Below are 230,686 nucleotides of genomic sequence, written 5' to 3' on the forward strand. Positions count from 1 at the left end.
ATCTGCCCGCCAGCGGCCCAAGTCTCCCGTTCGATACATCCGCGCTTCGGCATCTTCGCTGAAGGGGTCGCGCACGAAGCGCTCGGCCGTCAGCTCCGGACGGTTCAGATATCCACGACCCACCGCGATGCCACCGATGCAGATCTCGCCCGTCACGCCGATGGGCACCGGCTCGCGGTCAGCATTCAATATGTAGATCCGAATGTTGGAGATCGGACGGCCAATCGGAATCCGGACATTCTCATCCTGCGCCGCGCATTCCCACGAGGTCACCTCGATCGCTGTTTCCGTCGGTCCATACAAGTTGCTCAGGCGCACGTGCGGCAAGCGTTCCAGGCACTTTCTCGCCAAGCCCGCCGATAGTTCTTCGCCACTGCAGACGATCTGCCGCAAGCTCGCACACTCTTCCGAGTGGCAGTGCTCCAGGAATGTTTGCAGCATCGAGGGAACAAAGTGCACTCGGGTGACGCCGGATCGATGAATCAATTCACTCAGGTACGTAGGGTCTTTGTGCCCCTCCGGGCGCGGCACGATGAGCTGCGCGCCTCCCAACAGCGTCCAGAAGAACTCCCATACCGATACATCGAAACTAAAGGGCGTCTTCTGCAGCACTCGATCCTGCGCACTCAGCGCGTAGCATTCCTGCATCCAGTGCAGCCGATTGACGACGGCTCGATGCTCGTTCATCGCCCCTTTAGGCTGCCCGGTGGAGCCCGAGGTATAAATCACATACGCCAGGTTGCGTGATGACTGATCCGCGGAGCGGCGTGGATTCTCCGCCGAACAACGCAGCAGTCTCGACTGCAGCTCGGCGCTATCGAGGCTCAGGACTCGAACACGCTCACCGACCCACTGCCATGCCTTCTCATGCAGCGCCTCCTGCGTCAGCAACCATTGCACGCCGCTGTCTTCGATCATGTAGGCCAGGCGCTCGCGCGGATAGCCAGGATCGAGCGGCACATAAGCGCCGCCGGCCTTCAAGATACCCAACAGCCCGACCACCATCTCCAGGCTGCGTTCGACGCAGAGTCCTACCAGCGTGTCTGCGGTGACGCCCGCCTCGCGCAAGTAATGCGCGAGTCGATTGGCCCGGTCATTCAACTCGGCATACGTCAACCGCTCGTCTTCGTACACCACCGCCGTGTTGTTCGGCGTCTTCGCGACCTGCGCTTCAAACAGCTCGTGAATGCACTTCTCTTCCGGGAAGATCGCCTGCGTGGCATTCAGTGTATGCAACAAATAGTGCCGCTCTCGCTGTCCCAGCAAAGGCAGCGCGAACGGACTCGAAGTCGGCGAACCGAGGACTCCTTCCAGCAGCACCGAGAAACTGGCGGCGAGCCGGGCAATGGTCGCCGCATCGAAAAGGCTGGCGTCGTATTTCCAAGTCAGCTGCAATCCCTGTTTGGACTCCCTGACGCTCAAGGTGAGATCGAACTTGGCGAACGTCTCCAACTCTTCGGCGGAACGCACGGTCACACCCGGTAAATCCAATACCGGATACTCGTTGTTCTGTAATAACAACATGACCTGGAAGAGCGGCGTCACCGCGACACTGCGCTCCGGATGCAGCATCCCGACCACCTTCTCGAACGGGAATGCCTGGTGCTCGTAGGCTTCCAACGCGGTTTGCCTGGATAGGCGCAATACGTCACCGAACGACGCGTCGCCGGAGAAGTCACTGCGCAGCGCCACGATATTCGCGAACAACCCGATCAAATCCTGTAACTCGGCTCTGCCGCGGTTCTCCACGGCCGTGCCGACTACAATCGTGGTTTCATTGCTATAGCGGGAAAGCAGCACCGAAAAAACCGCATGCAATCCCATAAAGAGCGTCGCCGCGTTCTGAGCACACAGCCTGTGGAACCGATCGGTCGTTTGCGCATCGATCGAGGTTTTGACAACCGCCCCGCGAAAGCCGGGGCTCGATTCTCGTGGACGATCCACAGGTAAGCCATGAACAGCTGGAATCCCCGTCAGCCGAGCGCGCCAATATCGAGCGTCCGCTGCGGATGTATCGTTCTGCAGTTGTGTCGTCTGCCATTCGGCGTAATCGCGATATCGGACTCGTAACGGCGGAAGGGAACATTCTCTGCCGCCGGCATAAGCACTGTAGAGAGTCGACATCTCCTTTATGAGTATCGCGAGCGACACTCCATCCGCTGCAATGTGATGCACGCTCAGCAGCAACACATACTCATCCGCAGCCACACGAACCAGACAAGCCCGCAATAACAGATCGCGAGTCAAGTCGAATCGAGCGTCGACTTCCTGCCGTATGCAGGATTGCAGCGCCTGCTCGACATCGACCGGCCCGCGCGCGTGCAGATCGATCGACATCAATTTGAGATCCTGGGCAGGCGTTACCGACTGCACCGGATTGCGGGAGGCATCCCAGCCAAAACGAGTACGCAATGTCTCATGGCGTTCGACGATGGTGGACAACGCCCGCTGCAACGCCGCCGTATCGACTGTTCCCACCAACCGTATCGCCACAGAGATGTTTTCGTTCGCGCCGACGTCTTCCCCCATCTGCGCCAGAAACCATAACCGCTGTTGCTGAAACGACAGCGCGGCAAAGCCGGTCTCCGGCCCGGGACGGATCGCCTGCGAAGCATCCACAGAGCCGGCCGCCTGATCGACGAGCGCCGCCAGCGTCGACAAAATCGGGTGCTCGAACACCCGCTGCAACGGCAGATCGACGTTCCATTGCGAACGAATGCTGGCGATCAGCCGGGCAACAGTCAGCGAGTTACCGCCGAGTTGCAGAAAATTCGAACCGGCATGCACATTTGCCGCGCCGAGCAGGTTTTCCCAGAGCGTCGCCATGCGCAATTCTGTGTCCGTCGCCAACGGCGCATACTGCTCGGACGACAAGTCGAGCAAACTGACATGCAGAGCGTCGATGGCGTTCTCTGCATATCGATCTCGCATGGCTCGCCGCATGACCTTGCCGCTGGTCGTCTTCATGACGGCGCCGACGCGCGCGAAAACTATTGCATCGATCAGGACGCCGAAGGCCGCAAACACCGTCGCTCTGAGATCGGCAGCGATGCTTTCGTAAGATCCCTCCATGGATCGCGGACGAATCTCCAGTACCAGGACCAGACTTTCGGTGCCCGCGCCGTCGATTCCGAAGACGACCGCGTCGCCCAGGATGCCGGCCGATAGCGATGCGCGCACGCAAGCTTCGATATCGTGCGGGTGGATATTCCGGCCCTGCACGATCACGACGTCCTTGAGCCTCCCCAGGACGTACAGCTCACCGCCCGCGAAGAAGCCGAGATCGCCGGTACGCAGATAAGGCCCACGGCCATTGCTTGTGAATGCCCCGAAGAGTGCCTGCGAGTAGTCGGGCTTGCCCCAAAAGCCGGAGCAGATGCTTCGGCCCCGCACCCAGATTTCGCCGACCTGGCCTTCCGCCACCTCTGCCGAATCGTTGACCACGATGATGTCGTGACCGGCGGGCGGCGCGCCGCAACTGACGACAGCAAGCGACTTGGAAGTCACGCCATCGGCAGGAGCAAACACACCGCTTTGCAATCGATCCCGATCCGCTGTCAGGATTCTGGGAGGGGTCAGCAGCGCGCCACCACAGAGGAAAACGGTCGCTTCGGCCATGCCGTACGCGGGCATGAAGGCAGTTTCTTCGAACCCGAGCGGTGCATAGGCGCGGCAGAAACTGGCCAGCGTCTCGGCTCTGACCGGCTCTGCGCCGTTCAAAGCCAGTCGCCAGCGACTCAGGTCGACGCCGCCGAGTGTTGTCGCTGAGAATTTCTTCGCGCAGGCGTCGTACGCGAAATTTGGCGCACCGGAGATGGTCCCCCGATAGCGGGACATGATCTGAATCCAGAACAGCGGATTCTTGGCGAACTTCAACGGCGAGAACAAGATAGAGCGCGCGCCGACATACATCGGCATGAGAATGCTCAGCACCATTCCCATGTCGTGAAACAGCGGCAGCCAGCTGACGAACACATCCTGCCTGCTGCTCCGGGTTTCCACCTCCAGCACGCCCAGGTTCGCCAGGATGTTCCGGTGAGAAATCATCGCGCCTTTGGGATCGCCGGTGGAGCCCGAGCTATATTGCAGAAACGCGATGCCATTCGCGTCCACTGCAGGCAACTCCCGCTCGACCGGCGCGCTGCTGTCGAGACTCGCGAGCGTCGTGAACCGAACGTCGCCGGCCGCCAGCTCTCGAACCAGCTCTGGCGCCGGCTCCTCGCGCACTATCGCGACTGTCGGCCTGCAGTCCTGGACGATATGTTTGATCTTTCCGCTCTTGTCATTGGCCTTCGGCGGATACAGCGGCACCGCGATCAGCCCTGCGTACAAACAGGCCCAGAACGCTCGCACGAACTCCAGACCCGAGGGAAGTAACAATAGGACGCGATCGCCGGGGCGCGCATGCCTCAACAATTCGCCGCCCATTCGGGTTGCGGCGAGATCGAGCTGCCGAGCGTCTAAATTCGACTCCTCGTCCAGAGCCTCCAGATAGGCGTAACACACGTCATCCGGATGATTGCTCGCTCGCAGTTGCAATGTGCCGCACATCGTTTCCATTCGATGGCGTCCTGCTGCTGCCCCTACAGAGTCGATCCAGACGAAACTCCGGTTGCCCGAAGCTGCGAGTCGCGGGCGCGCCGTCGACGATATTGTTTGTGTGGAGGTGGAGTGAGTACTTCCCGCAGCAGTCGCTGCCGGGCGCTCGCGAGCAACAGGTGCTTCATCGCGAACTCAACAATCGATCCGTCGACCATCGCCACTCCGTAGCTTGCTAGTTTCACCGTACCTGGTTGAACCGCGCCTGGTCGAACCGCAGCGCTTGAACTGTGCGGTTGACCTGTACCCGTTCAACTGTACCTACCCGCCACATGAAATACAAACCTTCGAGCTCGACACGATCGTGGCCAGCAACGGGACCTCGGCCTTAGACTCGGCAGCGAAGCGCGCCTGGAGCTCGCTGTTGTTGATCCGACATCTGCGGAGCCGGCTCGAAGTCCACATCGCGAGCACCTGTGATATAGATCTGATTCGCCACCGATCGAGATGACCATGGACGATCTCAATTTCTTCGATCTGGATATGTTCTCGCGGGGATTTCCTCACCAGGCGTTTCGCGGTCTGCGCCGCGACCGACCGATCTCCTGGCATGCCTTGGCGCCGCCCCATTCGGATCAGGGGTTCTGGCTCGCCACCAAACACAAGGACATTTGCGAGATCGCGCGGCAATCCAGGATATTTATCTCTCACGCCGGATCGGTCTTGGCCGACGCCGTACAGATCCCGCATCCCGCGTGGCGGATGATCCGTGACGGCCTGTGCCATCTGGACGCGCCGAAGCACGCCGAGCTGCGACGCCTGGTCGTTCCCCAGTTCGGCGCCGAGGCCGTCGCGACACTCGAGACGACGATTCGGCGACGAGCGGTCGAAGTCCTCGACCGCGCGCAGGCACGCGGTCGCTTCGATCTGGTCGCCGAGATAGCGACCGAGTTCCCTGTTCGAGTGGTGTATCAGGATGTATTGGGGTTTGCCGAGAGCGACCTGAAGACCGCAGCGTACTGGGGCGACCTGTTCAATCGAGTCCATGCCGTTCCGAATGGCGACCGGGAGTTCTCCCACATGATGCAAGCGTCCGGCGTCGCCCTCGAGCGGCTTTATCGTTATGCTGTGGACGCTTTTCGATCGCGACGGGATGCGCCACGCGACGACGTCTTGTCGATCCTGGCCGGCATTAGACATGGCAACGGTGAGCCGATATCCGAGCAGGATTTCCTCAGTTACTTCTGGTCATTGGCCATCGGTGCGTATGACACGACCGCGGGCACCATCGCCGGTGGAATCGCGGCGCTGGCGGCGCACCCCGAGCAGCAGGCGAAACTCTATGCCAATCCGTCGTTGATCGAATCGGCCGTCGAGGAAATGCTGCGCTGGGAGTCTCCGGTGATCTATTTTCGAAGAACGGCGGCGGCGGACTATGAGCTCGGCGGCCAGGCTATCAAGCAGGGCGATCGGGTCGTCATGTGCTTCGCCTCCGGGAACCGGGACGAGGAGGTTTTCCAAGCTCCGGACATCTTCGACATCGAGCGGCATCCCAACCCGCACTTGGCCTTCGGCCATGGCGCGCATTTTTGCCTGGGCGCACGCCTCGCTCGCCTGGAGTTGCGGGTGCTGTTCGAAGAAATCGTCGCGCGCGGCCTGCGGTTCGAGCTGGCCGGTCCGATCGCACGCGCCCGCTCCAACTTCATCAATCGTATAACTCGCATGCCGGTTGCAGTTGAATCCCGCGACGAGGTTTGTACGATTGCATTCGAGTAACTGGACGTAGCCGCACAGTCGTCTATGATTCCATCCCGCCTCCAGGATCGAGGAACAGAGCAATGGATTGCATTGTCATCGGGTACTACGACCAACCGCTCGACCTCATGCTCGCGTCCATGAAGCCCATGGCGAGCGTTTCCGGCGGATGGCGCTATCTGCATATGTCGTCCGTGTCACTGGACGGCAAGCAGCTGGACTATAGTACGCTGCTCAACAGCGCGGTCTCCGCTGCCACGGGACAGCCGAGCAGCCTGCACACGTATCGCCTGCCCAATCTCGCTGCCTACTATCTCGCTAGTTTTTTGCGCAAGCACGGTCTGCAGAGCGAGGTGGTGAACCTGCTGCCGCATGATATGGATCGCTTCCTCAGCTTGATGGAAGCTCGGCCGCGCGCGGTCGCGATCACGACCACCTTTTACTTCGACCCGGCGCCCATCGCCTATCTGACCCAGCTCATCAACAAATATTCGCCGCAGACCAAGGTCGTGGTCGGCGGACCCTATATCTTCAAGCTGTGCTCGATGCTGCCGCCCGAGTCCCAGGACGATGTGTTTGCCGAAATCGGGGCGGACATCTACGTGAACGACGGCCAGGGCGAGACTACCCTGCTGCGCGTGTGCCAGGAACTGCGCAAGCCGCATCCCGACTTGACGACGGTCGGCAACCTCGCGGTCCGCACCGGCAAGACGTTTACGCGGACCCCGCGAGTGCTCGAGCACAACGATCTCGACGCGAGCGCCATGGACTACACCCTGTTCCCGACGCACGAGACGGCGCCGGCCTCGCAGGTTCGAACGGCACGCAGTTGCGCGTTCAAGTGTTCGTTCTGCTCGTTTCCGGTCATCGCGGGCGCGCACGAGATCATGTCCCTTCCGGCGCTCGAGCGCAGTCTCGACCACCTGCGACAAACCGGCACGACGCATCTGTTCTTCATCGACGATACGTTCAACGTCCCTTTGAAACCGTTCCGCGACCTGTGCCGTCTGATGATCGAGAAGCAGTATGGCTTCGAGTGGGTCTGCCAATTCCGTTGCGGTAACGCGCAGGACGAGGATTTCGATCTGCTGGCCGAAGCCGGCTGCATCGGCGTGTTGCTCGGCATCGAATCGGCGGCGCCAGATATCCTGCGTCTCATGAACAAGGGGGTCAAAGTCGACCGCTATCGCGAAGGAATCGCCAAGCTCAAGGCGCGCGGCATCATCACCTACGCGTCCTTCATTGCAGGTTTCCCGGGCGAAACGGCGGCCACGTTCGACATCACTCGCGACTTCATCCGCTCCGAGCGGCCTGACTACTACGTGATAGAGCCCTACTTTCACGACCCGCGCGTACCGATTGCGGAGCGCTCCGCCGAGTTCGGGTTGCGAGGGGCGTCCTATTCCTGGCAGCACAAGACGATGAATTGGAAGCAGGCGTTCGACCATGCCGAGACCGCGTACAAAACCATCACGGAATCGACCATCCTGCCATTGCAGTCCGCGGACCTCTGGACGCTGGCTTATTTGCGCAGTGCCGGTTTCAGTATGGAACTGATCCGTGGCTTCACCCAACTCGCCGCTCGCATGCTCGTGCAGAGCTTACGCGGCGAGGGGCATGACAATACCGGCATTTTTCAGAAGGAAATGGTTCCTCTGTTCCGCCAGCATCTCGGCGCACGCGCAAGCTAGCGCCCGCCGGAGTTGCCGCTATTGAGGTGCTGGCGGCGCCACACGCCGCAAGGTCACGCGATATCTGAGATCGTCCATAGTGAACTGCAGAACGATCTTCGGCGGCAGCGTGGGAAGAATCTGCTCGGTGCAAATTTCTTTCGCGCCGTAACGCTGTTGCGCGACTGCCGGATCGAACGGCGGGGTCAACGACAGGTAACTGCCCATCACGCCGATGATGCTTGCATAGTGATCGGAACGACGCTCGCGCACCCGCTGAAGCGCACTGGGATCCACCTGCGGCTCTCCCAGATCGATGAGATCCTTGGCCTGCGACTCCCCACAGCTGAGCATATCGCCGTGCGACGGCTGTGCCGCCATCGATCCGAACAAAGCTGTAACGACTGCCGATATTCCTGCGTGCTTCACGATAGTTATGTCCCCGAATGTGTGGCAAGAGGAGCGCGCGGCGCGCCCCTCTTGCTCACCGCTCAACCGAACGGAACAGGCACGAAACAGTTCACATACTGATAGTCATCCACCCAGGTGCCGGTGGAGTACTGCGACTGGACATGCCCGGTATTCGTGTACGTCATGGGGGCGAGCACCCACCACCTGACATAGATCGTGCTATCTCCCGGCCCCCAGTCGCGGACATAGTACTGATAGTACTCTCCCACCAGCCCGCCCGTGTTGTTGTACAGCTGAGCAAGATGATGGGCTATGTACCACAGCTGCACCGGATGTGTATCGATCTCGTCGAACGCCACCCGCGTACCGCGAGTTTGCCAGCCCGCGTAGTCGCCTTCGGCCGGCGGCGCCGCCAGATCGACGCAGCCGAATGTTCGGGCCTGCGCGGGAATAGCAGCCGAGAGCGCCAGAATCGACGCAGCCAATACGCAAGTCGTGATATTTGCTTTCATGTGAGCTCTCCTTAGCGCACCACTGTTCCGAAGGCGTCGTCTCGTTTCGGAGTCACTGACTGAGGTCTCGATGCAGCGGCTGCAGGCGCGCATGCGGCCTCGATGGCTTGCAGCGCCAGCTCCGGCTTCTCACGAGCAAATGCGGCTGTATCGAAGCGTGAGTGCGTGACCCGGCCGGACGCTGCGATCGCATCGACGTGGTTCGTTACGATCGTTCGGCCAGCGGCGCTCAGGGACTTCAGAATGGACCGGTAATATTCTTCACTTTCGGCACTGACGGCGCGAATCGATTCGGCGAACGCGGCCTCCAGCGCAACCGCATCCTTGCCCTGGCGTGTTCGACAAACCTGATCTTGCCCGGCTCGCAAACGCGCGCGGACCTGCTCCAGATGAGTGGCCTCCTGCACGTTGAAATTACGCAGAATGGCTACATCGCCCGCGGCCAGCTTGGGCTCGAGCGCATCGGCGATCTCCCCCAGCCGCCCACGCAGTTTTTGCCTCAGTGACAAGGTCTGAACCAGCGAACGGCCGCGCTCCAAGTGCTCATACTTGGACAACTCCGGCGCCGGCGAAACATTGAAAGGACTCGGTCTCGGCGATGGTGACGATTGCGCCTGCACGCTGCCCGACGCGCAGGCAAGTATCGAGACGACAGCACTGAATACAGCGCCCCTGCCAGCATTGCGCATTTCTGAACTCCTGTAAATGAAAGCGCCCCACCCCGGGGAACGGAATTCATAGCAAACCGGTTTGGTTGTTTCAAGAAATGCATCCAGGCGCATCGACCGTTGCTTGCACCCTCGGCTTGCGCCCTGGATTCTGCGGCTTACGAAGCCGATTCCGCCCGCCCAGTGAGATGCAGTGCGCATTCGGCTCGCATGACCTCGGTTAGGCTAGCGTCCGCCTAGGCATGCGGCCCTCGACCGCGACCTGTGGTCGTCATCTCAAAGCACTCCGCCGATAAACTGGCGATGATGCAGATGCAGATGCAGATGCAGGTCGCTCAGCTCGAACAGCAGGGATATCTCCAGCGCGACGGAGATCGCCTGGAATCGCATATCGAATTCAGGAACGGGGCGCTTTCAGCAAACGGCAAACCGATCGGCCCGAAGACGCAAGGAATGTAGGTAGCCGGCCTCGAGTGGCTGACAGTCGATGCGCTGTCGACGGTGCACATCAATGGTCACGCGACGAGCGTCTCTGCAGGAGTTGCTCGGTTGCCGCTTCACGCACGGCAGCGCTTTCGTCGCTTAGCGCGGATTCGAGCAGGCGTCGCGCGTCGCTACCGCCGATCTCGCCGATGGCGTCGACGGCGGTCGTTCGTACCGACGCGTCGCGATCCATCAGGGCAATGGCGAGGGTCTGCAATGAACTTTCATCCCGAGCATCTTCAAGCGCGCCGATTGCGGCCTTACGGACGGAGACATCCCGATCGTTCAGCGCTCGAGTGAACACGGGACTGTGTATATCGGCTCGACCGCGCCCGATCGCATGTAGTGCCTCTGCTCGCACGGACGGGTGCTCGTCGCGTGCGGCTGCCCTCGCCAGCAATATGGCTGATTCATCGTCCTTGGAGCGGTCGCCCAGTTCCGAAACCGCATCCAGCCGAACATTCGAATCATGATCCGCGAGAGCAGCACTTAGCTCGTCGACGCTCCGCCTGTCTTCGCGCAAAGCGGGCTCGGGCGAGTCCCCAAGAGTACCCATCGAGACATATTCGTCGTTTCCCTTCAGTTCTTTAGATAGGATCCAAAGGGTTCCTCCGCCCTCCCCTGGTGCCACGAGAATGAAACTACAGCCACGCAGCAACTCGTGCAGGACCGCTGTCAGCGCCAGCGAATTCAGTTCCACAGTTACGCGTTGGTTCAACGGATCCCGCGTCACAACCCGCAGCCCACTCTGGTGCGCAAGCCTTTCGATGACGGCCTGCAACGGAGCGTCATGCGCAGTCACGGAGAACATGCCGTCATCTATCTCCACGTAGAAGTCGGATGCCCGAGCATGGCAGCTCGCGAGCAGCGTGACGGCAACGATGCCTGCCGTGCACGTTGCCCGCCATCCTGGATTGCGCGCGCTTTCGATACTGGTATCCATGGCTCACACCAGGGTCAATCTGCCGCGATCTCGAAGCAGCTCTCGACCGCTGTCTGATTGCCGTTCGTCGCTCTCACGATGATTTCGAACTTGAACGCATCGCCAAGCGCGATGAAGTCGTTGGGAATCGTGAACTCCGTGAGCTCCGGCGGCAGCTCCACGCTGAACACGAGCAACGTCGGCTCCTCGCGCTCGAGCACGAGCTGATAGTGCTCCACTTCGACGGCGCCTCGTTTGCCAATCGCAGGATGTGACCGAGTGACCGCGTCCCAACTGATCGTCACGGGCGCGCTCACGGAGGGAAGTGGATCGACATCGCAGTTCTCCGCGGAAGGCGTCTCCGAGATGCGGATGTTCTCGGGCGGCGCAGCCAGAATGTGCGACAACGTGACTTCGCTATCGAGCTCCTGGCCGTCAAGCGTCAGCCCCGAGAAGTCGTACACGCCTTCCGGAAAGCGCTTGAAGAACCTCTGAGGACTCAGCTCGTCGAATGGCGGTTCGGCGCTCTCGAAAAAGACTTCCGTGAGCCCCTGCCTGCGCAGGCGCCCGCGCACGAACACATCCAGCATTGTGACGTCGTTCGGGTCTTCGATCTCGAGCCTCTTCCACTCATCGCCGTCGACGAGCGAGTGGATGCCGAGATCGCCGTCGGTATGATTGAGTTCGAAGAACAGGCGCGCTTCGTCGAACGGGGTTTCTTCCTCTTCGTCGTTGCCGTTGCCGTTCCCGGCGCCTCCGGCAAAGCTACTGCTGCAAGCAAGGATTGCCGCTGCGGCAAACGGTACGCAGGGCCAATGATATTGAAGGTCGCTCATATCCTTTCTCCGAAGTTGCGGAAACTCACCATCTCCAGCCAACGGCGATGTAGACGCCCCACGTGAGATAGTCGTCGATAGAGCCGCGCGCACCGCTCACACGATCGGTGAAGACCCAATCGGCGAAATGCTGCTCGGCATGCACGGCGGCTTCTCCGTACCAGCGATCTCCGAACTGACGCCGTACACCCCCGAGCAACGACACCAGGATCTCTGTGCTCGCATCGGTGCGAATGTCGAAAAGGCCACCATCGGCGCGAGGGCCGGCGGCGTCCGGCACATCGATGAAGGCGGCGCCGAGTCCCACTCCTGCGAACAGCGTAGTCGCGCGTGTCGGATTCGTGAGCATTCGCTCCGCCCACGCGCTGAACGTCGTGGATTCTGCAAGAGCATCGATCGGATCCGACATGGGCTGCTGCATGACACCGGCAAGCTTCGCGGGCTCTTCGACATCGTACTCAGCGCGATCGAGCGCAGCTCCGACGCGCCAGCGCTCGCCGAGCGCGAAGTGCGCAATAAGGCCCGCGCCGGGAATGTCGTTCGCCGGTTCGCCGTCTGCGGCCGAGATGCCGGCCCGGATACCGAAATCCCACGGTCGCTCCTGAGCGTGGGCCGGGATCGTGACCGCTGCTGAAGCCATCAGCATCAAACTGAACCGGATTGAGCGCATGAAGGTCACTCGATGTGGTCGCGTGAACCTTTGACGTGTCACGCGCGCGATTCCTTCGCACTCGCTTCGCCTATTACGCGGGACGGTCAGAAGCGCCAGATCACCCCCAGCGAAGGAAGCAGCGGTAACGAACGAATGCTTTCGAGCTCGAGCTCAGGCTCCTCGCTCTCGTCGTCCAGTTCGAACTCGGTGCAGCACTCGTTGCGACGATTGAATACGTTGCTGATCTCGAGGAACGCCGTGAGCGAGCTGTCGCCGCCAAGGTGAAAACGTCGAGCGATGCGAGCATCGACATCGATGTAAGTCCTGAGTCGGTGCCCGCTCGCAGGATTCGCATGCACGATGGGCGTGCCGCTCTCGGCCGCAAGATCGAACACAGGCGAGCCGCTGCGCCACACGCCGACGAGGCTCGCTTCCCAGTGCCCGCGTTCCCAACCGATTCCCGCCTGTAATGCATGTCGCTGATCCCACGCGCGCGGAACCGTGCGCCGATTGTAAATGTCTTCGGCGCGTGACCATGTGTAACTTCCCCACCAGAACAGCGGTCGCGAGCGTACGCGCCGGACCGAAAGCTCGACGCCGTACGCGCGTGCCCGTGAGGGCGCCAGGCGCACGCGATCGGGCTTCAGCTCAGGCAGGATAACGACCTCGTTCAAAATATTTTCGTAGCGCGGGCGCAGGCGGGAGTAGCGTTTTGAGTACGCTTCCAGTCGCAGATCGAGCTCGTCGCCGAAGCGCTTCTCGATTCCGACCAGCCAGTGATCCGCGCGTTGAGCGGGAGCAAAAGCAGCGACCCCGTCGGACGCTGACAACTCGTCGATACCCTGAGTCTGAATGAATCGCCCCCAACTCGCGCGTAGATCCGAAGAATCGTTCAGTCGCAACAGTGCGCTCGCCCTCGGGCTCCAATGTTCGTCGCTGTCGACCAGCGTCGATCGATCCCAGCGCAGGCCGGCTTCCACGGTGAGCGGTGGAGCTACATGTGCGTTGATCGCGGCATATGCGCCGTATTGATCGCCTCGCGGCCGATACTCGATATCGAATGCGCGTGTTGGCTCTGTCACCTCGCCCTGAACGTCGAGCAGCAGATCGAACTCCGCCGCATCTCGGTAACGGTAAAATCCTTCGTTGTTACGCCACTCCGCGCCGAATTCCAATGTGGCCGCGTCCGAAGTGCGCAGACTCCAGTCGGTTTGCAGCGAATAAACCGTGAAATCGCGTCGGTCGTCGAGCACGCCGCGAGAAATCCCAGGTTGCTCGGCGGCGCCACGACGGACGCTTTCGAGATCGCTGCGCGCAAGCAGCGTCGATCCGGTGAGCGCCGCTTGCGGATGAGCATCCAGGCGCACCCACAGATATCGGTCGCGATAGCGTGCGCGTGCCTGCTCCTCATCATCGCTATCGCGGAACTCGATATCGTCGTCGAACTGCAGGAGGTTCGCTGCAAGCGACATCGAGTCGCCAACCGAGTGCGCGAGGTGAGCGTAGACATCCGAGTAAACGGGATCGCCGAGTTGCATGCCGCTCCAGTCCAGCACGCGATCCAAATTGCCACGTCGCGCGGAGACCGCCCAATCGCCACGCCCGCGATCGAACCGACCTGCCGCGACGGCGGACGCGTTGTACAGGCTAACCGCGATTTCTCGATACGCCTGTGCATCGGCGCGAACGGGATGAATGTCGAGCACGCCGCTCATGCGATCGCCGTAGCTCACGGGGAAGCCGCCAGCGTACAAGTCGATCGCGCCGACCAGCGCGGGGCTGACGGCACTGAAGATGCTTTGGAAATCTTTGAGATGGAACGGGTTCATCAAGCGCATGCCGTCGAAGCGCACGAGGAGCTCATCGTCGACGCCGCCTCGCAGGTTCAACTTCGCGGACCAGTCCGAAGTCGCTACGCCCGGTAACCGCCCGAGCGTACGCAGCGGATCGTCGCCGACGTTCGGCGCAAGATGCAGTTCCGCATCGCTCAATCGCGTCATCGAGACGTGAGGCACACGAACCCAGGCGTACCGGCTCGCGGTGACGACGACCTCGGTCAATTTGTTTTCGGCGCGATGCGTCGCAACGCTCTGGGTTCGCGGCGCGCGTGTCAGGATGAGACTGCCGGCGGGACCTTCAGCGACTTTTATGCCGTGTGGCCCGACGATTTCTTCCAATAGCGCGCGGGGTGACCTGGATTTCGGCGCTTGCAGCACGCGCATCTCGGCTTTGACGAGATCGCTGCTATAAAGAACCGACAAACCTCGCGCTTCGAGCTGCTCGATGGCCGCTTCCAGCGTCGCATCCTTGAATTCGAACGCGAGCGCCCCCGCGCTCGCAGACATGAGCATTGCAAGCAGACCGATGTGAAATCCCCGCTTCACTTGATCATGATCGTACCGTCGGCAAGCAGTTCGTGTCGCAGGTCGGTCGTTGCGAGCATGACCGTCAGCGCCTCGAAAGGGGTCAGGTGACGAATCGAGCCATGCAGAATCGTCGTGGTCGCCTTGCGCTCCACCGCAGGCGTTGCATAGCGAATCGATGCGCCGGTCTCCCGTGACACCCACGCCAACAGCACCGTCAGTGGCTGCTGGTCGATGTCTGGCGCCGTCGCGAGGGCCTGCACCCAGCCCCAAGCCGGATCGTCGGGCCGAATCGACGCAGTACTCACCTCACCTGACGCATCGATGCTGATCTCCTGGCCTGCAACGCCCTGACGCACGCCGTCATCGCGTTGTAAGAGAACTTCGCCCTCGCGCACACGTACGCGATAGATGCTCTCCAGATAATGCACCTCGAACTGCGTGCCCACATCAGTCACGGTTCCAGCGCGGGTCACGACCGCCATCTGCCCCGCCGCTCCGGTCACGCCCGTGTCGAGGTACACGGTTCCACGCACGAGTCGCAGTCGCGACGGTGAATCGAGGACGACTTCAGTACCGCTCGCAACCCGCAACGAAACGCGACCCATACGCAAGGCAGCCGAGCTCGCGCTTGCAGATTGCACGACCGTGCCTGTCGAGAGCGGGCCCGAATGTTCTCCAACAAAGGTCCAATCCCGAGCATCGGCAGTGCGCACCTGTACTGAACCGATCACACGCACGACGCTCGCGACGGGCTCGGAGGCAGTGGTTGGCGATTCGAGTGAACGCATCGCGACGCCAATGCCGACGGCGAGTGCGGTGACGCACGCAGCGAGACTCAGAAACGTCCGTCGTCGGCGATGGCGAACTTTCTGCTGCCACACGTCGGTTGCCGCGTACAACGCTCGTTCGTAGGCCTGCGCCGGCGGCAACTCACGCCGACCCGCTGCGCGAATGAGTCGTTCTACTGGATCCTGAGCGGTGCTGGGCTGGTCGCTCATGAGCTACAAGCTCCAATCCTGGCGTCTCGAACGTAGTGCATCGGGTATCTCGACCATGGCCATGATCGCATCGCGAAACGCGGTGCGCGCCCGCGTGAGCAAAGATTCAGCGGCCTTCGGCCCCAAGTCGAGACGCGCAGCGATCTCGTTTACGGGCAATCCGTCCACGTACTTCCACTCGAGTACGTCGCCATAACGCTCCGGGAGGATGTCCATCGTTGCCTGCACGAGTCGCTGAATGTCGCTGTGCCACGCCTGGGCCTCGGGTTGGGTTTCGACAGGCGCCGCGAACGCGTCCAGAACGGCGCGAACGTCGGGTTCTTCTTCGAGTGGGCGGACGAATCGTTCGCTGCGCTGCGCCTTACGACGCTGATCGATCAACGCATGACGGCAGATCTGACAAAACCAGGTGTAAAGAGCGGCTTCGCCCCGATACGTCTCGAGCCGGTCCAACCCTTTGCAGAGGGTTTCTTGCACGACTTCACTCGCCAGGTCGTGATCTCCAGCCAGGCGAACCAGCGCAAACCGATAAAGTCGCGGGAAGAATCTGTCGAACAGATCCCGAAAGGCGCGTTCATCGCCTTGCAGGATGCGCCGTGCGGTCTGGAGATCCGAGCTGTGAGGAGGATTTGGCACTGCCGTTGCTCCCGATCGTTAGACGTCGGAAGCAGTGCAAATCCTTCGCGCGGAGTCGACAAAGAGGGGGTGGGTGGAATGCCTAAGCATTCCACCCATCCTTCAGTCGCCGTAGTAGGGATTCAGCTCGATGATCTGTTTGCAGGTCTGCTCGTTGACGAAGTCGTGGCCGATCACGTTCGGCAGCGTCCAGTCGTCCTTGTCGACCTTGCTCTTGATCTCTTTGATGAAGTCGCCGAGCTTGGCATGAGCGCCGCTCTTCGACTTGGTGTTGCTGGAAACGTTGCCGCCGGTCTGTTGCCAGTACACCCAGTGCAGATGATCCTTGCGATGACTCTTGTGGTCGTCGGCCGCCTGCTGCGCGACCTTCAGCACGTCTTTCATATCCTTCTTCGACTTGTACGTGCCGCAGAAGCACAGGCCGCTCGCGGTGGGTGAGCCGGTCTCGTACTTGTACATGGGCAGGTAGCCGTGCTTCGGGCTGAAGCCGTTGTGGAATTCGGAAGCGAACACCATCACGACCTTGCCGCGCAGATCGTCGAGCGTGCACGTCGCGATGTTACTGCTCTGGTTGTAGACGTATTTCGCGTTGTCGCCCACCGACATGAATTCACTCAATGCCGCGCGCACCTCTTCCGGGCAGTAGGTGTGCGAGATGCGCAGGATCAGGAACTCGCTCTGATACGTCTTGACGTAAGCCACGGCGTCCTTGACCGCGGTCATGAACGAACCGCCGTAACCGCCAAAAGCGCCGGTGGACTTGCCGATCTTGGGCCACTTGAACTTCTCGGCCGCGAAGTGCCCCATCGTCGGCTCGATGACGCTCTTGCCGTTCTCATCCTTGATGCGCTTCAGGAAGACGCGCACGTCGAACACGCGCGATCCCGACATGGCCTGGTTGTAAATATTGGAGCCCTGGGTACGGGCATAGCGCTTCGGGCACGCGACGCGCGTGAGACTGTCGCCGTAGACACCTGCGTCATGGCTCGCCGGCAGCACCATGTGGATCAGCTGGGGGTCGTGCTGGATCTTGCTCATCCACATTGCATTACTCATCGGCGGGCTCCTCCGTCAGGCCTGTCGCGCTTCGGCGCGATTGGTTCTTAGTTGTGGGCAGACATGCACGGCGCCGGCGCGACCGCGTGCAACCGGGCGAGTTTCAATCCATTCGTCGAGCGCAGACCATGAACTGGCGCGCAGAAATCGAAATCAATGCGCGCGCGGCCGGTCGAGCAGATCCCGTCGGCTTAACTTATATCGCGCACTTACTCGAACAGGCTCACGATGCTCTGGTACTTCTCGATGTACCAGCGGTTCTCGTTGTTGTATTTCGGGATCGTCACCGGACGGACCTCCCCGCCTTCGGCTTTCCAGACACAAGGACAGCTCACCGAACGATTTGCGAGTTGCACTCCCGGGCGGCTCAGTTCCTCGAGCTTGACCTTCATTCGAGTCAGGACCCGGTAGAGCTTGGTGACGTTGCGGGGTCCGCCGTTGTACGCAGCGACCGGAAAGATGCCCAGCACGGCCGGATCGGCGCGATACGCGCGTCGAATATCCGCTCGCATTTGCGCCAACTCCAGATCCAACAGGCAGACCGCCGCTTTCATGGCGTTCAGAAGATTGGTCGCGCCGCTCTCGAAGTTCGGGTCCAGCTTGGCGCGGGGACAGCGCCTGACCACCAGAGAATAGGTCCCGTTTCCCCTGCGGTTGGTGAATTGCATCGGTCCGATCGCGTTTGCGCTCGAGACGCTGTACCGGTACGCCTCCTCCTGCTTGAGCCCGTATTGGCTCAGCACCTCGTCGAAGGCGATCGCCTGCTTGGTCACGTAGTCGCTGTCGTCGGTCTGCTCGATCACGGCGAGCGTCGTGACGACCTGCAGAGGAATCGAATCGGCGAGCAGCTCGCCTGGAAAAGCGGCACTCGGCACCTGCGCCAGCCGCAGCTCCTCGATTGCCTTGCGCGCCGTGGCAACCAGAAATTCTTTGCCGCTGCTGACGAATCCCGGGTCGAACGTGTCTTCGGTGAAGGGCAGGTAGACGATCGGTTTCGCGGTCCGGGCGACGGCGCGCCACTGCTTGCGCTTGAGCAGATTGTTGTCGAACACGGGGAATTTGCGTCCGTAGACCTTCAACGGAGTCCCGTCCTGTGAGAAGGAGAACATCAGGCGCTCGGCGCCGGTACCCTTCACGTGCCGCGCCTCGATCCCGGGCGTGAGATTGCGAAAAGGCAATGGCTTCCGACCGGGTCTCCACTTGATGGGCGGACGCGGCAGCTCGATGTGGGCGACGGACCACTGCTGCTTCGCTTCGTTCCACAGAGCAAAGGCAACCGGGCGACCGCGGAGAACCTCCCTCTTCCCCTTGCCGGTGAAGAAGTATTGGAGCTCGACCTCACGCAGCAGCGCCTGCCCTTCGGCGACGAGATCGTGGATCACGTCGTGGCGGCGAAGGATGCGGCCTTCGACGACGACCTCCTCGGGACGACCTTCCTCAGGTTGCTCCGACTCGGCAACGGCCAGTGGAACCTCGCCTTCCGGTTGGGTCGCTCCACCCTCCGGGCTCGGAGCCGTTGCCGCGATCGGCGCCGCCGGCTCGGCCGGAAGGGTGCTTGCCGGCTCGATCACCGTCGGCTCGCTTTCGTCACTGCCGCCGCCGTTCGTGGCACATCCGGCGCAGAACAGAGATGCCAGCACGAGGGTCAGCGCAGCCTTTTTCATCACCGCCATAGTCGCACTGAGGCAAAGTCGGGATCCCCAGTTTAGCCGGTTCTGCGAAACGGCGGCAGCGCGAAGACTCTTACTCCAGCAACTCCGACACCGTGCGGTTTGTCTCCATCGACGTCACGCCCCAGCGCTTACGGTCCGCGCCTCCCCAGCGCTGAAGCCCCCGCTGCCGTTACAAACTTTTACATCACGACCGCCCCTTGCGGCAGCATCCGAGCGGGGACGGGCCGCGAATTGCGAAACGGAGTCATCGTTGAGCAATTGCCACGGACGAGCCCGTCATGTACCCCAGCCGCATCCTGTTCGGTTTGTCACTCGCGGTCCTCATCAGCCAGAACGTCACTGCCGCCGAATACAATCCCGCTCGCACGCAGCCTGCGGCAGCCAGCGCCAGTGTCGAACGCGTGATCGTCAAGCTCAGGGATACCGGCTCGTCGGCTAGCGCCCAAGCAAAGACGGCGAGCAACGCAATGGCGGCGCTGGCCGGACGTAACAAACTTACGTTGAAGCAAGCGCGTCAGATCACCTCGACTCTGCACGTCATGCAGTTCGAGCCGCAGACGTCGGGTGAATCGGTTACCCAGAGCCTTGCCCGCCTCCGCGCGGATTCAGCCGTCGAATATGTCGAGCCTGATGAACGGCGTTATCCGCAGGCCGTGCCCAACGATCCGTTGTATGCGGGACAGTGGTACTTGCAGAACGCAGACTCGACGCCGAGCGCCATCGATGCCGTGGGCGCGTGGGATGTGACGACAGGCAATATCGGTGTCGTGATCGCAGATATCGATACGGGTGTGTTGTACAGCCACCCGGATCTGCTGCGTCTGGCGGCAGGCGGACGATTGCTGCCGGGCTACGATTTCGTCTCCGATACGGCCGTCGCGAATGACGGGAATGGACGTGACTCGGATCCGACGGACCCGGGTGACTGGGTCACCACGGCGGAGGCAAATTCGGCGACGTTCAGCGGTTGCTCGCCGTCCGACAGCTCGTGGCATGGCACGCGCGTCGCGGGAATTCTCGGCGCCCTGACCAACAATTCGACGGGAGTCGCCGGCGTCACCTGGAGCAGCTCGATTCTGCCCGTGCGCGTGCTGGGCAAGTGCGGCGGATTCGACTCGGACATTCTCGCCGCGATGCTGTGGGCTGGTGGAATACGCGTCGACGGCGCGCCAGACAATCCCTATCCGGCGAAGATCGAGAATTTGAGTCTCGGATCGGTGGGCACCACCTGTCCCGCGAGCTATCGAGACGTGGTCAGTCAACTCGCCGCAGCCGGTGTCCTCGTCGTGGCGTCCGCCGGTAATGAAGGCGGCCCCGTAGGCATTCCCGCGAGATGCCCTGGCGTTGCAGCCATCGCGGGCTTGCGCCATACCGGCACGAAGGTCGGATTCAGCAGCCTCGGCACAGAGATCGCACTCGGCGCTCCAGGCGGCAACTGTGTCAACACGGGCGCAGGTCAGCCCTGCCTGTTCTCGATCGATACGACGTATAACGTCGGCGCGACCACCGCCTCGACCAACGCCTACACCGATCAATTCAACATCAACGTCGGGACGAGCTTCTCGGCGCCGATCGTCTCCGGTATCGCGGGACTCATGGTCGCGGTGAACGGCAATCTGAACTCCTCTCAGTTGATCGCGCGGCTCAAGGAGGGAGCGAATCCGTTCCCGCTGTCGAGCGATCCGAATGTCCCGCAATGTCGCGTGCCTACGGGCGCGAACGATTTGCAGACCACAGAATGCAGTTGCACGACTCAGGCATGCGGCGCCGGCATGGCTGATGCGAATCGCGCCGTGCAGGCAGCGCTGCGCCCGATCGCCGCTGTCACGACGCCAACAACGGTCAGTGCTGGACAAAGCATTACGCTGAGCGGCGGAGGAAGCGCGGCGTCGTGCAATAACATGATCGCCTCTTATGCATGGACGGTGGTCAGCGGCTCGACTTCCATCTCGGGCAGCAATACGGATACGGCGACTATCGTTGCGCCATCGTCCGGGTCGTACACCGTGCGACTCACTGTGACGGACAATATGGGTCGGCAGGACACCGCCGACGTGGTAGTGAGCTCGATCGCCGCCACGACGACAGCGCCGGCGACGGCCGGCACGAACGCATGCCCGAGCAGCAATATCTCAGCCGTCACGGTGTCGGTGACTCCCGCGAGCGCAAGCATTCAGGCGGGCGCTTCGCAAACATTCATGGCGACTGTCACGAATGCTTCGGACACGACGGTGACCTGGCAGGTCAACGATGTATCAGGCGGCAATTCGACAGTGGGTACCATCTCCACGGCGGGCGTGTATACGGCGCCTGCAAGCGTGCCTTCGCCGGCCACCGTCACAATCACGGCAGTGTCGTCGGCGGATGCCACCCGCTCGGCATCCGCACAGGTCACAATCACCGCTGCCTCCAGCAACTCCGGCGGCGGTGGTGGCGGCGGCGGTGGCGCGCTCAGCCTTTCAGCGCTGATGGCACTCGCGGCGCTCCTGTCGATCAGCCGGTTGTCGAGAATGCTCAGCTGGGTCCGACACTGAGCACGATCTTTCCTTTCGGCTGAGGTCGCACACCTCGAGCATGAGATGCGCCTCGCGCGCATCCACTCGTCGATGCTGCTGTTGTCGTCGTGGGTCTTCATTTCGGATCGGGGAACACCAGCTGTTTCTCTCCGGGATCGGCCACGAAAATCACGAGCAGCCTGGCTGGCTCGGTCTTGCTCGCATTGCGCGTTACAGGGTGCCGTGCGCCGGGAGGTTCGTGCCAGCTCTCGCCCACCCGATAGACACGCGGTTTCTCATCGTCGACAGCGCTGACGATCTCGCCCGATAGAACGTAGGCGTATATGAACGCCGACTTTGGATGCGTATGCGAAGGAGACGCAGCGCCTGGCGGGAACGACACCTCCACGGCGAGCAATGCCTTGCCAGGCACGTTCGGCATGTCACTCTTGAACAGCGGCGTGATCGTCTCCGGGAGGTGGACCCCGCCCTGTGTCGTTCCCCGAGCGGGCTCGTGTGCATCGACCGAAGCGGCGGCAATCGCAAAGATGGCGGCTCCGATCGACAAGGCAGCATGTTTCATAGCAAATCCTCGTGTCGTTCTTGCGAGGTAGCTAGCCTGCTCCACCGTCGGCACACGGAACAGTACCGAGAACGGCGTTTCCGGCTGTACCATCGACCGCCGTCACGGCAATTACTCGGGCAGCACGGCTGTGAAGCTGATCTCGACCAGTTGCTGCGGAAACGCCAGCCTGGTCGTTCCCAGGATCGTGCTCGCGCATACGGGACGATCCGTTCCATACGCCGCCTTGCGCACTTTGCCGGCGACGGCGAATGCAGCTTCGAAATCCGTGACGTAGATGACTTCTTCGACCACGTTGTCCAGGCTCGCGCCGAACTTCGCGAGCAAACGCCGTGCGTTCTCATAGGTGGTCTGCATCTGCAGCGCCATGGTCGAGCTGTCGACGACCTTTCCTGATGCGTCGACGGTCGCCGGACCTACGAGCTTGCCGCTGTCGTCATGACTCAGTTGCCCAGAGATGTAGATGGTATTGCCCACCTTCACCGCCTGCGCGTAGCCATAGGCATCTTCCCATGGCATGCCGTGGTAGACGGGTTCCTTCATGACGCGACGCTCAGCGCTCATGGACGTGCTCCTGATTCGAGTAACGAGTGAATGACGAGATCGCCACCCCACTACTGCGGCGGCGAGGCCCTGCTCGCTACGCTAGCAGCGAATCGACCGCCCCGCTCATTGCAAAAATGCAAGATGACTCTTGCGCCAATCGCTCGCTCATCGACGCGTGAGGCTGGCTATTCTCCACTGGCTCGATGCTCGATATCGCCGATGCCTGCGATGAACGCTCGCTGACGATCGACTGCGGCGGCAAAGAAATCGATGAACACCCGGACTCTTCGTGACCTCTTGAGCTCGGGATGCGTCAACAGCCAAAGCTCGTCCGCAAGACTCGCATCGATCGGTTCGATTCTCATCAACGACGGAATCAGGTCGCCCAGCATGCAAGGCAGATATCCGATGCCAAGTCCCGCGCCGATGGCTGCGGCAACGCCCTGCACGGAATTGGCTCGGTAAGAGATATGACTCGCCTCGACACGCGCGCTCAGGAATCGCGCGGCCTTCAGATCGGCCAGCTCGTCCGAATACGACACCCATCTGCGATCCTTCAACTCCCCCACCGCCCCGGAACGATTCACGAATTCGATTCTGCGCCCGTAGGCCGCCCACGCGATCACCGCGACCTTTCTGCCCACCATGTTCTCGGGTGGTTTTTGCGTGGCGCGGATCGCTACATCCGTTTCGCCTCTGGCGAGATTCGCCGCAGTGTTACCGATACACATGTGGAATCTCACGTTCGGATACACCGACAGGAACTCGCCCACGATGGGCGTAACCAGATGAAATGCGAGCGAATCGCTGGCGGTAATCCGCAGCTCGCCGCTCACATCCTGCTTGAGCCCGGAGATGCGATTGGTCAGGCCGACGATGTCGGTCTCCATACGCTGTGCCAGCGCGATCACTTCCGCACCGATAGCAGTCGCACCGTAGCCGTCGCGCCGGCGCTCGAACAATCTGAGCCCGAGCAGCTGCTCGACTTGCGCGAGCCTCCGAAAAACGGTCGAGGGGTTGGCTCCCATCGCCGCGGCGGCTCGGGCGAGCGTTCCTGCTTCGCCGATCGCCTTGACGATGCGAAGGTCATCCCAGCTCAATTTTTTGGCGAGGTCGGCCATGATTGAATGCACTCCGGACACGAAGGCGCCACGATACACCAGCAGCGCATTGAGTCGCCGGGCGCTTCGACTCGTGCAATGGTACATCGAACGGAACCTTGCCGAGCCCATCACGCTGGCCGACCTCGCTCGAGTCGCCGGGCTCAGCCGCTTCCACTTCTGCCGGCGGTTCCGAAGCAGCACCGCGCAAAGCCCCATGCGCTATCTGCAGCGCTATCGCCTGGAATATGCAAAGCAACTGCTCACGCATCATGAGCTGACGATCGCCGAGATCGCGGCCATGGCCGGCTTTTGCGATGAGAGCCATTTTTCACGACGGTTCCGCGAGCTCACCGGCATGCCACCTCGCGACTTCGCGCGTGGAATCGGCAGGCGCGAGGGCGCAAAACCGAAGCGGACAGTGGCGCCGCACGCCAGCGTCCCAAACGTCGGCGTCCGTTATCGAAGCTCGACACAACAGTCACTGGAAACGCGTCGCGAGTAACGTTCCGAACGTATCCAACGCAACCGCCCACATGTATACCGACAGCTGCTTCACGGTGTGGCCTGGCTCGTGCGCCACACACAGTTGCGCGAGTGAAGAAAGCAATATTCTCCAGTGTTTGTATGGTTGCACATGCAACACGTTGAGCAATGAGCAGCAGCCAGGGAGCGCTCGCCGCGAGTGGCACGAAGTGACTTGACTCGGATCGGCGCCACCCATTAGATGCGGCCACCGGCAAGACCGTGCCGGCTTTCCGTAGCGTGGCGCCGAGCACATGAACGGCGCTGAATGCAGAAGTTCGACAGTAAGCAAAAGGAGTTGCTATGTACTTCTATACTTCCCTTAAACGTTATCTAAGTGTCTGCGCACTGATCGTCGCGCTTACGTTCAGTCTACCTGCAGCGGCAGCAGAGGCGGCGCTGCAAACCAAGTTGTCCCCTGTCGATGCTTTCTCCGTCGATCGGCGCGTCACAGTACGTTTGACTTTCACGAACAACTCTAGCGAGGATCTTTACCTTCTAGCCTACGAAACCCCGCTTCGCGGCATCGAGCGGGATATATTCGTGGTGGAGCTGGACGGAGAGCGGATGCCTTATACCGGCATCGTCGCGTTCCGGGCAGGCCCCACCAAAGAGGACTGGATACAACTTGCGCCGGGCGCTGAGATATCTGAAGTGATAGACATCTCTGGCGCGTACGACACACGCCGCAGCGGCACTTATACGATTCGGTATAACGCCGTTCAGCAGATCCACCAAGGAGCGCTGCCCGCGTCCGGCACGCAGAGTTTGGAGCTGACTTCGCAGTACGCGGGTAAAGGCGTGTCATCGCAGTCCATTGCGGTCACGATCTCGGGAACGCCCGAAGCCCCCAAAGCGGTGGATGCGTTTGCGAAACCCGATGTCGCGCCCGATTCAGTCTCGAGCGACCAGTTCGAATGGCCCACTGCGACGTATGGCTGCCAAAGCCCGTCTGTCATCACCTCGGCGCAGTCCACTGCGCGCAGTCGAGCCCTGCGCGCGTATAACGCCGCCACCAGCTTCAATTCCTGGTATCAGACCTGGTTCGGCAACACGTCCTCCTCTGTCTCGACCGTTCGCTCCCGGTTCTCGAACGCCTATAACCGGCTCGGCCAGAACGTGGACTACTACTGTGGCTCGTATGCTCCCTATTGTTCCGCCGGGGTCGTCGCCTACACGTACAAAACGACGAGCAACCGCGTGTATCTGTGTTCAGCCTTCTGGAGCTATTCCAATAAAGGGCACGTGATCGGTCACGAGTCGTATCATTGGAATACCGTCGCGGGCGCGGACGACGTCACCTACGGCTCCAGCCAGTGCCAGAGCCTTGCGCGCACACGGCCGAACGATGCGCTTCGCAATGCAGATAACTATGCGTACGCGGCCGATACCGCTCCCTGAGTGCACGGGTTGAAGGTGGGCTTATAGTGTCGTAGAAGATATGGGCGGGGTGATGTCCGATGGACTCACCCCGCCACCGCACGCTTTGCTCAGAAGCGAGCGCGCACGCCGGCGGTAATGCGCCGCCCGCTATCCTCCAATTGCAACAAGCGCTCTTTGAATGCGGAGTAGCTGCGCGTACGTTCGTCCGTCAGGTTCACGCACTCGGCGAACACTGACCACGCGTCGTTCACCTGGACACTGGCGCTCACGTCGTACTGCCCATACGCCTCGATATTCTCTGGCTGTCCCTCGAAGCCGAAGGTCTGCCGCAGAAAGTCATCACGCCAGTTGTACGCGGCGCGCACCTGCACCGGGCCCTTCTCGTAGAACAACACCAGATTGGCCGAGTTCGACAGGCCTTCCACGTTGAACACCTGCGTGCTCAAGGTCGGATCGAATGTCACCGAGCTGTCCACGTCCGTGTAGTTCGCCGAGACGCCGAACCCATCGTACGGCGCCGGCAACCGGTCGAACGTGTACTGCGCGGACAGCTCCACCCCGTACACCTTCGCATCGTTGGCGTTTACCGGACGGGTGTCCAGGAACTCATACCCGAGGATAGTGGTGGGTCTGGTTACGAGCGAGACGAAGTTGTCGATCCATTTGTAGAAGCCCGCCACGCTGAAGTAGCTCGCATCGTTGAGGAAATAATCGATGCCGAGGTCGAGATTCTTGGCGAGGTAAGGCTGCAATGCCGGATTGCCGCCGGAGCTGAAGAAAGAATCCGGCGGACGCAGGTTGTAACTCTCGGTAGGCTGCAGATTGGTGAGCGTCGGCCGTGTGAGCGTGCGCGAACCGGCGATCCGCACGGCCCATTGGTCGCTCACATTCAGGCGCAACGCCAGCGATGGCAGCCAGTAGTCGTAGTCGTTCTTCTCGGTAATCGGCATGGGATCGCTCAACGTGTACGTCAGCCCGGTGGCGTCGCCCGGGATCGGCGTGATCGATGCGATTTCCTGCCCCGTACCCTTGGCGGTCAGATCTGTCTTGACCCAGCGCAGGCCCACCTGTCCGCTCCAGGTCATGTCGGCAACGTCTCCGCCGAGATCCAGCTGCACGTACGCGGCCTGCGATTCTTCCTCAACGGAACCTGAGCCCTGCGGATTCAAGACGGCCCTGAAATCGCCGCCGTTGGCCGCGAGATTCGCCGCGAATGCGGCCCTTGCCGCGGCATTGCCGTTCTGCCCGTATCCGGCTGGCGATGTGTAATACGCAATCAATGAGTCGATATCGAAATCGAGCCATTGCGAGGGCAAACCCGAGCCGCCGAGGAAAGACTCGGCGTCATAGGTGCTCGTGGCGCTTGCCGGCACCGAAGCGTAGTAGCCGCAGTAATAGCAGTTCAGGTTGGTTGGCGTTCTGTAGTCAGTGATCGATTTCTCGCGGTTGGTGGCGAGCGCGCCGAACTTGAGTGTTCTGATCGTGCCATCGAGCTCATGGACGACGTCGACCTGGAACTGTCCGATCTCGTCTTCGACGTCGTTGCCGGATTGGTTGAGATAGTGCGCTCGCAGATCCGAGGGATCGGTGGGCGAAAGCACGTTGGTGTAGAGCGGCGTATCGCTGCCGGGGCGCAGGTCGAACGTCGGGTTCACGCCAGTGTTGCGTGTTCCGAGCACATAGAAGCGCTCCTTGCCGCCGTTGTCGTCCTCAGCCTTGGAATAGGAAAGATCGACCTTGACGGTCGTACGCTCAGTCAGCGTGTACTCGGTATTCAACGCTAGCTGAAAGGTGGACGCATCGCGCGGCAGCTCGCTGACGACCCAGTCGGTGGCAAGACTGCCGGTGGCGCCTCGCACGTAACGAGTGACCGTGCCGTTGCCGTTGGCTTCGGCCGAAATGATGTCCGCGGGGTCGCTGAAGTACGCGAGCACATGGTTGCGATTCTCGATCTCGTACGTGGTGTAGAGGGCGTCGAGCTCGAACTTGAGGTCGTCGGTTGCGAGCCAGTCGAACGACAGTGTGCCGCCCATGCGCTCACGCGTACTTTCATCGACGATCTGGTTGTACGAGCGCGTGATGGCGACGTCCGCCAGATCAGTGGTGCCGTCACGATCGAAGTCGAGGTCTTGACCCGTCAGCCAGCCGTCGGTGTGGAAGCGCTCGAGCCGCGCCTTGCGCTCGTCGTAGACCACGCTCGCCAGCACACCGAAAGTGTTGCTCTCGTTGCTCATGCTGATGAGGCCCGACATCGTGGGCGTCGTCTCTTCCGAGCCACCGTCGTACTTGGCAGCCGCGCTGCCGGCGGCGTGAAACCCCTGAAAATCCAGCGGCCGTGCGGTGCGCAGCTGAATGGTCGAGCCGATACCGCCCTCCTGAAATTCGGCCGAGGAGGATTTGTACACTTCCGCGCTGCTGATCAGCTCCGGGGCCAGGATGTCGAAGCTGAACTCTCGTCCATCGTTCTCGGTGGCCAGCAGCCGGCCGTTGAACAGGACATTGTTGAACTCGGGACCGAAGCCGCGCACGGTGACGAAGCGCCCTTCGCCTGCCGTGCGATCGATGGACACACCGGCGATGCGCTGGAGCGATTCGGCGACGTTCTGATCGGGGAATTTGCCGATGTCCTCCGCGGCGATGGAATCGACCACGCCGAGTGTGTCTTTCTTCAGATCCAGAGCGCGGGACAAACTCGCGCGCGTGCCAGTGACGACCACTTCTTCCACGGGCGGTTGCGCCGACGATTGCGCCACGGCTACACCGACCAAGCCGAGCGGCAACGCGCTCGTACCGAAGAGCGCTCGCCTGATCCATTCGTGACGCATCGTTGAACCCCTGACTTGGTTTGGCAACGCCCGGGCGCCAGCCGGCGCCACGGGAAAGTTTTTGATGGAGCGCATCGAGCGGCGCTCGTTGCCGATTTAATAATACAATTTGTTTTACTTAGTCAACAGCGATGTCACGCAGGTAATTTTTTCAGTGCGGCCCTCGCCTGCACATTCGTCAGCACGATGTTTGTTATTCAGTCGCGAGCACGGCCGGTCGGCAGCTTAGTCCGCAGAGACTTTCATCAGAGCCGAACGCGAGGGCAACAGTCGTTCCTGGAACGGAAGAATGGCTGCCCCGATGGCGGGGGCGTCCGTGGCCATGGCCGCTCGCATGACGGGCGCGATCTTGGGAACATCGCCTGCCCTGCTGCGCAGTCGTTGGTTGAGTCGCTCGGCGAGCTCGTCCACCAGCTCGCCGGGCAACCGTCCGCCGATGAACACCGCCTTGGGATTGACGAGACAGCTCACCGCGAGCAGCGGATCCGTTAGAAAGTCGGCCGAGTCGCCGATCCACTGTGCGACGATCTGTTTGCCCTTCGCGTCGAGGGACAGCAGATCCTCCGGCCGCGATACCGTGCGCTTCTTCTCCGCCAACAGCTCATACAGGGCGGACAACGAGACCGCGGCCTGCAACGAATGAGCCTTGGTACGACGCGAGCGCAGCGGCAGGAAGCCGATCTCTCCGCTACGGCCGTCCGCGCCGCGGAAGTAGCTGCCGTCGATGACCAGACCGCCGCCCAAAGAAGCGCTGATCAGCAGATAGAAAAACGTCGGGCTGCGCAGACCGTGCCCGAACTGGAGCTCGCCGATGGCCGCGGCGGCGGCATCGTTCTCGACCAATATCGGCTCGGGCAAAACGTTGGCCAGCATCTTGTTCACATCGACGGTGTTCCAGACGCCGTAGCTCGATGGCCGATGCGGCAGGTCGATCTGCCCAAGGTCGTCGGGCAACGCCACGCCCGTCCCGATGATTTTGCTTCTCGCAAACTGGCGCGTACGTAACATCTCCCCCATCGCCGATCGCGCAAAGTTGACGACGGCGTTGGGCAGGGCGAAATCGATCTCATCGGTGATGCGCGCGCGGACGTTGCCGGTAACGTCCAGCGCCACGGCCGTCACGTGGTCGCGATCGATATTCAAGCCGATGGAGAAAGCGCCGTCCGGATTGATGGCCAGGCGCTTTGCCGGTTGACCCCGCTTGCCACGCAACCGGCCCAGCTCCACGATCAGATCCTCTTGCAGCAGGCGATTGGTGATATTGGCGACCGACGGTGGGGTCAACCCGGTAATACGGGCCAGGTCCTGCCGGGTGATCTCACCGTTCACCCGGATCGCCTGCAGCATCACTCGTTGGTTGTAATCCGCCGCGCGTTCGAGGTTGGTGCCTGCGAGACTGCTGTGCTTCGGAGATCGCTGGGCGGACCGGCGCACACGGTGATTGGTTTGCATGGTGCTCGGCTTTGGAAAGTCAGGCGCCTATTCTCGCTAATGTTTCTGTCGCTGATCACTCTCGCGGGCGCGCGGCGCAGATCCCTGCGCCGCTCCGCGATCACGAGTCACAAGGCAGCGTCTATTGCCGCGTAAGACTCGATGCATGCACGCTCACCCGCTTTGTTCGGTTTCCACGGTCCATGTTCCATGCCGAAGATGAAATCGCGCCCGCTCTCCCGCATCTTGGTGGAGATTTGCTTGAAGATGTTGCCGTAGTTCATTTCCCCGGTGCCCGGCCATAACCGGCCCGGCACGTCGCCCATTTGGAAATAGCCGATCTCGCTCCAGGTCTGGTCGATGCTTGCGATGATCGAGCCTTGGTTCTGCTGCAGGTGATACATGTCGAAAAGGATCTTGCAGGCTGGGCTATCGACGGCGCGACAGATCTCATACGCCTGATCGGCCGTGCGCAGAAACAGATCGGGCGAATCGGCGAGCGGCTCGAGGACCATCACCAGATTCTCCCGCTCGAACACCTCGACGCCCGCGCGCAGCACGTCGATGGCGTTTGCCGTCTGTATGCCGATGGGCAGCTTGCGTTCGAACACGCCGGGGACCACCGTCATCCATTTCGCGTTGACGCGCTTCGCGACTGCGACCGCCTCCTGACAGGCCTTGGCAAACTGCCTGGGATTGTCCGGGTGACCCGTCGTGAACATCCTGTTGTCGTTGCCCCCCACGGCGACGACAAACACGCCCAGCGACATGCCCAGTTGTTGCATGGTTCGCGCAATCGTGTCCTGTGTGGCCGCCGGTCGCTGCATCATCTGGTTGTCTTCGAGGACGGTGAAGCCCTCGTCCGCCATGAATTTCAGCTGGTCCACGATGTCCTCGCCTGCATGGCCCACGAACTGGCCGAGGTGCGGAGCGAGCTTCAGCTTGAATTTGCGCTTCGGTGGCGCGGCGAACAGCGGCGGCGCCGCCCCCAATGCGAGGGCGCTCAGCGTGGAATGCAGCAGCGTACGGCGTGTAATCATGAGCTCAACAAACTCCTTGTGATAAGTGTCGAGCTCAGCGCTCGTCGGCCGACCTCGTATATCGCGAACATTATACGAGTAGCGGTCGACGACGCGACCTCTTCTGCTACGGCGGCCAGCGCCCGGCCCAGGAGTTGGCCGCTTCGATCTCGTAAGCCAGATCGAGCAGAGTCGCCTCACCGCCGCGCGCAGCAGTGAACATCGAGCCGATTGGCAAGCCGCCGATCGAGAAGAACAGCGGCACCGACATCGACGGAGAGCCGGTCAGATTCTGCAGCGGCGTGTACGAGACGTACTCGAACATGTCGTGAAACAGCGCATCGAAAGGCCGCGTGGGCGCAAGCTGTCCGATCTCGACCGGCAGCGTCTTCAACACCGGCGAGAGGAACACGTCGTAGCTCGTGAACAGATTGCCCAGTCCGGCCGAAGCCCGCACGGCTTGCTCGAGCGCCTGCTCGAGATCCATGGGCTCGAGACACTCGCTCCACTGAGCCATGCTCAGCGTCCACGGCTCGAGTAACTCGTGCATCGGCCGACCCTGCGACTCGGCCGCGGCGCGCTCGACGATACCCGCAGCGAGATAGCCCCAAAGCGTGCGAAAGCTGTTCGCAACGGCAGGACCGTCGAGCGGCAAAGTCGTCTCCTCGACCGCATGACCGAGCTTTGCACACAGCTCCGCGGTTCTGCTTATCGCCGTCATCACTTCCGAATGCGGTGCATCGCCTAATAGATTGTTCATGACGAGTGCAATTCGCAGGCGACGCGAAGTTTTCCGGTGCGCGCCGCCGAGATCTGCTGCATGCGGCGCCGTGACGCCCAACGCCCAGTGCGCATCGCGCACCGTCCGCGACAGAAGCGTATCTCCCACCAGCAGATCCTCGATTACGTGATGCGCACGTGCTCTGACATTGCGGCCACGACCGGGCTTCAAACCGAAAATACCGCAACAGGAGGCAGGAATGCGAATGGACCCACCGCCATCCGCAGCGTGCGCGACCGGCACCATTCCCGATGCCACAGCGACCGCCGCGCCTCCGCTCGAACCTCCCGGCGAGTGTTGCAGCGACCACGGATTGCGGGCAGGACCGTACAGCACCGACTCGGTCGTCGGCAGGAGGCCGAATTCCGGAACGTTCGTCTTGCCGAGCGGGATCAATCCCGCTGCATCGAGCCTGCGCGTGTACTCGTAATCCACACCGATATTCCCGCTGTGCGCCCTGGAACGCGAGCCGCATCGACTAGGCATGCCGCGATAGTCGAGGCCGTCCTTGAGCAGATAAGGCACGCCGGCGAGCGGGCCGGCAGCGTTCATTCGGGACGTACGCTCGCGCGCCGAGTCGAACGACCGATGGGTAATCGCGTTGAGAACCGGATCGAGCTGCTCGATGCGCAGGATCGCGGCCTCGACCAGCTCGATTGCAGTCAGCTGGCCGCTGCGAACCAGCGCCGCCTGATCGTGAGCATCCAGGCGGCCGATTTGCCAGATATCGCCCGAGGTCAACCGCGTCTCGTTTGCGTTCATCCGTTCAATGTCACATGGCCCGAGCGGAATGGTCTTCGCGCGAAGGTCGTGGCAGTTAGCCGTTGAGCATCCGTGGTGACAATTGTGCGGTGGGTCGGTCCAGCGCATACTTTCCCCGTTCAAGGGCAGTCACCAAAACGCATGGGAACTGGGACCGGCGACATGACCCCGCCAAGTAATCGGAGCATGGAAGACATGCTGCGATTACTAGACAGACAGCGCGCGGCGGGCAAAGCGGCGACACGCATGAGTGACGGCTGGTGCCGCCTCATTCCTCCTGGATTCGGATTTCATTACGACTACGACCCTCAGGTGGCCAGCGGCGGCTGGGAGTTCTACCAGCTGGGCCACGGCATCTGCGTCACCATCGTCGATATGAAAGTCACGCACGCGCTGCCCCGCCGGCACAGCGCCTCGGACTACCTGGCGCTCTCGGCGGTTCTCGAAGGCAAGGTTCCTTTGACCTATCAACTGGAGAACGAGGGCGAGCTGGCCCACGGCTATTGCACCGTCTATGGCGCCACCAGCGGTCACGAGTTGGAGACCTTCCCACATTCGGGGCAGCAGCTGCGCTGGGTGACGGTATTCCTCGAACGTGACAGCCTGCTCGAGACGACCGGCATCCAGGCCGCGGACCTTCCGCACGATGTAATGGGTTTCCTCGGTCACGGCGGACATCTGTCGTGCCGGAACGTGCCGCTGACGCAGCTGGCGCTGCTCACCGCGCATCAGATGATCAAGCCGCCTTTCGACGGCAGCTTCCGCCATGCGTTTCTCACCGCCAAGGCCATCGAGCTCGCCTGCCACATCCTTTTCAATCTGTCGAAGGCCGTGGAGAGCGAGGACCAGGGATGTTTCTCCGCCGAAGATCACAAGAAGCTGCAGCAAGCCATGCGCCTGATCCGCACCAACCTCGATGAGCCTTCCGACGTGAAGGAGATCGCCGAAACGGTCGGCCTGACGCGGCAGCGACTCCAGCGGGGTTTCAGGATGATCTATGGCGGCACAGTCGGCGAGATCCGCGACAAGCTCAGGATGGAGCTCGCGCGCGATCTGATCTCCGATACGACGCTTTCGATGGTGGAGATCGCGTTGGAATGCGGCTACTTGCATCCGGCGAGCTTCACCCGCGCGTTCAGGGCGGCGTTCGGCATGTCGCCCATGCAAATGCGGCTTGCCGCAAGCGATGCATTACGAGTGAAGAATCTGCGCCCCGCAGGCACGACGCAGACGAACACGCCCACTGACATCAAGAACGGCTAGTGGCTGGGACCGCCCCAGACTTCATCTGGACAGTGCACGAGGCCGTCGCGGTACACGACACCCGGAGTTCGATCGCCCGCAAGCAGCAGTGGACCGTCGAGATCCACCACTTCACAACACTGACCGATCAGAAAGGCCGGCGCCTGTGCCCAGGATGTCCCGCCCATATTGCCGACCATCGTTCGCAGACCGAGACGTTGCGCCTCGCGGGCCATGGCGAGGCCGTGAGTGAGACCGCCGCTCTTGTCGAGCTTGATGTTCACGATATCGAACAGGCCGACGAGCGGCTCCAGATCGTCGACGGTCTGTGCGCTCTCGTCTGCAGCTAACGCGATGGGCGATTGCAAACCCTGCATGTCCCGCTCGCGGCCGATCGGGAAAGGCTGCTCGATGAGAGACACGCGCGCAGCGACCAGTACCGACATCAGCACGTCTAGCGAATCGGGTGTGAAGCCCTGATTGGCATCGACCGCGAGCCAAACATCGCTTCTCGCCGCGCGGACGGCTCGAACGCGATCCGCGTCTTCAGCTTCTCCGGTGAGCTTGAGCTTGATGGCGCGTGCATCGGCGAAACGCAATGCCTGTGCAGCCATCTCGGCGGGCGTGTCGGCGCCAATCGTATAGGTCGTGAGCAGCGGCCGCGGCGATGGCAAACCTGCAAGCTTCCACACTGGCTGACCGCTGCGGCGAGCCTCCAGCTCCCACAACGCGCAGTCGAGCGCATTTCGAGCGCCGCCAGCAGGCAAGATCGTTTGCAGCGATATTCGGTCGAGACCGCTATTGATCGCTCCTGCGTCCACAAGATCCTTCACTTGATCAACGATGCGCGCCGGCGTCTCATGTTTGTAGTACACGCCACTGGCTTCGCCGCGCCCGCAGACACTTCCCTCGTGCAGCTCGACCACTGCAACGGTTGCTTCGACGACCGGGGGATAACTGGCAATCCGGAACGGGCGCCGCGTCGCCCAACGCTCGGTATGGATGGAGACTCGCATGCTCATCGGGCAAGAGTGCATCAGCCCATGCCGAGCTGCTTGATGCACAGGACGCAGGACTTCGCACCTTGGACGGCGCCGATCTGCAAAGCTTCCTTCCGCAACAGTGAAGCACCGTTCGACCTGCGATGGCTCAATGGAAAGGGAATACTGTCCACTCTCGGAGCCCTCCATGCTCAGTCCTTATTTATTGTTTCTTGGCGATGTCACCGAATTGGCGGCGGCCAAGACCGCCGCCGGCATTTTGCAATGGCGACCCGAGCTGTGCATCGGTCAGATCCGCGCTCCGGGAGGCACGGTCGATCTCGGACTACCGGAGATGAGGCCGGCCGAGGCTGCAAAGCACGGCGCACGCACGATGATCATCGGCATCGCCAATGCGGGTGGTTTCATCCCCGACTCATGGCTGCCCACGATACTCGTCGCACTCGAAGCGGGTCTCGACATTGCTGCGGGCATGCATACTCGGCTCGTCGATGTGCCGCAGATACGCGAAACGGCGAGCCGGCTCGGCCGTACGTTGCATGACGTACGGCAACCCACGCAGTCCTTTGTTCCAGGCAGCGGTCGCAAGCGCAGCGGTCTTAGGCTGCTGACGGTCGGAACGGATTGTGCCGTCGGCAAGAAATATGCGGCGCTCGCCATCGAGAAGTCCATGCGTGCTCGTGGCATGAAAGCCGATTTCCGTGCGACGGGTCAGACTGGGATCTTCATTTCCGGCAGAGGCGTCGCAGTGGATGCCGTGGTGGCGGACTTCATCTCAGGCGCGGCCGAATGGCTCTCACCCGCGAACGATCCCGATCACTGGGACGTGATCGAAGGACAAGGCTCGTTGTTTCATCCAGCTTACGCCGGCGTGACGCTCGGACTCATCCACGGCAGCCAGCCCGACGCGCTGGTCATCTGCCATGAGCCTGTTCGCAAGGCGCTGGTGGGCTTCGATCACTATCCAGTGCCGGCGCTGCAAGACTGCATCGACGCGACAGTCAGTGCGGCACGATTGACTAATCCGGTCGCCCGCGCCGTCGGCATCAGCATCAACACGTCTCGTATGAGCGAGCAAGCTGCATCGGAGGCGATCGCACGGCTGGAACAGCAGACGGGACTGCCGTGTCGAGATCCGATCCGTCACGGCATGGACGATGTCGTGAGCTACATACGAAAGATCTGGCGCTAGAACCAAACGCCCATGCGCGGCACTTCGCGCATGGGCGTTTCTTGCTAAAGCGACCAGCCGAGCATGAGCCGCACGGTTCTCGGCCGGCCGTAGTTCACGAACATGTCCGTATAGGCGCCGGCCGCATAGAATTCGTCGAGCACATTGTCGACGTTGAGCTGCGCACTGAAGCCGCTGTCGCGCACATAGCTGATATTCGCGTTGAGCAGCGTGTACGACGGCACGTAGAAGGTATTGGCAGGATCGCCCGCCATCTTCGAGTAGTGACTTCCGCCCACACTGAAACCGAGGCCGCGCAAGCTCCCGTCCTGGATCACGTACTTCGTCCACAGGCTCGCGCCATGGCGAGGAACGTTGACAGGCCAGCTCCCCTTGGGAACGACGTAGTCCTCGATGACCTCCACCTCCGTGTAGGCATAGGAGGCGATCATCTCCCAGCCCCGTCGCAGCTGAATCTGACTATCGATTTCGAACCCGCGACTGCGTTGCCGGCCCGAGGTGTCATAGCGCCCCGCTGGCGCGGGCAGCGGGCTCGCGACGTTCGAGCGCGTGATCTCGTAGATCGCCGTTGTGACGTTATATCTGCCGTCGGACGACAGGAGTTTCAGCCCGAGCTCGTACGACTCGCCGGACTCCGGATCCAAAGGCCGGTCCGAGGCATCCAGCAGACCGACCTGCGGATTGAACGACTCGCTGTAGCTTGCATAGCCCGCGAGGCCGGGTTGGATCTCGTACGTGACACCCAGGCGCGGCACGAAAGCATCATGCTCGGTGCTCGATGTCTGCGTGTCGACCGTCACCCAATCGAAGCGGCCGCCGCCCGTGATCGTGAAGCGCCCAATCTTGATCTCGTCCTGCAGATATATGCCGTGCAGCTCGTCTTCCCGCAGCGAGGGAGACTGCACGAAATCGCCGCGCTGAAAGACACTGTAGTCGGGATCGAACAGGTCGAACGCCACCAAGGGAGAGAACGCATACGAGGGCTTGCTGTCGTTGCGCTGCCTGCCGTACTCATAACCGAACGCCAGGCGGTGACGGACCGAGCCGGTGTCGAACCCGCCGACCAGCAGCGTATCGACGCCGAGCGACCGGCGCGACTCGTCGAGATCGTTGCCATATAAATAAAGCGTGCGCTGATCGGGATCCATGGCCAGGGGCTGGTAGATGTTGAAATAGTCGACCTCGGTCCAGCTCTGGCGCAGGTTCTGCACCACTTTCAGATCGTCGTTGAAGCGATGCTCGAACGAATAGCCGATGCTGGAAAAGGTCTGGTCGATCTGCGGCGGGTTCGCCGGATCCTCGATCGTACGGCTGCGCGGCAGCCGGCCGTGCGGGTTGGGCAGAATGAAACCGCTCGCGGGACGATCGGGAATCAGCTCGTTGCGCTCCCGCGAGTAGTGGCCGATGAAGGTGATCGCGGTGTCTGCACCGATTTCCCAGGTCAACGAAGGGCCGAGGAACAGTCGCGCCACGCCGTCCGTGCCATCGATGTAAGTCCCCTCCTGGCGGTAGAGCGCGTTGAGTCGGCCGTAAACGCTCTGATCGGCATCGAGCGAGCCGCCGATGTCGAGCGCCGGAATCGCCATATCATAGCTGCCCAGAGTGATGGAGCCCTCGGCAAAGAAATCTTTGACGGGGCGTTTGCTGACCAGATTGATCACGCCGCCCGGTGCGCCCTGCCCATAGAGCGCCGAGGTGGGACCCTTGATGACTTCGACACGCTCGAGCGCCTGAGGCTCGATGTTGAGCGCCACCGTGCGTGGCAGGCCGTCGAGCAGAGTAAATCCACCAGCGGAGAAGCCGCGTATCGAAGGCAGATCGTAGGCGTACACGAAAGACGAAGCCGAGACTCCAGCGACGTTGCGGAGCGCATCGTCGAGCAGCGAGACGCCCATGTCCTCGAGAAACGCATCCGAGAGCACCTGGATGTTCTGCGGCGTCTCGAGCGACGGCGATCCGATTTTGGTCACCTGCTCCTGCAGCCGTGAGTCCGTGACGATGATGGTATCGATCGGCTCGGTGGCTCCGCTCTGCGCCTGTGCCGCGGTCCCCGACAGCGCTGCGCAAATTGCCAGAGCGCTCGTGGCATCAAGAGATCTCTTCATGGCCCCTCCCCTGTTTGAATAGCTTGCGGACGCATTGGCGCCATTGCCGGAGCCATCTTCGCGCCAGTCCTCCCGTCGGCGCTTTGCTCAAAGCCCCCTCGTTTTCGCGTTTCGGTCAGGCGGCTCCCACCGCCTGCGGCAACCTCGATCCTCGCCGCTAATTGAGTCGCCTCAACGGCAAATCGGCTACGATCCTCACCGTTACGATCGCGGGCACCCTTTCTGGCAGCTCGAGCATGAACTCAACACCCGCCGACGACCTCGCCGCCGGAGCGCAACGCCAGAGCCGCTATCGTCAGTATGTACTGCTGGTTCTGTGCGCCATCTATGCGGTGAACTACATCGATCGGCAGGTCGTCGCGATCTTGCTGGAGCTCATCAAGGCCGAGTTCGGCGTCTCCGACTCGCTGCTCGGATTACTGTCCGGGCCAGCCTTCGCGCTGTTCTACGCCACCATGGGAATTCCCATCGCCATCGCTGCCGACCGACACAGCCGTGTCCGGATCGTCTCGATCTGTCTCGCGCTGTTCAGTCTGATGACGTTGTTCTGCGGGCTTGCAGTGCATTTCTGGCAGCTGCTCGCGGCGCGCGTGCTGACCGGCGTCGGCGAGGCCGGCACGGGTCCTGCCTCGCAATCGATGATTTCCGACCTCTATGCGCCCCACGAGCGAGCGACAGCGCAGGCAACGTACGCCGTCGGAGTCAACCTCGGCGTCATCGTCGCGTTCTTTGGCGGCGGCTGGATCGCGGATAATTATGGCTGGCGCTATGCTTTTCTTGCCGCGGCGATTCCGGGATTTGTCCTCGCCCTGCTCGCTTCGCAAACCATTCGCGAGCCGCAACGCGTCGGGTCGGCGTCCAGCGCGCCGATACCGACCTTCCGGGAATGCGTCAATGTCCTGTGGGAGCTGCGCTCCTATCGATACATCGTGTTCGGCACGGCGATGAGCGCCTTCGCCGGTTACGGCATGGCCGCCTTCATCCCGGCGTTCCTGATGCGCTCGCATGGGCTCGATGCAGCCGAGGTCGGTGCGCTGTTCGCTCTCGTCGTGGGGCTCGGGGGCGGCTTGGGTACATATTTCTCCGGCGCACTCGCCGACCGGATGAGCCGACGCGACGTGCGCTGGAATATGTACGTGCCGATGATCGCCGCGCTTGCATCGCTACCGTGCTGGCCACTGCTGCTGTTGTCCAGCGACCTCGCCGTCACGATTGCGGCAGTGATGATTCCACTGGCGCTCAGCGTCGTTTTCATCGGCCCCTGTGTCGCCACGATCCAGACCCTGGCGCCGACCAGGATCCGCGCGCGTGCGGCCGCAATTCAGCTCTTCATCGGCAATTTGATCGGCCTTGGCCTCGGGCCGCAGGTCGTCGGCATCGCGAGCGACCTGCTGGCGCCCGTGGTCGGTCGTGATTCATTACGCTATGCACTCGCTGTGGGCGCCGTTGCGAGTTGCATCTCGATCTGGAGCTACTGGATGGCCTCGCGCCGTCTGAAGGCGGATCTCGCTGGCACCTGAAAGCGTAAGACCCACCCCCTAACCCCCTCCCGTGCACGGGAGGGGGAACATAAATTTTTAGTTTTTTTCAAAGTAAAGACGTCCGCCGGGAGCCAGGGATCGAGAGATGACGACCTTGCTATGCGTGACGTCCCAGCAAACGCCCCGGCCGCGCACCCGTCACGCCAGTCGCAATGTCATAAACCGTTTGCCCGTTGACCCAGCACTGGTGGATTCCTGCGGCGGCTTCAGTGGGCTTCTCGAACGTCGCCCGGTCAGCGATGCGCAAAGGATCGAACAACACCAGATCGGCATAGGCTCCCTCACGAAGGACACCGCGATTCTCGATGCCGAACACGGCGGCCGGACGGCCCGTCATCTTGTGAATGGCGGTTGCCGTGTCGAACAGCCCGAGATCGCGCGCATAGTGACCCAGCACGCGGGGAAACGTGCCCCACAGCCGCGGGTGCGGCCCTTCGCCGTGCGGCAAGCCGTCGCTGCCGATCATCGTTCGTGGATGAGCGAGAATGCGGCGGACGTCATCCTCGTCCATCGAGAAATAGATAGCGCCGGCCGGAGACAGACGGCGCGCAGCGGAGCGCTGATCGATGCCCCACTCGGCAGCGATCTCCGCCAACATACGCCCGGCCGCCTCGGGATGCGGCACTGACCAGTTGACCCGGATCGGTATGTCCTCGCGCACCAGTTCGGCGAGCAGCGAAGTGGACGATGCAGCATACGGATAGGCATCGAGATCGACGTCCTGGTCCAGGCTGGCGCGATCGATGAGCGCGAGTGTCTGCTTCGATCGGCCGAAGTTGTCCGGCCCGGCGCATTTGTGATGACTGATGACGACTCGCGCGCGTGCGCTCTTGCCTATCCGCAAAGCTTCTTCGATGCTCTCGATCACGTATTTGCCCTCGTCGCGCAAATGCGTGGTGTAGAGCCCGCCATACGCGCCGATCACTTCGGCGACAGCCATGAGCTCCTCCGTCGGCGCATGACGGCTCGGCGGATACGCAAGCCCGCTGGAGAGTCCGCAAGCGCCCTCCTGCATGGCCGCGGCAAGGCGTTCGCACATGGTTGCGATCTCACGGTCGTTTGCCGCACGATCCGTGTCACCCTTCATGGCCTGGACCCTGAGCGTCATGTGGCCAATCAGCGCCACTGCATTGACCGGCGGCGGCGACAGCACGAGCCGCTCGGAGTACGCAGCGAAGCTGTCGAACACCCACCAGCGCTCATCGCCCAAGAGATCCAGCGGCGGCGGCGGACGACGGGAGAACGTGGCGGGCGTGAGACTGACCCCGCAATTGCCGACCACGACTGTAGTCACACCCTGCGACAGCTTGCACGTCATCGCCGAAGGCTCGGACAGGAGCATCCGGTCATCATGCGTGTGCGCATCGATAAAGCCTGGCGCAAGCGCCAGCCCGCTCGCAACGATCTCGCGCGTTCCCACCCAGGAGCCCAGATCGCCGACACTGGCGATTCGCTCGCCCCGGACGGCCAGATCGCCGAGGCGCGCCGGCGCTCCTGTTCCATCGAAGATGGCTACATCGCGGATGATCAGATCGCATCGAGACATAGGGAGAATCCGTGTTCGACTATCCGGGTAGGAATTCAGCGCCTTTCCCTGGTGAGCGTCTTTGCACGAGGGCCCGGGCGTTGACCAAACGGACGTTGCCGGACCGAACTGACAACTCGCCGTGGATAATCGCAAAGCACGGCAGATTGGACGGCGGCACTCTGGATAGAGGTGCACCTTTTATTGGGGAGAGAAGAATGCTCGAACGCTGTGCCAGAGTCGGCGCGTTTCTGCTGCTGAGTCTATTCTCCGCCGCCGGCGCTTCCGGCGCCGAATCCGCCAAAGTCGCGGCCTCATACGAGGACGCGATGATCGATGTACGCGGCTACAAACTGCACTTTCGCATCTACCGCGGCGGGCAGGATACGGTGCTGCTCGAATCAGGCTTTGGCTACGGCGCCGCCGAATGGGACGAGCTCGCGCCGCGCCTGAGGAGTACGACTGGCGCAACGATCATCAGCTACGATCGCGCCGGCTTAGGGATGAGCGAATTGCCGGAAAGGCCTTATGACGTGCACGAAGAAGTCATCGGGCTGCACTCCGGGCTGTTGGCGCTGGGCCGCACACGCGATGTCGTGCTGGTTGGCCACTCTTATGGCGGCTACCTCATCCAACTCTACGCGAACTTCCATCCGGAAAACGTGCGTGGCCTGGTGTATGTCGATTCGAACACGATCACGGGAATCGATGCGCTGAACGCAACCAAGATCGCCGATTCCTTGATCCGGCACAACGACGTTCCCAATCCAACCCAGCAGCAGCGCGCCAACCTGCGAGCAGCAAGAGGCTATCCGAACGCGCACGAGACGATGCGGCGCTATCCCGTGATTTGCGGCGTGCCGGTCGTGGTGATCACTGCCGGTAAGAAACCACAAGGATTGGGGACTGACGCCATCGACGCGTGGCGCCGCGGGCACACGGAATTGGTTTCACAAAGTGGCGGCACTCGAATGTTCGCCGAACACAGCGGCCACATGGTGCCCTTCGACCAACCCGACATCATCATCGAGGCGGTGCGCGCCACACTCAGTTCACCGCTACGCAATCGGCCTTCGTTGGGGTCGCCAAATCGGACCTGTGCCGCATCCTAGGAGCTTGGCGTCGCCATTGGGTCAACATGCGGTCGGACGAAGTAGAAACTGGCTGCTGCCAATGGAAACCGGCGGCTCGTAGCCAAGCGACGACGCGTAGTCTTCGATACTGAATGCGAGCACCTCGTCCGGGATCGGCATCGCCTCACGCATCGATTCCGTAATGGACTTCTCGTTACGCTCGAACAGGATAAGCGGGCGGCAGCAACGAATGAGCTCGCGTGCTCCCCACAGGACCAGCGTGTCGGCCCCCTCCGCGTCTGTCTTGAGGAGGCCGACGTTATCGAAATTGAAAGAATCCAACGTCCGCATCTGCACGCGCACACCCCCGCGTCCGAGCTGAAGCCCGCCATAGTTGAAGTCCATGCCATCCTGGTACGCGAACACCACGCCCGCATTCGGTCCGTCGCGAATCACGTTCTCCATCGAAACGTCCACGCTGTCGCGGTGACCCGCTGCTGCCTGAAAGATCTCTACGTCGGCGACGCATCCATTCGTTTCCAGGTTGCGCCGGAGCAGAGCGAACATCATCGGCTGAGGCTCGAACGCGTACACGCGCCCTCTGCCCCGCATCCATCTTGCGTACGGGACAGTATGCGTGCCGACGTGCGCCCCCACGTCGACCACGTTGCATGGGCCGCGCGCCTGAAGCAGAGGACGCACGACCTCCAGAAGTGAGTACTCCCAAGCGACGCCATGATCGAGCACGCCCGCGATGAAGAAATCCTCGGCGACGTAGTAAAATGTGCCCAGCGCCGTGGTCGCTCGCCGAATCGTCATCACTCGCCCACCGGTGGCGGATGGCGCCACCAACTGCCAGCCCAGTGATGAATGCCGAAGGCCCGCTCACGCGCGGCAGCTTCACTCGACGGTCGCTGACCGAAGACACACTCGGGAATGGGGGTCGGATACAACAGCTCCCAAGGTACGATCGTCACGCGTTCCTGCTCTGCATAAGAGGCGACCGCTCGGGTCAGCAGGAATGGGCCCGTCGCATCCAGCGGATCCGGACTTCGCTGAAACGCAATCAGCAGCTCGAACACGTGCTCCCAGAATGGATGTTCCGCTGTCGAAGCCATGAGCGCGTTGCAGACGATGCGTTCGAGGCCGCGGGCGCGTGGCGCATCGAGGGCCACGTGCGCCGGCGGCTCGCAACCAAACATCACCTCGCAACCGCTCAGGAGCGGATCGATGGGACGGAGGCTCTCGAAGTCGAGATCGACATAGAGTCCGCCGTGACGATGCAGTAGGAAATAACGCGCGGCGTCGACCCGCATGATGTGCTTGGGGTAAGCGTCGTACATCGGCAGGAACCATGAATAGCAATCCTGGACGAGCCGCCGCAAGTCGTCATCCGTCCAGAGTCGATGTTCCCAATCCGGATGATTCGTTCGCCAGGAATGGCGGAACGGCGCCCAGCACGACGGAATCGCCTCGCGCTTCCAGGTCTGATGGAGAATGCGCGGTGGCGGGCCCACCGCTGCCATGCTCACAGCAATGCTCCCGAACGCAGGCTCCAGCCGTCAGCTTCGCCGCCGTGAAGACAGAACGCGGGACCATCGCAACCCAGAACGCGAAGCGGCTTCGGCACGCGATAATGAGCCACGGCGCGCTGGATGACGTTCGCACGCTTGCGCAGCTCGCCGGAGGAGAGACTGAAGAGTCGCAAGCGATGGTGATGCTGTTTCGAAAATGTGTTCTGCCCGTGATAGGTGTAGAGATAGAGGTGTCCCCTGCCAATCAGCGGCGCCACGGGGACTGTGTCACAGAGCCGATCGAGGAAGAATGTGTCCTCGCCCTGTCGACAATAATCACCGCTCTCCGGGTAACGGCAACCGCTATCTTTGAACAGCATTACCGTCCCGGGCAGCAGTTGGTCACGAGCGGTGCGTCCACCCAACGTCCAATCGATCCATGTAAGCGCACGCTCCTCGTCGAGGTATTGCAGATGATCCGTGAGGAGGCAGGCACGTGCATGCTCACGCAACATGTGCTCGGACTGTAGCGTGAGTCGATCGGGGTGGTAGCAATCATCGTCATCCCACTGGCAGACGATCTCGCCGCGCGCCTGGTCGAGCGATACGTTGCGCAGCTGTCCGAGGCAGTGCGCCTCGCCCGCGACCTGGTGAAAACGGACGGAATCGCCAAGGCCCCGATCGCGCACATGGCGCTGCAGGGCATTTCGATACGCAGGGCTGTCGTCGGTCACGATGACCAGTTCCTTCGCGGGATAACTTTGGCGGGCGAAACAATCGATCGCTCGCTTGGCAAGCGCCAGGCGGTCACGAGTGACCATCAGACAGCTGATGAGTGGGCGCTCGTCGCCCGGCGCCGCGGAAGGCAACTCGAGTTTGGTCGGTGCTGGCGATGCCGATTCATCGAGGAAGGTAGTGACCTCGTCCACGAATCGCGCTCGTGCAAACCCGGCTGCCTCGAACAAGCGGCGCATCACGCCCGCTTCAAACGATCCATCGCGCAACAGACGCGCACGGAACGCTACCGGAGAATGAGCCGCCAGCGCCGCGCCACGCAGATCGAAATCGGCCTGATCGCACGCGGGCTCAGCGTCGCCGAGCCGACCGGACGGCCACAAAAACTGTCCGTAAGCGAGATCGCAGTTCGGATCGTCGAACGCGGCACACCACCTGGACAGCGTTTCGGGATGGGGTAAGCGATCGTAGGCTCGCAACGCAATCACGATCTCCTCGGCGAGGCAATGTTCCTCGACGACGCGGGCCAGGCAAGTCTCGAAATCGAACGATCGATCGTTGCTCACGAGACGGATCCGTTCGTGCTTCGAGATGAAGGCGTCGGTTTCCGGATCGGCGAACCCGCCGTTACGAACCAACGCGATCTCAAACGGCTCGATGCGCTGGCGCATCAGGCTGTCGAGACACGTATCCACCTCGCTGCCAGCACGACTCTGGATGACAACGACGCGGACCGGCTGGTCGCGACGCGCCGCGGGCGGACACGGGAAGCGCGCAGCGAGGCTGAAGCGCCGGTTTGTCAGCACGCGTTGGACGATGTCGGCAGGCAGCTCGTTCCTGCGCAACAGCCGGTTGCTAACATCGATCGCGCGGTCGAAGTCACCGACGCGGTGATACGCAACGGCAAGGTCGACTGCCGCTTTGTAGTCGTACACAGGTGTATCGATGAATAGACGATCGCCAGGCGGCCGACCGATTCGGGCAGCTCGCGCGAAGAATGAGAGCGCACGAGCATATTCGGCCGTCGCCTGATACATGGCTCCGAGCGCGTACAGCGGCTCCGCTCGCTGAGGATCGAATTCAACCGCGGCAAGATAGGCTCGCTCCACCTCCGCCGCCGATCCCCCCAATCGCTGCCGAATCCGCGCGATCTGATAGAGCGAGAACCACACCTCGTCGCGCCATCCACCCATTGCGATTCGCCGGTTGTACCAGTCGAGCGCCTGGCGAAAGTTGCCGGCGTCACGGTAACTCTGCGCCAGATAGAAGACAGTCCGCGGATTGTCAGGATCGACACGCAGAGCCTGCTCCAAAGCCGCCGCATCTCGGTCGTAAGTGCGCGGATCGCGGGCGCGCGCGCCATCCTTGTGATGAATCGTTCGCACGCCTGTTAGATGCCCTTCGGAGCGCGCGGCTTCGCAAACAGCGGCCTCGTGCACGACTCCTTCATAGCGCCACGGCAATGCGGATCGCAGAAGCATACGGCGCAGATAGATGTAGCTACCGTGGTGAAGATCAGCCGTGTATGAATCGGCATCGAGTGAAGGTAATGGACCGTCGAGCTCGAGCGTCTCGTCGGCATCGATGACCAGGACGTAATCCCCGCGCCCCAGCGCAAGCCCCAGTGCTTCCGTGCGATTGTGGGCGAAGCTGATCCAAGGTCGTTCGGCGAGCTCACCGGGAACTTCGCGCAGGTGCTCGCGGATGATGTCCTGCGTTCCGTCGGCCGAGCCCGTATCGACGATGACCCAGCGATCGATGACGCAACGAACCGAGTCGAGACAGCGCCGGATGACCGGCGCTTCGTCGCGAACGATCATGCACAGACAGATGTTTCTTCCCTGACTGTCCATGCCGTGTCAGCGCATGCGCACCGCCTTGGCGCGCGCTTCCTTCTCGATGCGCAGGATGGCTGCGCGATCGAGTCGCACGCCCAGGCGCTTGACCACCGGCGGATCGCAATCGAAGTTCGCCAGGCCATCTTCATCGACCGCCGCCCGGGCGAGAACCTTGCGGTCGCCGACGAGCTCGAGCGGCAGCCCGGCGCCCACCGGAATGCCTTCATCGCGCAGCAGAAGTACTCTGAACATATCCAGCTCCTATTCGATAACCGAATGCGTGATGCAGGCGCCGCTCAGCCGAGTTGTCCGGTCGGGCCGCCCACACCATCCGTCGGCCACTGCGAGTACGGCGGCAGATAGCTGAGGTCGGGGCCGGTCGCGCCGCTCGGGCCACGCGGTGGAGAGCCCACCTCGCCGGTGGCGCCGGGGTTCGGATCGATGTAACCGAACGTGATCATGCCGGCCTCCCACATCAGGATGGCGGTCGACCACACCCACCAGTCGTCAGTCCACGAGTAGTCGGCCTTGTTGGTCACGTCGTTGCGTCGCTCCACCACGTTGGTCTGCTCATTCAGACGGAACAACGGCGACCAGTTGCGCCGATCGTTCGGATCCACCGTGAGGTTCGGCACGTAGCCGGTGACGCCGAACGACACGGGCACTTTGTTCTGCTGGAACGCCTGCCATACGTCATCCATCGAAGCCTGACAGGCGCGACGCGCCATGAGCACGTTGGGATAGTTGGCTTTGTCACGAAACCGCTTGTCACCGTAGGTGACCCATTGATCGACGCGCGCGTTCGTCGCCCAAACGCCGAAGCGATTCTCCTCATCATGCATGCCTCGCGCGACCAGGCTGGCGAGATCCTGATACGAGAACCAGCCCTCCCCGGGAATGTAGACCGAGCCGCCCGGCTCTTCCTCATACAGCCTGCGTCGCGGCGTGCGCCGGTGACCGCCCGCGAAGAGATCGGTGAGGAAGTGGTCCGCAAAGGCGTTCGCCGCATAGGCCTGCGCCAGCAGCGTCGTCTGTTTTGCGGGATCCGTCTGCTGACGCGCCACCACAGCCATGCGTGCCGCGGTGATGTGTCCGGCCATATAGGCAGTCCACGCGTCGACACCGAAATGATCGAAGTTGGTCTTGGCAAGGGCGAGATAACGCCCACCGGTCACAGCATCCCATTTCTTCGACAGACTATCTCCCAACGCTCCGTAGGCTGCCGACGGCTGCTTGCCCTCGCTGAGCGCCTGGCGCACCGCGTTGAACTCCGTCGTAAGAATGTCGAGGATCGACGTCACTTGCGCGGGCGCCGCGGCGCTCTGCGCGAGCGATTGATAGTTTGCGAGGAACTGCGCCTGCTGCGCCTCCGGCCCGGGAGCCTTGCAGATCGGACGATCGGGGTCGCCGAAGAAGTCGCCGCCGAGGGCGACAATCTGGCCATAGCTCAACACCAAACCATTCGGCAGGTGGATCAGATAACTTTCCGCGGGCTGCGGACCGGCCGGAAACTGCAGCTGACAGCCTTGCACGATGATGACGTGCTCGCTGCTTTCGAATCGCACCCGTACCGGTGGACCGTCCGAGAAGGCCACCGGCCCATCTTCCGCACTGCTCACGACACTCGGCGGTGTGAAGCTACGCAAGCTTTCATGCAGCACAAAATCCAGCGGACGGAATTGCACCACGGGGAGCGTCGCACCGGGCGGCTGCGCAACTTCGACTCCATCCTCGTGCAGCAATTCGGCGATCGTACCTTCCGTGAGCGCCCCGACACTCGCCGCGGTGTGCGCCTGCGCAAGTGTTTCGAGCGATGGAGTGCGTACGGATAATTTTTCCGCAGTTGACATGGATGCTCACTCCCTTTGGCGTGAAATTCACTATGTGAGCTCGCCCCGAACTGACTTGTGACATCGGCCGTCGGCCTCCATGCCAGAAACATTTGATTTGTCGTTTGTCTCGATTCGAGCTCGTTGACTGTTGTCGCGCGCGATACTCAAGGCCGTGCGAGCGTAGGTGGCGACTATTGCACCGTCAATTTCGGCTATCCCCGCCGGACTGCGTCCGTTGCGGATCCGCCCGACGTTGGTCGAACAGTATCGGCGTGCGATGTCCGGGTTGCGGGTTAGCGAGCCGCACGAGCTAACAAGTCGACATACGCGATTTCAACCAGCGAGGACGATTGGATACCCAGCCGGTTCATCAGGGCATGCGCTTCACGCTCTCCGCTTTCGGCAGGCTCGAGGTCTTGCAGCACGACCTCGATCTCCAGGAAATCCCCCAGGCCCTCGACACGATCCAGGTGCAGGCGGGTTCTACCCACTAGATACAAAGTGCGCCGCTTGACGACACGGCCGGCCTGTCCATACGCCAGCGTCAATGCCTCACGCAAGCTGTCGGGACTCGCGGTCGGGGAGCGAATGTAAAAGGATTCTTTTGGACCTTGCTCGTTGGCGCGCCGATAGTAGATCAGCTCGCCTTCGGTAGCTGAAAAGGCGCGCAGTTTCAGCCGTCCGCCATCGCAGCGGAAGAACGTGTCGTCTTGTGAGATTTGGACTGGACCCTGCGTGGCCAACGCAGCTACGGCAGGTTCGAGCGCTTCGATGCTCTCGATGTGGGCCTTGATCTCGATATTGCGGGGCATGCCTGGATAGCGGATAACAACCAGGCGTCATGATACCTGAAGCGCGCGCCCTCCTTGCGCGCAACAAGTTTCCGCGTATCGTTCGCTTCGATCCGTTCAGGAGCACTGCGCATGAGTATTCGAACTTCACTGACTTGCTTCATCGCTCTCGCCGCCTTCGCCGGTGCGGCCGTAGCCGATCGCACAACGCTCGCAAAAGAGGTGAGCGACGCAGAGCAAGCCTTTGCCGCCACAATGGCGGCGCGCGATCACGTCGCGTTCACACGCCATCTCGCAGAGGACGCTGTGTTCTTCGACGGTGAGAAAGCGGTCCGGGGAAAAGCGGCGGTCGCCACGGCGTGGAAGGCGTTCTTCGATGGTCCGAATCCGCCGTTCTCCTGGAGTCCCGAAAGCGTGGAGGTGCTCGACTCCGGCACGCTAGCGTATAGCAGCGGTCCCGTGTTCGACGCCAATGGTAAGCGTGTAGCCACGTTCAATTCAGTCTGGCGCCGCGAGGCGGACGGCGCATGGCGCGTCGTTTTCGACAAGGGATGCAACGTATGCGACTGCAAGCAAGCGCAGCCGAGCAAGGCCGACACCCACAATTGATGCTGCTCTAGGGCGCGACGTCCGGTTCGCGCAGTGCCGGCAAGACGACCACCGTGGGATGCGAGCCCGCACGCACATCTCTGCGATCGAGCATTGCGGTGTTACCGAACAGGTCGATCTTCTGCGCGTCGCCGGCTAACGTGGCACGCGCGACCCATGCGGCTTCGCGCACCCCGCGCTCGAAAAGATAACTTGGCGGACCATTGGAAGTGACGAACGACGAATAGGTGCTGACGATCAGACGACGACCGCGAAATCCCAGCGCCGTGCCGAACACATTGCCCATCGGGTACTCGACGGCGTTCGGTTCGCCGATTTGCTGGCTCATGAGCCAGTCATCGTCGAGCCCCGTATACATGTACACCATGCCTCGCCCCACGCCCGACGGCGGCACTGCTCCCGGAGCGCTGACTGCGACGTTATATTCGTAGACCCCGACAGAATGGCCAAATCGCGTATTCGCACCGCCCGCCTCGGGCAGCAGCGTTTCAGCCAACGCCCATTGACCGTTACGGCGCTGGAAAATATACGCCGCGCCGGTCTCGCTGTTTTCCGCCGGCTTGCCGACCGCCACCGTCCATGCATGTAACGCCAATGACCGCTCGCCAGCGAAGAAACCGTCGCTCGGCGGCAGGATCCGACTTTCTTCAGTAAACAACCCGTCGCTGCCGCGGACATATATCGTGAATTGCGAAACCGTGTCGATCAGCACTCGATTGCCGTCTTTGGCCAGACTGTCGGCACATCGATCGATGACCTGTTTCACGCTCCAGCGCGTATCGTTGCGACCGAGCACGTGGGTCTGACAAATTTCGGGAACGTTCGGACCGTATTGAAAAGCGGTGACCACGATGTCGTCGCCGACCACCGCGATGGGAGCCCGATAACCGGCCGACGTATAGCCCGGCGGCAGCACACTGCGATTACGCAGAATGGCCTGCGCGTACCACGGACCGGCAGGAATGCGGCGATAGACGTGCACGACCGGCTCGAGCGCACCGATGGCGCCCAAGGTACTGCCGTCATACGACGGCGGGCCGAAGCACGAAAATTGATAACAATCGTTGGGCGCCGGCAAGCGCGGCACGAAGGTCGTGCGAATGTTCGGCAGAGTCTGGGCGATGGCGCTGCCCAGGCCTGTTGCCAGCAACAACACGACCATGGATGTGAAAAGTTTTGCCGGGGAACGGCTGGAACGAATCAAGCGCGGCGGGTCGACGTTGACCATGGGTCACTCCGTGATGTGGGCGCAAGTGAAGCGCCCCGCGGAGCCGTTCGCCATCGTGGTTTATCGCCGATCGCTCGATCACAGGGTGCGCAGAAAGAAATCCTGGGCGGTGGGCACGGCCTTCAGCCCGTCGTGGGCGCAGTTCGCGACCACCTCGCGGCGGACATCGAAACCCAGCGACTGGTAGTTCTTCAGCAATGTCATGCTTCGCTCGAATCGGTTCTTCCCCAGCCTGGCGTGGATGGCGGCGACCTCGCTTCCGCCGGGATAGGTGAACTCCTCGACGTCGTTGGCGCCGACGACGATCTGAATCGGTACGCGCCGGATCGCGGCGACATCGATCGATTGACCGAAGATGTCGCTGAAGTTCTTGGTTCCCGCCCAATAGTCGGTGGTTGAATCGATCAGGGTGATGCCCCCCGGCGCTCCTATGGACACAGCACGCAACTTGTCTGGCTGCAGGTACAGGAATCGGTGCGCGAAGTGGCCGCCGCCCGAATAGCCGAACAACGCAAACTTGCCGAAGTCGTGGCCGAGCGTGGCGGACACCTCGGCCACTATATTCAACAGCACGCGGTCATAGCGGATATCCCCTTCCCGCATGTACTTGTAACCGTCGGCGTTGCCATCGCCCAGCACGTTGGCCGGAAACAGAGGCGCGAGCAGGACGTACTTGTTGAACCGCGCGAAGTCCTGGAACGCGGCGCGATATTCCCACTGATTTCGGCCGCTGCCATGAACGAGAACTGCCAGCGGGTGGGCCTTCGGATCTTTTGCAAAGGATGGCGGAACATAGATGCACCAGGAAAACCGCGGATCCGCTTTCGATGCGTAAATCGAGGTGGGCCATCGCGCGGCGCCGTCGTCCGAAGACGCCGCCGGAGCACGTGATATTTGAGCGGACGCGGTCCTCGCCAGAGTCATACCTACTCCCGCCAGCCCGACTGCGGTGAGCAGCTGTCGTCGGTCCATGTTTCGATTCTCCAGACTGTCAGGTCAACTCGATATCCAGCAACCGCACGAACTGCTGGCCGCTGTGCATGTCGCGCTCCACCTCGCCGCCCTGGGGCGTGATGCGAGGATAGGAAACTTTGAGAATGTTCAGCTTCGGCACCCGAAACTGCTTCACCATGCCTGCGTCGATGCCGTAGAGCTTTGCAAAGACTGCAGGGCCGATCGCGCTGCTGCCCGCGAAGCGTTCGAAACTGTCCGGTCCATCGAAAAAGAAATCCACCGTCACCCAATAGGGCCCGGCGTTCTTGGAGCGCACATGGCAAACCTCTCGCACGCTAGGCATCAGCTCGCCCTCTCGGAATTCATATCGATCCACTCGGTCCGCACCAGCTCCATGGGGTCATCGACATCGACGACATGGTTGAGCTTGAACTCGTAGACAGCACCGCGCTCGATGTCCGCGGGCGTGAATGCAAAGCCGTAGCTAGGCATTTCGTGGTGACCTGGCATCGGCATGTGGAAGAAGAAGGGATTGCAAGCCTTGGCGATCTGCGTCGCGGTGTCCTGCGTTGCCGCGGTGGCAACGAACAGCACACCGACTTCGCGCGGCGCCGGCGTCCCGGCCGGGACGCGCTCGCCGGAAACTGCGTTCCAGCCATAAAGCCGTAGCGAGATGTGAAAATCGTCGGGCGCGAGACCCATCGTCTTCTTTACGCGATCGTAAAGCCCCTCGAGCATCCGTCGCTCGAACCCTTCCAGATCTCTGAGCACGATCGGGTCCTGGATCCCGACCAGCATGATGGTTTGGAAGCGACCGCTCGCTGCGCCTTCGAGCTTCATCGTGTATGGCTTTTCGCGCCACACGGAAGAAGTCACGCGGACCGTGCGGAATTCGGTCTGCACGTAGTCGGCCTCGGTTACATCCAGCACGCCACCAGGCTCGATCAGATGGAATGGGTTGCTGTTCTCGTACAGCATGTGCGCCGAGACGCTATGCGGCGTGCACCTGTTCACGGCATTGAGCGGTTCGACCTCGAAGCCCGACTCGTCGATGCGCAGTAGAACCCCCGAACCCGGAATCTCCTTCTCGGTGCATTGCGCGCCGCATTCCCCTATCTTGCCGGCATGCCAGCTCGCCCCCGGAGGAGCGCCCTTCATGAGAGCAAACGCCGCGATGACGGCTGTATCGGTGGTGCGTCCGCCGAGGATGATGTCAGCTCCCGCTTGAAGAGCCGCGATATACGGTTCCGGTCCCATCACCGCGACGATGTGCTCGCACGAATCGATCGTCTCGTCGGCGAGATCGCCGCAAGGAGGCAACGGCCGGATGCGGCCCGCCTTGTTCTTCGCCTTGACGGCTTCCCTGCTCTGCTCGGAGTAGAGCAACGCGATGCGCGGCCGGATGCCGAGCTCCCGCGCGACCTCGACTGCGATGTCGCGTGTCCAGTCGACGTTGAGATTGCCGCCGGCCTGCCCGCTCGTGCCGATGAGAATCGGAATCTTTGCCTCCGCTGCCGCCTTCATGAGGATGGTGAGATCGCGCTTCACGGCGCCGCGATTGTTCTTGGACATGCCTTTTGCAAGGTAGGCGGCGCCGCTGTCGGTCGAGCCGGCGTCGGAGGCAATGACCTGGGCGCCGCGTGAGATCCCATAGAGGATCTCCTCCTCGCGAACGCCGGCGCCAAGCGATCCGGTCGGGACCAGCACAATCCAACGACGCGAATGTTGTTCGGAATCCATGATGAGGTTTCTCTCCAGAATGGGCGTCAACGAATGGCCCCGGTGAGCGTCGCGGTGCCGATCAGAATGAGCGTGGCCAATGCGGCCCATTTGAAACTGAAGCGCTGTAACGCTGCGACGTCGCGGCCGATCAAACCCGCCATCAGATACAGGGCGGCGACGAGCGGACTGAGACCGTGGATCGGCATCGCCAGCAGCGAGGCGCGAGCGATGATCACCGGAGCGACGTTGTAGTGAGATGCTGTCTCCGCGATCACCGGCACGACGCCGAAGTAATATGCGTCGTTCGACAATGCGAAAGTCAGCGGTGCGCTCAGAAATCCGGTGATGACGCCGAGATAGGGACCGAGCTGCGCAGGCACGATCGTCATCACGCCCTGAGCCATCGCATCGGTCATGCCTGTGCCCGAGAGGATGCCGGTGAAGATGCCGGCCGCCAGAATGAGAATGGTGATCGGCAATGCATTCACGGCGTAGGCTTGCAGTCGCCCGCGCTGAAGCTCGAGATTCGGGTAGTTGATCATCAGTGCAATCGCAAAGCCGGTCATGAAGATCAGCGACAGCGGTGCAAACTGACCGATGACGGCGGCGAAGACGAGGATCGTCAGCGCGAGATTCACCCAGAAGAGTTGCGGGCGCGCGAGCGACTGGTCGCGCTCGATGGCAATGCCCGAGGGCGATTGCTCGATCTGCGTCGGCTGCAGGACGAGGCGCTTGCGTTCCTGCCGGCCCAGATGCCACGCGATCAGAACCGTGGACACGAGACCGACCACCATCGTCGGGATCAGTGGAATGAACACGTCCGAGAGATCGAGACGAAGCGCGGACGCAACCCTCGCAGTGGGACCGCCCCAAGGCGTCAGATTGGCGATCGTGCCCGCGAGTCCCATCAGCGTCGCGAGAATCAGCGGATTGATGCCGAGCCGGCGATAGACGGGCAGAAAGGCGGTAACCGTGATCAGCGCCGAGGTGGCGCCATCGCCATCGAGCGATACCAGGGCCGCCACGATCGCGGAGCCGACCGTCACTTTGACCGGGTCATCGCCAGCCAGGCGCAACACGGTGTTCACCAGCGGATCGAACAGCCCCGCATCGATCATCACCGCGAAATACAGCACCGCGAACAGCAGAGTCGTCGCCGTCGGCGCAAGCTTCGTTACGCCGCCAATGACCATCTCGCCGAGCTCCGCACCGTGTCCAGCGATCGAGCCGAACACGAGCGGGACCAGAATCAGCGCAACCAGGGCCGAGACCCGCTTGGTCATGATCAGGATCATGAAGGTCGCGATCATGAGATAACCGAGCAGCATCGCTGTAACGCTCAGAACGAGGCATTGAACGTGACGCCGAGCTGGCGCGGCGGGCCGTACTGCACGAAATGATAGTGCGCCGGCGCGCTGAACGTCTGCCAAGTGCGATACACCTCGTCCGTCAGGTTGTGTCCCCACAGCTGCACGGAAAGTTCGTCATTGATGTGATACGTGAGGCTGGCATTCCAAAGCGTACGAGGCACACGGTATTCGTTGAAGTCATTGAGGGAGTTTTCGAAGACTTCGCTCTGGTAATCCATCGTCACATCCAGACGCAGCCATCCCCATGCTTCGGACTGCGATGTTTGCAGGCCGACGTTGGTCACGACGGCATGTTCCGGTGTGCGGCTGAGGCGCTTGCCGACCCCGTCCGTGAACACCGGCGACCCGTCGGCAAGGAAGGCAGATGTTTGAATGAAGCGCGTGAAATGCGCATCCAGATACGCGTAGCGCACGGTCGCATCGAACCAATCCACCGGATTCACGGAGAGCTCGGTTTCGATACCCTCGATCTTCGCATCCGCAGTGTCGGTGACCACACGCGTTCCTGCAGGTCCCTGCGTGGCATCCGGAACGACCTTGATGGTCTGGAAGTCTCGATAATCCATGCGGAACACCGAGACATTCGCGCGCAGCGTGCCGTTCAACCAGTCCGACTTCACGCCGATCTCATAGTTGGTTGTTTTTTCCGGATCCGTCGCTCTTCGTGCGAGAACGTCGTTCGGCGGCTGCTCCGGGAACGCGCCGGACTTGAATCCCGTCGAGAGCGTTCCGAACACGAACACGTTGTCGTTGAAGCGATGATCAGCTCCGACGCGGTAAGTGAACACGCCCTCGTCGAAGATCCCTGGATCGGAGGCAGTGTCGTAGCTCACGGTCGGTGCGGCGATGGACCCCGTCAGTCGTCGAGCCGCATATTCCTTTCTTTCCTGTGTGTACCGGCCGCCAGCGAGCAGGCGCAGCCCCGAGGAGAACTGATACTGCGCCTCGCCGAACGCCGCATAGCTCTCGTTGGAAGAGTCTCCGAAGAAACGATTGACGGTCGTCGGCGTCGCGCTCTGCTGAGTTTCGCGCTCGCGATGCACTTCGTCGTTGTTGTAATAGACTCCGAGCACCCATGAAAGCGGGCCCTGCGAAATGGATGTGAGCCTGGATTCCAGCGAGTACGAGTCGGCCTCCTCGGGCGCGAGAATTTGCAGGCCTGTGACGACCACACCGTTCGCGACATTGCCCGCAGGATCGGTGTTGTCCAGATCGTTGGAAAAATCATAGTCGAGGGTTCGCCAGGCGGCAGTCGTGGTCCAGTCGGCGACACCCAGCGCCGGCGTATTGAATTCCGCGCGCAGACCGCCTGTTGTCGATTTGGTGTAACCGAGATGATCCGGGTTGGTGACGCGCGGATTGCTGAAGTCGGCATAGCCCCGTCCCGGGGTGAACGGATTGTTGATCAGGTTGAAGCGGGAACTATCCGACAGGTCCTGATCGGCAATGTCGCCGGAGATCAGCAAGCTCGCGCCGCCCGTGAATTCCGCACGCAACTGCACGCGGGCGGATTGCATGTCCTCGTCGTCTAACGCCCGGCCATCGGCGGTCTTGCGGAATCCATCGTTCTGCACCGAGCCGACCACGGCGCGCGCCGCCACGGAATCGGTGAGCGGCAAGTTGTACATCAGGTGGAGGTTCTTCTGCCCGAACTCGCCGAAGCCCAGGCTGGCCGAACCCTGCCTTTCATTGGTCGGCTTGGCGGTAATGAAGTTGATCGCGCCGGCCGCGACGTTCTTACCCCACAACGTGCCTTGCGGCCCCTTCAGGATCTCGACTCGCTCCATGTCGTAGAAGTCGATGCCGAGCATCGCGGCTCGGCCGAGATACACTCCGTCCAGAAAGGCGACCGACGACGGATCGCCGCCGGCGCCCTGGTTGCTGCTACCGATGCCTCTGAAGACGGGGCGCGGCGCGGATTTCGGAAACGTGTCGAAGTTGATGCCGGGAGTGGCTTGAGCGAGTCGCGTGAAATCGGAGATGCCCTTCTCCTGCAAGTCCTCTCCGGAAAACGCCGTCAGCGTGACGGGCGTGCTCTGGACGTCTTCCTCGCGCCGGCGCGCTGTGACCACGATGACCTCCAGCCTGCCATGATCCTGGGTCGCGTCTGGCGCCTCGCTCGATGCTTCAGCCCCCGATTGTGCGAATGCTGTAGGCGCCAGGACAAACGCGAGCGTGGACGTCGCGCAAAGCGCGCGCTTTGAGTTAGTCATTTTATGATTCCCCCTTGACGAGCCCAGCTTGCTCGCGCCCGTGCCCCGATACCTGCAACCAGGGTTGCATTCCCCTGAAAAATGACCTTTGATCGTACGGCGCCCGGCGCGCCCCCCTGACGAGGGAACCATGACCGGATTTCTCAGCTCGGAAAATTGGATCAGCGAATTACCTGCCCGCGTACGCAGCGCCGTCGAAACCAGGATGATCACGATCGAAGTGCCGGCGGGCGCCACCTTCAGGCGCACGGGTGAGACTGCCGATGGTTTGTTTCAAGTGCAGAAGGGCTATCTGCGCCTGCTGGGTCTTCACAGCGATGGCCGGCAGATCCTCATATTGATCTACCGCGACGGCAACACGTTCGGCGAAACGGCCGTGGTGGCGAAAAGACCTTTGAATCACACCACCGTCGCTTTGACGGATACTCGCGTCAACCAGGTTCCCCTTGCGGACTTTTGGGATCTCTATCGCACGCACCCCGAAATCCCGGAGTCGCTGTGCCGCAAGTTCGCTCACAACATATCCAAGAGTTTCGTCCGGCGAGAGTTGCGAGCCACACTCAGGCTGCGCGGACAGATCGCGAAGATGTTCACTAACATCGCCGAGTTTTGCGGAGAACCCGCCGGCGCGGGCTGGCTGCGTTGCTCACTTCCCATCACCCATACAGACATCGCCGAACACCTCGAGGTAACGAGGCAGGCCGTGCAGCGTGAGATGAGCGCGATGAGCGATGCCGGCGTTCTGCAGAAACGCGGCGGACACTGGTATCTCAGAGCTGGCGAGTTGGAGCGAGAGAGTCTGCTCGAGCCGATCGCTTGCAGCGCTCTTTAGCGGGACGCCGGCGAAGCCTAGGCAGGCCGCAGAGCGATAGCGGCAAAGAACGGCTCCAACGTTTGCTGCCGCTCCAGGGTCCAGGCAATGTCGAGAACTTTACGTAGCTGTTGGTCCGCAAATCGCGATCCGGCGAAGTCTCGAAACTTCCGCTCGATCTGCGCGTCGGCGACGCGAGGCAGCGCATTGTCCTTGGTCCCCAGTTCCTTGGAGAGAATCCGGCCGCTGTGAGTCTTGATCGTTACTCGATTGGCGAGCGACGGCATCTGCGCAGCCAGCTCGGGATCCTCTCGCACCGTGATCTTGTCGATGACCTCCAGAACGCGCGGATCCGCGAGATCCGCCCCGTCGTAACTCGCCCGCGTGATCGTGCCGTCGATCAGGGCCTTGGCCACTGTGTAGGGCAGGCTGTGATCGGCTGTTTCGCGCGTCGTGGGTCGCCACTTGGCCCGGTCCTTCGCCAGAAAATTGTAGCCGACATCGGTCGTGCCGATTTCAATGGCAGCGATATCCTCGAGGCTCGTTAGCTCCTCACGCAAGCCAATGGCCGCCATCACCGCGGTCTGCATCTCGCCATTCGTCGGATACGGCTTGGTCAGCGCGCGCATGATCTGAAAATCGCCGTTCTCGCGATTCCCGAAACCCTCCACGTCGAGCTCGAACGGGCCAGTGACCTGCTTGAAGAATCCCATCTCCCCTTCGAAGATATTGCTCGGGCCCGTCATGCCGTGCCTGGCCAAGTAGGCGCAGAACACCGCGTTACGCGACGCGTTTGCAGCCGACGCTCCCTTCCATCCGGAGAGTTCGCCCGAGCGCACCTGCCGTAGCGCGATGTGGCCGTTGAGCGCCATGCCGAGTGCGTGGACAAGTTGCATCTTCGACAAATCGAGCAGTTTGCCGACCGCCATCGTAGTGGCCACGGTGACGAAATTCACATGATCCCAGCCACGACGAAACAGCGATGCGGCGTCCTGCAAGCGCATTTGAATTTCGTAGGCGATGACCATCGCGACGATCAGGTCTTTACCATTCACGCCTTCGGCCTGCGCCACGGCGAGACAGGCGGGGATGTTGTCGCTGGGATGCCCCGGCTCGAGATTGAAATAGCCGTCGTTGTAATCGAGAAACCGCACCATCGTCGCATTCAGAAATGCGGCTGCGTCGGGCGTCACCCTCATGCGATCGAAGAGCACGGTGGATGCGCCCGCCGGCAACGTCGCCAGATAAGCGCGGATGCTGCGGACCGGCTCGCTGTCGATCGCGCCCAACGCGCAACCGATGGTGTCTACCACGCGCTGTCGCGAAGCATGGATCACGCGATCCGGAAGATCGTCGTAGGTAAGTGAAATCGTATAGTCGGCAAGACGTTCGGCAAGCAGCAAGACAACTCTCCCCTAACGAACACGCGCTCGGACCATTGCGGCGACAGATTGCAGCCAAGGCTGTCGCTCCCAATGCCTGCGCTCGAATTCCGTAATGGCGTTGGCATGCGCGAGCGAGGCGCCGATGAGATCCAGCCCGTCCAGAAACATCTGGCGGTGACGTGCGGACAGATTGAACCGAGCCGTGTGCGTAGCGCTGGAAACTTGTAAGCGCTGGATATCGATGGACATCGAATTGGTCTCGGGCGCCTCGACATCGCGCGTGAAGCGGTCCACGTCAGTCTGAGAGACGACGACCGGCAATAGCCCGTTGTTCATGGCGTTCGAATAGAAAATCTCGCCAAAGCTCGGCGCGATCACGGCGCGGATACCAAACTGCAGCAGGCCCCACACTGCATGCTCGCGGCTGGAGCCGCAGCCGAAGTTTTCCGCGGCGACCAGGATCCGACACGCGGCGTACTGCGCACGATTGAGAACGAAATCCCTGCGTGGCTCGCCCTCGCCATCGAATCGCAAGTCATAGAGCACGCCACGATCGAGGCCCGATTTGTCGATGCCCCGCAGGAACTGCTTCGGCATGATCTGATCGGTGTCGAGATTGGCGATCGGCAATGCGGCGGCTACACCCGCGATCGTTGTCTCTTTAATCACGCGCCTGCTCCAGCTTGCGAACGTCCGTAATACAGCCGGTGATGGCCGCGGCGGCGGCCATCGCCGGACTCATCAGATGCGTGCGCCCTGCGCGCCCCTGACGCCCCTCGAAATTGCGATTGGTCGTCGAGGCACAACGTTCACCCGGTCGCAGTACGTCGTCGTTCATCGCCAGGCACATGGAACATCCCGGCTGCCGCCATTCGAACCCGGCAGCGATCAGAGCGGCGGCGATACCTTCCGCCTCTGCCTGATCGCGCACGGCACCCGAGCCGGGAACCACCATGGCGCGCACGCGCGGATCTACCTTCCGCCCACGCACTACCTTGGCGACCTCTCGCAAATCTTCGATTCGAGCATTGGTGCAAGAGCCAATGAACACGCGGTCGATCGCCAACCCTTCCAGCGAAGCGCCCGACTCGAGCCCGATGTATCGCAGCGCTCTGTCCGCAGCATCGCGTTGCTGAGGCGTCTTTGCCTTGTCGGGGTCCGGGACGCGCTCATCGATGGAAATCGATTGATCGGGACTGGTGCCCCAGGTCACACGAGGGCCGATGTTCCCGGCATCGAACTGAAATTCCGCGTCAAAGCGCGCATCGTCGTCCGAGCGAAGCGTGCGCCACTGTTCTATTGCTCGCGGCAGGTGCCTCTTCATGTCGTGGGCCCGCGCCGAAACATAGTCGATGGTCACCTCGTCCGGCGCGATCACGGCGCTGCGCGCCCCCGCCTCCACTGCCATGTTACAAAGAGTCATCCGCGCTTCGACCGACAACGAGGATATTCCCTCCCCCACGAACTCCACTACAAAACCTCGTGCACCTTGTGCACCGATGCTCGCGATGATCTGAAGTACCAGATCCTTAGCGGTGCAGCCGACGGCAAGGCGCCCGTCGACGCGAATGCGCATGTTCTTTGCCACTCGATGCACCAGCGTCTGAGTCGCGAGCACGTGTTCGACTTCCGACGTGCCGATGCCGAAGCCGAGCGCGCCGAAGGCGCCATAGGTGGTCGTGTGACTGTCACCGCACAACACCACCATGCCGGGGCGAATCATTCCCAACTCGGGCGCGATGACATGCTCGATGCCTTGCAATGGGTCGTTGGTGTCGAACAGCGCGATGCCATGCAGCTCGCAGTTGCGCGCCAGGTTGCTTGCCTGTAATGCGGACGCTTCATCCAGGATCACCCGATGTTTGAGCGGATGCGTCGGAATGATGTGATCGACCACCGCGACGTTCTGCCACGGCCTGCGCACCGGCGCTCTCCGTTCTCGCAGCCCGGCGAAGGCTTGTGGACTGGTGTACTCGTTCATGATGTGAAGGTCGGCGTAGAGCAGGACGTGCTCTTCGTCCAGGCGCAGCACGGTGTGGCTGTCGACCAGCTTGTCGTAGAGAGTTCGCGGCATGAAGTACGAAGTGTCAGGTCGCGTAGGAAGAATCGAGCCGATCGAGCATGCGCAACAGCCCCGGCCACACCAGCGTTCCGCCGAGCGAACGTGTCACCATCGCGGCTTGCGCCTGCGCGCCGGCGATCAGCGCCGCCGGGATGGGCGTCAGCTCCGAGCCGCCCGCTTGAGCACGAATCTGGATGTTGCAAGCGGCCTCAAATATATACATCGCGAGGAACGCATCTGCGATGCTGGGGCCGACAGTCAGCAGACCATGATTGCGTAGCATGAAAAACGTCTTGTCACCGAGATCGGCCACCAGCCGGGGCTTTTCCTCGTCGTTCAGAGCCACGCCTTCATAATCGTGATACGCGAGGCTGGCCAGGACGAACATCGATTGCTGTGAAATCGGCAGCACGCCGTGGCGCTGAGCGGAGACCGCGATGCCGTTCAGACTGTGGACATGCAACACACACTGCGCATCGTGACGGGCCGAATGCACGGCGGAGTGAATAACGAAGCCCGCGGGATTCACTGGAAAGGGCGAATCGTCCAGCTTCTCCCCCGCCACCCCGACCTTCACCAGCGAGGACGCCGTTATCTCCTCGAACATCATGCCGTACGGATTGATGAGGAACTGGTCTTTTACGCCAGGCACCCGGGCGCTGATGTGCGTGAACACCAGGTCGCTCCAGCCGAAGCGCGCGACGAGGCGATAGCAGGCGGCGAGATCGACGCGAGTCTGCCATTCCTCGGCGGAGACGCGATCTTGAAGGCTCGGCATCGAAAGCTTGCTGGCGGCGCTCATGAGCTGGCTTCCAAAAGTTTGGGCTTCTGTGTGCGGCCATCCGCGACGATGCATTCCGACGGCGGATCCGATCCATTCAGCACGGCGACCACGCAGCGCGCGGCGATCATGTTGGTGCGGTCGAGCCCTTCCCGTGTCGATGCGCCGGAGTGTGGCTGGGCAATGACGTTCGGCATGGACGCCAGTTCCTGCGTCACGTGCTGGTAGCTGGGATCGGATTCGCTCATGAAAACATCGAGGCCCGCCCCCGCCAGCGCTTTGCGCTCCAGCGCCAGCAACAGATCGCGATCTTCAACCAGGCCGCCGCGCGCGGTGTTTATTAGAAACGCCGTCGGCTTCATCAAACGAATCGTTTCCTCCCGGATCAGGAAGCGTGTCTCGGGCGTCAGCGGCGCATGCAAGGTCACGTAGTCACTTTGTGACAGCACGGCCTCGAGATCCGCGTACTCGAAACCGAGGCGCGCCGCGAGCTCTGCGTCCTGTCGCGGAGCGTGGACTAACACCTTGCACTCGAAGGCCGCCAGGCGCTTCACCACGCTGCGCCCAATTCGGCCGAGCCCGATGACGCCGACAGTCTTTCGATAGAGATCCGTGCCGAGCGGAATCGCCCAGGAACCTCGACCGATGCCGGCCTGCCCCTCGCGGAACCGGCGCCCTAGCGCCAGCATCATGCCGATCGTCTGATCGGCGACCGTGGCGTCGTTGCCACCGGCCGCGATGGTTGCAACACGCCCGAGCTCACGAATCGCAGCGACATCCACGCGCTCGTAACCGACGCCCCGCCGGGACACGATTTTCAGCTCCGGCAAGGCCAGCAGCAGATCGCGCGTCACGCGCGCATGACCGACGATCCAACCCGCTGCGCCTTGCAACCACTCTCGAAGCACTGCCTCGGGGACATCACCATCGGCTTTGCCTGGAGGCAACTCGGCAACCGTCACTGCGCAGTGGTTCTGGCGCAAGTAATCCATGGTCGCTTCATCGAAGAAGCGCTGCGTAACGACGACTTTGTACATGCTTGCTGCAGTTTGCCCGGTCAAACGTCCAACTCGATGTCCAGCAGCCGCACGTATTGCTGGCCGCAGTGCATGTCGCGCTCGATCTCGCCGCCTTGCACGTTGGTGCGGGCATACGAGATCTTCACCATGTTCAGCTTGGGCACGGAATATTTCCTGACCAGGCGCGGGTCGGCGCCGTAGAGCCGCTGAATCAATGGCGGCCCGAGGACGGGCGAATCGCTGTAGCGCCGATAGTTCTCCGCGCCGTCGAAGAACAGGTCGAAGGTCACCCAGTAGGGACCGGCGTTCTTGGAGCGAATGTGACGGCAAACCTGCTTGACGGTAGCCATCACTTACGTCCCTTCACATCGATCCACTGCATCCGCACCAGTTCCATGGGATCCTCGACCTCGACTACGTGATTCAACTTGAACTCGTATACAGGCCCCCGCTCGATGTCGGCCGGCGAGAACGCGAACCCGTGGCTCGGCAACTCCTTGTCGAAATCGATGGGGAAGTGGAAGAAATAGGGATTGCACGCCTTGGCGATCTGCGTTGCCATCTCCTGCGTGTCGGCAGTCGCCACGAACAAGACGCCGATCTCCCGCGGGGCGGGGGTGCCCGGCGGCGGCTTGTCGCCCGACACCGCATTCCATCCATACATGCGCAACGAGATATGAAAGTCGCCGGCGGCCGGACCGATCGTCTTGCGTGTGCGCTCGTATAGAGCCGCCAACATGTTGTCGTGGAACTCGTCGACTCGCGCGAGGATGTCAGGATCCTGGATGCCGATCAGCATCAATGTTTGATATCTGCCCCGCCCCGCGCCTTCGAGCTTCATCGTGTAAGGCTGCGGCTTCCACACCGACCCGGTGACCCGCACGCGGCGTTCGTCGACCGCCATGTAATCGGCGTCGGTCACGTCGAGCACGCCGCCCGGCTCCGTCAGCAGGAATGGATTGCTGTTCTCGTACAGCATGTGCGCCGAAACGCTGTCCGGGTTGCAGCGATTGTCTGGCGCCAGCGTCTGCACTTCGAAGCCGTCCCGGTCGATGCTGATGAGCACCCCCGCGGCCGTCGTGGGGTTCACCGTGCATTGAGAGCCGCATTCGGCAACTTTGGCAGCGTGCCACGACGCGCCCGCCGGAGCCCCTTTCATCAAGGCGTAGCACGCGAGCACGGCAGTGTCGGTGGTGCGCCCGCCCAGAACGATGTCCGCGCCCGCCTGCAACGCTTGTATGTAAGGCTCGGGTCCCATCGCGGCGACGATGTGATCGCATGCGTCGATCGTGGCGTCATCCAATGGCCCGAGCGGCGGCAACTCACGAATTTTCCCTGCCGCGTTCTTCGCCTTCAGCAACTGCTTGCTCTGCTCGGAATAAAGAACCGCGATGCGCGGCTCGATCTTCAGCTCGGCGGCGACCTCCAGCGCGATGTCCCTGGTCCAATCGACGTTCGCATCTCCGCCCGCCTGGCCGCAACTGCCGACGATCAACGGAATGCGCGCGTCCGCGGCCGCTTTCATCAAAAGAGTCAGATCGCGCTTGACCGAGCCTCGATTGTTCTTCGAAATCCCTAGCGCGAGGTACGCCGCGCCGCTGTCGGTGGAACCGGCATCAGTCGCAATCGCGTGCGCACCGCGAGCGATGGCCTCCCGGATTTCTTGCTCGCGCGCTCCGGCCCCCAACGATCCTGTGGGCACGAATATCCGGATCGGTCCATCGAACGTTGCAGTGTCAGTGGGCATCAATAGTTCCAAGAAAAAGTGGCGCCGTAGGTTCGCGGCGGGTTGTAAGCACCGAAATTCGCTCCCAGAAAGGTGGCCTGAAAGGTGCGTGTGAGCTCATCGGTGAGATTCTTGCCCCACAGCGATACCGCCCACTTCTCATCCGTGCTCGTGTAGATGACTCGCGCGTCGACGAAGTGGGTGGGGTCGCGCACTTCAGGGCCTTCGTTGGAGTTGTCATCGAAGATCCTGCTCTCGTAGCTGTAGTCGGCCGCGAAGCTCAACGTCGCGCCCCGCGGCAGCTGCCATTCGTACGCGGGCGACACCACCACCTTGTGTTCCGGCGTGCGAGATATGCGATTGCCGGCATAATCCACGCCCGGCGCAGGCACGAACTCATCGAAAGTCGCGTCCGTGTACGCGTAGCTCACGGTCAGACGCGCGCCAGCGAAAGCTCGCCAGGTCAGGTAGGTTTCGAATCCCTGGATGGTCGCCTCGCCGGCGTTGTCGGTGACGATGGAAAGATTGTCGAGCACGCGGCGGGTCTGCAGATCCGTGTAGTCGAGCAGGAACAGCGTGTTGTTCCAGATCAGCGCGCCATCGGCGAACGTGCTCTTTTGCCCGAGCTCGTATTGTGTGGCGTACTCCGGTTCGAAGTCATCGGCCGCATCCGCCGCCGACGCCGGCGTGTCCTGAAAGCCGCCGCTCTTGAATCCGCGCGAGACCATCACATAGAGCAGATGGTCTTCCGCGGGGGTGAACGAGGCGCCGACCCGATAAGTCGTGGCGTCATAGTTCCGGGCCACGGTCACATCGAATCGTTCCTGGGCGCGAACGATCGCATCCCCTGCCGTGTTCGAGACGCGGTACTCCTTTTCATCTCGTGAGTAGCGCACGCCACCGGTGACGGAGAATCTGTCGGTAAGCGCCCAGGTCACGTCGCCGAACACGGCGTAGCTGTCGAGCGTAGCGCGCTGCGTATAGATTTCATCGAGCAGATCGCCCGCGACGTTCAGTGCAAGGTTGTCCAGTCGATCCGTGTCGCTGCCGAAGTTATAAAGACCCGCGACCCATGACACGTCGCCTCCGGGAAGCGAACTGATCCTGACCTCGTTGCTGTAGAAGTCGCTTTGCTCCTGCTCGCCGCCGCCAATGTCGATGAGATTCGTGGTGGCGTTGCCACCGTCGAAGTCATAGGAGTTTTCGTAGTCGAGCGTGCGGTACGAACCCAGATAGGTCAGCGTTGCAAACGAAACATCCCAGTCCGCCTGCACGCGCGCACCCCAGGTATCGCGATTTTGATAACCCTCGGTGGCGCCGGCGGTGCGATCGCGGTCGCGATCCACCGTCCAGAACGCGGCCTCGTCGGCTCCCTCGTCCAGATCGAACACATGCTGTGCGGGGCCTGTCGCTCGATCCCGCGTGCCGTCGAGCGTAAATGACAAGCGAACGCTGTCGCTCGGTTCAGCGGCGAGTTGCAGCCGGGCGCTCGAAGTATCCTGATCGTCGACGCGGTTGCCGGTGAAGGTATTGCGGACGTAACCATCGTGAGTGCGCCAGCTGCCGCTCGCCCGCAGCGCCGCTTTGCCATCGGCGAACGGCGTGTTCACAAAGGCGGCGCCATCGATTTTTTGATAGTTGCCGACGGTGATTTCCGCGCCGGCGTCGAACGCCGCGAGGTTCGGACGGCGGCTCAGCACGTTGATCGCGCCGCCGACTACGTTGCGCCCGTAAAGCGTTCCCTGCGGTCCTTTCAGCACTTCAATGCGCTCCACATCGAATGCATCGAACGCCACGGCGGCGGGCCGGCCGAGATAGATCTCATCAAGAAACACGGCGGCGCTCGGATCGCCGGCGGCGCCTCGATCCGGGGAGCCGATGCCACGAATGAACACGCGCGGTTGCGAGGCCGGATACGCGTCGAAGCTCAGACCGGGCGTGCGGTTCGCGACGTCGCCGATCTGCTGCACACGGGCCTGTTGAATCTGATCGGCATCCAACACTGTTACGGTGATCGGAACGTCTTGCAGGCGTTCGCCGCGCCGCTGCGCGGTCACCAACACTTCTTCCAACTCTGACGATTCCGACGTCGATTGCGCGAGAGTCGGACTCGCCACGGACATCACTGCTCCAGCCACTCCCCACACCAACAGCCCTCGGCTGCTCGCACTCATATGGCCCCCTGGAAGTCGTAGTTATGGGCCTGCCGTCCCAGCAGGTGGGAAGCACGATACGGCGACTGGATTCAGTCTGTCAATATTTTGGATGCAAAACTACATTCGATTGGATTTTATTCTTGACAATTCTGGATCCGGCTCAGAGCATAGTCAGCGCAACGTGGCAATAGCGTGCAGCCGAGCCTTGGTGGCGAGGACGTGCGCGGACATCAATCGGGCCGCTTCAATTCCATCGCCGGCCCGAATGGCTTCCAGCACTCGCTCGTGATCGAGCTGCGACTCGCGAATGTGATCGGGGACCGTCGCGGACAACTGCCTGTACCGCTGCGGCACATGAGCCGCGACGCTGGGACAAATACGAGCCACGTCGCCGAGCACGGGATAAATAAGAGTCATGCGAATGGTGTTTCTCAGCACGGCATTCTGCGCGGCGCGGTCGATCAAGCGATGAAACAGTCGATTGATCTCATACCACTCGCGCTCGATGGTTTCGGACCACTCGCCTTTGTCGACGATGGCTCGCAACTGCCGCGACAGATTCGCGAGCTGATCGAGGTCCTGCTCGCTCCAGCCCCGTTCCACGGATTGCTGGCAGGCCAACGCTTCGAGCGTCGCACGCACATCGATGGAATCGAAGATGTCACGAATGGTGACGGGCCGGACGGTGTAGCCGCGATTCACGCTGTAGCTCACCAGCCCCTCCGCGGAAAGCAGCGCCAACGCGCTACGCACCGGTGTTCTCGAGACGTCCAATTGCTCCGCAAGCGCTTCGGCCCGCAGACGAGTATCCGGCGCGATCTTTCCGGTCACGATGAGCTCGCGCAGCTTGGACAAGACCGTATGCGTCGTCATCTCCGCGTGCTGCGGATCGGCCAACACTTCCGGCCCCTCGTTTGCTTGCCCGACCATCGTTTCGCATCCTCCAGGAACCCTAACCGTTGAACGCCGACACCCTGCTGAATCCGGCCGTGCTCGGAGCGGTCATGATCGTCACCTTCATGACGCTCATCATGGCGAAGAAAATGTCCGCCATCGCGGCGCTGATCGCCGTGCCCATCGTCTTCGGCCTCATCGCGGGCGCCGGCCCCGACCTCGGCAAGATGATGTTGGAGGGAGTGCTGCAGGTCACGCCCACCGCGCTGATGCTCTGCTTCGCCGTGCTGTACTTTGCCATTGTAATGGATGCCGGACTGTTCGATCCGCTGGTGCGCAAAGTCCTGGCGACCGTCGGTGAAGATCCTGTGCGCATCAGCATGGGCACGGCGGTGCTGGCGATGACTGTCTCGCTCGACGGCGACGGCACCACGACGGCGCTCATCGTGATCACGGCGCTGCTGCCCGTGTATCGGCGCGTCGGCATGAATCCATTGATTCTGGCTACGCTGCTGGCCTTGAGCAATTCGCTGATGAATTTGCTGCCGTGGGGCGGCCCAGCGGCACGCGCCGCGACGGCCACGCACACCGATCTCAATGAGGTGTTCCTGCCCCTGCTGCCGGCGATGGTAATTGGGTTATCGGCGGTGCTCCTCATGGCCTGGCGTTTCGGTCTGCATGAGAGACGGAGGCTCGCTGCCACCGCGCCAATCGATTCGATTACTGGGACACAGGCGCCGCTAGCCCACGAGCCACTGCATGACGAGAGCGCGCGGCGACCGCACCTGTTCTGGTTCAACTTGATTCTCACCATCGCGCTGATGCTTGGCATGCTGCTCGGCCTGGCGCCATTGCCGGTGCTGATGATGGGCGCCTTCGCCATCGCGCTCACCGTGAACTATCCAAATCTCAAGGAACAAAAGGCGCGCCTCGCCTCTCACTCGGATAATGTCGTCAACATCGTCGTGCTGCTGTTCGCCGCCGGCGCCTTCACCGGCATTTTGAACGGCGCCGGCATGACGGACGCGATGGCCAAGGCCGCGCTGTCCATTATTCCGCCCGACATCGGTCCGCTGCTGGCGCCGATCACCGCGATCGTCAGCATGCCGCTGACGTTCGTGATGTCGAACGACGCCTACTACTTCGGCGTGGTGCCCGTCATTGCGCAAACGGCTGCAAGCTACGGCATCTCGCCCGAGGAGATTGCGCGTGCTTCGTTGCTCGGACAGCCGGTGCACACACTGAGCCCGTTGCTCGCGCCGATCTATCTGGTCTGCGGGTTGCTCCGTGTCGATGTGGCCGACGCCCAGCGGTTCTCATTGAAATGGGCCGTGCTCACCAGCCTGATCGTGACCGCGTCCGCGCTCCTGACTGGCGCGATACCGCTGTCCGGCGATGGCGCTGGCGTCTCGATGAAATGATTCGTTCCGCGGCTCAATGGCTGTCGTTGATCTTACTGACCGCAGCACTGGTTTTCGTGCTGCGCGCGGCTCACGTTCCGGCAGCGCTACTGCTCGGCCCCATGCTTGCCGCCATCATCTTCGCGGTGAGCGGCTCGAGCATACGTTTGCCACGCAGCTTCACCATCGGTGCGCAGGCCATCCTCGGTTGTCTCATCGCCCAGGCCATCAATGCCGACCTCATCGCGATCGTCAGCGCACACTGGGCACTGTTCGTCGGCTTCAATGTCGCGACCATGCTGGTCGCTGCGAGTCTGGGCTGGTTGATTACACGCGCGGGCTGGTTGCCCGGTACGGCTGCGATCTGGGGCCTGTCTCCGGGTGCGGCCTCTTCAATGGTGCTGCTCGCCGATGATTTCGGCGCGGACCGGCGCCTGGTCGCGTTGATGCAATATTCCCGGATCGCACTGGTGGCGCTCGCCGCGATCCTCGTGGCGAAGTTCATAGGTCATCCCAGTGTCCATCCGCTGCACTCATCTACCAACCTGGGCTCCCAGTGGCTGACGCTTCCTCCCGCGTCATCGCTCATCGCGACACTGGCGCTCGCCGCAACGGCCGTGGCCATCGCGATCTATTTTCGCAAGGCCGCGCTGGCGTTGTTTGTTCCAGCGTTCGCCGGCGCGGCGCTGCAGGCCGCGGGACTGATGGATATCAACCCGCCACCGCTGCTTGCAACGCTAGCGTTCGGCACCGTTGGTATCTACGTCGGCTTGAGTTTCAACCGCGAGATGCTGATTCACTCGCTGGCGGCGCTGCCGAAAATGCTGCTCGCCATCGTTGCGATGATCGCGCTGTGCGGACTGCTCTCGATCGCATTCTGCAAGCTGCTGCCAGGAACAGACCCGTTAACGGCGTATCTGGCTTTGAGCCCCGGCGGCATCGACGCCGCCGTGATCATCGCAGCCAACACTGACGTGTCTCTGCCAGTGATCCTGGCAGCCCAATTCGTGCGCCTGCTCATCGTGATCGCCGGCGCGCCCGCGCTGGCGAAATGGCTGGCGCGAGCAGGTCGATGAGATCGTCGATCAGGTCACATGGATTCGATCGGCCCTTGCCGTCCGCGGCAAGATGCCCATCCAGGGCCAGATCGATGGCGCCGTGAGTCAGCGACATGAGCAGCGCGGCCGTACGTTCGTTATCTCCCGGCTCGATGAGACCGTTGCTGCGGGCCACGGCAATCGACTCGACGAACAGGCGCCGTGTCGCCTCGGCGGCCTCGCCAAGATCGTCGTCATATCGATCCCAGCGTCCGAAGATCAGACGAAAGCGATGCGGATAACGCATCGCCCACCGAACGTGGTCGTGCATGAGCCGCCGCAAGGCGGACAGCGGATCGGCCGCTTTGGCCAGAACTGCCGCCATGGCGGCGCCCCGCGTACGCAACTCCTTCGCCGCAACGGCCGCGAGCAGCGCCTCCTTGTCCTGGAAGTGCTTGTAGGGTGCGTTATGAGACAGGCCGGCGATGTGAGCAACCGCGCGCAGTGTCACGCCGTCGGGGCCGGCTTGATCCAAGAGCTCCCCCGCAGCCGATAGGATGGAATCCCGTGTCGTCGCCATGACCATCTCAATCCCGCCGTCGCTGCCTATGTCTATCCCGAAGCTGCGTATCATCGGCATAGACCGTGCATTTGGCCAGCGAAACGGCGGGTGGAGAAGGCCCGGGGTCATTCGCTCATGTCGGTAATCGCTCGCCGTTGGCAACGGATGCATTTGTATCCGGCCTCGGCTGCATTCCCATGCCTTCGCTGAGGCCGAGCCGATCGCTGAGCCAAGCGAGCGGCCGCGGGGCCCACCAGTTGGCGGCCCCGAGCAATTGCATGGCAGCCGGAACGATCACCGATCGCACGATCGTGGCGTCGATAATGACCGAGAGCGTCATCCCGATGCCGAAGGTGATGATGAACAACGACCCGGCGGTGAGGCCCATCGTCGCCAGCACAACGATCATCAGGATGGCCGCCCGGGTGATGATCGAACCGGTCTGCTGCAACCCGATTGCCACGGCCCGAGTGTTGTCGCCGGTCGCCACATAGACCTCGCGCATCCGGCTCACCAGAAACATCTCGTAGTCGGTGACCAATCCGAAGGCGATCGTGGTGATCAGCCCAAGAGTCCACAAGTCCGTGGTGCCGACAATCTGGAAACCGAGCAAACCGGCCAGGCCGCCTTCCTGGAAGGCCCAGACCACGATGCCCAGCGACGCGGCGAGCGACAGGAACGCACAAATCACCGCCTTGATCGGGATGAGCACCGAACGGAAGGCGAGCGCGATCAGAAGAAAAGTCACAACGGCTACGAGGCCCAGCGCTCCAGGCAACGACGCGAGCGTGGCGGCATTGTTGTCGAGGCTCATCGCCGCCCCGCCCTGCCCGCCGACGAGCACTTCGGCGCCGCTGGGCGGTGGCGTCGCGCGGACATCGCGCACGAGTTGCAGCGGGCCTGGATCGTCTGCTTCTCCGTCGTAATTGACCTTGACCCAGGTGACCGCCGGATCGGACAAATGCACACGAACTTCCGACGTGCCGGGCAGCTGAGCCAACCGGTCGACATACGCATCCAGGCTCGTCGGGTCCACTGGCCCGCGCACTGCCACGTCGAGAGCCGTGGCCCCGGGCCCGTTCGGCGGGAACTCCTCGTTCATGTACCGCGCGACGATCTGCGCGTGATTGTCGACCGGCAGATAGCGATGATTGGTCAGCCCTGGACGCGTGCCCAGCAGCGGCGCGGCCGCGATCAACAGCACCAGCACCCCCAGTGTGAGTGACACGGCCGGTCGCTTTGTGACGGCCGCAGCGAGCCGCGCCCAGCGACCATCCTCGGCATTGCGGGTGGTCCGACGAAGGCGTGGCAATGGCAGGCGCCCGGCGTTGATTCGCGCTCCGAGGATAGCGAGCGTGGCGGGCAGCACGAGTAGCGCCGCGATGACGTTGAAGAACACGACACTGATGCCGCCGAGCCCGAAGGAATGTGAAATCGGCTGCGGGAACAATAGCAGGCCGCTCAATCCGCTGATGACCGTGAGACCGGAGATCGCAACCGTGCGCCCGGCGGTGGACGTGGTAGCGATCACCGCTGCGGCAACGTTCCCGCCGCCACGCTCGAGCTCCTCGCGGAACCTGCTGACGATGAAGAGCCCGTAGTCCACGGCCAGCCCGAGCCCCACCAAGACGACGATCTCCAACGCAAAGATCGAGATGTCGGTCACCATCGTCAGTAAGCGCAATATCACCAGCGATCCGAGGATCGCGAATACACCCAGCGCCAAGGGGATGAGTGCCGCTACCAAGCCCCGGTAGAACACCACCAGGAGGACCAGCAGGATCGGCAGCGAGATTGCTTGCGACGTTGCCAGGTTGGCCGTCGCTTCCCGCTGCAGTTCGTAGGCGCAGCCGCAGGCCAGATATGTAGCGATACCGTTGCCAGCCTGTGCGGCCTGCTGGATCTGGCCATAAGACTTCAGGCGAGCAGCGTCGTCCTCGCCTTGCAGCGTAATCACAGCGTAAGTAGCGTGCCGATCCGGACTGACGAACTCGGCTCGTTGTTCGGGTGTGAGCCCCGGCGTCCAATAGCTGACCACGGACATCACTTCGGATGCCGGGAGCGCGGCCAACGCATCCCGCACGGGGCGGGCGAACTCGGCGTCGTCCACGCGGCGCGTACCCGATTCGTCATCGAAGACCACCACCGCGTCCATATCTCCCGGCCGGCGCCCGAAGTGTTCTTCCAACAGTTCGTTCGCCCGGCTCACCTCGGCCTCCTCCGGCGCCAGGCCGCCCGTGGTAAGAAGCCCGAATACTCCACTGCCCCAAACGATTGCCACGACCATGAAGATGCCAGCAGCGAGCAGCACGAGCCACCGGTATCGAAACGCGAATCGCCCCAAGCTGGAGAACATGAATGCCGTCCTAGGTCCGAAAAAGTGGTGACGTCAGCTGACCGCGCGGCCAGGTTGACAGCGTCAACCTAACCGGCGCGGTGTACATTGTCAACCACTCGTGAGGCAGCGCTGTTATTGCCTCAGGCAGAGACCTGGAACCGAGCGATCGTAGATCAGAATCTCACTCTCGCACCGAGACTGTACCGCGGCCCGTTCTCATAGAAGCCCACCGGAATGCCGTCGTCGGTGCGCTGGTAGATGACTTCGTTGGTGATGTTCACCGCCGTGGCGTATAGCACCACTGCATCGCTCCAGTTCCAGCTCGCCGTGGCGTCGAGCTGCTCGTAGGCGTCGGTGACGATCTGTGAGCCCATCGTCAGCGCGCCGAACGCATCCGAGCGGTAGTTATAAGACAGGCGGACGCTGAAGCGGTCGTTCTCGAAATAGGCCGACGCGTTCAGTTGATCTTCGGAATTGCCCTGCAGTTGCAGCTTCGGCTGGCCCGGCACGGGGTCCACTTCGGCGTCGGTGAATGTGTAGTTCAACACCGCGCCGAAGCCGCCGCCGAATGACTGCTGCCACTGCAACTCGACGCCTTGAATGTCGGCGCCATCGTCACTGTTGAACGGCCGGGTCACGTTCAGCGTCTGCCCGTCGATCGCCTCGCTCGCCGTGCGTCGGTAGATGAATGTATCCAGGCTCTTCCAGAAGTAAGTTGCCGAGACCAGCGAGGCATCGCTGAAATACCATTCCGCGCCCAGCTCGAACTGATCGGCGTAGATCGGATCGAGCTGCGGATTGCCGGCACTCGCGCTGCCGGTGGTCGCGTCGATCGTGATGTTGGCGCTCAGATCCTGGAAAGTGTTGCGCGCCATTGCTCGCGACACGGCCCCACGCAATAGCAAATCGTTGGTGATACCAAATACGGCGTTCACACTCGGCAAGTAGTCCGTATAGGAGCGCGAGACCGTGCCGCGAGCCCCGTTGATGAAGGCGGTGGAGTCCTGATCGGTTCTCACCGCACGCACGCCGGCGTTGCCGCGCAGCCGGCCGAGCTCGAAATCCCCTTTGACGTACGCGGCGACGATCTGCTCGTTGATCTTGTAATAGGCGCGCTCGTCGAAGTCGTACTGCAGATCCAGCAGCGGATCGATCACCTGCCGCGCGAGGTCGCCATTGATCCATGCATATCGGGTCAATGAGCCGGACGTTGCAGCCTCACCGTGCAGTGCCGGCGTAAGGCCGGTGGACACCTGGTCCATGGTGATGGCCGAGAGCGCCGCATAGTTGGGATTGTCCGGATCCACGGTGCCGACCTGCCGATTGTTCTCGACGGTATCGTCGCGGAATTTCACGCCGGTCTTGAACGACTTGAAGAAGCCGCTGTCGATGTCGACTTGCAAATCCCCCTGCGCGTAGAACTCCTCTTCCTCCATCTTGCGCACCCAATCGCGCAGATTGGCCGGCACCAGCGTCAGCGCAGCGGCGTCGGTCGCATCGAGATCGGGATAGGCGACTTCGATGGTGTTGGGACCGAGGTTGATCACCTCGCGCGTGTTGCCCTGGAACCAGTAGTTCTGGTCACGATCGCTGCCGCCTTCGGCATTGGTGTAACCGCTCTGTCCGTGCAGCCGCCAGCCATCGCCCTTGAAACTCACATCGAGATCGATCACCTGCGACTCGATGAACGCTTCGCGGTAGATCGGCTCGATCGACGCGCCCGGCGTGTTCGGATCGTCGAGCCGGCCGCCGACCAGCGCCTGGCGACCGTCGCTGGTCGGGATGAACACTGGATTCGTGACGGTCGCACCCGCCGGCAGCTTGTAGCCACCTGGCATGAACAGATAATTCTGATTGTGATTATCCATGTCCATGTCCGAGTTGACGTAGTTGAGCGCGATATCCCATCGGTCGTCCGGCCGGAACTGCAATGTCGCATTCGCCGTGATGCGCTCGCGATCCTGCTGAAAGATCGCGGAGCCGCCGCCCCATACGGAATAGACGTCGCGCGTCACGTTGCCGTTCTGATCGGTGATATCGAACAAAGTGTTGTCAGGAAAAGCTTCGAGGCCGTCGCGCCGCATGTTGCGCGTTTGATAACTCACCGAGCCGAGCGCGCCGAACGTGCCAGCATCGTTCTGCCAGCTGAGCAGACCGGAAACCTGCGGATCGACCTCGTCCGGCAGATCGCTGTACTGCGCCTCGGCCGAGACGCGCGCCGTGAACGGAGCGAGATCCATCGGCCGGCGCGTGCGCACGTTCACGAGGCCGCCGATGCTGCCTTCGTCGATATCCGCCTCGGGGCTTTTGTAGACCTCGAGCGCGGCGACCAACTCGGAAGCGAGGATGTCGTAGTTGAAACCGCGGCTCGGATTGTCGTTGGCCCACCAGTACGCTGAGGCGACGCTCTGACCGTTCATCAGCGTGCGATTCATGGTGCTGTCGGTGCCTCGCACGAAGATGTCGCGGCCTTCGCCCCAAATGCGGTCCACGGAAATGCCGGGGATGCGTTGCAGAGAATCGGCCACGTTCTTGTCGGGGAACTTGCCGATGTCCTCCGAGTTGATCACGTCGACGATCGCAGTGGCCTCGCGTTTGCTGTCGAGCGATTCACGCAAGCTGCCGCGTATGCCGCTGACGACGACCTCCTCCAACGGTCGCGCCTCGCCGGACCTCTCAGCTGGCAAGGAAGCCTTCGCCGAGCTCTCGCTGCGAGCGCTCGATGCAGGTTCCGCCTGCACGAGACGGATATAACGACTGTCATCCTCGCGCAGCGACGTCGTGCGTGTCGCCGGCACAGTCGAGTCTCGTTTTTTCTCCACGACGATCGTGACCGTTCTCTGGTCGAGAAACTCGAATGTCAGGCCAGTCGTGTCGAGGAGCCTGCGCAGCGCCTCCTGCGCGGACAAGCCGCCGGGTATCGCCGCAGACTGCACCTGATCCGCAACGCGCGAGACATACACGATCTGCAGCCCAGTCTGCCGCGAAAATGCAGTGAGAGCCGAGGCGATGGGCTGTGCGGGAATCGGATCGTTTACCTGCGGCAACGCTTGCCCACTCGCCTGCGCGAAGACCAATGCGCAAAGGAGCCCGGAAGCGCCGTATCGTGTGTGCATCGAATTCACTCCCTGATTTCTTGGATTGAGCTCACGTTGTCCGTTGTCGCGACCACGATTTCGTCGCCGGCGCGCCGCAACTGCATTTCGGGCTGGCGCTCCAGAAAACGAATGAAAGACTCCGCGTCGTAGGCGCTGAAAATGCCGCTGATCTCGACCGCGCGCAGCGACGGATCGTCGATGCGGATTTGCAGTTCGGCGTAGCGATTGAACTCCTCGACCGCGGCGCCGAGCGGATCGTGATCGAAAATTACCTGCCGCTGCAGCCAGGCGACGGTCTTGCGCACATCGGCCGCCCGCTCGGAAACGACGGTCGATCCGCGAGTGATGTGCGCTTGCTGGCCTGAGTTCAGCTGCGCGACCGGCCCGCCGACGCCGCTCAGTTCACCGGCCGGGCTGTCCGGCGAACGCCAGACCGCGACGCGCCCTTCAACCACCGAAATCAGCGTGCGCCGAGGTTGGCGATAGACGTCGAACTCCGTTCCCACTGCCTGAACGACAGCTTCTCCCGCATGCACCCAGAACGGACGTTGCGGATCTTTGGCGACCTGGAACAACGCCTGACCTCGAATCAGATCGACCTCGCGGCGCTGACCATCGAACCTCACTTTGATCTCCGAGCTCGAATTGAGATGGACAGTCGAGCCGTCTGGCATGCGCCACGAGCGCTGCTCCGCGTGAGCGGTCGAGTAGACAGTGCGGTCGTGCAACCACCATGTGGCGAAGGCGATCATGACTGCGGCAACGGCAACGAGGGCCGCCCGCAGCCGCATTCCATTCCAGTTGGTGCGGCGAGGTTTCGTCTCCGTATCTTCCGCTACAAACGTTGGCAGGAACTGCACCGTGTCCGGCTCGGCGCGCGCGCTTGCCACGAGTTCCTCGGCCGGCCTCGCATTCGCTCTGGCGGCCTCGCCGACATCTTTGACGAATCCCGTAAGCTCCAGATATTCACGCGCATGCGCCGGCGAGGCTCGCAGCCATTCAATGAACTCTTGCCGCTGTGCCTCTGACAGTGCGCCCGAGCGGTGCGCGATGAACCATTCGAGCGCCTGCGCGGCCACCCATTGCCGCATGGGTTCCTTGGAATGTTTCATCCTGAGTGCCCCTCGAGTCCGGCCAGGCGCTTGCGGCAAAGAGCCAGGCCTTGCATGACGTACTTCTTCACGGCGTGAGTCGTAACCCCCAGCCGGTCGGCGATTTCCTCGTAGGTAAGGCCGTCTCGGTATTGCAGAACCAGGGCCGCCCGAGGTTTCGCCGGCAGCGCGTCGATCATTTCGGTGATTCGCGCCACCCGTCCCTCGAGATCGACCTCCTCCTCCGGCGTTCGGAAGTTGACCAACGCGGGATCCATCGCCAGCTCGGATGAATCCACCGCCCGGCCCAGGCGCCGCTCCAGCACCGACTGCTCCCGCAGCAGGTTGACGGCGACGGTGTAGAGATACGCTTCCGGATTGCGGATCAGCTCGGCGCGATCGGCACGCAGGAAGCGCAGATACAGCTCCTGTGTGAGATCGGACGCATCGGCGGACCTGCGGACCCGCCGGCGTATGAATGCCGCGAGGCCCGGCCCGTGCTGGCCGAACAGGTGGTCCCAGTAGTTCCTTTTGTCTGCCATGACCTCGCCCGCCTGAATGGCGTCATCCCTGTCTACTTACGAGTGGATTGCGGCGGAGTCGGGTACGGCGGGTAGATGAGGCCCCGGGAATCTAAACTCCGGCCGACACGAGGCCGGCTGTCAGCGCGGCGAACGTGCCGAACTATGCAAACTCGCCGCGATGGACTGCAGGCCGCCCACCGCGAATGCGACCATGTGATCGACCAACTCGTCGGTATCGGCGAGCAGCGTTGGGAATATTTTCTTCTGCCAATCTGGATTCGTGATCAGCAGAAAAATGCACGGGCCGACGATGCTCACGGTCGAGCGGCTTACCGCGGGATGGGTCGGCGGCACGCCCAAGATCTCCCCGATCATGCCCGTCACCAGTTTCGCCTTGGGCGCGACCTGATTCTTCATCATGCCGTCCATCAGCGGCGTGGGGGCCATGATCTCGCGGCTGAGCACGCGTAGTTCCCACGCGCCTTGGTCACGCTTCGCGATTTCACCGACGATCCTTCGTAGCAACAATCGCAGCTTATCCGCCCCACTCGCCTTGCTCTGGGTGATCTCGGCGACAATGTCGATGCTGACCAATCTGGCGTGCGCTTCCTCGAGCACGGCGGCGTAGAGCCCGTCCTTGCCGCCAAAGTGATAATTGACGGCCGCGATGTTCGCGTGCGCGAGCTCGCAAATTTCCTTGCTCGTGGCGCGCACATAGCCGCGCTCGGCAAACACTCGGCCCGCGACTTCGAGCAATAGTTGCTTTGTTTGCGCACCGTTCTCGCGCATGGCGGCCGGCGCACGCCTGGCGGCCTGCCGCGGTTTTGCAGGGGGTCTGTCGGTCTTCCGGGGACGCGCCACTCGCCTGTTCATCTGCGCTCGGCTCGAATTCGATTGAAATTCAAATTTGATTTTGAATAGACTGGAGGCCGATTGCAACTTCTGGCCCCCTGGACGGACACCGTGCCGAAAAGAATCATCCCGCTCGCCGTGGTCGCTCTGCTGGCAGTCGCCTTGCTGGGCTACTGGATCTTCGGTCGTGACCAGGACACGACGCAGATCGTCCTGCAAGGCAATGTCGATCTGCGGCAGATCGAGCTGCCTTTCAACGACAGTGAGCGCATCGCCGAGGTGCTGGTCGAGGAAGGCTCGACTGTGAAAGCCGGTGCAGTGCTGGCGCGCCTCGATACCGGCCGTTTGCTGCCACGTGTGGCGCAGGCCGAGGCGCGAGTCGCCGCTCAGCGCGAGGCGTTGCGCAAACTTCGCAATGGCGCCCGCCCAGAAGAAATTGCGCAAGCTCGCGCGGCACTGGCGGCCGCTCAAGCCGAAGCGGCGAATGCCACCAGCCAATTGCAGCGCATGCGGAGCATCAGCGACGAATCGAAGGGCCGCGCCATCAGCCCGCAAGACCTCGAAGCAGCTACGGCGACGGCGCGCATGAGCGAAGCGCAGGCCGAAAGCACCCGTAAAGCCCTCGAACTGACGCTCGCCGGCCCTCGTCAGGAAGACATCGATCAAGCCAAAGCCCAGCTCGACGCGGCCGAAGCCGATCTCGCGCTCCTGAAGCGGCAACTCGCCGATGCGGATCTGGTCGCGCCGACCGACGGCGTGATTCGCAATCGGCTCATGGAGCCGGGCGAGTTGGCCACGCCACAGCGCCCTGTCTTCGCGCTGGCGATCACGACGCCGAAGTGGGTCCGAGCGTATCTGTCCGAAGCTGAATTGAGCCGCATCGCGCTCGGTGCGCCGGCGCGTGTCAGCATGGACAGTGCGCCCGATGCTCCTCTCCAAGGCAAGGTCGGCTTCATCTCCTCGACGGCGGAGTTCACTCCGAAAACAGTGCAGACCGAGGAGTTGCGCACCAGCCTGGTCTATGAAATCCGCGTGTTCGTCGACGATCCGGAAGACCGGTTGCGGCTCGGTATGCCGGCGACGGTCACGATCGCGCCGGCTACCGGTAATGGCGCAGCGAGCGAGTCGGGAAAATGAACGCGGGTGCTGGCGACCTCATCGTCCGCGGCGACGGCCTCACCAAACGCTTCGAACGCCAGAAGAACGAAACGATCACGGCGCTCGACGGCGTGTCCTTCGGTGCACGGCACGGCGCGTTGACTGCCCTCGTCGGTCCCGACGGCGCGGGCAAGACGACGCTGCTGCGCCTTGCAGCGGGCCTCATGCGGGCCGATGCAGGGACGCTCACCGTGCTCGGTTTGGACGCAGCGAAGCAGCCGCAGGCAATTCAAGATCGCATCAGCTATATGCCTCAGCGCTTCGGGCTCTACGAGGACCTGAGCGTGCAGGAGAACCTCGATCTCTATGCGGATCTGCACGGCGTCACTCCGGAGCAACGCGCCGAACGTTATCCGCGACTCATGGAAATGACCGCGCTCGCGCCCTTTCTCGACCGGCTTGCCGGCAAGCTCTCCGGCGGCATGAAACAAAAGCTGGGACTCGCGTGCACGCTGGTGCGCTCGCCCGAGCTGTTGCTGCTCGATGAGCCGACGGTCGGCGTCGATCCGCTATCGCGACGCGAGCTCTGGGAGATCGTGAGCGGACTGGTCGACGACGAAGGCTTATCCGTGCTCGTGAGCACGTCGTATATGGACGAAGCCGAACGCTGCGCGCACGTGGTGGTGCTTCACGAAGGCAATGTGCTGGCGAGCGGCGCGCCGGACGAGTTACGGTCGCGCGCGCAGGGACATTCGTTCATCGCGATCTCGAAACGACAGGCGCCCGCGCGCAAGTTGCAGGCGGACCTCATCGACCGCACCGACGTGATCGACGCCGTGCCTCAAGGCGGCCAGGTGCGAACAGTACTTCGCGAACGCGAACCGTTGTCGCTGAGTGACGCGACGTTCGAGCCGACAGCGCCGAATCTCGAAGACAGCTTGATGATGTTGCTGCGGCAGAAAACGCAGGTGCAGCCGGCCGCGAACGCAGCGCTCGATCTCGGTGCGAAGGGGCCGCGGGATCACTCCGAAGTCGTGATCGAAGTGCACGATCTGGTGCGCAAGTTTGGCGACTTCACCGCAGTGAACCGCACGAGTTTCGAAGTGAAACGGGGCGAGGTCTTCGGACTGCTCGGCCCGAACGGTGCGGGCAAGACGACGACCTTTCGCATGTTGTGCGGCTTGCTTCCGGCGACGTCCGGAACATTGAAGGTCGCGGGCGCAGACCTGCGGCGCGCGCGTGCCGAGGCGCGACAGAACATCGGCTACGTGGCGCAAAAGTTCTCGCTATACGGCGATATCAGCGTGCTCGAGAACCTGCAATTTTTCGCCGGCGCCTACGGCTTGCGCAATTCGCAAGCGGCCGAGCGCATCGAGTGGGCATTGGAGAATTTCGAGCTCAAGCAGCGCGCCACCTCGACGGCAGGTTCGCTGCCCGGCGGATTTCAACGGCGCCTGGCGATGGCCGCGGCGCTGCTGCACGAACCCGACATCGTGTTTCTCGACGAGCCGACGAGTGGCGCGGATCCGCTGGCGAGGCGCGAATTCTGGCGACGTATCGGCTCGCTGGCCGATCACGGCACGACTATCGTGGTCACGACGCACTTCATGGAAGAAGCCGAGTACTGCGATCGAATCATGATTCAGGACGCAGGCACGATGCTGGCGATCGGAACGCCGGCCGAAGTGCGCGAGCACGCCGGCTCTGCCGGTCGACCCGCGCAATCCATGGAAGAAGCATTCATCGGCATCGTCGAACACGCACGCGAGCGAGCACAGCGTGAGGAGCACGCCGCATGAGCGACCAGCACGTTCAGACGCAGCGGCTTTCATGGCGGCGGTTGCGCGCGCTCACGTTGAAAGAGACCCGCCAACTGCTCAGGGACCAGAGCAATCTGATGGTCGGCCTGTTCCTGCCGGTCGTGCTGATTCTGGTGTTTGGCTACGGCTTGTCGTTCGATATCAAGAACGCGCCCGTGGCCATCGTCTCTCAGGACACATCGCCCACCGCCCAGGACGTCGTCTCGGGCTTTTATTTGTCGCCCTACTTTTCCGTGACGCCGCTGCGCTCCATGGAGGAGGCGCAACGCTCGATGCGCGCCGGCGAGATTGAAGCAATCGTGTATCTGCAGTCCGACTTTTCGCGGCGGCTGGCAGCGGGTAATGCAACGATTCAGGTCCTCGTGAACGGCGTGGATGCCAATCGCGCACGCGTTCTGGAAGGCTTCGCGCAAGGCGCGATCGGGCTGTGGAGCACGAAACGCGCGGCGGCCGGCGATGGCGGTGCGATGCCGGCGCCCGCGGTGAGACTGGAAACGCGCTTGTGGTTCAACGAGGCGAACACCAGTACGCACTTTCTGGTGCCCGGACTCATCGTCCTGATCATGACTCTGAACGGCGCGCTGCTCACATCGCTGGTGATGGCCCGCGAATGGGAGCGAGGCACGCTGGAGTCGCTGTTCGTCACGCCGATCAATACGGGCGAGCTCATCGCCTCCAAGCTCATTCCCTACTTCGGCGTCGGCCTGGCGGGCCTCGCGATGTGTCTGCTCGCCGGCAAATTCCTTTTCTACGTTCCCATCCGAGGCTCGCTGCTGCTGATCGTAGCGATCTCGATGCTGTACCTGCTGGTCTCGCTGAGCCTGGGCCTGCTGATCTCCTCGGCCACCAAGAACCAGTTTCTCGCCTCTCAGGTCGCGTTGATCACGAGCTTCCTGCCCGCGCTGATGCTCTCCGGCTTCATCTTCGATCTGCGCAGCGTGCCGGCAGTGGTGCGGGCCGTCGGGGCGGTATTGCCGCCCACGTATTACGTCGAGGCGCTGCAAACGTTGTTTCTCGCCGGCAACGTGCCCGGCCTGCTCATCAAGGACACCGTGGTGCTGCTGACGGCAGCGGTCGTGCTTTTCGTTCTGATCCGGATCAACACGCGGAAACAGCTGGTATGAAAGGCACGCTTCATCGCATCGCCATTCTGATCCGCAAGGAGCTGATCGCCATCCTGAAAGATCCGCGCAGCCGGCTGGTGCTGGTGATGCCCGTGATTTTGCAGTCGCTGCTGTTCGGTTACGCGGCGACGTTCGACCTCGATGAGGTGCCCTACGCGCTGCTCGACACCGACCGCAGCAATGCTTCGATCCAATTCGTGAAACTCCTCGACGGCTCGGGCGTGTTCGATCGGGTATCGAGCTTGAGTAACGCCAGCCAGATCGGCGAGACGATCGGCAAGAAACGCGCGTTGATGGTCATTCATATCCCCGCCGATTTCGAGCGCGACATCGAGTCTGGACGCGGCGGCGTGGTGCAAGTCATCGCGGACGGCCGCAATTCGAACACCGGCAACGTCGCCGCCTCGTACGTCACAGCGGCGGTGGATCGTTTCAACACACAGTGGAACGAACTGCGCGGCGGGGCGTCTCCGGCACTGCGAATCGAAACCCGTGCCTGGTACAACCCGAATCTGGAAACTCGTTGGGCCATGATTCCGGCCTTGATCGGCGCGCTGAGCATGCTTCAGGTGCTGATGCTCGCCGCGCTCTCGGTCGCGCGGGAACGCGAACAAGGAACGTTCGACCAACTGCTGGTCACACCGCTGCGTCCCACGGAAATCATGGTGGGCAAAGCGGTGCCGCCGATTCTGATCGGGCTGGTGCAGTCCACCATCATTCTGTTGCTGGCGCGCTTCTGGTTCGGGATTCCGTTCCAGGGGTCGCTGTTCACGCTTTACTCCGGACTGCTGCTGTTCACGACCGCGGCGGTCGGCATCGGGCTTGCGCTTTCGGCGTTTTCGAAGACGATGCAGCAGGCCATGCTGTACACGTTCGTCCTGCTGATGCCGATGATGCTGCTGTCTGGGCTGACCTCGGCGATCAGCAACATGCCGCGAGCCATGCAATACCTCACCTATGCCAATCCGCTGCGCTATGCAATCGACCTGGTGCGGCGTGTGTATCTCGAAGGCGCGAGCTTTGGATATCTCTACCACGACATGTGGCCGTTGGTGATCATCGCGCTGATCACGCTGCCGACGGCCGTGTGGTTGTTTCGACACCGGCTGGTGTAGGTACGTCATGCGAAACAAGATCTGGATCGTCGTCAGTTCCGCGCTGCTGAGCGCGTGCGCCGTGGGCCCTGACTTCAAAGCCCCGGAACCTGCCCTGCCACAACAGTGGCGGGACGCAGCAGTCACCGCCGACGCAGTCGAGCAGCAGTGGTGGAAACAATTCCACGACGCGACGCTCGATGGTCTCGTCGAACGCGCGCTATCAAACAATGCCGATGTGCAGATCGCGACGCTGCGGGTCGCGCAGAGCCGGGTGCTGCGTAACGCCGAGTCCAGCGCGCGCTGGCCAAACGTGAGCGCCAGCGCCGCCTATCAACGCGAACGGCAAAGCGAAAACGGCACCGCCACACGAATGATCGACCTGATCGCGCCCGCAGGGAATCGCGATCAGATCGTTTCGCTGCTCAGCGAACCCTTTAGCGTGTATCAAGGCGGGTTCGACGTCGGCTGGGAGCTGGACCTGTGGGGCCGCGTGCGACGCTCGATAGAAGCTGCGGACGCCAATCTGCGCATGAGCGACGAAGATTTGCGCGACGCTCGCCTTTCGCTGATTGCCGAAGTCGTGCGGGGCTATCTGGAGTTGCGTGGCGTCCAGGAGCAGCTACGCATCGCGACTGCGGATGCAGCTGCCAGCGCGGATCTGGTGGAGCTGACGGAATATCGCGTCAGAGGCGGCATCGTGGATGAGCTCGATCTGGCGACCCAACGTGCGCGCCTCGCCGAAGCGCGCTCGAGCATCCCGCAGTGGAAACAACAGGAGGCGCAACTGCTGAGCGCGCTGGCGGTGTTGCTCAATGAACAACCCGGATCGCTCGATGCGCAACTCGCCGCAGCGCCGACGTACACCTTGCCATCGACGATCGCGGGCGGCGTGCCGTCGGAAATCGCGCGGCGGCGTCCGGACATTCAACGTGCCGAAGCGCAATTGCATGCGGCGACGGCAGAGATCGGCGTCGCCGTCGCCGACTTGTATCCGCGCATCACGCTGACCGGCAGCTTCGTTCAGCAATCGCTGCAGGCGTCCGACTTCACCGAATGGGGATCGCGGCAGTGGTCCATCGGTCCGAGCCTGAGCCTGCCGATCTTCGATGGCGGCCGCCGGCGAGCGATCGTCGAAGTTCGTAAGCTCGATCAACAACAGGCGGCCGTCGCCTATCAACAGACTGTGCTGCGCGCCTGGCACGAGATCGAAACTGCGTTGAGCGGCTACAGCTCGGAGCGAGACCGCAATCGCGAGCTATCCACCGCCCTCGCCGCGAGCCGCGAGGCCTACGACATCGCTCGCGTCCGCTACAACCACGGGTTGATCAACTATCTCGCCGAGCTCGATGCGCGACGCACCTTGCTGCAAACCGAGCGAGCGTACAGCCAGAGCAACATTCAGCTGGGCACCCAGTTGGTCGCCGTCTACAAGGCGCTCGGAGGCGGCTTGCCGGAGTGAGCTACCGGCCGCAACAGCAGATCGTGGAAGTCGAAGCTGAAATCGGCGAGCGGCGAGATGGCTTTCATGGTCACCGTGGCAATCGAGCCGTCGGGCTGCAGCGAGAATGTAACGTACGCATCTTCGGTGAGCGTGCGATCGTTCCAGCGCGTGCGGAACGTATCGTAACGCACGTGCTCTAGCTTGCCGACGAACGCCGGAGTGTGCTCGAAGCGAATCGATAGTCCGTTCGCACTGTTCTCGATGACAACGTCGCCGTACCAATCGTCGCGGTAGCGGCCCGCATAGTTGGCCAAGGCAAGCGACGGCCCTTTGCCATCCTGCGTCGGCGTTGCAGCCGCCGCGCTCGCCAGCACCTCTTCGCCCTTCTCGATTCTCGCCTTGCGCACGCCGTGGAGCGCGCCGATCCAGTCGGGACTCGGCAGGCCGAGATAGTGATCCAGCAATCGATACTGAATCGCCGCGAGCGCGGAAGTCTCTTCCGAGTTCGTCATGATCGCAAACGCTACGTCCTTGCCCGGAACGATCACCACCAATGCAACGCTGCCCAGCACGGCGCCGCCGTGCGAAACGATCGGCTGGCCTCGATAGTCGCTGTAGGACCATCCCAGCGCATAGGCGCGGAAGTTGGCTTGGGCGAGTTCGAGGGGCTTGGGGTTCTGACTCACCGGAATCAGCGTCTGACTCGTCCACATCTCGCGAGCCTGCGCTTCGCTGTACAGACGCACATTCGTACGCGGATCGAGACCGCGGCCAAGCTGCAACTCCAGCCAGCGCGCAACGTCGGCGATGCTGGCGTTCAGCGCTCCGGCCGGCGCCGAATTGTCGAAGCGCATCTGATTCGGCAACGGCGTCATCGGCCCAGCGCCGCGGATGGCGGTCGAGACGCGTCCGTGAGGCCAACCTTTGTTTGCTCCGGGCGGTGTCGCGGAGGCAGTGATCGTGTTCTCCATTTGCAGCGGGACCAGAATCCGCTGACGAACCACGTTCTCCCACGTGTCCTTGCAGATCGCTTCGATCAGCTGACCTGCAACCACGTACAGCAAATTGTCATAGGCATAACCGCTGCGGAAGCTCGTAGCTGGCTTGATATAACGCAGCTTTTCGACGATCTGCGCGCGAGTCAGCGTGGTCTCCGGCACGAACAGCAGATCGCCCGCGCCGAGGCCCAGACCGCTGCGATGGACGAGCAGATCCCGCACGGTCATCTCGCTGCTCGTGTACGGATCGTACATTCTGAATCCGGGCAGCAAGTCCACGACCTTGCTGTCCCACGTGAGCTTGCCTTCGTCGACCAGCATCGCCAGCACGGCGCTCGTGAAAGCCTTCGTGGTCGAGCCCAGCGAGAACATCGTCTGTTCGTCGATCCTGGCGGCCTCCCCCATGCGGCGAACACCGAATGTGCGCAGATCCGTGGGCTTGCCGCGTTCGGCAATCGCGATGGCCATACCGGGCGTTTCGAACGTGTCGGACACACGCTTTACGTAGCGGTCCAGATCGTTCGGCGGAGCTGCGTGAGCCGATGCGACAAACAAGATTGCCGCCGTGAAGACCACTCGAACGTGCTTCAGCATAGTCACTCCCTGGAAGGATCGGCCGCACGCAGCAACGCGCGCACCGGTCGATCGACGAGCATCAGCAGCGTCGCTGCGCAGGCGGCCACGGCCGCCATCAGAAGGAAGAATGTCATGTGATCCATGCGGCTCCACCACGAGCCGAGCGCACCGGCGAGCAGGTTGCCGGCAAAGCTCGCGGAGAACCACAGAGCAATGCTCGTAGCAGCCACGGCGCCCGGAGCCAGGTTGCCAAACAACGCAAGCCCCGTGGGGAGAATGAACAGCTCACCGGTCGTGTAAACGACGAGAAACAATACGAGCCACATCCAGTGCGCAGGTACGCCTTCGGACTGCGATGCCTGTGCAATCGCTGCAAGCATCACATAAGCGGCCGCAACGATGAACGCGCCGAAGGCCATGCGGCGGGCCGGCGCGAGTTGATCTCCAGGCTGTGTTTGTTTACGCCAGATGAGCAGCAGAACGGGCGTCAGGACGAAGACCAACAACGGATTCAGCGCCTGAAACCACGTGCTCGGAATCATGCCCGAGCCCACGCTGCGGTCGACGGCGCTGTCGGTCCACAAAGCAACGGTATTGCCAATCTGCTCGTACGCGCCGCGAAACACGACGACCATCGCGATCACACCGAGTAGCAATCCGAGGCGCCGCCCGAACGAATTGCTGTGTGCCTGTGCGTCGAGCTCGCGACCCTGCACCTGCCGCACGCTATCAGGCAGGTAACGACTGCCCCAGATATAAATCACGAGACCGATGCACATGCCGATACCGGCAGCGCCAAATCCCCAATGCCATCCATACAACTCGCCCAGCGTTCCGCAAATCAGCGGCGCGAGGATAGCGCCGAGATTGATCCCGACGTAGTAAACATTGAACGCGGTGATACGACGCGGATCGTCCGCCGCATAAAGCGTCTGCACCTGGCTCGGCAAACTAGGCAGGAACAGTCCGTTGCCGAGCGCGATGGTTGCCAGCGCCGGATAGAACAGCTCCTCGAAGGCCATCATGAAATGGCCCAGCGCCATGATCGAGCCGCCGAGAATCACAGCGCTGCGCCGGCCGAGAAAACGATCGGCGATGAGTCCGCCGACGATCGGCGTGAAATACGCGAACGCAGTGTATGTGCCGTAGGTCCAGGATGCTTGCGCCTGCGGCATGGCCAGCGCTTTCGTCATGTAATAGACGAGCAGCGCGCGCATGCCGAAGTAGGAGAACTTCTCCCACATCTCGGTGAGGAACAGGATCGTCAGACCGGGCGGGTGCCCGAACCAGTTTCCGGGCGAGGTCGCAGGCACCCTGGTCATTCGTCACATTCCGAAGCCGAACGACAACCCGACGGTGCGCGGCCGGATCACGCCCGCGCCGATGGCTCCATTCGGATAAGTGCCCAACGTACCCGTCGAGGTCAGTCCGTCGCTGTCGGTCACGTTCTTGGCATACAGCTCGATCGAGTAGCGGCCGAGCAGCACGCCGGTGCGCAGATCCAGGACTTCGTACGACGGAATCTCACGCTGACGGCCGTTGAGCTCGCGGAAGTCGGCGTCGAAGGAAGCGGTCTGATCCGACAGATAGCGCAGCGAGGCGCCGACGTACGCGGTGCTGTCCGCACCGATCGCCCATTCGTAATCGACGTTCGCGCCAACGCTGAACTCCGGTGTGAACGGCAGCTGATCGCCCTTCATGCCGCCGACGAGATCGCCGGTATCGTCATCGAGCTCCGCGTCCGTGTAGGCAGCGTTCAGCGACAACCGTAGAGAATCGGTCGGGCGCGCGGTCACTGTTGCCTCGAGGCCGTCGCTGGTCGCACCGCCGCCGTTGACGTTGACGCCGAAGATGTCCACCTGCGTGAACAGCTGGATGTCTTCCCAGTCGATGTGGAAGACAGACACGTCGACACTGTAAGCACGCGAAGCGGACTCACTCTTGAAGCCGACTTCATAGCTGGTCAGCGAATCGGACTCGTAACTCAGCGGCACGACGTCCGGCACGCCTGGCGGCAACACGTTCGGACCGCCCGGGCGGAATCCACTCGCAACGCGCGCATACAAGGAAACGTTGTCGCTGATCTTGAATTTCGGCGACACGGAGTACGTGAACACCTCCTCTGTCGACCTCGCTTCCGGGTAGCTCACGCCGCTCGGACCTCCGGCGAGCAGGCCGATGGAATCCTGCTTGGCTGTCTGATCGTTCTCGCTGTAACGCGCTCCCAGCGTCAGGTCGAAGCGATCGCCGAAATGAATCGTGCCGCTGGCAAAGACTGCGATTTCCTCGTACTCCGAGTGCAGGCTCAAGTCGCCGAGCTGTGGCTGGCCTGCGATCGGAGTCATCGTTCCCGGAACCAGTGCTTCCAGGTGCTGCAGGATGTCGCCCTCCTCGCTCGTGTAGTAAGCGCCGGCCAGCCAGTCGAACGTGTCGCCGGTGGGCGAGGCGAGGCGCAGCTCCTGCGTGAACTTGTCGTACTTGGTCGTTTGCAACTGCTGGAATTCGTTCGGCCCCACGAACCCCTCGATCAGCGAGCTGTACAGCGTGGTCAGATCCTCGCGGAACGGCGAGTCCAGTTTGTTGAAGCTGCTGGAGGACGTCAGCGTGGCGAATCCGAGGTCGACGTCCAGCAGGGCGTTATAAATCCGGTAGTCGACATCCCGGTACTCCGGAACGAACTGCGACTGAGTGAACCTGGAGTACAGCGTCTCGAGCGTATCTGGATCGCTCTCGACCGTGCTGGAGGCATCCGTGCGGATGTTCTGCATGATCGCCGTCAGCCGCAGCGAGAACGCATCGCTCGGGCGATACAGCGCCGACACACGGCCGCCGGAGCTTTCCGCATCGTTGATGTCTTTCGCGATGTCGGATCCGGCGGTGCCGATCGAATCGATGAAACCGGGCAGCTCGCGGTAATAGCCCGTCGCCCGGATGGCGAAGCTGCCGGACAACGGCACGTTGATCATGCCGGCGCCGGAATAGCCCATGTCGCCATCTTCCACGCTCTCGGCGCCGAAACGCACGCGAGTCTCGAATCCATCGGTCTGCGGGGCGTTGGTCGCGAACTTCAATACGCCGGCGAGCGAGTTGGCGCCGTACAGGGTGCCCTGTGGGCCGCGCAGCACCTCGATGCGCTGCATGTCGAAAGCATCGAAGTCTCCGGCGAGCACGCCGCCGTTGACCAGGCCGGTGCTGGAGCCGAACGGCGTCTCGTCGACATAGACGGCCACGGTGGCGGCGACGCTGCCCGTGTTGACGCCACGCATGACCAGACGCCCGTTGCCCGGCGTGCTCTGGTTGAGCTGCACGCCCGGCACGAGCTTGAGGTAATCCTGGAAGTTCGTTGCCTGCTGGCGCTCGAGCAAATCGCCACCGACCACGCTGATCGACAGCGGCACATCGATCAAAGCTTCAGAGCGCTTTTGCGCCGTGACGATGATCTCCGCGATCGTATCGGACTCCGCCGCATGAACATTCGTTACTCCTGACAGCAGCGCCAACGCGCTGGCGGAGCCGCCGACGATGAGACCGCGTGACAGTCGCCGTGAGTCACTCATGATCAGAACCCCTGTGTGTCTGTTGTAAATCGCCCGTTGCTCAAACGCGTCCGCCGCCCCATACATCCGGCGCGCAGTGAATGCTTCCACCGTCATAACTGGCGGAGGGAACATGGTCGCGCTCGAGAAACGTCGGCCCATCCAGATCCACGAAGTCGCACAGCTGCGCTATGACGAACGCAGGCGCCATGGCGAGGCTGGTGCCGACCATGTTGCCCACCATCACTTGCAATCCCGCGCTGCGCGCTTCGACGACCATCCGCAGCGCTTCAGTCAGTCCGCCGCATTTGTCGAGCTTGATATTGACGACGTCGAAGCGTCCGACCAGCCCCGCCACATCGTCAGCGCTCTGCACACTTTCATCGGCCGCGATTGGGATCGGGCTGCGGAACCCCTGCAATTCGGCTTCACTGCCACGTGGCAACGGCTGTTCAACCAGCTTCACTCCCGCTGCCACGAACGCCGGCAACGCCCGCTCGAGATTGCGTAGCGAGTAACCTTGATTTGCATCGACGGCCATCCACACATCGCCGCGCGCCTCACGCGCCGCCCGCACTCGGGCGATGTCGGTTTCTACATCTCCGTCGAGCTTGAGTTTCAGCGCGCGTGCATGCGAAAGCGCACGTGCGCCACGCCCCACCACTTCGGGCGCATCCGCGCTCAATGTGAAAGTGGTGACGCGAGGCAACGCCTGATCCAGACCGGCAGCCCGCCAGACAGGGACGCCGGCCTGCTGCGACTCGAGCTCCCACAATGCGCAATCGAGCGCGTTGCGCGCCCCGCCGGCAGGAAATGTTTGAGCGAGCTGCTCTCGGGTAATGCCGGCCTCGATCATCGGGCGCTGTGCCTCGATCGTGCGCATGATCTTCTCGGGCGTGTCATCGAGGTAGTAGACGCCAGCCGCCTCGCCACGGCCGCGGGCGCCTGCCTCGCCATGCAGGGTCACGCGCACGACCGGCACATCATAAAAGGTGTAACCGGTGATCCGAAACGGCGCCTTCAGCCGCAGCGCCTGCAACTCGACATCCATCCGCGTGACTCGATGTGTATTCACGATGGCTTCCAGTTCACGTCGATCAGTAGTTCACGTCGAAAGCGATGAGATGAAACGCCAGCGCGACCCAGAGCACGACCAGCAACGCAAGGGCGAGCAGCACGGCCCAGGTCTTTGCGTACCACTTGCGTGCGCCACGCACGACCACGGACGCGTTCCACACGCCGATCGCGGCGGCTCCGAAGAACACGACCGCGGACAGCATCTGGAGAATCCACAAGCAGATGTCGGCAGTGGATGAAAGCAGGTGATCGCCCATGATGAGCGAGACCATCACGGCCCAGAGGATGAACACCGCGATCACAGCGACCGACGCGATGCGTATCCGACGATGCGCCAGCGCGTCAGGTCCCGTCAGACCATAGGGCACGCCATAGTATTTGCGCGCGAGCGCGGCGATGGGCCATGCGAGCGTCGTCAGCGCCAGTGCGATCAATCCAGCGAGCAGCGCCGGTGTAACCCAGGCAGGTGAGATCGCCGCAGGCACAGGTTCGAACACCATGAATGGCGTCACCCACTCGAAACCGAAGCGAACGACGCGCCCGTCCTCCACTTGCGCGGACAGGAAACTTTCGCCATCGACGTCGCGCCAGACGAACGGCTCGACTTCACGCCACTTGATCGGCGAGCCGGCGACGTTCCTGGCCATCGAAACGCTGATGGTGCCGTCGTCGTTCGCGAATACCTCGACGGGGCTGGCCAATCCCAGCAGTTTCAGGAAGCTGGTCTCGATACGGCGCGAGACCTGATACAGGCCGGTCATCATGCGCGCGTGCTCGGCGGCTGTTTGCGGATCGACCTTGCCGTCGAAGGTCGGTCCCGGCAGATAACGATCGGCGAACTGCTCGAAGACCGCCTTGCGGATGTTCCCCGCCGCGCCCTCCTTGCCCGCGCTGTTCAACGAGATGAACAGACCGACACCGTCGTCGATGAACAGATACAGATCGGAATGAAACCACGCGGTATCGCCGGCATGAGAAATGATGCGGCGGCCATTGCGATTTTGCTCGTAGAAACCGAGCACCATGCGATGCACCCGCGGCAGGATCGTAAGCGCGGTGGTGTGCATCTGTTCGGCGGTCTCCGCTTTCAGAATGCGCCCTTCGCCGAACGCTCCTTTTTGCAGGTGGGCGATCATGAATCGCGCCATGTCCGCGCCCGACGAGGATTGACTGCCGGCCGGCGCCGACACGACGATCTCGAACGGTTTCGCCTTGCCGTCGGAAGCTCGCGCATAGCCGTTCGCCATGAATTCGCGCAACCGTTCGGGCAGCGGCTGACGGAACGTCGAATGTTCCATGCCCAACGGCGTGAGGATGTGCTGTTCGACGTACTCATCGAACGAAAGACCGGAAGCGCGCGCGACGATGTAACCGGCGAGCGAAGTTGCGTAGTTCGAATAGGCCGGCGTCGTGCCAGGCGCGAAAATCCGGCTCGGCACCCACTCCTTGAGATACACATCCAGCGGATCGAACGGCGCGCCCTCCGGCACGATCAGATCTTTGACCCGCTCCTCGAACCCCGGAGTGTGCGTGAGAATGTTCCGCAATGTGATCGGCTGGCCGTCACGGGCCGGAATCTCGAAATCGAGATAGCCGTTCACATCGGCGTCGAGATCGAGCTTGCCCTGCTCGACCAACTGCATCACCGCGGTCCAGGTCGTCAGCTTCGAAATCGAGCCGGGACGAAACAGCGTGGTTGCCGGATCGACCGGCTTACGGGCCGCCACGTCGGCGTAGCCGTAGCCCTTCTGCAGTAGAGTCGCGCCATCCTTCACGACGACCACCACCGCACCCGCCACGTCGCCGGTCGCCAGCGCGTATGGCAGGAAGCCATCGAGCCAGGCTTCGAGATCCTCTCGCGTCAGAGGTCTGACCTCCGAGGTCCGCACATCGGCGGATGTGACGCTCGACTCCGGCGCCGGCGGCGCTTCAGATGAGACGTCGCCTGCGGCCGCCGCGGACAGCACCCGCGAAAACAGCAGCATCGCCAACAACGTCGCCGCACGTGCACGCATGCCCAACCCCTGACAAATGTTGTTCTTCAGGACAAAAACCATCCCTATCAGGCAATTTTAGTCCTAATTAGAGAATCGTCAACCACGAAGGCGCCCGCCGGCCCCAAAGGGGCGTGGCGGGCGAGAGAATTCAGGGACGTGGGGAGTCGATGCGCCGGCGACTACGCCGGCGTCATTTCTTGTGACACCCGACGGTGCCCACTGGGATCAACAGGACATAAGCGCGCTCGCACTGGTAGACCACCTTCTGCCCGCATCCCGAGGCCTCGTACGCATCGTCGCCGAGGTAACGTCGCTCAGTGCGACTGACCGTTACTTGCGCGCCATCGCAGGCAAGCGCGCTGCTTGCCTGCTCGCGCACAGTGTCGGGAGCGGACACGCAAGCCGAGCACAGCAGCGCTGCCGCTGCGACAACGACTCTCGCGTTGCTCTGAAAAGTTCGGGACATCATGTCTTCCTTCCTCCTCGATCATTAGTAGTAGAGGTCGAGCCTCACCAGATTCAGCGTGAATGCGATCCAGGGGATGGCGACACAGGAAGCCGCCAGCACGACGCTCCACGTCTTGCTCCACCAGCGGCGTGCGCCTGTGAGCGAAAGCCAGGCATTCCAAACCGCAATGCCTGCGCCGATCATCCCGATGAACCCGAGCAGATAAAGACTGACGAACCAGACATCTGCCCGACCATCGAACAGCGTGAGATCCGACAGGCCCGACTGCAGCAGCACCGCCCAACCGATCACAAAGACGAGATCGACGATGGCCGCCGCGCAGACCAGCCGACGCGCAAGCGTCTGCTGTTTCGTCGATTCGAACGCCAATCCATGACGGCGCCGAAGCAACGCGGCGACCGGCCACGCGATCACGGTCAGCAACAGGCAGCCGGCCGACACGAGCACGACCGGAATGATCCATCCGGCGGATTGACCGGTGGGCACGGGGATGAATACTTGGATTCCACTCGATGAATCGTGGCCGAGAAATCGCACTCGCCCGTTCTCGATCTTTGCAGCGAGGCGCTCCTTGCCGCCGACCTCGCGCCACACGAACGGCGCCACTTCGCGCCATACTTTCGGTTGCCCGTTCAATCCCGTGAGCGCGGGAATAATCAGCGTGCCGTCCGCCTCGGCACCGACGGTGACTTGACTCAGCATTCCCACAGCGGCGTAGAGCGTCGTTTCCGCGCGGCGCGAGCTCTGGTATCGCCCCGCCACCAGCCGGCTATGCTCGACCGCCGTCGGAGCAGTTGGCTCATCCGGCACGGGCGCGGGGAAATATCGATCGGTAAACTGCTCTAACAAGCCGCTGCGGACACCGTGCACGGCGCCTGCCCTGCCCGTGCTGTTGAACGATACAAACACGCCGACATCCTGGTCCATGAACAGCGACAGCTGACTATGGAACACCTGGGTATCGCCGCCGTGTTCGAGAATACGCTGGCCATTGCGATTGGCTTCGAAGAACCCGAGCGACATGCCGTTCACCGGCGGCGTCGCCTGGAACGTCGAGTTGTGCATGAGGCGCGCGGTTTCCGGCTTCAAAAGAGCCGGCGCCGTTCCTTCCTTCGCGCTCAGATGAGCGATCATGAAGCGCGCCATATCGGCGCCGGTCGCGCTGATGCTGCCCGCCGGCCCGGGGCCCACGAGCTCAAAATAGGGCCACGCCGGACCCGATCCGAGCCGATATCCCTTCGACAGGTCGGCCGCGAACTTCTCAGGCAGCGGTTGCCTGACCGTCGAATGCCGCATGCCCAGCGGCTCGAAAATGTGACGATCGAGATAATCCTCGTAGCTCTCGCCGGAGACGCGCTGGACGATGTAGCCCGCGAGCGCCAGACAGTAATTACAATAGGACGGGACTTCACCCGGTGGGAACATGCGCGCCGGGTTCGAATTTTTTACGAACGCCTCCAGGCCGCTGAATTCTTTCGGATCGGAATGCATCAGCCCACGCAACAACTCCTCGAATCCGGCGGTGTGAGTGATGAGATTGCGCATCGTCACCGGTTTGTCGAAGCCTGCCGAAATCTTGAAGTCCAGATACTGATCGACGGGCGCATCGAGATCGAGCTTGCCCTGCTCGACCAGTTGCATCACTGCCGTGTCCGTGAACACCTTGCTGACCGAGGCGGCCCTGAATAGCGTGCGCTCGGGATCCACGGGCCGCCGATTCTCGACGTCGGCGTAGCCGTATCCCTTCTGCAGCAGGACTTCCCCGTCCTTCACGATGACGACGACGCCTCCCGCGATGTCACCTCGCTGCAACTCATAATTCAGAAAACCGTCGAGCCACGCCTCGACATCGGCGCGTGTGAGCGGAGCGGCCGATGCCGTCGGCGCGTCTGCGACCTGCGGTTGCGAATCATCGGCGAGCGCCGGGCTCAACGAGCCCAAGCTGCAAAGTAGAACGGCGAGAGTCCTGACAAGACGCATACATTCTCCGGCGCGGTGCATCCGGCTGGGAATCTACGATGCGGCTGAAACAGTTGGCCGATTTCGTGTCGAACGGTCGGATCGGCCGGGCGAATGGCGATTACACGCTCATCTGCGTGCGGAACAGTCGCGCCTGACGGCGCGAGATATCGACTTCGGATCCGCCCCGCAACCGAACGTGCAGCTGCCCACCGATGCCGAGCTCGACGCTTTCGATGAAGTCGACGTTGACGATCTGCTTGCGGTTGGCGCGGAAGAAGCGCTTCGGGTCGAGTCGCTGCTCGAGGCTGTGCAACGGCCGACCCAGCAAGGGACGCTCCTGACCCCAGAACAGACGGACGTAATTCCCTTCCGCCATCAGCATGCAGACTTCGCGCAGCGGCACGAACCAGCAGCGATCGCCATCGCGCACGAACAGGCGCTCGAGGATATCGTTCGGTCGGACTTCGCTACTCCCGTGCTCGGGCATCGAGCGGGCCTTGGCGAGCGCCGCCGCCAACCTCTGGGTCTCGATCGGCTTGAGCAAATAATCGAGCGCGTTGACTTCGAAAGCGCGCACCGCATGGTGATCGTACGCCGTCGTGAAGATGACGCGCGGCACATGATCGAGTCGCGCGAGCAGATCGAAGCCCGAACCTCCCGGCATCTGGATGTCCAGAAAGATCAGCTCCGGTGCAAGCGACTCGACACGCGCCGCGGCTTCACTGACATCGCCCGCTTCCCCCACGATTTCGATCCAGGGGAACTCCGCGAGCAAGCGCCGCAGCTCACGACGCGCCAGCGGTTCGTCATCGACGATGAGCGATTTCATGCAGCGACTTGTTTCGGCACACGGATTCGTACGATGGCCAGATCCGATTGCGACAGGTCCAGCTCGAGCGTGGCGAGGGATCCGAACAGCAATCGCAACCTCTCGGCCGCATTGTATAACCCGGATCCCTGCTGCTCGCGCGGCGGTGGGTTCGCCGGACGCGGATTCTGCACTTCAACGTGCACGGCGTTATCGTGCACAGTCGCCGCGACTCGCAGGACTCCTCCGCCGGGAAGCTCCGCAATTCCATGTTTGATCGCATTCTCGACCACTGTCTGCAGCAGCATGACCGGAATGCGTACCTCATACGCGCCGGCGGCGATGTCGAGCTCGACGCGCATTCGATCACCGAGACGCAACGATTCGAGCGCCAGATAATCCCCGACGGTTTTCATTTCGCGCTCCAGCGTCACGAGCTCCTCGTGATCCGATCTCAACGTATATCGCAGCAACCCGGCGAGCTGAGTGACCGCATCTCGGGCGCGCGCCGGATCCTCGGCGATGAGCGCCCGCACGCTGTTGAGTGAATTGAACAGGAAATGCGGATTGAGCTGCGACTTGAGCAGCTTCAGCTCGGCGGATTGCAACGCCCGGCTCAGCTCCGACTGGCGCAGCTCGGCCGCATGCCGGTCGCGCACCGACGTGATGCTGATGTACAGAGCGACCCAGATGAAGAACGCCAGGCTCCAATTGACGGCGCGGAGCGTGAACGGATCCATGGACAAAATCGGCGCCGGTATGGCTTCGAGGCGCGCCTGATCCTGGATCGGCTCCAACCCCCATAGCGGCGCGACTGCCATGAAATGCATGGCCGAAGCCAGCACCACGCCGAGCAGCACGCTCGTCACCAGACTGCGCGGCAGTAGCTGACGCAGGCTTAGTTTCGTCCATCCTCTGCGCAGCATGAACACACGAAGCAGCTGCGTGAGTCCGACGGCGGCCAGGTTCAGCAGTGTGATTTCCAGAACGATCCGCTCCCAGGAGACCGGCAGCGTGGCGATCGCGTTGTACACCTGGCTCGCGCCATTCAGCCCCCATCCCAGGAGTTGGCAGGTCCAATACGCGCGCGATGTGTCGATTGGCGTGATGAGCGGTCTCATTCGCTCACCAAGTTAAACCAACGGCGGGCAGCTGGCGAGATTGCCGGGCGAACGGTCGCAGAACCGTTCGAACGGCGGAAAGTCATGACCAGACATCGATGTACTCCCTGTTCGTCAGGCTGGGTCGGGATTTGCGGGTTACTTTCCGATTCGTCCAGAAGTGCGCCTACCTCTGTGCGACCATCCCGTTTATCCTTGCGCACGCCTATCCACACGTGAAGAACGGAGCGCGCACCGCCATGACGGTCAACGATTATTCGGAGCGATTTTTCGGGCTGCCGGTGGTTGACTTCCGCAGCGGCGATCGGGTCACGCGCAGGGACGCCGTGTATCGGCTGATGCAGGAATACGAAGCCCCTCAGTCGCAGCGCGAGCTGCTCGATGAGCTCCTGGAGCAAGTGCCTCGCGATTCGCTCGAGGCGCTGATCATCGGTTCCTGGAGCGAAGCGGCCACCGGCACGCCGCCGGACGGGTTCCTGGAGGCGCTGGTCGAATACCGCCTGCCGAGCCTCAAGGCGCTGTTCGTCGGCGACATGACCTTCGAGGACGCTGAAATCTCCTGGATCAATCAGACCGACTACACCGCCCTGCTCCAGACCTATCCCGACCTCGAGGTACTACGGATCCGCGGCGGCACGGCGCTCAAGCTGCCCGTCATCGAGCATCGCGCGCTACGCGAGCTCACCATCGAGACCGGCGGGCTGCCGAGCAGCGTGGTCGACGCCATCGCGGATTCGAAGCTGCCGGCGCTGCAGCGCCTGGAGCTGTGGCTCGGCAGCGATAACTACGGCTTCGACGGCAACCTGTCGACTTACCAGAATTTGCTCGCCAAGATCGAGCCGGAGCGGCTGGAGTATCTGGGGCTGCGCAACGCCGAGATCGCCGATGAGCTCGCGACGTATCTGGCCTCGCAGCCATGGCTCGGTTCTCTGGAAACCCTCGACCTCTCGATGGGCACGCTCGGCGACGCAGGCGCCAAAGCTCTACTCGCGAGCCCATGGATCGAGGGCCTGGAATCGCTAGACCTGCGACACCACTACATCTCCGATGCGGTGATCAAGCAGCTGCAGGCGCTACCCCTGACTGTGGAGATCGATAATGCCGAGGACGACAGCGACGACCGTTACGTGCAAGTGAGCGAGTAGACGTGCTGTTGATCGGCAACTCGGCGAGCCGTCGAACGGCACTGCTGCGCGCTGCGTTGAGTTGTCACGGCGGTCGGCTGGATGTGATCGAGTGGCGCGATCTCCTCAGCGAGGAGGATGCGATCGACCGCCTGCTGACTGCACCGCTAGTTGCACGACACGTCTGGTGCAAGATCGATTCACCCGGAGAGGACGAGGCAACCACACAAGCGCTCATCCGGCGTGGCTGGTTGCTGTCCGGGACGAATTGCGTCGCGCCTTCAGCGTTACGCCACGGCGAGCTGGCTCACCAGCAATGGCGCTTCGGCGGCTTCGCCGATCTGCTGGCTCGCATACAGCCGCACCTCGGACGGCTGAGACTGCTGAACTCTGTGAGCGACATTCTTCTGATGTGCGACAAGCTGTCTTGCCAGCAGCACCTGCGCCGGCGCGGAGTACCGGTGCCCGAATTGTTAGGTGAGATTCAAAGCTTTGCCGACCTCGAAGAGCGCTTCCCTGCAAAACAATATGCAGCGGTCTTTATCAAGTCGCGTTACGGCTCGTCGGCAGCCGGAGTGCTCGCGCTACGACGTCATCATGATGGACGCATGCTCGCTTACAGCTCGGCACGCATGGATTCGGATGGCGCGATCTACAACCACTTGCGGGTGTCGCGCTACGAGCGTCCTGCCGAGATCGAGGCGCTCGTGGATGCACTGGCTGTGCAGGGCGCGTATGCCGAACGATGGCTGTCGAAGCCGCGTGCTCCCATAGCGAAGGATGCAAGTTACGATCTGCGGGTCGTTGCTCACTGCGGCCGTGCGCGGCAGCGGGTGGCGCGCATCAGCTGCTCACCCATGTCCAACCTGCACCTGGGCAATCGGCGATCTGCACCGCATTGGCTCAGCGTGGGCGAAATCGATGCTCTGGAAACAGCCACGGCCAAAGCCGCCCGCCTGTTCGAACACAGTCACTGCATCGGCTTCGACATCAGTCTGCGCGGATCCCATGCGGCCGTTCTCGAGGCGAATGCGTTCGGCGATTTGCTGCCCGGCCTCCAGTTCGAGGGCGCCACGACTTATGAGGACCAGGCTGCCCTGGTAAGTGCCGATGAGCGCTGAAAGGCAGCACGTTGCAAGTCGCAATCCGGACATGCACCGCATTGTCGGCACGCATGACATCGTCATGATTACTCTCGACACGTTACGTTACGACGTGGCGCAGGAGCAGTTTCACGCGGGCCGCCTACCCCATCTCGCAGCTCACTTGCCGCATTCGGGTTGGGAGCTGCGCCACACGCCCGGCACGTTCACATATGCCGCCCATTGTGCGTTTTTCGCTGGCTTCCTGCCGACGCCGGCGAGTCCCGGCCCTCATAGTCGCCTGTTCGCGCTGCGCTTCGATGGCAGCGAAACCACTGACGAGCACACATTTGTTTTCGATACGACCGACAACATCGTCGCGGGACTGGCGCAGCAGGGTTACCACACCATCTGCATCGGCGGCGTCGGCTTCTTCAACATGCGCAACCCGCTCGGCCTAGCGCTGCCGCAGCTGTTCTCCGAGCGCTGGTGGCGGCCCGAGTTCTCGGTCACGGCTGCCGAATCGACACGGCGCCAGGTGGAGTTCGCTTGTGAGCGGCTGGCCGATGCGGATCTCATGTCACAGCGTGTGTTCCTGTTCATCAACATCTCGGCGATCCATCAACCCAATCGCCACTATGCGAATCTGCCGGAGGATTGCCTGGAATCGCACGCAGCCGCTCTCCGCTATGTGGATGCCGCGCTCGCTCCTCTTTGGCGCACGCTGGCGGCACGCGGGCCGAGCTTCGCGATCGTTTGTTCCGACCACGGCACCGCCTACGGTGAAGACGGCTATCGAGGCCACCGACATGGACACCCTGTCGTCCTGAATGTGCCGTACGCACACTTTGAGATTGCTGCCGCTGGGAAAGATCCATGAGCAGTCTGAGCGAGCAGTTGCAGTTGAGCCCGTATCAGGCGTACGCATACGCCTATCCGCACAAGACTGCGTATCGCGATTTGCCCAAACCAGTCGATCTACGCGAACAATGGTCGGATGAAGATCGCTCCGCCTTGTTTGCTTACGTGCACATCCCTTTCTGTACTTACCGCTGCGGCTTCTGCAATTTGTTTGCGCTCGGCCGTCCGGAGGACGATCTGGTTGCGAGCTACGTTGCACAGCTCATCCGACAGATCCGGGTAACGCGCGAGGTACTGGGCGAGCACCGCTTTGTCCGCTTTGCGCTCGGCGGCGGCACGCCGAGCTATTTGCAGCCGGCGCAGCTTGCGTCGGTGCTGGAAGCAGTCACACGCGAGTTCACGATCGATTTGCAAACAAACCCCGCGGGCATCGAGGTGAGTCCCGAAACCGCGACGGCAGATCGCCTGCAGCTCTGTCGCGACGCCGGCATCGACCGCGTGAGCATGGGCGTACAGAGCTTCGTCGACACGGAGTTGCAAGCACTGGTGCGTCCAACACCGCGGCAGGAGATCCTCGCCGCCATCGACACGATCCGCAGGCTCGGGTTTCCGACGCTGAATCTCGACCTCATCTATGGCATCCACGGTCAGTCGCTGGACAGCCTGCGGCATTCCGTGCGCGCCGCGCTCTCGTTTCAGCCCGAGGAGATGTATCTCTATCCGCTGTACATTCGGCCACGGACAGGTCTTGGACGCATCGAGAGTCGCAAGAGCCGCGACAGCGGCGATGCGAGGATGCAGATGTATTTCGCGGCACGCGACCTGTTGCTCGATGGGGGCTATACACAGGTATCGATGCGCATGTTCCGCTCACCCACGGCGCCGGACGTGGCTGCCCCAGCCTATTGCTGCCAGAACGACGGCATGGTCGGCATCGGCTGCGGCGCCCGCTCCTACACGCGGTCACTGCACTATTCGGATCGGTATGGAGTTGCCCGTTCCAGCGTGAGCGAAATCCTGCGTCAGTACGTGAGCGCGCACGAGAGCTCATTTGCACAAGCTCGTTACGGCTTCGTCCTCGATGAGCGCGAGCAACGGCGCCGCTACGTCATCCAGTCGCTACTCGTGCGGCCAGGTCTCGACGAGAGCGCTTACGTAGCCCGATTCGGCACGCAAGCTCTCGACGATCTGCCGCAGCTGATGGAGCTCATCGATAGGGGACTTGCGCAGCGAGACGACGGCCTGTTGGCATTGACCGATGACGGCATGGCTCGAGCCGACACGATTGGCCCCTGGCTCTACTCCGAGCAAGTCACAGCCGGCATGGATGCGTATGCGGTGGCTTGACGACAAGGCTCTGCGCATCCTGTATCGCGGCCGGCTCACGAGCTGCAACTACGACTGCAGCTATTGTCCGTTCGCAAAACGTCGTGATACGCGCGCGACACTGCAGAAGGATGCCGCAGACCTGGCCCGGTTCGTTGCTTGGGCGCGCTCCTCTAGCGAACAACTCGCTATTCTGTTCACGCCCTGGGGAGAAGGGTTGGTGCGTAAGCACTACATCGAGGCGCTGATCGAGGTGAGCCATTTTGCGAACGTGCAGCGCGTGGCGATCCAGACCAATCTCAGCAGCAATCTTCGTTGGGTCTCACGCGCCAATCGCGATGTGCTTGCCCTGTGGTGCACCTATCACCCGAGCCAGGTCTCGCGCGCTGCATTCCTGGATCGGGTGCGGCTGTTGCGTGAAGCGGGAGTTCGCTTCAGCGTCGGGATCGTCGGCGCTCGTGAGCACTTCGACGATATAGCGACGCTGCGCGCTGCCCTGCAGCCCGAGGAGTATCTGTGGATCAACGCTCTGTCGCCACGGCCGGCTGACTATTACAGCTCCGCCGAGATCGAGTGGCTGGCCTCGATCGATCCACACTTTACTTTCAACCTGGCGCCGCCCCCGAGCCTGGGCGCCGCATGCCGCGCGGGCGATCTCAGCATCTCTGTCGATGGAGACGGCAACGTGCGACCCTGCCACTTCGTGCAGACGCCTCTCGGCAATCTCTATGACGGCAGCTTCGAGCAGCAGCGCAAGGCGACGAGCTGCCCGAATGCACGTTGCAGTTGTTTCATCGGCTACATTCACCGCACCGATCTCAATGTGGCTGCGCAATTCGCTCAAGGGTCTGTAGAGCGGATCTGGGCGCGGTAAGCAACTCGTCAAGATAGTGTTCCAGCGCTGCCAACTCGTGAGACGCCACGATTGCGCCAATGTAGCCATCGGGCCTCACGAGGACCCAGTCGCCGGGAGACACTCCGTAAGCATTCCTGAAATGTGTTTGATCGTCGATCAGATCGCCGTGCGTGCCGAATGTATGAATGCGCACTCCCGCTCGAGGTCGCACCCATTCTCGATTGACCTCGTAGCCCAGCAGCGTCCAGTGCGGCCCCGCCAGCAATTCGAACAAACGTTTCGGCTGACCGGCGGCGCCGCGAAGTGGCGCATCGGGCGCGCGTTCTCCAGCATGCATGCCCCCATTGCGCGAAGGCTTCTCCAGCGAGAGCGACGAATTGCGATACCCAAGATCGAGTTGGTGAACTTCACGCTCCCGACGCATCTCGCCCCGCTTGGCTGCGTCCAGAAGCTTCGTGGAAAGGCCCAGCACGCTTGCGGCAATCGGCCGTCGTTCTTCCTCGTAGGTATCGAGCAGTGCGTCTGAACTGCGGCCGAGCACGGCGGCTAATTTCCAACCTAGGTTGTAAGCGTCCTGCACGCTGGTATTCAGTCCCTGGCCGCCCGTGGGAGGATGGATGTGGGCGGCATCGCCGACGAGCAGCACACGGCCGGCGCGATAACGGTCCGCGAGCCGTGCATTCATGTTGTATGCCGAGGCCCACGAGACAGACTCGATGCGAATGTTTTGTCGTCCGGTGCGCTCGGCAACCATCGCAGTGAGACCGCGGGCAGACAGATCGACATCGCCTTCGAGCGGAACGGGCGCCTGCAACTGAAACAGATCCGTACCCGCGAGCGGGCACAATCCGATCTGTGTTTCCATCGACCCGCTATTGAACGTATGCCAGGCGTTGCGATCGAGACCCGTCAATACAAGATCCGCAACCACTGCCCGCACGCCGAGAGTTTTCCCCGGAAAACCTACATCAAGCGCATTACGAATGAAGCTGCGCCCACCGTCCGCGCCGATGAGGTAGCGCGCGCGTATCCGTTCCTCTCCGCGCTTGCTGATGACGCGCGCAGATACGCCATCGTCATCTTGCTCGAAGCCAACCAGCTCGCACCCGAACTCAACAGCGTGACCGAGCTCAGCCAACCGTTCGCGCATCACACGCTCAGTAAGGAACTGCGGGAGCATGAGCGGCATCTGATATGGCTCAGCAGGCGTCGGCCCCGGCAGCTCGGTGAGATTCGAGTCGTCGTAGCTGCCATCGCCGCGATACTCCCGCCGCGGCGGATACACGCCGCCGCGCGCGACGATGCGATCGAGGATGCCGAGATCTTCAAAAACTTCCTGTGTGCGCGGCTGGATACCCTTACCTCGGGAGCCGCCAAACGGTTCGTCGGCCTTATCGATCAATCGAAACTCCACACCACGTCGCGCCAGATCGATGGCGAGAGTGAGTCCGGCGGCGCCGGCGCCGCATATCAATACATCCGTTGCTTGGCGTTCGATCATGCTTTGTTCCATAGTTGCGATCTGCACATCACTGACCGGAACCCTATGGCGCTCAACAAACGAGTGCAAGCTGCACATATCTCCCCACAGCAGTTCAAGGACTTGCATCGGTCCCTCATCGACATCATGGGCCAGATGAACCGCCCGCAACGGGACGAGTACATGGTGCGGGCGGCGGGAATCTCGCTCGACCGCGCATTGTTTCCGCTGCTGGTGAGCGTGGAGAGAGTGGGACCGCTCGGCTTGGTCGATCTCGCCGAACGGATCGGACGCGACTACACCACCGTGAGCCGGCAAATCTCAAAGTTGGAAGCGCTCGGCCTCGTGAAACGCGAGGAAAACTCCGTCGATCGCCGTGTGCGCAAAGTTGCGATCACGCCTCAGGGAAAAGCGATGACGAACCGGGTGGATGCCGCGCGCGAGCGCCTGGGCCGGAAGATATTCGACTCGTGGGAGCCGCAAGATGTCGAAGCGCTCATCCGACTCATGCGGAAATTCGCGGACGCCTTGCAAAGCTGAAATATAACCTCGTGACTCGCAGGTTCCAGTGCGGCACAATTGTCTGAGTTGTTCGCCAGACCTGAGAATCCGATGACTCATCTGTCGCGCCGCCTGTTCCTGGGCGGAGCCACGGCTTTAGCCGCATACCCGATGCTTGCGCGATCAGCCGCTTCCGCAGCCGTCGAAAATCCGCTGGTGCCTCAACGGGCCGACGCGCAGATCTTCCGTCACGACGGCAACTACTACATGAGCGCGTCCGTCCCCGAGTACGACCGCCTCATCATTCGGCGCGCGTCGACGCTGGCGGGGCTTGGCACAGCGGAGGAAACCGTGGTGTGGCGACGGCCCTCGACTCGACGATATTCGAGCATCGCGGCGTGCGGTACGTCAGTTGGGCTCAACACGAGCCAGGCTTCGACAACAACACGAATGTTTATCTCGCGCCACTCGCCACACCTACTACGCTGGCGCGCGCGCCGGCGCGACTTACCGTGCCGACCCTCGAATGGGAGATTCAAGGATTCAAGGTCAATGAAGGTCCTGCGTTCCTGGCGCGCAATGGACGACTGTTCATGACCTACTCCGCCAGCGCCACCGATGCCCGTTACTGTCTGGGCCTGCTCACCGCGGCTGACGACGCCGACATCATGAACCCCGCCGTGTGGACGAAATCGCAGCAACCCGTGTTCGTCAGTTCCGAAGCAACCGGCGTGTATGGCCCCGGGCACAACAGTTTCACCGTCGATGAGCAGGGTCACGACGTCCTCGTTTATCACGGGCGCGATTACGAGGAGATCGTGGGCGATCCGCTCTTCGATCCGAATCGTCACACGCGTATTCAGCGGCTCTACTTCCAAGCTGACGGTACACCCGATTTCGGTATCCCGGTGGGCAACGGAGCGTTGCCCGACCGGTGGTCCCCGCTCGATCGCTCCGACCAGTTCCTCCGCGTCAGCGGCGAACGCATCATCGTCGGCACGGGCCCGGTTGCGACGACGCAGTTCCGGCAAGTCCCCAGTCGCCTGGATGCAAATCAGATATCGCTCGTGCCCATCGAGTCGCCAGGGAGCAAACTCGTCGTCGGCAGCGATTCAACAGCGACTTTGGCGCGCGACGATGGGAGCAAGACGTTCGCTCAGCGCAGCAGCTTCACCAAGCAGCGAGGACTCGCGGATAGCAAAGGCGTCAGCTTCGCCTCCGCTGCTTCGCCGGCGAGCTACTTGCGAAACGTCAACGGTGAGTTGCGTCTTGGCAGCGTGAGCTCGGCGGCGGATCGAGCGTCAGCGACTTTCGTTGCGAGCTGAAGCGGCGATATCGATCGGCATTCTCGAGATCCGCGATCGGCGCCAGGAGTTTCGGATCGAACGCCTCGATCGGCTCGCCCGCTGCGACCCGTCGAGGCCAGTCAGCGTGCGTGAGCGCTCCACGGCCGAGCGAGACAATGTCTGCCTCGCCACGCGCTAACAGATCACTGGCCCGCGCCGGGTCGTGCAACGAACCGTTGGCGATCACTGGAACCGCGACATGCTGTCTGGCCAGGGCCGCGAGCGTTGGCCCCTCGCCGAACGCCGGGCGCCACGCCTCGAACTCGGTCGTATGCAAGTAGTCGATGGGCAGCTTGCTCAACGTGCCGAAGATAATCGCGGCCTCCTGTTCGCCACCGCGCCACTTATGCGCGAAATCATTGACCTTACCCTGTGAGATACGCACGCCGACGACGAAATCGGCTCCGACAGCGCCGCGCACCGCTGCCACCGTCTCGACGATCAAACGCATTCGACCTTCGACCGTGCTTCCGTAGCCGTCGTCGCGCAGATTGACGCCTTCGGTTAGAAACTGATCGAGCAGATATCCGTTCGCGCCGTGCAGCTCGACGCCGTCGAATCCCGCCTCTCGCGCCAGCACGGCCGCTCGGGCGAAGCCGTTCACTGCCTCCGCGATCTCCGCTTCGGACATCGCGATCGGCAGCCGATACTGGCCGGTGCCTCGGTAGAAGGACATTTGCTGTCCTTTCGGGCGCACCGCCGAAGGACCTCTGGTCTCGCTTCGATATGGATTGCCCTGCGAAATCGCGCCCGCATGCATGAGCTGAGCAAACATCGGAGCGCCGCGATCATGCACAGCCGCGATCACGGGTCGCCATGCGTCCCGCTGGACGGCGTCAGACAGGCCCGGCTGAAACAAGTAGCCTTGTGAGTAGGCTTGATCGGTATAGATGCCTTCGGTGATCACGAGGCCGAAGCCCCCTTCGGCGAAGCTTGCGTAGTACTGCGCCATTCGTTGAGTGGCGCGACCGTCCGCTGTCGCGCTCACTCGCGTCATTGGAGCCACAGCAAGTCGATTCTGCAGCGAGACCGAGCCGATGCGGAGCGGTGCAAAGAGCGGGTGTGTCATGGCAGCATTCACCCTTGTGTCGCCGAGACCGCCGCGATGGCCTCGATTTCGATCAACGCAGCAGGGTCGTAGAGAGCTTTGATTTCCGCGATGGTGTCCGCGGGATAGGGCTCCGAAAAGAACTTGCGCCGCAGTTCGACGACTTGTTCGAAGTTGCTCATGTCCGTGACGAAGATCGTCACCTTGATGACGTCCCGCAAGCTCGATCCGCCCGCCTCCAGCGCGCGGCGTAGATTGGCAAACGCCTGCTCGCCTTGCGCGCGGAAACCGCCAGCCACGATCTTTCCGTCATCGCCAGCGCCAGCCTGGCCAGAGATGAACAGCAAGTTGCCGAACTTGATTCCCTGGGAGAGCAGAAACGGCGCGTAGTTGTCCGGTTGAGTGACGACTCGTTCCAACATGTCTCGATTCCTCTACAGCGCTGGCCCGTCGCCAGCGAGCACTACGATGCGGGGAAGCGGCGAAATCGACAAACTCCAAATTCTCAGGCATAAGGTGAATTCAACTCAGCCATGCGACATGCGACGACTCCCTCCTCTTTCCGCGCTCCGCGCATTTGAAGCTGCCGCCAGACACAACAGTTTCAAACGAGCCGCGACCGAGCTCGCGGTCACCCCGACGGCCATCAGTCATCAGATTCGCTCGCTGGAGGAATTCACCGGTCTCACGCTATTCAAGCGCGATACCAGGAAGGTCGTGCTCACCGACGCCGGAGCCCGGCTCTATCCGGTGTTGCGCGACGGCTTCGACGCCTTCGAGAAGACGCTCGATGGGCTGGTGCAAGCGCCGTCCAGAACACAGGTGACCATCTCCGCAACCAACGCCTTCACTGCGCACTGGCTGGTCCCACGCATGCAGCGCTTTTACGGACTGCATCCCGAGATCGATCTGCATCTGCACGCGTCGGACGAAGTCGTGGATCTGGTGGACGATCGCGTCGATATCGCCATTCGCTACGGCAGCGGGCCATATGCAAATGTTTCGGCCGAGGTGCTGTTCGCCGACCGCTTCGCGCCCGTGGTCCATCCGAGGCTGAACGTCACCACGCCGGCGGATCTGAACACGGTCACGCTGATCCATTTCCAATGGAAGAAGGCCCACCCTCTCAACCCGACCTGGGAACGATGGTTTGCCGAAGCGAAGCAGCGCTGGAGCGCTTCGGCGGCGCAAGTGCGCTTCTCCGATGAAGGCCACGCCATACAGGCAGCGGTCGCAGGACAAGGAATCGCTTTGCTGAGCCTGCCGCTGGTGGAACGGGAGATCGCAGCGGGCCACCTGATCCAGCCCTTCGGCCCGATCGTCGGCGGCCACACCTATCATCTGGTGATGAGAGCAGACCGTGCTCCCAGCCCGCGAGTGAGCGCAGTCGCTGACTGGCTTCGCGCCGAGGCGCGCTCATCGCGCTAAGCAACCCCGCCGCGCGCCGCGAGCGCGGGCGAGCTCAGAATGAGCCTATCGTTCTCGTCACGATTCGATGTGACGAATATGCGATACGAAGCGCCGTCGGCGGCGACACGAACGATCACGTGTCCATCGTCGCTCGCCAGCTGACGCGTCAGACGAGACGCAGTCAGGCGAACAGCGTCATGCAATCCAGTCGCATAGACGTCGCGCGGGCCGGCGAACAGACGGGGGTTGAACAAACGTTCCAGCGTGCTGATGCTCGGGTGCGATGCATGCCATGCAGAGATAATCCAGGCGCGTGCTGACAGTGCCCGAACCATCTCCGAGTTCGATGCATCGAAAAGACCATGATGAGGAGCGACGGCGACATCCACGGGGCCGGCTGCGAGCGCCGCCGGGGTCAGCGCATCCAGGTTAGGACGGACGCCCGCGTCAGCCCAACTGGTGAGGTCGCCCGCGCAAAAATAGCTGAAGCGTCCGAACTGCAACCGCAGGGCGATGGAACATGCATTCACATTCGGCCGATCCGTCGCATCGAAGCGTGTCCCCGCACGCCATACCGTGCCCATGCCAGCGAGGTTGCGCACATGGAAAGGCACGGAGGATGCGCCACGCTCGAGACGGATCTGTTCGTTGCTTCCGACTTGCCAGCGTTCCACCTTCTTCTGCTCGCGCACCCACTTCACGTATCGTTCCGACGCGTTCGCATCCTCGAACGGCGGATAGCTGTACTCGGGATATCCCGAATCGATGACACGACGGATCGGAACCATGCGCGCGACGTCAGGGATGCCGTTGATGTGATCCGGATGCAGGTGTGTCACCAACAAGGTATCGATTGCGTCGCCGCCAGTGTCGTTGAGGCGTCGTTGCACATAACGACCGATCCACTCGCCGGCGGAGCGCGACGCGTCCGGGCGCGCTTCGAGAACTGCCGGGCCGGATTCCGCCGTCGCTCCGGCATCGATGAGAATCGTCGTGCCATCGGGGGCGACGATCAGCGTGGCGTCGCCCTGATGCGTGGAGATGTGATGAATGTCGAGCAGCCCTGCCGTCCACGGCGGCAGGCGATCGCTTGAAGCCCTGACGAATGGAGCCGCCGACGCGAGCGCGGCTCCGACCAAAAACTGGCGGCGCGAGAGCACTTAGAAATTCCAGGTGAGCGATACACCCATCGTCCGCGGCTCTCCCAGATATTCCGCGCGCACCGTCTGCGTCGACGGCGTGAGCAGATATTCCTCGTCTGTGAGGTTGCGGACGAACGCCGCGATCGACCAGCGATTGCCGGTGGGCGCCAGGCCAATCGTCAGATTGACGAGGTCGTACGCCGGCACGCGCAATCCCGGATCCGCCGATGCTCCCGTGAAATAAGACGACGTGCTCGAATACATCGCCATGCCACTGATCTCGCCCCACTCGCCCAGCGGCACGGCCACGATGGCGCTGAAGGACACTTTATCTTCGGGCGACGAGCCGAGCGGATTGCCCGTGTACACGGCGCCGCCAGGAATGATGAATTCGTCATACTCTGTATCCAGCAAGCCATAGCTGGCATTGAGCGTCAGCCACTTCGCTGCCTGCAGGCGCGTCTCGATCTCGAATCCGTCCGAGGTCGCCGAGGCCGCGTTGTAGATGTTGAGAATGCGCGTGACATTGTCGAAGAACAGCTCCTGCTTGTCCTCATACTTCATGTGAAACGCGCTCGCGTTGATGCGCAGACGATCGTTCCACCAATCTGTTTTCACGCCGAACTCGTAGTTGGAAACGGTTTCTGGATCGAACGGTCGCCTCAGCGCGACGGCGCTCGTTGCATCGGTGTTGAAGCCGCCGGCGGTATACCCTTTCGAATGACTCACATACGCATGCAGCGCTTCGGCGGGTGACCAGCTCAGCACCGCGCGCGGCGTCCACTCGTTCCAGGATTCCTCCAGGCCACGCAGCGTGAACGAGCCGGCCGCGTTGATACGATCGGTACGCGTCAGCGCCGCTTGCTTGCGATCGTCGGTGTAACGCACGCCCATTGTGAGCTGCAAATCGGCCGGCAACTTGATCGTGCCGTCGATAAAGCCAGCCACGCTGCGACTGTCGACCGACTGGTCCGCCGCCTGGTTCGTCACCAGCGCGCCTGTGCCCGCGGCGAACGCCTGGGTTTGTAACAACCGGCTTGCGTCCTCGTCGAGATAGTAGAGGCCCGCGATAAAACTACCGAAGTCGGTGATCGGGCTCGCGTAGCGGACTTCCTGCGTGAGCGCGCGCACGTCGTCGGCATCGTTGCTGACGAGTTGGCTTTGCGTCCCGCTGAGGAATCTATAACTCGCGCCGACATTCGAGTAGATCTCCGCGGTTTCGGATTCGCGCAGAGCCGTGATGCTCGTGAGTTGGCCACCGCCAACTTGCCAGTTGAGTCGTGCCGAGCCGCCCTGCTGGGTCCGCTCGAAATTCTGCGCGATGCCCAGCTCCGAAGTGCGGCGGTCGCCATCGTCACCGGCACCGATGGATGAGAGCGTACGCCCGCCGTTTTGATCGTCACCGTAATCGGCGCCGAGCAACATCTCCAGCGAATCGGCTAGTTGCACGCGCACCTGTGCACGCAGGTTGAGACTGTCCTGATCGTCCTGTTCGCGACCGGTGAGTCGATCGCGCCCGTAGCCATCGTGCTCCCGAAACGCGCCCGCCAGACGCAGCGCGATTCGATCGCCGAGAGCCACGTCTCCCAAACCTTCGACGGCATGCGTCGAGTAGTCTCCCGATGTCAGACGTACTTTCGCGTCGTTGGTGAGATAGTCGGGCCGGCCGGTGTCGAGCACGATGGCGCCACCGGTGACGTTCCGCCCGAACAGTGTGCCTTGCGGTCCGCGCAGCACCTGGATGGAATTGAGACCGAACAATTCGAAATCGGCGGCGCTGTTGCGAGGGATGAACACATCGTCGACCACCACCGCCACCGGCTTGTTGACGCCGATCTGGGTGAACGTATTCGAAGCGCCGCGGATCGCGATCGTCGGGCTGCTCTGATTGAACGAAGAGACCAGCAGTCCGGGCGTGAGCCGCGAGATATCGCGCAGGCGCTCCAGACGATAGCTCTCGATTGCGTTCGGACCGAAGCCGGTGACGGCAATCGGCACGTCCTGGCCACGCTGGTCACGACGCTGCGCCGTGATGACGATTTCTTCGAGCTCCGTGACGTTCTCTCTCTCGATGACGATCGTGCCCGCATCGCCGACCCGCCAATGCAGGCCGGTGCCGGAGAGCATCGTATCCAGCGCCGCTTCGACGCTGACGTTCTCAGGAATATCGGATGCTTGCAGGCCACGCACCGTGTCCGCGGAGAACAGAATCTCGCGACCGCTTTGCCGTCCAAGCTCGACTAGCGCCGCGCCGAGCTCCTCGGCGTACGCTGTCACAGTCATGCTCATTGCCCCAATCGTCAGGATCGCGCCGATCTCTCGCGCGTGACGCCGCTTCATAACGAACTCTCCGGAAAACGCACCCAGTGTCTAGCCAGGAACGCGGTCGCGGCGCGCTTCCACACCGGATTTTTATGGAGCTTTTATGACAGTGCCGGAGGCGCTGGACTCCACCGCGAGAGGAAACAATTCTGTCATGAACTGAGCGAAGCGCTCGGGCTCGCCCACGCGAAACGTGCCGCTTACCCGATATTCGCCAAGGCGCGGGTCGGCCAAGGTGACGGGCCGATGCGTGTAGCGGTTGATCTCGGCGACCGCCTCCGCGAGCGGGGTATCTTCGAAGGACAACAGCCCGGAGCGCCAGCTGGCGAGACGCTCGACATCAGTCTGCTGCACGCTCACCGCGCCATCCGGACGGGACGTCAATGCCTGGCCGGCAACGAGCATTTCTGCGTCAGCACTGAATGACGCCGCGTCGGCACGATCGCGGGAACCGGGTTCCACGCGCACCGCTCCTTCCAGAACGGACACCATGACCCTTCCATCGTCAACACGCAAATCGAACACGGTGCCCACGGCCGTGACGACTTTGCCGCCGGCATAGACTCGAAACGGCGCTGGCTGCCCATGCGCGACCGTGAACAGCGCTTGGCCGTTCAACAAACGGACCTTGCGCTCGCTGGCCTCATACGCCACTTCAACCGCGCTCGCCGTGTTGAGCGTGATGACCGAGCCATCCGCGAGAGGTACGGTGGATCGCTCGCCGACCGCTGTCACATACACAGGCGCGGTCTCGATGTTCGACTGCTTGAAAACATTCCACGCGAGCACGCCCACCAAACCAATCGCCACCACGCATGCGGCCCATCCTGCGATCCTGCGCGCCACGAAACCCCGCTCGGGACGAGCCGCCAACGCCGCTTGGCGAAGCTCCATGATGTCAGGGTGAGCGGCGTGTCGATTCAACTCCGTGAGTGTCGCCATGGCGGCGTAGTAAGCATCTGCATGGCGACTATCCGCAGCGAGCCAGGCGTCGCGCCGAGCGCGCTGTCGTTCGCTCAATGTCTCCTCCGCCGCGAGCGCCCACGCGGCGGCCAACTGCGAGATCGATGGAGCGCCGGTGGGTGACTTCAGCGGATTCATCGGCTCAGCCGCTCGATCAGATGAGTCACGGCCTTGAGCACGTGCTTTTCCACTGCGCTCACCGAGATGCCGAGCCGAGTGGCCACCTCCGCGTAGCGCATCTGCTCCAGCCGGACGAGCAGAAAGGCGTTGCGGGTTCGCTCCGGCAGTTCGAGCAGCCCGGCCCGCAGCAGTTCCAATGACTGCTTGCCTTCGACGATGGCATCTGTGCTGTGGTCAGCAACCGCATGCAACTGCTCTTCGTACTGTTCGTGAGTCTCGCTGGATCGCGCGTTGGCGCGGCGGCGATGGTCGATAGCAACCGAAGCCGCGGTCTCGAACAGGTAACCGGACACGTTTGTCATGCCCGCAAGTCCCTGCCGCTTCGAGAGCCGCACGAACACTTCCTGAATCGCGTCTTCCACGTCTCGCTCGGGCAGCCGCCTGCGGTGAAAATAGCGCGAGAGCGCTGGCCGGAATTGCGCCGACAGCGCGCTTACCAGTTCCTGGTCGGCCAACTCGGCTGTCAAACGGGGCGTGCGCATATCTTCAGGAACGCAGGCGCCGCCGGTTTCCACAAGGCGCCGTGGCGAGATCGAATGATCTTCTAACCGCTCGTCATCGCCTTGAGCGCCTGCACGAGTTTCTGCAGATCGTCTGCCGAATTGAAGATACCGGGCGTCACGCGCACGCACGGTCCGGCGGCAACCCCCGTGCGATACACCGTGAAGATCTTGTGACGATCGAGCAGTTCCTTGGCGACGGCCACGCTATCCCGCCCTTTCAAACGGAAAGACGTGATGCCCCCACTGAGCCGCGGATCCTCCGGCGTGAGAATCTGAATCCGCGGATGATCACGAAGCGGCGTAACCCACAACGACCGCAAGTGACGCAGACGCGCCGCTTTCGCGGGCGTGCCGCCGACTTGCTCGTGGAAGTCGAACGCGTCCGGCACCGTTAGATAAGCAGCGAAATTCGCCGTTCCTGTATGCACCCGAGCGCGAATGTCCGTGGCTGGCGCCTCGTCGTTCGCCATAAAAGGATCGATGTCGGCGATGCGGTCGCGCCGGATGTACATCGCGCCGACCCCAATCGGCACGCCCATCCACTTATGAAGATTGACGCCCATGAACTCGATGCCCAGATCGGCAGGCCGAAACTCGATCTGTCCCCACGCATGAGCGGAGTCGACGATGGCGTCCGCCGAATGCGCGCGCGCCAGCGCCACGATTTCTTTCACCGGCAGCACGAGCCCGGTGCGATGGCTGAGATGGGTCAGGAGAATGAGCTTGATCCGGGGATGATCTCGGAACGCTTGTTCGTAGGCGTCGATCAAGCCCTGGTGGCTCGCCGGCTCTGGCAACGCGATGCGAATGACTTCCACACCACGTCGCTCTCGCAGCCAGTTCATCGCTGCTTGCATGCTGTCGTAATCGAGATCCGCATACAGCACGGCGTCTCCAGGCCGCAGGCGGTTGTAACCGCCGATCAACGCCTGCAAGGCTTCCGTCGCGTTACGTGTCAGAGCGATCTCGTCCGCACTCACGCCTAACGCACCAGCGATGCGTTGCAGGATCTGCTGAAAGTCCGCCCCGTATTCGCGCCGCGTGTAGTACGAGCTTTGTCGGTTCACCATCCGTTGGTGTCGCTCGTAAGCTTCGAGGACGGGTCGTGACATCACGCCCCAGTTGCCATTCTCGAGCTGAGTCACTCCACTCGGCAAATCGTATTGAGCCGCTATCTTGCGCCAATACGATTCGTCCGCAGCTTTGGGAGTCGCGCTGGTCATGGTCGCGGTTTCGCCCGCCCCGCTGGCCACGAAACTCGCGGCGGCACTCGCGCCAAGAAAGGTCCGCCGCGAGAGGGTTGGCATATCAGTACTTCACATTCATGCGCACGTAGTAGCGCCCACCGTCCGTACCATAAGGGGCATTACGTGAGTAGATCAAGCCTCGGCTGGCCTGGAACACGGCCTCATCCGGATATTCATCCAACAGGTTCTCGGCGCCCAGCGCAAACGACACGTTATCCGTGAACGCCCAGTCCGCCATGAGATCGAGCTGAGTGAACGATCCAAAGCGTTGCGTCAGATCGCCCGTTGTATTGCCTGTGGAGTCTGTCCAAGGGCCGTAGTAACGAACGCGCGTCGTGATCTTCACGGGCCCGAGCCCGTATCCCACCGAGGCCGTGACGTTCTGCGAAGGAATACCTTCCTCGAACACCGTACGCTGCGTCGGATTCGCCGTGAGCGAACCGGACGTGACTTCCGTATCGTTGTAGTTATAAGCAGCAGTCAGATCCAGACGGCCAGGACCCACGCGCTTCGCGAACGCACCGACGAGATCGACGCCACGAGTGCGTGTGTCGAAGTCGTTTGTAAAGAAGCTCACGCCCGTGAACGATTCCGCACCGGGCACGCCCGCCGCGATCAACTGCTGACGGATCGCCGGCGTGACCACGAACGTTTGCGACTGACTGAAGCGTTCACTGACTTCGATGTTGTACACGTCGAGCGAGCCGGAGAATCCAAAGTCCGTCTGCCACGTGAAGCCGACGCTGGTCGTCTTGGACTCTTCGGGCTGCAACGGCTGCGCGCCGAACGCTTGCGCCACCGGGTTGTTCGGTGAGAGGCGGCCCGTGGTGAACAGTTGCAACGTCACGGTGTCGAGACCCTGAGACGTGCTGGTGGATTCGAGTTGGCCCGGCGTCGGAGCACGGAAGCCTGTCGAGTACGACGCGCGTAACCCAAGCCACGGACTCAACGCATAGCGCGTCGCGAACTTGCCGGTCACCTTATCGCCGAACTCGGAGAAGTCCTCGTACCGAACCGCAGTACCCACCGTCCAAACATCGGTGACCGGCACTTCCACATCGGCATACGCGGCGTAGCTTGTTTGTTCCCACTCTCCCGCTTGATCGGGCGTGATGCCAGTGAAGCCGTTGGAGCCCGGCGCGAGACCCGTCACAGCGCCCGGACCCACTTGATAAGACGCCAGGTCGCCCGCCTGCATGCCGTACTTCTCTTCACGGCCCTCGGCGCCGAACGCCACGTTCACATCGTTCCACTCGTACACGAAGTCCGCGTTCAGGTTGAGCTCCTTCTGCGTCAACGTGCCGGGTTTGAAGGACGTGGGGCTGTCAGGTCCGAGTGAAGCGTTGATCGACTCGTCGAGGAAATACTCGATGCGGTTGCGACCCGAAGAGGCGCTGAAATCCCAGCGCAACGAATCGTTGATCGGGCCTCGTGCACCGACCGTCGCTTGATGGTCCTTCGAGTCCTGCCCGAAACGCGGCGTGAAACCGGTGGGATACACATCGCGCAGATTGAAGCCGGGGAACGCGCTCGATGGATTGAAGGCCGATCCCGTGGTGTCCGGGTTGCGCCAGTTGAAGTCGTTGACGCCGTGACCGTCCGCATACGTGCCGAACGTGTACGCCTCGATGTTCTCGGTGAGGGGCAACGTGGAGTTCAACCCGAAGCGATACCAGCGAGTCTCCGGCAAGCCCCAGCGCTGCACGGGATCAGGCACGTTCAAATCCGGGTGCGCGTTCTGAAAAGCAATCGCATCCGGACGCTGGCGAGTGCGTGATGTTGCATCCGTGTCGGCCCACTCCGCTGTCGCGACCACCGATCCACCCTCGCCGATGGAGAGTCCGCCGCGCAGGCCGAGTTGCCGATCGGTTCCGTCGCCCTCATAGAAGCTCGAGTACTGACTGAAGCCTTCGAGACTCTGCGCGTCCTCGAGGATGATGTTGATGACGCCCGCGATCGCGTCCGATCCGTACTGTGCGGACGCGCCGTCGCGCAACACTTCGATGTGCTTGATCGCGAGAGACGGAATCTGCGCAAGATCCGGCGCCTGTGCGCCACGGATGCTGATGAGCGACGAGCGATGAAAACGTCTGCCGTTGATCAGCACCAACGTCTGATCCGGCGACAAGCCGCGCAAGCGCGCCGGTCGCACGAACTGCTGACCGTTGGCGCTCGGCTGCTGCTGAACGTTGAAAGATGGAACGAGCTGCGCGAGCGCGTCGCTCAGCTCGTTGGACACCGAGCTGTTGACCGCGTCGCTCGAGATCACGTCGACTGGCGTCAACGTGTCGAACTGCGTTCGTTTTGCATCGCGCGTGCCGGTAACGATCACCGTATCCAGCGTGCCTTGTTCTACATTCTCCTGCCCGGAGGCGGCGAATGGCGCAGCCAGTACGCCGACCGAGGTAAAAACGATCGAAGCCGCACGTGCGTGCGGGAGAAAACGCAGCATTCAAAACGCCCCGGGTGATTTCGGAGCGTGGCGTTATACCCTCGGCATGTTACGGTCAGAAGTATTTCGACGTGAGCCCGCGCTCAGAACTTCGCGCGGGCGCCGACGCTGTAAATCGTCTCATCGCCATTCAACCCCAAGACGACCCGTTCGTTCCCCCAATAGCTCGCGGTCTTGTTGCGCAGGATGTTCGTGCCGCCGATGTCCACGCGGAAAGAGTCGGTCACGTCGTAGCCGACACTGAAGTCGAGGCGGCCGGCGGGGCGGACATAGGAGAGGAACACTGGGACGTAAGCTTCGTTGACACGCTCCGGATCGAACGGGCGCAGCGCCACGCCACCTGTGTTATCCGCGTTGATGTATTTGGAGCGATGAGTCCAGATCAGGCGCCCGCTGATACCGGACTGGTCGTACAGCAGACCGACCGTGTAATTGTATTTGGATACGCCGACCAATTCGTTACCCGCGAGCGGATCGTCGCCTTTGATCTCCGAATCCGCCAGCGTGAATGCGCCCTGTACGCCGACGCCCGACCATGCTCCCGGCAGGAAATCGAAGAAATATTGCGCGCTGACCTCGATGCCCTGGAGGTCCACCGAGCCGACATTGCGCGGCGTGGAAATCAGATAATTGAGCCCGTCGATCGTTTCCTGGCTGCTCGAGGTGACGACCCGGTCCTTGATCGAGCGGTAGTAGCCGGTCACCGCGGCGTAGCCGCTATCGAAATAATATTCCGCCGTCAGGTCGACGCTGTCCGATTTCTGTGGCCGCAGATTCGGATTGCCGCGCGTGCCGGTGTTGAGCAGAAACACGTTGCCCACCAGCGTCAGCGATTCGGCGGGATTGAGCGAGGCGAAATCCGGACGCCGCATTGAGCGTGAATAGGTCAGGCGCGTCTGGAACGAGCCGGGAAACTGTAACCGCGCGGTGGCCGCCGGGAGGACGTCGAAGTCCGAAGTATCGGCTTGCACCGGGCTGAAGGTGGCGCCAGTGCGCTCGAACCCCTCGATCGTGCGCTCCGTCTTGACCAGACGCGTGCCGATTACACCGTCCAGCGTGAGCGGCCCTAGTGGAATTTCATAAGAGCCCTCGACATAGGCGGCATAAGTCGGCTCTTCGGCATCGAAGCGTTTGGTCGGATCGAAATCGGGTTGACGCAGCGGCAAGTTAAACAGACCTCGCAGCTCGTTGCGCCCACGCTCCGAGCGTAGGTAGGCCGGGTTGACGCCGAGGAACTCGGCCCCGCCGTTGAGGCGCGGCGCCTCCCCGATGACGCCGAGGAAATCAGGTGACAGCGGCAGACTGGAGATCAGTCGCGCGTTGGCCTCGGTCGGCGTGCCGATATTGCCAAAGCCGATCGACTGGACCGTGTTGGTCTGTCGCACCTCCTGAAACGTTGCCTCGCGCCTGGCATAGCGCAGGCCTGCCTTGATTTTGGGAACGAAGCCGTCCAGTTCGAACTCGCCGTCGAGCCGCGCCTGGAGCAGATCGCCCTCGCCCAACGTGTAGTTCTGGTTGATCGAATTGCGCAGCGACAGGTTGGTCGAGCTCAGTGGAATCGACGGATCGATGCTGAACGACGGGCCATCGTCGTGGTCCAGTTCGACGAAGATCGTCGGCACGCGCTGGCCGACCTCGGCATTGAAATTCTCGAGGAAAGATCGCGACGTCTGATAGGCCACGTCGAACGCGAGCTTGCCGCGATCCAGCTCGTAGTTCAGCCCGCTCGCGATCATTTTGTTTCGCTGAGCGATGTCTTCCGAGGAGGAATTCTGGTTGATCACGACGTTGTCGAAGCGCGCGCTCTCGAGCTCGCACACTCGCTGCACCGTGAACGGCTGGAGGGACACTGTGCCGTCCGCATTATTGACCAGCGTCGGATTGGTGCCCTGGGCGTTCACACGGGCGTCGAAGCAATAGTCGCTGACCGTGACGTCGGAAATGCGCGAGTTGTTGGTGAAGGGCTGTGGGTTGAAACCGGCAAAGCCGGTGGTGCTGCGGAAATGGGTGTAGAGGCCATCCGCATAGACCTGAAGCGACGGCGTCGCTTGCCACTGGAGCGCCGCGTTCGCCTGCTTCCGGTCGATATCGCCCACATCGGGCATGTTTCGCAACACCTGCGGAACGAGCAATCCAGGCATGTTCAGAGGCGCCCCGCCCGCATAACGACGTTCGCTCAGATTGGAAACGCTGCGGATGTTCTCGGCGCGCGAATAGGTAGCGTTGATCAGGGCGCCGATCTCTCCGATCGAGGTATCGGTCTTGCCCGCCGCGAGCACGCCGAACTGCGGGTTGTTCGCTTCGGCGATGGTGGCGTAGTTGTCGCGTGCAGTCACGACCACCGTCGGCTCGTCGAAACTAAAGGGACGGTTGAGTCGCAGCTCGAGCGCGCCGGCCACGCCGCCCTCGATCTGGTCCACCGTCTGCGACTTGAACGCGTCGATCCGGGCCAGCGCCTCGGCCGGCACGTCTTGAAGATCGAAGCCGCGCCCGGTCGTGGTGATCACCTCGCGCCCATTCACCGTCGTCAGGATGTCGGTCAAGCCGCGAATGCGCACGCCTGACAGCTCGTTGTTTCGGTCGTTCTGCACCTGGATGCCGGGCACGCGCTGCAGGGCTGCGGCGACGGTGGGATCAGGAAGCTTGCCGATGTCAGTGGCGACGATCGAGTCGACCACCTGAACCGAATCGCGCTTTACCTCCGCGGCTCGTTCGAGCGACTGGCGAACGCCGGTCACGACGACTTCTTCGACGGAAGTCTCCTGGCCGGCGGCCGGCGTGGAAATAAAGACAGCCGTGGCCGACACGGCGCCCAGCACATTGAACCGCATCCCATCCCCCTCGCTTGTTACGCTTCGCGCTTGTTTCGCCATCTCACATCCGGGATGTGGCGGCTATTGGAGGATTAATATGATAAAACTGAAAAATGGTCAACCTACGGACGGTCCGTATGGTCTGTGGGGATGCGAAGGGGGTGGCGGAGCGAAGGAAATCGCTCCGCCGAGGCGTTCAATTCCGGTTGCCGACGTCGAGCGCCGGCAACCGTGGCTCGATCACGAAGCGTCGGCCGCCTCTTTCTTACCCTTGAAGAACTTCACGATGGCGCCGCCAGCCACGACCAGGCCGACGAAGATGAGCTTGGCGAATTTCAGCAGAAAAGCGCCGACCACGGCGAGCAGGCCCAGCTTCTTGGCCGCCACTCCGCCGACCAGCGCCGCCAGACCGTAAGCGGCCACCTTGTCCGTGGAGGCGTCGAAGTCGGCGTAGCGCTTGCCCTGATTGAAGTCGATGGCGCCCAACAACTCGTGCGCCGCCTGCTTGTCGGTTTCGATCCCGGACGCCGCGGTGATCAGGTTCAACGAGATATACCCTTCCCGACCCAGAACGTAGGTGTTGTAGTTGATGGTGGGATCCTGGTCCGCGCCGCCTTTGTCGCGAGCTTCCGCGGCCCAGATCAGGCGATGCGTCTCTGCTTCGTAAGAGGGCGATTGGACCCAGCGGGTGACTTCGATGGGGGCAATGCCCATCTGCTCACGATGTTCGTTCGCCGCTTCGGTGCCGTCTTTCAGACTCTGCAGCAACTCGTCGGCATCCCAATGCTTGGCGTCGTCGTCCTTGATGTAGCCGGCGGGCTCATAGTCGAGCGTCACGAACCAGGTCGCCTCCGACTCGGGAAGAATCAAACCCAGGAAGCGCTCGTCCGTTTGATTGCCCATCGATTCCATGAGGGCCGTGCCTTCCTTCGCCGGAATGTAGACATAGCCTTCCGGCAGCTTCAGGCTGGCCTGATCGCGAAACTGAACCTGCGTGGGACCGACTTGTTTGACTGCGTCCGCGGCAGCCCAGGCGGCATCCTCCGCCGAAGGCTCTGCATCCGCCGCTGGCGCGGCCTCCTCGGCGCGAATCGTAGAGAACGAAAACGCGAGCCACATTGCAGCCAGCGCGGGGGTAAAGCCTCTTGCCACGGTTCGGTACTCCTTCTTATGCCCGCGCGCGCGGGTATTCCACGATGACCGAACTGGAACCTACAAAGCAAATAAACCAAGATTTCCGCTGCGGTATTCGTGAGGCGTAGCACATACGACAATGTGCAGGCCGTTTCGGCGCTTTTGCCGGTTCTTGATAAAATCGACCCGCTCGTCGCCGCTGCGCTCGTTCCCAGCTATACAAACATAGCAATCCTCGCGAGCATAGAACCAAAATGCAAGGCCAGCGACGATCGCCCTACTTCAAACCCTGCTCCCGCAGTTTATCCTTCTTACTCTTTCGCTTGCCTTTGATCCCACCGTTCGTCGCGCCAGGCGAAGACGCGATCGGTGCGGTTGTTTGCACCGGCTCGAATCCGGGGACGATCTCGCGCGGCAGAGTCATTCGGTGCCGCTTTTCGATCAATCTGAAATGCGACTCCGTGCCTGCGCTCACGAAGCTCACCGCCACACCCGATTGGCCGGCGCGTCCAGTGCGGCCGATTCGGTGAACATAATCATCGGTGGACCGTGGCAGATCGTAGTTCACAACGGCGGGCAAGGACATGATGTCGATACCCCGCGCGGCGAGGTCGGTTGCGACCAGGACTTGCAACTCTTGTGCTTTGAAATCCGCCAATGCCCGAGTTCGCGCGCCCTGGCTGAGCTCGCCATGAATCGCCGCGGCTTTGATGCCTGCCCGACGCAGCTTCTCAGCCACGTGCTCGGTGGAATATTTGGTGGCAACGAACACGAGCACGCGAGTCCAGCTGTATTCCCGAATCAGCCGAAGTAACAACTGAGTGCGGCGAGGCGCGTCTACCTGGATGGCGCGCTGATCGATGTCCGGCACGGTCGCCGGTGTGGAAGGAACATCGACTCGCAGCGGATCGCGCAGCAGAATCTCCGCGAGCGCGTTGACCGCGGGCGGAAACGTCGCGGAGAACAGCAGGTTCTGACGACGCTCGGGCAACAAGCTCAACACCTTCGCGAGCTCGTCGGCAAAGCCGAGGTCCAGCAACCGATCGGCCTCGTCGAGCACCAACGTTGCAACGGACTGCAGACTCAATGCGTTGTGTTCCACCAGATCCAGCAGTCGACCCGGTGTCGCGACGACCACATCGGCGCTGCCTCGCAACGCCATCATTTGAGGATTGATGGACACGCCGCCGAACACCACCGCGACCTTTATTGCGTCAGGCAGATAGCGCGCGTAGCTCTCGATCGATGCGCCGATCTGCGCGGCGAGTTCGCGCGTTGGCACCAGAATCAGCGAACGAACTCGCCGCGGCCTAGCGCGCCCGGCTTCCGAATGCCGCTGCAACAATGGCAGAGCAAACGCGGCCGTTTTGCCCGAGCCGGTATGAGCGCACGCCCAAACATCCCGACCTTTCAGCACGCCTGGGATTACCGCGCTCTGAATGGGAGTTGGCGCGGTGTAGTTTTTTTCTTGGACGGCGCGAACGATCTGCGGGGACAGCGCGAGCGATGCAAAGGCCTGTGGCTCGATCGACGTCGACTTGGAGAATTCGGTCATGCCGTCATGATCGCACGGTTTCGCGTCCCTGGGGGATCATCCACCCGAAGCGTCATGCGCTGTTCCTGCAGTAAATCCTCCTCCGGGCTCCTCACGAGCGCCAACTCTCGGCTGGACTGGAAGGGGTAATGGACCTGTCGATAAGCCAGTCAGCTCGTGCATGAGCTGCAGTGCTGTCGTCTATTGTCCCCTCGCGGCTATCGATTCGAATCTTAGCGCCCCTGCGGGTCGACAATCCCGCCTCATCCGGTTCGCAAGCGACGTAACAGCGATTCAATTGCCCATGCGTGGTCGTAAGGTTCGCCATCCCAGCGAGTCGCGGCCGTGCGGCGATCGATGTGCAACCCTTGTTCTTCATGCGTGGCGACTAACTGGTGCCAATCGCTGAGTGGCTGGGTGTGGTTTGGTAGCGTGCTATCGAAGGATTCACCGGTGGGTGTCACAAAACGAATCGCGCCGTCGTCGAGCACCAGGACCGCGACGTTGCCTTCGTGTACTTGTCGGTGGTGAAAACGGCAGAGACTCACGAGGTTGGAGAGTTTCGTCTCTCCGCCGTGCGCCCAGTGCTGAATGTGGTGACCATCGAGATAGCGGGTGTTGGGGCAGCCGGGGAAGCGACAACAGCCGCGGTCGCGCGACCTCATCGCGCGGTGTAGTGCCGGCGGGATACTGCGCGTCTTCCGGCCCACATTGAGCGGCTCGCCGTCTTCGTTCTCGACGATGGGAACGACGCTGCAATCACAAGATAGCCGCCGCGCCGTTTCTGCAGAGACGCTGGGGCCATGTTCGAAGTTACAACGGCCGGCCGCGCTGTCTCGCAGCGTCTCGGCGGCTACGTGCACGACGATCTGATGTCGATCCCCACCTTTGAGCGCGGCCGGGCCTTGGGCGAGGAACGTTTCCGCCATGACGGCCAGGGCATCGACCCTGCCAGCCGATGAATGGATCTGCCATTTAACAGTTGGCGTTTCCGCAGAAACGTCATCTTCAGTTGGAATCTCTTCGCACGCAGCTTCGATGGCCTTAAGAAACATCTGCCCCGCCTCGGCGGGCAGCCGGGCCTTGATGACGAGCATGCCATCTTGGTCATGAAACCAGGTGAGCTTCCGATCGAGCTGCTGTTGCGCCTCGCGCCCCAACTCTTCCGCTTCCTTGCAGCGGCGGAAGTCACGCACGATGCGCTCTACATGCACCGCCGTGCCATGCAGCGCGTACATGAGTAGCGTGTCTTCGGTGTTGGGGCACGCCACGCGCGTCAGCGCGCGGACCTTCGCATAGCTCAACTCACCGCGTTCCATTGCCGCGGCGATCTTCGGCAGGTTCAACAGCGCGTGCGCCGTGCGCACCTTCTCGCGCGCCGCGCCCATGTCGATGCCGCACTTCCAGTTTAGCCAGTGAGCACAAGAGGCGCTGGCGCCATCACTCCAGCCCTTGCGGCGATCCCACTCGGCGATGAGCATTAACAAACGATAGTTGGCCGCGTTGAGGTGGCCGGCGAGCTCGACGATCTGGTGGCCGAGGTTCTGGAGCGATTGCCAGTCGGCGGCTCGCGCTTCGTCTTGCTGGGTTCGGTGAACACTTTCCATACTCATGGTGCAGTCTCCGCAGAACACTTCGTCGCCTCGTCCCTCGCACCCTCTGCCGTTCGCTTTCGACTCCACGGCAGAGGGCGCTCAGGCCTCAAAACTCACGCCATATACACGAGCGTCGGCTCCCTCACCTGATACAGTCCACGGCTCGCGGGTTCCGCCCCACCTTCGCCTGGCTCTCCACCGCCGCGCTGCCGAAGCGCCTCGATCAACGGCTTTAGGTTCACGAGATCCAACATCACCGTCGCCTCGTTCACCCAGCTCTCGAGAGCCTTCGCCACTTCCGCGTGCAAGACCGAGTCCTCGTCATCCGCGTACAGCAATACGTCCGACAAGCAATGAAGCGTCGCGCGCACCTGCATCAGCAGGCTTCGCACGTTCTGCACGGCTTCTTCTAAGGTCCGCGGCGGACTTGGTGGTGGTGGTGTTAGCGGATCGCCACTGCCGAGTGGTGCCGCGCTCGGCGTCACGGCGGTGCTTGTGGAATGTTTGCGTCGTGAACGGCGCGGCTTGGAAGTATCATCGCTAGTAGCCATGTCATCCTCCGATGAAGGGTGATTTGGTTAGGCGTTCGGCGGTGTTCTAGCACCGTCGAGCGCCGCCTTTGATGCGTTGAACTCACTCGCTGTTAGATAGACTTTGAAGGCCGCTCGAAAAGTACGGGATGGGTTTCGAGCGGAGATCGGTGTGCCCTAGATCAGGCACGGGATCGATCGTATCTCGGGAGCGTCACAACTGTATATAGCAACAGTCAGCATTCGAAAAAAAGATGCTTCTAAGCTCCGCGCACTTCGTGCGCGGAGCGTGCGAGCCACTACGCGTGAGGGCGGCAGTCAGCGTTATGGCTCAGCATGTCTGCCTTCGGGCAAAGCTACCGCGCGTGCAGGGGTCCTGAGCGCTGCATACGCGTAGAATGACCGCATTCGGGCCATGAGCAGATGGCACTTCAGGCGCCTGCGAGTTCTGCCTCCAGATTTGCGCGTTTTTTTCCGGCAACCAAAAGAACATTTCACTCCTATCCACGTGTGTCACGAACGTCGGACCTTCCCACTGCGTGAAGGTCGGCTTGATATCCTTTTCCTTGAGATGTTGGCGAAATCGAACATCGTCGTTGAGCCCGATGAACACCCGGGCGTGACCAACCCCTCGACCCTCGGTCTCCGGTTCTTCGGCTACCTCTTTGGGCCTCTGCAATTATGGACGCGGCGAGCGATTGAGACCGAGTTGCAAGGCGTCGAACTTCCGCTGCGGGTCGATCGCTGCCTGAGCGCTTAGTAGCTTTTAGTCAATGCAGGTAGTTTGGAAGAGGGGATTTGCTCTGTTCCTGCGGTGCCGATTCGAGTGCGCGGGAGATGAGCCAGTCACTAAGGCTGCTTCGGCGGCCAACCAAGCTCGTACCCCCATCTAGCGAGAGCACTCGTTTGTGTACCATCGTAGGGATGGCTCGATCGATACTTCTCTCTAATGGGAGGCAGGCGGCGATACATCGAGTACGATAACCCGTAGAAGATCACGCAGTTCCGGTGCGAGGTCATCAATCAGAAGCGCACCCATTTCCGAAGCGGTTCTGGGCGATTGCCCGTCGACGCGTTTCGGAGGCTCCTCGATTTCGTGGCCGAACCAGAAAACTAGGTAAATGCCATAGCCATCTGCGCCCTGCGTCTGGACGTACCCCATTAGCTGCTCGGTCGGCGCGGTCCAAACTTCCCGGTGGTAGTGTCGCTTCACTTCCACAGGGAGAGATCGACCCGCATGACTCAATACGATCACGTCGGCACGGCTGTCCTCGCGCTGACGACTTTCTGGGAGTGCCGCCGCAATATCGTAACGGCGCAATCGTTCACGTAAGAGCAGCAGCAATCGATTCCGACATTCATTCTCAATGACGGGATCGATGGGCTTTCCATACGAGCTGAGGTTCCAGTAATTCTTCCATGGGGTGCTGTCGCCACTGTGAAGTTCGTCACCGAGCCCGCGCAATTCTTCGATGACGACGGCGAAGAGGTCCGCTGAGTTCACAGGCGGCCCGCCGTCCAGTGCTGTAGTCACTTCGGCGGGACGAGGATGACGGAAGCTTTTCTCACGTTGCTGAGCAGCCCAGGTCGCGTGCGCGTGCCGAAACGCCGGCCGCCATGGCGTGAGCTCGGTATCCGACGCGAGTGATGCAAGGGCAGACCCTGCGTTGCTCAGAGGTGTGCGTGACAGAAGAGCAATCGCTCCGCGAACAGTCTGCACCGCCCCAGTGAAATACCACCCCTCACCGTCCTGTTCTGGCGCGGTCGATCTCGCAAGCAGACGAATGATCGTAGTTTCGCGGAGTGTCAGTGTCGAGTCGTGCAAATTGCGGAAGGGCTCGAGGAGCGCCTGGCGAATGTCTTCATCGAACAGTTGTGCGGCTTCATCGCGATGCTCAGTGAGAAACCGTTCACAATGATTTTCCGGATCTAGCGCAAAGGCGACAAAACTCCAGATGCGTCTCTGCGATCCCTTGATTTCATCATTGGACAGCGCTTGTTCCGCTAGTACCTTCAATCGTGCGGCGCCAAGATGTGCCGTACCGGCGCGCAGTGCCGGCCGCAACGCCTCAGGGTGCATATTCGATCGTTGCGACAGAAGCGCATCGAGCGCATCTGCGATCGCTGGCCGTCGGGGACCATTCTCGCCAAGCTGCCACAGCGGCTCGAGCCTTTTGGCGCCGCAATCGAGCGCGTAGATCCAGAAGTCACTTAGCGCCTTCGCGCCGACTTCTGGATGTGCATCGATGAAATCCAGCGCCCACGTTAAAAGCTGCTTCCGTTCTTCGAGATCCCTTACCAGCCCAGCAGATCGCATCACCACAAGAGCGATAATAATGGTTGTCTTGTTAAACGGAGGTAGTTCCGCTCGCCGCAAACGCCGATGCAAGCCAGCCATTGCGGGCCATTCCACATAGAAGCGGCGGTTCTCCGCGTCGGCTTTGGCGAGCTTTCCCGCATCGACCTCGACAAGCTCGCGCGTGCTCAGGTGTTCCCAGCCCTCGAGGATGGCGTTGAACGTCGCTGGATCGAGCAGCTCCTCCAGGCGAGTCATATCACCTTGGATGGCTGCTCGGTTGCGGGAATGTGAGAAATACACCTCAGCAGCCCACGACAAATGATGCGGAAAGCGGCCGACCTTCAGTTCGTCCAGCAACGGTGTGAGGATGCGAACGTTGCTCGCCCTCGCCTTCTGAGTCTCCTCATCGCGCTCTTCGGTGCGCTGCTCTTCCGCGATGCGCGCGCGCTCGGCCGCTCCCGAGCGAAGCCGTTCGAGGAGCGGGCTTTCGATCCCGCTTGCGAGTAGTTGCGCATGGGTATCCGCGTAAAGTTCGGTATCCGGGGAGGAACGCGCGATCTCTACGGCCACACCTTCCAGACGCGTGGCATGCTCTGGCGATGCGCTCTTCGCGCACGCCAGTAGGGAGCGTGCCAGAGCGGGCGATGGGGGGCGCCCAGTCGCCACGATGAAAGCGTTTGGGGGCTGTGCCGGATGCTCCTCCGTTTCTGTATCCGCGAGAATCACATTAAAAAGCTCTCTTTCACGGTCAGCGCAATGGTCGAGCCACACTCGGATTGCGTCCTGCGCCTTCTCGTGGAGGTTCTGCCAGATCCCGCGCCGTGCATTGTTGATCAACTTCCAAAGGCGCGCCGCCGGCAGTTGGAGATCGCGGAGAATGGCTGCTGCGAACAGCACATCGAGCGCGTGCTCGAGCTCGACCGAATGACGCCGCGCTTCAGGGCTTGGCAACCAGTCTCCAACTGAAACGTCAAAGAGGCCCTGGACGACCGGGTTTTTTGCAACTGCGGCGGCGAACTCGATCAAGCGGCCAACGGTGTTGTCATCGGGCGTTCGCTCGAAATCGGCGAGCACGGACTGGATCTCGTTGATGGTCAGGTCAGCGGCAAACTTTGTTGCAAGATGCAGGCGCAGCGCCTCGCGCGCCGGAGAGTTAGGCTCGCCGGCGAGTTCGTTGAACAGCTTACGAGGGGACGCGCCGGAATCGTTGAGCCAAGCTTCCGCTGCCCGAACGCGATGCCATTCGGGCCGCTTCGGATCAAGGGCGATCTGTCGCAGCAGGGGGCGCAGTTCAGGGATAGTCTCTGCGTGTGTAAGCGCCTCGAAGACCGTCAAAAGGTGGTGCGACTCGACGGTAGAGGCCTCAAGGATCTGCCGGAATTCAGGAACGAGATCGGGCTTGGCTAGTCCCGAGATCGCCGAGTCGGGCGATTCGGATGCGAGAAAGTATGGGTCGAGCCGGTCGAGGTTTTGCAGCAGCGTGCGGCGCTCCTCTGTTCGCAAGATTGCAGCATCGCCATAGAACAGCACGGTCGCGGCGTCTTTCTCTATGAGCTGCCTTGCCCGTGCTGTTTCAGCGAGCTGAGACAGATGGCATACGAACCACGCATACAGGCCGCGGAGTTCGGTAGGGGGTAGGACGTCTGGGCCGGTGATGACCGCGAGCGCACGGCTCAGCGGAAACGCAGCACGCGTCTGATCACCGTGTACGGCGTTTGCGAGCGCGCAGCCACCCAAGAATTCCGCAATAGTCCGGTGGACGGGCTCGAACTCTTCGCCTTCGCCCGCGAAGAGGCCTGTATCCAGCATGTCGGAGATGACTGAATGATCAAGTCCCAGCTCATGAGCCGGAAGAAAGGCTTTTCTTTCAAACGATGCATCGGGAGATTCGCCGTTGGAGCGCCAGATAGCGCGCGCCCCAGCCAACAGAAGGAGGAGCGACGCGCGCTCTGCGGCTGAGAGGATGCCTGCAGGCGTCGTTCTCGGACGGAACTGGTACTTCTCGTTGTGTTCGTGCGCCAGACTTTGAACCGCTGCGGAGAAGAGTTCATATCGACCTACGGGCCAGCGATTGTCGCGCGTCACTACCTTGTGCAACAGTTTCAGGCGCAGCGGACTCCCCAAGAGTGATGAGGCTCCGCGCGTTGAGGCTTTGGCAATGAACGCGTCTGGTGCGGCTTCGCCTAATGTCAGCAGAATGGCTCGAGCTTCATCCTGATCGAGCGGCAGCAACTTCGCGACGATTACCTGTTCCCCGGAAGATGCTCGCGACAGCGCCGACAGGTCCGCACCCTTGCGCCAATCCTCGGATCGACACGTCACCCGCCATCGGCTAACGCTAGATTCCCGCAGCGTCTTGGCAAGCTGCAGAACTTTGTCCTCCTCCTGCCCGTCCATCCGATACTCGTCCAGCGCGTCGAGAAACAGCACGTCGCGCTCCCCGGCGCTTAGGCCAATCATCAGCTCGTGTACTTTCACCACTGACTTGCCGGCATGTCCCGCTTCGTTCTGAAGGGCGCTGGACTTCCCGCTGCCAGGCTCTCCTACGAGCACTACATAGGGGCAATCGCGCAGATGGCTCACGCGTGTGATATCGGAGCGGCCTGAAGCGCCCTCGAGGATTTCGACGCGCCGATCGAGCAGTGCGATGTTGGCAACAGGGCTTGGCAAAACGGTTCTCCGTCGTTGCGGGGCGGGCTTGGGGCGACCAAGCCGACGACGTATTATGCCGCGATGAAAGTCCCCCAGTGATGCTGCTGGTTACCGCGTGAAGTCTGCGGCACGACGAGGTGAAGGGGGGCGTTGGGTCACTGACGTCGATCGCCCGCTTCGATCTTCAAATCGCTACATCCTCAACATTCCGTGGTTCGGCCACGATATCGACATGATCTCCTTCCTCATATGCGTTCGAGATGCAGCAGTGCTTGAACTTCGAGCCGCTGCCGCAATAGCATTGTTCGTTCCGGCCTAACTTCCGCCAGCCAGGATTTGGACGCCGGCGCTTTGAAAAGCGGAGTGTTCCGAAATCGCTGATACGAAAACGGGCGGCTCTAAGTAGCTCGGCGAGATACCGCACAATCTTGAACTGCTCGCCATCATCGTCATACTGAACCACGCATCGTTTGTCTCTCGGGTTGGGTACCATCGCGATGTGGTCCACTTCTTGATCTTCACGAGCGATCGCTTGTGCGAGCACGCCAGAATAGAGTTGCCCTCTCATGTGTGCGCAAGAGTCGGAGTCGATGTCAAGGCCACATACGCTGCATTCGTAGTAACCGACCTTCATTCCAACACTAAAAAATACGCCATACGGGTAGGTCTTTTCGAGTTCTAGCAATTGTTTCTCGAAGAAGCCGATGTTGATTGCCGAAAATTTCTTCACTAGGCGAAGACAGTCTAAGGAATCCTGCAGAAACCTCCAGGATTCTGAGAAACGCTGAAGTAGAACTGTTTCCCAAGTTTGCGTATAGAAAAGCAGGAACCTCGAATACACTTTCAGCACGTACAGGTCATTCAACTGAGCCTCATCCTGCATACTGGCTCTCGTATCTCGCGCAAGTAGTGCTTCACACGTCGATGCGACGTCTTTGGCTTCATTGAAGTTGATGGCGTTAAGAGCCCGGAGCACCTTCTTCGCTTCGAGCGAGACCTCGGCAAGTAGGTGAGTCCCAAATTCAGTCTGGAGTGCGCGTGTCATCGAGGAACTCGTTGAGGTCGAACTTTTTGATTAATTTCTGAAGCGCGTCAACATCCCCTTCAAAGTTGAATCGCTTAACGACTCCAGATGGGGTTTCTTCGAATACGGCACTAAAGTGCACGCGCGGTTTCTCGTTTCCCAAGGCTCCTTTCATCTTGTCGTATAGGTAGCTCGCAACAAGATTGAGGTAAATGGGAAGCGCAATGTCAGTAGCGAGAAACACCAGAGGGAGCCAATAGCTCGCAGATCTCCGAACAAGGAGCGGTTGTTTCTCCTGAACTTGTATCGATATCGAGGGTGCATTGTGCTTGGTCCATTTGCGGAAATCACCTCCGTCTGACGTGAGCACACGCCCGGCCTCACCGTAAACCTCAGGTACGATAAGGATGCCCCTTGAGTTGGCGGCCTGAAAGGCGCGGTATTCCCGGTCGTCTACGACCGGAACGAACTCAACTAAATCCTTCGGCTCAATTCCTAACATAGTGTTCTTTTCCTTTGAGATGGCACCTCGGCGGTGTCGGCGTCGCTTGTTGGGCCATAGTTGATTTTGCTTCTTCGTGCGCTCGCCTGCCCAGCAAGACCGAAATGCAGTTCGGCTCCAATGCAGGTTAGTTCGGCTAAGTTATTGATCCAAGTCGAGAACGAGCAATTTGCTCTGTTCCTGCAGTTTCAGCTGCCCGGCGTGTCCGCTAGGCTGATCCCGCCGATATTGGCGAGGAGCGAGGCCGCTTCCACCCCGCCTTCACCGGCCTCCAAGACCGGACCGCCACCGGTGGTGGAACACCGACGACGGCCCTGACCACAACTTCATCGGAGGCTGTGATTGCTGCCCGCATTCTCGCGCGAATCTGTCGCGGGCGTCTCATTTTCCGAGTCGCTGATGCTCCCCCACGCCTTCACTCAGGCTGCGACGGCATGCGTCGCCGCCGAGGCCGATCGTCTCGACATCTCCCACCCGACCGTCAAGTCAACCGCCGGTTCTGGATTTGCGCTCATCCGCGGGCGTGTCGCATGGACGTCATGAGCGACATCGCCGAAGCACGGGCCATTGCGCTCGTCTTACGGGCGGCAGCAAGCCCAGCGCACGTCGGGCGAGACGACAGCGCTCTTGCTGGACCCGCTCAATGTGGCGCTTCGCAATCTGGAACTGGCACACGCCGTCGAAACCGTAGCGGAACGCGCCGCAACACACGATATGACCGAGGTTCACTGCTTAGCTTGTGTTCGTCGTCATTGTGTCTCTCATCGAACGCGGACTGGATTCGCTTGATAAAGTCGAGGTGCGGCCATGATCAAGCAGGAAAGCCGCGCCTACTTCAAAGCACTTGGTGCGCACGTCACAGCGCTCCGCAAGTCGCGAGGGACGACACACGCGGAGCTGGCGCGGCCATCGGCGTATCGCAGCAGCCCGTGTTTAGTTACGAAATCGGCGAGCCTCGCATGTCGGTCCTCGTCATTGCCAAACTCTCCAAGATATTCTCGACCTCGGTCGAGAATATCGTTGGCCTCTCCATGCCCCCTACGCGTGCGGAAGGGGCGACTATCTCCGCGCTGTGTACGACATGCGGTGCGGTTGCAGGCCTCGTTAAAGACCCAACGACGATTTGTTATCAGGATCATCGACGTCTCCACAAGGATTCTCCGCTACTACAAGCGGAAGTAATGATCGCTGCGCACCGACGGCCCTTACGGCCGCTCACAGAAGCTCGTCGGTCGATAGGCGATCTCGTGCAGTTGTCGATGCCGAGACGAGTCAGCGAGGATCGAGAACGACCTTGACGCTCTCCAGTACCGTCCCGTTACCGGCCGAGGCAGTGCCAGTGAACTGGAAGCCGAATCCACCCTGTGTGCTGGGAGCGCTCGGCAGCGTGACGCTGAAGTGGATCTCGTTTGGCAGCTGATAACGTTGCTGAGCACTGGTTTGCGCAGATTCGGTAGTGACATCGGCCGACAGCACGTTCCCAACCAGCCTGAAGTCCAGATGAGCGCCCGGCATGTAGACCGAGCTTTCGATGTAGCAACCTGGGAAGATCCTCCGCTCACCGTTCACATATTCGATCATCGAAACTCGGGTGGAGTTACCGGAAGACGGAATCGGAAAGTGGGTGCCGACGCCGATGACGTTCCAGTTCCCCTGCGAACCCAAAGTCTGCCCACGGTTGCCGGCGATTCTCACGTCGTCCGCATTGGCGGTGAGTCCCTTGAAGGTCAAACCGGCCTGAGGGAATGAAATGCCGATGAGCCCGGGGTGGTCGGGAGTATTGGGGTCGTGCGGATCCTGATAGTCGTCGGTCCAGTAGACGCCCGGAGTAAGATTGACAGTCGCGCCATCGGGAATATTGGCCGCCTTCAGCTCCTGCAAAGTTTTGAACGTGAGCGGGGTTCGTCTGGCATCGTCGAGGTAGGCATCCACGATGACGTTGCTGGGCGTCAGCTCGACGAACCTGGCCTCGAGCACGAGATCGGCTTCGATGGTCTCGTGCGCGAAGTCCCACATATGTCCTTGGTCTGCGACGAACCAGCCGACGAAGTAGGCGCTTCCACCCTTCCGCGGGACCACTGGCGCCTGAAGCAACGCCTTGTCGTCAACCTCAACCTTGGTGGCGATGCCCCCGATCACGTAGGACACCGAATGTCGAGGTGGTTTCACGGGCGTGTTGAATTGACAACCCGACAGCACGGAAAGCACGAGCACCATGAGGACGCAGAGCAGGCTCGGTCGGAGCGATCGATATTGGGTCATTCTCGGTGCGCGGGTTCGATGATCGGCGCGGAGAGTAATGCAGCCACCCATAATCTGTAACAAACTCGTAAGAGAATGCAGGGCTTTCCGTTGACGATAGCCAGCATGCTCAATCTCCTGAAGACTCCATTCGCCCTCCACTCCCCTGCTCTCGGTGCGCGCCGTTCCATAGCGGCGGCCATTGCGATCGCGCTCGGCGCTCCCGTGGTCGCTCTGGCGCAATCGACGCCCGCGGCCAACAGCAGTGAAGACGTCGACGTGATCGATTCGGTCGTGGTGACCGGTACAGCACGTGCGCAACGTCGTTTCGATGCCTCCTATGCGGCCAATTCGCTGACCTCGGAGGACGTGCAGAAGCTTGCTCCCAAGAGCTTCGCGGATCTGCTCGCCAACGTGCCGGGCATCCACGTCGAGTCCACCGGCGGCGAGGTGCAGAACATCACTCGCCTGCGCGGCATCCCGACCGATCGCGGCTACATCATCTTCCAACAGGATGGCTTGCCGCTGTTCCATGAAATCGATGGACACTTTTTCAATTCCGGCGAAGGCATGCACCGCTTCGACGTCATGAACGAGCGTGTCGAAGTCGTGCGCGGCGGCCCGGCGCCCATCTACGCCAGTGGCGGCGCGGCCATCGTCAACAACATCATGCGCGAAGGCGGCGAGCAGACCGTGGGCAGGAGTCAGCTCACGATCGGTGACACCGGGCTCTACCGCGCCGAGGCTTTCCAGTCGGGCGCGCTCTCGGACAGCACCTATTACGCAGTCGGCGGTTTCCTGCGCGAGCACGACGGCTATCGCGACAACGGATTTCCCAACGACAAGGGTGGCCAGCTGCGCGCCAACATCAAGCACGATCTCGAGAATGGCTGGGTGAAGCTGAGCGGCACCTTCGTCAACGACCACAACGTCTTCTACCTGCCGATTCCGGTCGCCGATCCGCGCAACCCGGCGGTCAGCCTGGATCCTTACATCGACTACTTCGAGGGCACGATGAATTCGCCCTCGCTGCGCAACGTCACGCTCAAGTACCTGGACTCGGCGGGCACGCTGCAAAGCCTGCACCGGGATCTGGGCGACGGCCGCCACATGCGCTTCCAGAATGTCGGCTTGCAGTACCAGAACGAAGCGAGCGACTGGACAGTCTCGTTCAAGTCGGGCTACACGCAAGGCAAGCTGAGCTTCGATGCGCTCTACTCGACCACCAATCCGGTGGACGGGAATACTTTCGCGAACGGCTTTCTGACTGCGGCGCGTACCGCTTTCGGTCCCGGCGTCGCATCGCTGGGCTATGCGCTGGCCGGCACGGACGGCGCGACGGCGTACGATCCGTATTCGGCTTCCGGCTTGGTGATCTCAGGGCAGTATCGGGCGATCGAATCGGAGTTCTATTCGGCGCAGGCGGACCTGAGCGCAACGCGCCGCTTCGAAACCGGAGCCGGCGCGCACGATATCAACTTCGGCGTGTACAGCTCGTTCTATGGAACGACGGCCTTTACTGCCTATCAGGACATGCTGTTGGAAGTTTCAGGCAAGCCGCGGACGTTGGACCTCGTGGCCTATTCGGCCCAAGGCACAGCGCTCGGCTCTGTGACCGACAACGGCGTGCTGCGTTATACGACCACGCTCAATGCCGGCGAAGTCGATGCGAAAATGATCGCGCTCTACGCCAACGACACCTGGGAGCTCAGCGATCGCTTCAAGGTGGACGCCGGCGTGCGCCACGAACGATACGACTACGACGGCTTTGCGGAGCAGACTGAAAGCGCCAATCTCGGCGATGCCGCCACGCTGGCCGACAACACGACACAACGCTTCAACGGCGCCACGCAGACGCGCAGCCTCAAGCCGTCGATCACCAACTGGACGGTGGGCCTGAACTACGACTTCATGGACAACTTCGGCACTTACGGTCGCGCCTCGCACGTGGAGATCGCGCCTCAATCGAGCATCGCCCGCAGCATCAATCCCACCATCGTCGAAACCAAGCTCGATCAATACGAGCTCGGCGTGAAGGGAACCTTCGGCAGCTCCTATTTGTACCTGACGGCGTTCTACACCAAGTTCGATCCGCTGAATGCCTCGTTCGTGGCGTTCAATCCCACCACGGGCCGCAACGATCAGTCGGTGCCGTTCATCGGCACCGCGGAATCCAAAGGTGTCGAGCTCGACGGTCTGTACGCGCCAACGGACTGGTTCTTGCTCGCCGGTTCGGTGACCTTCAGCGATCCGCAGTACAACGACCTGCAAAACAGCGCCGGCGCGGATCCGAGCGCAGTGAACGGCAACCAGATCGTTCGCGAACCCAAGCTCTACGGCAACGTCCGCCCGACGTTTGCCTTCAGCGCCGGCGACGCACAGATCGAGGCTTACCTGCGTTACGACTTCGTCGGCAAATCCTATGTCGACCTGTTCAACCGGACTGCGCTGCCTTCGTATCAGACGCTGGGGTTCGGCGTGTCGTGGAAACGCGGCCTGTGGGGCGTGCAGTTGGTGGGCGACAACCTGACCGAAGAGAAAGGCTTGACCGAAGGCAACACCCGCACCGACGCGCTCGCGGGCCAGGGCTCGAGCGAAGCCATCTACGGTCGTCCGTTGTTCGGCCGCAATTTTCGCCTGGTGCTGCAGCGGGATTGGGAATGAGACTCGCGCTGTTCGTATGCGCAGCCCTCGCCGTCCTCCCACCGAGCTTTGCGGCCACGGTGGAGGATGGCGTGATCGCGACGCTCGGCAAGCGTCTGTTTCCGATTGTTTCTTCGATGGATGGATCGCGCGCGCCGGCAACGGTGCGCGCGATGCTAACCGAACGAGATCGTCGTCTCGCGAAGTGCGCGGATGATGCGGCTTGCAAGCTGGACGCGTCTCGCTGGAGCGAGGAGGAGATCGGCGTCGTGTCTGAGATGGCCGCGAAGAACAGTGAGGCCATTCGCCGCGAACTGGTAGGACTCAACGCCATCATCGACATCTATGGCAAGGGCGGCATTGCGCGCTATCCGCAGATCGACGGACCGATCGGCAAGCAAGGCAGCGAGCGGCTGGCCAATGACGTCGCCGTGGCCGCGCTGATCAGCGAAGTGGGACGCGATGAAGCCATTGCCGCGCTGGATCCGAGCATCGGTCTGGCCCTGGCGCTACTGGACGTGAACCATCGTCTCGACGCCATCGCCTTCGAGCCGATCGATGGCGGACTCAATGCAGATGCATTTGGGCACGCCCGTACGCTGGACTGGTCCCGATATCCATACACCGCGATCATCGTGCTCGGCGCCGGCCCGGAAGATTTGCTAACACCGCTGAGCGCGCGCGGAAAGTTACACGTCAAGGTCGCCGCTCGGCGTTACTTCGATGGCCAGGCGCCTTTCATCATCCTGAGCGGCGGCGCCGTGCATCCTCGCGAAACGCGCCATGTCGAAGCGGTCGAGATGCGCCGTGTGTTGATCGAACGCTACAAGGTGCCGGCTCACGCAATCGTGATCGAGCCGTACGCGCGGCATACGACGACGAACCTACGCAACGCGACGCGGCTGCTGATGGCGATGAAGGCGCCGATGAATCGCCCTGCGCTGGTGCTGAGCACTCCTCAGCACATCGACTATGTGGAAAGCGACAAGTTCGCCGCACGTAACCAGACTGAGTTGGGCTATCAGCCCGGCAAGGTCGGCAAACGCACTTCACCTTTCGACGTCACCTTCCTGCCGTCGCAGGATTCTTCCCGAGTCGACCCGCTCGACCCGCTCGATCCCTGATTCCAGGGGGCCCGCTCACTCTAACTCATTCACCTGCAGGCCATGTTTGTCGGCCCTACATACTGCCGCTGACGCATTGCGGATCGCAGCGGCACGGGCATAGACTCGTTGGCACCGCTGTCATGCACGCGCAGGAGACTGTTCCATGAGCGATATGACCAGGCGTCAATTCCTGGCAATCACCAGCAGCTCGCTGGCAGGATCGAGTCTCGCACTGCTGGGTTTCTCGCCAGGCGAAGCACTGGCCGAGGTTCGCGAGTTCAAGCTCGCGCGCGCCACCGAGACTCGCAACACCTGTCCTTACTGTTCCGTGTCGTGCGGCGTACTGATGTATTCGCTGGGCGATAAGTCGAAGAATGCCGAGGCGAGCATCTTTCACATCGAAGGCGATCCGGATCACCCCGTCAATCGCGGCACGCTGTGTCCGAAAGGGGCGGCGCTGGTCGATTTCATTCACAGCCCGAGTCGGCTAAAGCACCCGGAGTATCGCGCCCCCGGCTCGGACCGCTGGCAGCGCATCTCCTGGGACGACGCGCTCGACCGCATCGCCCGGCTGATGAAGGACGATCGCGATGCCAATTTCGTGCAGAAGACGGCCGACGGCCTGACGGTGAATCGCTGGCTCACCACGGGCATGCTGGCCGCGTCGGCGAGCAGTAACGAAGTCGGTTATCTCACTCACAAGGTGGTGCGCAGCCTCGGCATCCTCGCGTTCGACAACCAGGCTCGTGTCTGACACGGCCCGACGGTGGCAGGTCTTGCCCCGACGTTTGGCCGTGGAGCGATGACGAATCACTGGGTCGACATCAAGAATGCCGACGTCGTCCTCATCATGGGCGGCAATGCTGCCGAGGCCCACCCGTGTGGCTTCAAATGGGTTACCGAGGCCAAGGCGCACAACAAAGCGCGGCTGATCGTGGTCGATCCTCGCTTCACACGTTCGGCGTCCGTGGCCGATGTGTATGCTCCGCTGCGCGCGGGCACGGACATCGCGTTCCTTGGCGGCGTCATTCATTACCTGCTCGCCAACGACAAGATCCAGCGCGAGTACGTCACCAGCTACACCGACGCCACCTTCATCGTGAAAGAGGAGTTTGCGTTCACGAACGGCCTTTACTCCGGCTACAACGCAGACCAGCGCAGCTACGATAAGACCAGCTGGGAGTATGAAATCGGCGCGGACGGGTACGTCCGGACCGATCCGTCGCTGCAACATCCTCGCTGCGTGTTCAATTTGATGAAGCGGCACTACGCGCGCTACACGCCCGAGATGGTCGCGCGCGTCTGCGGCACGCCGCGCGAAAAGTTCCTGCAGATTTGCGAGATGATCGGCTCGACGGCGACCCCGGCTCGGGCAATGACGATCATGTACGCGCTCGGCTGGACGCAACACTCGGTCGGCTCGCAGATGATCCGCTGCGGAGCCATGGTGCAACTCCTCCTCGGCAACATCGGCGTCTCCGGCGGCGGCATGAACGCCCTGCGCGGACATTCGAACATCCAAGGGTTGACCGATCTCGGCCTGCTCACGGACCTGCTGCCGGGCTACATGGCGTTGCCGAAAGATCACGAGCAGGGCTACGACAAATATATGTCGGCGCGCACGTATCAGCCGCTGCGACCGAACCAGCTGAGCTACTGGCAGAACTACCCGAAGTTCTTCAACAGTCTGATGAAGGCCTGGTGGGGCGACGAGGCGCGCGCGGAGAATCAGTGGGGTTACGACTACTTGCCCAAGCTCGACAAGGTGTACGACATGCTTCAGGTCTACGATCTGATGCACCAGGGCAAGATCAACGGCTATCTTGCCCAGGGCTTCAACCCGCTGGCCGCCGCGCCGAATAAGGCGAAGATGACAGCGTCGCTGTCGAAGCTGAAGTTCCTCGTCGTGATGGATCCGCTCGTCACCGAAACGTCCGAGTTCTGGCGCAACTACGGCCCGCTCAACGACGTCGATCCGGGCAAGATTCAGACGGAAGTCTTCCGCCTGCCGACGACGTGCTTTGCCGAAGAGGATGGCGCGCTGGTCAATTCCGGACGCTGGTTGCAGTGGCATTGGAAAGGCGCCGAGCCGCCGGGCGAAGCCCGCTCCGACCTGGAAATCATGGCTGGCCTGTTCACGCGAGTGCGCAAGCTCTACGAGACGGATGGCGGCGCGTTCCCGGATCCCATCGTCAAGCTCTCGTGGCCCTATGCGAATCCGCGGAGCCCCTCCGCCGAGGAGCTGGCGAAGGAATATTCCGGCCGGGCGCTGGTCGATCTCGCCGATCCAAAGGACCCTACGAAGATCGTTCGCAAGTCAGGCGAGCAGCTGGCGGGCTTCGCCGAATTGCGTGACGACGGCAGCACGGCCTGCGGCTGCTGGATCTTCTGCGGCTGCTGGGGCCCGACCGGGAACCTGATGGCGCGCCGGGACAACTCGGATCCGACCGGCATCGGTCAAACACTCAATTGGGCATGGTCGTGGCCCGCGAATCGCCGTGTTTTATACAACCGGGCTTCGTGCGATCCCAGCGGCAAGCCGTTCAACCCGGAGCGCAAGCTGATTGCGTGGAACGGAAAACAATGGAGCGGCGCGGACGTGCCCGATTTCAAGGTCGACGAGGATCCCGCCGGCGGCATGGGGCCATTCATCATGAATGCCGAAGGCGTGGCGCGCTTCTTCGCGCGCACCAACATGGTGGAAGGCCCGTTCCCCGAGCACTACGAGCCGTTCGAGACCCCGCTCGGCTACAACCCGTTGAATCGGGACGAGCCGAGGGCGGTGAGCAATCCTGCCGCGCGCGTATTCAACGAAGATCGTGAGGCGTTCGGCAAAGCCGAGCAGTTCCCGCACGTGGCAACGACTTATCGACTGACCGAGCACTTCCATTATTGGACCAAGCACGTGCCCCTGAACGCCATCACGCAACCCGAGCAGTTCGTCGAAATCGGCGAAGCGCTCGCGAAGCAGCTCGGCATCGCGCCCGGCGATCGGGTGCAGGTCACGTCGAACCGTGGCCACATCCGGGCCGTGGCCGTAGTCACCAAGCGCATCAAACCGCTCGACGTCGACGGCCGGATCGTGCACACCGTCGGTATCCCGATCCACTGGGGCTTCACCGGCGTCGCGAAACCGGGCTATCTGGCGAACACGCTGACGCCGTTCGTCGGGGACGGCAACGTGCAGACGCCGGAGTTCAAAGCGTTCCTGGTCAAAGTGGAAAAGGTGTGAGGAGACTCGCATGGCGCTGCAATCTCTCGATATCGTCCGGCGCTCCGCGACCACGACGCCCTCACCTTCCGTGCGCGAGCCTCACGCCGGCGGCACGGTCGCCAAGCTGATCGACACCACCAAGTGCATCGGCTGCAAGGCCTGTCAGGTCGCTTGCATGGAATGGAACGACCTGCGCGATGAGATCGGCGCCAATGTCGGCGCGTACCAGAATCCGCACGATCTGACCGATCAATCCTGGACGCTGATGCGGTTCGCAGAGTACGAGAATCCCGACAAAGGCGGCGATCTCGAATGGCTCATCCGCAAGGACGGCTGCATGCACTGCGCGGACCCCGGCTGCCTCAAGGCCTGCCCCGCGCCGGGCGCAATCGTGCAGTACTCCAACGGCATCGTCGATTTCCACGAGGAAAACTGCATCGGCTGCGGCTATTGCATCGCCGGCTGTCCGTTCGACATACCGCGCATCTCGAAGCGGGATCACAAAGCATACAAATGTACTTTGTGCTCGGACCGAGTCGCCGTGGGACTCGAGCCTGCATGTATCAAAGCCTGCCCCACCGGTGCGCTCGTGTGGGGCACCAAGGAGGACATGCAGCATCATGCCGCCGAACGAGTCGAGGATCTGAAATCGCGCGGCTTCGACCAAGCGGGCCTGTACGATCCGCCGGGCGTCGGCGGCACGCATGTGATGTATGTGCTTCATCACGCCGATCAGCCGCAGCTCTATAACGACTTGCCTGCCGATCCAACCATCAGCGCCACCGTCGGCTTGTGGAAAGGCGCGCCCAAGCCGCTCGCGCTCGCCGGCATCGTGCTGACCGCGCTGGCGGGTTTCCTCCACTACATCCGCGTCGGCCGCAACGAGGTCCACGACAGCGACGAGCAGGCCGCCACGAAAGAAATAGAGAAGCTTCGTCATGAGTGATGCCACCCGGGATCCCGAGCGCCGCACGATCGAGCGCTACACTGCCAATGAGCGCACCAACCATTGGCTCGTCGCCATCGCTTTCATACTGGCTGCGATCTCGGGGCTCGCATTGTTTCATCCGGCGCTGTACTGGCTGAGCGCGTTGCTGGGCGGCGGCACCTGGACGCGCATCCTGCACCCGATCCTCGGCCTGATCATGGCATTCGCATTCGCGCTGTTGGCCGTCGGAATGTGGAGGCTCAATAAAATGGAGCCGCGCGACTGGCAATGGCTGCGCCAGTCGCGCGACGTGGTGAACAATCGCGAAGAGCGCCTGCCGGAAGTCGGGCGTTACAACGCAGGGCAGAAGCTGGTGTTTCTCCTCGCCGTTGCCTGCATGATCGGCCTGCTGCTGTCCGGCATCGTCATCTGGCGCCAGTACTTCTCGATGTATTTTCCGGTGGGCGTCATTCGTCTCGCCGGGGTCGTGCATGCGCTATGTGCCGTCATACTGATCTGCGCGATCGTCGTGCACATCTACGCCGGCATCTGGGTGAAGGGATCCGTGGGTGCGATGACCCGTGGTACGGTGACACCGGGCTGGGCATGGAAACATCATCGCGCCTGGTTCCGGGAAAAAATCCATGCGACGCATTCTCGAACCGGGACAGATTGAGGACGTCGCGCAGCGGCCCCTGCCGCGGTTGCGCCTTCCCGACCGCGCCCATGTGTTTTCCATGCGCGCCGCACGCCTGCGGCAGCAAAGTGGGAAGGATGCGATCGGAGGTTCCATTGGCGACTACCTGCGCCTGATGGCGCATCTCGCCGACGCTCAGCAAATCGCCCTCGCGGACATGGAGTCGACACCGCCCAGCATCGAGCAGATTGCGCATGCGCGGACATTTCGTATGCCGCTCGTTGCTTCGAACGGATGGCCGCGCGAACAGCATTGGCGCCGGACGCTGAGGTCGATTTGCGATTCGCTCGCAATGCTGCCGGAGCTTTCGGCGCCGACGCGCGCGGTCTGCGATGGATTGCGCGTACTGGGACGGGAGTCCCTCGAAGCACAGGCGGATGCGCTGCTGGCGGCGCGGACCGAAGCGGTCGACGTGGCGGCTGCTCCCTTCGTGATGGCCGCCTTGCAGGTCTACTGGGTGGATCTTGCAAGCCGGATGCGCACCGACGACATCCCTGAGCTCGATGTGCCCGGCGCGTGTCCAACATGCGGCACGCTGCCGGTGGCAAGCGTCGTACGAGCTCAAGGATTCCGCTATCTGCACTGCGCCCTGTGCGCCACCGAGTGGCACATGGTCCGCGTGAAGTGCAGCCACTGCCTGACGACTCGAGGCATCAGCTATCAGTTCATCGAGGATGGGCCGCCGGGCATTCGTGCCGAATGCTGCGATACCTGCCGGACCTATCGGAAAATTCTGTATCAGGAACAGGACGGCGAGGTCGAGCCGGTGGCGGACGATCTCGCCAGCCTGGCGCTCGATCTGCTGTTGAGCGACGCCGGATACCATCGCGCCAGCGCGAATCCGCTGCTGCCGGTTGTCTGACCCGCAGCAAACGCTCAGAATGCCGGGACATTCAACGCCCGCTGGGTGGCTGCGTGTCAGCACCGCTCGCTGAATCGCCGCGCGCGAGCGCGGCAGACATACCTTCCCTCGACCGCCTGCTGAATCGGCCGGCGCTGGCAGATCTGTTGGCTCATCACGGACGCACTCAGGTCACGATGACCTTGCGCCTGCATTTGCAAGATCTGCGCAGCCGCGCTCTGGCGGGCGAGTTGGAGCAGGTGGCGTTGAGCGACGAGGCGCTCACCCGCACCCTCGAATCCAAGCTCGCGGACATCTCACGTCCGCACCTGCGCCCGGTGTTCAATCTCACTGGCACGGTGCTCCACACCAATCTCGGCCGAGCCCTATTGCCCGAAACCGCCGTGCGCGCCGTCGCGCAAGCGCTCACCGCACCGGTCAATCTCGAGTTCGACCTGGCTTCGGGCAAGCGCGGCGACCGAGATGATCTGGTCGAGGATCTGCTACGTGAGCTGACGGGCGCCGAAGCAGCCACGGTCGTGAACAACAACGCCGCGGCAGTTCTGTTGCTGCTCAGCGCCCTCGCCGGCCGCCGCCAGGTCATTATCTCGCGCGGCGAACTGATCGAGATCGGCGGTGCGTTCCGCATGCCCGATATCATGCGCCAGGCCGGCGCCAGGCTCGTCGAGGTCGGCACGACCAATCGCACCCATATTTCCGATTATGAGCAAGGCATCGGGCCGCGCACTGCGCTGCTCATGAAAGTGCATACGAGCAATTACGCCATTTCCGGATTTACGCACAGTGTATCGATCGAAGAGCTGGCGCCACTCGCACGCAGTCATGCGATTCCGGTAGCCGTGGATCTCGGCAGCGGCTCGCTCGTGGATCTCACACAATGGCAACTGCCGCGAGAGCCGACTGTGCGCGAGACGCTTGCGGCCGGCGCCGATCTGGTCAGCTTCAGCGGCGACAAGCTGCTCGGCGGTCCGCAGGCCGGTGTGCTCGCCGGCCGCGCCGATCTGATCGCCAAGCTCAAGAAACATCCGCTCAAGCGAGCGCTGCGTGTCGGCAAGCTGACGCTGGCTGCGCTCGAGGCAATCCTGACGGTGTATCGCTCGCCGGAATTTCTGACCGAGCGGCTCACGACATTGCGGCTGCTCACACGCAGCGTCGCGAACATGCAGGCGCAGGCGGCCCGATTGCAACCTCTCGTTCTGGGTGCTGTCGGGGATGCGTACGACGTCGCCGCGACGCCGTTGTCCAGTCAAATCGGCAGTGGTGCGCTGCCCATCGATCGGTTGCCCAGCTACGGGCTCGCCATACGCACGCTCAAGGGAAGGCGCGGCAGCCTCGATCGTCTCGAAGCGGCGTTCCGCGCCTTACCTCAGCCGGTGATCGCGCGCATCGCCGAGAAGACTCTGTGGCTCGATCTGCGTTGTCTGGAAGAATCCGAGGAGCCATCGTTCGCCCGACAACTAGCGGAGCTGGCGCAGCCATGATCGTCGGCACCGCCGGGCACATCGACCATGGCAAGACCTCGCTCGTTCGCGCACTGACGGGCGTCGATACCGATCGTCTGAAGCAAGAGAAAGAACGTGGCATCTCGATCGAGCTCGGCTACGCCTACACCCCGCTGCCCAACGGCGATGTCCTCGGCTTTGTCGACGTGCCGGGTCACGAGCGTCTGGTGCACACGATGGTTTCGGGCGCATGCGGCATCCATTTTGCGCTGCTGCTCGTGGCGGCCGACGATGGCGTGATGCCACAGACTTGCGAGCACCTGGCTATCCTGGAGTTACTCGGCATCTCGCGCGGCGCTGTGGCGCTGACCAAGATGGATCGCGTGAATCACCAGCGCCTGTGCGAAGTCGACAAGCAAATAAGAGATCTCCTGGAACACACGGCGCTGGGCGGAGCACCGATCTTCCCGGTAAACGCCACCGCCGCCGATGATCCCGGCACGGCCGCGCTCCGGCGACACCTGCACGATACGGCCATGCACATGCCGTCGCGCCACGACGAAGGTTTCTTCAGGCTGGCAGTAGATCGCGTCTTAACACTTCCTGGTCATGGCACGATCGTCGCGGGAACCGTGTTCTCAGGACGGATACATACCGGCGACACGGTGCTGGCGATGCCGCGCAAGCTTCCAGTCCGAGTGCGCAGCATCCACGCACAGCAGCGGCCGACCGACAGTGGTTGCGCCGGGCAGCGCTGTGCACTCAATCTCGCAGGCGTGGAGAAAAGCGCGATCTGTCGTGGTGACTGGCTCGGCGATCCGCGCGTGTTCGTGTCGACCCGGCGAGTCGATGTGAGAATGCAATTGTTAGCACCCAGCGGCGTGCGGCTTGCCACGTGGTCGTCGATTCACGTGCACCTCGGCACCGCGCACCTCCCTGCCCGCGTGGTCTTACTCGAGTCGGAGCATCTCGCGGCAGGCGAGTCGGCGAGAGTTCAACTCGTGTTCGAAACAGATACGCACGCCCTTCCCGGAGATCGTTTTATCGTTCGCGATGCGCAGGCCGCGCATACCATCGGCGGCGGTGTGGTCCTGGATTCATCCGCTCCGTCACGCAGGCGCCGTTCGGACCCCCGCCTGCGCTACCTCGATGCGATCGAACGAATGCTCGCCGGAGAGGGACTGGCGCCGCTGTTGGCGAACGCGCCCCACGGGGTCAGTGTGAGAGATCTCGAACGTTTGACAGGACGTGCGGTGCCGAGCCAGACCCTTCCGGCCAACGCTGTTGTCAGGGGCACGGGTCAGGAACTGTTCGTCATGCTCGCGTCCGCATGGAGCTCACTGCGCGAGCGCGCGTTGCTCGCCTTACGAGAATTTCACACCGAATTTGCGGACGACCCCGGTCCCGATAGCGGAAGACTGCGCCGTATCGCGCTGCCGGACTTGCCTGCGCCACTGTGGCAAGCGCTCGTGGAAGAACTCACGGAGGAACGTTCATTGATCCGCAACGGCCCCTGGCTCCATTTGCCGGACCATGTGATCACTCTCTCCGACGCGGATCGAGAGATCGCACGGCAGTTGCAGTCACTCATCGCACGGGGTCATCCTGAACCCGCTTGGGTGAGAGATCTGGCCGCGGTCGTCCAGCAGCCCGAAGAGCGTGTGCGCCATATCCTGCTCAGACAGGCGGCTCAGGGCGCTGTGTGTCAGATCGTGCATGATCTGTTCTACGACAGCGATCGCATCGACTCGCTGGCCAGCATTATCGCCGTGCTCGCGCAAGAACACGGCGGCGTCAACGCTGCGCGCTATCGCGATGCCATCGGGCTCGGCCGCAAGCGCACGATCCAGATCCTGGAATTCTTCGATCGCATCGGTTACACGCGGCGCGTTCACGATGTGCACGTTCTGCGTAAAGACAGTGGCTGGCACACACGGAAGGTACACGCACCCGGCGGTGCGGCTGGGCTTCAAACCCAGCGGGGGGCGTCAGACGCTTCCCGGTAGGTTCGACTCCTGCTGCCTTCCGCCAATATCGTCATCACGCGGACATCACCTATGAACATGGTCAGCACACCGCGGCTCACTTCGCTCTCGCACGGCGGCGGCTGCGGCTGCAAGATCGCGCCCGGCGTGTTAGCCAGTCTGATCGAGCGTTCCGCTTCGACGACACCGTTCGCGCACCTGTTGGTCGGAGCGGAAACCGCCGATGACGCCGCCGTCTATGCACTCAACGACGAGCAAGCGGTCATTGCGACGACCGATTTCTTCATGCCCATCGTCGACGACCCGTTCGATTTCGGACGCATCGCGGCCGCCAATGCGTTGAGCGACGTGTATGCGATGGGCGGCACGCCGCTGCTGGCGCTGGCCATCCTAGGCATGCCGATCAATGTTCTGTCCACAGATGTCATTCGCGAGATCCTGCGCGGCGGCGAGGCGATTTGCGCCCAAGCAGGCATTCCCGTGGCGGGCGGACATAGCATCGATTCGGTCGAACCCATCTATGGCCTTGCCGCCATCGGTGTCGTGCACCCACGCCATCTGAAGCGCAACTCTTCTGCCTGCGCGGGGGACGCGCTGGTGGTGGGCAAACCCCTCGGTGTCGGCATTCTCTCCGCCGCGCTCAAGAAGGAACGGCTCGCTGAAAGCGGCTATCGCACACTGATCGACACCACGACGCGGCTGAATGTCGCCGGGCCGCATCTGGCGCAACTGCCGGGCGTGCATGCGATGACCGATGTGACCGGCTTCGGCGTGCTGGGACATCTATTGGAGATGTGTCGTGGCGCCGGATTGAGCGCGCGCGTGAAGATGTCGCAGATACCTTTATTGGATGACGTGGTCGCGCTGGCGGAAGCAGGCTATGTGACGGGTGCATCGGTACGCAATTGGTGGGCCTATGGCGCACAAGTGCAATTGGACGCGCGGCTCGACAATGTCGCGAGATCGCTGCTGTGCGATCCTCAAACGTCCGGCGGTCTGCTGGTGGCCTGTACGGAAGATGCCGTTCCAGCCGTCATCGAATTGTTTCACGGTTTCGGATTCGAACACGCGGCCACCATCGGACACATGAACGCGGCCACGAGTGACTCTTGCCACGTGGCGGTCGATCTGTGAAGGACGGGCGCGATGAAACCGATGCTCGAAAGCGGCGCCTTGAGATCCGTGTTGGAACGCGCCACGCAGCATGCGCTGGCCTGCGACGCCTTGCAGCCGATCGAGAGCGCACTTCACGTCATCGAGGACGCGTGTGTGCGCTTCCTCGTCCGACAGCTTTCGCCGCTCGGGCGGCAGCGACTCGACAGCCGCCGCGCGCGGGGCGCGGGGGTCGCGCCCAATCCCTTTCTGCCATTCGACCGCAATCTGTTCGTTGCCGACATCTCTCGGACCCATGTGGCGCTGCTGAACAAGTTCGCCCTGATTCCGTGGCACATGCTCATCGTCACGCGTCGCTTCGAAGCACAGGAGACACTGCTTGGAGAGGCGGACTTCGAAGCGCTATGCGCCTGTCTGGCGCAAGTGGATGGTTTGATCTTTTATAACGGTGGAACGGCCGCGGGCGCGAGTCAGGCACACAAACACCTGCAGATGGTGCCGCTGCCGCTCGAAGGCGTCGGACCGCCGACGCCGATCGATTCAGCGATCGAGAGAGTGCAGGTTCACAAGGGGATTTTGAGGGTTCCGGATCTCACATTTCCGCATGCCCTTGCATGGCTCGAGCCTGAGCTGTTCGAGCACGGTAGCGATCCCGTGAGTCACCTTGCATCGCTGTACTCGCAACTTCATCGCCGTATCGGCATCCACGCCATCGAGCGCAATGGCGAGCAGTACCAATCTGCCCCATGGAATCTGCTTGTGACGCGCAGATGGATGCTCGGCGTGCCTCGACAGTGTGAAGAATTTCAGGGCGTTCCCATCAACGCACTCGGTTTCGCTGGATCGCTGTTCGTCCGCGATGAGAAACAAATGGAAACCATCGCAGGCGCCGGGCCAATGGCTGCACTCACCGCGGTATCGGGTCTGTCGAGCGCGTAGTCAGCGACACATTCCCTCAGAGCTTGCGCAGCCAGATATTCCGGAAGCGAACTTCGTGCGAATGATCCTGCAACCGGATGGGCATGTCGCCGTGAGCTTTATAACTTGGCGCGCCAATGTACGCCGTGGCGCCTTTGAGCGAGACGTTGTTTTGTATCAGCACGCCGTTGTGAAGCACCGTCATCCGCGCCGGCGAAATCAACGAACCGTCCGAAGCAAAACGTGGCGCCGTGAAAACAATGTCATAGGTCTGCCATTGACCGGCCGGCCGGTTCGCATTCACCAGCGGCGGATATTGCTTGTAAATGGCGCCCGCCTGGCCGTTGACATACGTTTTGTTCTCGAACGTATCGAGCACCTGCACTTCGTACACGTCCTGCAGAAACACGCCGCTGTTAGCGCGATCCTGATCGACTTTATCCGCCGGCAAGCGCGGCGCGTACCATTCGACATGCAGCTGCACGTCGCCGAAGCTGTCGCGAGTCTGAATGTCACCTGTGCCCGGCGCGACCACGAGCTCGCCCCGCTCCACCCGCCACTTCGCCGGTCCGCCGTCCTTTTCGCTTTTCCAGGCATTCAGATGCTTGCCGTCGAAGAGCACGATGGCGTCCGAAGGCGGCGCTCCGGCTGTCGCACCCGGCATCACTTTCACCGGGACCGGCGACCACACTTCAGTGGCTTTCGGGTTACCGGCGGCGGCGGCTTGAACATCCACGACCACACTCCACAGCATTGCCACTGCCCAGCTTCCAATGAGGTAATCCCTGAGAGTATTGATCTTCATGAGCTACGCGACCACCTGAGAAAAGACACAGCCATCGGCTGATGTTAAGACGTTCGCGGGTGAGAGTCTTCCCTACTTCGCCGGAGAGCTGCCCGCATGCTAATCGTTCCTGTCTGTGCGATCGTCCGCACCCGGCGTCGAGCGACTCTTGTAAAGTGTCGCTGGTCGGGCTCGGGCTCGATGACTGGGGAGTGACGTGGGGTTCGGAGATCAACGACAAAACAACGGCGACGCGCCGCCGGAGGGCGGCACACCCAGCTTCATCTGGCGTTTCGCGGACGCCGAGCTCGACGAGGCATGCTGGCGCCTGACGGTGCATGGCCAGCCGGTCGAGCTGGAGCCGCGGCCACTGCAGGTTCTGCGGGAGTTGCTCCGCTGTGCCGGTGAGGTGGTGCGCAAAGACGAGCTGGTCGAGGCGGTCTACGGCCATCAACATGTCACCGACGGCGCGCTGAATCAGGCAATCAGCAAGCTGCGCAGCGCGCTCGGCGATCGCGACCAGTCGATCGTCGCCACCGTGCATCGTCTCGGCTATCGTCTGGCGGCGCCGGTGACGGTGCGGACTGCGTCCAACGCTCAGGTCCAACCGGTGACACTGCAAACCGGCGGCACGCTCCCGGGGCGGGACCAATGGGAACTGACGGCCCCGCTCGGCTCGAACCGAGGCATCGAGGTGTGGCTCGCCCGTCACCGCAAGCTTGGGGAGCAGCGCGTCTTCAAAGTCAGCGTGGACGGCGCGCGACTGTCCTGCCTCAAACGCGAAGTCACGCTTTACCGCATGCTGAGCCAGCAACTCGGCGAGCGCGACGACTTCGTGAAAGTGTTGGACTGGAACTTCGACCAGGCGCCGTTCTATATCGAATGCGAGTATGGCGGTGTCGATCTGCTGCAATGGTGGCAGGAGCAGAACGGGGCTGCCGGCGTACCGCTCGAGCAGCGCCTCGAGCTGCTGGCTGCAGTCGCCGATTCCCTGGCCGACGCGCATGCCGTCGGCGTGCTTCATAAAGATCTGAAACCCGGCAACATTCTCGTCGAGGCGACGGGCGACGGCCGCTGGCGCACACGCCTCGCCGATTTCGGCAGCGCTCATCTGTTGCATCTCGACCGTCTGACGCAGTTCGGCATCACGCGGCTCGGCTTCACGCAGACTCAAGCGGCGATCTCGAGCGGCGGCACTCCGCTGTACCTCGCGCCAGAAGTCATCGCTGACGGTAGCGCAACCGCCCCTTCGGACGTCTATGCGCTCGGCGTCGTGCTGTATCAGCTCGTCGTCGGCGACCTACGCAAGCCGCTGGCGCCGGGCTGGGAGCGCGACATACCCGATGAGGTACTTCGCGGCGACATCGCGGCGGCGGTCGACGGCAACCCGCAACGCCGCCTCGCCTCGGCGCGCGAACTCGCGCAGCGCCTGCGCCAGCTCGACGCACGCCGCGAAGACTTGCGCGCTCAACAGCAACTGCGTGAGCGCGCCGTCGAGACCACACGACAACTCGAACGTCTGCGCGCGCGGCGGCCCTGGATCATCACCGCCGTCACGGCGCTTTGTCTCGGTCTCGCTGTGGGCGGCTGGTTCTATCTGGACGCCGTGCGAGCCGGGCGCGAGGCCCGTGAGCAAGCGGCAGTAGCGCAGGCGGTCAGCGACTTCTTCAGCCGCGAAGTGTTGTCCGCCGCCGCGCCGTACGAGGACATTGGCGTATCGAAGACACCGACGGTGCGCGAGGCGGTGGACCGCGCGCTGAGCCGAATCGGCGAACGCTTTCGAGAGCAACCCGCGATTGAAGCCGCGATTCGCGCCACCGCTGGTGAGGTCTACGGCGAGCTGACCGATCTGCCGGCAGCAATCAAGCAAGACCGGCATGCACTGGAGCTGTTTCGCGCCAGCCTCGGCGCCGAACATCCGCGGAGCCTCCGGGCGCAATACTGGCTCTCGATGGACCTGACCGAAGCTTCACACTTCGACGAAGCGGTGAAGTTGATCGCGGAGGCCGATGCCATGCTCGAACAGCACGATGTGTCCGATCCGCGCACCCTGTTCGCCGCGTACCGCGCTCGCTGTTATCACGGAATCATCGCATCGGCCTACGAAAGCGCGGTCGACGACTGCGAAGCCACGCTGACGAGCCAGCGTCAGCTCGATCCCAACGACCGCACGGCCCTGTTCAAATGGCTGGTCAATCTGGCGACCCTGTATTCACGCATGGGCCGCTTCGAACAAGCCGGCCCCTTGTTCGAAGAGGGGCTCCAATCCCTCCGCCGCGACGGCGGCGAGGCCAGCCTGACGGGTGCGCGCTTCAAAAACATCTACGGCATCAATCTAGTGCTCGAGCATCGCTACAAGGAAGCTGAGCCGCTACTGCGCGACGCGTACGAGGTGATGATCGCGCACAACCCCACGAACCTCTACGTGCACGAAACGCTTGGGCTCCTGGCCGTTGTCTACGCGCATACCGGCCGTCCCCAGGAGGCGCTCGCAGCTAGCCGCACGAGCTATGAGAACTATCTGCGCGATGCTGGCGCCGATAGTCATTTCACGGCGCTCGCCGAAGGCCTGCTCGGCGTACACGAATGCGAAGCTGGCGAGTGCGACAGCGGGATCGCGCATCTCGAATCGGCGCGGGCGCGCTTGGGGCGGCAGTACGGCGAAACACATCCGCAAACGCAGCGGATGGAGTTCTTCCTGGCCCGCTCACTGCTCGATGCGAAGCGCCCCGTGGGAGACGTCGAACGTCTGCTCGCCGCGCTCGATGTCAAAGCGCTCGAAACCGCATCTCCGGAGCGCGACTGGGCGCCGCGCCTCGATCTGCTGCGTGGCCGGCTGCTGGTTGCCAAGGGCCGCAGCGTCGAAGCGGTGGCGCTGCTCGATCCAGCCGTGGATCAACTGCGCAAGCTCGGCTCGGCGCAGACCGAGGTGCTGGCCGCGCAGAAACTGCTGAACTTACTGGCGGCTGCGCCCTAGCCGCCTCGTTGATCATAGATCGTTGAGGCGCGCGACCAATTCGGCCTGACGGCTGACGCCAAGCTTCGCGCAGATGGTCTTTATCTGCGCGCGCACTGTGCCGAGGGCGACGCCTCGAGCCGCGGCGATGGCCTGCGGCGTCTCGCCAGCGCCAAGTTGCATGGCGATCTGCGTCTCCGCCATGGTGAGTGCATACGCTGCCTGCACCACCGACGCCCTGCGTTCCCTTGGCGCCCTCGTTCCTCTCGCGATGACCAGCACGCGGGGAGCGAGGTCATGTTCGTACTCTTGCCGAGGCAGAGGAATGACTTCGAGCACGAGCGGCGAAGCTTCGATCCGCCCGCCGCGCACGACGATGGTCCGATGCATCGGGCGGCCGGCTTGTGCACGAACGAATGCCGCGGCGGCAATCGCATCGTCGAGCGCCTGCAATTCGACCGGGTTGTCCGCGCAAAGGCGGTTTGACTTAAGAGAAAGGCCGCAATCGGTTCGAACGAGCGCTTCCGCGGTAGGAGTGGCGGCCCTCACGACGCCTGCGCTATCGCAGACGAAGGCCGGAATCGAGAGTGCTTCCATGGCCCCTGCAAGCACGGCGGCAGTTTCGAGCGCCATCTGACTGCGGACGGCGGCCGGCACAGCCGGCGCGACGGACGCGAACACTTCGCATTGCGCGCTCGGAACATGGCCCTGCTGCCCGGAACGGCCACTGTGACGCACGTCACTAAACATACTCGCAAGCCTCGTCGAACGAGCGGAAACCTTGTCTCCGCGGTCCGATCGAACGTAAGGCCAGCAGCGGCGTGAATCCTCACGGAGTTCTCACCGATTCGTCACGGCCCTCGAAACCCAGCGCGAACGCGACCAAGTTCATGGCCCGCCTTCTCCGCCCACTTGCACCGTCGGAGGGCGGAGCCGGCCAGATACAGCGGGACCCGCTGAGGGGCGGGTCCCGCGTCGTCCGCAGCTAGTCGAAGCGGTAGGTCATGCGGCCATACCAGAAGCCGCCGTTGAAACCGAACGGCGTGTATTGGCTGTAGCGGTTGCCCGCGCCGGCGGCGCCGCCGGGATTCTCATCGGGGTATTCGTCGAACAGATTCTGCGCCCCGAGGATGAACGTCAGTCCGCGGCTCACGTTGTAAGCCACTTCCGCATCGAAGATGAAGTTGCCACCGTCATAGGCGCGACCGTCCTCGTTGTCGTACCAGCCGTCGTACTGGCTGACGCGCGCCAGCAGTCGCAACGGTCCCCAGGATTGTGTGCCGGTGAGGCTCCAGCGCGTCTCCGGCAAGCCCTCCTCCAGTTGCCGGATGCGGCTCGCATTGAGAGTGTCCGGATTGAAGCGCGTCACTTCGGTTTGATTGTTGTTGAAGGCCAGGCTCAGGCTCGACTCGCCACCGAACAGCGACGCGCCGTAGGTCGCGACCAGATCGATGCCCTTGGTCTCGGTATCGAAGTCGTTGGTGAAGAAACGAAACGTCTGCAGATTCGCCGCGCTCGTGACGCCGGACGCTACCAGCGCCGCGACTTCTTCCGGAGTGAGCTCGAAGTCTTGCGAAACGGCGATGCGGTCGTCCACCTCGATGATGTAGTAGTCCGCGGTCAGCGTGAAATTACCGAGCTCGAGGACCGCACCGAAGCTGAGATTCTGCGACTCCTCGGGCTCGAGCGCCTCGCCGCCTCGTAGCAGCGCGACCGGATTGGTCGATGGAATCGTACCTTGGTTGACCAGCTCCCCGACGGCAGGATCGAACTGCGTCGTTACGTTCGATGCATTCGACTGGCCCGGTGTCGGCGCGCGGAAACCCGTGCTCCAGCTGCCGCGGATCGCAAATGCATCGTTGAAGCGGTAGTTGGTTGCGACCTTGCCGTTCGTGGTCGTGCCGAAGTCCTCGAAATCTTCCCAGCGCACGGCGAGATCGACCTGCCACGGATCGGTCACGCGCCACTCCGTGGCGCCGTACAAGGCATGGTTGCTGCGGGTCCAGCTGCCCGCGATCTGATCGCTGAATCCGGGGAAGCCGTTCGACGCCGCGCTGAAGCCTTGTGCCGCGAGCGGTCCGAAATCCCAGGACTCGACCTGCCCGGCTTCGATTTCGAAGGTTTCATCGCGATATTCGGCGCCGGCCGCGAACGTGAGCGTCTCGCTCAGCTCGTACACGACGTCGAAATTCACATTCAGCTCCTCCTGAATGTATGAGCCCGGATCGAACGTCGTCGGCGTGTCGGGGCCCAACGATGCATTCACTGTATTGGTGATGAAGAAGTCCACGCGGTTGGACCCATAGCCCGCGCTCAGGTCCCAGTCGATTCGCTCGCCCACGCTGCCGCGCAAGCCGGCGACGGCTGCATAGTCCGTCACATCGCCACCGAAACTCGGCGTGAATCCGCCGGGAAACATTTCCTGGAACGAGAAACAGTTCGGATCGGCATTCACCGCGGCCAGCGCCGTCGGATCGGGAACATTGTCGGTGATCGTGACCGTCGGACACGGCGTCGTGCCCGGCGTGAGATCGCCGATCAGCAAGCTCTCGCCGTTATCGGCGCTGAACACCCCCGATCGGGTATTGGGATTGCGAAAATAGAAACCGCCGATGGCGGTCTTGGACACGTAGTTGCCGTGACCGTAGAGCTCGAGGCTCGGCGTCAGGTCGACGCCCCAGTTCACGAACGTCTTCAAATCGTCCTGCAGCTCGGGCGAGCCCCACACTTGCGCCGGATTGTTGACTGCAGTGTTGCCCGCCGCGATGAGCGCCGCCGCATCGTCGCGTTGGATACTGCGGTCGGTCGGATCGCTTTCGCCGTACTCGAAGCTGAAGTTGGCGAAGCCATTGTCGGTGAGCGGCAAGCCGAGGTTGCCGCTGATCGCATAGCTGGCGCCGTCGCCTGCGTAGTAGCCGCCGTAGCGGGCCTCGAGATTGGCGCCCTGATTCGCGTCGTTCAGGATGAAATTCATCACGCCGGCGATGGCGTCCGATCCGTACTGCGCCGATGCGCCGTCGCGCAGGACTTCCACCTGCTTCAACGCGCTGGCAGGAATGGCCGAAATATCCGGGCCCTGCGCGCCGTCCGCCACGCCATTGCCGATCCAATAGATGACCGCCGCTCGATGCCGGCGCTTGCCGTTGACCAGCACCAGCGTGTGATCAGGCGCCAGGCCGCGCAAGTTCGCCGGACGCACGATGGTGGCGGCGTCGCTGATCGGCTGCGCGTTGACGTTGTACGACGGTACGACGTTTCTTAGCAGATTGCTCAAGTCGGTATCGCCCTGATTGGCGAACTCCGCGGCGGATATCACATCCACCGGCACGGTGGACTCCGTAGCCGAGCGCGCTTCGCCGCGCACACCGGTGACCACCAATTCTTCGACTGTATCGCTGCCTGTGCCGGCATCCTGAGCGAGGCTCGAGTCCACGGCGCCGAACAACAACGGCGCAGCAAGCCCCATCGCAGCCAGCACCGAATTTCTGAGTTGCATGTTCACGTCAAGTCTCCCATGTTAGTTGACGCAGCCCCCAAGACGATTGATGTTGCTTCCTGCACATCGTCGGCTCCTCCTTGTTAGCAATGCGCGCGAGCGAGGCTTTTTGTTTTTGGTGAACTACTCGCGCGCTGTCGATTCGAGGCGCACGGTCCCATCGGGCGCGCTGGTCACGCGCACGGGCAATGCGGCTTCGAGACTCTGCAGCCAGCTCTTCACGTCGTGCGTGAAAACCGTGCCGGTGACGCGCAGCTGCGCGACCGTAGGGTCCGCGATCACGATGTCGTACTCGGAATAACGCACTACATCGGCGATCACCAATGGCAGCGGCTCGTCCCGGTATTGCAGAAGTCCATCGCGCCAGGCCGCGATTGCCCCTGCGTCCACGACCTGCATGCTCGAGCTGCCGTCGGTCGAATTGATATTCAGCTGCTGTCCGACGCCGAGTTGCGCAGGGGCCGGTGAGTTCCCCTGCGCAGCGGATGCATCCACCTTCACGATTCCATCGGCCACTGCGACGACGACGTGCTCCCCCGCGCGCCGTATATTGAAGGCGGTGCCGACGGCCGCGACCGTCGTGTTCCCGATCTTTACAGTGAATGGTCGCGCCGGATCCTTCGCGACTCGAAAGAAAGCTTCGCCTCGCTCGAGCGTCACCTCGCGCGTCTCGCGGCTCAATGTCGCCCAGAGCACCGTGCGGGCGCCCGCGCTGACAACGGACCCGTCCTCGAGCGACACGTCGCGATTCTCGCCAGCGCGCGTCTCGACGATCGTGACCGCCGGTTGGAGCTCCGAGCGAATGAGTTGTAGAGCGATCGGCGTCGCGAGAGCCACGAGGATACTTGCAGCCAGGCCGACGGCGATTCCTCGTCGACGCCGCAAAGTATCGATCCAGATCTCACTGCGGCGACGCGCCCCTCGAGCGGCCGCTCGCGAGACTCGCGCCCGCCAAACGGAAACCGGCACCGAGCCGTCATAGGGGTCGCTCGCAATCTCCGCCTCGGTCGGCCAGGGAATGTTCTCGCTGGCCAGCCGATCGATGGCTCGCAAGGTCGACTGAATCCGATCAAAGGCGTCGCGATGCGCCTCACTCGCGGCGAGCCACTGTTGCCATTGCGCGATTCGCTGCGGCGAGATCTCTGCGGAGGACAGCTCGGCCGACCACTCCGCAGCCGCTTGCATCAGCGGGTCCTGCTCGATCTCCAGGGTGTTTGGGTCAGCCACGGCCCCGCTCCTTCGATGTTTCTTTCGAGGACTGGGCCGCATCGAGCCCCGCGCGGCAATAAAGCACTGCCCTCAACACGTAGTGCCGAACCATCCGCTCGGACAGTTCCATCTGCTTCGCGATCTGCGAGAACTCCTCGCCATGAATCCGGTGCAGAATGAATACGCGCCGGCATTTCGGCGGCAACTCTTCGATCAATCGTCGGACAATCTCCGCCTCTTCGGCCTGCGCCGCCTCGTGATCCGGCGTCGGCGCCTCGCGCAGCTCATCGCACAGGCCGGCGTTCATCGCCTGGCGCTGGCGATTGCGGCTGCGCAGCCGGTCGACGGCCAGATTCGCCGCCGTCTTGAACAGGAACGCCCGCAAGAAACTCACCGCACCAGAATCGTCCAGGCTCAGCAGCCGCACGTACGCTTCTTGTGCAACTTCCTTCGCCTCCTGCACCGAGTTCAGGCGCGCGGCCAGGAAACGCACCAGGGATTCGTTGTGCTCGCTGAACAAACGTGTGATTTGTTCCGCGCGGCCGGCGGCCGGCTTGCCGGAACGTTCAACTCCGAGCTCCTCATGTATCAAATTGGTCATCAGTCCTGGCCAGCTTGTGACATGCCAATCGATAGGATTTTCTTCAGCATCGATAGACTTTCCTTTAGACGACGGAGCAGCAAATATTGGCAATGCTTCCTGCAAACTCTTTTGCCCGCGGGGTAGTCGTCTCGATGGCAGGCATGCTGCTTGCGTGCCAGAGCGCGCTCGCCGGCGTCGATCTGTCGCGGGTGATACGGTTCGAGATCCCGGCGCAGGGACTCGGGGCGGCGCTGCTGCAGTTCTCGCGGCAGGCGCAGGTTCAGATCATCGTCGAGAGCCGCCTGGCGGAGTCGCTCAGCACGCCGACGCTGAACGGCGAGTACGCGAGGGGCAGCGCTCTCGAGATTCTGTTGAATGGAAGCGGCCTCACCTATCGCGCCGTGGGCAACGCTGCTATTGCAATTCAAGCAGCAGGCGCCGAGGACTCGCGGGTGCAAAGCGCATCGGAACAAGAAGACGCTGAAGGCGGGCGCGCCGACAGCGAACGTCATACAAGGAGCACGCTGCGCATCGATGATGCTTCAGAAGGCATGGACCCTGGCGAGCTACGCGATGCTCCCGAGCGGCTGGGCGAGATCGTCGTCGTCGGCACGCGACGGCCCGATCGCTCCGCCGCCGATGCGCCCGTGCCCATCGACCAGATTCCGCTGGCCACGCTGCTGCACCGATCGGGACAGTTCGAGGTCGGGCAGATCGTTCAATTCGCGGCGCCCTCCTTCAACTCCAATCGTCAGGTGGGTGCGGACGGCGCCGATCACATCGACTCCGCGGCGCTGCGCGGTCTCGGGCCAGATCAGACGCTCGTGCTCGTGAACGGCAAACGCCTACACTCCGTCGCGCTCGTCAATGTTTACGGCAGCCGCGCGCGCGGCAATACCGGGACCGATCTCAACACCATTCCGGCGCTCGCGATCGAGCGTATCGATGTATTGCGCGACGGCGCCGCCGCTCAATACGGCTCCGACGCCATCGCTGGCGTCATGAATATCGGTCTCAAACGCAGCCGGCAACTCGAGCTCGTCGCGGCGACGGGCGGGTACACGCGAGGCGATGGCGAGAACACGCAGCTCGCGGTGAACTACGGCTTCGATCTCGGCGCCCGCGGTTTCATGAATTTGACAGGAGAGTATGTCGAACGCGGTCCGTCGAACCGCAACCGCGATCCCTGCCGGCCTCATCGCGAGATCGGCGACGCGAGCGTGGAGAACCGCACGATCTACCTCAACAGCGCGATAGGCACGGGCGAGACCGGCGAGCTCTATCTACATGGCGGCATGCAGAATCGCATGGGCGATGCCAGTGCTTACGATCGCTGGGGCGTCGATCCTCCTTGCGGACAAAGCACGCACATTCCAGTGCGAAATTCGGCGGCGATGTATCCGGATGGTTTTGCGCCACGCATCGGCACGCAGGTGAGAGATCGAACCGTCACTGCAGGAGCAAGGACGAACGTCGCCGGCTGGAAGGCGGATCTGAGCGGCACGCATGGCCGCAACAGCATGGAGTACATCATTGCCAACACGCTGAACGCATCGATCGCCAATGCCGACCTCCTCGCCGGCGGCGCGGGACTCTCACCCACTGCATTCGAGGCTGGCGGCTTCAGCTTCGACCAGAGCCTGATCAATCTCGACGTCACTCGCTATTTCGCCTCTGCACTCGAGGGGATCAACGTCGCCTTCGGCGCCGAGACGCGGCGGGAAACTTACCAGATCCGCGCTGGCGAGCGCGGTTCCTGGGACGACTACGACGGCGCCGGCGGCGGCAACGCCGGCAGCCAGGGATTTCCTGGATTCCGGCCCGAGGACCGGGTCGACAGGAGCCGCAACGCAAGCGGCGCCTACGTGGACGTCGAAGCGCAGTTCACGGACAAATTTCTGTTTGCCGCCGCGGCTCGCTTCGAACACTACAGCGACTTCGGTAACGCGCAAATCGGCAAGCTCGCCTCCTCGTACAAGATCAACGACTCGCTCCGCCTGCGCGGCTCCGTGAGCGGCGGTTTCCGTGCACCCTCGCTTCAGCAGCAGTACTTCAGCTCCACCATCACGAATTTCGTGCAGGGCGCACCGCTCGATATCGTGATCGCGCCGAACGGCAGTCCGATCGCTTTGGCGGCAGGCGTTTCGAGTCTGCGAGAGGAACAATCGCGCAACGCCTCCCTCGGACTGGCCTATGCGCCGACAGCGAGCCTGTCCGTCACACTCGATGCCTATCAGGTGGATGTGCGGGATCGTATCGTTCTGATCCAGGGAATAGACACCGCCGATCTGACGAGCCCATCGACCGCGGCGTTGCGGGCAGTGCTCGAGTCCCTCAATGTCGCCCGGGCGCAGTTCCTGGTGAACGCCGTCGATACGCGCACCAGGGGTGTGGACGCGACCGTCAATCACGCTGCGCAACTCGGCGCGGGCACGATGACGACATTTCTCGGAGTGAACTACAACACGAACTCGATCACGAGGGTCAATCCAACGTCCGTGCTGCGCGCACAGGGAATCGACGCGTTCCTGTCACGCCGCGAGCGCCTGTTCATCGAAGGCGCGGCGCCCGAATCGAAAGCAATCCTGAGCGCCAACTACACCCTCGGACGCTGGGATGCGACCGTGAAGCTGACGCACTTCGGTTCGCTCACACTCGGCACGTTCTCAGGGGAGACAGTCCCGGATCAACGCTATCGGCCGCGCACCTCGGTCGACCTGAGCCTCGGCTACGAGCTGGACAGCACGTGGAAATTCACGCTCGGAGGAACAAACATTTTCGACGCCCTGCCCTCGCCCCAGGATCCGAACGAAACGGACACGAACTTTACTCACGAGTCCGTGCAGATGGGCTTCAACGGCGCGGCATGGTTTGCGCGGTTGTCAGGAAATTTTCGTTAGCCGCCGCACCCGTTACGGCGTGGATGGCGGCGGCGATGCTGACGGCGCGGGCGCGCCATCGAACATCGCCGCTCGCGATCTAACTCATTGGTTGGTGCTGGAGACCTTGGGCGTCATCCGTTTGCTCAACGCGGCCACCAGTTCCTCGTCGAGCACGATGGATTCGATGAGCTTGTCGAGCGCCTTGCTCATGACCTCGGTCCAGGTCTTTTCCAGGCCGCCGGCTTTGGTGTCGGCGTAATTGCCGGAGTACTTGGACTTATAGATGGACTGCTTGGTCTGGGGGTCGACGAAATCCACCGTGCATTGCACGTCGCCGATGAACTTGACCGTCCACATGTTGACGTCGAGATCGAACCAGAAGCGATCGATGGTGCCGACCACCTGGACCGCGCCGCCGTCGCCGACGCTGTGCTTGGTGTCGAGGAGCGCCTTGGCCACCGCGCTTTCGACGATCTGCTCCACCGGCTCCTTGGTGACGATGTCGGCAGTGTTCTGTCCGAAACCGTTCTTCTTCCAGCCGATACGCGCCTTGTCCTGACGCGAGTCCACCAGCTGCGGCGTCGCGAACGAAATCGATTGCAAGTCGCCGAGCGGGCCGGCGACCTGGGCGGCGGTGGGCTTCACATCGAGCGTCGCCTTGGTGAAGGCGCAGCCCTGCGCCACCAGGACGGCGGCGGCGATGACCAGGAATCTCAACAGATGCACGGCGTTCTCCCTATTTGACGTTGTAGATGATCTTGTTCGCCAGTCGGCGCGCCGCCTGCGCGAGCACCGCTTCGATCTCGCCGTTCAAGGTCGAGGTATCCAGCAGCATGTCCGAGTAGCTCGCCTGTTTCTTGTCGGTGAGATAGAACGGCTCCTTCGACTTCGCCCGCTTGATCGGCTCGCGCGCGTAGGCCGCTTCGAACTCGACGTACGCCGAGACCATCAGCGTGTTCGAGTCCACGACGCGAAATCCATAGGAGGCGGGAAACAGCTGCAGATAGACGTCGGCCTTGCCTTTGCCGTCCGCCTTGCCCTCGACCCACTGCGGCTGGAAGCCCTTCGCGAGCAGCGCTTCGTTGAGCGTGTTCACGAAAACGTTCTGCCAAACGTCGTCGGCGATGTGCGGCTCGAGCTCCTTGCGCTTATCGGAATCGCGATCCGCTTCGACGCCCGCCTGGATGCTGGCGCCGATGATCCCGCCGATCACCGCGCCGGTCGCATTGGTTTGCGCGCGGTGATAGACGACGTCGAATTTCGGGGGATCGTCGACGCTGATCTGGATGGCGCGAGTGACATCCGCCGAGACCGGAGCAGCGACCAGGACCAGCGCTGCCGTGAGTGCCGAGAGCCAATGGATCATCGTGATCGCCCGCTGCGTTGTTAAATGTTTTTGCGCAGTCCGTTGTAATTAATGCATACGATGTGAGATGCGGGGGCTCAAGTCAAGCAAAGATTGATACAAAAGTGTGACCTTCCCGTTAGGTCTCAGAACAGGCTGCGCGGTGGCAGATCGTCGTCGTGTCCACAATGCAACTTTTCGTGTTTGCCGCCACAGTCACGACGCGGCACGAGGATGTCGGGGGCGGTAAGCGGGTTTTCGAAACTCATGGACAGCGCCGAGACCATGGGACTCAAGCCACGAACGTCGATGACGATCGACTCGCTCGAATCGCTCGATTTCCCATTGTCGCCCAGACGATAGAAGTCGAACTGAACGATCCCGGCGCGCGGATACCACTGATGACGCTTTTCTGACCGGGCATCGCTATACCGTAATCCGCCTACCGTTTCGCGTCGTTCTCTGAGCGTCGTAACGAAAGCAGCGCGATCGATCATGTCCCGAGATTCGGGGGTGAACATCGCATACAACTGCTCCGGCTCGTTTCGATCGAAATGTTCGAGCGCGCGCTGCGCTACCACGCGTGCGGTTTCAATCCGTTGTCGCTGTGGTGCCTCCAGTGCATAGCTGAGCGCGAATGCCAGCAGCGGCGTCAGCAGCGTCAGCCACATCGCCGCAGTGAGGCGCGATGAGCGATCCCTATTATTTTCCTCCGGCGCCGCGACTCTTTTCCCGAGCCAGTCGCCGGCGATTGCGCCGATCACCGGCACCAGCAGTATGTAAGGAATCAGATAAACCCACATGACGAGGAAAAAACGGAACACCGGGATCCGCCCGTCGTCGGGCCAGCGGCTCAACAAATCCGCGGCCATGCCCATATAAACGTAGGTTAGTAACGAACCCACGGCGCCGCGCTTTTCGGAAAAACGCGGCTCGCGTTGACCGCCCGACCACACGAACGCCACTACATACGCAGCTACAAACGTCACGGGCAACAACAACAGCGGCGAACGAATGACCTCGACCCACCCCACCAGCGGCAAAAAAACGGATGCGGTTATCGTGGCGATAGTGGCGTAGCGACGCGACAGCGCCGATCGTGACAGCGGTGTTACACCAAACAAAATTCGAGACAAACTGCGCGCTGCTGTGCGCAGGCGCGCGACGGGCGGCAGGTTGACAACGGCAGCCCACAGTTTGGTCAGGACAGTCCACGGGCTGACAACGACAGTCGGCAGGCGGACGATCGGTGACACGTTGACTGCGACAGCCGGCAGGTTGATCGGGACAGTCGACATCCGTGTCAGGTACGCGGGGAACTTCGTGTCCAGTAACATCAACCACGCGTGAGCGAGAAGCAGGACGATTGCGATCCAGTTGATTGCAACCGACTGGAAGGAAGTCGCGGCGAACAATCCTATCCACATGTCGACATGCACAGGCGACAGAATTGCATATGTCTGCGGCGCGTAGAACAAAACCGCGGCCAGCTCCCACCGCAAATGACGCCGCATCCGGTGCAACGCGTACACACCCAGCGCGGTTAGCCAGAGGCCCGCGTAATGCGTTGGCAGGCCGATGGCCAGCCAGCCGTATCCGGAAGGCGGAACATCTGGCGATCGCACTGGGTCTGCTTGCGCGATCTCCGAAAGCCACGGCGTGCCCAGCGTGACGAACAAGCCGCCAATGACGTTCCACAACAAGATCAACGCAAGCAGTCGATCGACGTTGCGCCGCTGAGAGGAGATGAACGAAGGCATTCGGCCAGTCAAGCAGAAGCCGCCGACCGGCACAGTGACGTGGGCCTCAAGATCGGCGTTTCACACTACCTCTACTCGCCCGCCGAAGCCGGTGCGAAACAGAGCTTCGTGCGCGGCTCGATCCGGGTCATAGCAGCAGTCCCGAACCAGGCGCACGTCATAGTCCGCATCGCTCGCCCACGTGATGCTCGAAAGCACGACGCCAGTAGTGCTGATCCCAGCCATCACCAGCGTGCTCACACCTCGCGCCCGCAGGTCGGCGTCGAGCGTCGTGCCATGAAATACGCTGGCTCGCGGGCACGCATAGAAGACGTCGTCCCGCTCGATCGCGAGTCCCTTCATCGGCTGCGCATTACGGAAGTAGCCGGTCGGTACGATCGATGAGATCAGGCGATTATTCTTCGAGGCGTGCTCGTAGTTTTCGCCCAGAAAGAAGTTGGGAAACAACACGGGCCGGCCAGTGACACGCCAGCGCCGGATCAACTCATTGCACTTATCCAGCAGCGGCGAGGGTTGCTCACCGAACAGGATGGTAAAAACGTCGACCTGATAGTGCATGACGACCAGCGCCGCTCTATCGATGTAGTCCCCCTCGAAATCCAGCGACATGGCTCGCCTCCTGTTCGACAAACATCTCGGACTCACTCATCGGCAGCCACACTAACACAAGCGGCTGCAGGACCGGTCTCCTGCAGCACCTGATTCAACATCGACGATCGTTCCACCTCACGGCGAAGTGCACGTACATGAGAAGGCGAGAATGCGACAGCCGGAGCGAGTGTCCGGCCGCCGGATAATCAGGTCTGTCGCCCGAACTTTCGACGCGGCTTGGCCGTCTTCTTGGGCACAGTTTCGGTTGCTTCACCCGCTACTGCGATCGGCGGCTGTGAACTCGGAGGCACGACCGGCCGGCCCGTCATTTCCACCAGTTCTTCGACCAGAGACTTCGCGGGCGTGGATTCTTCGACAGGCGCGGCACTCGCCTCCTCCGGCGCGACCGGTTGAATGCCGAGCTCTTCCAGGCGATCGAACACGCGACGTAACGCCGCGTCCGGATCTCGATAGAAGGCGCTGCCACGGATGCGCACGAACTCCCAACCCAATCGTTCGAGGACGGCTTGACGCGCAATGTCCTCACCCAGGCTCTCGGGTGTGCGATAACGGTCGCCGTCACATTCCACGGCCAGGCGCTTGCCGTCGCTTTCGATCACCATGTCGATGCGGAAATGACCGATGCTCACCTGCTGCTTCACTCGGAAGCCCGCGGCGGTGAGACGCTTCGCCACTTCGCGCTCGAGCGGCGACTCCGGTTCCAGCCGTTCCCGCTCGCCGCCGGGCGCGGCCAGATTCGGCTGTTGCGCGTGCTGAAGCAACTGGAAGCGCAAGTCATCGGTCTTCAAGTCGTGATCCGCATCGAACGAATACACCACCCACAGCTGGTCTCGCGCGCGGCTCGCGGCGACGTTGTAACGTTTCTTGACCAGCTCGTACGCGCCCTCTCGCACCGTGCGCAGCGCCGCTTCCTCCGGCGCGCTGTCAACGAGCGACAACAGAATAATGTCGCGCTCGTCGCCCTGGAACTCGGCCGAGATGCCGGCGAGGATGCGCCGTTTCTCCAGCTCCACGCTGTCGATCCGTTTGTGAAGCAGCGACTGGATGAGTAACGCCTGCTCCTCCTTGACCATCGAGATCACGCCGATGGTCTTGCCTTCGTAGGCGGGATGGCGCGTCATCGCCTTGATCAGCGACACGATCGCTTCGGCCTCGCGCGGGTTGACGTCGCCCTGTCGCACGCCTTCCACCGGATACGGAACGCACGCCGGCTTGATGTGCGTCGAGTTCGCCGCGCGCAGCGGCAGGATCTTGCCGTCGTAGGACAGGCGGTTGCTGAACGCGATGATCTCCGGCACCGAGCGGAAATGCTCGATCAGGCGCACCGCATCTCCAAACGCCTGTCGCCCGATGTCATATATGGAGGACATCGCGTCGAACAGATGCGCGTTCGGAAAATCGTGCAGCATCGACTTGCGCAGGTTCTCCAGCGCCGTTTGCTCCTTGCCCACGCCCAAAGGTGTCACTTGCTCGTGGTCGCCGACGATGACGACTTGCCGCGCCATGTAGAGCGGAATGAGCGCATTGAGATCCGCCTGGCTGGCCTCGTCGACGATCACCAGGTCGAAGCTCGTCGCCCGCGGATCGAATGTCTCGGCAACCATGGAGATGGGCATGATCCACACCGGCACCGCTTCGACGGAATGTTTCATGAGCTTGCGGGCTTCGGTGAGCAGCGTCTGCCGGCGCTCGGGATGTCGCGTCGACATCAACCGCTTGGCCGTATCCAGCCAGCCGACCAGAGCCTGCCGGATCGTATTGTTTCCTTGCAGGCGCGCCAGCTGCTGACCCCACGCGGTCGCGTCGATCAGCTCTTGTGTCACGGGTCGCAGGCGGTCGCGAGTGCGATCCGCTTCGTACTGCAGGGTCTGAGCATCCAGTCGATCCATCTGCACCAGCGCGTCGTGCAGCTGACGATAGATCCAGGCCAGTTCCAGATCGCCCGGCGGATGACCCTTATCATGCGGCGCCTTGCGATCCTGCAAGCGATCTCCCCAACGAGGCGCGACGTCGCGAAGCCGCGTCAGCAACTCGTCACGTTCCGCCGTCAGCGGCTTCACCGCTAGCAAACGCTGTGCGTACTCACGAGCCGCTTTATACGAAGTGGCATCGCGAGCCTCGACTGCAGAAAGCAGCCGAGAAATGCAACCCGAACCAACGGACTTGGGATCGATCTCACCGATGCGAGCCGCCAGTTGCTGGAACCACTCGTTGACCTCGCGCTGCTTGCGGCGATCCGATTCGATAGCAAGCAGCGGCGGCAACACCTCAGAGGACAGTCGCTCGACCGTCTGATACTCCGCCAGCGGGCTCGGCTCACGCGGAATCTGCGCAACCAGTTCGTCCAGTCGAAGACCTTCGCCGCGCAGCTGTTCGGCCAGCGTGCCCCACGTATGCTCGTGCCAATCGAGACAATGACGAATCTCGTCCGTGAGCGCACGACAGGCCAGCTCCGGCTCCGGACCCATGGAGCGAAACAGCGAATCGATGTGCTTGCCGATGAGCGCGTTCCAGGAATCTTCGATTTCGAGCCGTCGCACTTCCAGGTCGGCCACCATCGCCAGCACATGGAAGTGATCGATGCGCGAAGGTTCCCCTGCCGCGACCGACGCCGCTTTCACGAACTGTCGCCACTCCGAACGCGTCGCCATCGTTACGAAGCCGAGGCCTCGCCCCGCTTCGAGATGTTGCACGATCTCCTGAGCGATGCGTCTCTGGCTGTCCGCCGACATCGACTTCGACAATTGCGGCCGGTGGTGGCGCAGCAGCGCGCATTGAGCATTCGCTTCCGCCGCTTCCTCGATGCCTTGAATCAATTGTTCCCAAACTTCGCGTTGCGTGCCGCCGTTGATGCCGGCGACGATGGCGTACGGTCGCCACGCCTGCCGACGCCGCAGTTCCGAAAATTCTTCGGCCAACGTCGCGGCCAGCGCCTGGATCGCAGCGCTGCTGCCGGTTTTCATCCATCGATGCGTGCCCGCGGACAAGTCCGCCGCTGCGAGCCGCTGATATTCCGATGCCAGCGATTCGAATTCGCGCTCGGAAGGCAGCTCATCGAGATTGGGTAGCGGACGACGCGCGTCCTCCTCCTCATCCGCAGTGAATGCACCTCCCAACGCGTACAATCGACCTAGCTCGTGCGAGCTGAGCGGCAGCGACACACCCAGCTTGACCGGCCCAGGAATCCACGCGTGCTGTGTGCCGTGCGCTTTGACGAACTTCGCCGCGTCGGCCGGCGAGAACCGCCGCTCATCGACTGTGATCTCGCGATACTCGTTTTCGAGCGCCTCGCGCAAATCACGCTGCAGCACCTTCAACTCCGTGAGCAACTCTTTGCGGCGTTGTCCGAGCCGAGTGGCCCGCGACACCAGCGACGCACTGGTCTCGGTCGTCAATCGTTCCGTGATGGAGCCGATGGATGTTTCCAATTGCCGCCGCGCGTCCTGATCGCTGCCCAACACGGCGACACACAAGGGACGCAGCACCTCCGGCACCTTGTCGCGTAGCACGCGCAAAGCCTTCGCAGTCTGCGCCGTTACGAGGATCGACTTGCCCTGTGCGAGCTGGTGGCCGATCAAATTCGCGATCGTATGCGTCTTGCCGGTGCCCGGAGGACCTTGTACGAGCACCGAGCCACTGTGACTCAGGCGCTTGATGATCTGGATCTGTTCCTGGTTCGCTTCCTTACCGAGCAGCACGTCATCGTCATCGATAGGCGCGGCGAGCACGGCATGAGTTGCGGTCTCATCCGTCGAGGTCTTCTGCGGCGGACCTGAATCGACCGACGTGCCGGTGATCTGAACCATCGCCGGCGCGAACGATTTACGTTGATCGATATCGTCGATGATAGCGTCGACCGCATTCGCGATGCCGCCGACACGCTTGCGCAATATCAGCATCGGATCGCGCCACATGCGCGGCGCGTCGGAAGGTTCGTCGGTAACCCGCTCCTTGAGCAGGCGGCCACTGGTGGGCGACAGCGTCTGCACCAGCGTCTTCAGATAACTCTCTGTATCGTCGGCGCCCCACGGATGCAGGCCCGAATTCTCGAGCTCCGCCGTCCGGTTACGTAGCGACGCGGACGCACTGTTCTGCAGGTCCACGAACAGCGCGCTGTACAATTCGGTCGGCCGGTCCGTCTCATGAATGCTGAATTCCGCGGCGCTGGCGTCGAAACGCAGCTCCACGCGCTTGAGCATCACCGGATGATCGATGGGCACACTGCCTTCGATCGACGAGACCGCGCGCCAATTGAGCCGCCCGTCCGCGGCGACCAGCTCGAGCAACTCGCCGTCGCGTTCGATGGCCGAATGAATTTCGTAGAACAGCTCGAAAAAACCCAGTGCCTTACGCGCGGCGAGCTCTGTAACAGCCCACTCCTCGCGCTGAGCGACCCATGCCTCGAAATCAGCCAGGCGCTGCTCGTCGTCGTCGAAACGAATGTTCAGCGGCGGGCTGTCGGCCGCCGCGACATTGCGAGTCGCGGAGAAATACGCTGCCTTGGTTGGATCGTCCCAGTCCGGCAACAGCCAGTTGCTGACATTGAATGGCGGCGTGGGACACGGCGTCGACAGCGGCCGCGCGATACGCAGCAGACAATCGTCCTCGACCTGCGCGGCATTGTTCGAGCCAGGCCGATTGATCTGTACACACGGATGATCCGGCGCATCGGCCAATCGAATCGCCCGCGGATGCTGGCTCACATGCCGCACTGGAGGAAACCGCAACTGGTTGGCTTCCTTCAGGAACAGGTAGAGCTGCCGGAGTTTGTGCCGAATATGCTCGATCATCTGGACAGTATTCGCCGCCACGCCTGAACCAGATTTAAAGCATCTTCAGGGGCAAATATACTGTCGCAATTCGGACACTCTTATGCTGAACCTGACTTTTATATGTAACACAGCCAAGAGCCGGGACGTTCAAGCTTCTTGCGGTAGTACCAGCGGCACGGCCACACCATCATGGCCAGGAGTAGCAGCCAGATGAGGTACGTCTCCAACAATCCATAACGAGCACCCAGCACTGCCGCTGCGATACCCAGCACGTAAAAATGCACGATGTAGAAAAAGAATGGTACGCGCCCGAACACTACCAGCGGCTGCAACCAGCGCGGCACGCCGCTGCGAGTCGCAATGCGTAGCAAGGCGAGCGAGGCGAACACGCAAGCAAACGACCAGCTCAGGAACGCAAGGTCGGGCGGATACTTTGCAAACATCCAGAAATCGAGGCTCAGCACGCTAGAATATTCATAGGCATTGCCATAACCGCCCGCGAGGCGCACGACCAGGAACAATCCGAAACTGACTAACGCGAGCATCGACCAGAATCGCGGCACGCCAGCTCGCGTGATGGAATCTCGACCGATCACAAAACCAAGCACCACGATCGCAGTCCACGGAACGATCGGGTAAAGCGAACGAAACGCGCCGGTGCGTACCGGCTCGTACAGCATGGCCCGCAAAGCAGTGGGCAGAGAGGACACGTCGAGCAATGGATGTAACAGCAGCACAGCCAATGCTGCAGGCACGAGCACCTTGGCGGGGAGATCACGAATCAGCGCGAGCAAGATGATTCCGACACCGATGCAGGTCAGCACCATGAAGGAATAGAAACCCATCAGGGCTCTCGGCAGCCCCATGATCGTTGCATCGACCGCGATCAACACCAAGCCACGAATGATCAGCCGGCGAGTCACGTCAGCATGACTGACGCCGCGCTCCTGCCGCGCACTGCTGGTGAGCGCCACCATGAATCCAGCCATGAAAAAGAAACCCGGCGCCACCGGCACACCGCTGAAGCGAGTGATGAACTGAAAGAAATCTCCAACCGCCGGCGCTGCCGACGCCAACTCTTCGCCGCCTCGCCCCGCATTGAACATGAGCGAAGCATGATCGAGCGCCATGTGAGCGATGAGCAGGCCACGAAACAAGTCGACGTAGGATTGGCGCGCCGTTGCCACAGGCAACACGGCATCAGTTTGCGCGAGCGCAGCGTCGCTTAGAGGTCTGGTCATAAAGGATCCGGCGGACAGACAGTCTTCATCAGACTACTCGACCTGCAACGGACGCAACCGACTTTAGTGAGAGCCGAAGGCCGACGACGAGTATCACGCGCCAAAGTCAGGCGGCGGCCTGGCCGAAGGACGGATGCGCGATCTCCACGTCCCCTGCACTCTGTGTGCTGGGCACATTGGAGTACCCCATGAACGCTTCCATTCGACTCGGTTTGATCGTCGCTGGCAGTTCGTTTGCGCCGTTACACCTGGCGGTAGGCGATCTGCCGGCGAGAGCGCCCCAGGTCGACGAACGTTATTTGTTTTCCGAGCAGCAGCTGTGCACCCGCGTTCTCAAGAGCGAATTCTTCGCTCGCACGGAGTTGCTGTTTGGCCTGTCGCGATCCGGCGGTCCGGATATCACCGAACAGGAGTTCGAGCATTTCATCGACACCAAGGTAACGCCCCGCTTTCCCGATGGCTTGACGGTGCTCAGTGGCAACGGCCAGTTCAAGAATGCCTCGGGCACGATCGTCGAGGAGGGCTCGAAGCTGCTCATCCTGCTGTATCCATTCAACCTCCAGGCCAGCAGACTGGTCGAGGACATCCGCCGCGACTACAAGGAACTGTTCCAGCAAGAATCGGTGCTGCGCATCGACGACTTGTCTTGCGTCTCCTTCTGAGCTGAACCCGGAGGCCACGGAATGCGCACCTCACTCGCGACGTTCACAGCGGCCCGGATTGCGATGTTCGCGAGCTTTCTGGTGGGTGGCTATTTTCTTACTTTCGATGCAGGCGACTATCTTCGCAGCATCACCGCCGACGTCTATGGCCGCTACTGGCCGATGCGTCATTGGCTGTTCCTGCACATTGTCACAGGCAGTCTGGCGCTCATCGCCGGCGCCATTCAGCTCTGCCTGGCGTTCCTGCGACGAACGACAACCCTGCATCGAGTGATGGGCCGTGTCTATGTCGCAACGGTGTTCGTCTCGTGCGTCGCCTCCCTCATGGTGCTGCAGGACGGCTCCGTCATTGGCCCAGCTTGGGTCGCGCTGCTGGTGATTCTGGCATCGTGCGCTTTGCTATTTACAGCATGCGGCCTGCTCGAAGCGCGCCGCCGCCGCTGGCAGCGCCATGCGGCATGGATGATACGAAGCTACATGGCCATGATGGTGTTCGCATGGTTCCGTCTGGCCTGGGAGCTACCACTACTAACAAACACGCCGACCGGCACCCGTGCCGCGGCCATTCTCGGCCTGACGATGCTGATCACCTTGGCGGGAACGGAGGTAGCCCTCCGCAGGCTCGGTTTCATCGGGCAGGGGCGGGTTTGGCAGTAGTACCTCGCGCCGGCTTGGGGCGTGCCGGTGCAGGCTTTGGAGCGGGCGGTGGAATCTGCAGCTCGGAGAGCATGGTTTCCAGCTCGATCTTCGGTTGCCCGTTCGATTCGGCCGCAGGCATGTACGTGGTCTTCGTCTGCAGGTGCTTGTAAGTCTTGAGCGTGGTTGGCTCGACGACCAGAACATTGTGCTCGACGAGGTGCAGGTCCTGCGCAACTCGCTCACGAAATGCCCGCATCTGCTTGCGTGGCTGCTTGCCGACCAGGCGGTTCACCATCTCCAGAAGGTAGTCCGCATACTGTTCGCGATCCGGGCTGCCTTCCAGGATCAGTTCCACGCAGGATTTCTTGCTGTCCGCGGGCTCGCACGCCACGCGCCTGTTCACCTTGAACGAATAGGCGTACTTCAGGGTCCCGCCATCCAGCACCGCCTGCGGGGCATCGACGTCGAGCGCATACCAATCACCGAGGTCGAGCTCTGCGTCGATCCACCAGCCGACTGTCGTGTTCCACTCGCTGGCAATCTGCTGATTGATGACCGCATCGGACATCACCTGATCGATGAGTTTACGTGCGCGCTCGCGGTGTTCGCTCGCGTCGGCCGCGGCGAAGGCTTTGTCGATCTCAGCCAGCACAATCCCGCGGATTTCCTCCAGGCCCGTGGCGCCGACGAACTCACCGCTGGTCTTCACCGAATAGGAGATAGGTCGTCCGAGCAGCTGCGCGACGAGATCTTCCGGGGTCGGCTTGGTCGACTCGGCCGCAACCAGCTTGGCGTCACGCCCATTGACCTTCGATTCCCCGGGCTGCACCGTCACCGTCACCAGATCGTCCTTGATGGTCACGGCTCCCGTGTACTGCATCTCCAGCTTTTGCTCCTGGCGCTGGCCGTTGGCGAGGGTCAGCTGCCGAGTCTCGCTTCGATAGCGCTGCTGTTCGCCATGCACGGGCTTGAACGAGAAGCGAACTTTGTCCCGGGCGATCGATGCGAGATGCCGATCCACTGACTCGGACGGCGTTTGCGTTCCAGAGAGCTCATCCTTCATGCGCACGAGCTCGGCGTAGTCTTCCGCGTAGTTGTCGTAGAGCGCGTATTCGAGATCGATCGCGCACGCCTCCTCCAGGAACGCAATGGCCCGCGGCAGATCGCCAAGCGACTGCGCCGATCGGGATGCGTTGTAGAGGGTGACCGCCTCGTTCATCGCATCGAAGCTCTGCTTTGCTGCTTCCCGCGCGAGCGTGAATGAACGCAGCGCCGCTTCGTGCCGAGCCTTCTGTTCGGACTCGTCTTCAGCGCAATCCGCGCTGATCTGTGCGGCGAGACCGAGCTCGTTGTGAATGATTTGAGGCTTCAGGCGCACCGGCACTTCCGAGCGCTCGAGCCATCCCGAGAGGATTTGCAACTCGCGATCCATGCGCTCTCGTGTGTCGCATGTGCCGAGCGCGCGCAGCGCCTGCACTAGCTCCAGGCGCGCTTCATAGACCGACGGCCGGTCCTCTCCCTCCTTGATCAATGCCTTCAGCTTGGATTCGGCCGCCTTGACCGCCTTGGCGGGCGGGACTGTTTTGGATGAGTCTGCCAGCGCGGGGCTGACACCCAGCACGACGCCGAGCGATGCGGAGGCGAGCAAGATGCGGATGGAAGTCATACCTTTCCTTCAGGCACAAAGCTCGCGCACGCTAGCGCGACACAGGCCAATGCACTGTGCGCGCAATCACAACAATCCCTATCTATGGCTGACGATTGCTTGCCTGGCGAGGCGCGGGCCACTCCTTGGTGATACCGGGCTGCACCGGCCGCTCCATGTGAGTGGACAGCACGACGTAGCTGCGCGTCCTGATCACGCCGGGCACGTCATAGATGCGGGCGAGCAGTCCCTCGAGCGCTCTGGAATCTTCGGTGCGCACTTTGAGCAACATGCAGGTGTCGCCCGCCACCGAGTGCATCTCCTCCACTTCCGGATATTTTCCGATAGCGAGGAGCTCCGGCGTCTTACCCCAGCCGGAAGTATCGACATGAACGAACGCGAGCAGCGTTTTGCGTATGGCGATGGGGTCGATCAGCGCCGCGGTCTGCCGGATTGCGCCGGAGCGCTTCAGCCGTTTGACGCGCTCGTGAACCGCCGGGGCCGAGAGCCCCACTTGCTCGCCCAGTTCCACATAGCTGCGGGTCGCGTCCTCGACCAGCAGGGTTAACAATTTTCGGTCGAAGGCATCGAGGTCCCGCGCCCGACTCTCATTCTGCCGAATACCATCTGTTTCTACGCTCATATCGCAGATTCCGCTTGTAGCCGAATGCTATTCGGTCACTATGCGACCATGGCGAACGCAGATCAACCCTTCGATGGTGCCGCCGCAACCCCGACAGGCGTTCCGCGGATGGCCTATGTGCTCACCGGGTGTATTGCCGTCATCGGCTCCAATTCGCTCGGGCTCGGACCGATCGCACCGGAAGTCGCCCGCTCTCTCGATACCAGTGTCCCGGCTGTGATGACGGCGGCAGCGGCGTTCGGTCTGGGAACATCGGCGAGCGCTTTGTTTCTGGCCCGCCATATCGATCGCATCGGCGCGCGGCGCATGTTGCAACTTGCGCTGGCACTGCTTTCGGCGGCGCTCGTCGTCACTGCGCTGTCGCCGATCGTGACTGTCCTCGTTACCGCTCAACTCGTGGCCGGCATCGCTTCGGGCATTGCTTTGCCAGCCATCTATTCGAGTGCTGCCTCTGTGGCTCCACCAGGACGAGAGAGCCGCACGATCGGTGTCGTGCTTACGGGCTGGACGTTGAGCATGGTTGCCGGCGTTTCATTGTCCGCGGTGCTGGCGGATGTCGTGCACTGGCGCGCTGTGTTCGCCGCAATCGCCGTGCTGGCCCTGGCGGCAATCGCGATGCTCTCGTTCAGTAGCTATCGAGATGTTCGGGCGAGTCAGTCATCGCCTCTACCGCTCGAGGCGCTGAAGATCAAAGGCGCCAAACCACTGCTCATCGCGTGCGGCGCATTCATGGCGGCCTTCTACGGAATCTATGGTTATCTTGGCGATTATCTCAACAACGGCCTCGGCCAGCCGGTCAGCGCCAACGGGCTGGCGGCGCTCACGTACGGTCTGGGCTTCGGCGCGGCAGCACTGCTCGATAACATCGTCGACCGACTCGGAGCGACGCGCGTAATGCCTGCCGCATTCATCGCTGCCGGCACCGTGTATGTAGGCATGGCTTTGTTTGGCGGCAGCTTCACAGCAGTGCTGATTGCAGTGTTTCTTTGGGGCCTCGCCAATCATTTCGGCCTGAACGTTCTGATCATGCGCCTGACCGCGCTCGATCCGACGCGCCGAGGAACCATCATGGGTTTGAACAGCGCCGTCACCTATCTGGCTGGCTTTGTCGGTACGGCTGCTTTCGGTCCTCTCTACACGGGCTTGGGTTTCTCTATCTCCGCCTTCGCCGCGGCAGTGCTGATGCTGATCGCTGCCCTCGCGGCCGCGTGGCGAACGGCCGAAGACACGACGCTCGATATCGGCGCCGAGCGATCGTAAGAGCAACACCGTCGGACTGTCCGACCATTCGTGCCCGCGCGTTCCGCCAGTCGAAACGGCGCGTCGCCGCTGCTTGCAATGCATTGACATGTCGGGTATGAACCCATCGCAACAGCAATCGACAAATAACAGCATCTATTTCTTCGATGCTCATAAGCCAAGCCCGGCGAAGCGCGATCAGGTCTTGCATCGGCACTTTGTTGCTGATGTACGGGGCAAGTTCTTTCGCCGCCGATGGTGATAAATTGTTTGCACCGTGTGTCGCGTGCCACGGCGACAAAGGTCAAGGGAACGCGGCGCTCAACGCACCCGCTATCGCCGGCCAGGACGCGGCCTACATTGAGCGCCAGTTGCTGAACTTCCGGAATCGCCGGCGCGGCGTACAAGAATCCGATGTGTTCGGAGCTCAGATGCAGGCAGCTGCGACAGCGCTCGCCGACGACGCGGCCATTGCGAAGGTCGCAGGCTTCGTCGCGAACCTTCCCAAGACTGTCAATGCAGCGCCTGCGCCCGGCAACTTGCACAATGGGAACAATCTTTACCAGGGCAAGTGCGGCGCTTGCCATGGTGGCGCCGCCGAAGGGAATCCGGCGCTGAAGGCGCCGAGGCTCGCGGGCCTGGATGCGTCTTATATCAAACGTCAGTTTGCGTACTTCCGCGACGGCGTGCGGGGCACGGATCCGAAAGATACTCCCGGCCGGCAGATGGCCATGATGGCCAAGACGCTTGCGACGGAGCGCGATCTCGACGACATCATCGCGTTCATCCACCGGCAGGGCCGCCCGAAATGATTCGCGCGCTCGTGTTGCTCATCGCGGCCGCAGGGACCGCTGGCGCAACCGGGCCGGCCTCGACCGATTTCACGCTCAACACTTCCTGCCCGCCAGGCTTCGAGAAAACAAACGCCGGCGTGTGCGAGTTGCGCACGCTCTATCAGTTCTACGATTCGCTCGAAAATCGCGGCGTCGGCGGCACACGCACGGCCCTGCCGCCGCATCGAGACGGATTCACGCCGTATCAGATCGATCTCGGTCGTTATCTCTTCTTCGATCCGGTGCTGTCAGGCGATGGCACATTAGCCTGCGCGAGCTGCCACGATCCCGCCCGCGGCTTGTCGGACGGACGCCCGCGATCCATCGGCATTCACGGTGAGGACGCAGGCCGCGCAGCGCCGACACTATGGAACGTCGCGTTCCTGAAACGTTTCTTCTGGGATGCCCGCGCGAACTCACTCGAAGCGCAGGCGGCCGGCCCGCTCTACTCGCCCATCGAGATGGGCAACACGCCGGCACGACTGCTCGCAAGCTTGAACGGCAACGCGGCCTATCGTCGCCTGTTCCAGCAAGCCTTCCCCAGCCATCGCGGCCCGATCGAAGAACAGCAGGTTTTCACAGCGCTCGCCGCTTTCCAAACTTCGCTCGTGTCCCTCAACAGTCGCTACGACCGTTATGTTCACGGCTACGACGCCGCACTCTCGGATCGAGAGATCGAGGGTCTAAACGTATTCCGCTCGTTTGTCGCGCGATGTTCCGAATGCCATACGCCGCCCTTGTTCACCAACGAGCAGATCGCGGTCATCGGCATGCCGGAACCCGAGGGCCGGCCGTTCGATGTTGGCGCCGAGGCCATCCTGCACAGCCCGAAGCTCAAAGGCGCGTTCAAGGTCCCCACGCTTCGTAACATCACACGCACCGCGCCTTACTCGCATTCCGGTGCATTCACCGACCTGCGCGGCGTGGTGGAGTTTTATAACAAGGGTCGAGGCAACGCGGTGCCCAAGGACATGCACCTCTACCTGCACTGGCACATCTCGGATCCAAAGCTCACGGATACCGAGGTCGATCGGATCGTGGATTTTCTGGACGCCTTGACGGACGAGGTCTTCCTGCCGCAGAGGCCGGCACGGCTCCCCTCCGGGCTTATTTTCTCGTCGAAAGCGGCCGAGGCCCTTTCGACCGCAATCAATCGAGGAGAATAAAGGATGAAAAAGGGGCTCATCGTAGGATCGCTGGTGGCCGCGCTGGCGTTCGGGGCTGGCGCGTACGTCGGCCGCAGCGGCAAACGAGACCTGACGATCAGTTCGTCCACGGCGGGAGCCAGCTACACCGGCGGGTTCAAGACCGGAGGTGATGCGAAGGGCGCGATCACCTCGGTCGCGGGTCCCGCGCCGACCAATGTCGTTATCGTCAAGGACGGCGAATCGATCCAGGCCGCGATCAAGGCGGCGCCGAAAGGAACCATCGTCCGCGTGATGCCTGGTACGTATCACGAGACCGTGTACGTCGACAAAGACGACATTCGCATCATCGGCGTGATCGAAGCCGGGCGCCGCGCCGTGCTCGACGGCGAGAAGAAACTCAACGACGCCATCCTCTACTCGGGCAACAACTTCGTCGCCGAGAACCTGGAGATCCGCAACTACAAGGGCAACGGGATCATGGGCCAGGCCGGCAACAACTTCGAGATCCGCAACAACGTGATCGTGGACTCGGGCGTCTACGGCATCTTTCCGCAGCTCGGCCAGAACGGCATCGTCGAGCACAACGTCGTTTCCAAGATCGCCGACGCCGCGATCTACATCGGCATGAGCGACAACATCCTGGTTTCGCACAACGACGTGTTCGACAGCGTCGCCGGTATCGAAATCGAAAACAGTCGCCACGCCATCGTCGAGCACAACTACGTGCACAACAACTCCGGCGGTCTGCTCGCGTTCGTCACGCCGGGCCTGCCGATCAAGGACACGGTCGATGTGATCTTCCGTAACAACTTCGTCGTTGGCAACAACCATCCCAACTTCGGTGCGCCCGGCTCGACCGTGGCGGGCATTCCGGCCGGCACCGGCATCCTGGTGATGGCGGCCGACGATGTGGTCATCGAAGGCAACATCATCTCCGACAACAAGGTGGCCGGCGTCATCATCACCGATCATGCGCATGCCCAGAACATCACCGCCGATCCGGAGTCGGAGCCGAACTCGGACCGCGTGAAGATCCTCGACAACGTGATGCTGAGCAACGGCTACGACACGATCACGGAGGCCAAGGCTCTGATGCTCGCCGAAGGTCTGGTGGGCGCCAAGAACCTGGACATCGTGCGCGTCGGTCCGAGCCCGGACAGCTGCATCGTCAATCGCCACCAGTATGTGACCGTCGGCGTGAGTGATTTCACCGAATGTGACTTCACCAACACCTCGGCCACCGTGAACTACCTGCTACCGCCCGTGCCCCCGCGCGAGATCAAACCCGGCGAACGCGGCAAGGTGGTGTACCTCGGCATCTGCACCGGCTGCCACACATATAACGGCCGCATGATCGGCCCGCCGGTGCAGGTGATCCAGGCGCTGTACATGGACAACCCGCAGGGTCTCGCCGACTACATCGCCAAGCCCACCAGGAAACGTGAGGACTATCCTGAAATGCCGCCGCAGGACTATCTCGATCCCGAGACACGTCTCGCCGTCGCGCAATACATGCTGCAAGTGACTAACTGATCTCACTGATCTCACTGACCGGAGAAGAAGATGAGCAATCGCAGGAACAGGCTGGGGTATGCAGTAGCCGCGGTGTTGACGGGGACGGGATTCGCGGCCGGAGCGCCGGGAGTCGCTCTGGCGCAGGAAGCCACCGGTGTCGAGGAAATCGTGGTGACTGCGCAGCGCCGCTCACAGTCGCTGCAGGATGTGCCGATCGCAATTCAGGTCGTGGACAGCACGTTGATCAAGGACGTGGCCGCGGAAAATCTTGGCGATCTGAATGGCTTCGTGCCGGGGTTGGTTATTTCGGACGGCAGTCCGACACAGCCGCGCTATCAGATCCGCGGCATCCAGACGGACGATTTCGGCGTCGGCACCGAACCCGCGGTGGGCGTGTATGTCGACGGCATCTATGCGGCGCGCTCCGGCGCATCGCTGCTCGCGTTCAACGACGTCGAGCGCATCGAAGTGCTGAAGGGACCGCAGGGCACGCTCTTCGGACGCAACAGCGCCGCCGGCGCGATCTCGATCGTCACTCGCCAGCCGGAAGACGAGTTCCATTCGCTGCTACGAGTCCGCGTTGCCGAGTACGGCAAGCGGTACTACGAAGGCATGCTGAACACGCCGCTTGGCGATAGCGTCGCGCTACGCGTGAACGGCGTTTATAACAAGAGCGACGGTTGGCTCGAGGATACGGCCACGGGCCAGGACCTCATGCCCGAGGAGAACTGGGCCGGCCGAGTGGCGCTGCGCTGGGAACTGTCGGAAAAGACCAGCGCGACCCTCTCTTGGGACCATGACGATCTGGATCAACTCGCGCGGCCCGCCATCGGCCTCATCCCCGTGGCGGCCGGTCAGACGCAGGTTCCCTTCCCGGCCGATCCCGCCACGTACATCGATCCTCGCAAGGCGCCGGTCTACAACGACGTGGTCGGCAACGAAGAATCCCGTCAGCTCGACCAGGTGAACCTGTTCATCGACCACTCGTTCGGCGCGGCGGACTTCCGCTCCAGCACCTCGTGGCGCCAGTTCGACACTGTGAACCGCGAGGACGAGGATGGCACGAACCTGATCGGAGTGTACTTCGACACAGCAAACATCGAGGACAACGAGAGCTTCTATCAGGAGCTCAAGTTCTCCGGCAAAACCGCGGCAATCGACTGGGTCGGCGGCGTGAGTTACTACAAGGAGAAGGCCGATCAGATCAGCGACACGCACACCTTCACCGACGGCATCGACACGCTCGGAGTCAATCTCGGCTTGTTCGAACAAGTGGGCATTCCATTCCCGCTGTTCGCCGGCACGAGCAGCTTCATCGAACCGTTCGGTCTCACCATGCTCGGTCTGCCATGGCGAGAAGCCATGTACAACCGCGGCGACTTCGAAGCGTTCGCGGCGTTCGGCGACGTGATCTGGCACGTGACCGACCGGACCAACCTGACCTTCGGTCTGCGCTACACACACGACACGAAAGAGTTCACGTGGATCAACGGCCCGCACGAGACGCCGGAGCTCGACGCAGTGGTCGCGGGCCTCGAACAGGCGGGCTTTTTCTCGGTGTTCCCGATTCCGCCCGAGGCTTATCGCTTCTCGGATATCATCTTTGCGGTCGACACCCCGCCGGGCGGCGTGACGAACAAGGATTCGTGGGACGACGTGAGCCCGCGCCTGGTGCTCGACTACAAGGTCACCTCGGACGTCATGGTGTTCGGCTCGCTCGCCAAGGGCTACAAGGCGGGCGGCTACAACAGCACCGAGGTCGGATCGGAGTTCGAGAACGAGGACGTGTGGAACTTCGAGACCGGCATCAAGAGCGTGTTCCCCGATGCCGGCGTGACTCTGAACGCGTCAGCGTTCTACTACATCTATGAGAACAAGCAGGCGATCACGCTCGCCACCGACGTCGCCGGCTCCGACATCCCGCAGTACGTGATCGACACCAGCGACGAGGAGGCATGGGGCATCGACGTCGATGCACAGTGGCGGCCCGTGGACCAGCTCAGGATCTACGCCAACGCGGCCTTCATCGACGCAACATTCAAAGAGAAGGTCACGCGCAGCGAAGATCCGCTCGATCTTACGGGCGAGCCGACGGGTGAGCCGTACTTCAGCGCCGCGCTCGGTGCGAGCTACGGTTGGGCGCTGGGCGCGACGGGCGATGTGGAGTTGTCCGGCCGATACGCCTATCGCGGCAAGTCGCGTTGCAACGCAGACTCCGTACGACAGGGCACCTGTGCACTTCAGGCGGCCTTCGAAGTCGAGGAGGCCACCGAGCGTCTGGACCTGCGACTCGCCTGGACCAGCGCGAACGATATGTTCGGCCTCGCGGCCTACGTGACAAACGTACTGGACGACCAGTACGTGACGGGCATAAACAACATCACCACCGGCACGTTCGGCACGCCGTTCGCGTCGATCTCCGAGCCCCGCCAATGGGGGGTGGAAGCGACTGTCTCGTTTTGAAATCTGGAGTCGCTTATGAGCGCCATGCCCGACCGTGAGCGCGCCGATGCGTCGATCGGCAAGCTGTTCGAGTCTCACGCAGCGACGGCCTTGAGGTTGCGACGGTCAGGCGCCACCGAGCGGCGCCTCAAACTGACCAAGCTGCTCAACGCCGTTCTGGATCGCAAGGATGCGATCCTGGATGCGGTTCAGCGCGACTTGAGCAAACATCCGACCGAAACGAACCTCACCGAGGTGTTTCCCCTGGTGGGCGAGGTGAAGCACGCCATCGCGAATGTGAAGCGCTGGATGAAGCCGCAGCGGATCGGCCCGACGATGGCAACGCTCGGCACCACCTCCCGCGTGATGTACCAACCGAGGGGTCGGTGCCTTCTGATCAGCCCGTGGAACTATCCGTTGAGCCTAGCCCTGGGGCCACTGGTCTCTGCCGTCGCTGCTGGCAATACGGCGATTCTCAAGCCGTCGGAATTCACGCCTCACACCAATGGCGTCATCAAAGACATCGTCAGCGCCGTGTTCGCGACCGACGAAGTCGCTGTCGTGGAAGGTGACGCGCAGACTGCCACCGCCCTGCTCTCGCTCCCCTTCGACCACATCTTTTTCACTGGCTCACCCGACGTCGGCAAGATCGTCATGGCCGCGGCAGCTCGTCATCTCGCCTCCGTGACGCTGGAGCTGGGAGGCAAATCACCTGTCATCGTGGACGCCACCGCCGATCTGCGCGGGGCCGCGGAACACATTATCTGGGGAAAGATGGTGAACGCGGGCCAGACCTGCATCGCCCCGGACTATGTGTACGTGCATCGTGACGTCGCCGACCGCTTCGTCGAACTCTGTCGCAGCACTGTCGCGCAACGCTACGGCGATAGCGACGCCGCGATCAAAAGCAGCCCCGACTTTCCTCGAATGATTCACCGTCGGCACGCGGAACGCGTCGCTCGACTCATGGATGAGGCGGTGCAGTCTGGCAGTCGGATCGCCTTCGGCGGCGCATCCGATGCGGAGTCGCGCTATGTCGCTCCGACACTTCTGCGAGATGTGCCTCCGAGCGCACAGGTTCGCAGGGAGGAAATCTTCGGTCCGGTGTTACCCGTCCTGACGTTCGATGCTCTCGACACCGTCATCGCGGAAATCAATGCGGCCCCGAAGCCGTTGGCGCTTTACGTGTGGACCAAGAGCGAGCGCACCGTCGAAGCCCTCCAGACAAACACAAGCTCCGGTAGTCTGTGCGTGAATCTGTGCATACAGCAGTTCACGCAACACAATCTGCCCTTTGGCGGCGTCAACAACTCGGGCATCGGCAGTTCACACGGCTTCTTCGGCTTCAAAGCCTTCTCTCACGAGCGGGCAGTGATGTCCGCCGGCCCGCTATCGGCCCTGGAAATGCTCTTTCCTCCCTATGACGCGCGCAAGCGTCGCCTGAGCGAGATGCTCCTCAAGTACATGACATAAGCATTGCTCGAACGATCCATGGAATAAAAGCGCCTCCCAAATCGTATTCCTCTCCGAAGCCCCTTTCACTCGGAGAGAACGATGATGAATCTCGAACGCTGCGGCTGGCCCGCGCTGGCCTGCCTGTTGCTCTCGGCTCATGCCAATGGGGCGGACGGGGCCGACGGCATCCCCAGGCATTCGGCGACGCTGAGCATGCAGGGCGATGAAAACGACAACCAGCAATGGTGGGGCAAGCTCGCTCTGCCGTTGGGCGATCATGCGTGGGTGCAAGGAAGCCTCGGTCGCAGCGAGCTTGCGACCTCCCCGGCGAGCAATACCAAGATGATCGGCGCCGCCGTAGGGATCGCCGGTCAGAGGCTCGACGCTACCGTCGACTTCGTACGGCGCACGGGCGATAACGCATTCGAACAGCAGGACTGGGCGGCCGCGCTCAACTGGCATGGCACGCGCGGCGGAGTGGGTGCGGACGTATTTCTGCGTTCGGCCAGCGGCGAATCGCAGAGGACGGGCGCCGGTGGCGCGCTAGCACCGTCCGTGACCACCACAGTCAGAGACTCGGTGGACGCAAAGGGCTTCGGCCTGCACGGCGATTTCGACTTGACGCCGCGAACCAACGTCTTTGCCGGCGCGATGCGCTATCGATATGACTTCAGCGCCAACTCCACAACGACCGGGACCGATACACCGCTATCCTCTCTGCTGGGAACGACAGGCTCGCTTTCCGGCGCGTGGCGCGACCAGGCGTTCATCGATCGCTCGTATCGTGTCGGAGCCAGGTACCGCTTCGAACGGGCCGCGGTGAATGCTCAGTACTTTCACGATCGCTCGGCCAACACCGGCGAGGGCTTCAATACCACCCAATTGCAGGCAGAGCTTCTTCTCGGTGGCCGCTGGCTGGTCAGCCCGACCCTCGGTTACTCCTCCGGCGGCGACACCAGCCCGACCGGTTACGGCGGCCTGAGTCTCGGCTTCATCTGGTGAGCCGCCGGGTCGAGGGTTGAGCGGCCCAGCCGCTCAACCGATCTCACTTGGTAAACGTCACCCATGCGGTCTCGGTCGCGCCTCCGGCCGCGAGGCCGATGGTGAAGCGATATCTGACGACTGCTCCGCCGGCCACGTTCAGCAGCGTGTATGTATTCGTTCCGCCCGACTGCGTCATGCGGATGTTCTGCTGTGCGCCGCCGTTGATGGTGTAGTGAACGTCGGCCCAGGGCGCGTTGTTGACGTAGAACTGTACGTTGCTGCCCGAGATGTTGTAGCCGTGAGCGCCGCCCGTGTTGCCACCGCCCATCGTGAATGTGATCCACGCCGTCTCGGTTGCGCCGCCGGCGGCGAGGCCGATGGTGAAGCGGTAACTCACCGTCGCACCGGTCGCGACATTCGATAGCTGATAGCTGTTATTCCCGCCGGAGTGCGTCATGCGCAGGTTCTGCTGCGCGCCTCCATTGATCGTGTAGTGAACATCGGCCCAGGGTGCATTGTTGACGTAGAACTGCACATTGGCCCCGACCACTGTGTGTCCGTAGCCGTTACTGCTTCCGCTATTTGTCGTCACAGTGACGCTGTTGCTCGCGGCAGACTCGTTGCCAGCTGCATCGAACGCTCGAACCGTGTAGCTGTAGCTGGTGCCGGCGCTCAAACCGGTATCGGTGAAACTCGTGCTGGATGACGTTGCGACACTGGCGCCGCCGCGATAGATCCGGTAACCCGTCACACCCACATTGTCGGTCGAGCCGTTCCAAGACAGGGTGATGCTGCTGGAAGTCTTGCTCGGCGAGGCGAGCCCAGAAGGTGCTGTCGGCGCCTGCGTATCGCCGCCTCCCGTACCATTGCCGCTGCTGAACGCGTTCGCTGGAACATTGACCGCCGCGCCGTCCGAGAAAGACACCGTAATCGGCGCGCTGGTCATGTTGTAAGCAACGTAGGTACGCGTCCCGTTCTTGTTGAACACTGCGTACAGCGGATGATTCGAAGTAACGGCGCGGTCGGTGGTTCCAAGCGCGTTGATGTTGTGAATCCAGTGATATGTGTTCGCGCGCGAGTTGCCGCGCTCGATGAGCACCGAACCGATCCCCGCATTCATCTGATTGATCGCGTCGGAAGGATTGTGGATGGCGCGATACATCCAGATGATGTCGCCCCACTCGTTCCAGCTGGCGCCGCCGTTCTCAGCCACCAGCGCCTCGTAATTCTGGCGCGTGTAATCCGGGAACTGAGTGAGATACAACGACCCTCCCTGGATCGGCAGCCAGTTGATGCCGTGAACCTCTTCGGGATTCCCGGTCCACCACACGCCGTCACCGACCGTCTTGCCACCCCAGATCATGCTCGCCGTGGAGCGCGTGAAGTTCGGATGATGGTTCTGGCCGGTGACGTCGAACCAGTACTCGTTGATGGCGTTCATCTCCGTCGTGTAGAGATAGACGCCCAGATCGCGCAACGCCGTGTCCCCGACCGCCTCGGCGAACAGGATGACGCCCGACCAGGCATTCATGGCCTCGGACGAGGATTCGTTGTTGTTGCCGTCACCGAACTTCGCGTGGCCCGAAGCCCAGGTATGTCCGGCATAGATATCGAAGTTGCGCAGAAACGGGAACAGCGCGTCGCTACGATTCGAGCTTGCGATATCGCGGATCAGCAGCCTGATCATCGCGCCCCACTCGGCATTACTCGCCCAGGTCTTGTCGACCCGGGCAATCTCGGCGGCTGCCTTGATGAAATAGCCGTAGTGGAAATGGTGGTCGTTCAGCTCGAGCACACTGCCGTAACTATCCGGGTAACCGAACAGCGTTCCCCAGTTGTTGTTGTAATAAAACACTTGCGTGGCTTTGAGCGCGCCCTGAGCGTCGCTCGCCTTCAGCCAGCTTTGTAGCGCGGCGCGGATTTCGTTACGGAACTTGGCGGCAGCCGTCGCATCGCCCACCTGATCGGCGATCGGCGCGAGGGTCGCGAGCTTGCCGAGGCGCTTGCCGAACCAATACGTATCCGGAGAGCCGTCGAACACCTCCGCCTCTGCTTCATTGACGTAGTTGGCCAGCGTCGTGCGGTTGTAAGTGCCGAGGTCCGGCAACGAGGGCAACACGCCTGGAAACTTCATGCGTGTAGTGAAGGATGTTCCTTCCGCCAGCTTCATGACGCCGCGCACGGACGCGTATGTCTGCGCGAGCAATGCGTTGGCACTGTTTTTCCATTGATGTGGATACAGCGCGAACAGCGTACCCGTCTGCGTCCCCTGCTTCGCGACCGTGGTGTAATTATAGGTCGTGAGGACTTCGGCGCTGGGCTTGTCGTAAGACCAATTCGCCTGCGTGCCGGTGACGAAGGAATAAGCGTACTGCTGGAATTTCGTAAGCGTCGCGGCCGAGTTATCGGGCAGCACGGCGACCGAAAAATAGTTACGGCCGCCGAGACTGTTGACCAGCGCCGTGGTGCCGATGCCCGACCAGGTCGAACCGGTGGGGCCAAACAACGCATAGTGTCGGCCGTTGATCGTCACGCCCAGCACCGGCGTGCTGGCGTTACCCGACCAGATGACAGGGACCGCCGGGAACGTGATCCTCGGCAGGCCGCCCGCATATTCGGCATAGACATACGGGGAACCGTGCCCGTATGTGACTTTCAGCGAGCTCGCGCCGTTGCTCGAAACATTGGTGACGAACCAGTCGCTGAAACCGTCGACGCGCGTGTCGACGAAACTCGACGTGGCGCTGTGGCCGATGGTCAGATCGTCATTGCCGTTCGGATCCGTCGTCGCGGGCATCCAGCCGCATACGCAGGCGGAGTTGCCGGTGATGGTCGGCCCTGGATAAAACAATCGCAGTCCATTCGCCTGGTTTTGGACCGCAAGCGGATGCGGATATTGCCGCTCCGAGTATTGCAGCCACGCGGTCGAGCTCCACCAATCGTTGGTCTGTATCTTGCCGACGTTGGCGGTCTTGTAGATCGTGGTCTGAACGTCGGCCGCGCCCGGCGGAAGCACCGTGGAGTAACTGCCGCGGCCAGCGGCCACTTCCCCGTTGAAAGCCGCCGCATCCATGGCGGCGATCGCCGCAATGCCCGACACCAATGCAAGCAGGACCCTGCGAATGCGCGCGGCGCACATACCCCCTCCTACGCCGGAAGCGCTCTGTCTTCCGATCCATGAGTTACAGTTTTTTCGGCCGTGAAAGCGCTTACATTTCTACTTCTTCGGCCGGTGACGTGTCAAGCAGCACAAACTGAACGGAGCGGGCGCTAAGCGGTCCGCTGGATCCGGATTTCCGGCATCTTGTCGTCGTAGAAAGCGACCCGCTCCGTGAGCTCGAGGTGCTCGTCGTACGGATCCTCATAGGTCCAGACGGCGTCATCGAGCTTTTCGCCGCCCACCTTCAAATTGAAGTAGCGGGCTTCTCCCTTGAACGGGCAGCGCGTGGTCGTCGCGGATCGCTCCAGTAGATCCATCTTCACATCGGCGCGAGGAAAATAGTAACGGGCCGGATAGCCGTCCTCTTCGACCTCGATGACATCCTTGGAATCGCCCACTGTCTCACCATTCACCACCACTTGCATTCTATCGGCGAGATGCCGCTCGCTGATCTTGTGGCTGGGATGCTTTGCGTGTCCGGGGGATCTGCTCATGATGCCGCCGCTCGCGTGGTTTCAGTCTCCCTCAGCGCCGGTCTGTCCTGAGTTCCGCGCCGCGCTTCGATGAAGTTCTTGAAACGCAGCAGATCCTGGTCCATCTGGTGTTTCGGATCGCGTCCCAACAGTTTTGCGACCGTATGACCCAGCGCGTTGCCAGGGGGACAGTAAGACATGCGTACGTGAACACGCGTGCCGTCCTTACCAGACTCGAACCGCATGACCCCGGAAGACGGAATCGAAGCGCCCGGCATGGTACGCCATGCGAGCAACTCGCCAGGGAGATCTGCGGTGATCTCCGATTGCCATTCGAGGGTCTGGCCTGGCGCACCGTCCACGACCCAGTGATAGTGCGAATCGTCGATCTTGCGCACCTCCCGGACGTGACTCATGAAACGAGGCAGGCCCTCCAGATTGCGCCAGCATTCGTACACTTCCTGCGCTTCCGCCGCGACGTGAATCGACTTCTGCACATGCACGTCATCCGATGCATCCGTGCGCAAACCTATCAGGTGCGATAGCGGCGCGTTGCAAATGCTACGGGCCAGTAGCGCAGCGCCCGCGGCTGCCATTCCATATCTCGCGGGCGTGCTTCGACCGAGGCTCGCAGCGAGCAAACCTAACCCGGCAACTCCCGCGAGCGCCCGTGGAGCCGGCGACCAGTTGACCTGTTGGAACTCGAAACGCCCGGAATTCCTCGGGCTGCCGCCTTGTAACGCAGATATGTGCGTGGCGTTTGCATGCGCACGCATTTCATCCAGGACCTGGTGGACGCCGCGTACATGCAGGACACCGCGGATGATCGTGTCCAAATCGTCGATCAGGATGTCTCCACGCAGGCGCACGATGCGATCGCTACAAGTAACATCGATCGCTCCCGGATGAGAGGTGAGTCGACCGAGCGCCGCGCGCACGCGCGCCTCGATGATCCGATCGTCGGCCTTGTCCCTGTGCAGCCTCGCCGCCGACCGCTCGAAAAATCCACGCGTGCGCTGCCGGGCATCGCGGCCCACTTTGCCGATAAAAGCGGACGACTGGTGGGCCAGATGAGTGAGTTGATCGCGCAGCAAAGCGCGGCGCCGGCCGCCAGAGCGCGGATCGAATAGGAATACCGCACCTGCCGCGGTCATGACGGCCACGACGCCAATTCCGAAAGAGCCGATGCGGCTCCCGTTCGAGCTTGAGTGCCTCATTTGCTCCACCTCTTTGCAGTCGTTGCCGCGTTTCGAAGGCTCATTCACCGGGAATCGCCGAGCGTGAAGGGGAGTTCCGAGGTCAAGGGGGACGTTGAGTATCGGACAGCCCTTAATAGGAGCGCGGGCATCTGCGATCGGAGGTTCTCCGGGCCCGCGTCGGCCGATTGCGCTCGATCGGGGACCGTGCCAACCTCCGCGCCATGGTCCAGGTCCAGCTCACGCGACATCTGTTCGCCTTCTTCCCGCAGCTCGAAGGACAGACGCTCGAAGTCGAAGCCACCGACGTGGCCGGCGTGGTGCGCGCGCTGGAAGCGCGTGCGCCGGGCCTTGGTTTCTATCTATGCGACGAGCGTGGTCGCCTGCGACCGCACGTCAATATATTTATTGGTAACGCGTTGATCCGCGACCGACGCCAGTTGAGTGACGCGGTGAAAGCCGGCGACAAAGTGTCCATCCTGCAAGCATTGAGCGGAGGCTAGGCATGAGCGGCAAGACAGTCTGGGTCGCAACGCGCAAAGGAACATTCAAGGTCGAGAAGTCCGCGGGCCCTTGGCACGCGGCGCTGGTCGGGCATTCGGGCATCGGCGTGAACTACGTCGCCCGCGATCCGAAAACAAACCGCCTGTGGGCCCTGCTCGGTCATGGCCACTGGGGCGCCAAGCTCTCGATCTCCGATGACGACGGCGCGACCTGGCGGGACAACCCCGCTCAGGTGAAATATCCCGAAGGTGCACGCTACATCGGTCAGGACATGTACGAGGACGCCGCGAGCGAATTCGGCGTCGGCTGGAAAACGACGATTCGCAACGCCACGCTGCTGAAACTGTGGGTCATCTCCTTTGGAGATAACGGCTCGATCTGGATCGGCACAATCCCCGGCGGCCTGTTCGAGAGCCGCGACGGTGGCGCATCGTTCGAGCTCAATCGGCCGCTATGGAATCACGAGTCGCGTGGCGGAGACTTGTTCAACGGCGACGGCACCGGCGAAACGAAGTGGTTCGGAACGCCGGCATCCGAGGGCGGCGAGTTCGCGCCGGGCATTCATTCCATTGCGATCGATCCGCGCAATCCCAAGCGGCTGCTGATTGCGATCTCTACCGCGGGCGTGCTCGAAACCAGCGACGGCGGCAACACCTGGCGCAGCCGTAACAAGGGCATGACCATGGATCACAATCCCGATCCGGAAGCGGAATGGGGCCACGATCCGCACGTGATCGAGCTGTGCCGAAGTTCGCCCGATCACGTCTGGCAGCAAAACCACGCCGGCGTCTTCTACAGCGACAATGGAGCGGAGAACTGGCGCAAGGTCAGCGCGCCCAGCGAGGGAGTGCATTTCGGCTTCCCCGTCACGGTCGACGCGAACAACGGCAAGGTCGCGTGGCTCGTCCCCGGACGCTCCGATGCACAGCGCATGGCTATCGATGGCGGCCTGTTCGTCGCGCGCACTGACGACGGCGGCGCGAGCTGGCGACAGCTACGAAAGGGCCTGCCACAGGAAAGCGCGTACGACGTCGTCTACCGCCACGCTCTCGATAATAACGACGATCTCGTCGCGTTCGGCTCGACCACTGGAAACCTCTATCTGAGCGAGGACCGCGGCGAAAGCTGGACGGCCGTCAGTCACAACCTGCCGCCGATCTACGCGGTGCGGTTCGGATAGATAAACGAAGACACAGTCGCGCAGCGCTGCAGCTCCTGCCTCATTCGGGCATAGCCCGTGGCGTTGGGATGCAAACCATCTTCCGAGAACGCTGCATCGAGATGACCTGCGGCATCTACCAGCGCGCGATGGTAGTCGATGAAGTCGATCTGCCGCGCGGCTGCGAATTCAGCCAGCCAGGCGTTGATTGCGACGATAGCGGACGGATCACGATGCACGGGGTGCGCGGGATTCACGGGCGGAAGCGCACCGAGACACAGCGCAATCCGTCGCGCTTGAGCGATGTCAGCCATCGCGGTCACGTTTCGGACGATCCTCTGCCTCGCGCTTTCCGCAACGCTGCCGGCATCGCCGACATAACTGCGCAGATCGTTGGTGCCGCACAAGAGCACGATGCACGCAGGCTGCAAGGCGATGGCATCGTCTTCGAATCGCAGCAGCAGCTGTGAGCTGTTCTGCCCACGGATGCCTCGGTTGATAATCGCCGCCGATTCGCTCTGTAACGCGGCGAGGTCCGTCCAGAATTCGGTGATCGAGTCGCCAATGAAGACCAGGCGCGGTCGGCGGTCTTCACTGGCGAGCAGCGAGCGATTCGCCTCGCGGTACACGGACACTTCCGCCAGGTCACATTGCTGCATCAGCCACTTCGCCGCGAAGTCGCGCAGCGTGTAGTCGCCGATGTCGACGCCGTCGCGCGGCGGGTTCAACAACACCATGATCAAAAGTTAGCGGTGAAGCCTAACGTATAGCGAGTATCGTTCACCGACGAAGCCGTCAGCCGCGACCAGGTGCCGTTGTACTGCCGAGTGATGGCCTTGTTCAGATTGACGGCGTCGAGCGTGAGTTTGATCTTCTCCGACAAGGACACCGACGCCGTGGCGTCGAGCTGCCCGTACTCATCTTCATAACGCGCGCCACCCAACGCGGCGCTATCCAACGAAGCGAGGAACTTGCTCCGATAGGTGTACGCGATGCGCACCGTGAACAAGTCGTTCTCGTAATAACCCACAGCGTTGTAACTGTCGCGGGACAGGTTCTGCAGCGGCAGCGTACCGCCGCCCAACGGGTTCTGAATCGGCGTCTCGCTATCGGCGTACGTGTAGTTCGCCAGCACACCGAAGCCATCGAACGGCGCTGGCAGGAACTTGAAGGCGTGCTGATAGCCGACTTCGAAACCTTCCACCGTGCCGCCCGTGCCATTGCGAGGACGGTTCACTTGGAACAGCCCGCTCGGGTTCACCGCCGTGGGCGGATAACCGTCGATGGTCTCGCTGCTGGTGGTCGAGATGATGAACGTGCTGATGTCCTTGCGATACAAAGCCAGCGACAGCAGGCTGGCGTCGGCCATGTACCACTCGATGGTCGCGTCGTACTGATCCGCCTCGATGGGTTTCAGATCCGGCGAACCCGCGGATGCGGTGAAGTTCGTGAGTGACACCGTGATGCCCGGCGCCACATCGCGCAGCGCCGGTCGGGCAACGACCTTGGACGCCGCGAAACGCAGCAGCAAATCATCCGTCAAGTTGAATGAGATGTTGCCGCTCGGCAGCCATTGCGAGAACGTCTTGGTCAACTCCGTCGGCGTGACGGTCACGCCAGCCGGACCGGTAGCCACAGAGTTACCGCGAGCCGTGCGTCGCGTCGAAACAAAGCGCACGCCGAGGTTGGCGACGTACGGCACGGAGAACAAATCGCCTTCGAAGTTCGCGCGCACATAGCCCGCCGGCGTTCGCTGATCGACACTGCGCTCGGCCGCCGGCACACGCGCCGGTGGACCCAATCCCACGTCAGCCCTCGCCTGAGCGACGGACAACACGTCGCCGGTCAGAAAGTAGCGAGGGAAGTCGCCATTCGCCTCCGAGAAGAAATCTCCGCTCAGCTGATTGTTGTAACTGACGGCGGGCAGCTCATCCAACGTGACGATACCGTCGCGATTGCGATCGGCCACGGCCAGCAAGCTCGCCACGCCGGGCGTGGACTGCGGATCCTCCGATTGCAACTGGATGTCTTCATATCGCGCACCGGCTTGCAGGCTGGTGAGCGCGCCCCACCCCGCATCGAAGGTGACATCGAAGCGCCCGTCATAACCGCGATTCTCCGAACGCGCCACCCCGTCGAACACCGAGAACAGCCGATACTGCGACGGATCGTCCCGATTGAAGTTCGAGCTCAGCGAATAGTTGGGGAAATTGCGATTGGCGCCGAAATCGTAAGTCACATCCACGGTGTTGCCGTCCCTGGGCACGATCACATAGGTGAACGGCGCGCCGGTCGACAGGCCGGCCTGGTTCTCCGAACCTTCGCCTCGGCTGTAGGACACGTCGGCGGAGAGCTTGAAGCGCCCTACTTCGCGCTTGGCCGACAGACCGAAGTTGTAGCTTTCCAGATCCGAGGGCGCATCGTACGCCAACGGCCGCAACGTGATTCCTCTCAACGTCGCGCGAGACACGGTGCCATCTGGCAACACTGCCGTGCTTCCAGCGACGTCATTATCATTCAACAACAGCTGGTAATAGGCGAGATCGCGTTCGCGCTCGAGACGAGAGTAGGTGCCTTCCAGAATGACTTCCGTCGCGTCATCGGGCCGCCATTGCAAAGCGCCGGTCGCGGTGCTGCGATCGTCCGAGCGCTGTTCGATCTGCGAGCTGATGCGGTTGGGACGAAACAATCCGGGATCGTCGACGCCGTCGCCATTGCCATCGATGGCGTTGGTGCGCACCCAGCCGTTGGTGGTGAGCCCCTCGCCTTGCGCATGCACGCGCGCATAAGCCAGGCCCAACAACGCACCGAAGGTCCCTTCACCGAAGGACTTGGAGATCGTTCCAGAAGTGCGATAACCGGTTTTGTCCGCCTTGTCGCCGTAAACCACCTGCGCTCGCGCGGAAAGCAGGTCTTCGCCGTCGAGCGGCCGTCGCGTCTTCAAGTTCACGGTCGCGCCGATGGCGCCTTCGACCAGATCCGCGGTCGGCGACTTGATCACCTCGATCCCGGAAAGAATTTCCGGATTCACCGTTTCGAGCGCCGGCGTGGCGTCCTGGGTCGGACCGACGAACGTGCGTCCGTTGATCTCGATGCGATTCAACGACAGGCCGCGCACGGTGAAGCCGCTGCCCTCGCCGTCCTTACGAGAGATATTGATACCCGACACGCGCCCCAAAGTTTCGGCGACGTTCTGATCCGGCAACTTGCCGATGTCTTCGGCATTGACCACGTCAACGATGCTGGAGGCGTCCCGCTTCGCTTCGATTGCCGCGGCGATGGACTGGCGCAAGCCCGTGACCACCACCTCTTCGACGCTGTCTTGACTGCCCGCCGCCGGCGGCGTGCTGCTGGTTTGTTCTTGTGACATCGCCATGTCCGCCGCGAGCAGCGCGACCAGTGACGTACCCAACAGCGATGCACTCGCTTTGATGCTCATGCTTGAAGCCCCCCGCAACTTGTCGATCGTTCTTCGATGCCGTCGCCGGCATCACTGTTGTCGCATATAAAAATGTTTCTCACGCAAAAGCAATACAGTTACACTCTCGACCGCGAACTGGCTGAGAAACAGCCTCCAATACGGATTTCATCGTCATAGATGAAAGTTTCTGGTGAGAATTTCTCATCCATGAAAACCACCGGCGACGAGTGCGCGGACGCTGCGCAAACCGTTCGCGACAATGAGAGCGAGATCGAGGGGGTCGATGAGATGGAAGCGGTACCTGCGACTGCGGATGAATCAGCCCGACCGGCGCGCTACGCCGTTCCGGCGCTCGAGAAAGGCCTGGAGATTCTCGAGCTGCTGGCGAGCTCGCCCAATGGCCTGAACCTCACCACCATCGCCAGCTCGCTGGGGCGTTCCACCGGCGAGATCTATCGCATCCTGCAATTTCTGGAAGCGCGCGATTACATCGTCCGCGATCGCAATAGCGACAGCTACTCGCTGTCGATGCGTTTGTTTCATCTCTCGCATGAGCATCCGCCGTTGCGCACGTTGGTCGCCGCGGCGGTTCCAGTCATGGAAGAGCTGGCCAGCGCCGCCGGCCAGAGCTGTCACCTCGCGGTGTTGAGCCGCACGAACATCACCATCGTGGCGCAGATCGATTCGCCCCTGCCGATTCGCTACTCGGTTCGGCTCGGCGCGCAGTTTCCAGCCACTGAAACCAGCTCCGGCATTCTGTTGTGCGCGTTCCTCACCGATACCGCGCGACGCACCCTCTTCTCGCAGCTCGCGCAAGTGATGGACGAAGGTTCGTTACAGGCATTTCAAACCAAGCTCGGCGAAGTGACTTCACACGGTTACGAGGAACGACCCAGCCTGCGCATTCCAGGCATCGTCAATTACAGCTTCGCCGTGCGAGACCGGCACGGCCATGCGATTGCCGCACTTACCGTTCCCTATCTGCCCCAACGCAACAACTACGCGCCACCCGACGCGGTCCGCGACATGGTTGCTGCCGCGGCGGCCAAACTGTCCGCCGCGATCGGATTTCGCGACGGCTCAGCCGCCTGAGCCCGCCGCATAGACTCGAGGACTCCCGTGCCGACACATGACATGAATTTGGCCGCAGACGCTTCCGCTGATTTCCGCCGGGCCCTGCTCCAAGCCGATCCCAGGCTCAGTCGTTTCGATCCGTTGCCGCGGATCATCACTTTCGATGATTTCGATCGAGGTCACTGCGGCTGGACTTCGTTGGTCGGCAATTACGAAGGCTCGCTGGACACGCTGCTGCCCGGCTATCGCGGCCTGACCGGCCCGATGCTGTCCACGCTCAGTCACTGGGACACCGGTTCGCATGGTTCCCACGATGGCAGCTACGCGTTGAAGCTGGCCACGCGCCCGCAACGGGACGCGTTGAGCGTCGGCATCAAACGGCTGACCTTTCGCAAGCCCGGGCCGATCCGACTGGAGATGTATTTCACGTTCAAGCCCGAAGCGACCGAGCTGATGCTGTCGGATCGCGACGTGAAGTCGGTGGGTTTCCTGTTCGATCTGCAAATGAGCGATCGTGCCGGCCGTGCCGGTCAGCGAGTGATGCCTCACTTGCGGTATTTGAATTCGCGAGAAGGACAGTTGCAGCAGAAGTGGCAGTTCAAGCACGGCGCGCCGACGATCCAGGACATCGGTAACGCCGCCGAAACCGTCAGCCACTTTCATCTCGGCGATAACGACTGGCGGGACCTGCCCGAGGGCGGCCAGCGGCTGTGCTACAACGAGATCGCCACCAAGGTGAACTGGCATTACCTGCGTTTCGATTTCGACATCGCCTCCATGTCGGCGCTCTCCTTCCAATGCAACGATCGAGAGTTCGACCTCGGGACGTTCGAATCGCTGCGCATGCCGGCGATGAAAAATCTCTGGTGCATGCTCAACGTCGCCCTGTTCGCGCAGACGGACGCAAACAAACGCGCCTTTCTGTATGTGGACTCCGTCTGCCTGTCGGGGGATTTCTAAGTGCTGCGCGAAAGCTCCACCACCGTCGTCGCCCGCAACGAAACCTGGCGCGGCGACAGCGCCACCGAGCCGCTCGAAGCCGGCTGGGCCAGCGAGGCGGTTTTTTTCATCCGCGCTCTGCGAGCGCCTGTCGGCCCCATGCCGAAGCTGTTCGTCGAGATTTCTCCCGATGGCATGCATTGGGTCCGCGAAGGCGCGTGCGTGGCGATGCCCACCCAGGAAAATGGAGTCGCAGTGGTGCGCGTCGCGCACTTCGGTAATTGGTTACGACTGCGCGGCGAATTACCGGAAGGATCGGAGTGCGTGGTCCTGGTGACGGTGCATCTCAAATGAACATCGATACGTCACCGCCGCGCCACACCGTGCTCGCGGACGGCCTGTTGTTTCCAGAAGGTCCGCTGGTGGATCGCTCCGGCGATATCTGGTGTGTCGAACTGCGCGGTGGCGCGCTTTGCCGCATCTCACCGGAAGGCCAGATCGAACGCCACGTGGTTAGCGGCGCTCCCAACGGCCTCGCGCTCGACACCAATGGCGACATCTGGTTTTGCGATTCCGAGCACAACGAGATTCGTCGCTTCGAGACGGCCACAGCGCGTGTTCACAGTGTCGCCGGCTCGGTCGACGGTCACGACCTCGACGCACCGAACGATCTCGCCTTCGATGCCGCCGGCAATCTGCTGTTCACCTGTCCCGGCAACTCGCGTCAGCAACCCACTGGATACGTTTGCTGTCTGTCCCCGAATGGCGCCGTTCGAGTGATCGCCGCGGAGCTGTTGTTTCCTAATGGATTGGCGTTCGCCGGGGACGGCGCTCGCTTGTACCTCGCCGAGACCTATAGAACGCGCGTTTCATATGCGGCTTGGAACGCAGCGTCGCCGCATTCGCTGTCCCTGCAAGCGTGCTTCGAAACACCCGGTCCGATCGGGCCCGACGGCCTGGCGATCGACCGGCAAGGCCGTGTGCACGCTTGTTTGTACAGCGCCGGCGCAGTCCTGATCGCTGACGCCGACGGCAACGTGCAACGAAGCGTGCCTGTTCCTGGCGGCCGTCCCACCAACTGCGCATTCGATCCGCGCGGGCGCTATGGATTGCTCGTGACGGAAGCCGCGAAAGGCACTGTGCTGTCGTTCCCCGATCTCGGTCCGGGCGACGCGCCCTTTCTCGGGCCGCGGCCAGCGCCATGACAGGAGCGCGCTCGTCCCTGCACCGCTGGGAATTAGTCGGACTGCTGTGGGTCGCGTACTTTTTCAACCAGGCGGACCGGCAGATCTTCGGCGTCACCTTGCCGCTGATTCAGGCGGAGTTCGGTCTCACCTCGACGCAGATGGGTTGGATCGCCACCACGTTCACCGTGGTGTTCGGCTTGCTGGTGCCCATCGCCGGACTCGCCGGCGACATCTTTCGCCGTTCGCACATCGTGGTGTTCAGCCTGCTCACCTTCAGCATCGGCACCTTGCTCACCGGCAGCGCCGGCGGATTTCTGATGTTGCTCTTATATCGCGGCGTCGCTACCGGCATGGGTGAAGCGCTGTACGCTCCCGCTGCCAATTCGTTGATCGCCGAGCATCACGTTGCCAGCCGCTCACGCGCACTGGCTGTTCACCAGACCGCGAATTACACCGGCGTGGTCGTCGGCAGTTTGTTCGCCGGATGGGTGGCAGATCATTACGGCTGGCGCGCGACGTTTTATCTGTTCGGATTCTGCGGCTTGGCTTGGGCCGTGATCATCGCGTTACGGACGCGAGGGCAAGCCACGCAGAGCGCGCCTCGCCGACCGCTCAGTCAGGATCTCGCGCTCATGAGTGAGTCGATGCGTGAGATTCTTCGCAGCCCGCCGCTGATCGCGCAGGCCATCGGCTTCAGCGGCCTGGTGTTCGTGCTGGTGGGCTATCTCACCTGGATGCCGACCATCCTCGCGGAAAAATTCAAACTGTCCTTGGCGTCCGCCGGCTTTCAATCCGTCGCCTGGCATCACATCTTCGGCTACCTGGGACTGCTGCTGGCGGGCGTGCTCAGCGATCGCTGGTCGGTGAAATATCCGCGCTTCCGTCTGCTCAGCATGGGCTTCGCATTGGCCATGTGCGCGCCGTGGATTTATCTTTCCGCCACGCTCGACTCGGCGTTCGCCGTCTATTGCGCGTTGGCCACGTTCGGTTTGTTCCGAGGCATCTACGACGCCAATCTGTTCGCGGCGATCTTCGATTGCGTCGAGAACCGTCTGCGCTCGACCGTGACGGGTCTGGTGGTGGCCTGCGCTTACACCGTCGGGGCCGTGGCGCCGCTCATGATGGGCGCGCTAAAAGATCGCTACGGCGTGGAAGTCGGCTTGCAGGCGTTGGCCGCGGCCTCCTTGCTGACCGGACTGATTTTCCTGGCGATCGTGCTCAACACCTCACGATCGTCCTCCCTGGCGGCGGAAGCGTCATGAGCATGAGCACGGCATTGTCGAGTTTCGATCTCCACGGCAAAGTCGCCGTGGTCACCGGCTCCACTCGCGGCATCGGCTGCGCCATCAGCGAAGCATTGGGCGCGTCCGGCGCGGCAATCGTCGCGCATGGCACGGATCGCAACGAAGTGGATGCCCGAGTTTCTGACTGGTCCGCTCGTGGCTGGCGCGCTGCTGGATGCGTCGCTGATCTTGCCGTTCCGAACGGGGTGCGAGAACTGCAACGCTCTGTCGAGAGCGTCTTCGGCGCAGCCGACATTCTCGTCTTGAACGCCTCGCTCGAAATCATCCAGCCCTGGCGAGAAGTGACCGACGAAGCGATGCTTCGCCAGGCCCAAGTGAACTTGCATGCCACAGTCGCGCTCATCCAGGCTCTTCTCCCGGCGATGAGCTCGCGCGGATGGGGACGTATTCTGGCCATCGGTTCGGTGCAAGAGGACCGCCCGAATCCCGGGCATTTGTTTTATTCCGCCACCAAGGCGGCGCAAACCAGCATGATCCTCAACCTCGCTCGCAACGAGCGCGCGCCCGGTGTGACATTCAACGTGTTACGGCCCGGCGCGATCCTCACGGATCGCAATCGTTCGCGGCTGGCCGATCCAGCGTTCGAAGCGAGCGTCATAGAACGCATCCCTTCCGCACGCATCGGCATGCCTACCGATTGTGCTGGCGCCGCTCTGCTGTTGTGTTCGGAAGCGGGCAGCTATATCAACGGCGCGGTGCTAGCCGTGGACGGCGGAATGCGCCTGTAGATCAGCTCACTCACGTCGGCTAGCAATGTTTCTATTGCTCTGCCGCAGTTTGCTGCAGCGAATTTTTTAGCTGTGGTTTATCTGATTCTTAGGGGAAATACTCACCGACGCCGTCGAGGGCTCATTCTGCGATATCCCTCTCAGAATGCAGCGCCCGCCGCCGATTGAATACACGCCGCCTGAAAGACGCCAGCGTGGAATCAAAAGAAACATCGGCGAGGGTCCCGTATGCGTAGCGGCGCGATTTGCTCCGTGCTCCTGTTGTGGAGCCTGTCTGGTCATTGCGACGAGAATGAAACTCAGCATTTCGATGCGTTTCCGTACTACGTCGATTCTGATGAAGATCGCGGCGTCGCAGGTCGAGGCGCCGGGCTGCGCGGCGCGTTCGGCTGGATTCTGAGGGACCAGTGGTCGGCGGAGTTGCAAGGCTTCGCTTCGGTGCTCGAGACGGATCTGCCCGGTGGCACCGATTACTATCAACTCGGTGTCGGAACGGATCTCGTGCGCTCCTTCGGTCAGCGCAGCCGCGTGCACCCATTCGCGCTCGTCGGTGTGGGCGCTGTTTATGACGATGTGTTGCCCGACCGGGACGACAGCATCAATCCCTTCGTCAACGCTGCTCTCGGGATCGCCAGCGGCGGCTTGACCGAAAGCGGGCTTCGGCTGCGCGGCGAGGTTCGTTACATCTACGATGTGTTCGACAGCGATCGTCGTTTTGGCGACTGGCACGTCGGCATCGGGCTGAGCGTCCCTCTCGGCAGAGTGCGCGAGCGAATCGTCGAAGTCGAGCGCGAGCGCGTCGTGATCAAGGAAGTGCCATTGGTCACCGTGACGCCACCGCCCGCCGACAACGATCGGGACGGCGTGGTCGATTCCCAGGACGATTGCCCCAACACTTTGCCGAACGCGAGCGTTGACCGCCGCGGATGCATGCGTGGCGCCCAGACCATCACGTTGCAAGGCGTCCACTTCGAATACGCCTCCGCCATTCTTACCGAGCATGCACGGCGGACGCTGGAAGGTGTCGCACGCGCGCTGTACGAGCAGCCGGATGTTCTCGTGGAGATTGCCGGTCACACCGATGGCCGCGGCTCCGACACTTACAATCTCAACCTGTCGCGCTCGCGGGCGGAATCGGTTCGCGATTATCTGGTTCGGCCTGGCGTCGAGAACGTTCGATTGCGCGCCAACGGCTATGGAGAAAGCCAGCCGGTTGCATCCAACGATACCGAGGCCGGGCGGGCGTTGAATCGCCGGGTCGAACTCCGCGTCCGCGGTAATAACTAATCGGAGCGCGGCATATGATGCGAATGAAACATTTGCTGACGGCGACGGCGGTGCTTGCAACGGCCCTCCTGTTGTCCGGCTGCATGGCCGACGGCGAGCCCGCCGAACCCAGCGGTCAGTCCGAACCTCAGATTCTGGTCGGCGACGATCCCGCTGAAGATGACGATGAGAATGTTTGTTCGAGCACAGCGGGCGATGCCGATGGCGATGGCCGCGCCGACGACTGCGACGACGACCTGGACGGCGACGGCGTGTTGAACTCGAGCGACAACTGCCCCGCCCTGTCCAATGCCGCTCAGTCCAATGCAGACGGCGATGCGCTTGGCGACGTCTGCGACGCCGACCGGGACGGCGACGGCGTCTCGAACGCCAGTGACAATTGCCCCTCCGTCGCGAACCCGGCGCAAACCGACGCCGATAGCGACGGCGTCGGCGACGCTTGCGATACCAACACCGACACCGACGGCGATGGCCGTGACGACGGCGTCGACAACTGTCCGCTGGTCGCCAACGCGGATCAGGCGGACCTCGATGGCGATGGCATCGGCGACGCCTGCGATTCCGACGTGGACGGCGACGCAATCCAGAACGGCGCCGACAACTGCCCCGTCATGAGCAATGCCGACCAACTCGATGACGACGCCGACAACGTCGGCAATGTTTGTGACAACGATCGGGACGGCGACACTGTCGCCAATGCCGCGGACAATTGCCCCGATACCGCCAATGCCAACCAGGCGGATTCCGATAACGACGATATCGGCGACGCCTGCGACGCCAACACCGATACCGACGGCGACGGTCTGGAAGACACCCACGACAATTGCCCGGCCATCGCGAACCCGACGCAGACCGACCTGGATGCTGACGGCGTCGGCGATGTCTGCGACTCGGATGACGACGGCGATGGCGTGGTCGACACGACGGACAACTGTCCTGTCAACGCCAACGCGGCGCAAACGAATCTGGATGGCGACAGCGCAGGCGACGCCTGCGATTCAGACGACGACGGCGACGGTGTCGGCGACAGCTCCGACAACTGTCCGTTCCTCGCGAACGCGGATCAAAGCGATAGCGACACTGATGGCATCGGCAACGCCTGCGATACGCAGACCGACTCCGACAGCGATGGCATCGACGATGGCCTCGACAATTGTCCGTCGACCGCCAACGCGAGCCAAACCGACCTCGACGGCGACGGCGCCGGCGACGCCTGCGATACCGATGACGACGGCGACGGCGTCGCCGACACCACCGACAACTGCCCCGTGGCTCCAAACGCCGACCAGAGCGACGTCGATGGAGACGGCATCGGCGATGTTTGCGATAGCGCCGAGGAATACGCCTGCGGCCCCGGCGAGTTATTCGAACCCGTGCTCACCCCATCGGCAACCGTCGCGACAGGCACAACGGGCGTTTGTTTGTTCTGCTCGGTAGCCGATGCGGGCAACGTGATCGATGCCAATCTCGACAATGCGGCCCGCATGCACGTGCCCCTCTCGACGCTGGGCAGCGCCTTCATCCGCGTCTCGGATACAGATGAAGTTCACACCGGTTCGCATCGCGTTGGCTTCATGGTGTCCAGCACCTCCGGCCCGATCAGTGCAAGCGTGCTGTCCGGCACAGTGCTCACCACGCTGCGCAACGGCTCACCCGTCGAAAGCGGCGGCCAAGGCGGTACGTTCGAGCTCGATCTGTTGCAGGTGGCGGGTGACCCCGACCGCGGACTCGTGGTGATCGACACGACCCAGGACTTCGACGCAGTCCGCCTGAATTTCGGCGGAGGCCTGAACGTCCTCAATGCCCTCGATGTTTACGGGCTGTGTATCGCGCCGCCCTGACACTCATCCCCGAGGCAGCACCTGCACCTTCGCTACGCCGACGCGCAGCAACTCCATAGCCTTGCCCGTAAGCCTCACGCGCACGCTGTCGACGCGTTCGACGGCGAACAGGCCATCCGCGGTCATCGGCGACAGGCGAGCCGGCTCGCGATCGGCGCGAGTCAGCCATAGGGTTCCGTCGCGGAATTCGACGGTATTCGCTCCGTAGCGGCCCGCCAGCGCCTGCAAACGACCGGGCTTGAATGTCACAGGATTGAGCCTGGCGTCGGCCGCGACCTTCGCCCACGAATAATCGGCGAGATTCTCCGCGCTCACGTCCTCCTTCTCACTCAACCGTTTGAGCGCCAGGGAGTGCGCGACTTCCAACGCCTGAGCCGGACTGGCCGCGATGCTCGGAGTCACTCCGACACCCTCCCAATTGGTATTGCTGATGGGATGAACCGGTCGACCATACGACACGCTCAAAACAAAATTGGGCGCGATCGGCAGCAGCCGATTGTTGTTGGCCGCTCCCACTGTCTTCGATCCGATCAACTCGCCCAGTTTGAACTGCTGCACGTCGTACGCGAACGCTTCGGCGGCCGAGGCCGAACTGAGATCGATCAGGACATACAGCGGCATGCCCTTCAGTCGCCCGGCCGGCAAGCGATCCAGCGTTCGCGATTGCGACGGCGTGGCGGAGCCCTCCAGGAAAGTCATTTCCAAAACGTCGGCGTCCATGAAATGGCTCACCAGGTAGCGAACCGCGGAATGCGCGCCGCCGCCGTTGCCTCTGATATCGATGATGACGGCGTCCCCGTCCTTCAGGAACTGCATCGCTTCGTCGTAGGCCGCGCCCGTCCGATCGCCGAGCCAATCGAATCGGCTGATCCTGAGATAACGGACGTTGCCGCCGAGGACTTTCATCTCGGTCAGCCCGTGATGCTCGCGAACCGCAAGCCGCTGCCACAACGCCTCCTCGCCGCCGTCCCCATCCGCACCGCGGGTCGCGATGGCATAGCCGGCGGGATCGAACGATAGAAACAAATGTTTATCGCGGCCCACGCTCTTCAGATCCTCGGTCACTCGTTCGGCAAAGACCAAAGGATCGTCCGTGGTGTAGCGACCAGTGCGCTCTGCATTCTTCAAGTGTTCGACGATGCGAGGTCGCATCTCGGGGAAGACGTACTGCTCCTCGAACGCCGTCGCGATGGCTTTCAAAGCAGCCTCGCGCTCCGCCGCCGATAACGCTGGAGGGCCTGACTGGGCCAGCGCCTGAGTGCAGATCAGCCAGCACATCGCCAGCGCCGTGCTCAAACGACGCGATAGAACGGTCGCCATCAGCTTTTCTTCCTGCTTTTGGAACGCTTGTGTTTCGTCGCTGCCGCCTCGATTCGCTGCGTGAAGGAAGCGCGGTCGAGCGCGTCGATCGCCTCCCGCAACAGATCGGACAACGGCATCGAGAGCTCCGAGTCCAGCAGTCGGGCCGCATCGTTGGTTGCGCTCCAATGCTGCTCGAGTTTGGGAATCATGGCTTTGGCGGCAGGCGTGAGCGCGACGATCCGCTCACGCGCATCGCTGCCCGGCTCGAAGCGCACCAGCCCCTTCTCGACCATCTGCGCGACAGTCTGGCTGGCAGCGGAATGCGTGATACCGGCGCTACGCGAGATGCTCCGGATCGAAGCCGGCCCCGACGCCATCAGGGCGCGCACAATGGGCGTGTAGCGCGGCCGATAGTCCAATCCGGACTCGACATAACTGCGCTCCACGGCGCCATCGAGCTTCTCGATCAGATGTCTCAGCAACGTCCCCAGCGTGGGGTTGGGTCGATCCGGCATGGGGGAAATGTATAAGCGCTGTTACATTTTGGCAAGCGCCAGATTTCAGTTCGTTTTGCCAGGCCGCGTTATAAGATTGGCAATGGCGCCCGCTAGTGCTTCGACCGATATGGAATCGCACGCATCTACTTCTCACCCAGCACGTACCGCTTTCGTGTTCGCGGGTGGCGGCAGCCTCGGCGCCGTGCAAGTCGGCATGCTCAAGGCGCTGATGAGAATCAAAGTGCTGCCCGATTTCGTGGTGGGCGCCTCGGTCGGCGCGATCAATGGAGCTTACTTTGCCGCCCAACCCGACGTGGAAGGCGTCGCACGGCTCGAGCGGATCTGGAGCAAGCTCCGCAGCGCCGACGTCTTCCCGTTCTCCATCGTGAACAGCCTGCTCGCCATCCTCGGCCGTAGAGATCACCTCATCGCGCCGGCGTTCTTGAAATCTCTGTTGGACTCCGAGCTTCCTTGCGAGACGTTGGAAGCCGCGCGCATTCCTTGTCATGTGATCGCCACGAACGTGCTCACTGGCACCGAAGTCGCCATGAACACCGGTCCAATGACAGACGCGCTGCTCGCGAGCGCGGCCATTCCGGGCGTGTTTCCGTCCGTGGCGATCAATGGCGACTACCTCATGGACGGAGGTGTCGCCAACAACACGCCGATCTCCACTGCAGTCGCACTCGGCGCGACACGCATCATCGTCCTACCTACGGGCATGTCATGCGCGCTGCCAAAACCGCCACGCGGCGCCGTCGCTGTCGCTCTTCACGCGTTGAACTTGTTGGTGATGCGACAACTGGTGAGCGACATCGAGCACTTCTCCGACAGAGTCGAGCTCGTCGTGCTGCCGCCACTGTGTCCAGTCGCCGTCACGGCTTATGACTTCTCGCAGACGGCGGACCTGATTCGCCGCTCGGAAGCTTCGACGCGGCTGTGGCTCAAACAGAAGGGCCTGCACGACCGCGGCACGCCCCCCGAGCTGTTACCTCACGAGCACGACGAACACGACACACACGCTCACGTCGGTGCAGTTTGATGTCCCATCGGGACGGAGTGAATCCACGCCGGCTTGCGCTCCGATCTACACTCCGTTAGACGCTCGAAGCCGCCTTTATCTTCATGAAATATTCAGTGCTGTTGGTGTTGCTGACGCTGGCGGGTTGCATGGCGCAGCCCACCGTAACCTCCTGGCTCGATCCGGTGTCGGTCGCCACGATCACATCGCAGACTGAGCCGCTGGTTCTGATGCGTGGCTCTGGCAGGATCAACCAGCGGAAGCTCGCGCAGCTGACCGCCATCGAGGTCAATCGCATGGGCGCGCGGCGCCTGTACCTGGTGCTGATCCCCCGCAGCACCGGCGACGTCACCTACAAACAGCAGACCAGCTTCGAGAGCTCTTTCCAACAGATCAAGCTGCGCATGGACGATCGGTCGCTTGCGCTCACTCAGTACACGGGCAACCTGGCCGAGCTGGGGATCGGTCAGCCGGCGCTGCCGCTGCCCATCGACGGCTCGGCCCCGATGTATTTCCCGATCGAGCGCGACGACCTTCGAGCCATGGCCGCGTCGAGCCGGATCGAGCTCACGGCGCTGGGCCTGCCGAAGGAGCCGCAGCTCTACGAGGAATGGAAAGACGGCCGACGCAGCCTCAGCGATTTTCTGAGTCAGTTGCCCGCCGAGTCATCGACCTCGCCGCGGGACGAGGCGCCTTGACGGAAGCATCGTCCGTCGCGCCCTCCTCTGCTCAGCTACTCAGGTTCGGACAGTCCAAGCTCGCACCCGTGGCCCAACCGCGAACAGCGGCGCCGATCTCCTTCGCGCGACCCATGCTGCCGCGATAGATGGTCACTTTGGTCGCCGATGCACCGGCAGGCGCCGCATCGGCAACCAGAATGTAGAAGCCGCCCTCCGGCTTCTTGCCAATAGTCGTGTGCGGCCCGAAATCGACCTGCACCGCCAGCTCCGTCTGACCGTCGGCTACCGATAGCGAAGGTTTGTAAGCGGAGCGAGTGGTTTCCGTCATGGTCATGTTGCCTTGGAATACCGGGCCCGAAGAGCTGGTGGCCACCGCCAGGCACTCGTTCGATTTCTTGCGCAGCGTCTCGACGACTTGCTGATATGGGCGCGCCGCCTCGAATGTCTCGACTGTTCCCAGCGAACTGCCGCCGACGACTTGCCGGAATTCAGTCGGATTCATCGGCTGTAAAGCGCCGCAGCCCGACAACGTAACGCTTAGAACGATCCCAACCGCGAGCCTGAGTTTCATTGCCGCTCCCGAACAGTGCCAGGGCGGCAAGACTAGCAACTGCCCGGCCGACGCAATCAGCCGGGCGTTCCAAATATGTGAGCGCGTTCACCCTTCGCGGGCAAACGCGCTCAGCCACGGCCCCGCAAAGTCTACCGGTCGGGGCCTCCGAAGTTGTATTTCAACCCGGCGAAGATGAAGCGGCCGCGAGACTCGTAGATGCCGCTGTTGCCGATGCCGCCCGTGCCGCCGCCCTGCCCGGTCAGGCCGAAAGGCGGCACTTTGTCAGCCACGTTGTCGACGCCGACATAGACATTCAGGGAATCGGTGAAGTCATAAGACGCGCGCACGTCGTGATACATGACCGAGGGGTAGTAACGCTCCCGCGCGTAATCCAGATTCTGCGGCGGACGGCCCTGCAGGCTGAAGATGTCTTCGTACTGGTTCAGCACCATCTTGCCGATGTAGCGCAGCTCGTAGCCCAGCGTGAACGGGCCGCGCTTGAAGTCGGCGTTGAAATTGAATGCATCCTCCGGATCGCCGAGCTCCAGCAGGACCTGATCGGCGTAACCGGGATCGGCAGGATTCAGGAAGTCGTCCCGCTGCAGCGTATGCGTGTAGACCAGTCGCGTGCTCAGGTCGCCGACACTGCCGAGGCGCTGATTGAAGCCCACTTCCAGATCGATGCCGCGAGAGGTGGAGCTGGCATAGTTGAGAACGACCTGCTGCAAGCTGCCCTCGAGGATCTGGTACTGCTCCTCACCCTGCGGTCCGCCGCCCGCGCCCGCGCGCTGAAACAAGCCGCAGAACTGATTGTTGAGATCGGCGCTGTCGTAGCAGGCGTCGAGAATCTGCTGGGCGGTGGGGGCCGTGATCACGTCATCGATGTCGATGTCGAAGTAGTCCACCGACAATGTCAGGCTCGGCAGGAAGTCTGGCCGGAACACGAAGCCCGCCGTGAACGAATCGGATGTTTCTTCCTTGAGGTTCGGATTGCCGCCGGTCAGGAAGCTCAGCGAAGACGCATAGACGAAGTCGTAGTCCGCCGGAATTCCCGCGGCCGCGCAGTTCGCTGCGCGCGTCGCTGAACCAGTGGCAATGTTTCGGGCCGAGCAAGGATCGTTCACGAGAGCGAAGTTCTGGCCGAGCGCTGAATACAAGTCCACCAGGTTCGGAGCACGCACCGCGCGAGCCTTGCCGACACGGAAGCGCAGGCTGTCGATCGGCGCCCATTCCAGGCCGTAGTTGTGCGCCAGGACTTCTCCGGTCGCGCCCTTGTAGTCCGCGTAACGGCCGGCGGCATTGAGGGTCAGCATCTCGGCAAAGGGTTTGTCCGCCAGCAACGGCACGCGGAACTCTGTAAACGCCTCGCTGACTTCGAAGGTCGGCGGATTGAAGAACGGCAACGCGTTGTAGAACGTCATTCCGTTCTCGACCAGATCGTCGGATTTGAAGTAGTTGTCCTCGGTGCGGTGCTCGACGCCGAGCGCGAGGCCGATCGGACCGGCGGGCAGTTCGAACCAGCGCTGGCTGGTGCCGGAGATCGACGCGGCGGCCACGAACTGTTCGATCTTGGCGACCGAGGTCGTGTTCGAGAGCAGATAGTTGCGCATCGCTGGGGTGATGTTGCCTTCACCGAAGGGGTTGAATGGCACGCAGGCGGCGACGTCGCCGGCGAGCAACGAAGTCGCGTAATCGTTGGAAGCGGAGAACGGATAAATCAGCGCCGCGTCCGGATCGATCTGCGAGCGACAAACGATCTCGCCATTGGCGTTGCGCGTCGAATCCATCGCGAGCAGGAACCGCTGCTGGTTCAGATTGCCGAGCACCTCGGTGTCTTCCTTGAACTCGCCGACGTTCACGGAGACTTCGTAGTTCCAGTCGTCGGCAAAATTGCCGGCCACGCCGAGCACGATGCGAGTCGTTTCGCGTACCGCGTCCTCCTGACGCGGCCCGAGTTCGAGCAGATTCCGGCGCAAGACAATAGGAGAGCTACCCGACGGCGGAGCGAGACCCACGGTTGCATACGCTGCTCTGATCTGCTCGCGCGTGGCATCGCTCAGAAACGGATTGTCGAAGCGCGGCATCTCGCGATCGCCATCGATGGTGCCGCCCTGGAAAAAGGCGGGACCGCCGAAGCGCAGCGAATCGGTGCGCACATATTTTGCTTCGATAAAAGGCTCGAAGGCCTCGCTGATCGTCAGATGGCCGACGACGTTCACCGAGGCGCGCTCGAGGTCGGGGAAGATCGCCATCGCATTACGCTCGCGGTTCGATGTGCCATTACCGCCGTCGTAATTGCCGTTCGGCGCGAGGCCGATGCGCGTGCCGGTCTGTGGCGTGATCGAGCCGTCCGGCTGAAATAAGAACGAGCAGCCGTACGCACGGCCGAGCGCATCGCGACCGCACGGAGCGAGACCTGAGGCCACGGTCGGCGTGAGCAGCAATGAGCCGCCATTGGCGAGCGTGGCGAAGCGGGCGTCCGCGTAGAACACGCGATCGAACGTGTCGTCGGCGCCATTCGGCGAACCGTTCGGATCCGTATCGCCGGCGACGAACAGGCCCTGCCTGCGCAGATTCGAGCGAGCCGAGGCGAAGAAAGCTTCCTGCTTGGCATACTCGACGTTGACCGCGATGTTGCCTCGGTCATCAAAGAAATTGGTGCCGGCGAGCACGCTTGCATAGTAGGTGTCGTTGTCACCCTTGGAGCTCTGGCCGCCCTGGCCGCGCACCTGGAAGCCCTCGAAATCTCTTTTCAGCACGAAGTTCACGACGCCCGCGATGGCGTCCGAGCCGTAGACGGCGGAATTGCCGCCCGTCACGACGTCGATACGTTCGACCAGATCGGTCGGGAACGTATTGGTGTCCGGCGACACGGCGTTGACGAGGATGTCTGCGCCCACGTGGCGGCGGCCGTTGACCAGCACCAACGTGCGCTGTGTACCGAGGCCGCGCAGGTCGAGCAGATTCAGTCCGGTCGTGCCGAGGAATCGGCTCGAGTTGGATTGACCGAACGTGGTGCGCATCGAGGGCAGATCGTTCAGCAGATCGCCCATGGCCGTATTGCCGGTCTGGAACAGTTCTTCGCCCGCCACGCTCATGACGGGGACGGCCGATTCGAGATTGGGCCGTGCGATACGCGACCCGGTGACGATCACTTCTTCGACATCTTCCTGTGCCATGGCCACCGAAGATGCGCCGAGTAGCGCGGCCGCCACAGCAACGAGCAGGACCCTTCGTTCATTACATCCGTGCATGAACAGACTCCCCATGTTTCAGGCGTTTATTTTCTTGCGCCCTCTCGCCGGCTCACGCCGATCCATTGCCGGGCGCCAGTTGTTACAAATTTATACAAGCTTGGGAGCGGAACGCAATGTTGTCGAGTCACCGCGGCCGTTTGTATGCAGCGGCCGTGACCATGGCGCTGAATTGTTCCGGCCGAATGGATCCCGGGCGGGCCATTCGTGACTTTCATCCGGCCGCGGCGGATGAAACAAACTAGGAGGAAACAGCAGATATACGAGCTAATGCATCGTTTACAACGCCGCGAACCATCCCTGGATCGTGCCGATGCAGCCGTGCCATCGAGCCCGTGCTATCAACAAGTCGGCGTGCTGGCTTCCTCGTCCCGCTGATCGCCAGGCAGACACACCGACGGCTCCAGCGTGCCGAACAGACTGACCTCCGGATCGAACGAGCCCCAGTCGATGTCGAGGCCGGCCTGCACCGTGCCTGTCTGGTTCTGCAGCGATCGCACCAGCGTTTCCGCCGGCGAGGTGAACAGCTGGTCGCCGAGGCCCTGGAATTGATTGAAGCCGGCCAATGCGGCGAACTCGTTCTGCGGAGAGAACAAGCTCAACGTCGTGGTCACGCCCGCGGACGGCAGTGTCGCCGGCGCGCGGTTCGGATCGTTGGGATTGATGGTCTGCGGCACGAACAAGCGCAGGCTGTTGCCGGCGCTGAGTTGGAACTCGATCAAATCGCTCGCCGTGCCGATCTGTCCGCCCGTCTCATCGGTCGTTCCCGCGCGCAATTCCGCGACGCGCGCCGTCACAGGGCTCGCACCGGGCGCGGCGTAGATATTGCGCCCTGCTGCGAGCAGCAGCGTGTCGCTGGCGTTCACGTGCGCGAGAATCAAATCGCCCGCCCGCGTGAGCAATTCGATATCGCCGGCCTCGCCGCCCGAGGCTTGCACGTTCACGTTTTCCAGGCCGTTCGCCTCGTCGATGAAGATGCCGCCTGCCGTCGAAGTGGCGTTCAATGTTTCCACATTCGTGTCCAGTCGCCCGGCGCTATTCAGCGTCGAGCCAGACAGCGTGGACGCTGTGCCGATCCATCGCGCGCTGAGGGTCAGGGCATTGGCGGACAAGCGCGTCGAGTCGTTGCCGTCATCGGCGATCGCGCCTGACGCTGCGGTGAGCCTGACGTCATTGGACGCAGCCACCGTGTTCACGACGATGTCGCCTGCAACGCTGTTTACGTCGATGTCGCGGGCGGCGCTTGCGTTGGCCAGCGTCAAGCCGTTCTGCTCGCTGATGTATATGTCGCCGGTGCTGGCGGCGGCGGTCAGCGTATCGATGCTCGTGTTGAGCCGCGCACTGCTCGCGCCGATCGACGCAGCGTTTGCCGTGAGCGAGCGACCGGAGATCGAGTGACCTGCTGCACCCACGATTGCGCCACGGCTTGCCGCTGTTCCGGCATTCAACGTGATGTCATTTGCGCCGGCGCTCACCGCGCCGTTGAGCGTGATGCCGTTGCCTGCGCCACCGGCTGCCAGCGTTACGCCCGCGCCGGTCGCGGATGTCACAGTCAGCGCGCCGTTCGTCGTCTGCACGTCAACTGCGCCGCCAGTCGCATTGGCGGTGAGGGTCAATGCATCGGACTCAGTGACGAAAATGCCGCCGTTCGTGCTCGTTGCGTTCAGCGAGGCGACGGTCGTGTTCAAGCGCGCGGCGCTTGTGCCGATCGTTGAGCCCGTCGCAGTCAGCGAGCTGGCGGTGATTTGATTTCCCGCGCTCGCGACAATCGCGCCTCGGCTTGCAGCGGTTCCGGCCGTTAATGTCACATCGCCCGTGCCGGCGTTCACCGATCCGTTGAGCGTGATGCCACTGCCGGCCCCGCCCGCAGTGAGCGTTACATCGCCCGAGAGGGCGTTCACATTCACTGCACCGTTCAGAGTGATGCCGTTACCAGCGCCAGCTGTCGTCAGTGTCACAGCGGTGCCAGAGGCTCGAGTTACCGTCAGCGCGCCATTGGTCGTCTGAACGTCGACTGCGCCGCCGGTCGCACTTGCCGTGAGGTTCAGTGCATCGGACTCAGTGACGAAAATGCCGCCGTTCGTGCTGGTCGCATCCAGCGAGGCAACGGTCGTGTTCAAGCGCGCAGCGGTTGTGCCGATGGTCGAGCCGGTCGCGGTGAGCGCGCCGCCAGTGATTCGACTGCCCGCGCCTGCGACGATCGCGCCGCGGCTCGCCGCGCTGCCCGCCGTCAATGTCACATTGCCCGTGCCGGCATTCACTGCGCCGTTCAGCGTGATGCCGCTGCCGGCTCCACCCGAGGTCAGCGTCACACCTGCGCCGGTCGCTGAAGTCACAGTTAGCGCGCCATTCGTCGTTTGCACGTCAACTGCGCCGCCGGCCGCATTGGCAGTGAGGCTCAGTGCATCCGACTCCGTGACGAAGATGCCGCCGTTCGTGGTGACCGCATCCAGCGAGGTGATGGTCGTGTTCAAGCGTGCAGCGCTCGTGCCGATCGTCGAGCCAGTCGCGGTGAGCGAGCCGGCGATGATCTGGTTGCCAGCGCCCGCGACGATCGCGCCACGGCTTGCAGCGGTTCCCGCTGTCAGAGTCACATTGCCCGTGCCCGCGTTCACCACGTTGTTCAGCGTGATGCCGCCGCCGGCTCCACCCGCCGTCAATGTCACATCGCCCGCGAGAGCGTTCACTGCGCCGTTCAGGGTGAGGCCGTTGCCTGCGCCACCTGCCGCCAGCGTTACAACATTGCCAGTGGCTTGAGCCACGGTGAGCGCGCCGTTGGTCGTCCGGACGTCGACTGCGCCGCCGGTCGCGTTGGCCGTGAGGTCCAACGCATCGGACTCGGTGACGAAAACGCCGCCGTTCGTGCTGGTCGCATTCAGCGAGGCGACGCTCGTATTCAAGCGCGCAGCGCCCGTGCCGACCGTGGAACCAATCGCGGTAAGCGCGCCGCCGGTAATTTGATTCCCCGCGCCCGCGACAATTGCGCCTCGGCTCGCAGCTGTTCCGGCCGTCAGTGTCACATTCCCGGTACCAGCGTTCACTGCATTGTTCAGTGTGATGTCGCTGCCGGCTCCACTCGCCGTCAGCGACACATCGCCTCCGCCGGAATTCACGGCGCCGTTCACGATGAGTCCATTGCCGTCGCCGCCGGAGGTCAGCGTCACGCCTGCGCCGGTGGCCGAAGTTACAGTCAGTGCGCCATTCGTGGTCTGCACGTCGACTGCGCCGCCAGCCGCGTTGGCCGCGAGCGTCAGTGCATCCGATTCAGTGATGAAGATGCCGCCGTTCGTGCTGGTCGCATCGAGCGAAGCAACGGTTGTATTCAGGCGCGCAGCGCCGGTGCCGATCATCGAACCCGTCGCGATCAGCGAGCCGCTGGTGATTTGATTGCCGACGCCCGCGACAATCGCGCCGCGGCTCGCAGCCGTTCCGGCCGTCAGAGTCACATCGTTCGCACCGGCGTTCACCGCTCCATTCAGTGTGATGCCACCGCCATCGCCAGCCGCCATCAATGTCACATCGCCCGCACTCGCGGTCACCGCGCCATTGACGGTGAGAACACTGCCAGCGCCGCCGGCGATGAGCGTCACGTCGTTGCCGCTCGCCGAGGCGACGGTCAACGATCCGTTCGCGGTGCGAACATCAGCCCCGCCACCCGACGCATTCACAGCCACTGATAGCGCGTCGGCTTCGTTGATATACACGCCGCCGCTAGTGGTCGCTGCCGTCAGCGTATTCACCTGTGTGTCGAGCGCGTTGCCGGATGTGCCTAGCGATGTGCCCGACAGCGTTGCGATATTGCTCACGATTCGCGTGAGGTTGTCGCCGTCATCGGCGACCGCGCCGCCGGCAGTCAGCGTGATGTTGCCGTTGCCGACATCGAGCCTGCCCAGCGTCACACCGTTCGTTTCGTTGATCGTTAGGTTCTGGTTGTTGCCGAGAACCGCGCTCAGCTGAGCGACGTTCGTATTCAAAACCGTCGCGCCACCGGCGGCGCCCGAACGGAAATCGAGGGACGTCGCCGTCAGCGTGAACTCACGCGGAGTGCCATCGTTGTCGACGACATCGGTCGCCCCGCGCACCAGCAGTCGATCCACCGGCTGATCCGTGAACCCACCGCTCGAGGGCAGCGTGAGCACGCCGCCCGAGCGCAGTCCGAGCTGCGTCGTGTTGTTGCTGCCGATGTTGATGGCGCCAGGCGGGAGCCCGGCAACGTTCAAGTCACCGGCCGACTGCAACACGATGGCGCCGGACCGATTCGATCCGCTGCCCAGCGTGATCGCGCCGGCGGCGAATATCGGCGCACCGGAGATATTCAGATTGATCTGTCCGTTATTGCTCGCCACCGACGCAGTCAGCGTGCCGTTGGTCTGCACGTCCACCGAAGAACCGACGTCCGCATCGTTATCCGCATCGAAGTCCACGACCGTGCCGATGCTGGTCGCGGCGCTCAACGCCACACTGGCACCGGAGATAACGCTCGCGTCGTTGTTGTCGTCGATGATGGCGCCGGTCGTCGCGGTCAATGACACGAGATTGGCCGCGCTGATGTTGCCGGCCACGATGTTGCCCGTCGCGCTCGTCACGATCACGTCGTTGCCAGCGCCGGCTGCGCTGACGTTTGTGAGTGCGAGGCCATTCAATTCGCCGATGTAGACGCCGCCGGTTGCGGTGGCGGCCGACAACGAGCTTACGTTTGTATCGATCTCCCCGTTCGCACCGGCGGCGCCGATCGCCGTGCCCGCGGTCAGCGTCAACGTTCCGGTGTTGATGCGAGTGCTGTTGAGGCCATCGTCGGTGATGGCGCCAGCCTCAGCGGTCAGCGTTACCGCATTGGCTGCGCTGATGTTGGCAACCGCAATGTTGCCCGCCGTGGCGGTCAACGTCACAGCATCGCCAGCGGTGACGGTGTTCGCCGTAATGTCGCCCGTCGCGCTCGTCACGTTCACGTCGCTGCCAGCGCCCGCCGCACTGACATTCGTCAGCACCACGCCGCTCAGTTCGCCGATATAGACGCCACCCGCATCGGCATCCGCGGACAACGAGGCAACGTCTGTATCGATCTGATCAGTCGCACCACTGGCGCCGATCGCAGTACCTGCGTTCAGCGTCAGCGTTCCAGCGGTGATGAGCGTGGCATTGTCACCGTCATCAGCGATCGCGCCCGTCGTGGCGGTTAATGTCACCGAATCCACCGCAGACACCGTGTTCACGACGATGTCGCCTGTCGAACTCGTCACGATCACGTCGTTGCCAGTGCCGGCCGCGCTGACGCTTGTGAGCGTGAGGCCGTTCAACTCACCGATATAAACGCTTCCAGCACTGCCAGTAGCGATCAACGAAGTGACGTCCGTATCGATCTGGCCGCCCACACCGGAGTCGCCAATCTGCGAGCCGTTCAGCGTGGCTGTCTGCGCGGCGATACGAGTGGCATTGTTGAAGTCGTCTCTGATGTAGCCAGCCGTGGAGACCAGTGTCACCTCATCAGCCGCGCTTACGCTGCCGACTGTGATAGTGCCCACGCTCCTCACGTTCACGTCGCTGCCAGCGCCCCCCGCGGTAATGGCCAACAGTGTGACGCCATTCAACTCGTCAACGTGGACGCCGCCGGCGACGGTGGAGGCCGATAGAGAGGTTACGTCTGTATCGATCTCTTCGTTCGCACCGGCCGCGCCGATCGTCGTGCCGGCGTCCATCGTCAGCGTTTGCGCGGCGATGCGCGTGGCATTGTCACCGTCATCGGTGATCGCTCCCCCCTGGGCTGACAGGCTCACCACATCCACCGCAGTGACGGTGTTCACGACGATGTCACCCGTGATGCTCATCACATTGACATCGCTGCCCGCGCCCGCCGCACTGACGTCCGTGAGGGTGAGGCCGTTCGCCTCGACGATATGGACACCCCCCGCGTCGGCGGTGGCCGTCAGCGAGGTCACGTCCGTATCGATCTGGCCGTTCGAAGCGTTGGAACCGATTCCGAGGCCGGCGCTCAGCGTAGCGGTCGTCGCGGCGATACGAGTGGAGTCGTTACTGTCGTCGGTGATGCTGCCGGTCGTGGCGGTCAGAGACACCTCATCCACCGCGGTCACGGCGACCACGCCGATGTTGCCCGTCTCGCTCGTCACGTTGATATCGCTGCCGGCGCCGAGCGCGCTGACGGCCTGCAACGTCAGGCCGTCCAACTCGCCGATGTAGACGCTGCCGGCGTCGGCGGTCGCCGTCAACGAGGTTACGTCGATATCGATCTGACCCGTGACGCCGCTCGCGCCGATCGCCGTGCCGGCGATCAACGTGAGCGCTCCAGCGGTGATGCGCGTGTCGTCGTCATCGTCGTCGGTAATGGCGCCCGTCGTGGCCGACATTGCGTTCAACGTCACCGCGTTCGCCGCGCTTACGGAGCCCACGACGATGCTGCCCTCGATGCTCGTCACATGCACATTACTGCCAGCGGCGTCCGCTCTGACGTCCGTCAGCGTGACGCCATTCTGTTCGCTGATGTAGATACTGCCGGCATCAGCCGTAGCCGACAGCGAGTTCACGCTGGTATCGATCTGACCGCCCGCCGCGGCCGAACCGATCGATGTGCCGGCGTCCAATGTCAGCGTGTCAGCAACGATGCGTGTGGCGTCGAGAGTGTCGTCATTGATCGCGCCGACCGCGGTCAGCGTCACCGCATCGGCTGCGCTGACGTTGGCCACGACCATGGCGCCCGTGATGTTCGACACGTTCACATCGTTACCGGCGCCGGCCGCACTGACATTCAGCAGAGTGACGGCGTTCGACTCGCGAATGTAGACACTGCCGGCGGCGGCGGTGGCCGACAACACGTTTACGGCTGTATCGATCTGAGCGTTTGTAGCGGAACCGCCGATCGCGGTGCCGGCGCTCAGCGTCAACGATGCAGCAGCGATGCGCGTGCTATTGTCACCGTCGTCGACGATCGCACCAGCCGACGATGTCACGTTCACGTTGCCGGTGGTCGTGATCGAGGTGACGCGAATGTTTTGAGCGCCAGTCAAAGTGACGTCCGCCGAGCCGGCGTTGATCAACGATCCGTTCTGCATCGTGATCGCACCCGAGCCGTCACCGCCCGTGCCTGGCGATGCGGAGCTGTCGGCGATGAGATTCACGGCGCCGTTGTTCGTGATGATGTCGCCGTTGAGCGTGATGTCCCCGCCTGCCTCGAGCGTCAGCGAGCGGCCGCTCGCAGCGGTCATGATCGAGACATCGATGGTCGCATTGGCGTTCTGAGTGATGTCGTTGGTGGCTTGCAGAACGACGTTGGTGGTCCCGAGCAGCGTCTCGATGGCCGAGTTGCCGATGGTCGCGTCGCCCGTATCCTCCGCGAATGCATAAGTGCCGTCACTCACGTCGGGGTCGGTGGTGTTCGAGTTGTTGATCGTGATATTCGTCGGATCGAGCAGCAGCGAGCCGATGTCTCCATGCGCCGCGGTGAGATCGGCGCGGCCCCGGAACACGAGATGTTCCTTGCCTGACACTTCGGCGAAACCGCCGTTGCCCGACAAGGCGCCGCCGCGCGCGGAAATAGAACCACTGAAGCGTGTGATCTCATCCGCCCACACGATGACGCGGCCACCGTCGCCGGCGACGCCTGCGTCGGCACGGATGCTCGCATTCGCGCTCACATACGTGCGCTCTGCATTCAGCACGTCGGGATTCTTACCCTGATAGTCGCCGCCGATCAGTGCAGTGCCGCCGCTCGTCGCACCCGACACATCGACCAGCGCGGAGTCGAACAGGCCAACCTGTTCGCCGAGCATTTCAACTCTGCCGCCGCTACTCACCGCATCGCCCGCGGATGCATCGATCACTCCGCTCGAACGCACCGTGCCGCCAGCGCCCATCAATCGAATCGTTCCGCCGCTGTTGTCGATGCGATTCGCGCGCACCACTCCCGTGTTGTTGACGAGGTTCGCGAACACACCGTCGACCGCTTGGGCAGTCAGCAGCACCTGGCCGCCGTTCGCTTCGATGACGCCGCTGTTTGCCACGGCAGCGCTCGCGCCGGCATTGTTCGAGACCAACTCGCCGTCGACTTCCAGCCGCAACAAGCCGTCGCCGGCAAGATCGAGCGTCGCCGCGCGTCCGGCCGCGAGATTCACCGTGCCGAAATTCGCGATGATGCTGCCGTCATTGGTGACGCGGCCGCCGAGCAACGTGACCGAGCCGCCGCTTGCGGCAGAGATCGCGCCGTTGTTGACGATCGCGCCGACATCCGTGTTCGACGTGCCGAACGTATAGCGCCCCGTCGCGGCGTCGAAACCGACCACGTCGAGCGAGCTGGCGACCAGCGAGCCGACGTTGAGCTGGGCCGAAGCCCCGAACAGCATGCCGTTGGGATTGACCAGAATGACCTGGCCGTTGGCGTCGATGCGGCCGAAGATCTGACTCGGGTTCTGATCCAGAATGCGATTCAGCGCCACCGAAGACGAGCTCGGCTGGTTGAACTGCACGCTTTCGTTGGCGCCGACGTCGAACGTGTTCCAATTGAGCTGCACGTGTTGCGAGCTCTGGTCGATCAGGGTCGTGCCCGCGGTGGGCGTCGAGATCGTGGCGTCTCCGGTGACGACCACGCCGCCGGTCGGACCGGCGACGGCCACCGAGACCATGCTGAAGCCGAGCAGTGCGAACGCCGGCGCCGACAGGCCGGAGCGACGGCCGCAAATGGTCCGGACGGCTTGTATCAGCTGATTGTTGTGCCGCTTGTTCATGGAAATTCCCTTTTTCTTGAAGCTCGCCCAGATTTAGAAGCTGGCGCCGAGGCGGAAATAGTATTGAGGGTCGCGGTCGTTACCGACCGGCCGGTTCGAGAGTGGGGTCGCGACTTCCAGGCGCGCGAATACCTGCCCGGGCACAGCGAACTGCAGCGCGCCGCCGGCGCCAGAGAGTTCCACGCTCCTGTCCTGCGAGGGCAGCAACGGCGGATTGAGCCAACCCTTGGCGTAATCCGCGAACAACGACAGCTGCAACAGCTGGCCCCAGTTATAAGTGCCGAAGGCCGGACGCTTGGCGATGACGGGCGCGCCCAGGATCAGCTCGAGCGAGGCGATGCCGCCGCGCTCCGCGAGCACTTCGGACACCGAGTAGGCGCGCACACTGTTCGGACCGCCGAGCGAAAACTGTTCGAGCGACACGAGCGGATCGTCGCTGTACTGGCCGTCCACGCGCAGCAGGACGGAGGTGTTTTGCGTGAGCCGCTGCAGGCGCTGGATTTGCAGCGAGATCTTGTCGAACTCGCCCGAAGCGCCGAGGCGGCTGGCGCCGCCGATGGCCGACGGATCGTAGTCGTCGAGCGAGTCGAGCAGATCCTTGAAGCCGTGCGTGTACGACAGCGTGAAGCGATTCACGCCGCGAAAGCGTGTGTCGAACTGTTCCAATTGCGCGTCAACACGCGCAGTCGTGAGCTTGTCATCGTAGATAGCTGACGGTGGCGCGCTGAACTCCGCAGACTTCACGTTCATTGCGAGCCCGATGCTGGCCGAACCGAGGCGGCTGCGAGGAAAGTCGTGGCGATAACCGATCTCGTCGACCTGCGTTTCGCCTTCTGTATCCGTCGTCGCGAGACTGGCGGCGCTTGCGCCGACGGTGTACGTGTTCGTTAGATGCAGCACTCGTATCGAGTCGCGCGGACTGAACAGAGGAATCTCGTAGTCGAGCCCTCCGTAAACGCCATGCGTGCTGCTGTCGGACTCATCGAGTGCATACAGCCCGATGAGCTGCAAGCGATCCGCGCGATGCAACGGATCGTTGAAAGTGAGTACGAGCTGACCGCGGTACTCGCCCGCGAATTCCGAGCCGTGATTGTCGAGCGCCGTCTCCATCTTGAACCGATCTTCGGACTGCACACGCACCGTGAGCCGGCTCGTGCCTACTTCGCGGCCCGCGCCGAGCACGCCGAACGCCGTCACGCCGGGATAGTTCGTCAATGTGAGCAGCGCCGACTCGATCGAGTCCTTCTCGATCGGCTCGCCGAGCAGCGACTGGAAGGGCCGCTCCAACATTTTCGCGCGGTAGCCCTGATTGCCCTCGACCTGAAGCTCCGCCAGCGTCCCTTCGAGCACCTGAACCACGACTTCGCCCCCGACGACTTCCTGCTCGGGCACGAACGACTGCGCGAGGATGTAACCATGCTCGCGGTAGTACGCCCCGACCTTGGCGGCGACTTCGTGCAGTTGGTTGATCGAATAACCCTGGGCGGGTTGCTCGAGGCGCGCGGTCTCGAGCAGAGCCGCGGCTTCCGCGACGCTCACTCCGTGCGAAGGCCGGTCGGCCGCGCCGACGAGCCGGAACGCTTTGACTACGATCCGCGGGCCCTCATCCAAACCGAGCGGCCGGTCGTACACGCGAGGAATGGTGAAGAGATCGTCACGCGGTTTGGCCACCGGCACCGCGGGCTCGACCCTCGGCAGAACACCGCCCGGCGTCGCTGCGGGCGGCACTTGCGCATTTGCCGCCTCGATCGCCAGGCTCACCGCCAACGCAATCAACAACACCGAATTCCGTCGAGCCACGATTACCGTACCTCCCGTAAAACTCGAAAACCAGTTAACGCATCCCGCGTATCGGGAGGCAGTCCTTCGCGAAGTGACAGCCGAAGCTTTGTGGAGCTGTCGGCATACGATCCGCCGCGCGCCACACGCATGCCGTCGGCAGATGAGTTCACCGCAGCGCCATCGCTCGGCGCACCGGTGAAGTTATCGATCCATCCGTCTTCAACCCACTCGCGCAAATTGCCGAGGGTGTGCAGCAGCCGAAATGCGTTGTCGTTGAATTTTTGGCTGCGTGGCGCCGGCGCCGTGAGCGTCGTCAGCATGGAATAGTGCGCGTCGGTTGGCGACAGCGCATCGCCGCCCGGCACGAGCCTGCTTTGTCCCGCGCGCGCGGCATATTCCCACTGCGCCTCAGTCGGCAGGCGATACCGATATCCCGTCGCGCTCGACAGCCACTCGACATACGCGCGCGCGTCCTGCCAGCTCACATTCACGACCGGGAAGTCATCTCCCGACCAAGGCTGAGTGGCGCACGAACGATCCGTGTCGTCGCAGAACGCTCGGAACTCCGCTTGCGAAACTTCGTGCACGGAAATCGCGAACGGCTCGCGAATTGTGACGCGGTGAATCGGCTGCTCGGTGGGATCCGCGGTGCTGCCCATATCGAACTCGCCCGCGGGAATCAGCGCCAGCTGCGGTCCGCTCCCGCCCGAGGGCAAGGTGTCCTGACAGAACGGACGGCGCGAGCGAATCAACTCGGGGCGGCAGGTGTCCGGATGAGTCGTCGATGCGGTCGCCGGGGACGATGTCGACGCAACCTTGGTTACAGCGGCGCTCGCGGTGTTCGGCTTCGGCGCGCTCGTGTCGACATCGACCTGAGCCGCGCGCGGCGTGGGTGGTTCGCTTGGAATCTCTTCAGGGGCCGGCGCTGTCGGCATGCTCGGCGCGGACTCGGAACTCGCGGGCGATTCGGTCGAGGTGATGCGAATAGCCGAATCCGGCGAGTTCAGATCGAGGCCCACCGTCACGGCCAGGGCCGCGAGTGGGCTCGAGTGTGCCGTCAACGGAGTCTGAACTAGCGCTTGTTGTTCCTTGAAACGTTTGCGCAAGTCATCCACGAAACGTTGAAACCACGGCTCGCCCGCGACGGCTCCGATCTGCTGCTCGCCGAGTTCCAGCAATGCCACGTTCAACTCGGCAATGCGCGCGTCGCTCCAGTCCGCGCGTTGCACGAACGGCACGACGATGTCACGAACCGGGCTCGCCGGCGCGACGGAATCTGCAGCCACTTGCTCCTCGGGCGTCGGGCGCTGGAAGGCCCACCACGCAGCCGCAGCAGCCGCCGTGATCAAAACCAGAGATAACGATGCAACGATGATTCGAGGCCGTCTCGTCGTCCGAGTCGCCGCCGACGCCGCCGGCGCGGCCGCGGCCGGAGTTCTGGTCCGCGGAGGAAGTGTGCCGGCCGCACGGCCGAGCGAGCGCGGCTGAGTGACAGCCATCTCGTCGATCCCGCGTCCGTGCAATTGGAGCGAGTCGAGCAGCGGAGCACGCAGCTTCCGATAGGTCGCGAGGTCGAGCCTTCCCGAGTGATGATCTTGCGCCAGTGCGCGCAAGCGGGATGCGAGATCGGCGCTCATGTGTGCATCACCCGATCTCTCGCACGACACGCAAGCCGGTCACTGCATCGGCCGCGCCCGTGTGCGGGCGACTCGATCCCGGCGCGCATGCCGATACGTTGTCGCTGAAGGACCCACCGCGCGCGGCAATGAAACTATCGCCCACTACGAGCTCCTGCGCGTTGCCGAGATAGTTGTACAGACCCCAACCGTTCGATTTGCCGGATTGCACGGGCTCGAGCGCAACGCCGCGCACTTTCTTGCCGCCGATCTCGACCGAACAATTGACGGAGCTGACATCGGCGCTCCCGCCCTGCGCGTTGACGGCGTAGCTCCACTCCGCGTCTGTCGGCAGTCGATACACCGCGCCGCTATTGCTCGACAGCCACGCGACGTAGTTCTGCGCATCCTCCAGCGAGATGCTCGTGACAGGTCGGTCCGCCGACCCGTCCGGCGGTTTGCAAGCGCCGGTGCGCTCACAGTAAAGCGAATAATCCGCGATGCTGACCTCGGTACGGCCGAGCGCAAACACCTTCGCGTTGCCGTCACCTGCAGGAATCACGACCAGGTCTGGACCGCGACCGCCGCCATCCAGCGTGTCGTAACACACCGCTTGCCTGCGCCTGCCGTAGCCGGCGAGCTGCGCGGAACACGCAATCTCTGGCTGCGTGCGTGGAACGGCGACTTCCCCGACTGAATTGCCTGGTCGAACGGCGGCGACCCGCTGCGTGTCCTGTTTCGCAGGTGCAGTCTGCGGCTGCGCTCCTGCAGTCTGCCCGCTCGCCGCAGTCGTCGCGCTCTCCTCTGAAACATTCGGCGTCGTAGGCGCAACGTTGGGGGGCGCGCTGTCCTTTGGCGCGTTCAAGCTCTCGAGGATCGCTTCGCCAGCGAAAATCTCGCGCGCCGCTTTGGTGAGACGCTCGGCCTGCGCCGCATCGCTGGTCGTCCGAATGCGCGCGATGAGGTTGCCTGCGAGACGTTGCTTCACGGCGGCGCTCTCGGCGGCATCGAGTCGTGCCAGCCGCTCGAGCTCGCTGCGTGTTGCGTCAACGTCGATGTCGCTCGCGGATTGCAGACGCTTATCGAGCGCCTGATAACGCGTAAAGCGATCGCGCGCCTCGTTGATACCCATCATCGACGGCGCGACTTCGCCGGCGCGTGTAGTGAGCGTCATCGCATTGGCATAGCGCCCCTCTTTGGCAGCGATCGATGCCAGTCGCAGGTACGCGCCGCCGATCGCCTGCGGCGCTTCGTCGGCGAGGTAAGCGTCGCTCTTCGGCAAGTTCTCGCGCAACTCCGCGAACGATGCCAGCGCCTCCGTAACGTCGTTCGCGCGTGCCTGCAAAAGCAGTTTGTGCTTGAGCGCTTCCAGTTGCGCGAGCCGGCTGCGCTCTTGAGCTGCAGCTTCGCGCGCGGTGCGCGCTTCAGCGAGCAATTTCTGTTCGGAAGACAGAGCCGCGAGTTTCGGCGCGTACGCCCGTGCCTGATCGAGCATGCGGCCCGCCTCGGCCAAGCGATGTGCTTCGCGCAGCTCTCGCGCCTGTTCGATATATGCATCCGCTGCGTGCGTCTTGACCTGCACGACGTACGGATCGGTGCTCGGAACATACACAGCAAGCCTGCGCAACTCGAGCTCGATCTGTTGACCCCACTTCGGATCCGCTGCGCCACCTTGCACGAGCGCATCGATCTTGCTCTTGATCTGAGCGACGGCCGCGTCGCGCTGTGCCGCTGCGCCCGGCGCCGATGCGAGTTGCTCACGCTGCTGGTTGACGAACGCGGTGGAAACCAGGTCGGCATTGCGAGCCACGAGATCCAACGCTTGCGCATGCTGACCTTGCGTGGCGAGCAGCGCGCTCTGTTCGCGCACCTCGCGCTCCGCGAGTTGCAGAATGCGCGCGAGGACGGCGCTATTCGGCGCGACCGCGCGCAGTTCGTCGATCTCGGCGCGCTTGCCTTCGATGTCGGCGAATCGCGCTTGGCCGGCAAGCAGTGTGCCCAACGAAGCTTCGAGCGCTTGCGCGCGCGTTGCGAGCTGTTGCTCGCTCGCCGCGCGCACGGCCTGATCGCGCAAGTCGGCCAGCATCGCGTCCTCAGGATCGAACAACAAGCCCGCGGTGACCAATGCTTCCGCGAGTGCTGCATTTTTGGCGTTCAGAGCTTTCGTGGCCGAGAGCACGAACGCGCCCGGCAGTCGCGGATCACGTAGCAGCCGATTCTCTGAATCGATGCCGCGCAGCGCCGCGAGCACCGTGCCGATGTTCGGCGTGCCCTGCACATCGATGAGCAGACCGCGTTTCAAGTAGTCGTCGAACTGGTCGCTGAGCCGCTTGATCTCATCGTTCTCGCGTGCCACCAGTCGGTCGTCCAGATCCTTGACTGCGAGAGAATCCGGTAGGAACGACTGCAACTGCACCAGCAGCGCGCGAGCGCGCGCATAGTCGACATTCGGGCTGCTCGGATCCGTTGCCGCGTTGATGCGGTTTTCAAACACGTTGATGAGCCCGGTGCGCGCCCGGTCGTTGAGCATGATCGCCGCACGTTGCTCAGGCGTGAGCGCCTGCAATTGCAACACGACCGCATCGAGTTCCGCGCTGTCGCCCTTGGCGAGCGCGTCGATCAGCCCGCGTTCTCGGCGCTTGGCCAGATACCCAGGCGTGAGCGTGCCCGCGACTACCAGCACTGCTATCACCGCGGCGCCGATACCAACGCCAGCACCCGCGCGGCGTTTTCGCGGCAGCAACTCATTGAGAAACTGCTGTGCCGATTCCGTGCGCTGGTTGCGCTCGAAAGCGAGGCCGCGTTGCAGCGCCTTCCATTGATGTCGCTTCAGGCCACGCGGGCGCTTCGCAACCATCTGCTTATCGCGCGCTTGCACGGCGGAGAGGCGATTGAATGGATGCTTGCCGCTCACCAGCTCGTAAGCGACGCAGGCGATCGCGTAGACGTCGTCGCGCGGATCGGGCTCGAGGCCTTCGATCATTTCGCAGCTCGCGTAGGTCGGCGTGAGCGCACCGAGCGTTCCCGGATCGAACAGCGTGGTCGAGCCCGAGACGTTGTCGGCGCGCTTGGCCGCCCGAGCGATACCGAAGTCGAACACTTTCACGACGTCGTTATTCGTCAGGAACGCGTTCGCGGGCTTGAAGTCCGAGTGCACGACGCCCTTCTCGTGGGCATAGGCCATGGCCCGGCACAGATCGCGCGTGAGCCGCAGCGCGCGTTCGATGGGCAGTCCGGTTTCCTCGTGCTCGCGAATGACGCGGTCGAGCGACTGGCCTTCGAGCAGTTCCATGACCATGAAAACGTTCGCGCCGTCGCGATCGAAGTCATAGACCGTGACGACGTTCGCGTGCGCGAGTTGCTGCGCTTTGCGCGACTCGCGTTGTAGCGCCTTCAGCGACTCGGGATGACGTCGGAACTCGTCATTGAGCAGCTTGAGCGCCACGTACGGATTGCGGTCCTGCGCTTCTTCCTTGCGCAGATCGCGCGCCTTGAAGACGACGCCCATGCCGCCGCGCCCGAGCACTTCCTCGAGCACGAAGCGATCCTTGACGATGCTGCCGCTGGTCGGCGATGCGCTGTCCGAGGCCCAGAGGTTCGGATCGGACCAGTTCGAGCCCGTCGGCCGTGAGCCGGTCACGCCGCCCGTGCCGGTGACAGCTCCTCTGCCTGTGACATTTCCGGTGATGTGAGCGCTGCCCGTTCCGGTCGGTTCGCGCGCACCGGCATTCGCAGGCGCAGCTGCGCGCGGCGCGCGAAATTGAGTCGCATCGCTCGCACTCGGCGTCGGGCTCGGGCTCGCAGGCGCCGCGGCCTGGGCTGGCGCGCGGAATTGCGTCTTGTCGCCGGTTGGTTGTGGGGAGCTCGGTGGCGCAGCGACTTCAGGCGCCGGAGCCTGGCTCTCCTGAAACGTGCGGACCGCCTGGACGAGCGTCGCATAGGTCTCGCCGGAGAGACGTCCACTGCGATAGAACGCCTCGATATAGGCGCTGTGCGCAGCCGCGAGCTGCGGCTGACGCGTCAACCCCAGCGTGAGCGCGCTGACGAGCTCGGCCACGCCGAGCTGGCCGCCTGCATGCGCATCGAGAGCTTGCCGGAACTCGTTCATGTGCCGGAGAACTCCACGACGATGACGGAAACGTTGTCGCTGCACACCCCGCCGAGCGCTTGTTTCATGAGCGCTTTGCAAGCGCCTTCGGGATCGTTCGCGGTCAGGTGGTGAGACATGTCGTTCTCGGAGATTTCCCGGTACAGCCCGTCGCTGCACAACAAGTAGCGGTCCTGATTGCGCAGTTCGCGCAATTCGATATCGAGATGCAGGTCGTGCGAGCCGCCGACGGCGCGCGTGATGACGTTGGAAGCGGCGTTCGCATCGGGCGCGCCGCAATCGATCGCTTCCTGCGCTTCGCTGTGATCGCGCGTGATCTGCTCGATGTTGCCGCCGCGGCTGCGATACACGCGGCTGTCGCCGGCCCACACGCTGATGCAATGACGCTCGAACGCGAGCAGCGCGACGATGGTGCTGCCGCTCATGCCGGCGTTGCTCACGAGAGATTCGTTATAGAGCCGCTGATTCACTTCCATGAGCCGGTCTTCGAGATCGTCCAGCAGCGCGCTCGGCGAGGCGCGCCGCTCGAAGCCCGCGAGCGCCTCGACGATCATGCGACTTGCCACGTCGCCGGCGTTGTGACCGCCCATGCCGTCCGCGACCACCCATAGGCCGCACGAGGACAGATCGAGAATCGAATCCTCGTTGTGCGCGCGGACGTTGCCCTTCGAGGTGGCCGAAGCGCCGCGCCATGTAAATCCGATCCGTGAAGAGGCAGGCATGGTCGACATATTCAGCGCCTGCGCAGACGCGCGTCCGCGGAGAGGTTCTGCAGCTGCTCGTTGTAGGCGCGCGCAAAGTCTTCGCCGAACAGCAGTTGGAAATGAACTTCGCGGTCGCGGTCGATTTCATCGAAGCGTTCGCGATACAGCTCCCAGAATTTGCCGCGGCCGCTCAGGCCGAGCAGCGCGCTTCGCCGCAGCTTGCGTTCGTACACTTCTTCCAGATGCGTCGGATGGAACTTCGCGAGCATCGCGTTGAATGCGGCACGCACGCCGGCCAGCATGGCTGTCTGGTGAAACGCGGCGTCCTGGAACCCCTCCGTGAACGCCTCCACGGGCCCGAGATATCCGGGATTGCGTTTGACGAACAGGTTGAACAGCGCGTCCTCGGCGTTCATCGAGAACTTGAGCGGATTGTTCTCCACCGGTTTGATGGTGGTGATCGGCAAGCGGAAGTTGTTTTTCACTTCGGCGCGCGCCTTCAATACATCCATCAATCCTTGCACGGCGATGCGCAGGATGGTCCCCAACTGCTGCTGAACCGCCGGATCGACTCGCGCCGGATCCAGACCCAGCGCCGCAAGCAGATCCGCAGCTCCGCCTGCTGCAGGTTGCGCGCTCACTACCGGCGGCGGAGCGGCCGCTGGCATTGGAGCCGGTGGCGGCGGCGGCACGCTCGGCGCCGCTTGAGCCGCCGGCGCGTCGTTGAAATCCGTGGGCTCCCAGTTATCCGGAATGAGCCCGACCGCGGACGCCTCGACCACAGGCGGTGGTGACGGAGCAACCATCGGAACCGGCTGCGCCACGGGTCGTACGGAGAGGCCCGCACCGAGCGCAGCGAGCGGATCGACAGTGCCCAGCCCCACGCCGGGTGAACTCGCCGGCGTCGTATCGATGAGCTGCACGATGATCTCGAAATCGCCGATGAACAGCCGGTCGCCGTCCTGCAGCCTCACGGGCGCCGTGCGCGAAACGGGCTTGTCGGGCGCGTTGATGAACGTGCCGTTGGAGCTCGTGTCCTCGAGATAAAAACCGCCGCTCAGCCAGCGCACGCTTGCGTGGCGACTGGAGACGAAATTGTCCGGATCGGGCAGCACCCAATCGTTGCCAGTGATGCGACCGATGGTGCCGCCGCGTTCGTCGAACACTTTGTACGCGGTCGCGCCGAGCGCCGCAGCCTGAGAACTGATGATGCTCAATGCCAGCAACATGACGTCAGCCCTCAGGAGTGGGATGATCGGACAGCATGGCAGCGAAGGCCCGCGCTTCGGGAAAACCACGTAGCGTGAAGCAGCTCGCGGGCAGCGTCTGTGAGCCTTCGGTCCACCACACCGTGAGTGGCTTCAATTCGCGACTCATCTCCCGATAGGCGAACACGTTAATCGCGCGCTGCAGGGACTGCGCGGACGTTTCGCTCGAATGTTCCGTTGCGAGCAGCTCGCGCAGCCGCGCGACACTCTCGTCGAAGACGTCGATGTCCAGCGCCTCCGCTTCGAGTGCATCGAGAACCAAAGTCTCCGCGGCTTCGAACCACGCGCTCGCGCCACATGCCACATCGAGCGGGCTACGACTAGCTTCGAGTCGCGCCACGACGGTCAGCGGAAAATAACGTCCGACGCGATCCACGCTCGGAACGAGAATCCCGGCGTAGCTGTCATCGCCGCACACGCCGACATCGAGCACGAAGCGCCATACCGGACCCGTGAGATACGCATCGAGCCACGCCTCCTGCAATTGCTCCTTGCTCGCGTGCATGCACTCCTGCAGCCACGCATCCCACACTTCCACGAACGGCATCGGCACCCGCCGCTGCAGAAAATCCCCCCTGCAGGGCAGCTTGCCGTAGAAGCCGATGTCGTTTGATGTGTCCATCGCGTTCACATCGCACAACGGAATCCGGCGAGCTCGTCACGCACGAACGGGTTGCGGATGGAAGCGGCGTCGAGCACGAGCTGCATCGAGCGTCCACCCGCGGCCAAAGTCACATTGAAGCGCGTATCCGAGACGCGCTTGATCTGCGCCTGATCGAGCACTCGGAACCACGCCCACGGCCCCTGCCGCACGAGACTCGGACCGCTGCCGCCTGCGGCTTCAAAGACGACCGCGGTCTGGCCCACTGCGCCGCCCGGCCATGTCATGGAGCTGCTCTGTTGCGGACCGTGGCGATATTCGAAGCGCTGACCGTCGAGCTCGAGACTGAATCGAGTGACCGCGGAGTCGAGCACGTCAGGCGTCAGCGTGAAGCGCGCCTCGGGTGTCTGCGAGCCCGGTTTGAAATAAACATCACGAATCCGCCGCGCCTGCTGAAATTGCCGCAGCATCTCCGGCGACCCACCGATGGACGCAGCGCCCGAACGCCAGCTCCACGGTGTACGCGACACATCGACGAGCGCCGCGAGATTGTCGCGGAAGAACGTATCGAACGTGCCGTTGTAACCGAACACGCGGCCGAAGTCCTCCAAAGGCACGTCGTTGGCACTGCTGCGAACCAGTGGATAGCGCCCTTCCACCAGCTCGCGACATTCGCGCATCACCTGCTCTTCGTAACGACGCGAGAGATCGCCACGCGCCTGCCCCATCGCAATCGATTCGCTACGCGAGCCGATCTGCGCAACCATCGCGCCGATGGGCTCCGGCAATTGGCGCGCCTGCAGTTGCAGGCTCTTGAGCGCGTCTGCCTGACCGGACTTCACCACCGCATCCAAAGCACTGGTGTCACCCAGCCCCGAGCCGATCGACTGCAACTGCTTATGAGTCTGAGCGAGCGTGCCGAGGACAGCGTCTATCGGCGCCGCGCCGGGCGGACCTTGTGTGAGCCTGCGAATCGGCTCGAAATGTTTGGTCACAGCCGTGCCCGGTTCTGCCGCACCCGGCGGCGGAGCGCCGAGGACGTTGGCGAGTTGCGATGCCTTCGATGCAAGTGACGCGGCTGCTGCGCCGACCGCGCCCGGTGCGGGCGTCTCCGCCGCGGGCTTCAGCAAGTTCGTGTTCTCCGCCGCGGCGGCGAGGAAACCTTTCAACGGAGACGCTGGGCTCGACAAGATGCCGAGCTGATCCGTGAGTTCGGCCGCGCTCGCCATTGGCCGGACTTTCACATCACGTAGCACACCGTCCCACGTGCGGATGTAATCCTGCTCATACAGGTTGATCATTTCATGCAGCTGCAGGCCGCTATTGCGCGCATCGAGCAGGTTGCTGCCGAACACCCAGGCATCCGCCGCGAAGTGCTTCAACAGCTCGTACTTGCCCGTGGTGTTCACTTCCTGGAAGACGTCTCGCGTATAGAGCGCGGGCACAGGCTCCGACAGCGCGGCCCCGCTCGTCCGCATAAGCACGGTCTCCGCGCCAGGACCTGCGGCGAGGTCGAGTCGTAGCGCGCGCTTCTCATCGGCTGCGTAACTCAGCTTCAGCCGGCTGTACATCAACACTGGCAGCGACGCGGTACGCAGCGCATAGCGCGCCTGCTCGACGAGCTGCGCATCCACGTGGGCGAGCCGCATTCCGTCCTCATCCGCCAGCAACTGAGCAAAATGGTCGGCGAGACGTTCGCGCGTGCTCGTATCTTGCGGATACATACGGCGCAGCTCGATGTCGGCGAGCACGCGCAGATGATCGGCATCGCGATGCTCCGCGTCGCCGAGCATCAGATACGCCTTGAGATATTCATACAGACGATCCGGCACAGCGACGCTCGCGCGCACTTGCTCCGCGAATCGCGCGGCCATCACCGGTAACAGGACGTTATTCAGCTCGCGCAGATACGCCTCGCGCGCGGCTCCGCCCAGTGTATTGCCCTGGTACAAGCCGACACGCATGCGGAACGGCACATCGTTCTGATACTGCTCGGCCGTGTTCGTGACATTGCGCAGAGCGTCGAGCCGCGGCAGCAACGCTTCGGCCGGCAGCGACGTGGCCTCCGGTCCGAGGCGAGTCGCATCGAGGGTGGCTGCAGCGGTTCCGACCGCGCCGACATACGTCGCGTTCGCTTTGTAGCTCATCGTCAGACTGACGAGACCGAGCACCAGCACCGCGGCGCATGCGACATACGCGGCGGCCTGCACTCCGAACTTCCACAATTGCAGGCGACGATTGATGCCGGCGAGACCGGACTCCTGGAAAACGACGTTTTTGAGCAGACGCTCGATGAAGAACGCTTTGCCGCGACCCGCCGCGGCGGGCGCGACCGCGCCGCTGACGCCGAAGGTGCGCGCGATGCTGCCCAACACGCGGTCGACGGGTGTGCCTTCCTGCGTG

General features: G+C 62.3%; 167 protein-coding genes, 1 tRNA gene and 1 pseudogene (1 of these 169 cut by a window edge). 63 read left to right on the forward strand and 106 right to left on the reverse strand.

Annotated features, from left to right (window positions below):
- Positions 1 to 4,560 (reverse strand): amino acid adenylation domain-containing protein (locus VGD45_RS29575; RefSeq protein WP_331159003.1); only part of this gene is annotated, 4,560 nt, incomplete at its 3' end.
- 492 nt (positions 4,561 to 5,052) lie between these two features.
- On the opposite strand from VGD45_RS29575, the gene VGD45_RS29580 reads away from it, so the two are divergent.
- Together VGD45_RS29580 and VGD45_RS29585 are read left to right on the forward strand one after the other, a co-directional pair.
- Positions 5,053 to 6,315, forward strand: a complete 1,263-nt coding sequence (locus VGD45_RS29580) for a cytochrome P450 (RefSeq protein WP_331159004.1) — start codon at positions 5,053 to 5,055, stop codon at positions 6,313 to 6,315.
- Positions 6,316 to 6,377: 62 nt separating this feature from the next.
- The gene (locus VGD45_RS29585; protein WP_331159005.1) at positions 6,378 to 7,985 is read left to right on the forward strand and encodes a radical SAM protein; all 1,608 of its coding nucleotides are present in this window, start codon (positions 6,378 to 6,380) and stop codon (positions 7,983 to 7,985) included.
- Positions 7,986 to 8,003: 18 nt separating this feature from the next.
- Here the strand turns inward: VGD45_RS29585 and VGD45_RS29590 are convergent, their stop codons facing one another.
- From VGD45_RS29590 to VGD45_RS29600, 3 genes are all read right to left on the reverse strand, one after another.
- On the reverse strand, positions 8,004 to 8,393 hold the full coding sequence (locus VGD45_RS29590; protein ID WP_331159006.1) for a hypothetical protein: 390 nt from the start codon (positions 8,391 to 8,393) through the stop codon (positions 8,004 to 8,006).
- A gap of 62 nt (positions 8,394 to 8,455) precedes the next feature.
- Complete coding sequence (locus VGD45_RS29595) at positions 8,456 to 8,887, reverse strand: hypothetical protein (RefSeq protein WP_331159007.1); 432 nt, start codon at positions 8,885 to 8,887, stop codon at positions 8,456 to 8,458.
- Between the two features lie 11 nt (positions 8,888 to 8,898).
- Entirely contained in the window at positions 8,899 to 9,576 is a 678-nt protein-coding gene (locus VGD45_RS29600; protein ID WP_331159008.1) for a hypothetical protein, read from the reverse strand.
- Between the two features lie 303 nt (positions 9,577 to 9,879).
- On the opposite strand from VGD45_RS29600, the gene VGD45_RS34460 reads away from it, so the two are divergent.
- A complete protein-coding gene (locus VGD45_RS34460) occupies positions 9,880 to 10,014 on the forward strand; it encodes a DUF945 family protein (protein ID WP_414717617.1) in 135 nt (44 codons plus the stop codon).
- Between the two features lie 49 nt (positions 10,015 to 10,063).
- Here the strand turns inward: VGD45_RS34460 and VGD45_RS29605 are convergent, their stop codons facing one another.
- From VGD45_RS29605 to VGD45_RS29640, 8 genes are all read right to left on the reverse strand, one after another.
- Positions 10,064 to 10,981, reverse strand: a complete 918-nt coding sequence (locus VGD45_RS29605; RefSeq protein ID WP_331159009.1) for a HEAT repeat domain-containing protein — start codon at positions 10,979 to 10,981, stop codon at positions 10,064 to 10,066.
- Between the two features lie 14 nt (positions 10,982 to 10,995).
- A complete protein-coding gene (locus tag VGD45_RS29610) occupies positions 10,996 to 11,796 on the reverse strand; it encodes a hypothetical protein (RefSeq protein WP_331159010.1) in 801 nt (266 codons plus the stop codon).
- A 25-nt stretch (positions 11,797 to 11,821) separates the two neighbouring features.
- Positions 11,822 to 12,466, reverse strand: a complete 645-nt coding sequence (locus VGD45_RS29615) for a hypothetical protein (RefSeq protein ID WP_331159011.1) — start codon at positions 12,464 to 12,466, stop codon at positions 11,822 to 11,824.
- Between the two features lie 86 nt (positions 12,467 to 12,552).
- The gene (locus VGD45_RS29620) at positions 12,553 to 14,832 is read right to left on the reverse strand and encodes a TonB-dependent receptor plug domain-containing protein (RefSeq protein ID WP_331159012.1); all 2,280 of its coding nucleotides are present in this window, start codon (positions 14,830 to 14,832) and stop codon (positions 12,553 to 12,555) included.
- Positions 14,829 to 15,812, reverse strand: a complete 984-nt coding sequence (locus tag VGD45_RS29625; RefSeq protein WP_331159013.1) for a FecR domain-containing protein — start codon at positions 15,810 to 15,812, stop codon at positions 14,829 to 14,831. The genes VGD45_RS29620 and VGD45_RS29625 overlap by 4 nt, the downstream gene beginning before the upstream one ends.
- Before the next feature lie 3 nt (positions 15,813 to 15,815).
- Positions 15,816 to 16,448, reverse strand: coding sequence for a sigma-70 family RNA polymerase sigma factor (locus VGD45_RS29630; protein ID WP_331159014.1), 633 nt, complete (start codon positions 16,446 to 16,448; stop codon positions 15,816 to 15,818).
- Between the two features lie 102 nt (positions 16,449 to 16,550).
- Positions 16,551 to 17,504: a hypothetical protein gene (locus VGD45_RS29635; protein WP_331159015.1), complete on the reverse strand. Its 954-nt coding sequence runs from the start codon at positions 17,502 to 17,504 to the stop codon at positions 16,551 to 16,553.
- 209 nt (positions 17,505 to 17,713) lie between these two features.
- Positions 17,714 to 19,168 carry a hypothetical protein gene (locus VGD45_RS29640; protein WP_331159016.1) on the reverse strand — a complete coding sequence of 485 codons (1,455 nt, stop codon included), beginning with the start codon at positions 19,166 to 19,168 and terminating at the stop codon, positions 17,714 to 17,716.
- A 287-nt stretch (positions 19,169 to 19,455) separates the two neighbouring features.
- On the opposite strand from VGD45_RS29640, the gene VGD45_RS29645 reads away from it, so the two are divergent.
- Positions 19,456 to 21,711: a S8 family peptidase gene (locus VGD45_RS29645; protein ID WP_331159017.1), complete on the forward strand. Its 2,256-nt coding sequence runs from the start codon at positions 19,456 to 19,458 to the stop codon at positions 21,709 to 21,711.
- A gap of 97 nt (positions 21,712 to 21,808) precedes the next feature.
- On the opposite strand, the gene VGD45_RS29650 is transcribed toward VGD45_RS29645, so the two are convergent.
- The 3 genes from VGD45_RS29650 to VGD45_RS29660 all read right to left on the reverse strand — a co-directional run bounded on the left by VGD45_RS29650 (position 21,809) and on the right by VGD45_RS29660 (position 23,922).
- Positions 21,809 to 22,255, reverse strand: coding sequence for a cupin domain-containing protein (locus tag VGD45_RS29650; RefSeq protein WP_331159018.1), 447 nt, complete (start codon positions 22,253 to 22,255; stop codon positions 21,809 to 21,811).
- Between the two features lie 111 nt (positions 22,256 to 22,366).
- The gene (locus VGD45_RS29655; protein WP_331159019.1) at positions 22,367 to 22,819 is read right to left on the reverse strand and encodes a RidA family protein; all 453 of its coding nucleotides are present in this window, start codon (positions 22,817 to 22,819) and stop codon (positions 22,367 to 22,369) included.
- Between the two features lie 167 nt (positions 22,820 to 22,986).
- Positions 22,987 to 23,922 carry a LysR family transcriptional regulator gene (locus VGD45_RS29660; protein ID WP_331159020.1) on the reverse strand — a complete coding sequence of 312 codons (936 nt, stop codon included), beginning with the start codon at positions 23,920 to 23,922 and terminating at the stop codon, positions 22,987 to 22,989.
- Between VGD45_RS29660 and VGD45_RS29665 the strand changes: the two genes are divergently transcribed.
- Entirely contained in the window at positions 23,921 to 24,406 is a 486-nt protein-coding gene (locus VGD45_RS29665) for an AraC family transcriptional regulator (protein WP_331159021.1), read from the forward strand. The two genes, VGD45_RS29660 and VGD45_RS29665, sit on opposite strands and share 2 nt — an antisense overlap.
- 323 nt (positions 24,407 to 24,729) lie before the next feature.
- Positions 24,730 to 25,827, forward strand: coding sequence for a M35 family metallo-endopeptidase (locus tag VGD45_RS29670; protein WP_331159022.1), 1,098 nt, complete (start codon positions 24,730 to 24,732; stop codon positions 25,825 to 25,827).
- Between the two features lie 89 nt (positions 25,828 to 25,916).
- Here VGD45_RS29670 and VGD45_RS29675 read toward each other — a convergent pair whose 3' ends face one another.
- The 4 genes from VGD45_RS29675 to VGD45_RS29690 form a co-directional block, all read right to left on the reverse strand.
- On the reverse strand, positions 25,917 to 28,634 hold the full coding sequence (locus tag VGD45_RS29675) for a TonB-dependent receptor (protein WP_331159023.1): 2,718 nt from the start codon (positions 28,632 to 28,634) through the stop codon (positions 25,917 to 25,919).
- A gap of 225 nt (positions 28,635 to 28,859) precedes the next feature.
- Complete coding sequence (locus VGD45_RS29680) at positions 28,860 to 30,086, reverse strand: ROK family transcriptional regulator (protein WP_331159024.1); 1,227 nt, start codon at positions 30,084 to 30,086, stop codon at positions 28,860 to 28,862.
- A gap of 107 nt (positions 30,087 to 30,193) precedes the next feature.
- A complete protein-coding gene (locus tag VGD45_RS29685) occupies positions 30,194 to 31,105 on the reverse strand; it encodes a hydroxypyruvate isomerase family protein (protein ID WP_331159025.1) in 912 nt (303 codons plus the stop codon).
- Positions 31,106 to 31,211: 106 nt separating this feature from the next.
- On the reverse strand, positions 31,212 to 32,627 hold the full coding sequence (locus VGD45_RS29690; RefSeq protein ID WP_331159026.1) for an amidase: 1,416 nt from the start codon (positions 32,625 to 32,627) through the stop codon (positions 31,212 to 31,214).
- A gap of 195 nt (positions 32,628 to 32,822) precedes the next feature.
- Here VGD45_RS29690 and VGD45_RS29695 point away from each other — a divergent pair, with 195 nt between their 5' ends.
- The gene (locus VGD45_RS29695; RefSeq protein WP_331159027.1) at positions 32,823 to 33,890 is read left to right on the forward strand and encodes an AraC family transcriptional regulator; all 1,068 of its coding nucleotides are present in this window, start codon (positions 32,823 to 32,825) and stop codon (positions 33,888 to 33,890) included.
- Here VGD45_RS29695 and VGD45_RS29700 read toward each other — a convergent pair.
- Complete coding sequence (locus VGD45_RS29700) at positions 33,887 to 34,891, reverse strand: dipeptide epimerase (RefSeq protein WP_331159028.1); 1,005 nt, start codon at positions 34,889 to 34,891, stop codon at positions 33,887 to 33,889. The two genes, VGD45_RS29695 and VGD45_RS29700, sit on opposite strands and share 4 nt — an antisense overlap.
- A gap of 166 nt (positions 34,892 to 35,057) precedes the next feature.
- On the opposite strand from VGD45_RS29700, the gene dgcN reads away from it, so the two are divergent.
- On the forward strand, positions 35,058 to 36,062 hold the full coding sequence (gene dgcN / locus VGD45_RS29705; protein WP_331159029.1) for an N-acetyltransferase DgcN: 1,005 nt from the start codon (positions 35,058 to 35,060) through the stop codon (positions 36,060 to 36,062).
- Between the two features lie 44 nt (positions 36,063 to 36,106).
- Here dgcN and VGD45_RS29710 read toward each other — a convergent pair whose 3' ends face one another.
- The gene (locus VGD45_RS29710) at positions 36,107 to 38,167 is read right to left on the reverse strand and encodes a TonB-dependent siderophore receptor (protein WP_331159030.1); all 2,061 of its coding nucleotides are present in this window, start codon (positions 38,165 to 38,167) and stop codon (positions 36,107 to 36,109) included.
- A 236-nt stretch (positions 38,168 to 38,403) separates the two neighbouring features.
- Here VGD45_RS29710 and VGD45_RS29715 point away from each other — a divergent pair, with 236 nt between their 5' ends.
- Positions 38,404 to 39,687 carry an MFS transporter gene (locus VGD45_RS29715; protein WP_331159031.1) on the forward strand — a complete coding sequence of 428 codons (1,284 nt, stop codon included), beginning with the start codon at positions 38,404 to 38,406 and terminating at the stop codon, positions 39,685 to 39,687.
- A 118-nt stretch (positions 39,688 to 39,805) separates the two neighbouring features.
- Here VGD45_RS29715 and VGD45_RS29720 read toward each other — a convergent pair whose 3' ends face one another.
- A complete protein-coding gene (locus VGD45_RS29720) occupies positions 39,806 to 41,254 on the reverse strand; it encodes a D-aminoacylase (protein ID WP_331159032.1) in 1,449 nt (482 codons plus the stop codon).
- Between the two features lie 197 nt (positions 41,255 to 41,451).
- Here VGD45_RS29720 and VGD45_RS29725 point away from each other — a divergent pair, with 197 nt between their 5' ends.
- Entirely contained in the window at positions 41,452 to 42,345 is an 894-nt protein-coding gene (locus VGD45_RS29725) for an alpha/beta hydrolase (RefSeq protein ID WP_331159033.1), read from the forward strand.
- Between the two features lie 21 nt (positions 42,346 to 42,366).
- On the opposite strand, the gene VGD45_RS29730 is transcribed toward VGD45_RS29725, so the two are convergent.
- The 6 genes from VGD45_RS29730 to VGD45_RS29755 all read right to left on the reverse strand — a co-directional run bounded on the left by VGD45_RS29730 (position 42,367) and on the right by VGD45_RS29755 (position 49,037).
- Positions 42,367 to 43,125 carry an FkbM family methyltransferase gene (locus tag VGD45_RS29730; RefSeq protein ID WP_331159034.1) on the reverse strand — a complete coding sequence of 253 codons (759 nt, stop codon included), beginning with the start codon at positions 43,123 to 43,125 and terminating at the stop codon, positions 42,367 to 42,369.
- The gene (locus VGD45_RS29735) at positions 43,125 to 43,832 is read right to left on the reverse strand and encodes a glycosyltransferase family 32 protein (protein ID WP_331159188.1); all 708 of its coding nucleotides are present in this window, start codon (positions 43,830 to 43,832) and stop codon (positions 43,125 to 43,127) included. Before VGD45_RS29735 ends, VGD45_RS29730 begins: the two co-directional genes overlap by 1 nt.
- Before the next feature lie 2 nt (positions 43,833 to 43,834).
- The gene (locus tag VGD45_RS29740) at positions 43,835 to 46,408 is read right to left on the reverse strand and encodes a glycosyltransferase (RefSeq protein WP_331159035.1); all 2,574 of its coding nucleotides are present in this window, start codon (positions 46,406 to 46,408) and stop codon (positions 43,835 to 43,837) included.
- Positions 46,409 to 46,414: 6 nt separating this feature from the next.
- A complete protein-coding gene (locus VGD45_RS29745) occupies positions 46,415 to 46,645 on the reverse strand; it encodes a hypothetical protein (protein ID WP_331159036.1) in 231 nt (76 codons plus the stop codon).
- 44 nt (positions 46,646 to 46,689) lie between these two features.
- Positions 46,690 to 48,243: a hypothetical protein gene (locus VGD45_RS29750; protein ID WP_331159037.1), complete on the reverse strand. Its 1,554-nt coding sequence runs from the start codon at positions 48,241 to 48,243 to the stop codon at positions 46,690 to 46,692.
- Between the two features lie 275 nt (positions 48,244 to 48,518).
- The gene (locus tag VGD45_RS29755; RefSeq protein WP_331159038.1) at positions 48,519 to 49,037 is read right to left on the reverse strand and encodes a class IV adenylate cyclase; all 519 of its coding nucleotides are present in this window, start codon (positions 49,035 to 49,037) and stop codon (positions 48,519 to 48,521) included.
- Between the two features lie 111 nt (positions 49,038 to 49,148).
- On the opposite strand from VGD45_RS29755, the gene VGD45_RS29760 reads away from it, so the two are divergent.
- Positions 49,149 to 49,625 (forward strand): YybH family protein, encoded by a 477-nt coding sequence (locus tag VGD45_RS29760; protein WP_331159039.1) that lies wholly within the window; start codon positions 49,149 to 49,151, stop codon positions 49,623 to 49,625.
- Positions 49,626 to 49,632: 7 nt separating this feature from the next.
- On the opposite strand, the gene VGD45_RS29765 is transcribed toward VGD45_RS29760, so the two are convergent.
- The 6 genes from VGD45_RS29765 to VGD45_RS29790 all read right to left on the reverse strand — a co-directional run bounded on the left by VGD45_RS29765 (position 49,633) and on the right by VGD45_RS29790 (position 57,112).
- Entirely contained in the window at positions 49,633 to 50,853 is a 1,221-nt protein-coding gene (locus tag VGD45_RS29765; RefSeq protein WP_331159040.1) for a hypothetical protein, read from the reverse strand.
- 78 nt (positions 50,854 to 50,931) lie between these two features.
- The gene (locus tag VGD45_RS29770) at positions 50,932 to 51,825 is read right to left on the reverse strand and encodes a hypothetical protein (RefSeq protein ID WP_331159041.1); all 894 of its coding nucleotides are present in this window, start codon (positions 51,823 to 51,825) and stop codon (positions 50,932 to 50,934) included.
- A 19-nt stretch (positions 51,826 to 51,844) separates the two neighbouring features.
- Complete coding sequence (locus VGD45_RS29775; protein WP_331159042.1) at positions 51,845 to 52,150, reverse strand: DUF4387 domain-containing protein; 306 nt, start codon at positions 52,148 to 52,150, stop codon at positions 51,845 to 51,847.
- Complete coding sequence (locus VGD45_RS29780; RefSeq protein WP_331159043.1) at positions 52,150 to 53,547, reverse strand: acyclic terpene utilization AtuA family protein; 1,398 nt, start codon at positions 53,545 to 53,547, stop codon at positions 52,150 to 52,152. The genes VGD45_RS29775 and VGD45_RS29780 overlap by 1 nt, the downstream gene beginning before the upstream one ends.
- 26 nt (positions 53,548 to 53,573) lie before the next feature.
- Complete coding sequence (locus tag VGD45_RS29785; protein ID WP_331159044.1) at positions 53,574 to 54,857, reverse strand: citrate:proton symporter; 1,284 nt, start codon at positions 54,855 to 54,857, stop codon at positions 53,574 to 53,576.
- 11 nt (positions 54,858 to 54,868) lie between these two features.
- A complete protein-coding gene (locus tag VGD45_RS29790) occupies positions 54,869 to 57,112 on the reverse strand; it encodes a TonB-dependent receptor (RefSeq protein WP_331159045.1) in 2,244 nt (747 codons plus the stop codon).
- Between the two features lie 130 nt (positions 57,113 to 57,242).
- On the opposite strand from VGD45_RS29790, the gene VGD45_RS29795 reads away from it, so the two are divergent.
- On the forward strand, positions 57,243 to 57,944 hold the full coding sequence (locus VGD45_RS29795) for a Crp/Fnr family transcriptional regulator (RefSeq protein ID WP_331159046.1): 702 nt from the start codon (positions 57,243 to 57,245) through the stop codon (positions 57,942 to 57,944).
- Between the two features lie 17 nt (positions 57,945 to 57,961).
- Here VGD45_RS29795 and VGD45_RS29800 read toward each other — a convergent pair whose 3' ends face one another.
- From VGD45_RS29800 to VGD45_RS29840, 9 genes are all read right to left on the reverse strand, one after another.
- Complete coding sequence (locus VGD45_RS29800) at positions 57,962 to 59,326, reverse strand: MmgE/PrpD family protein (RefSeq protein ID WP_331159047.1); 1,365 nt, start codon at positions 59,324 to 59,326, stop codon at positions 57,962 to 57,964.
- 12 nt (positions 59,327 to 59,338) lie between these two features.
- Complete coding sequence (gene leuD / locus VGD45_RS29805) at positions 59,339 to 59,977, reverse strand: 3-isopropylmalate dehydratase small subunit (RefSeq protein ID WP_331159048.1); 639 nt, start codon at positions 59,975 to 59,977, stop codon at positions 59,339 to 59,341.
- Positions 59,970 to 61,382 carry a 3-isopropylmalate dehydratase large subunit gene (leuC, locus tag VGD45_RS29810; RefSeq protein ID WP_331159049.1) on the reverse strand — a complete coding sequence of 471 codons (1,413 nt, stop codon included), beginning with the start codon at positions 61,380 to 61,382 and terminating at the stop codon, positions 59,970 to 59,972. The genes leuD and leuC overlap by 8 nt, the downstream gene beginning before the upstream one ends.
- Before the next feature lie 13 nt (positions 61,383 to 61,395).
- Positions 61,396 to 62,172 (reverse strand): class II aldolase/adducin family protein, encoded by a 777-nt coding sequence (locus tag VGD45_RS29815; RefSeq protein WP_331159050.1) that lies wholly within the window; start codon positions 62,170 to 62,172, stop codon positions 61,396 to 61,398.
- Entirely contained in the window at positions 62,169 to 63,188 is a 1,020-nt protein-coding gene (locus VGD45_RS29820; RefSeq protein WP_331159051.1) for a phosphoglycerate dehydrogenase, read from the reverse strand. The genes VGD45_RS29815 and VGD45_RS29820 overlap by 4 nt, the downstream gene beginning before the upstream one ends.
- A 20-nt stretch (positions 63,189 to 63,208) precedes the next feature.
- Positions 63,209 to 63,520 (reverse strand): DUF4387 domain-containing protein, encoded by a 312-nt coding sequence (locus tag VGD45_RS29825; RefSeq protein WP_331159052.1) that lies wholly within the window; start codon positions 63,518 to 63,520, stop codon positions 63,209 to 63,211.
- Positions 63,520 to 64,917 (reverse strand): acyclic terpene utilization AtuA family protein, encoded by a 1,398-nt coding sequence (locus VGD45_RS29830; RefSeq protein ID WP_331159053.1) that lies wholly within the window; start codon positions 64,915 to 64,917, stop codon positions 63,520 to 63,522. The genes VGD45_RS29825 and VGD45_RS29830 overlap by 1 nt, the downstream gene beginning before the upstream one ends.
- Positions 64,917 to 67,070 (reverse strand): TonB-dependent receptor, encoded by a 2,154-nt coding sequence (locus tag VGD45_RS29835; RefSeq protein ID WP_331159054.1) that lies wholly within the window; start codon positions 67,068 to 67,070, stop codon positions 64,917 to 64,919. Before VGD45_RS29835 ends, VGD45_RS29830 begins: the two co-directional genes overlap by 1 nt.
- Positions 67,071 to 67,223: 153 nt before the next feature.
- Positions 67,224 to 67,982, reverse strand: coding sequence for a GntR family transcriptional regulator (locus tag VGD45_RS29840; RefSeq protein ID WP_331159055.1), 759 nt, complete (start codon positions 67,980 to 67,982; stop codon positions 67,224 to 67,226).
- A gap of 29 nt (positions 67,983 to 68,011) precedes the next feature.
- On the opposite strand from VGD45_RS29840, the gene VGD45_RS29845 reads away from it, so the two are divergent.
- On the forward strand, positions 68,012 to 69,367 hold the full coding sequence (locus VGD45_RS29845; protein WP_331159056.1) for a citrate:proton symporter: 1,356 nt from the start codon (positions 68,012 to 68,014) through the stop codon (positions 69,365 to 69,367).
- Entirely contained in the window at positions 69,364 to 70,422 is a 1,059-nt protein-coding gene (locus VGD45_RS29850) for an AbrB family transcriptional regulator (protein ID WP_331159057.1), read from the forward strand. The genes VGD45_RS29845 and VGD45_RS29850 overlap by 4 nt, the downstream gene beginning before the upstream one ends.
- On the opposite strand, the gene VGD45_RS29855 is transcribed toward VGD45_RS29850, so the two are convergent.
- The 6 genes from VGD45_RS29855 to VGD45_RS29880 form a co-directional block, all read right to left on the reverse strand.
- Positions 70,364 to 70,963, reverse strand: coding sequence for a TetR/AcrR family transcriptional regulator (locus VGD45_RS29855; protein ID WP_331159058.1), 600 nt, complete (start codon positions 70,961 to 70,963; stop codon positions 70,364 to 70,366). The genes VGD45_RS29850 and VGD45_RS29855 overlap by 59 nt on opposite strands.
- Before the next feature lie 115 nt (positions 70,964 to 71,078).
- On the reverse strand, positions 71,079 to 73,301 hold the full coding sequence (locus VGD45_RS29860) for an MMPL family transporter (RefSeq protein WP_331159059.1): 2,223 nt from the start codon (positions 73,299 to 73,301) through the stop codon (positions 71,079 to 71,081).
- A 155-nt stretch (positions 73,302 to 73,456) separates the two neighbouring features.
- Entirely contained in the window at positions 73,457 to 76,399 is a 2,943-nt protein-coding gene (locus VGD45_RS29865) for a TonB-dependent receptor (protein WP_331159060.1), read from the reverse strand.
- A gap of 5 nt (positions 76,400 to 76,404) precedes the next feature.
- Positions 76,405 to 77,493 carry a FecR family protein gene (locus VGD45_RS29870; RefSeq protein ID WP_331159061.1) on the reverse strand — a complete coding sequence of 363 codons (1,089 nt, stop codon included), beginning with the start codon at positions 77,491 to 77,493 and terminating at the stop codon, positions 76,405 to 76,407.
- On the reverse strand, positions 77,490 to 78,014 hold the full coding sequence (locus VGD45_RS29875; protein WP_331159062.1) for a sigma-70 family RNA polymerase sigma factor: 525 nt from the start codon (positions 78,012 to 78,014) through the stop codon (positions 77,490 to 77,492). The genes VGD45_RS29870 and VGD45_RS29875 overlap by 4 nt, the downstream gene beginning before the upstream one ends.
- 120 nt (positions 78,015 to 78,134) lie before the next feature.
- Positions 78,135 to 78,785 (reverse strand): CerR family C-terminal domain-containing protein, encoded by a 651-nt coding sequence (locus VGD45_RS29880; RefSeq protein WP_331159063.1) that lies wholly within the window; start codon positions 78,783 to 78,785, stop codon positions 78,135 to 78,137.
- 174 nt (positions 78,786 to 78,959) lie between these two features.
- On the opposite strand from VGD45_RS29880, the gene VGD45_RS29885 reads away from it, so the two are divergent.
- The 5 genes from VGD45_RS29885 to VGD45_RS29905 are packed head-to-tail and all read left to right on the forward strand — an operon-like array spanning position 78,960 to position 85,446.
- The gene (locus tag VGD45_RS29885; protein ID WP_349263395.1) at positions 78,960 to 79,985 is read left to right on the forward strand and encodes an efflux RND transporter periplasmic adaptor subunit; all 1,026 of its coding nucleotides are present in this window, start codon (positions 78,960 to 78,962) and stop codon (positions 79,983 to 79,985) included.
- A complete protein-coding gene (locus VGD45_RS29890) occupies positions 79,982 to 81,745 on the forward strand; it encodes an ATP-binding cassette domain-containing protein (protein ID WP_331159065.1) in 1,764 nt (587 codons plus the stop codon). Before VGD45_RS29885 ends, VGD45_RS29890 begins: the two co-directional genes overlap by 4 nt.
- Positions 81,742 to 82,890: an ABC transporter permease gene (locus tag VGD45_RS29895; RefSeq protein ID WP_331159066.1), complete on the forward strand. Its 1,149-nt coding sequence runs from the start codon at positions 81,742 to 81,744 to the stop codon at positions 82,888 to 82,890. The genes VGD45_RS29890 and VGD45_RS29895 overlap by 4 nt, the downstream gene beginning before the upstream one ends.
- Positions 82,887 to 84,005 (forward strand): ABC transporter permease, encoded by a 1,119-nt coding sequence (locus tag VGD45_RS29900; protein ID WP_331159067.1) that lies wholly within the window; start codon positions 82,887 to 82,889, stop codon positions 84,003 to 84,005. The genes VGD45_RS29895 and VGD45_RS29900 overlap by 4 nt, the downstream gene beginning before the upstream one ends.
- A gap of 7 nt (positions 84,006 to 84,012) precedes the next feature.
- Positions 84,013 to 85,446: an efflux transporter outer membrane subunit gene (locus tag VGD45_RS29905; protein WP_331159068.1), complete on the forward strand. Its 1,434-nt coding sequence runs from the start codon at positions 84,013 to 84,015 to the stop codon at positions 85,444 to 85,446.
- Here VGD45_RS29905 and VGD45_RS29910 read toward each other — a convergent pair.
- The 9 genes from VGD45_RS29910 to VGD45_RS29950 form a co-directional block, all read right to left on the reverse strand.
- Positions 85,413 to 87,020, reverse strand: a complete 1,608-nt coding sequence (locus tag VGD45_RS29910; RefSeq protein WP_331159069.1) for a serine hydrolase — start codon at positions 87,018 to 87,020, stop codon at positions 85,413 to 85,415. The genes VGD45_RS29905 and VGD45_RS29910 overlap by 34 nt on opposite strands.
- A gap of 2 nt (positions 87,021 to 87,022) precedes the next feature.
- Entirely contained in the window at positions 87,023 to 88,324 is a 1,302-nt protein-coding gene (locus tag VGD45_RS29915) for a peptide MFS transporter (protein ID WP_331159070.1), read from the reverse strand.
- A 3-nt stretch (positions 88,325 to 88,327) separates the two neighbouring features.
- Complete coding sequence (locus VGD45_RS29920; RefSeq protein WP_331159071.1) at positions 88,328 to 90,559, reverse strand: TonB-dependent receptor; 2,232 nt, start codon at positions 90,557 to 90,559, stop codon at positions 88,328 to 88,330.
- Between the two features lie 40 nt (positions 90,560 to 90,599).
- Entirely contained in the window at positions 90,600 to 91,613 is a 1,014-nt protein-coding gene (locus VGD45_RS29925; RefSeq protein WP_331159072.1) for a dipeptide epimerase, read from the reverse strand.
- 22 nt (positions 91,614 to 91,635) lie between these two features.
- A complete protein-coding gene (locus VGD45_RS29930; RefSeq protein ID WP_331159073.1) occupies positions 91,636 to 93,630 on the reverse strand; it encodes a serine hydrolase domain-containing protein in 1,995 nt (664 codons plus the stop codon).
- Between the two features lie 172 nt (positions 93,631 to 93,802).
- Positions 93,803 to 94,081: a hypothetical protein gene (locus VGD45_RS29935; RefSeq protein ID WP_331159074.1), complete on the reverse strand. Its 279-nt coding sequence runs from the start codon at positions 94,079 to 94,081 to the stop codon at positions 93,803 to 93,805.
- Between the two features lie 21 nt (positions 94,082 to 94,102).
- Positions 94,103 to 96,061, reverse strand: a complete 1,959-nt coding sequence (locus VGD45_RS29940; protein WP_331159075.1) for a serine hydrolase domain-containing protein — start codon at positions 96,059 to 96,061, stop codon at positions 94,103 to 94,105.
- A 100-nt stretch (positions 96,062 to 96,161) separates the two neighbouring features.
- On the reverse strand, positions 96,162 to 96,872 hold the full coding sequence (locus tag VGD45_RS29945) for a LytTR family DNA-binding domain-containing protein (RefSeq protein WP_331159076.1): 711 nt from the start codon (positions 96,870 to 96,872) through the stop codon (positions 96,162 to 96,164).
- Entirely contained in the window at positions 96,869 to 97,972 is a 1,104-nt protein-coding gene (locus VGD45_RS29950; RefSeq protein ID WP_331159077.1) for a sensor histidine kinase, read from the reverse strand. The genes VGD45_RS29945 and VGD45_RS29950 overlap by 4 nt, the downstream gene beginning before the upstream one ends.
- Before the next feature lie 239 nt (positions 97,973 to 98,211).
- Between VGD45_RS29950 and VGD45_RS29955 the strand changes: the two genes are divergently transcribed.
- The 5 genes from VGD45_RS29955 to VGD45_RS29975 are packed head-to-tail and all read left to right on the forward strand — an operon-like array spanning position 98,212 to position 103,239.
- On the forward strand, positions 98,212 to 99,117 hold the full coding sequence (locus VGD45_RS29955; RefSeq protein ID WP_331159078.1) for an STM4015 family protein: 906 nt from the start codon (positions 98,212 to 98,214) through the stop codon (positions 99,115 to 99,117).
- 2 nt (positions 99,118 to 99,119) lie between these two features.
- The gene (locus VGD45_RS29960; RefSeq protein ID WP_331159079.1) at positions 99,120 to 100,217 is read left to right on the forward strand and encodes an STM4014 family protein; all 1,098 of its coding nucleotides are present in this window, start codon (positions 99,120 to 99,122) and stop codon (positions 100,215 to 100,217) included.
- The gene (locus VGD45_RS29965) at positions 100,207 to 101,058 is read left to right on the forward strand and encodes an STM4013/SEN3800 family hydrolase (protein ID WP_331159080.1); all 852 of its coding nucleotides are present in this window, start codon (positions 100,207 to 100,209) and stop codon (positions 101,056 to 101,058) included. The genes VGD45_RS29960 and VGD45_RS29965 overlap by 11 nt, the downstream gene beginning before the upstream one ends.
- Positions 101,055 to 102,386: an STM4012 family radical SAM protein gene (locus VGD45_RS29970; RefSeq protein ID WP_331159081.1), complete on the forward strand. Its 1,332-nt coding sequence runs from the start codon at positions 101,055 to 101,057 to the stop codon at positions 102,384 to 102,386. Before VGD45_RS29965 ends, VGD45_RS29970 begins: the two co-directional genes overlap by 4 nt.
- Positions 102,373 to 103,239, forward strand: coding sequence for an STM4011 family radical SAM protein (locus tag VGD45_RS29975; RefSeq protein ID WP_331159082.1), 867 nt, complete (start codon positions 102,373 to 102,375; stop codon positions 103,237 to 103,239). Before VGD45_RS29970 ends, VGD45_RS29975 begins: the two co-directional genes overlap by 14 nt.
- Here the strand turns inward: VGD45_RS29975 and VGD45_RS29980 are convergent.
- Complete coding sequence (locus tag VGD45_RS29980; protein WP_349263391.1) at positions 103,184 to 104,722, reverse strand: FAD-dependent oxidoreductase; 1,539 nt, start codon at positions 104,720 to 104,722, stop codon at positions 103,184 to 103,186. The two genes, VGD45_RS29975 and VGD45_RS29980, sit on opposite strands and share 56 nt — an antisense overlap.
- 45 nt (positions 104,723 to 104,767) lie before the next feature.
- Here VGD45_RS29980 and VGD45_RS29985 point away from each other — a divergent pair, with 45 nt between their 5' ends.
- Together VGD45_RS29985 and VGD45_RS29990 are read left to right on the forward strand one after the other, a co-directional pair.
- Positions 104,768 to 105,241, forward strand: coding sequence for a MarR family winged helix-turn-helix transcriptional regulator (locus VGD45_RS29985; protein ID WP_349263392.1), 474 nt, complete (start codon positions 104,768 to 104,770; stop codon positions 105,239 to 105,241).
- A gap of 317 nt (positions 105,242 to 105,558) precedes the next feature.
- A complete protein-coding gene (locus VGD45_RS29990; RefSeq protein WP_349263393.1) occupies positions 105,559 to 106,527 on the forward strand; it encodes a family 43 glycosylhydrolase in 969 nt (322 codons plus the stop codon).
- Here the strand turns inward: VGD45_RS29990 and VGD45_RS29995 are convergent.
- Both VGD45_RS29995 and VGD45_RS30000 read right to left on the reverse strand, forming a co-directional pair.
- The gene (locus tag VGD45_RS29995) at positions 106,454 to 107,617 is read right to left on the reverse strand and encodes an NADH:flavin oxidoreductase (protein WP_331159084.1); all 1,164 of its coding nucleotides are present in this window, start codon (positions 107,615 to 107,617) and stop codon (positions 106,454 to 106,456) included. The two genes, VGD45_RS29990 and VGD45_RS29995, sit on opposite strands and share 74 nt — an antisense overlap.
- Positions 107,618 to 107,625: 8 nt before the next feature.
- Positions 107,626 to 108,018: a RidA family protein gene (locus tag VGD45_RS30000; RefSeq protein ID WP_331159085.1), complete on the reverse strand. Its 393-nt coding sequence runs from the start codon at positions 108,016 to 108,018 to the stop codon at positions 107,626 to 107,628.
- A 118-nt stretch (positions 108,019 to 108,136) separates the two neighbouring features.
- On the opposite strand from VGD45_RS30000, the gene gcvA reads away from it, so the two are divergent.
- Complete coding sequence (gene gcvA, locus VGD45_RS30005; RefSeq protein ID WP_331159086.1) at positions 108,137 to 109,024, forward strand: transcriptional regulator GcvA; 888 nt, start codon at positions 108,137 to 108,139, stop codon at positions 109,022 to 109,024.
- On the opposite strand, the gene VGD45_RS30010 is transcribed toward gcvA, so the two are convergent.
- The 15 genes from VGD45_RS30010 to VGD45_RS30080 all read right to left on the reverse strand — a co-directional run bounded on the left by VGD45_RS30010 (position 109,021) and on the right by VGD45_RS30080 (position 134,301).
- Positions 109,021 to 110,166 carry a ComEC/Rec2 family competence protein gene (locus VGD45_RS30010; protein WP_331159087.1) on the reverse strand — a complete coding sequence of 382 codons (1,146 nt, stop codon included), beginning with the start codon at positions 110,164 to 110,166 and terminating at the stop codon, positions 109,021 to 109,023. The genes gcvA and VGD45_RS30010 overlap by 4 nt on opposite strands.
- A complete protein-coding gene (locus tag VGD45_RS30015) occupies positions 110,167 to 112,488 on the reverse strand; it encodes a TonB-dependent receptor (protein WP_331159088.1) in 2,322 nt (773 codons plus the stop codon).
- Between the two features lie 72 nt (positions 112,489 to 112,560).
- Complete coding sequence (locus tag VGD45_RS30020; RefSeq protein ID WP_331159089.1) at positions 112,561 to 113,571, reverse strand: FecR family protein; 1,011 nt, start codon at positions 113,569 to 113,571, stop codon at positions 112,561 to 112,563.
- On the reverse strand, positions 113,568 to 114,080 hold the full coding sequence (locus VGD45_RS30025; protein ID WP_331159090.1) for a sigma-70 family RNA polymerase sigma factor: 513 nt from the start codon (positions 114,078 to 114,080) through the stop codon (positions 113,568 to 113,570). The genes VGD45_RS30020 and VGD45_RS30025 overlap by 4 nt, the downstream gene beginning before the upstream one ends.
- A 77-nt stretch (positions 114,081 to 114,157) precedes the next feature.
- Positions 114,158 to 115,423, reverse strand: coding sequence for an aminotransferase class V-fold PLP-dependent enzyme (locus VGD45_RS30030; RefSeq protein WP_331159091.1), 1,266 nt, complete (start codon positions 115,421 to 115,423; stop codon positions 114,158 to 114,160).
- A 1-nt stretch (position 115,424) separates the two neighbouring features.
- Entirely contained in the window at positions 115,425 to 117,815 is a 2,391-nt protein-coding gene (locus VGD45_RS30035) for a TonB-dependent receptor (RefSeq protein WP_331159092.1), read from the reverse strand.
- Positions 117,816 to 117,898: 83 nt separating this feature from the next.
- Positions 117,899 to 120,646, reverse strand: coding sequence for a TonB-dependent receptor (locus tag VGD45_RS30040; RefSeq protein ID WP_331159093.1), 2,748 nt, complete (start codon positions 120,644 to 120,646; stop codon positions 117,899 to 117,901).
- A gap of 222 nt (positions 120,647 to 120,868) precedes the next feature.
- Positions 120,869 to 121,780, reverse strand: a complete 912-nt coding sequence (locus tag VGD45_RS30045) for a DUF2167 domain-containing protein (protein ID WP_331159094.1) — start codon at positions 121,778 to 121,780, stop codon at positions 120,869 to 120,871.
- Between the two features lie 259 nt (positions 121,781 to 122,039).
- On the reverse strand, positions 122,040 to 123,317 hold the full coding sequence (locus VGD45_RS30050; RefSeq protein WP_331159095.1) for a DEAD/DEAH box helicase: 1,278 nt from the start codon (positions 123,315 to 123,317) through the stop codon (positions 122,040 to 122,042).
- A gap of 242 nt (positions 123,318 to 123,559) precedes the next feature.
- On the reverse strand, positions 123,560 to 124,909 hold the full coding sequence (locus VGD45_RS30055; RefSeq protein WP_331159096.1) for an HNH endonuclease: 1,350 nt from the start codon (positions 124,907 to 124,909) through the stop codon (positions 123,560 to 123,562).
- Between the two features lie 95 nt (positions 124,910 to 125,004).
- The gene (locus VGD45_RS30060; protein WP_331159097.1) at positions 125,005 to 125,442 is read right to left on the reverse strand and encodes a hypothetical protein; all 438 of its coding nucleotides are present in this window, start codon (positions 125,440 to 125,442) and stop codon (positions 125,005 to 125,007) included.
- A gap of 925 nt (positions 125,443 to 126,367) precedes the next feature.
- The gene (locus VGD45_RS30065) at positions 126,368 to 130,390 is read right to left on the reverse strand and encodes a hypothetical protein (RefSeq protein WP_331159098.1); all 4,023 of its coding nucleotides are present in this window, start codon (positions 130,388 to 130,390) and stop codon (positions 126,368 to 126,370) included.
- 166 nt (positions 130,391 to 130,556) lie between these two features.
- Positions 130,557 to 131,417 (reverse strand): SEC-C domain-containing protein, encoded by an 861-nt coding sequence (locus VGD45_RS30070; RefSeq protein WP_331159099.1) that lies wholly within the window; start codon positions 131,415 to 131,417, stop codon positions 130,557 to 130,559.
- Positions 131,395 to 131,898, reverse strand: coding sequence for a hypothetical protein (locus VGD45_RS30075; protein WP_331159100.1), 504 nt, complete (start codon positions 131,896 to 131,898; stop codon positions 131,395 to 131,397). The genes VGD45_RS30070 and VGD45_RS30075 overlap by 23 nt, the downstream gene beginning before the upstream one ends.
- Before the next feature lie 1,272 nt (positions 131,899 to 133,170).
- A complete protein-coding gene (locus tag VGD45_RS30080) occupies positions 133,171 to 134,301 on the reverse strand; it encodes a hypothetical protein (protein WP_331159101.1) in 1,131 nt (376 codons plus the stop codon).
- Here VGD45_RS30080 and VGD45_RS30085 point away from each other — a divergent pair.
- From VGD45_RS30085 to VGD45_RS30140, 11 genes and pseudogenes are all read left to right on the forward strand, one after another.
- A complete protein-coding gene (locus tag VGD45_RS30085) occupies positions 134,266 to 136,803 on the forward strand; it encodes a TonB-dependent receptor (RefSeq protein WP_331159102.1) in 2,538 nt (845 codons plus the stop codon). The two genes, VGD45_RS30080 and VGD45_RS30085, sit on opposite strands and share 36 nt — an antisense overlap.
- Positions 136,800 to 137,906, forward strand: a complete 1,107-nt coding sequence (locus VGD45_RS30090) for a YdcF family protein (RefSeq protein ID WP_331159103.1) — start codon at positions 136,800 to 136,802, stop codon at positions 137,904 to 137,906. Before VGD45_RS30085 ends, VGD45_RS30090 begins: the two co-directional genes overlap by 4 nt.
- Positions 137,907 to 138,051: 145 nt before the next feature.
- Complete coding sequence (gene fdnG / locus VGD45_RS30095; protein ID WP_331159104.1) at positions 138,052 to 141,120, forward strand: formate dehydrogenase-N subunit alpha; 3,069 nt, start codon at positions 138,052 to 138,054, stop codon at positions 141,118 to 141,120.
- A gap of 10 nt (positions 141,121 to 141,130) precedes the next feature.
- The gene (gene fdxH, locus VGD45_RS30100; RefSeq protein WP_331159105.1) at positions 141,131 to 142,048 is read left to right on the forward strand and encodes a formate dehydrogenase subunit beta; all 918 of its coding nucleotides are present in this window, start codon (positions 141,131 to 141,133) and stop codon (positions 142,046 to 142,048) included.
- Positions 142,041 to 142,706: a formate dehydrogenase subunit gamma gene (locus VGD45_RS30105; protein WP_331159106.1), complete on the forward strand. Its 666-nt coding sequence runs from the start codon at positions 142,041 to 142,043 to the stop codon at positions 142,704 to 142,706. Before fdxH ends, VGD45_RS30105 begins: the two co-directional genes overlap by 8 nt.
- The gene (gene fdhE / locus VGD45_RS30110; RefSeq protein WP_331159107.1) at positions 142,675 to 143,589 is read left to right on the forward strand and encodes a formate dehydrogenase accessory protein FdhE; all 915 of its coding nucleotides are present in this window, start codon (positions 142,675 to 142,677) and stop codon (positions 143,587 to 143,589) included. The genes VGD45_RS30105 and fdhE overlap by 32 nt, the downstream gene beginning before the upstream one ends.
- Positions 143,590 to 143,642: 53 nt before the next feature.
- Entirely contained in the window at positions 143,643 to 145,070 is a 1,428-nt protein-coding gene (gene selA, locus VGD45_RS30115) for an L-seryl-tRNA(Sec) selenium transferase (RefSeq protein ID WP_331159108.1), read from the forward strand.
- Positions 145,067 to 146,959: pseudogene (gene selB / locus VGD45_RS34245) on the forward strand (selenocysteine-specific translation elongation factor); the annotation flags it as partial. The gene selA and the pseudogene selB, both read left to right, overlap by 4 nt.
- Positions 146,960 to 146,966: 7 nt before the next feature.
- A tRNA-Sec gene (locus VGD45_RS30130) sits at positions 146,967 to 147,062 on the forward strand.
- Between the two features lie 26 nt (positions 147,063 to 147,088).
- On the forward strand, positions 147,089 to 148,150 hold the full coding sequence (selD, locus tag VGD45_RS30135) for a selenide, water dikinase SelD (protein WP_331159111.1): 1,062 nt from the start codon (positions 147,089 to 147,091) through the stop codon (positions 148,148 to 148,150).
- A gap of 12 nt (positions 148,151 to 148,162) precedes the next feature.
- Positions 148,163 to 149,068 carry a hypothetical protein gene (locus VGD45_RS30140; protein WP_331159112.1) on the forward strand — a complete coding sequence of 302 codons (906 nt, stop codon included), beginning with the start codon at positions 148,163 to 148,165 and terminating at the stop codon, positions 149,066 to 149,068.
- Positions 149,069 to 149,084: 16 nt separating this feature from the next.
- Here the strand turns inward: VGD45_RS30140 and VGD45_RS30145 are convergent, their stop codons facing one another.
- Positions 149,085 to 149,852 (reverse strand): DUF1080 domain-containing protein, encoded by a 768-nt coding sequence (locus VGD45_RS30145; protein WP_331159113.1) that lies wholly within the window; start codon positions 149,850 to 149,852, stop codon positions 149,085 to 149,087.
- Between the two features lie 196 nt (positions 149,853 to 150,048).
- Between VGD45_RS30145 and VGD45_RS30150 the strand changes: the two genes are divergently transcribed.
- Positions 150,049 to 152,808: a tetratricopeptide repeat protein gene (locus tag VGD45_RS30150; RefSeq protein WP_331159114.1), complete on the forward strand. Its 2,760-nt coding sequence runs from the start codon at positions 150,049 to 150,051 to the stop codon at positions 152,806 to 152,808.
- Positions 152,809 to 152,820: 12 nt separating this feature from the next.
- On the opposite strand, the gene VGD45_RS30155 is transcribed toward VGD45_RS30150, so the two are convergent.
- The 4 genes from VGD45_RS30155 to VGD45_RS30170 all read right to left on the reverse strand — a co-directional run bounded on the left by VGD45_RS30155 (position 152,821) and on the right by VGD45_RS30170 (position 158,093).
- Complete coding sequence (locus tag VGD45_RS30155) at positions 152,821 to 153,537, reverse strand: helix-turn-helix transcriptional regulator (protein WP_331159115.1); 717 nt, start codon at positions 153,535 to 153,537, stop codon at positions 152,821 to 152,823.
- A 235-nt stretch (positions 153,538 to 153,772) separates the two neighbouring features.
- Positions 153,773 to 156,283, reverse strand: coding sequence for a TonB-dependent receptor (locus tag VGD45_RS30160; protein ID WP_331159191.1), 2,511 nt, complete (start codon positions 156,281 to 156,283; stop codon positions 153,773 to 153,775).
- Positions 156,284 to 156,406: 123 nt separating this feature from the next.
- The gene (locus VGD45_RS30165; RefSeq protein WP_331159116.1) at positions 156,407 to 157,510 is read right to left on the reverse strand and encodes a FecR family protein; all 1,104 of its coding nucleotides are present in this window, start codon (positions 157,508 to 157,510) and stop codon (positions 156,407 to 156,409) included.
- Entirely contained in the window at positions 157,503 to 158,093 is a 591-nt protein-coding gene (locus tag VGD45_RS30170) for an RNA polymerase sigma factor (RefSeq protein WP_331159117.1), read from the reverse strand. Before VGD45_RS30170 ends, VGD45_RS30165 begins: the two co-directional genes overlap by 8 nt.
- A gap of 134 nt (positions 158,094 to 158,227) precedes the next feature.
- Here VGD45_RS30170 and VGD45_RS30175 point away from each other — a divergent pair, with 134 nt between their 5' ends.
- A complete protein-coding gene (locus tag VGD45_RS30175; RefSeq protein ID WP_331159118.1) occupies positions 158,228 to 160,975 on the forward strand; it encodes a TonB-dependent receptor in 2,748 nt (915 codons plus the stop codon).
- 84 nt (positions 160,976 to 161,059) lie between these two features.
- On the opposite strand, the gene VGD45_RS30180 is transcribed toward VGD45_RS30175, so the two are convergent.
- The 6 genes from VGD45_RS30180 to VGD45_RS30205 all read right to left on the reverse strand — a co-directional run bounded on the left by VGD45_RS30180 (position 161,060) and on the right by VGD45_RS30205 (position 170,687).
- Positions 161,060 to 161,683, reverse strand: a complete 624-nt coding sequence (locus VGD45_RS30180; protein WP_331159119.1) for a YajG family lipoprotein — start codon at positions 161,681 to 161,683, stop codon at positions 161,060 to 161,062.
- Between the two features lie 10 nt (positions 161,684 to 161,693).
- Positions 161,694 to 162,323 (reverse strand): hypothetical protein, encoded by a 630-nt coding sequence (locus tag VGD45_RS30185; protein WP_331159120.1) that lies wholly within the window; start codon positions 162,321 to 162,323, stop codon positions 161,694 to 161,696.
- 125 nt (positions 162,324 to 162,448) lie between these two features.
- Positions 162,449 to 164,062 (reverse strand): hypothetical protein, encoded by a 1,614-nt coding sequence (locus VGD45_RS30190; protein ID WP_331159121.1) that lies wholly within the window; start codon positions 164,060 to 164,062, stop codon positions 162,449 to 162,451.
- A 60-nt stretch (positions 164,063 to 164,122) separates the two neighbouring features.
- Positions 164,123 to 164,671 carry an isochorismatase family cysteine hydrolase gene (locus tag VGD45_RS30195; RefSeq protein WP_331159122.1) on the reverse strand — a complete coding sequence of 183 codons (549 nt, stop codon included), beginning with the start codon at positions 164,669 to 164,671 and terminating at the stop codon, positions 164,123 to 164,125.
- 188 nt (positions 164,672 to 164,859) lie between these two features.
- A complete protein-coding gene (locus VGD45_RS30200; protein WP_331159123.1) occupies positions 164,860 to 169,464 on the reverse strand; it encodes an AAA domain-containing protein in 4,605 nt (1,534 codons plus the stop codon).
- 98 nt (positions 169,465 to 169,562) lie between these two features.
- A complete protein-coding gene (locus VGD45_RS30205; protein WP_331159124.1) occupies positions 169,563 to 170,687 on the reverse strand; it encodes a heparan-alpha-glucosaminide N-acetyltransferase domain-containing protein in 1,125 nt (374 codons plus the stop codon).
- Between the two features lie 188 nt (positions 170,688 to 170,875).
- Between VGD45_RS30205 and VGD45_RS30210 the strand changes: the two genes are divergently transcribed.
- Together VGD45_RS30210 and VGD45_RS30215 are read left to right on the forward strand one after the other, a co-directional pair.
- Complete coding sequence (locus VGD45_RS30210; protein ID WP_331159125.1) at positions 170,876 to 171,349, forward strand: DUF3574 domain-containing protein; 474 nt, start codon at positions 170,876 to 170,878, stop codon at positions 171,347 to 171,349.
- A gap of 21 nt (positions 171,350 to 171,370) precedes the next feature.
- On the forward strand, positions 171,371 to 172,006 hold the full coding sequence (locus VGD45_RS30215; RefSeq protein ID WP_331159126.1) for a DUF2306 domain-containing protein: 636 nt from the start codon (positions 171,371 to 171,373) through the stop codon (positions 172,004 to 172,006).
- Here the strand turns inward: VGD45_RS30215 and VGD45_RS30220 are convergent.
- Entirely contained in the window at positions 171,978 to 173,654 is a 1,677-nt protein-coding gene (locus VGD45_RS30220; RefSeq protein WP_331159127.1) for a tetratricopeptide repeat protein, read from the reverse strand. The two genes, VGD45_RS30215 and VGD45_RS30220, sit on opposite strands and share 29 nt — an antisense overlap.
- Before the next feature lie 82 nt (positions 173,655 to 173,736).
- Entirely contained in the window at positions 173,737 to 174,276 is a 540-nt protein-coding gene (locus tag VGD45_RS30225; protein ID WP_331159128.1) for an Lrp/AsnC family transcriptional regulator, read from the reverse strand.
- A 48-nt stretch (positions 174,277 to 174,324) separates the two neighbouring features.
- Between VGD45_RS30225 and VGD45_RS30230 the strand changes: the two genes are divergently transcribed.
- The 7 genes from VGD45_RS30230 (at position 174,325) to VGD45_RS30260 (ending at position 183,910) form a co-directional block, all read left to right on the forward strand.
- The gene (locus VGD45_RS30230; protein ID WP_349263394.1) at positions 174,325 to 175,536 is read left to right on the forward strand and encodes an MFS transporter; all 1,212 of its coding nucleotides are present in this window, start codon (positions 174,325 to 174,327) and stop codon (positions 175,534 to 175,536) included.
- A gap of 206 nt (positions 175,537 to 175,742) precedes the next feature.
- Positions 175,743 to 176,327, forward strand: coding sequence for a c-type cytochrome (locus VGD45_RS30235; RefSeq protein ID WP_331159130.1), 585 nt, complete (start codon positions 175,743 to 175,745; stop codon positions 176,325 to 176,327).
- A complete protein-coding gene (locus VGD45_RS30240) occupies positions 176,324 to 177,514 on the forward strand; it encodes a cytochrome-c peroxidase (RefSeq protein WP_331159131.1) in 1,191 nt (396 codons plus the stop codon). The genes VGD45_RS30235 and VGD45_RS30240 overlap by 4 nt, the downstream gene beginning before the upstream one ends.
- Positions 177,515 to 177,517: 3 nt before the next feature.
- A complete protein-coding gene (locus VGD45_RS30245; protein WP_331159132.1) occupies positions 177,518 to 179,029 on the forward strand; it encodes a parallel beta-helix domain-containing protein in 1,512 nt (503 codons plus the stop codon).
- Between the two features lie 30 nt (positions 179,030 to 179,059).
- Positions 179,060 to 181,474, forward strand: coding sequence for a TonB-dependent receptor (locus VGD45_RS30250; RefSeq protein WP_331159133.1), 2,415 nt, complete (start codon positions 179,060 to 179,062; stop codon positions 181,472 to 181,474).
- A gap of 15 nt (positions 181,475 to 181,489) precedes the next feature.
- A complete protein-coding gene (locus VGD45_RS30255) occupies positions 181,490 to 182,926 on the forward strand; it encodes an aldehyde dehydrogenase family protein (protein ID WP_331159134.1) in 1,437 nt (478 codons plus the stop codon).
- 81 nt (positions 182,927 to 183,007) lie between these two features.
- A complete protein-coding gene (locus VGD45_RS30260; RefSeq protein ID WP_331159135.1) occupies positions 183,008 to 183,910 on the forward strand; it encodes a hypothetical protein in 903 nt (300 codons plus the stop codon).
- A 43-nt stretch (positions 183,911 to 183,953) separates the two neighbouring features.
- On the opposite strand, the gene VGD45_RS30265 is transcribed toward VGD45_RS30260, so the two are convergent.
- From VGD45_RS30265 to VGD45_RS30275, 3 genes are all read right to left on the reverse strand, one after another.
- A complete protein-coding gene (locus VGD45_RS30265) occupies positions 183,954 to 187,031 on the reverse strand; it encodes a glycosyl hydrolase (protein ID WP_331159136.1) in 3,078 nt (1,025 codons plus the stop codon).
- A 131-nt stretch (positions 187,032 to 187,162) separates the two neighbouring features.
- On the reverse strand, positions 187,163 to 187,546 hold the full coding sequence (locus VGD45_RS30270) for a DUF427 domain-containing protein (RefSeq protein WP_331159137.1): 384 nt from the start codon (positions 187,544 to 187,546) through the stop codon (positions 187,163 to 187,165).
- Positions 187,543 to 188,121, reverse strand: a complete 579-nt coding sequence (locus tag VGD45_RS30275) for an SRPBCC family protein (RefSeq protein WP_331159138.1) — start codon at positions 188,119 to 188,121, stop codon at positions 187,543 to 187,545. The genes VGD45_RS30270 and VGD45_RS30275 overlap by 4 nt, the downstream gene beginning before the upstream one ends.
- Positions 188,122 to 188,289: 168 nt before the next feature.
- On the opposite strand from VGD45_RS30275, the gene VGD45_RS30280 reads away from it, so the two are divergent.
- The 3 genes from VGD45_RS30280 to VGD45_RS30290 all read left to right on the forward strand — a co-directional run bounded on the left by VGD45_RS30280 (position 188,290) and on the right by VGD45_RS30290 (position 190,405).
- Entirely contained in the window at positions 188,290 to 188,655 is a 366-nt protein-coding gene (locus VGD45_RS30280) for a hypothetical protein (protein WP_331159139.1), read from the forward strand.
- 290 nt (positions 188,656 to 188,945) lie between these two features.
- Positions 188,946 to 189,224, forward strand: coding sequence for a MoaD/ThiS family protein (locus tag VGD45_RS30285; RefSeq protein ID WP_331159140.1), 279 nt, complete (start codon positions 188,946 to 188,948; stop codon positions 189,222 to 189,224).
- A gap of 2 nt (positions 189,225 to 189,226) precedes the next feature.
- A complete protein-coding gene (locus tag VGD45_RS30290; protein ID WP_331159141.1) occupies positions 189,227 to 190,405 on the forward strand; it encodes a hypothetical protein in 1,179 nt (392 codons plus the stop codon).
- Here VGD45_RS30290 and VGD45_RS30295 read toward each other — a convergent pair.
- Positions 190,384 to 191,121 carry a GDSL-type esterase/lipase family protein gene (locus tag VGD45_RS30295; protein ID WP_331159142.1) on the reverse strand — a complete coding sequence of 246 codons (738 nt, stop codon included), beginning with the start codon at positions 191,119 to 191,121 and terminating at the stop codon, positions 190,384 to 190,386. The genes VGD45_RS30290 and VGD45_RS30295 overlap by 22 nt on opposite strands.
- Positions 191,122 to 191,123: 2 nt before the next feature.
- Positions 191,124 to 193,823 carry a TonB-dependent receptor gene (locus VGD45_RS30300; protein ID WP_331159143.1) on the reverse strand — a complete coding sequence of 900 codons (2,700 nt, stop codon included), beginning with the start codon at positions 193,821 to 193,823 and terminating at the stop codon, positions 191,124 to 191,126.
- 189 nt (positions 193,824 to 194,012) lie between these two features.
- Between VGD45_RS30300 and VGD45_RS30305 the strand changes: the two genes are divergently transcribed.
- From VGD45_RS30305 to VGD45_RS30340, 8 genes are all read left to right on the forward strand, one after another.
- Positions 194,013 to 194,897, forward strand: a complete 885-nt coding sequence (locus tag VGD45_RS30305) for an IclR family transcriptional regulator (protein WP_331159144.1) — start codon at positions 194,013 to 194,015, stop codon at positions 194,895 to 194,897.
- A gap of 42 nt (positions 194,898 to 194,939) precedes the next feature.
- On the forward strand, positions 194,940 to 195,839 hold the full coding sequence (locus VGD45_RS30310) for a DUF6772 family protein (protein ID WP_331159145.1): 900 nt from the start codon (positions 194,940 to 194,942) through the stop codon (positions 195,837 to 195,839).
- Positions 195,840 to 196,172, forward strand: a complete 333-nt coding sequence (locus tag VGD45_RS30315; protein WP_331159146.1) for a hypothetical protein — start codon at positions 195,840 to 195,842, stop codon at positions 196,170 to 196,172. It begins immediately after the preceding gene.
- Complete coding sequence (locus tag VGD45_RS30320; RefSeq protein WP_331159147.1) at positions 196,169 to 197,023, forward strand: SMP-30/gluconolactonase/LRE family protein; 855 nt, start codon at positions 196,169 to 196,171, stop codon at positions 197,021 to 197,023. The genes VGD45_RS30315 and VGD45_RS30320 overlap by 4 nt, the downstream gene beginning before the upstream one ends.
- Complete coding sequence (locus VGD45_RS30325; RefSeq protein WP_331159148.1) at positions 197,020 to 198,267, forward strand: MFS transporter; 1,248 nt, start codon at positions 197,020 to 197,022, stop codon at positions 198,265 to 198,267. Before VGD45_RS30320 ends, VGD45_RS30325 begins: the two co-directional genes overlap by 4 nt.
- Complete coding sequence (locus VGD45_RS30330) at positions 198,264 to 199,037, forward strand: SDR family oxidoreductase (protein WP_331159149.1); 774 nt, start codon at positions 198,264 to 198,266, stop codon at positions 199,035 to 199,037. The genes VGD45_RS30325 and VGD45_RS30330 overlap by 4 nt, the downstream gene beginning before the upstream one ends.
- A 228-nt stretch (positions 199,038 to 199,265) precedes the next feature.
- Positions 199,266 to 200,324: an OmpA family protein gene (locus VGD45_RS30335; RefSeq protein ID WP_331159150.1), complete on the forward strand. Its 1,059-nt coding sequence runs from the start codon at positions 199,266 to 199,268 to the stop codon at positions 200,322 to 200,324.
- 14 nt (positions 200,325 to 200,338) lie between these two features.
- Entirely contained in the window at positions 200,339 to 202,165 is a 1,827-nt protein-coding gene (locus VGD45_RS30340) for a thrombospondin type 3 repeat-containing protein (RefSeq protein WP_331159151.1), read from the forward strand.
- Between the two features lie 3 nt (positions 202,166 to 202,168).
- On the opposite strand, the gene VGD45_RS30345 is transcribed toward VGD45_RS30340, so the two are convergent.
- Positions 202,169 to 203,485, reverse strand: a complete 1,317-nt coding sequence (locus tag VGD45_RS30345) for a S41 family peptidase (protein ID WP_331159152.1) — start codon at positions 203,483 to 203,485, stop codon at positions 202,169 to 202,171.
- Positions 203,485 to 203,982 carry a MarR family winged helix-turn-helix transcriptional regulator gene (locus VGD45_RS30350; RefSeq protein WP_331159153.1) on the reverse strand — a complete coding sequence of 166 codons (498 nt, stop codon included), beginning with the start codon at positions 203,980 to 203,982 and terminating at the stop codon, positions 203,485 to 203,487. Before VGD45_RS30350 ends, VGD45_RS30345 begins: the two co-directional genes overlap by 1 nt.
- 82 nt (positions 203,983 to 204,064) lie before the next feature.
- Here VGD45_RS30350 and VGD45_RS30355 point away from each other — a divergent pair, with 82 nt between their 5' ends.
- Together VGD45_RS30355 and VGD45_RS30360 are read left to right on the forward strand one after the other, a co-directional pair.
- The gene (locus VGD45_RS30355; RefSeq protein WP_331159154.1) at positions 204,065 to 205,006 is read left to right on the forward strand and encodes a patatin-like phospholipase family protein; all 942 of its coding nucleotides are present in this window, start codon (positions 204,065 to 204,067) and stop codon (positions 205,004 to 205,006) included.
- Positions 205,007 to 205,089: 83 nt separating this feature from the next.
- Positions 205,090 to 205,683: a hypothetical protein gene (locus tag VGD45_RS30360; protein ID WP_331159155.1), complete on the forward strand. Its 594-nt coding sequence runs from the start codon at positions 205,090 to 205,092 to the stop codon at positions 205,681 to 205,683.
- Between the two features lie 31 nt (positions 205,684 to 205,714).
- Here the strand turns inward: VGD45_RS30360 and VGD45_RS30365 are convergent, their stop codons facing one another.
- Positions 205,715 to 206,236, reverse strand: coding sequence for a hypothetical protein (locus tag VGD45_RS30365; RefSeq protein ID WP_331159156.1), 522 nt, complete (start codon positions 206,234 to 206,236; stop codon positions 205,715 to 205,717).
- Between the two features lie 131 nt (positions 206,237 to 206,367).
- Positions 206,368 to 209,472 carry a TonB-dependent receptor domain-containing protein gene (locus VGD45_RS30370; protein WP_331159157.1) on the reverse strand — a complete coding sequence of 1,035 codons (3,105 nt, stop codon included), beginning with the start codon at positions 209,470 to 209,472 and terminating at the stop codon, positions 206,368 to 206,370.
- Between the two features lie 116 nt (positions 209,473 to 209,588).
- On the opposite strand from VGD45_RS30370, the gene VGD45_RS30375 reads away from it, so the two are divergent.
- Positions 209,589 to 209,717 (forward strand): hypothetical protein, encoded by a 129-nt coding sequence (locus VGD45_RS30375; RefSeq protein ID WP_331159158.1) that lies wholly within the window; start codon positions 209,589 to 209,591, stop codon positions 209,715 to 209,717.
- A 96-nt stretch (positions 209,718 to 209,813) separates the two neighbouring features.
- Here VGD45_RS30375 and VGD45_RS30380 read toward each other — a convergent pair whose 3' ends face one another.
- The 8 genes in view from VGD45_RS30380 to tssM are tightly spaced (at most 33 nt apart) and all read right to left on the reverse strand, a layout consistent with a single transcriptional unit that may run on beyond the window.
- Positions 209,814 to 218,204 carry a filamentous hemagglutinin N-terminal domain-containing protein gene (locus VGD45_RS30380; protein WP_331159159.1) on the reverse strand — a complete coding sequence of 2,797 codons (8,391 nt, stop codon included), beginning with the start codon at positions 218,202 to 218,204 and terminating at the stop codon, positions 209,814 to 209,816.
- A 33-nt stretch (positions 218,205 to 218,237) separates the two neighbouring features.
- The gene (locus VGD45_RS30385) at positions 218,238 to 220,004 is read right to left on the reverse strand and encodes a ShlB/FhaC/HecB family hemolysin secretion/activation protein (RefSeq protein WP_331159160.1); all 1,767 of its coding nucleotides are present in this window, start codon (positions 220,002 to 220,004) and stop codon (positions 218,238 to 218,240) included.
- Between the two features lie 2 nt (positions 220,005 to 220,006).
- The gene (locus VGD45_RS30390; protein ID WP_331159161.1) at positions 220,007 to 221,623 is read right to left on the reverse strand and encodes a formylglycine-generating enzyme family protein; all 1,617 of its coding nucleotides are present in this window, start codon (positions 221,621 to 221,623) and stop codon (positions 220,007 to 220,009) included.
- Between the two features lie 7 nt (positions 221,624 to 221,630).
- Entirely contained in the window at positions 221,631 to 225,710 is a 4,080-nt protein-coding gene (locus tag VGD45_RS30395; RefSeq protein ID WP_331159162.1) for a bifunctional serine/threonine-protein kinase/formylglycine-generating enzyme family protein, read from the reverse strand.
- Positions 225,707 to 226,432 carry a PP2C family protein-serine/threonine phosphatase gene (locus VGD45_RS30400; protein ID WP_331159163.1) on the reverse strand — a complete coding sequence of 242 codons (726 nt, stop codon included), beginning with the start codon at positions 226,430 to 226,432 and terminating at the stop codon, positions 225,707 to 225,709. The genes VGD45_RS30395 and VGD45_RS30400 overlap by 4 nt, the downstream gene beginning before the upstream one ends.
- 11 nt (positions 226,433 to 226,443) lie before the next feature.
- Entirely contained in the window at positions 226,444 to 227,643 is a 1,200-nt protein-coding gene (gene tagH, locus VGD45_RS30405; protein WP_331159164.1) for a type VI secretion system-associated FHA domain protein TagH, read from the reverse strand.
- 4 nt (positions 227,644 to 227,647) lie between these two features.
- Positions 227,648 to 228,304 carry a type VI secretion system-associated protein TagF gene (gene tagF, locus VGD45_RS30410; protein WP_331159165.1) on the reverse strand — a complete coding sequence of 219 codons (657 nt, stop codon included), beginning with the start codon at positions 228,302 to 228,304 and terminating at the stop codon, positions 227,648 to 227,650.
- A gap of 5 nt (positions 228,305 to 228,309) precedes the next feature.
- Positions 228,310 to 230,686: the 3' portion of a type VI secretion system membrane subunit TssM gene (tssM, locus tag VGD45_RS30415; protein ID WP_331159166.1), read on the reverse strand. The gene runs 1,136 nt beyond the window's last position; the window shows 2,377 of its 3,513 coding nt (coding positions 1,137–3,513); its start codon lies beyond the right edge, outside the window; it ends in the stop codon at positions 228,310 to 228,312.

The organism is Steroidobacter sp., assembly GCF_036402275.1.
Lineage (GTDB): Bacteria > Pseudomonadota > Gammaproteobacteria > Steroidobacterales > Steroidobacteraceae > Steroidobacter.

Excerpts from the sequence above, each read along its gene's own strand:
- VGD45_RS29580 (WP_331159004.1), top strand. The coding sequence starts at position 5,053 with ATGGACGATCTCAATTTCTTCGATCTGGATATGTTCTCGCGGGGATTT.
- VGD45_RS29585 (WP_331159005.1), top strand. The coding sequence starts at position 6,378 with ATGGATTGCATTGTCATCGGGTACTACGACCAACCGCTCGACCTCATG.
- VGD45_RS29595 (WP_331159007.1), bottom strand. The coding sequence starts at position 8,887 with ATGAAAGCAAATATCACGACTTGCGTATTGGCTGCGTCGATTCTGGCG.
- VGD45_RS29600 (WP_331159008.1), bottom strand. The coding sequence starts at position 9,576 with ATGCGCAATGCTGGCAGGGGCGCTGTATTCAGTGCTGTCGTCTCGATA.
- VGD45_RS34460 (WP_414717617.1), top strand. The coding sequence starts at position 9,880 with ATGCAGGTCGCTCAGCTCGAACAGCAGGGATATCTCCAGCGCGACGGA.
- VGD45_RS29605 (WP_331159009.1), bottom strand. The coding sequence starts at position 10,981 with ATGGATACCAGTATCGAAAGCGCGCGCAATCCAGGATGGCGGGCAACG.
- VGD45_RS29610 (WP_331159010.1), bottom strand. The coding sequence starts at position 11,796 with ATGAGCGACCTTCAATATCATTGGCCCTGCGTACCGTTTGCCGCAGCG.
- VGD45_RS29615 (WP_331159011.1), bottom strand. The coding sequence starts at position 12,466 with ATGCGCTCAATCCGGTTCAGTTTGATGCTGATGGCTTCAGCAGCGGTC.
- VGD45_RS29625 (WP_331159013.1), bottom strand. The coding sequence starts at position 15,812 with ATGAGCGACCAGCCCAGCACCGCTCAGGATCCAGTAGAACGACTCATT.
- VGD45_RS29635 (WP_331159015.1), bottom strand. The coding sequence starts at position 17,504 with ATGAGTAATGCAATGTGGATGAGCAAGATCCAGCACGACCCCCAGCTG.
- VGD45_RS29640 (WP_331159016.1), bottom strand. The coding sequence starts at position 19,168 with ATGAAAAAGGCTGCGCTGACCCTCGTGCTGGCATCTCTGTTCTGCGCC.
- VGD45_RS29645 (WP_331159017.1), top strand. The coding sequence starts at position 19,456 with ATGTACCCCAGCCGCATCCTGTTCGGTTTGTCACTCGCGGTCCTCATC.
- VGD45_RS29650 (WP_331159018.1), bottom strand. The coding sequence starts at position 22,255 with ATGAAACATGCTGCCTTGTCGATCGGAGCCGCCATCTTTGCGATTGCC.
- VGD45_RS29655 (WP_331159019.1), bottom strand. The coding sequence starts at position 22,819 with ATGAGCGCTGAGCGTCGCGTCATGAAGGAACCCGTCTACCACGGCATG.
- VGD45_RS29665 (WP_331159021.1), top strand. The coding sequence starts at position 23,921 with ATGATTGAATGCACTCCGGACACGAAGGCGCCACGATACACCAGCAGC.
- VGD45_RS29660 (WP_331159020.1), bottom strand. The coding sequence starts at position 23,922 with ATGGCCGACCTCGCCAAAAAATTGAGCTGGGATGACCTTCGCATCGTC.
- VGD45_RS29670 (WP_331159022.1), top strand. The coding sequence starts at position 24,730 with ATGTACTTCTATACTTCCCTTAAACGTTATCTAAGTGTCTGCGCACTG.
- VGD45_RS29675 (WP_331159023.1), bottom strand. The coding sequence starts at position 28,634 with ATGCGTCACGAATGGATCAGGCGAGCGCTCTTCGGTACGAGCGCGTTG.
- VGD45_RS29680 (WP_331159024.1), bottom strand. The coding sequence starts at position 30,086 with ATGCAAACCAATCACCGTGTGCGCCGGTCCGCCCAGCGATCTCCGAAG.
- VGD45_RS29685 (WP_331159025.1), bottom strand. The coding sequence starts at position 31,105 with ATGATTACACGCCGTACGCTGCTGCATTCCACGCTGAGCGCCCTCGCA.
- VGD45_RS29690 (WP_331159026.1), bottom strand. The coding sequence starts at position 32,627 with ATGAACGCAAACGAGACGCGGTTGACCTCGGGCGATATCTGGCAAATC.
- VGD45_RS29695 (WP_331159027.1), top strand. The coding sequence starts at position 32,823 with ATGCTGCGATTACTAGACAGACAGCGCGCGGCGGGCAAAGCGGCGACA.
- VGD45_RS29700 (WP_331159028.1), bottom strand. The coding sequence starts at position 34,891 with ATGAGCATGCGAGTCTCCATCCATACCGAGCGTTGGGCGACGCGGCGC.
- dgcN (WP_331159029.1), top strand. The coding sequence starts at position 35,058 with ATGCTCAGTCCTTATTTATTGTTTCTTGGCGATGTCACCGAATTGGCG.
- VGD45_RS29710 (WP_331159030.1), bottom strand. The coding sequence starts at position 38,167 with ATGAAGAGATCTCTTGATGCCACGAGCGCTCTGGCAATTTGCGCAGCG.
- VGD45_RS29715 (WP_331159031.1), top strand. The coding sequence starts at position 38,404 with ATGAACTCAACACCCGCCGACGACCTCGCCGCCGGAGCGCAACGCCAG.
- VGD45_RS29720 (WP_331159032.1), bottom strand. The coding sequence starts at position 41,254 with ATGTCTCGATGCGATCTGATCATCCGCGATGTAGCCATCTTCGATGGA.
- VGD45_RS29725 (WP_331159033.1), top strand. The coding sequence starts at position 41,452 with ATGCTCGAACGCTGTGCCAGAGTCGGCGCGTTTCTGCTGCTGAGTCTA.
- VGD45_RS29730 (WP_331159034.1), bottom strand. The coding sequence starts at position 43,125 with ATGACGATTCGGCGAGCGACCACGGCGCTGGGCACATTTTACTACGTC.
- VGD45_RS29735 (WP_331159188.1), bottom strand. The coding sequence starts at position 43,832 with ATGGCAGCGGTGGGCCCGCCACCGCGCATTCTCCATCAGACCTGGAAG.
- VGD45_RS29740 (WP_331159035.1), bottom strand. The coding sequence starts at position 46,408 with ATGGACAGTCAGGGAAGAAACATCTGTCTGTGCATGATCGTTCGCGAC.
- VGD45_RS29745 (WP_331159036.1), bottom strand. The coding sequence starts at position 46,645 with ATGTTCAGAGTACTTCTGCTGCGCGATGAAGGCATTCCGGTGGGCGCC.
- VGD45_RS29750 (WP_331159037.1), bottom strand. The coding sequence starts at position 48,243 with ATGTCAACTGCGGAAAAATTATCCGTACGCACTCCATCGCTCGAAACA.
- VGD45_RS29755 (WP_331159038.1), bottom strand. The coding sequence starts at position 49,037 with ATGCCCCGCAATATCGAGATCAAGGCCCACATCGAGAGCATCGAAGCG.
- VGD45_RS29760 (WP_331159039.1), top strand. The coding sequence starts at position 49,149 with ATGAGTATTCGAACTTCACTGACTTGCTTCATCGCTCTCGCCGCCTTC.
- VGD45_RS29765 (WP_331159040.1), bottom strand. The coding sequence starts at position 50,853 with ATGGTCAACGTCGACCCGCCGCGCTTGATTCGTTCCAGCCGTTCCCCG.
- VGD45_RS29770 (WP_331159041.1), bottom strand. The coding sequence starts at position 51,825 with ATGGACCGACGACAGCTGCTCACCGCAGTCGGGCTGGCGGGAGTAGGT.
- VGD45_RS29775 (WP_331159042.1), bottom strand. The coding sequence starts at position 52,150 with ATGCCTAGCGTGCGAGAGGTTTGCCATGTGCGCTCCAAGAACGCCGGG.
- VGD45_RS29780 (WP_331159043.1), bottom strand. The coding sequence starts at position 53,547 with ATGGATTCCGAACAACATTCGCGTCGTTGGATTGTGCTGGTCCCGACC.
- VGD45_RS29785 (WP_331159044.1), bottom strand. The coding sequence starts at position 54,857 with ATGCTGCTCGGTTATCTCATGATCGCGACCTTCATGATCCTGATCATG.
- VGD45_RS29790 (WP_331159045.1), bottom strand. The coding sequence starts at position 57,112 with ATGACTAACTCAAAGCGCGCGCTTTGCGCGACGTCCACGCTCGCGTTT.
- VGD45_RS29795 (WP_331159046.1), top strand. The coding sequence starts at position 57,243 with ATGACCGGATTTCTCAGCTCGGAAAATTGGATCAGCGAATTACCTGCC.
- leuC (WP_331159049.1), bottom strand. The coding sequence starts at position 61,382 with ATGCCGCGAACTCTCTACGACAAGCTGGTCGACAGCCACACCGTGCTG.
- VGD45_RS29815 (WP_331159050.1), bottom strand. The coding sequence starts at position 62,172 with ATGAGCGCCGCCAGCAAGCTTTCGATGCCGAGCCTTCAAGATCGCGTC.
- VGD45_RS29820 (WP_331159051.1), bottom strand. The coding sequence starts at position 63,188 with ATGTACAAAGTCGTCGTTACGCAGCGCTTCTTCGATGAAGCGACCATG.
- VGD45_RS29825 (WP_331159052.1), bottom strand. The coding sequence starts at position 63,520 with ATGGCTACCGTCAAGCAGGTTTGCCGTCACATTCGCTCCAAGAACGCC.
- VGD45_RS29830 (WP_331159053.1), bottom strand. The coding sequence starts at position 64,917 with ATGCCCACTGACACTGCAACGTTCGATGGACCGATCCGGATATTCGTG.
- VGD45_RS29835 (WP_331159054.1), bottom strand. The coding sequence starts at position 67,070 with ATGAGTGCGAGCAGCCGAGGGCTGTTGGTGTGGGGAGTGGCTGGAGCA.
- VGD45_RS29840 (WP_331159055.1), bottom strand. The coding sequence starts at position 67,982 with ATGGTCGGGCAAGCAAACGAGGGGCCGGAAGTGTTGGCCGATCCGCAG.
- VGD45_RS29850 (WP_331159057.1), top strand. The coding sequence starts at position 69,364 with ATGATTCGTTCCGCGGCTCAATGGCTGTCGTTGATCTTACTGACCGCA.
- VGD45_RS29855 (WP_331159058.1), bottom strand. The coding sequence starts at position 70,963 with ATGGCGACGACACGGGATTCCATCCTATCGGCTGCGGGGGAGCTCTTG.
- VGD45_RS29860 (WP_331159059.1), bottom strand. The coding sequence starts at position 73,301 with ATGTTCTCCAGCTTGGGGCGATTCGCGTTTCGATACCGGTGGCTCGTG.
- VGD45_RS29865 (WP_331159060.1), bottom strand. The coding sequence starts at position 76,399 with ATGCACACACGATACGGCGCTTCCGGGCTCCTTTGCGCATTGGTCTTC.
- VGD45_RS29870 (WP_331159061.1), bottom strand. The coding sequence starts at position 77,493 with ATGAAACATTCCAAGGAACCCATGCGGCAATGGGTGGCCGCGCAGGCG.
- VGD45_RS29875 (WP_331159062.1), bottom strand. The coding sequence starts at position 78,014 with ATGGCAGACAAAAGGAACTACTGGGACCACCTGTTCGGCCAGCACGGG.
- VGD45_RS29880 (WP_331159063.1), bottom strand. The coding sequence starts at position 78,785 with ATGCGCGAGAACGGTGCGCAAACAAAGCAACTATTGCTCGAAGTCGCG.
- VGD45_RS29890 (WP_331159065.1), top strand. The coding sequence starts at position 79,982 with ATGAACGCGGGTGCTGGCGACCTCATCGTCCGCGGCGACGGCCTCACC.
- VGD45_RS29895 (WP_331159066.1), top strand. The coding sequence starts at position 81,742 with ATGAGCGACCAGCACGTTCAGACGCAGCGGCTTTCATGGCGGCGGTTG.
- VGD45_RS29900 (WP_331159067.1), top strand. The coding sequence starts at position 82,887 with ATGAAAGGCACGCTTCATCGCATCGCCATTCTGATCCGCAAGGAGCTG.
- VGD45_RS29905 (WP_331159068.1), top strand. The coding sequence starts at position 84,013 with ATGCGAAACAAGATCTGGATCGTCGTCAGTTCCGCGCTGCTGAGCGCG.
- VGD45_RS29910 (WP_331159069.1), bottom strand. The coding sequence starts at position 87,020 with ATGCTGAAGCACGTTCGAGTGGTCTTCACGGCGGCAATCTTGTTTGTC.
- VGD45_RS29915 (WP_331159070.1), bottom strand. The coding sequence starts at position 88,324 with ATGACCAGGGTGCCTGCGACCTCGCCCGGAAACTGGTTCGGGCACCCG.
- VGD45_RS29920 (WP_331159071.1), bottom strand. The coding sequence starts at position 90,559 with ATGAGTGACTCACGGCGACTGTCACGCGGTCTCATCGTCGGCGGCTCC.
- VGD45_RS29930 (WP_331159073.1), bottom strand. The coding sequence starts at position 93,630 with ATGCGTGCACGTGCGGCGACGTTGTTGGCGATGCTGCTGTTTTCGCGG.
- VGD45_RS29935 (WP_331159074.1), bottom strand. The coding sequence starts at position 94,081 with ATGATGTCCCGAACTTTTCAGAGCAACGCGAGAGTCGTTGTCGCAGCG.
- VGD45_RS29940 (WP_331159075.1), bottom strand. The coding sequence starts at position 96,061 with ATGCGTCTTGTCAGGACTCTCGCCGTTCTACTTTGCAGCTTGGGCTCG.
- VGD45_RS29945 (WP_331159076.1), bottom strand. The coding sequence starts at position 96,872 with ATGAAATCGCTCATCGTCGATGACGAACCGCTGGCGCGTCGTGAGCTG.
- VGD45_RS29950 (WP_331159077.1), bottom strand. The coding sequence starts at position 97,972 with ATGAGACCGCTCATCACGCCAATCGACACATCGCGCGCGTATTGGACC.
- VGD45_RS29955 (WP_331159078.1), top strand. The coding sequence starts at position 98,212 with ATGACGGTCAACGATTATTCGGAGCGATTTTTCGGGCTGCCGGTGGTT.
- VGD45_RS29965 (WP_331159080.1), top strand. The coding sequence starts at position 100,207 with ATGAGCGCTGAAAGGCAGCACGTTGCAAGTCGCAATCCGGACATGCAC.
- VGD45_RS29970 (WP_331159081.1), top strand. The coding sequence starts at position 101,055 with ATGAGCAGTCTGAGCGAGCAGTTGCAGTTGAGCCCGTATCAGGCGTAC.
- VGD45_RS29975 (WP_331159082.1), top strand. The coding sequence starts at position 102,373 with ATGCGGTGGCTTGACGACAAGGCTCTGCGCATCCTGTATCGCGGCCGG.
- VGD45_RS29980 (WP_349263391.1), bottom strand. The coding sequence starts at position 104,722 with ATGATCGAACGCCAAGCAACGGATGTATTGATATGCGGCGCCGGCGCC.
- VGD45_RS29985 (WP_349263392.1), top strand. The coding sequence starts at position 104,768 with ATGGCGCTCAACAAACGAGTGCAAGCTGCACATATCTCCCCACAGCAG.
- VGD45_RS29995 (WP_331159084.1), bottom strand. The coding sequence starts at position 107,617 with ATGACACACCCGCTCTTTGCACCGCTCCGCATCGGCTCGGTCTCGCTG.
- VGD45_RS30000 (WP_331159085.1), bottom strand. The coding sequence starts at position 108,018 with ATGTTGGAACGAGTCGTCACTCAACCGGACAACTACGCGCCGTTTCTG.
- gcvA (WP_331159086.1), top strand. The coding sequence starts at position 108,137 with ATGCGACGACTCCCTCCTCTTTCCGCGCTCCGCGCATTTGAAGCTGCC.
- VGD45_RS30015 (WP_331159088.1), bottom strand. The coding sequence starts at position 112,488 with ATGAAGCGGCGTCACGCGCGAGAGATCGGCGCGATCCTGACGATTGGG.
- VGD45_RS30020 (WP_331159089.1), bottom strand. The coding sequence starts at position 113,571 with ATGAATCCGCTGAAGTCACCCACCGGCGCTCCATCGATCTCGCAGTTG.
- VGD45_RS30030 (WP_331159091.1), bottom strand. The coding sequence starts at position 115,423 with ATGCCAACCCTCTCGCGGCGGACCTTTCTTGGCGCGAGTGCCGCCGCG.
- VGD45_RS30035 (WP_331159092.1), bottom strand. The coding sequence starts at position 117,815 with ATGCTGCGTTTTCTCCCGCACGCACGTGCGGCTTCGATCGTTTTTACC.
- VGD45_RS30040 (WP_331159093.1), bottom strand. The coding sequence starts at position 120,646 with ATGCGGTTCAATGTGCTGGGCGCCGTGTCGGCCACGGCTGTCTTTATT.
- VGD45_RS30050 (WP_331159095.1), bottom strand. The coding sequence starts at position 123,317 with ATGACCGAATTCTCCAAGTCGACGTCGATCGAGCCACAGGCCTTTGCA.
- VGD45_RS30055 (WP_331159096.1), bottom strand. The coding sequence starts at position 124,909 with ATGAGTATGGAAAGTGTTCACCGAACCCAGCAAGACGAAGCGCGAGCC.
- VGD45_RS30060 (WP_331159097.1), bottom strand. The coding sequence starts at position 125,442 with ATGGCTACTAGCGATGATACTTCCAAGCCGCGCCGTTCACGACGCAAA.
- VGD45_RS30070 (WP_331159099.1), bottom strand. The coding sequence starts at position 131,417 with ATGACACGCGCACTCCAGACTGAATTTGGGACTCACCTACTTGCCGAG.
- VGD45_RS30075 (WP_331159100.1), bottom strand. The coding sequence starts at position 131,898 with ATGTTAGGAATTGAGCCGAAGGATTTAGTTGAGTTCGTTCCGGTCGTA.
- VGD45_RS30085 (WP_331159102.1), top strand. The coding sequence starts at position 134,266 with ATGCTCAATCTCCTGAAGACTCCATTCGCCCTCCACTCCCCTGCTCTC.
- VGD45_RS30090 (WP_331159103.1), top strand. The coding sequence starts at position 136,800 with ATGAGACTCGCGCTGTTCGTATGCGCAGCCCTCGCCGTCCTCCCACCG.
- fdxH (WP_331159105.1), top strand. The coding sequence starts at position 141,131 with ATGGCGCTGCAATCTCTCGATATCGTCCGGCGCTCCGCGACCACGACG.
- VGD45_RS30105 (WP_331159106.1), top strand. The coding sequence starts at position 142,041 with ATGAGTGATGCCACCCGGGATCCCGAGCGCCGCACGATCGAGCGCTAC.
- fdhE (WP_331159107.1), top strand. The coding sequence starts at position 142,675 with ATGCGACGCATTCTCGAACCGGGACAGATTGAGGACGTCGCGCAGCGG.
- selD (WP_331159111.1), top strand. The coding sequence starts at position 147,089 with ATGAACATGGTCAGCACACCGCGGCTCACTTCGCTCTCGCACGGCGGC.
- VGD45_RS30140 (WP_331159112.1), top strand. The coding sequence starts at position 148,163 with ATGAAACCGATGCTCGAAAGCGGCGCCTTGAGATCCGTGTTGGAACGC.
- VGD45_RS30145 (WP_331159113.1), bottom strand. The coding sequence starts at position 149,852 with ATGAAGATCAATACTCTCAGGGATTACCTCATTGGAAGCTGGGCAGTG.
- VGD45_RS30155 (WP_331159115.1), bottom strand. The coding sequence starts at position 153,537 with ATGTTTAGTGACGTGCGTCACAGTGGCCGTTCCGGGCAGCAGGGCCAT.
- VGD45_RS30160 (WP_331159191.1), bottom strand. The coding sequence starts at position 156,283 with ATGCAACTCAGAAATTCGGTGCTGGCTGCGATGGGGCTTGCTGCGCCG.
- VGD45_RS30170 (WP_331159117.1), bottom strand. The coding sequence starts at position 158,093 with ATGACCAATTTGATACATGAGGAGCTCGGAGTTGAACGTTCCGGCAAG.
- VGD45_RS30175 (WP_331159118.1), top strand. The coding sequence starts at position 158,228 with ATGGCAGGCATGCTGCTTGCGTGCCAGAGCGCGCTCGCCGGCGTCGAT.
- VGD45_RS30185 (WP_331159120.1), bottom strand. The coding sequence starts at position 162,323 with ATGATCCATTGGCTCTCGGCACTCACGGCAGCGCTGGTCCTGGTCGCT.
- VGD45_RS30190 (WP_331159121.1), bottom strand. The coding sequence starts at position 164,062 with ATGCCTTCGTTCATCTCCTCTCAGCGGCGCAACGTCGATCGACTGCTT.
- VGD45_RS30195 (WP_331159122.1), bottom strand. The coding sequence starts at position 164,671 with ATGTCGCTGGATTTCGAGGGGGACTACATCGATAGAGCGGCGCTGGTC.
- VGD45_RS30200 (WP_331159123.1), bottom strand. The coding sequence starts at position 169,464 with ATGATCGAGCATATTCGGCACAAACTCCGGCAGCTCTACCTGTTCCTG.
- VGD45_RS30205 (WP_331159124.1), bottom strand. The coding sequence starts at position 170,687 with ATGACCAGACCTCTAAGCGACGCTGCGCTCGCGCAAACTGATGCCGTG.
- VGD45_RS30210 (WP_331159125.1), top strand. The coding sequence starts at position 170,876 with ATGAACGCTTCCATTCGACTCGGTTTGATCGTCGCTGGCAGTTCGTTT.
- VGD45_RS30215 (WP_331159126.1), top strand. The coding sequence starts at position 171,371 with ATGCGCACCTCACTCGCGACGTTCACAGCGGCCCGGATTGCGATGTTC.
- VGD45_RS30220 (WP_331159127.1), bottom strand. The coding sequence starts at position 173,654 with ATGACTTCCATCCGCATCTTGCTCGCCTCCGCATCGCTCGGCGTCGTG.
- VGD45_RS30225 (WP_331159128.1), bottom strand. The coding sequence starts at position 174,276 with ATGAGCGTAGAAACAGATGGTATTCGGCAGAATGAGAGTCGGGCGCGG.
- VGD45_RS30230 (WP_349263394.1), top strand. The coding sequence starts at position 174,325 with ATGGCGAACGCAGATCAACCCTTCGATGGTGCCGCCGCAACCCCGACA.
- VGD45_RS30235 (WP_331159130.1), top strand. The coding sequence starts at position 175,743 with ATGTACGGGGCAAGTTCTTTCGCCGCCGATGGTGATAAATTGTTTGCA.
- VGD45_RS30240 (WP_331159131.1), top strand. The coding sequence starts at position 176,324 with ATGATTCGCGCGCTCGTGTTGCTCATCGCGGCCGCAGGGACCGCTGGC.
- VGD45_RS30245 (WP_331159132.1), top strand. The coding sequence starts at position 177,518 with ATGAAAAAGGGGCTCATCGTAGGATCGCTGGTGGCCGCGCTGGCGTTC.
- VGD45_RS30250 (WP_331159133.1), top strand. The coding sequence starts at position 179,060 with ATGAGCAATCGCAGGAACAGGCTGGGGTATGCAGTAGCCGCGGTGTTG.
- VGD45_RS30255 (WP_331159134.1), top strand. The coding sequence starts at position 181,490 with ATGAGCGCCATGCCCGACCGTGAGCGCGCCGATGCGTCGATCGGCAAG.
- VGD45_RS30260 (WP_331159135.1), top strand. The coding sequence starts at position 183,008 with ATGATGAATCTCGAACGCTGCGGCTGGCCCGCGCTGGCCTGCCTGTTG.
- VGD45_RS30265 (WP_331159136.1), bottom strand. The coding sequence starts at position 187,031 with ATGTGCGCCGCGCGCATTCGCAGGGTCCTGCTTGCATTGGTGTCGGGC.
- VGD45_RS30270 (WP_331159137.1), bottom strand. The coding sequence starts at position 187,546 with ATGAGCAGATCCCCCGGACACGCAAAGCATCCCAGCCACAAGATCAGC.
- VGD45_RS30275 (WP_331159138.1), bottom strand. The coding sequence starts at position 188,121 with ATGGCAGCCGCGGGCGCTGCGCTACTGGCCCGTAGCATTTGCAACGCG.
- VGD45_RS30280 (WP_331159139.1), top strand. The coding sequence starts at position 188,290 with ATGCGCACGCATTTCATCCAGGACCTGGTGGACGCCGCGTACATGCAG.
- VGD45_RS30285 (WP_331159140.1), top strand. The coding sequence starts at position 188,946 with ATGGTCCAGGTCCAGCTCACGCGACATCTGTTCGCCTTCTTCCCGCAG.
- VGD45_RS30290 (WP_331159141.1), top strand. The coding sequence starts at position 189,227 with ATGAGCGGCAAGACAGTCTGGGTCGCAACGCGCAAAGGAACATTCAAG.
- VGD45_RS30295 (WP_331159142.1), bottom strand. The coding sequence starts at position 191,121 with ATGGTGTTGTTGAACCCGCCGCGCGACGGCGTCGACATCGGCGACTAC.
- VGD45_RS30300 (WP_331159143.1), bottom strand. The coding sequence starts at position 193,823 with ATGAGCATCAAAGCGAGTGCATCGCTGTTGGGTACGTCACTGGTCGCG.
- VGD45_RS30305 (WP_331159144.1), top strand. The coding sequence starts at position 194,013 with ATGAAAACCACCGGCGACGAGTGCGCGGACGCTGCGCAAACCGTTCGC.
- VGD45_RS30310 (WP_331159145.1), top strand. The coding sequence starts at position 194,940 with ATGAATTTGGCCGCAGACGCTTCCGCTGATTTCCGCCGGGCCCTGCTC.
- VGD45_RS30320 (WP_331159147.1), top strand. The coding sequence starts at position 196,169 with ATGAACATCGATACGTCACCGCCGCGCCACACCGTGCTCGCGGACGGC.
- VGD45_RS30325 (WP_331159148.1), top strand. The coding sequence starts at position 197,020 with ATGACAGGAGCGCGCTCGTCCCTGCACCGCTGGGAATTAGTCGGACTG.
- VGD45_RS30330 (WP_331159149.1), top strand. The coding sequence starts at position 198,264 with ATGAGCATGAGCACGGCATTGTCGAGTTTCGATCTCCACGGCAAAGTC.
- VGD45_RS30335 (WP_331159150.1), top strand. The coding sequence starts at position 199,266 with ATGCGTAGCGGCGCGATTTGCTCCGTGCTCCTGTTGTGGAGCCTGTCT.
- VGD45_RS30340 (WP_331159151.1), top strand. The coding sequence starts at position 200,339 with ATGATGCGAATGAAACATTTGCTGACGGCGACGGCGGTGCTTGCAACG.
- VGD45_RS30345 (WP_331159152.1), bottom strand. The coding sequence starts at position 203,485 with ATGGCGACCGTTCTATCGCGTCGTTTGAGCACGGCGCTGGCGATGTGC.
- VGD45_RS30350 (WP_331159153.1), bottom strand. The coding sequence starts at position 203,982 with ATGCCGGATCGACCCAACCCCACGCTGGGGACGTTGCTGAGACATCTG.
- VGD45_RS30355 (WP_331159154.1), top strand. The coding sequence starts at position 204,065 with ATGGCGCCCGCTAGTGCTTCGACCGATATGGAATCGCACGCATCTACT.
- VGD45_RS30360 (WP_331159155.1), top strand. The coding sequence starts at position 205,090 with ATGAAATATTCAGTGCTGTTGGTGTTGCTGACGCTGGCGGGTTGCATG.
- VGD45_RS30365 (WP_331159156.1), bottom strand. The coding sequence starts at position 206,236 with ATGAAACTCAGGCTCGCGGTTGGGATCGTTCTAAGCGTTACGTTGTCG.
- VGD45_RS30370 (WP_331159157.1), bottom strand. The coding sequence starts at position 209,472 with ATGCACGGATGTAATGAACGAAGGGTCCTGCTCGTTGCTGTGGCGGCC.
- VGD45_RS30375 (WP_331159158.1), top strand. The coding sequence starts at position 209,589 with ATGTTGTCGAGTCACCGCGGCCGTTTGTATGCAGCGGCCGTGACCATG.
- VGD45_RS30380 (WP_331159159.1), bottom strand. The coding sequence starts at position 218,204 with ATGAACAAGCGGCACAACAATCAGCTGATACAAGCCGTCCGGACCATT.
- VGD45_RS30390 (WP_331159161.1), bottom strand. The coding sequence starts at position 221,623 with ATGAGCGCCGATCTCGCATCCCGCTTGCGCGCACTGGCGCAAGATCAT.
- VGD45_RS30395 (WP_331159162.1), bottom strand. The coding sequence starts at position 225,710 with ATGAACGAGTTCCGGCAAGCTCTCGATGCGCATGCAGGCGGCCAGCTC.
- VGD45_RS30400 (WP_331159163.1), bottom strand. The coding sequence starts at position 226,432 with ATGCCTGCCTCTTCACGGATCGGATTTACATGGCGCGGCGCTTCGGCC.
- tagH (WP_331159164.1), bottom strand. The coding sequence starts at position 227,643 with ATGTTGCTGGCATTGAGCATCATCAGTTCTCAGGCTGCGGCGCTCGGC.
- tagF (WP_331159165.1), bottom strand. The coding sequence starts at position 228,304 with ATGGACACATCAAACGACATCGGCTTCTACGGCAAGCTGCCCTGCAGG.